This window comes from Bdellovibrio sp. GT3, assembly GCF_037996765.1.
Classification (GTDB): Bacteria; Bdellovibrionota; Bdellovibrionia; order Bdellovibrionales; family Bdellovibrionaceae; genus Bdellovibrio.
Genome location: NZ_JBBNAD010000005.1, coordinates 686800 through 913303 on the forward strand (window position 1 = coordinate 686800; position 226504 = coordinate 913303).

The 226504-nt window shown below is 46.2% G+C and carries 233 protein-coding genes, 2 tRNA genes and 1 other RNA gene (2 of these 236 running past the window's edge); 129 read left to right on the forward strand and 107 right to left on the reverse strand.

The features are described 5' to 3' along the window. The 13 genes from AAAA73_RS10680 to AAAA73_RS10740 all read right to left on the reverse strand — a co-directional run. Positions 1–844: the 5' portion of a BON domain-containing protein gene (locus tag AAAA73_RS10680; protein ID WP_340598291.1), read on the reverse strand. The gene continues 680 nt to the left of window position 1, outside the view; only the first 844 of its 1524 coding nucleotides appear in the window; it begins with the start codon at positions 842–844; its stop codon lies off the left edge, out of view. A gap of 49 nt (positions 845–893) precedes the next feature. Beyond that, positions 894–1811: a Flp pilus assembly protein CpaB gene (gene cpaB, locus AAAA73_RS10685; RefSeq protein ID WP_340598292.1), complete on the reverse strand. Its 918-nt coding sequence runs from the start codon at positions 1809–1811 to the stop codon at positions 894–896. A gap of 8 nt (positions 1812–1819) precedes the next feature. Continuing rightward, a complete protein-coding gene (locus tag AAAA73_RS10690) occupies positions 1820–2326 on the reverse strand; it encodes a hypothetical protein (RefSeq protein ID WP_340598293.1) in 507 nt (168 codons plus the stop codon). Then, positions 2320–2961 (reverse strand): hypothetical protein, encoded by a 642-nt coding sequence (locus AAAA73_RS10695; RefSeq protein ID WP_340598294.1) that lies wholly within the window; start codon positions 2959–2961, stop codon positions 2320–2322. Before AAAA73_RS10695 ends, AAAA73_RS10690 begins: the two co-directional genes overlap by 7 nt. A gap of 12 nt (positions 2962–2973) precedes the next feature. Continuing rightward, entirely contained in the window at positions 2974–3231 is a 258-nt protein-coding gene (locus AAAA73_RS10700) for a hypothetical protein (RefSeq protein WP_340598295.1), read from the reverse strand. After that, on the reverse strand, positions 3228–3416 hold the full coding sequence (locus AAAA73_RS10705) for a hypothetical protein (RefSeq protein WP_340598296.1): 189 nt from the start codon (positions 3414–3416) through the stop codon (positions 3228–3230). The genes AAAA73_RS10700 and AAAA73_RS10705 overlap by 4 nt, the downstream gene beginning before the upstream one ends. 26 nt (positions 3417–3442) lie before the next feature. Continuing rightward, on the reverse strand, positions 3443–3631 hold the full coding sequence (locus tag AAAA73_RS10710; protein ID WP_340598297.1) for a Flp1 family type IVb pilin: 189 nt from the start codon (positions 3629–3631) through the stop codon (positions 3443–3445). 143 nt (positions 3632–3774) lie between these two features. Continuing rightward, the gene (locus tag AAAA73_RS10715; RefSeq protein WP_340598298.1) at positions 3775–4083 is read right to left on the reverse strand and encodes a hypothetical protein; all 309 of its coding nucleotides are present in this window, start codon (positions 4081–4083) and stop codon (positions 3775–3777) included. A 15-nt stretch (positions 4084–4098) separates the two neighbouring features. Beyond that, complete coding sequence (locus AAAA73_RS10720; protein WP_340598299.1) at positions 4099–5577, reverse strand: HAMP domain-containing methyl-accepting chemotaxis protein; 1479 nt, start codon at positions 5575–5577, stop codon at positions 4099–4101. A gap of 220 nt (positions 5578–5797) precedes the next feature. Then, positions 5798–6316, reverse strand: coding sequence for a hypoxanthine phosphoribosyltransferase (hpt, locus tag AAAA73_RS10725; RefSeq protein WP_340598300.1), 519 nt, complete (start codon positions 6314–6316; stop codon positions 5798–5800). A gap of 14 nt (positions 6317–6330) precedes the next feature. Next, complete coding sequence (locus AAAA73_RS10730) at positions 6331–7056, reverse strand: tetratricopeptide repeat protein (protein ID WP_340598301.1); 726 nt, start codon at positions 7054–7056, stop codon at positions 6331–6333. Continuing rightward, positions 7053–7793: an outer membrane protein assembly factor BamD gene (locus tag AAAA73_RS10735; protein ID WP_340598302.1), complete on the reverse strand. Its 741-nt coding sequence runs from the start codon at positions 7791–7793 to the stop codon at positions 7053–7055. Before AAAA73_RS10735 ends, AAAA73_RS10730 begins: the two co-directional genes overlap by 4 nt. 67 nt (positions 7794–7860) lie before the next feature. Further along, on the reverse strand, positions 7861–8640 hold the full coding sequence (locus AAAA73_RS10740) for a tetratricopeptide repeat protein (protein WP_340598303.1): 780 nt from the start codon (positions 8638–8640) through the stop codon (positions 7861–7863). 111 nt (positions 8641–8751) lie between these two features. On the opposite strand from AAAA73_RS10740, the gene AAAA73_RS10745 reads away from it, so the two are divergent. Genes AAAA73_RS10745 through mltG form a run of 5 tightly spaced genes read left to right on the forward strand, consistent with a single transcriptional unit; the run spans position 8752 to position 15092 of the window. Next, positions 8752–10128, forward strand: a complete 1377-nt coding sequence (locus AAAA73_RS10745; protein ID WP_340598304.1) for an aminotransferase class III-fold pyridoxal phosphate-dependent enzyme — start codon at positions 8752–8754, stop codon at positions 10126–10128. Continuing rightward, positions 10129–11475: a M20/M25/M40 family metallo-hydrolase gene (locus AAAA73_RS10750; protein ID WP_340598305.1), complete on the forward strand. Its 1347-nt coding sequence runs from the start codon at positions 10129–10131 to the stop codon at positions 11473–11475. It abuts the gene before it with no gap. Further along, entirely contained in the window at positions 11472–12503 is a 1032-nt protein-coding gene (locus tag AAAA73_RS10755; RefSeq protein WP_340598306.1) for an arginine N-succinyltransferase, read from the forward strand. The genes AAAA73_RS10750 and AAAA73_RS10755 overlap by 4 nt, the downstream gene beginning before the upstream one ends. Position 12504: 1 nt before the next feature. Continuing rightward, the gene (locus AAAA73_RS10760; RefSeq protein WP_340598307.1) at positions 12505–14022 is read left to right on the forward strand and encodes a succinylglutamate-semialdehyde dehydrogenase; all 1518 of its coding nucleotides are present in this window, start codon (positions 12505–12507) and stop codon (positions 14020–14022) included. Further along, the gene (gene mltG / locus AAAA73_RS10765; protein ID WP_340598308.1) at positions 14022–15092 is read left to right on the forward strand and encodes an endolytic transglycosylase MltG; all 1071 of its coding nucleotides are present in this window, start codon (positions 14022–14024) and stop codon (positions 15090–15092) included. The genes AAAA73_RS10760 and mltG overlap by 1 nt, the downstream gene beginning before the upstream one ends. A 3-nt stretch (positions 15093–15095) precedes the next feature. On the opposite strand, the gene AAAA73_RS10770 is transcribed toward mltG, so the two are convergent. Further along, positions 15096–15596 carry a hypothetical protein gene (locus AAAA73_RS10770; RefSeq protein ID WP_340598309.1) on the reverse strand — a complete coding sequence of 167 codons (501 nt, stop codon included), beginning with the start codon at positions 15594–15596 and terminating at the stop codon, positions 15096–15098. 83 nt (positions 15597–15679) lie between these two features. Here AAAA73_RS10770 and lysC point away from each other — a divergent pair, with 83 nt between their 5' ends. The 5 genes from lysC to AAAA73_RS10795 all read left to right on the forward strand — a co-directional run bounded on the left by lysC (position 15680) and on the right by AAAA73_RS10795 (position 21846). Further along, a complete protein-coding gene (gene lysC, locus AAAA73_RS10775) occupies positions 15680–17047 on the forward strand; it encodes a lysine-sensitive aspartokinase 3 (protein ID WP_340598310.1) in 1368 nt (455 codons plus the stop codon). A 225-nt stretch (positions 17048–17272) separates the two neighbouring features. Next, positions 17273–18238, forward strand: coding sequence for a tRNA dihydrouridine synthase DusB (gene dusB / locus AAAA73_RS10780; RefSeq protein WP_445292031.1), 966 nt, complete (start codon positions 17273–17275; stop codon positions 18236–18238). 79 nt (positions 18239–18317) lie between these two features. Then, on the forward strand, positions 18318–20132 hold the full coding sequence (typA, locus tag AAAA73_RS10785) for a translational GTPase TypA (protein ID WP_340598312.1): 1815 nt from the start codon (positions 18318–18320) through the stop codon (positions 20130–20132). After that, complete coding sequence (locus AAAA73_RS10790; RefSeq protein ID WP_340598313.1) at positions 20132–21058, forward strand: ABC transporter ATP-binding protein; 927 nt, start codon at positions 20132–20134, stop codon at positions 21056–21058. The genes typA and AAAA73_RS10790 overlap by 1 nt, the downstream gene beginning before the upstream one ends. Further along, the gene (locus AAAA73_RS10795; RefSeq protein WP_340598314.1) at positions 21058–21846 is read left to right on the forward strand and encodes an ABC transporter permease; all 789 of its coding nucleotides are present in this window, start codon (positions 21058–21060) and stop codon (positions 21844–21846) included. The genes AAAA73_RS10790 and AAAA73_RS10795 overlap by 1 nt, the downstream gene beginning before the upstream one ends. A gap of 1 nt (position 21847) precedes the next feature. On the opposite strand, the gene mtgA is transcribed toward AAAA73_RS10795, so the two are convergent. From mtgA to AAAA73_RS10810, 3 genes are read right to left on the reverse strand one after another with little or no spacing between them, the layout of a single operon-like run. Then, positions 21848–22690 carry a monofunctional biosynthetic peptidoglycan transglycosylase gene (gene mtgA, locus AAAA73_RS10800; RefSeq protein ID WP_445292032.1) on the reverse strand — a complete coding sequence of 281 codons (843 nt, stop codon included), beginning with the start codon at positions 22688–22690 and terminating at the stop codon, positions 21848–21850. Between the two features lie 43 nt (positions 22691–22733). Beyond that, positions 22734–23720, reverse strand: coding sequence for an SDR family oxidoreductase (locus tag AAAA73_RS10805; RefSeq protein ID WP_340598316.1), 987 nt, complete (start codon positions 23718–23720; stop codon positions 22734–22736). Further along, positions 23717–24307, reverse strand: coding sequence for a phosphatase PAP2 family protein (locus tag AAAA73_RS10810; RefSeq protein ID WP_340598317.1), 591 nt, complete (start codon positions 24305–24307; stop codon positions 23717–23719). Before AAAA73_RS10810 ends, AAAA73_RS10805 begins: the two co-directional genes overlap by 4 nt. A gap of 95 nt (positions 24308–24402) precedes the next feature. Between AAAA73_RS10810 and AAAA73_RS10815 the strand changes: the two genes are divergently transcribed. Both AAAA73_RS10815 and AAAA73_RS10820 read left to right on the forward strand, forming a co-directional pair. Then, positions 24403–25158 (forward strand): flagellar motor protein, encoded by a 756-nt coding sequence (locus tag AAAA73_RS10815; RefSeq protein ID WP_340598318.1) that lies wholly within the window; start codon positions 24403–24405, stop codon positions 25156–25158. Continuing rightward, positions 25142–25891 (forward strand): OmpA family protein, encoded by a 750-nt coding sequence (locus AAAA73_RS10820; protein WP_340598319.1) that lies wholly within the window; start codon positions 25142–25144, stop codon positions 25889–25891. Before AAAA73_RS10815 ends, AAAA73_RS10820 begins: the two co-directional genes overlap by 17 nt. A 59-nt stretch (positions 25892–25950) precedes the next feature. Here AAAA73_RS10820 and AAAA73_RS10825 read toward each other — a convergent pair whose 3' ends face one another. The 4 genes from AAAA73_RS10825 to AAAA73_RS10840 all read right to left on the reverse strand — a co-directional run bounded on the left by AAAA73_RS10825 (position 25951) and on the right by AAAA73_RS10840 (position 32087). Beyond that, positions 25951–26610: a hypothetical protein gene (locus AAAA73_RS10825; protein ID WP_340598320.1), complete on the reverse strand. Its 660-nt coding sequence runs from the start codon at positions 26608–26610 to the stop codon at positions 25951–25953. 185 nt (positions 26611–26795) lie between these two features. Beyond that, positions 26796–29660 (reverse strand): hypothetical protein, encoded by a 2865-nt coding sequence (locus AAAA73_RS10830; protein WP_340598321.1) that lies wholly within the window; start codon positions 29658–29660, stop codon positions 26796–26798. A 140-nt stretch (positions 29661–29800) separates the two neighbouring features. Next, positions 29801–31600 carry an Lnb N-terminal periplasmic domain-containing protein gene (locus AAAA73_RS10835; protein WP_340598322.1) on the reverse strand — a complete coding sequence of 600 codons (1800 nt, stop codon included), beginning with the start codon at positions 31598–31600 and terminating at the stop codon, positions 29801–29803. Between the two features lie 10 nt (positions 31601–31610). Further along, a complete protein-coding gene (locus AAAA73_RS10840) occupies positions 31611–32087 on the reverse strand; it encodes a DUF3015 family protein (RefSeq protein WP_340598323.1) in 477 nt (158 codons plus the stop codon). Positions 32088–32171: 84 nt separating this feature from the next. Between AAAA73_RS10840 and trxA the strand changes: the two genes are divergently transcribed. Continuing rightward, complete coding sequence (trxA, locus tag AAAA73_RS10845) at positions 32172–32516, forward strand: thioredoxin (protein ID WP_340598324.1); 345 nt, start codon at positions 32172–32174, stop codon at positions 32514–32516. Between the two features lie 182 nt (positions 32517–32698). Further along, on the forward strand, positions 32699–33349 hold the full coding sequence (locus AAAA73_RS10850) for a hypothetical protein (RefSeq protein WP_340598325.1): 651 nt from the start codon (positions 32699–32701) through the stop codon (positions 33347–33349). A gap of 64 nt (positions 33350–33413) precedes the next feature. Here the strand turns inward: AAAA73_RS10850 and AAAA73_RS10855 are convergent, their stop codons facing one another. The 7 genes from AAAA73_RS10855 to AAAA73_RS10885 form a co-directional block, all read right to left on the reverse strand. Beyond that, on the reverse strand, positions 33414–34052 hold the full coding sequence (locus AAAA73_RS10855) for a peptidylprolyl isomerase (protein ID WP_340598326.1): 639 nt from the start codon (positions 34050–34052) through the stop codon (positions 33414–33416). A 32-nt stretch (positions 34053–34084) separates the two neighbouring features. Beyond that, entirely contained in the window at positions 34085–36388 is a 2304-nt protein-coding gene (locus AAAA73_RS10860; RefSeq protein ID WP_340598327.1) for a glutamine-synthetase adenylyltransferase, read from the reverse strand. Next, on the reverse strand, positions 36381–37772 hold the full coding sequence (locus AAAA73_RS10865; RefSeq protein WP_340598328.1) for a translocation protein TolB: 1392 nt from the start codon (positions 37770–37772) through the stop codon (positions 36381–36383). Before AAAA73_RS10865 ends, AAAA73_RS10860 begins: the two co-directional genes overlap by 8 nt. A 10-nt stretch (positions 37773–37782) precedes the next feature. Then, positions 37783–38598 carry a cell envelope integrity protein TolA gene (locus tag AAAA73_RS10870; protein ID WP_340598329.1) on the reverse strand — a complete coding sequence of 272 codons (816 nt, stop codon included), beginning with the start codon at positions 38596–38598 and terminating at the stop codon, positions 37783–37785. Then, positions 38595–39014 carry an ExbD/TolR family protein gene (locus AAAA73_RS10875; protein ID WP_340598330.1) on the reverse strand — a complete coding sequence of 140 codons (420 nt, stop codon included), beginning with the start codon at positions 39012–39014 and terminating at the stop codon, positions 38595–38597. Before AAAA73_RS10875 ends, AAAA73_RS10870 begins: the two co-directional genes overlap by 4 nt. 3 nt (positions 39015–39017) lie before the next feature. Then, entirely contained in the window at positions 39018–39755 is a 738-nt protein-coding gene (gene tolQ, locus AAAA73_RS10880; RefSeq protein WP_340598331.1) for a protein TolQ, read from the reverse strand. 98 nt (positions 39756–39853) lie between these two features. Continuing rightward, on the reverse strand, positions 39854–40705 hold the full coding sequence (locus tag AAAA73_RS10885) for a hypothetical protein (protein ID WP_340598332.1): 852 nt from the start codon (positions 40703–40705) through the stop codon (positions 39854–39856). Between the two features lie 166 nt (positions 40706–40871). Here AAAA73_RS10885 and AAAA73_RS10890 point away from each other — a divergent pair, with 166 nt between their 5' ends. The 7 genes from AAAA73_RS10890 to AAAA73_RS10920 all read left to right on the forward strand — a co-directional run bounded on the left by AAAA73_RS10890 (position 40872) and on the right by AAAA73_RS10920 (position 47373). After that, positions 40872–41324, forward strand: coding sequence for an RrF2 family transcriptional regulator (locus tag AAAA73_RS10890; RefSeq protein ID WP_340598333.1), 453 nt, complete (start codon positions 40872–40874; stop codon positions 41322–41324). Beyond that, positions 41317–42765, forward strand: coding sequence for a Fe-S cluster assembly protein SufB (gene sufB / locus AAAA73_RS10895; protein ID WP_340598334.1), 1449 nt, complete (start codon positions 41317–41319; stop codon positions 42763–42765). Before AAAA73_RS10890 ends, sufB begins: the two co-directional genes overlap by 8 nt. Position 42766: 1 nt before the next feature. After that, positions 42767–43519, forward strand: coding sequence for a Fe-S cluster assembly ATPase SufC (sufC, locus tag AAAA73_RS10900; protein WP_340598336.1), 753 nt, complete (start codon positions 42767–42769; stop codon positions 43517–43519). Between the two features lie 10 nt (positions 43520–43529). Beyond that, positions 43530–44786 (forward strand): Fe-S cluster assembly protein SufD, encoded by a 1257-nt coding sequence (sufD, locus tag AAAA73_RS10905; RefSeq protein ID WP_340598337.1) that lies wholly within the window; start codon positions 43530–43532, stop codon positions 44784–44786. A gap of 9 nt (positions 44787–44795) precedes the next feature. Then, positions 44796–46025, forward strand: a complete 1230-nt coding sequence (locus tag AAAA73_RS10910) for an aminotransferase class V-fold PLP-dependent enzyme (protein ID WP_340598338.1) — start codon at positions 44796–44798, stop codon at positions 46023–46025. Next, positions 46022–46582, forward strand: a complete 561-nt coding sequence (locus AAAA73_RS10915; protein ID WP_340598339.1) for a NifU family protein — start codon at positions 46022–46024, stop codon at positions 46580–46582. Before AAAA73_RS10910 ends, AAAA73_RS10915 begins: the two co-directional genes overlap by 4 nt. Positions 46583–46839: 257 nt before the next feature. Next, the gene (locus AAAA73_RS10920) at positions 46840–47373 is read left to right on the forward strand and encodes a hypothetical protein (RefSeq protein WP_340598340.1); all 534 of its coding nucleotides are present in this window, start codon (positions 46840–46842) and stop codon (positions 47371–47373) included. Position 47374: 1 nt separating this feature from the next. On the opposite strand, the gene AAAA73_RS10925 is transcribed toward AAAA73_RS10920, so the two are convergent. The 3 genes from AAAA73_RS10925 to ssrS form a co-directional block, all read right to left on the reverse strand. Further along, entirely contained in the window at positions 47375–47632 is a 258-nt protein-coding gene (locus AAAA73_RS10925) for an AbrB/MazE/SpoVT family DNA-binding domain-containing protein (RefSeq protein WP_340598341.1), read from the reverse strand. Between the two features lie 121 nt (positions 47633–47753). Further along, positions 47754–48380 (reverse strand): carboxypeptidase-like regulatory domain-containing protein, encoded by a 627-nt coding sequence (locus tag AAAA73_RS10930; RefSeq protein ID WP_340598342.1) that lies wholly within the window; start codon positions 48378–48380, stop codon positions 47754–47756. Positions 48381–48501: 121 nt separating this feature from the next. Continuing rightward, a non-coding RNA gene (gene ssrS, locus AAAA73_RS10935) (6S RNA) lies at positions 48502–48675 on the reverse strand. 80 nt (positions 48676–48755) lie between these two features. On the opposite strand from ssrS, the gene AAAA73_RS10940 reads away from it, so the two are divergent. Genes AAAA73_RS10940 through AAAA73_RS10970 form a run of 7 tightly spaced genes read left to right on the forward strand, consistent with a single transcriptional unit; the run spans position 48756 to position 54614 of the window. Next, complete coding sequence (locus AAAA73_RS10940; RefSeq protein WP_340598343.1) at positions 48756–48974, forward strand: hypothetical protein; 219 nt, start codon at positions 48756–48758, stop codon at positions 48972–48974. Between the two features lie 40 nt (positions 48975–49014). Next, complete coding sequence (gene xseA / locus AAAA73_RS10945; protein WP_340598344.1) at positions 49015–50424, forward strand: exodeoxyribonuclease VII large subunit; 1410 nt, start codon at positions 49015–49017, stop codon at positions 50422–50424. Further along, positions 50424–50645: an exodeoxyribonuclease VII small subunit gene (locus AAAA73_RS10950; protein ID WP_142698585.1), complete on the forward strand. Its 222-nt coding sequence runs from the start codon at positions 50424–50426 to the stop codon at positions 50643–50645. The genes xseA and AAAA73_RS10950 overlap by 1 nt, the downstream gene beginning before the upstream one ends. Before the next feature lie 5 nt (positions 50646–50650). Then, entirely contained in the window at positions 50651–51520 is an 870-nt protein-coding gene (locus tag AAAA73_RS10955) for a polyprenyl synthetase family protein (protein ID WP_340598345.1), read from the forward strand. A gap of 6 nt (positions 51521–51526) precedes the next feature. After that, positions 51527–52303: a TlyA family RNA methyltransferase gene (locus AAAA73_RS10960; RefSeq protein ID WP_340598346.1), complete on the forward strand. Its 777-nt coding sequence runs from the start codon at positions 51527–51529 to the stop codon at positions 52301–52303. Then, positions 52272–53276, forward strand: a complete 1005-nt coding sequence (locus AAAA73_RS10965; protein ID WP_340598347.1) for a patatin-like phospholipase family protein — start codon at positions 52272–52274, stop codon at positions 53274–53276. Before AAAA73_RS10960 ends, AAAA73_RS10965 begins: the two co-directional genes overlap by 32 nt. Positions 53277–53294: 18 nt before the next feature. After that, positions 53295–54614, forward strand: coding sequence for an aminopeptidase P family protein (locus AAAA73_RS10970; RefSeq protein ID WP_340598348.1), 1320 nt, complete (start codon positions 53295–53297; stop codon positions 54612–54614). 126 nt (positions 54615–54740) lie between these two features. Here the strand turns inward: AAAA73_RS10970 and AAAA73_RS10975 are convergent, their stop codons facing one another. Then, positions 54741–55571, reverse strand: a complete 831-nt coding sequence (locus AAAA73_RS10975) for a TIGR02147 family protein (protein WP_340599370.1) — start codon at positions 55569–55571, stop codon at positions 54741–54743. A 290-nt stretch (positions 55572–55861) separates the two neighbouring features. On the opposite strand from AAAA73_RS10975, the gene AAAA73_RS10980 reads away from it, so the two are divergent. Next, complete coding sequence (locus tag AAAA73_RS10980; protein ID WP_340598349.1) at positions 55862–56278, forward strand: hypothetical protein; 417 nt, start codon at positions 55862–55864, stop codon at positions 56276–56278. 85 nt (positions 56279–56363) lie between these two features. Here the strand turns inward: AAAA73_RS10980 and AAAA73_RS10985 are convergent, their stop codons facing one another. Further along, complete coding sequence (locus AAAA73_RS10985; RefSeq protein ID WP_340598350.1) at positions 56364–57107, reverse strand: HAD family hydrolase; 744 nt, start codon at positions 57105–57107, stop codon at positions 56364–56366. A gap of 50 nt (positions 57108–57157) precedes the next feature. On the opposite strand from AAAA73_RS10985, the gene AAAA73_RS10990 reads away from it, so the two are divergent. The 7 genes from AAAA73_RS10990 (at position 57158) to AAAA73_RS11020 (ending at position 64542) form a co-directional block, all read left to right on the forward strand. Further along, positions 57158–57610, forward strand: coding sequence for a hypothetical protein (locus AAAA73_RS10990; RefSeq protein WP_340598351.1), 453 nt, complete (start codon positions 57158–57160; stop codon positions 57608–57610). An 8-nt stretch (positions 57611–57618) separates the two neighbouring features. Next, positions 57619–59253, forward strand: a complete 1635-nt coding sequence (locus AAAA73_RS10995; RefSeq protein WP_340598352.1) for a glycerol-3-phosphate dehydrogenase/oxidase — start codon at positions 57619–57621, stop codon at positions 59251–59253. 169 nt (positions 59254–59422) lie between these two features. Then, on the forward strand, positions 59423–60466 hold the full coding sequence (locus AAAA73_RS11000; protein WP_340598353.1) for a rod shape-determining protein: 1044 nt from the start codon (positions 59423–59425) through the stop codon (positions 60464–60466). Between the two features lie 33 nt (positions 60467–60499). Continuing rightward, positions 60500–60970, forward strand: a complete 471-nt coding sequence (locus AAAA73_RS11005) for a hypothetical protein (RefSeq protein WP_340598354.1) — start codon at positions 60500–60502, stop codon at positions 60968–60970. Beyond that, positions 60951–61925 carry a zf-HC2 domain-containing protein gene (locus AAAA73_RS11010; protein WP_340598355.1) on the forward strand — a complete coding sequence of 325 codons (975 nt, stop codon included), beginning with the start codon at positions 60951–60953 and terminating at the stop codon, positions 61923–61925. The genes AAAA73_RS11005 and AAAA73_RS11010 overlap by 20 nt, the downstream gene beginning before the upstream one ends. A gap of 29 nt (positions 61926–61954) precedes the next feature. Then, positions 61955–63904, forward strand: coding sequence for a HAMP domain-containing sensor histidine kinase (locus AAAA73_RS11015; protein ID WP_340598357.1), 1950 nt, complete (start codon positions 61955–61957; stop codon positions 63902–63904). Between the two features lie 47 nt (positions 63905–63951). Then, positions 63952–64542 (forward strand): hypothetical protein, encoded by a 591-nt coding sequence (locus AAAA73_RS11020; RefSeq protein ID WP_340598358.1) that lies wholly within the window; start codon positions 63952–63954, stop codon positions 64540–64542. Between the two features lie 9 nt (positions 64543–64551). Here AAAA73_RS11020 and AAAA73_RS11025 read toward each other — a convergent pair whose 3' ends face one another. Then, entirely contained in the window at positions 64552–64956 is a 405-nt protein-coding gene (locus tag AAAA73_RS11025; protein ID WP_340598359.1) for a JAB domain-containing protein, read from the reverse strand. Positions 64957–65110: 154 nt separating this feature from the next. Between AAAA73_RS11025 and lpoB the strand changes: the two genes are divergently transcribed. After that, entirely contained in the window at positions 65111–65710 is a 600-nt protein-coding gene (gene lpoB, locus AAAA73_RS11030) for a penicillin-binding protein activator LpoB (protein WP_340598360.1), read from the forward strand. Beyond that, entirely contained in the window at positions 65710–66954 is a 1245-nt protein-coding gene (locus tag AAAA73_RS11035) for a COG3014 family protein (RefSeq protein ID WP_340598361.1), read from the forward strand. The genes lpoB and AAAA73_RS11035 overlap by 1 nt, the downstream gene beginning before the upstream one ends. A gap of 69 nt (positions 66955–67023) precedes the next feature. Here AAAA73_RS11035 and AAAA73_RS11040 read toward each other — a convergent pair whose 3' ends face one another. Continuing rightward, positions 67024–67548, reverse strand: a complete 525-nt coding sequence (locus AAAA73_RS11040) for a polyhydroxyalkanoate synthesis regulator DNA-binding domain-containing protein (RefSeq protein WP_340598362.1) — start codon at positions 67546–67548, stop codon at positions 67024–67026. Positions 67549–67859: 311 nt separating this feature from the next. On the opposite strand from AAAA73_RS11040, the gene AAAA73_RS11045 reads away from it, so the two are divergent. Next, positions 67860–68357, forward strand: a complete 498-nt coding sequence (locus AAAA73_RS11045) for a hypothetical protein (protein WP_340598363.1) — start codon at positions 67860–67862, stop codon at positions 68355–68357. Positions 68358–68450: 93 nt separating this feature from the next. Next, entirely contained in the window at positions 68451–70328 is a 1878-nt protein-coding gene (locus AAAA73_RS11050; RefSeq protein WP_340598364.1) for a tetratricopeptide repeat protein, read from the forward strand. A 52-nt stretch (positions 70329–70380) separates the two neighbouring features. Here AAAA73_RS11050 and AAAA73_RS11055 read toward each other — a convergent pair whose 3' ends face one another. Beyond that, positions 70381–71001 carry a hypothetical protein gene (locus AAAA73_RS11055; protein ID WP_340598365.1) on the reverse strand — a complete coding sequence of 207 codons (621 nt, stop codon included), beginning with the start codon at positions 70999–71001 and terminating at the stop codon, positions 70381–70383. 17 nt (positions 71002–71018) lie between these two features. On the opposite strand from AAAA73_RS11055, the gene AAAA73_RS11060 reads away from it, so the two are divergent. The 6 genes from AAAA73_RS11060 to AAAA73_RS11085 all read left to right on the forward strand — a co-directional run bounded on the left by AAAA73_RS11060 (position 71019) and on the right by AAAA73_RS11085 (position 77634). After that, positions 71019–71666, forward strand: a complete 648-nt coding sequence (locus tag AAAA73_RS11060; protein ID WP_340598366.1) for a hypothetical protein — start codon at positions 71019–71021, stop codon at positions 71664–71666. A 76-nt stretch (positions 71667–71742) separates the two neighbouring features. Beyond that, entirely contained in the window at positions 71743–73818 is a 2076-nt protein-coding gene (locus tag AAAA73_RS11065) for a PrkA family serine protein kinase (protein WP_340598367.1), read from the forward strand. A 2-nt stretch (positions 73819–73820) separates the two neighbouring features. Then, complete coding sequence (locus AAAA73_RS11070; protein ID WP_340598368.1) at positions 73821–74918, forward strand: DUF444 family protein; 1098 nt, start codon at positions 73821–73823, stop codon at positions 74916–74918. Positions 74919–74984: 66 nt separating this feature from the next. Further along, positions 74985–76508: a SpoVR family protein gene (locus tag AAAA73_RS11075; RefSeq protein ID WP_340598370.1), complete on the forward strand. Its 1524-nt coding sequence runs from the start codon at positions 74985–74987 to the stop codon at positions 76506–76508. 3 nt (positions 76509–76511) lie between these two features. Continuing rightward, complete coding sequence (locus tag AAAA73_RS11080; RefSeq protein WP_340598371.1) at positions 76512–76871, forward strand: translation initiation factor; 360 nt, start codon at positions 76512–76514, stop codon at positions 76869–76871. A gap of 52 nt (positions 76872–76923) precedes the next feature. Beyond that, the gene (locus tag AAAA73_RS11085; RefSeq protein ID WP_340598372.1) at positions 76924–77634 is read left to right on the forward strand and encodes a response regulator transcription factor; all 711 of its coding nucleotides are present in this window, start codon (positions 76924–76926) and stop codon (positions 77632–77634) included. Positions 77635–77675: 41 nt separating this feature from the next. Here AAAA73_RS11085 and AAAA73_RS11090 read toward each other — a convergent pair whose 3' ends face one another. Then, positions 77676–78854 (reverse strand): hypothetical protein, encoded by a 1179-nt coding sequence (locus tag AAAA73_RS11090; RefSeq protein WP_340598373.1) that lies wholly within the window; start codon positions 78852–78854, stop codon positions 77676–77678. A gap of 7 nt (positions 78855–78861) precedes the next feature. Continuing rightward, a complete protein-coding gene (gene tadA, locus AAAA73_RS11095; RefSeq protein WP_340598374.1) occupies positions 78862–79791 on the reverse strand; it encodes a tRNA adenosine(34) deaminase TadA in 930 nt (309 codons plus the stop codon). 218 nt (positions 79792–80009) lie between these two features. On the opposite strand from tadA, the gene rpsU reads away from it, so the two are divergent. The 4 genes from rpsU to rpoD all read left to right on the forward strand — a co-directional run bounded on the left by rpsU (position 80010) and on the right by rpoD (position 84548). Further along, a complete protein-coding gene (gene rpsU, locus AAAA73_RS11100) occupies positions 80010–80210 on the forward strand; it encodes a 30S ribosomal protein S21 (protein WP_088617237.1) in 201 nt (66 codons plus the stop codon). An 82-nt stretch (positions 80211–80292) separates the two neighbouring features. Next, positions 80293–80739 (forward strand): GatB/YqeY domain-containing protein, encoded by a 447-nt coding sequence (locus tag AAAA73_RS11105; RefSeq protein ID WP_340598375.1) that lies wholly within the window; start codon positions 80293–80295, stop codon positions 80737–80739. A 97-nt stretch (positions 80740–80836) separates the two neighbouring features. After that, complete coding sequence (dnaG, locus tag AAAA73_RS11110; RefSeq protein ID WP_340598376.1) at positions 80837–82705, forward strand: DNA primase; 1869 nt, start codon at positions 80837–80839, stop codon at positions 82703–82705. A 13-nt stretch (positions 82706–82718) separates the two neighbouring features. Further along, positions 82719–84548: an RNA polymerase sigma factor RpoD gene (rpoD, locus tag AAAA73_RS11115; protein ID WP_340598377.1), complete on the forward strand. Its 1830-nt coding sequence runs from the start codon at positions 82719–82721 to the stop codon at positions 84546–84548. Between the two features lie 106 nt (positions 84549–84654). On the opposite strand, the gene AAAA73_RS11120 is transcribed toward rpoD, so the two are convergent. Beyond that, positions 84655–84987 carry a hypothetical protein gene (locus tag AAAA73_RS11120; RefSeq protein WP_340598378.1) on the reverse strand — a complete coding sequence of 111 codons (333 nt, stop codon included), beginning with the start codon at positions 84985–84987 and terminating at the stop codon, positions 84655–84657. 300 nt (positions 84988–85287) lie between these two features. Between AAAA73_RS11120 and AAAA73_RS11125 the strand changes: the two genes are divergently transcribed. Beyond that, positions 85288–85683 carry an acyl-CoA thioesterase gene (locus AAAA73_RS11125; protein ID WP_340598379.1) on the forward strand — a complete coding sequence of 132 codons (396 nt, stop codon included), beginning with the start codon at positions 85288–85290 and terminating at the stop codon, positions 85681–85683. 70 nt (positions 85684–85753) lie between these two features. Here the strand turns inward: AAAA73_RS11125 and katG are convergent, their stop codons facing one another. Further along, on the reverse strand, positions 85754–87937 hold the full coding sequence (gene katG, locus AAAA73_RS11130) for a catalase/peroxidase HPI (protein ID WP_445292040.1): 2184 nt from the start codon (positions 87935–87937) through the stop codon (positions 85754–85756). A 408-nt stretch (positions 87938–88345) separates the two neighbouring features. Between katG and AAAA73_RS11135 the strand changes: the two genes are divergently transcribed. The 6 genes from AAAA73_RS11135 to AAAA73_RS11160 all read left to right on the forward strand — a co-directional run bounded on the left by AAAA73_RS11135 (position 88346) and on the right by AAAA73_RS11160 (position 93509). After that, positions 88346–89341, forward strand: a complete 996-nt coding sequence (locus tag AAAA73_RS11135) for an HAD family hydrolase (RefSeq protein WP_340598381.1) — start codon at positions 88346–88348, stop codon at positions 89339–89341. 102 nt (positions 89342–89443) lie between these two features. Next, positions 89444–91057: an arylsulfatase gene (locus tag AAAA73_RS11140; protein WP_445292041.1), complete on the forward strand. Its 1614-nt coding sequence runs from the start codon at positions 89444–89446 to the stop codon at positions 91055–91057. Between the two features lie 76 nt (positions 91058–91133). Further along, a complete protein-coding gene (locus tag AAAA73_RS11145) occupies positions 91134–92048 on the forward strand; it encodes a formylglycine-generating enzyme family protein (RefSeq protein ID WP_445292042.1) in 915 nt (304 codons plus the stop codon). Positions 92049–92062: 14 nt separating this feature from the next. Further along, complete coding sequence (locus AAAA73_RS11150) at positions 92063–92410, forward strand: DUF1622 domain-containing protein (protein WP_340598385.1); 348 nt, start codon at positions 92063–92065, stop codon at positions 92408–92410. Continuing rightward, complete coding sequence (locus tag AAAA73_RS11155; protein ID WP_340598386.1) at positions 92410–92883, forward strand: YidH family protein; 474 nt, start codon at positions 92410–92412, stop codon at positions 92881–92883. The genes AAAA73_RS11150 and AAAA73_RS11155 overlap by 1 nt, the downstream gene beginning before the upstream one ends. Positions 92884–92894: 11 nt before the next feature. Then, on the forward strand, positions 92895–93509 hold the full coding sequence (locus tag AAAA73_RS11160; protein ID WP_340598387.1) for a MarC family protein: 615 nt from the start codon (positions 92895–92897) through the stop codon (positions 93507–93509). Here AAAA73_RS11160 and AAAA73_RS11165 read toward each other — a convergent pair. Continuing rightward, the gene (locus tag AAAA73_RS11165) at positions 93499–94092 is read right to left on the reverse strand and encodes an ATP/GTP-binding protein (protein WP_340598388.1); all 594 of its coding nucleotides are present in this window, start codon (positions 94090–94092) and stop codon (positions 93499–93501) included. The two genes, AAAA73_RS11160 and AAAA73_RS11165, sit on opposite strands and share 11 nt — an antisense overlap. Positions 94093–94103: 11 nt before the next feature. After that, entirely contained in the window at positions 94104–95207 is a 1104-nt protein-coding gene (locus tag AAAA73_RS11170) for an enoyl-CoA hydratase/isomerase family protein (RefSeq protein ID WP_340598389.1), read from the reverse strand. 254 nt (positions 95208–95461) lie between these two features. On the opposite strand from AAAA73_RS11170, the gene AAAA73_RS11175 reads away from it, so the two are divergent. Both AAAA73_RS11175 and AAAA73_RS11180 read left to right on the forward strand, forming a co-directional pair. Next, complete coding sequence (locus AAAA73_RS11175; protein ID WP_340598390.1) at positions 95462–96100, forward strand: hypothetical protein; 639 nt, start codon at positions 95462–95464, stop codon at positions 96098–96100. Between the two features lie 116 nt (positions 96101–96216). Continuing rightward, the gene (locus AAAA73_RS11180) at positions 96217–96579 is read left to right on the forward strand and encodes a DUF1428 domain-containing protein (RefSeq protein WP_340598391.1); all 363 of its coding nucleotides are present in this window, start codon (positions 96217–96219) and stop codon (positions 96577–96579) included. A gap of 118 nt (positions 96580–96697) precedes the next feature. Here AAAA73_RS11180 and AAAA73_RS11185 read toward each other — a convergent pair. The 3 genes from AAAA73_RS11185 to AAAA73_RS11195 form a co-directional block, all read right to left on the reverse strand. Next, positions 96698–96774 (reverse strand) — tRNA-Met (locus AAAA73_RS11185). Between the two features lie 62 nt (positions 96775–96836). Continuing rightward, positions 96837–97184, reverse strand: coding sequence for a hypothetical protein (locus AAAA73_RS11190; protein WP_340598393.1), 348 nt, complete (start codon positions 97182–97184; stop codon positions 96837–96839). Positions 97185–97266: 82 nt separating this feature from the next. Then, a complete protein-coding gene (locus AAAA73_RS11195; RefSeq protein ID WP_340598394.1) occupies positions 97267–97647 on the reverse strand; it encodes a hypothetical protein in 381 nt (126 codons plus the stop codon). 137 nt (positions 97648–97784) lie between these two features. Here AAAA73_RS11195 and AAAA73_RS11200 point away from each other — a divergent pair, with 137 nt between their 5' ends. Further along, the gene (locus AAAA73_RS11200) at positions 97785–98288 is read left to right on the forward strand and encodes a transposase (protein ID WP_340598395.1); all 504 of its coding nucleotides are present in this window, start codon (positions 97785–97787) and stop codon (positions 98286–98288) included. A gap of 49 nt (positions 98289–98337) precedes the next feature. Here AAAA73_RS11200 and AAAA73_RS11205 read toward each other — a convergent pair whose 3' ends face one another. The 4 genes from AAAA73_RS11205 to AAAA73_RS11220 form a co-directional block, all read right to left on the reverse strand. Continuing rightward, complete coding sequence (locus AAAA73_RS11205; RefSeq protein WP_340598396.1) at positions 98338–98763, reverse strand: hypothetical protein; 426 nt, start codon at positions 98761–98763, stop codon at positions 98338–98340. A 5-nt stretch (positions 98764–98768) separates the two neighbouring features. After that, entirely contained in the window at positions 98769–99077 is a 309-nt protein-coding gene (locus AAAA73_RS11210) for a hypothetical protein (protein ID WP_340598397.1), read from the reverse strand. 103 nt (positions 99078–99180) lie between these two features. Then, positions 99181–99564, reverse strand: a complete 384-nt coding sequence (locus AAAA73_RS11215; protein ID WP_340598398.1) for a hypothetical protein — start codon at positions 99562–99564, stop codon at positions 99181–99183. Positions 99565–99592: 28 nt separating this feature from the next. Next, positions 99593–100636, reverse strand: coding sequence for an NAD(P)-dependent alcohol dehydrogenase (locus AAAA73_RS11220; protein ID WP_340598399.1), 1044 nt, complete (start codon positions 100634–100636; stop codon positions 99593–99595). A gap of 94 nt (positions 100637–100730) precedes the next feature. Here AAAA73_RS11220 and AAAA73_RS11225 point away from each other — a divergent pair, with 94 nt between their 5' ends. Next, the gene (locus tag AAAA73_RS11225; RefSeq protein WP_340598400.1) at positions 100731–101003 is read left to right on the forward strand and encodes a peptidylprolyl isomerase; all 273 of its coding nucleotides are present in this window, start codon (positions 100731–100733) and stop codon (positions 101001–101003) included. A gap of 164 nt (positions 101004–101167) precedes the next feature. Next, the gene (locus tag AAAA73_RS11230) at positions 101168–102430 is read left to right on the forward strand and encodes a hypothetical protein (protein ID WP_340598401.1); all 1263 of its coding nucleotides are present in this window, start codon (positions 101168–101170) and stop codon (positions 102428–102430) included. On the opposite strand, the gene AAAA73_RS11235 is transcribed toward AAAA73_RS11230, so the two are convergent. Beyond that, a complete protein-coding gene (locus tag AAAA73_RS11235; RefSeq protein ID WP_340598403.1) occupies positions 102411–103301 on the reverse strand; it encodes a DMT family transporter in 891 nt (296 codons plus the stop codon). The two genes, AAAA73_RS11230 and AAAA73_RS11235, sit on opposite strands and share 20 nt — an antisense overlap. Positions 103302–103417: 116 nt before the next feature. On the opposite strand from AAAA73_RS11235, the gene AAAA73_RS11240 reads away from it, so the two are divergent. Then, on the forward strand, positions 103418–103846 hold the full coding sequence (locus tag AAAA73_RS11240) for a hypothetical protein (RefSeq protein WP_340598404.1): 429 nt from the start codon (positions 103418–103420) through the stop codon (positions 103844–103846). Positions 103847–103864: 18 nt separating this feature from the next. On the opposite strand, the gene AAAA73_RS11245 is transcribed toward AAAA73_RS11240, so the two are convergent. The 4 genes from AAAA73_RS11245 to AAAA73_RS11260 form a co-directional block, all read right to left on the reverse strand. Then, complete coding sequence (locus AAAA73_RS11245; RefSeq protein WP_340598405.1) at positions 103865–104479, reverse strand: DUF938 domain-containing protein; 615 nt, start codon at positions 104477–104479, stop codon at positions 103865–103867. Positions 104480–104539: 60 nt separating this feature from the next. Next, positions 104540–104950 carry a glycine cleavage system protein H gene (locus AAAA73_RS11250; RefSeq protein ID WP_340598406.1) on the reverse strand — a complete coding sequence of 137 codons (411 nt, stop codon included), beginning with the start codon at positions 104948–104950 and terminating at the stop codon, positions 104540–104542. 23 nt (positions 104951–104973) lie between these two features. After that, positions 104974–106389: a type I glutamate--ammonia ligase gene (glnA, locus tag AAAA73_RS11255; RefSeq protein ID WP_340598407.1), complete on the reverse strand. Its 1416-nt coding sequence runs from the start codon at positions 106387–106389 to the stop codon at positions 104974–104976. Between the two features lie 73 nt (positions 106390–106462). Continuing rightward, positions 106463–106801: a P-II family nitrogen regulator gene (locus AAAA73_RS11260; protein WP_340598408.1), complete on the reverse strand. Its 339-nt coding sequence runs from the start codon at positions 106799–106801 to the stop codon at positions 106463–106465. Positions 106802–107038: 237 nt separating this feature from the next. On the opposite strand from AAAA73_RS11260, the gene AAAA73_RS11265 reads away from it, so the two are divergent. From AAAA73_RS11265 to bamE, 6 genes are all read left to right on the forward strand, one after another. Beyond that, positions 107039–107641 carry a gamma-glutamylcyclotransferase family protein gene (locus tag AAAA73_RS11265; RefSeq protein WP_340598409.1) on the forward strand — a complete coding sequence of 201 codons (603 nt, stop codon included), beginning with the start codon at positions 107039–107041 and terminating at the stop codon, positions 107639–107641. Continuing rightward, positions 107634–108110: a tRNA (cytidine(34)-2'-O)-methyltransferase gene (locus AAAA73_RS11270; protein ID WP_340598410.1), complete on the forward strand. Its 477-nt coding sequence runs from the start codon at positions 107634–107636 to the stop codon at positions 108108–108110. Before AAAA73_RS11265 ends, AAAA73_RS11270 begins: the two co-directional genes overlap by 8 nt. A gap of 209 nt (positions 108111–108319) precedes the next feature. After that, positions 108320–110995 carry a preprotein translocase subunit SecA gene (gene secA, locus AAAA73_RS11275; RefSeq protein ID WP_340598411.1) on the forward strand — a complete coding sequence of 892 codons (2676 nt, stop codon included), beginning with the start codon at positions 108320–108322 and terminating at the stop codon, positions 110993–110995. Then, a complete protein-coding gene (locus AAAA73_RS11280) occupies positions 110996–111751 on the forward strand; it encodes a TFIIB-type zinc ribbon-containing protein (RefSeq protein ID WP_340598412.1) in 756 nt (251 codons plus the stop codon). It begins immediately after the preceding gene. Further along, positions 111732–112346: a hypothetical protein gene (locus tag AAAA73_RS11285; protein WP_340598413.1), complete on the forward strand. Its 615-nt coding sequence runs from the start codon at positions 111732–111734 to the stop codon at positions 112344–112346. The genes AAAA73_RS11280 and AAAA73_RS11285 overlap by 20 nt, the downstream gene beginning before the upstream one ends. 82 nt (positions 112347–112428) lie before the next feature. After that, positions 112429–112872, forward strand: coding sequence for an outer membrane protein assembly factor BamE domain-containing protein (gene bamE, locus AAAA73_RS11290; RefSeq protein ID WP_340598414.1), 444 nt, complete (start codon positions 112429–112431; stop codon positions 112870–112872). Here the strand turns inward: bamE and AAAA73_RS11295 are convergent. After that, the gene (locus AAAA73_RS11295) at positions 112862–113458 is read right to left on the reverse strand and encodes a hypothetical protein (RefSeq protein ID WP_340598416.1); all 597 of its coding nucleotides are present in this window, start codon (positions 113456–113458) and stop codon (positions 112862–112864) included. The two genes, bamE and AAAA73_RS11295, sit on opposite strands and share 11 nt — an antisense overlap. Before the next feature lies 1 nt (position 113459). Further along, positions 113460–114092, reverse strand: a complete 633-nt coding sequence (locus tag AAAA73_RS11300) for a matrixin family metalloprotease (protein ID WP_340598418.1) — start codon at positions 114090–114092, stop codon at positions 113460–113462. Positions 114093–114207: 115 nt separating this feature from the next. On the opposite strand from AAAA73_RS11300, the gene fabG reads away from it, so the two are divergent. From fabG to cyoE, 8 genes are all read left to right on the forward strand, one after another. Continuing rightward, the gene (gene fabG, locus AAAA73_RS11305) at positions 114208–114951 is read left to right on the forward strand and encodes a 3-oxoacyl-ACP reductase FabG (protein ID WP_340598419.1); all 744 of its coding nucleotides are present in this window, start codon (positions 114208–114210) and stop codon (positions 114949–114951) included. A gap of 173 nt (positions 114952–115124) precedes the next feature. Next, the gene (locus AAAA73_RS11310) at positions 115125–115658 is read left to right on the forward strand and encodes a c-type cytochrome (protein WP_340598420.1); all 534 of its coding nucleotides are present in this window, start codon (positions 115125–115127) and stop codon (positions 115656–115658) included. Between the two features lie 15 nt (positions 115659–115673). Next, a complete protein-coding gene (locus AAAA73_RS11315) occupies positions 115674–116564 on the forward strand; it encodes an SCO family protein (protein ID WP_340598421.1) in 891 nt (296 codons plus the stop codon). 6 nt (positions 116565–116570) lie between these two features. Further along, positions 116571–117527 (forward strand): cytochrome c oxidase subunit II, encoded by a 957-nt coding sequence (gene coxB / locus AAAA73_RS11320; protein WP_340598422.1) that lies wholly within the window; start codon positions 116571–116573, stop codon positions 117525–117527. 15 nt (positions 117528–117542) lie between these two features. Further along, positions 117543–119156 carry a cytochrome c oxidase subunit I gene (gene ctaD / locus AAAA73_RS11325; protein ID WP_340598423.1) on the forward strand — a complete coding sequence of 538 codons (1614 nt, stop codon included), beginning with the start codon at positions 117543–117545 and terminating at the stop codon, positions 119154–119156. Then, complete coding sequence (locus AAAA73_RS11330; RefSeq protein WP_340598424.1) at positions 119143–119805, forward strand: cytochrome c oxidase subunit 3 family protein; 663 nt, start codon at positions 119143–119145, stop codon at positions 119803–119805. The genes ctaD and AAAA73_RS11330 overlap by 14 nt, the downstream gene beginning before the upstream one ends. A gap of 2 nt (positions 119806–119807) precedes the next feature. Next, a complete protein-coding gene (locus AAAA73_RS11335) occupies positions 119808–120149 on the forward strand; it encodes a cytochrome C oxidase subunit IV family protein (RefSeq protein ID WP_340598425.1) in 342 nt (113 codons plus the stop codon). A 4-nt stretch (positions 120150–120153) separates the two neighbouring features. Beyond that, complete coding sequence (gene cyoE / locus AAAA73_RS11340; protein ID WP_340598426.1) at positions 120154–121032, forward strand: heme o synthase; 879 nt, start codon at positions 120154–120156, stop codon at positions 121030–121032. 31 nt (positions 121033–121063) lie between these two features. On the opposite strand, the gene maiA is transcribed toward cyoE, so the two are convergent. Then, complete coding sequence (gene maiA / locus AAAA73_RS11345) at positions 121064–121723, reverse strand: maleylacetoacetate isomerase (protein ID WP_340598427.1); 660 nt, start codon at positions 121721–121723, stop codon at positions 121064–121066. Between the two features lie 61 nt (positions 121724–121784). Here maiA and AAAA73_RS11350 point away from each other — a divergent pair, with 61 nt between their 5' ends. The 3 genes from AAAA73_RS11350 to AAAA73_RS11360 are packed head-to-tail and all read left to right on the forward strand — an operon-like array spanning position 121785 to position 124108. After that, positions 121785–122510, forward strand: a complete 726-nt coding sequence (locus tag AAAA73_RS11350) for a hypothetical protein (RefSeq protein WP_340598428.1) — start codon at positions 121785–121787, stop codon at positions 122508–122510. A 38-nt stretch (positions 122511–122548) separates the two neighbouring features. Further along, on the forward strand, positions 122549–123118 hold the full coding sequence (locus AAAA73_RS11355; protein ID WP_340598429.1) for an outer membrane beta-barrel protein: 570 nt from the start codon (positions 122549–122551) through the stop codon (positions 123116–123118). A gap of 9 nt (positions 123119–123127) precedes the next feature. Beyond that, a complete protein-coding gene (locus AAAA73_RS11360; protein WP_340598430.1) occupies positions 123128–124108 on the forward strand; it encodes a fumarylacetoacetate hydrolase family protein in 981 nt (326 codons plus the stop codon). A 60-nt stretch (positions 124109–124168) separates the two neighbouring features. Here AAAA73_RS11360 and AAAA73_RS11365 read toward each other — a convergent pair whose 3' ends face one another. The 6 genes from AAAA73_RS11365 to AAAA73_RS11390 form a co-directional block, all read right to left on the reverse strand. Next, on the reverse strand, positions 124169–124708 hold the full coding sequence (locus AAAA73_RS11365; RefSeq protein WP_340598431.1) for a superoxide dismutase family protein: 540 nt from the start codon (positions 124706–124708) through the stop codon (positions 124169–124171). A 304-nt stretch (positions 124709–125012) separates the two neighbouring features. Next, complete coding sequence (locus tag AAAA73_RS11370; RefSeq protein ID WP_340598432.1) at positions 125013–125423, reverse strand: OsmC family protein; 411 nt, start codon at positions 125421–125423, stop codon at positions 125013–125015. A gap of 17 nt (positions 125424–125440) precedes the next feature. Then, positions 125441–125947, reverse strand: coding sequence for a response regulator (locus AAAA73_RS11375; protein WP_340598433.1), 507 nt, complete (start codon positions 125945–125947; stop codon positions 125441–125443). Positions 125948–125949: 2 nt separating this feature from the next. Beyond that, positions 125950–129339, reverse strand: a complete 3390-nt coding sequence (locus AAAA73_RS11380; RefSeq protein ID WP_340598434.1) for an ATP-binding protein — start codon at positions 129337–129339, stop codon at positions 125950–125952. A 6-nt stretch (positions 129340–129345) separates the two neighbouring features. Beyond that, positions 129346–129726: an Hpt domain-containing protein gene (locus AAAA73_RS11385; RefSeq protein ID WP_340598435.1), complete on the reverse strand. Its 381-nt coding sequence runs from the start codon at positions 129724–129726 to the stop codon at positions 129346–129348. Positions 129727–129875: 149 nt separating this feature from the next. Then, positions 129876–130451 (reverse strand): outer membrane beta-barrel protein, encoded by a 576-nt coding sequence (locus tag AAAA73_RS11390; RefSeq protein ID WP_340598436.1) that lies wholly within the window; start codon positions 130449–130451, stop codon positions 129876–129878. A gap of 128 nt (positions 130452–130579) precedes the next feature. On the opposite strand from AAAA73_RS11390, the gene hmgA reads away from it, so the two are divergent. Beyond that, the gene (gene hmgA, locus AAAA73_RS11395) at positions 130580–131863 is read left to right on the forward strand and encodes a homogentisate 1,2-dioxygenase (RefSeq protein ID WP_340598437.1); all 1284 of its coding nucleotides are present in this window, start codon (positions 130580–130582) and stop codon (positions 131861–131863) included. Positions 131864–131899: 36 nt separating this feature from the next. Here hmgA and AAAA73_RS11400 read toward each other — a convergent pair whose 3' ends face one another. Continuing rightward, positions 131900–132421, reverse strand: a complete 522-nt coding sequence (locus tag AAAA73_RS11400; protein ID WP_340598438.1) for a hypothetical protein — start codon at positions 132419–132421, stop codon at positions 131900–131902. A 135-nt stretch (positions 132422–132556) separates the two neighbouring features. Here AAAA73_RS11400 and AAAA73_RS11405 point away from each other — a divergent pair, with 135 nt between their 5' ends. Genes AAAA73_RS11405 through AAAA73_RS11415 form a run of 3 tightly spaced genes read left to right on the forward strand, consistent with a single transcriptional unit; the run spans position 132557 to position 134715 of the window. Further along, on the forward strand, positions 132557–133537 hold the full coding sequence (locus tag AAAA73_RS11405; protein WP_340598439.1) for an NAD(P)H-quinone oxidoreductase: 981 nt from the start codon (positions 132557–132559) through the stop codon (positions 133535–133537). Positions 133538–133560: 23 nt separating this feature from the next. After that, a complete protein-coding gene (locus AAAA73_RS11410) occupies positions 133561–134256 on the forward strand; it encodes a hypothetical protein (protein WP_340598440.1) in 696 nt (231 codons plus the stop codon). 30 nt (positions 134257–134286) lie between these two features. Further along, on the forward strand, positions 134287–134715 hold the full coding sequence (locus AAAA73_RS11415) for a hypothetical protein (RefSeq protein ID WP_340598441.1): 429 nt from the start codon (positions 134287–134289) through the stop codon (positions 134713–134715). Here the strand turns inward: AAAA73_RS11415 and AAAA73_RS11420 are convergent. Together AAAA73_RS11420 and AAAA73_RS11425 are read right to left on the reverse strand one after the other, a co-directional pair. Next, entirely contained in the window at positions 134654–135265 is a 612-nt protein-coding gene (locus tag AAAA73_RS11420) for a 16S rRNA (guanine(527)-N(7))-methyltransferase RsmG (protein WP_340598442.1), read from the reverse strand. The two genes, AAAA73_RS11415 and AAAA73_RS11420, sit on opposite strands and share 62 nt — an antisense overlap. Positions 135266–135278: 13 nt before the next feature. Beyond that, entirely contained in the window at positions 135279–135932 is a 654-nt protein-coding gene (locus AAAA73_RS11425) for a hypothetical protein (protein ID WP_340598443.1), read from the reverse strand. Positions 135933–136026: 94 nt separating this feature from the next. Between AAAA73_RS11425 and tpx the strand changes: the two genes are divergently transcribed. The 4 genes from tpx to AAAA73_RS11445 all read left to right on the forward strand — a co-directional run bounded on the left by tpx (position 136027) and on the right by AAAA73_RS11445 (position 139977). After that, positions 136027–136524 carry a thiol peroxidase gene (tpx, locus tag AAAA73_RS11430; protein WP_340598444.1) on the forward strand — a complete coding sequence of 166 codons (498 nt, stop codon included), beginning with the start codon at positions 136027–136029 and terminating at the stop codon, positions 136522–136524. A gap of 64 nt (positions 136525–136588) precedes the next feature. After that, a complete protein-coding gene (locus AAAA73_RS11435) occupies positions 136589–137863 on the forward strand; it encodes a DEAD/DEAH box helicase (protein WP_340598445.1) in 1275 nt (424 codons plus the stop codon). 10 nt (positions 137864–137873) lie between these two features. Further along, complete coding sequence (locus AAAA73_RS11440; RefSeq protein ID WP_340598446.1) at positions 137874–139598, forward strand: DEAD/DEAH box helicase; 1725 nt, start codon at positions 137874–137876, stop codon at positions 139596–139598. 142 nt (positions 139599–139740) lie between these two features. Next, positions 139741–139977 (forward strand): hypothetical protein, encoded by a 237-nt coding sequence (locus AAAA73_RS11445; RefSeq protein WP_340598447.1) that lies wholly within the window; start codon positions 139741–139743, stop codon positions 139975–139977. A gap of 54 nt (positions 139978–140031) precedes the next feature. Here the strand turns inward: AAAA73_RS11445 and AAAA73_RS11450 are convergent, their stop codons facing one another. Beyond that, positions 140032–140538 (reverse strand): pyridoxamine 5'-phosphate oxidase family protein, encoded by a 507-nt coding sequence (locus AAAA73_RS11450; protein WP_340598448.1) that lies wholly within the window; start codon positions 140536–140538, stop codon positions 140032–140034. A gap of 239 nt (positions 140539–140777) precedes the next feature. On the opposite strand from AAAA73_RS11450, the gene AAAA73_RS11455 reads away from it, so the two are divergent. The 4 genes from AAAA73_RS11455 (at position 140778) to AAAA73_RS11470 (ending at position 144595) form a co-directional block, all read left to right on the forward strand. Next, positions 140778–142376 (forward strand): L,D-transpeptidase family protein, encoded by a 1599-nt coding sequence (locus AAAA73_RS11455; protein WP_340598449.1) that lies wholly within the window; start codon positions 140778–140780, stop codon positions 142374–142376. A gap of 33 nt (positions 142377–142409) precedes the next feature. Further along, positions 142410–143708 (forward strand): beta-sandwich domain-containing protein, encoded by a 1299-nt coding sequence (locus AAAA73_RS11460; protein WP_340598450.1) that lies wholly within the window; start codon positions 142410–142412, stop codon positions 143706–143708. A 212-nt stretch (positions 143709–143920) separates the two neighbouring features. Then, positions 143921–144011 (forward strand) — tRNA-Ser (locus AAAA73_RS11465). A gap of 32 nt (positions 144012–144043) precedes the next feature. Beyond that, positions 144044–144595: a 3'-5' exonuclease gene (locus AAAA73_RS11470; RefSeq protein ID WP_340598451.1), complete on the forward strand. Its 552-nt coding sequence runs from the start codon at positions 144044–144046 to the stop codon at positions 144593–144595. Positions 144596–144628: 33 nt separating this feature from the next. On the opposite strand, the gene AAAA73_RS11475 is transcribed toward AAAA73_RS11470, so the two are convergent. After that, positions 144629–145024 carry an SRPBCC domain-containing protein gene (locus tag AAAA73_RS11475; RefSeq protein ID WP_340598452.1) on the reverse strand — a complete coding sequence of 132 codons (396 nt, stop codon included), beginning with the start codon at positions 145022–145024 and terminating at the stop codon, positions 144629–144631. A 95-nt stretch (positions 145025–145119) separates the two neighbouring features. After that, the gene (locus AAAA73_RS11480) at positions 145120–146316 is read right to left on the reverse strand and encodes an MFS transporter (protein ID WP_340598453.1); all 1197 of its coding nucleotides are present in this window, start codon (positions 146314–146316) and stop codon (positions 145120–145122) included. A gap of 137 nt (positions 146317–146453) precedes the next feature. Between AAAA73_RS11480 and AAAA73_RS11485 the strand changes: the two genes are divergently transcribed. Continuing rightward, positions 146454–146930, forward strand: coding sequence for a VOC family protein (locus AAAA73_RS11485; RefSeq protein ID WP_340598454.1), 477 nt, complete (start codon positions 146454–146456; stop codon positions 146928–146930). On the opposite strand, the gene AAAA73_RS11490 is transcribed toward AAAA73_RS11485, so the two are convergent. Next, complete coding sequence (locus AAAA73_RS11490) at positions 146927–149404, reverse strand: PA14 domain-containing protein (RefSeq protein ID WP_340598455.1); 2478 nt, start codon at positions 149402–149404, stop codon at positions 146927–146929. The two genes, AAAA73_RS11485 and AAAA73_RS11490, sit on opposite strands and share 4 nt — an antisense overlap. A gap of 222 nt (positions 149405–149626) precedes the next feature. Here AAAA73_RS11490 and AAAA73_RS11495 point away from each other — a divergent pair, with 222 nt between their 5' ends. The 4 genes from AAAA73_RS11495 to AAAA73_RS11510 all read left to right on the forward strand — a co-directional run bounded on the left by AAAA73_RS11495 (position 149627) and on the right by AAAA73_RS11510 (position 152823). After that, entirely contained in the window at positions 149627–151159 is a 1533-nt protein-coding gene (locus AAAA73_RS11495) for a YiiX/YebB-like N1pC/P60 family cysteine hydrolase (protein ID WP_340598456.1), read from the forward strand. Between the two features lie 76 nt (positions 151160–151235). Further along, on the forward strand, positions 151236–151748 hold the full coding sequence (locus tag AAAA73_RS11500) for a hypothetical protein (RefSeq protein ID WP_340598457.1): 513 nt from the start codon (positions 151236–151238) through the stop codon (positions 151746–151748). A 12-nt stretch (positions 151749–151760) separates the two neighbouring features. After that, complete coding sequence (locus AAAA73_RS11505; RefSeq protein ID WP_340598458.1) at positions 151761–152243, forward strand: DUF4442 domain-containing protein; 483 nt, start codon at positions 151761–151763, stop codon at positions 152241–152243. Between the two features lie 64 nt (positions 152244–152307). After that, positions 152308–152823, forward strand: a complete 516-nt coding sequence (locus AAAA73_RS11510; protein ID WP_340598459.1) for a hypothetical protein — start codon at positions 152308–152310, stop codon at positions 152821–152823. Here AAAA73_RS11510 and AAAA73_RS11515 read toward each other — a convergent pair. The 3 genes from AAAA73_RS11515 to AAAA73_RS11525 all read right to left on the reverse strand — a co-directional run bounded on the left by AAAA73_RS11515 (position 152820) and on the right by AAAA73_RS11525 (position 155432). Further along, on the reverse strand, positions 152820–153605 hold the full coding sequence (locus tag AAAA73_RS11515; protein WP_340598460.1) for a hypothetical protein: 786 nt from the start codon (positions 153603–153605) through the stop codon (positions 152820–152822). The genes AAAA73_RS11510 and AAAA73_RS11515 overlap by 4 nt on opposite strands. Before the next feature lie 131 nt (positions 153606–153736). After that, positions 153737–154987: a DEAD/DEAH box helicase gene (locus AAAA73_RS11520; RefSeq protein ID WP_340598461.1), complete on the reverse strand. Its 1251-nt coding sequence runs from the start codon at positions 154985–154987 to the stop codon at positions 153737–153739. A gap of 52 nt (positions 154988–155039) precedes the next feature. Next, the gene (locus tag AAAA73_RS11525; protein WP_340598462.1) at positions 155040–155432 is read right to left on the reverse strand and encodes a DoxX family protein; all 393 of its coding nucleotides are present in this window, start codon (positions 155430–155432) and stop codon (positions 155040–155042) included. A 115-nt stretch (positions 155433–155547) separates the two neighbouring features. Between AAAA73_RS11525 and AAAA73_RS11530 the strand changes: the two genes are divergently transcribed. After that, positions 155548–156378 (forward strand): aldo/keto reductase, encoded by an 831-nt coding sequence (locus AAAA73_RS11530; protein WP_340598463.1) that lies wholly within the window; start codon positions 155548–155550, stop codon positions 156376–156378. Position 156379: 1 nt separating this feature from the next. Here the strand turns inward: AAAA73_RS11530 and AAAA73_RS11535 are convergent, their stop codons facing one another. The 5 genes from AAAA73_RS11535 to AAAA73_RS11555 form a co-directional block, all read right to left on the reverse strand. Continuing rightward, positions 156380–156880, reverse strand: coding sequence for a hypothetical protein (locus AAAA73_RS11535; RefSeq protein WP_340598464.1), 501 nt, complete (start codon positions 156878–156880; stop codon positions 156380–156382). Next, complete coding sequence (locus tag AAAA73_RS11540) at positions 156877–157986, reverse strand: 3-oxoacyl-[acyl-carrier-protein] synthase III C-terminal domain-containing protein (RefSeq protein WP_340598465.1); 1110 nt, start codon at positions 157984–157986, stop codon at positions 156877–156879. The genes AAAA73_RS11535 and AAAA73_RS11540 overlap by 4 nt, the downstream gene beginning before the upstream one ends. A 70-nt stretch (positions 157987–158056) precedes the next feature. Next, positions 158057–159310 carry an AmpG family muropeptide MFS transporter gene (locus AAAA73_RS11545; protein ID WP_340598466.1) on the reverse strand — a complete coding sequence of 418 codons (1254 nt, stop codon included), beginning with the start codon at positions 159308–159310 and terminating at the stop codon, positions 158057–158059. Positions 159311–159325: 15 nt separating this feature from the next. Then, positions 159326–160969, reverse strand: coding sequence for a hypothetical protein (locus AAAA73_RS11550; RefSeq protein WP_340598467.1), 1644 nt, complete (start codon positions 160967–160969; stop codon positions 159326–159328). A gap of 49 nt (positions 160970–161018) precedes the next feature. Beyond that, positions 161019–161372: an HNH endonuclease gene (locus AAAA73_RS11555; protein WP_340598468.1), complete on the reverse strand. Its 354-nt coding sequence runs from the start codon at positions 161370–161372 to the stop codon at positions 161019–161021. A gap of 336 nt (positions 161373–161708) precedes the next feature. On the opposite strand from AAAA73_RS11555, the gene AAAA73_RS11560 reads away from it, so the two are divergent. The 10 genes from AAAA73_RS11560 to dinB all read left to right on the forward strand — a co-directional run bounded on the left by AAAA73_RS11560 (position 161709) and on the right by dinB (position 171211). Beyond that, positions 161709–162188 carry an FKBP-type peptidyl-prolyl cis-trans isomerase gene (locus AAAA73_RS11560; protein WP_340598469.1) on the forward strand — a complete coding sequence of 160 codons (480 nt, stop codon included), beginning with the start codon at positions 161709–161711 and terminating at the stop codon, positions 162186–162188. A gap of 164 nt (positions 162189–162352) precedes the next feature. After that, entirely contained in the window at positions 162353–162844 is a 492-nt protein-coding gene (locus tag AAAA73_RS11565; RefSeq protein WP_340598470.1) for a YajQ family cyclic di-GMP-binding protein, read from the forward strand. A 122-nt stretch (positions 162845–162966) separates the two neighbouring features. Further along, complete coding sequence (locus AAAA73_RS11570; protein ID WP_340598471.1) at positions 162967–163311, forward strand: RNA recognition motif domain-containing protein; 345 nt, start codon at positions 162967–162969, stop codon at positions 163309–163311. 101 nt (positions 163312–163412) lie between these two features. Beyond that, a complete protein-coding gene (locus tag AAAA73_RS11575) occupies positions 163413–164012 on the forward strand; it encodes an arylesterase (protein WP_340598472.1) in 600 nt (199 codons plus the stop codon). Further along, the gene (locus tag AAAA73_RS11580) at positions 164009–164674 is read left to right on the forward strand and encodes an ABC transporter ATP-binding protein (RefSeq protein ID WP_340598473.1); all 666 of its coding nucleotides are present in this window, start codon (positions 164009–164011) and stop codon (positions 164672–164674) included. Before AAAA73_RS11575 ends, AAAA73_RS11580 begins: the two co-directional genes overlap by 4 nt. 1 nt (position 164675) lies before the next feature. Next, a complete protein-coding gene (locus AAAA73_RS11585; protein WP_340598474.1) occupies positions 164676–167222 on the forward strand; it encodes an ABC transporter permease in 2547 nt (848 codons plus the stop codon). A gap of 3 nt (positions 167223–167225) precedes the next feature. Beyond that, positions 167226–168242 (forward strand): L-threonylcarbamoyladenylate synthase, encoded by a 1017-nt coding sequence (locus AAAA73_RS11590; protein ID WP_340598475.1) that lies wholly within the window; start codon positions 167226–167228, stop codon positions 168240–168242. A gap of 102 nt (positions 168243–168344) precedes the next feature. Further along, the gene (locus tag AAAA73_RS11595) at positions 168345–169172 is read left to right on the forward strand and encodes a GNAT family N-acetyltransferase (RefSeq protein WP_340598476.1); all 828 of its coding nucleotides are present in this window, start codon (positions 168345–168347) and stop codon (positions 169170–169172) included. Between the two features lie 90 nt (positions 169173–169262). After that, on the forward strand, positions 169263–170108 hold the full coding sequence (locus AAAA73_RS11600) for a 1-acyl-sn-glycerol-3-phosphate acyltransferase (protein ID WP_340598477.1): 846 nt from the start codon (positions 169263–169265) through the stop codon (positions 170106–170108). Between the two features lie 32 nt (positions 170109–170140). After that, positions 170141–171211 carry a DNA polymerase IV gene (gene dinB, locus AAAA73_RS11605; protein WP_340598478.1) on the forward strand — a complete coding sequence of 357 codons (1071 nt, stop codon included), beginning with the start codon at positions 170141–170143 and terminating at the stop codon, positions 171209–171211. Here dinB and AAAA73_RS11610 read toward each other — a convergent pair whose 3' ends face one another. From AAAA73_RS11610 to AAAA73_RS11620, 3 genes are all read right to left on the reverse strand, one after another. Continuing rightward, positions 171212–171361 carry a hypothetical protein gene (locus tag AAAA73_RS11610; RefSeq protein ID WP_340598479.1) on the reverse strand — a complete coding sequence of 50 codons (150 nt, stop codon included), beginning with the start codon at positions 171359–171361 and terminating at the stop codon, positions 171212–171214. Positions 171362–171585: 224 nt separating this feature from the next. Further along, positions 171586–171945: an arsenate reductase family protein gene (locus tag AAAA73_RS11615; RefSeq protein ID WP_340598480.1), complete on the reverse strand. Its 360-nt coding sequence runs from the start codon at positions 171943–171945 to the stop codon at positions 171586–171588. After that, positions 171938–173005 (reverse strand): agmatinase family protein, encoded by a 1068-nt coding sequence (locus tag AAAA73_RS11620; protein WP_340598481.1) that lies wholly within the window; start codon positions 173003–173005, stop codon positions 171938–171940. The genes AAAA73_RS11615 and AAAA73_RS11620 overlap by 8 nt, the downstream gene beginning before the upstream one ends. A 149-nt stretch (positions 173006–173154) precedes the next feature. On the opposite strand from AAAA73_RS11620, the gene AAAA73_RS11625 reads away from it, so the two are divergent. The 3 genes from AAAA73_RS11625 (at position 173155) to AAAA73_RS11635 (ending at position 176855) form a co-directional block, all read left to right on the forward strand. After that, positions 173155–174774 (forward strand): peptide-binding protein, encoded by a 1620-nt coding sequence (locus AAAA73_RS11625; RefSeq protein ID WP_340598482.1) that lies wholly within the window; start codon positions 173155–173157, stop codon positions 174772–174774. Positions 174775–174870: 96 nt separating this feature from the next. Beyond that, entirely contained in the window at positions 174871–175830 is a 960-nt protein-coding gene (locus AAAA73_RS11630) for an ABC transporter permease subunit (protein WP_340598483.1), read from the forward strand. Continuing rightward, the gene (locus AAAA73_RS11635) at positions 175827–176855 is read left to right on the forward strand and encodes an ABC transporter permease subunit (protein WP_340598484.1); all 1029 of its coding nucleotides are present in this window, start codon (positions 175827–175829) and stop codon (positions 176853–176855) included. The genes AAAA73_RS11630 and AAAA73_RS11635 overlap by 4 nt, the downstream gene beginning before the upstream one ends. Positions 176856–176909: 54 nt before the next feature. Here the strand turns inward: AAAA73_RS11635 and AAAA73_RS11640 are convergent, their stop codons facing one another. The 4 genes from AAAA73_RS11640 to leuS form a co-directional block, all read right to left on the reverse strand. Continuing rightward, positions 176910–177596: a BON domain-containing protein gene (locus AAAA73_RS11640; protein ID WP_340598485.1), complete on the reverse strand. Its 687-nt coding sequence runs from the start codon at positions 177594–177596 to the stop codon at positions 176910–176912. Between the two features lie 140 nt (positions 177597–177736). Beyond that, positions 177737–178303, reverse strand: coding sequence for a hypothetical protein (locus AAAA73_RS11645; protein ID WP_340598486.1), 567 nt, complete (start codon positions 178301–178303; stop codon positions 177737–177739). A gap of 251 nt (positions 178304–178554) precedes the next feature. Next, the gene (speA, locus tag AAAA73_RS11650) at positions 178555–180462 is read right to left on the reverse strand and encodes a biosynthetic arginine decarboxylase (protein WP_340598487.1); all 1908 of its coding nucleotides are present in this window, start codon (positions 180460–180462) and stop codon (positions 178555–178557) included. Positions 180463–180508: 46 nt separating this feature from the next. Then, positions 180509–182914 carry a leucine--tRNA ligase gene (gene leuS, locus AAAA73_RS11655; protein WP_340598488.1) on the reverse strand — a complete coding sequence of 802 codons (2406 nt, stop codon included), beginning with the start codon at positions 182912–182914 and terminating at the stop codon, positions 180509–180511. Positions 182915–183384: 470 nt separating this feature from the next. Here leuS and AAAA73_RS11660 point away from each other — a divergent pair, with 470 nt between their 5' ends. Genes AAAA73_RS11660 through trmB form a run of 3 tightly spaced genes read left to right on the forward strand, consistent with a single transcriptional unit; the run spans position 183385 to position 186161 of the window. Beyond that, entirely contained in the window at positions 183385–184386 is a 1002-nt protein-coding gene (locus AAAA73_RS11660) for a GGDEF domain-containing response regulator (protein ID WP_340598489.1), read from the forward strand. Positions 184387–184442: 56 nt separating this feature from the next. After that, complete coding sequence (locus AAAA73_RS11665; protein WP_340598490.1) at positions 184443–185444, forward strand: cation diffusion facilitator family transporter; 1002 nt, start codon at positions 184443–184445, stop codon at positions 185442–185444. Between the two features lie 6 nt (positions 185445–185450). Beyond that, positions 185451–186161 (forward strand): tRNA (guanine(46)-N(7))-methyltransferase TrmB, encoded by a 711-nt coding sequence (trmB, locus tag AAAA73_RS11670; RefSeq protein WP_340598491.1) that lies wholly within the window; start codon positions 185451–185453, stop codon positions 186159–186161. Here trmB and AAAA73_RS11675 read toward each other — a convergent pair. After that, on the reverse strand, positions 186152–186439 hold the full coding sequence (locus AAAA73_RS11675; protein ID WP_340598492.1) for a 2Fe-2S iron-sulfur cluster-binding protein: 288 nt from the start codon (positions 186437–186439) through the stop codon (positions 186152–186154). The genes trmB and AAAA73_RS11675 overlap by 10 nt on opposite strands. Before the next feature lie 100 nt (positions 186440–186539). Here AAAA73_RS11675 and trxB point away from each other — a divergent pair, with 100 nt between their 5' ends. The 3 genes from trxB (at position 186540) to AAAA73_RS11690 (ending at position 189423) form a co-directional block, all read left to right on the forward strand. After that, positions 186540–187484 carry a thioredoxin-disulfide reductase gene (trxB, locus tag AAAA73_RS11680; protein WP_340598493.1) on the forward strand — a complete coding sequence of 315 codons (945 nt, stop codon included), beginning with the start codon at positions 186540–186542 and terminating at the stop codon, positions 187482–187484. Positions 187485–187498: 14 nt separating this feature from the next. After that, positions 187499–187996, forward strand: coding sequence for a response regulator transcription factor (locus AAAA73_RS11685; RefSeq protein WP_340598494.1), 498 nt, complete (start codon positions 187499–187501; stop codon positions 187994–187996). A 146-nt stretch (positions 187997–188142) separates the two neighbouring features. Continuing rightward, positions 188143–189423, forward strand: a complete 1281-nt coding sequence (locus AAAA73_RS11690) for a hypothetical protein (RefSeq protein WP_340598495.1) — start codon at positions 188143–188145, stop codon at positions 189421–189423. 53 nt (positions 189424–189476) lie between these two features. Here the strand turns inward: AAAA73_RS11690 and AAAA73_RS11695 are convergent, their stop codons facing one another. Next, positions 189477–192551, reverse strand: a complete 3075-nt coding sequence (locus tag AAAA73_RS11695; protein ID WP_340598496.1) for an efflux RND transporter permease subunit — start codon at positions 192549–192551, stop codon at positions 189477–189479. 218 nt (positions 192552–192769) lie between these two features. On the opposite strand from AAAA73_RS11695, the gene AAAA73_RS11700 reads away from it, so the two are divergent. Next, on the forward strand, positions 192770–193444 hold the full coding sequence (locus AAAA73_RS11700) for a hypothetical protein (RefSeq protein WP_340598497.1): 675 nt from the start codon (positions 192770–192772) through the stop codon (positions 193442–193444). Here AAAA73_RS11700 and AAAA73_RS11705 read toward each other — a convergent pair. The 4 genes from AAAA73_RS11705 to AAAA73_RS11720 form a co-directional block, all read right to left on the reverse strand. Next, positions 193441–194526 (reverse strand): hypothetical protein, encoded by a 1086-nt coding sequence (locus tag AAAA73_RS11705; protein ID WP_340598498.1) that lies wholly within the window; start codon positions 194524–194526, stop codon positions 193441–193443. The genes AAAA73_RS11700 and AAAA73_RS11705 overlap by 4 nt on opposite strands. Before the next feature lie 93 nt (positions 194527–194619). Next, a complete protein-coding gene (locus AAAA73_RS11710; RefSeq protein WP_340598499.1) occupies positions 194620–195453 on the reverse strand; it encodes a PilZ domain-containing protein in 834 nt (277 codons plus the stop codon). A gap of 174 nt (positions 195454–195627) precedes the next feature. After that, complete coding sequence (locus AAAA73_RS11715; protein WP_340598500.1) at positions 195628–196290, reverse strand: HAD family hydrolase; 663 nt, start codon at positions 196288–196290, stop codon at positions 195628–195630. Positions 196291–196316: 26 nt separating this feature from the next. Beyond that, positions 196317–196865: an OmpA family protein gene (locus AAAA73_RS11720; RefSeq protein ID WP_340598502.1), complete on the reverse strand. Its 549-nt coding sequence runs from the start codon at positions 196863–196865 to the stop codon at positions 196317–196319. 113 nt (positions 196866–196978) lie between these two features. On the opposite strand from AAAA73_RS11720, the gene AAAA73_RS11725 reads away from it, so the two are divergent. Both AAAA73_RS11725 and AAAA73_RS11730 read left to right on the forward strand, forming a co-directional pair. Next, positions 196979–197638: an O-methyltransferase gene (locus AAAA73_RS11725; protein ID WP_340598503.1), complete on the forward strand. Its 660-nt coding sequence runs from the start codon at positions 196979–196981 to the stop codon at positions 197636–197638. 28 nt (positions 197639–197666) lie between these two features. Beyond that, positions 197667–198401: a substrate-binding periplasmic protein gene (locus tag AAAA73_RS11730; RefSeq protein ID WP_340599371.1), complete on the forward strand. Its 735-nt coding sequence runs from the start codon at positions 197667–197669 to the stop codon at positions 198399–198401. Here AAAA73_RS11730 and AAAA73_RS11735 read toward each other — a convergent pair whose 3' ends face one another. Genes AAAA73_RS11735 through AAAA73_RS11750 form a run of 4 tightly spaced genes read right to left on the reverse strand, consistent with a single transcriptional unit; the run spans position 198402 to position 204418 of the window. Beyond that, complete coding sequence (locus AAAA73_RS11735; protein ID WP_340598504.1) at positions 198402–199196, reverse strand: hypothetical protein; 795 nt, start codon at positions 199194–199196, stop codon at positions 198402–198404. Between the two features lie 32 nt (positions 199197–199228). Continuing rightward, a complete protein-coding gene (locus AAAA73_RS11740; protein WP_340598505.1) occupies positions 199229–202441 on the reverse strand; it encodes a DNA polymerase III subunit alpha in 3213 nt (1070 codons plus the stop codon). Positions 202442–202491: 50 nt separating this feature from the next. Then, entirely contained in the window at positions 202492–203814 is a 1323-nt protein-coding gene (locus tag AAAA73_RS11745) for a hypothetical protein (protein ID WP_340598506.1), read from the reverse strand. Next, positions 203762–204418 carry a recA protein gene (locus AAAA73_RS11750; protein ID WP_340598507.1) on the reverse strand — a complete coding sequence of 219 codons (657 nt, stop codon included), beginning with the start codon at positions 204416–204418 and terminating at the stop codon, positions 203762–203764. Before AAAA73_RS11750 ends, AAAA73_RS11745 begins: the two co-directional genes overlap by 53 nt. Positions 204419–204674: 256 nt before the next feature. Here AAAA73_RS11750 and AAAA73_RS11755 point away from each other — a divergent pair, with 256 nt between their 5' ends. Beyond that, on the forward strand, positions 204675–205811 hold the full coding sequence (locus tag AAAA73_RS11755; RefSeq protein ID WP_340598508.1) for a hypothetical protein: 1137 nt from the start codon (positions 204675–204677) through the stop codon (positions 205809–205811). A gap of 7 nt (positions 205812–205818) precedes the next feature. On the opposite strand, the gene AAAA73_RS11760 is transcribed toward AAAA73_RS11755, so the two are convergent. The 6 genes from AAAA73_RS11760 to AAAA73_RS11785 all read right to left on the reverse strand — a co-directional run bounded on the left by AAAA73_RS11760 (position 205819) and on the right by AAAA73_RS11785 (position 212547). Next, complete coding sequence (locus tag AAAA73_RS11760; RefSeq protein ID WP_340598509.1) at positions 205819–206322, reverse strand: methylated-DNA--[protein]-cysteine S-methyltransferase; 504 nt, start codon at positions 206320–206322, stop codon at positions 205819–205821. A 58-nt stretch (positions 206323–206380) separates the two neighbouring features. After that, positions 206381–206821: a hypothetical protein gene (locus tag AAAA73_RS11765; protein ID WP_340598510.1), complete on the reverse strand. Its 441-nt coding sequence runs from the start codon at positions 206819–206821 to the stop codon at positions 206381–206383. A gap of 40 nt (positions 206822–206861) precedes the next feature. Further along, positions 206862–207842 carry a hypothetical protein gene (locus AAAA73_RS11770; protein WP_340598511.1) on the reverse strand — a complete coding sequence of 327 codons (981 nt, stop codon included), beginning with the start codon at positions 207840–207842 and terminating at the stop codon, positions 206862–206864. 52 nt (positions 207843–207894) lie between these two features. Continuing rightward, on the reverse strand, positions 207895–208701 hold the full coding sequence (locus AAAA73_RS11775) for an alpha/beta hydrolase (protein WP_340598512.1): 807 nt from the start codon (positions 208699–208701) through the stop codon (positions 207895–207897). An 80-nt stretch (positions 208702–208781) separates the two neighbouring features. Further along, positions 208782–211619, reverse strand: a complete 2838-nt coding sequence (locus AAAA73_RS11780; RefSeq protein ID WP_340598513.1) for a pyruvate dehydrogenase — start codon at positions 211617–211619, stop codon at positions 208782–208784. Between the two features lie 343 nt (positions 211620–211962). Further along, the gene (locus AAAA73_RS11785; protein ID WP_340598514.1) at positions 211963–212547 is read right to left on the reverse strand and encodes a hypothetical protein; all 585 of its coding nucleotides are present in this window, start codon (positions 212545–212547) and stop codon (positions 211963–211965) included. Positions 212548–212663: 116 nt separating this feature from the next. On the opposite strand from AAAA73_RS11785, the gene AAAA73_RS11790 reads away from it, so the two are divergent. Then, positions 212664–213470, forward strand: coding sequence for a TIGR02147 family protein (locus AAAA73_RS11790; protein WP_340598515.1), 807 nt, complete (start codon positions 212664–212666; stop codon positions 213468–213470). Here the strand turns inward: AAAA73_RS11790 and AAAA73_RS11795 are convergent. The 5 genes from AAAA73_RS11795 to AAAA73_RS11815 form a co-directional block, all read right to left on the reverse strand. Continuing rightward, entirely contained in the window at positions 213467–214423 is a 957-nt protein-coding gene (locus AAAA73_RS11795) for a hypothetical protein (RefSeq protein ID WP_340598516.1), read from the reverse strand. The genes AAAA73_RS11790 and AAAA73_RS11795 overlap by 4 nt on opposite strands. After that, the gene (locus tag AAAA73_RS11800) at positions 214420–214785 is read right to left on the reverse strand and encodes a hypothetical protein (protein WP_340598517.1); all 366 of its coding nucleotides are present in this window, start codon (positions 214783–214785) and stop codon (positions 214420–214422) included. The genes AAAA73_RS11795 and AAAA73_RS11800 overlap by 4 nt, the downstream gene beginning before the upstream one ends. Before the next feature lie 20 nt (positions 214786–214805). After that, positions 214806–216014, reverse strand: coding sequence for a hypothetical protein (locus AAAA73_RS11805; protein WP_340598518.1), 1209 nt, complete (start codon positions 216012–216014; stop codon positions 214806–214808). Between the two features lie 64 nt (positions 216015–216078). Continuing rightward, on the reverse strand, positions 216079–217314 hold the full coding sequence (locus AAAA73_RS11810; protein ID WP_340598519.1) for a hypothetical protein: 1236 nt from the start codon (positions 217312–217314) through the stop codon (positions 216079–216081). A gap of 85 nt (positions 217315–217399) precedes the next feature. Then, positions 217400–218395, reverse strand: a complete 996-nt coding sequence (locus AAAA73_RS11815) for a cell envelope integrity protein TolA (protein ID WP_340598520.1) — start codon at positions 218393–218395, stop codon at positions 217400–217402. A 133-nt stretch (positions 218396–218528) separates the two neighbouring features. On the opposite strand from AAAA73_RS11815, the gene AAAA73_RS11820 reads away from it, so the two are divergent. The 3 genes from AAAA73_RS11820 (at position 218529) to AAAA73_RS11830 (ending at position 220941) form a co-directional block, all read left to right on the forward strand. Then, complete coding sequence (locus AAAA73_RS11820) at positions 218529–219254, forward strand: Stp1/IreP family PP2C-type Ser/Thr phosphatase (RefSeq protein WP_340598521.1); 726 nt, start codon at positions 218529–218531, stop codon at positions 219252–219254. A 23-nt stretch (positions 219255–219277) separates the two neighbouring features. Beyond that, positions 219278–220282, forward strand: coding sequence for a M23 family metallopeptidase (locus AAAA73_RS11825; protein WP_340598522.1), 1005 nt, complete (start codon positions 219278–219280; stop codon positions 220280–220282). A 62-nt stretch (positions 220283–220344) separates the two neighbouring features. Then, positions 220345–220941, forward strand: a complete 597-nt coding sequence (locus tag AAAA73_RS11830) for a hypothetical protein (RefSeq protein WP_340598523.1) — start codon at positions 220345–220347, stop codon at positions 220939–220941. Positions 220942–220954: 13 nt separating this feature from the next. Here AAAA73_RS11830 and AAAA73_RS11835 read toward each other — a convergent pair whose 3' ends face one another. Continuing rightward, on the reverse strand, positions 220955–223186 hold the full coding sequence (locus AAAA73_RS11835) for a hypothetical protein (protein ID WP_340598524.1): 2232 nt from the start codon (positions 223184–223186) through the stop codon (positions 220955–220957). 401 nt (positions 223187–223587) lie between these two features. Here AAAA73_RS11835 and AAAA73_RS11840 point away from each other — a divergent pair, with 401 nt between their 5' ends. The 4 genes in view from AAAA73_RS11840 to AAAA73_RS11855 are tightly spaced (at most 18 nt apart) and all read left to right on the forward strand, a layout consistent with a single transcriptional unit that may run on beyond the window. Continuing rightward, on the forward strand, positions 223588–224082 hold the full coding sequence (locus AAAA73_RS11840; RefSeq protein ID WP_340598525.1) for a hypothetical protein: 495 nt from the start codon (positions 223588–223590) through the stop codon (positions 224080–224082). A gap of 18 nt (positions 224083–224100) precedes the next feature. Continuing rightward, complete coding sequence (locus tag AAAA73_RS11845) at positions 224101–225282, forward strand: acetyl-CoA C-acetyltransferase (protein ID WP_340598526.1); 1182 nt, start codon at positions 224101–224103, stop codon at positions 225280–225282. Between the two features lie 12 nt (positions 225283–225294). Further along, a complete protein-coding gene (locus AAAA73_RS11850) occupies positions 225295–226068 on the forward strand; it encodes an SDR family NAD(P)-dependent oxidoreductase (RefSeq protein ID WP_340598527.1) in 774 nt (257 codons plus the stop codon). Between the two features lie 8 nt (positions 226069–226076). Next, positions 226077–226504: the 5' portion of an acyl-CoA thioesterase gene (locus tag AAAA73_RS11855; protein WP_340598528.1), read on the forward strand. 115 nt of this gene lie beyond the right edge of the window; only the first 428 of its 543 coding nucleotides appear in the window; its start codon is at positions 226077–226079; its stop codon lies off the right edge, out of view.

Below are 226504 nucleotides of genomic sequence, written 5' to 3' on the forward strand. Positions count from 1 at the left end.
CAACGTAGTGAACCACAAGCTGAATCATTTTTGGAGGCGGCTTAGGAGCGGACTCCTTAATTTGAATCAGGTTGATGATACCGTCGTTCGCCGGTTTGCGGCTGACGATAACCCCTTTTTCCACAGCGGCATCCACAATGCGGTCTGGAAGATAGGTTTTAGCGATGATTTCTGCACGAGCTGATTCTTCCTGACTGTTTGCCCAGCCCTGAAGAATGATTTTGTCATTTACTGCACGGACTTCGATCTCAGGATTGTTGATATCGCGAGCGATGAACTCAGCAATCTTCTTTTGTGCCAAGGGGCTTAAGGTCACAATTGAAGAAGCCTGGTTTCCGAACTGGGAAACCACGTTATAGATACGAGCCATATCCTTAGGGAGAAGGATCTGACCGTCGACTACGACTCTGTCGTTGACGATTTTAATATTGATGCCCTCGATGTCGCCCAATAGGGAGCGCATCTCACGCACGATTTTATCAAGTTTGCTTTTCTTGACGTCGATACGATACTCCGCGACGACTTTGCCATTGCGTTTATCGTGAATCGTCATGGTCGCAAAACCCTCTGTGCGTGGCACAAAGCGAATGACGTTAAGATCTTTGGAATAGTTCGCAGTCACCACACGGCGGAAGTCACCTTTGAACTCGACATTATCCGGAAGTGGCGGAAGTTTTTCATCCTGCTCAATTCCCAAAGTCAGATTGATGAACTTGCGCGACCGAAACGCACCACTGCTGTCTTCGCCGGATGTTGACGGCGTCGCAGAAAGATCATCCTCTGCGTGCGCGACAAATCCACAAAGACTTAATGTAAGCCCCAGTGTAAGCAGCATATGTTTCATGGTTTCCCCCTAAATTACAATTCCCCTAGAACCTAAAACTGTCACAATACTACAAAGTCTTAAACCCGTTCCTGCGTTGTTGCGTCGGTTGAGGTGCTCGTTGCTGCATTGGTTGTTGCATAATCGGTCTTTGTTGCGGTGGCATGACGATGGGTTGCGCCGGCATGGACGGAGCATCCAGGGATACCACAGGTTTTCCAAGTACCGTATCCGCTGTCGAGCTTGGTGCGCGAACAGGGATTGTACGGTCGCTTGGATTTCTAAGTGCAAAGAACAAATTTCCTGGAGCCGTGGACAGGATATAGAACAAGTCCTGCGCCTCTTTAGGGCTGGCTTCAACAGTGATCGTTGCATACTTAGTGTCACCCGTTAGGGCGATCTGGTTCAGATTCTTACCGGATGAATCCAGTTCAAACATACGCGGAATGTTGTTCACAATACTCAGACCCGTTGCCAGAACAGGTACGTCACTCATCAATAGGAACACTTCACGACGTTGCGCCACACCTTTACCTGAATCAACGGCACTGTAGATATCAATGCGATCACCAGGACGGATAAGTTTTGCCACGCCACGGATTTCATCAACAGGAAGTGCCACGGCGCGCTTGCTTGGAGCGACCTGCAACGCAATCCCTGTGTCCGGACCCGGTGTCAGTAGATTGTTTTTTACAACCATTTGGCCCTTGCGAATTGGTACCGCAGCCACGTTCCCGATAATCTCATCAGGAACTGTCACGGTGTCCGGCTGAATAAAGTCTGCCGGCATGTCTTTCGTTTCAACCATGGTGTCGTAGATCGTTTGCATTTCTGCGATGTCTTCTTTAGCCACCACCACACGTTTAGTGGAACCGAAACGCTTGTCGTACTCAGCTTTCTTTTCCTGGGAATAGCTGTACAGCAGGAAGGTGGCGAAGATTCCCGCTCCAATTGAAAGCCATAAATTTCTAGTTTCGTTTGATCCCATATCTTCTCCTAAGCTCCACAAGCTGCATTCAGACAAATTCCATATTGGGATTTAATCCAAATGGGGTTCACGCCGACTTTTTCGTTTCGTTCTTCTTCTTTAATAAAGGGCACCTGTTGATTGTGTTCATTCCTGGTGCCTGACATTTCAACCTCTTTTTGGCTCGACAACAAATTGATGTTGATCGGGCGGGTTGAAGCGAACCACTCCGGTTGTCCACTTTTTGGAGCATCCTCTGAGTTGATTCCATGAAGTCTTAAGGACATTTTGTGATAACTAAGCTGGGCGTTGCCCAGATCACCGTTGCTACGGAAGTAACTTAAGTTTGAGCGATGTCTAAATGTTTCAAACGCATAGTTTCTTGCCGCGATGGAATTCAGGATGCCGGAATGAATCGCACCAAAGAATCCCAATGAGAAAGTGATGAACGTAACAATGACAAAGATGACCGGGATTACCTCGATCATCGCTGAGCCTTTTTCATTGCTAACGAAGGATTTTTTGGACTTTAACATCCGTTATCCTCCATCGGGACATACTTGTTCCGGTAGCGATCCGCCAGAACACCATACCTTGAATCCAGGTCCACGATGGCTTCGTAGCGTTTTTTGATTTGCAGATCCCAGCATTCCTGCTGGGTTGGTTCGCGGATTAAAAATGCAGTTAGATTTGCTTTCGGAGATTCACCATCTGTTGTGGTGCGACCCAGGAATGCAATTCTAAGAGCAAGAACTCGGGCGCTGAAAGTCAGGCGAGCTCCCGTAAGTGGAACACGATCATCATCGTATGGATAGTCTTTGGAAAAGTCCTGACCGCTGGCACCGCCACCACGCAATTCAAGATTTGAAAGTTTAAACCAGCCGGCATCAGTCGTTGTAAACAATGGAGCCAAAGTGCCATTGCTTGTCAGGCTTTTGAATTTGTTCTGACCCATTTCATTTTGTTTGTCCGGGTCAATGTGACCTGCGACGTAAGCGCGCGAAGTCGAGAAGGTGATGTATTGGGCGATTTCAGCCATGGATAGTGTAAACGTCAAAGCGAACATGACCATGCAAAGACCTGCGCACAGGATCAATGAAAATATGAAATCCACAGAGATCATGCCCTGTGAATTATTGATGATCATGTGAGGACTCGAGAATGTTCTCATGGTCTCCTCAATCTACTTATCCGGGTCGATGGAGATGCCGCGGTTTTTTTGGTTAGGGTGCATTTGACGGGCGTCCTTTGCAGGCTTCCACACACCACTTTCCATCATGCCAGCGACTCTGTCCCATGGACCGGAAATCATATTCGCCAAAAAATTTGAACCACGAAGTGCGTTCATGCTTGCGACAAAAATTCCAACCATCACCACCATTAGCAAAACGGCTTCGATGACCAGCTGTCCTTTGTTATTCGCAACCAATGAGCGTTTCATTGCATTGCACTCCACTCATTACGGGCGCCTTTCGGCTTGAAGCCTTGTCCTGTGTCCAATTGCTTTTCCACGCGAGCAGCCAATCGTGGACCTGATCCACGAAACGCCTCGGACGGAGCTGAAATAAATGCTTTCAGCCCGATACCCAGAATTGCAATCATCAGCAGGACATACTCAATCGTCATGCGATCTCCGTGCTAGCTAAACGAAACTATTCGGAAGTGATTCCACCAATAGATCCGCGTAGTTCTGAAATTTTATCAGTCACTGTGGATTGGATATCTTTCTTGAAGATCATGACCAAACCTACAACTACCACTAGCAAGAGGATGTACTCTGTCGCACCCTGACCTTGTTTGTTCTTTAAAAGATTCTTGGAAAAGTTCTTAAACTTTTGCATTGATGTTCCCCCTTATGGTTTCATATCGGCTCATTTGGGGATTGTCTTAAGGGAATTCACTACAGATTGTGGATTTAGTAGTGTCTCAAAACGGGAAAACGAGGGGCGTGGACCCCTCGTTTAATTGAATTCTGTCGTATAATTTATTTACACTCGGCCTTATCTGAGAAAGTCTTGCCTAAATCTTTGCCATCGAACTTCAAAGTGACCTTCTTTTCAGCCAAAGTGCCTTTGCGAACGATTTTTGAGCTCTTCTCTGCCCATTTTTCGCAAAGCTCAGCGGAGTCCAGTTTTTTAGACTCTTCGGTCGGATTCTTTCCGTTATAAGGTTTTCTAGCCTCGACCTCTTTGCCTGGACATGGTGTACGGTCCACCGTAATTGCGCACTCACCTGCGAATGCGGATTGAGCCATCATTAAAGTCACAACTGTCATCATCAATGCTGTCTTCATTCTCGTGGTCTCCTGTTATGCCGCAGACGACTCTGTATCGTCTGTGGAGTTTGAACTTTCATTTTTAATTTTACCGCCAACCAAGGCATGCAATTGAACCATCATTGAGCTCAGTTCACCTGCTTGTGATTGCATTTCCTCGGAGGCACTTGTTACATTGCCCATTGAGGAAGCCACACCCTGAAGGCTTTCATCAATCGAAGTCAAAGCTTGCTTGACCTGATCAATGCTGTGGGACTGCTCTTGTGATCCCTGTGCAACTTCCTGAATTAATTGAAACACGTGGTTCGTATTATCAACAATGGCTTTCAGGGATTTTTCACTGTCAGCAGCCAGCGAAACACCCGTTTGACTTTTGGCATTTGCCTCGTTGATCAAGGTTGAAATATCCTTGGCTGCTTCTGAACTTTTTTGAGCCAAGGCGCGAACGGCATCAGCAACCACCGCAAATCCTTTGCCTTGCTCGCCGGCGCGAGCTGCTTCAACCGCTGCGTTCAGTGCCAACAGATTTGTTTGAAAGGCAATGTCATCAATCATATCTAGGATCTCAGTGATCTTTTTGGTGTTTGTCGAGATTTCAGCCATGACGGTGATCAACGATTGAATTTTCGTCTGGCCATGTGTGACGGCAGTTTGTCCTTCTTTGGAAATCTGTGCCGCTTCAGTGGAGCTATTGGAGTTCTTTCGCACGGTCAGACTTAAATCTTCCATCGTGGCGACGATCTCCTCCAGAGAGGCTGCGGTACTTGTCGTATTGCTGGAAATCGATTCACTTGATTTTGCAAGACCTTCGGTTCTTGAGCCAACAACGTGGGCGCTTGAATCCAGCCCCTCTGCAACGGTCTTTAGGGATTTCTGTACTGAGCGGATATTCAGAATACTGGTTACTAAACCAACAAGGACAAAGAATAGGGTCACTCCCAGAATGGAAAAAAAGGTGATTTTGAAAAGCTTGGCAGCATTCTCCGATTTTTCAACGCCCACCAGGTAGCTCGCATCAGTCAGCGATTTCAAAGACTGGTAGGAAGCATCGTAAAATTTTGCAGAACTGTCTTGAAGTATTTTTTCTGCCAGTGCGGTGTCTTCCTTATCCAGAGCCGCTTTGAACTTGTCGCTTTCGGCTTGGTAGCCATCCCAGTTTTGCAAAAATGAATCATAGGACTTTCTTAAATCTTCCGAGGTCAAAAGAGGATCAAGTACTTTCGAATAAATGATGATATTGCCCATAAGGGAATCCATCTCATCGATGATGACTTTGCGTTCATCCGTGCTTTGCGTGGCCAGAAGATTGAATTCGAGCTTGCGATAGTTAACCACGTTGATGTTGATGTCGGCGGTTTTACCGACAATCGGCAACCAGGTTTCTGCAACTTCGGATGTGACAGTGTTTTGTGTCTTCAATTCATAGAGTGAAAACGCATTGGTCAGTAAGCAAATCAGAGTAAGCAGTCCTGTGATAAACAGAAAGCGGCTTTTTAAAGAGACCTTAGACATTATGTCCTCCGAACCAATTTGTCGGAAATTTAACATTGGAACTTAGGTCCAGTTCTAAGAAGTCCGGAAAATTTGATTGAGGAGATGTTGACCAAGGTCCTAAAGACCCCTAAATTCAACTTTAGAGGTCAGTCATGCAAAAACAAATGGTCATTTTGTACGTATTCTGTGTCGTTATCTTTTTCGTCGTTAACGTCGTCGTATCGTAATTTAATACTGACTAGTTTTTCATCGTATAGATATCAGGATAGTTTCTTCCAACTTCCTCTGAATCCATTCCGTATCCAACCACATAACGATCATCAATAGTTTTACCGATGTAGTCTGCTCTGATTGGCAGCTCACGGCGGGCTGGTTTATCCAACAAAGTTACGATTTTCAGGGATGCCGGAGCGGATGCGAACAAGCGGCTTCTTAGGAAGCTCAATGTGCGTCCCGTATCGATGATTTCTTCCACGATCAAAACATGTTTGCCAGCGATATTAACTGAAATGTCTTTAACAATTTTAATTGCGCCACCGCGCTCAACCGCTTGTACGTATACGAAATCAACCTGCTGAGTAAGGTCCACTTTTCTCATCAAGTCTGCAGTGAAGTGCATGGATCCGCGCAAAGGGCAGATGAAAATGACTTCTTTCCCTTCGTAATCGCTTTCAATCTGTTTTGCCAGATCAGAAATCAATTCTGCGATTTCGTCTTGAGTAAGGAAAGGAACCATTTGTTCTTTAAGTAGTGCCATTTGCGCCTCTGATTCTACAAATCAATTGATGTAATGCCTGCTGCTTGCGCCATCTTCAGATAACGAAGAGCTTCAGGATGTTGTGGATCCCGAATGAGGATATTCTCCCACTGTTCCGTGGCTTCAGCAATATTGTTTGAGTTGTAGTAGATCGCCCCAAGCTTTAGGCGAGCTGGAATAAGGTGTGGGTATTCGCGGATCAGGGATTTCAAATCCTTGATGGCGCGTTCTGTTTGATTTAGTTGCACGTTTACTTCGGCAACACGCAAAGTGATTTCAGCTTTACGGCTGGAAAGCTTTTGAGCTTTCAGAAGTTGCTCCAAAGCCTCATTGTAGCGCTTGTATTGATAATACAAATCCGCCAGTTCTTCGTGCTTGGAAGCCAGTTTTTCATCAACAAATGGATCTTGTTTGCCGGATTTCTTGTCCAATTGCGATTGGGCATCCAAGAAGACCTGTTTGCCTTCATCGTATTTTCCCAGGTCATTCAGGATAATGGACAATCCCACACTCGCATCCGTGTAAGTTGGATCAATTTCCAACGCACGTTTGAAGGTTTTAATTGCTTTGCTGAACTGACCCTTGTCGTAAGCAATTGTCGCAAGCATCTGATAAACCTCGGGATTACGAGTGTTTTGCAGAAGCATTTGATTCAAAATAGGCTCAGCCATTTTGTAGTTCCCGTTGATGAAATATCCACGGGCTTCAGAAATCATGTCGTCTTGAAGAGAGTGAATCACTTCATCTCCTTTTCAGCCTGCTTCAATTCACTGCTGCCAGGGAAGTCGCTGGAAAGAATTGCCATGTATTTTTTGGCTTTCGGTTCGTCGCCAATCTTTTTAGCGGAAATAACAATGCGGGAAAGTGCACGTGCATCCAAGCCAAGGTTTTTGTAGTTTGCATACAAACCCTCATAGCGTTTCAAGGCGCTGCCATAGATTTCGCGGATAAAATAAAAATTCCCGATGTAGTCTTCTTTTTCCGCAAGCATTTTGATCGTTGCAGAGCGCTTCTCGGAGGCCTCTTTTACGTACTCCGAGTTCGGATATTTCCTAATCAAATCAGTAAGATTGAGGATGGTATCGTTAGCCAAAGATAAATCGCGATCAATCGTCGACGGCAACTGGTTGAAGTAGCTCATGCCCAAGCGGTACTGAACATAGTCAGAGTTTGGAACTGTGGGATGAAGTTCCTTGAACATCTGATATGCAACCTGTGCTTCAGCGTAAGACTCCTGTTTGTAGTAAACATCAGCGACGGCAAGCTCAGCCTTTGTGGCGTAATTGCTGTACGGGAATTTATTCTTCACTTCAGTGTAACGACGAATTGCTTCTTCATAGCGTTCGCTTTTATCGAACTCTTCAGCAATTGCGAATGCACCCTCTGGAGTGTCAGAGTTTCGTTCCATTGAGGAGCAACCGGACATTAACAGTCCTGTTGCGCAAATAAGTGTCATGACTCGGAGCGTTTTTAGCATGCGGATATCATATTTTGGTCCAGAACCCACTGTCAATGAAGGGGCTCATGGCGCACCGCTATCAGAGTCAATTGGTCTGAAGAATGGCAGATTTTTTCACCCAACCGGTAATCGATCCCGGAAAAGTGACTTGCGACCACTCCGCGTTCTCGTTTTGGACGATAACTTCCATGCCACCATACAAATCCAACAAGGCCGCTTGGTTTTCTCCAGGTGCCGCTTGCAGCGATACTTTTTCGCTGATGATCGTCGCACGAAGTATAGTTTGGTCGTAGATTTTAAGACTTAAAAGTGTCAGAGAAATCAGAAATCCCAAGCTAAGAATGCTGCCGATGACCGGAAAGCCTGGAAGTGATTTTTCTTCGGCAATGGCACGGCGACGTTGTCCAAAGAATCCAACTAGAATCCAACCGGCCGCAAACATGAAGAGGGCTGTTGTAATTAAGTAGGCCGTTGTTGGAACCGGGGCCAGTAACTTTTTGCGAACGGTTTCGTAGGTTTCGATTTGATGTGGAATGTCCCTGACGTCCATTTGTGTTAAGGCAAACTTTAGTCCAGTGCGAGCCTGCGTCAGTTCGGGGTCATTTGTGAGTGCTTTACGAAATAGACCCACTGCAAGCGGTCTATTGCCCAGTTGAAACTGGGCTAAAGCCAAGTTTGTGAGTGTTGTTGCGTTATGGGGATCCAACTCAAGCGCTTTGGCGAATGCGTCACGTGATTTTTCGTATTCCTTAGCCGTGTAATGCTGAGTGCCTTGGTTGAATAAAGCGGTGAAATCGGCGCTTTGAGTCCAAGCAATGATGGGCAAAACAAGAGTAAAAAAGAACACAATGAATCGCGTTGTCATAGTCTCGAAGTTTAGCCGGGTGTCTTGTCTTAGTCCAGAGCGAAGAGTAAACTGGACGGGCATTTCAAATAACATGGAGATGAAGGATTTTATATCTCCGCGAAAGGTATTATGAGCTCTCTTGTAGGCCATCAGATTCAACAATCCGATAAAGTAAATTCTTTGATCAAAGATCTTGTCGGCGAAGTCACTAAATTAAATTCTTCCCTTGAAGGCATTCGCGCTCCTCAAGATGCATTCAAAGATTCTGGAAAACAAAAAATCGAACAAACTGGTTTGTTGCGTGGTCGACCTTTGCACTATCAGTACATGGGTTCCGGTGCGGGACGTGGTCCTTACGTTGAACTTGAAGACGGCAGCATCAAATTGGATTTGATCAACGGTATCGGTATTCATTTGATGGGTCATGCGAATCCACGGGTGATGGCAGCGGCTGTTCGCGGTTCTTTGTCAGACATTATCAATCAAGGCAACTTGCAACCGAACAACGAATATCGCCTGTTCTCTGAAAAGCTTGTGCAAATAGCTTCAAAAAATTCACGCTTGAAATACGCGTGGATTGCCACTTGTGGAACTATGGCGAATGAAAATGCGTTGAAGCTTTCTCGTCAAAAAAATTCTCCGGCACGTTTCGTGATGTCGTTCAAAGATGCTTTTGCCGGTCGTTCCACGATGATGGCGGAAGTTACTGACAACACGGCTTACAAACAAGGTTTGCCAGAGTATCACGAAGTACTGCGCGTGCCGTTCTATGACAAGCGTGATCCAAAGTCCGGTGAAAAAGCATTGGCAGCAATTAAAGAGCATGTAGCCAAACATGAAGGCAACATCTCTGCGTTCGGTTTTGAGCCGATGTTGGGTGAGGGCGGTTACCAAGCGGCTCCTCGTGAATTCTTTGTGCCGCTTTTGGACTTCTGTAAATCCAAAAACATCGCAGTTTGGGCGGACGAAGTTCAGACGTTCACTCGTACGGGTGAGTACTTTGCATTTGAAACATTGGGCTTGGGTCAGTACATCGACATCTGCACAATCGCAAAAACTGCGCAAATTGGCGCGACTCTTTACACTGAAGAATACAATCCAAAACCAGGTTTGATCGCAGGAACATTCTCCGGCGCTTCACCTTGTTTGGCGGCTGGTGTGGAAATGTTGAACATGCTTTCTGAAGGATTCCTTGGACCTCAAGGTCGTATTCAACAGATCCATAAACGCTTCATCGATGGCATCAACAAAATGAACGATACAACTTGCAAAGGCATTGCGACCGATGCAGGTGGTATGGGCCTGATGGTGGCATTCACTCCGCACGATGGCAAAAAAGAAAGCGTAAACTCATTCCTTAATAAACTTTATGCGAATGGTGTGATTGCTTTCCCTTGCGGCAAGGATCCAGTGCGAGCGCGCTTCTTGATCCCGGCAATCATCCAGGATCAGGACATCGATATCGCCTTGAATGTAATTGAAAAAACACTTCTTGAAGGAGTGTAGTTGGATTTCATCGAGTCTTGCCGTCAGTTAATCGCAATCGACAGCACACCGGCGCATGGCAATAAAGAGCTTGCACGGTGGGCGGCGGCATTTTGCCGTCAAAAAGGTCTTGTGGTTGAGGAGCAGATTGAGGTCGTGGGTGATCTTGAGCAGGTGAATATTATCGCTCGTCCGGTTGATGAGCGACCGGGCTCAGAGTTTTTATTTCAAACTCATCTGGATACTGCAGACCCGGGGCCTTTTGCACTTTGGACGGAGACGGGGAGCAATCCCTATGATGCCCACATCATCGATGGAAAAATTTTTGGCTTGGGAGCTGCCGACGTGAAGCTGGATTTTTTGTGCAAACTTGAGGCGATTGCTTCGTTTGGCAAAAATCGAGCATGGCGTCTGCCGCCAGTTTTGGTGGGAACATTTGGTGAAGAAACCGGAATGCAAGGGGCGCTAAAGCTTATTCGTAAGAATAAAATTTCTGCGAAGATGGCTTTGATTGGTGAACCGAGCGATTTGCAGTTGGTAAACGCCGCAAAAGGTTTTGCCACTGTCGAGATCCGCGTGCCGTTTTCAGATGAAGAGATTCGTTACCGGGATGAACACAATCTGCGGGAGAGTACATCCACGCAGTCCAAGTTGTTTCGTGGCAAAGCGGCTCACTCTTCGATGCCTCATTTGGGTGAAAGCGCTATCACGAAGATGCTGGAGTATTTAACGATGCTTCCAGATACGGTTAACATTATGGAGATCGACGGCGGTATTAACTTTAACACGGTTCCAAGTCATGCGTTCCTGGAGATCGACATGCTTTCAACCGTTAAGAATCCGATTGCCGCCAAGCTTGCAAATATCTATCGCGGACTGAAGGAAGTCGAGAGTGACTTCCTAAAGCATCGCGATGAGGATTTTTACCCAAGCACTCCGACATTGAATATTGGTCTGGTTCGCACCAACGAAAATGACGTGCAATTGTCCGGCAGCTGTCGCTTGCCGCCAATTATCACTCAGGAAATCTATGAACGTTGGATGGAGCAGATTCGTAATCTGTGTGAAAAAAATGGCGCTGTTTTCAGTGTGAATGATTATAAAAAACCATTCCGCACGGAAGTGAACTCCATTTTGGTGAAGGGATGTCTGGATGAATTGCGTGGCTTGGGCTTAAAAGCAGAGCCGGCGACTCAGCCTTCGACGAACGAAGCCAGTATATTTTCCAGAATTGGAATTGAGTGTGCATGTTTTGGCCCGGGCAAACGCGAAGGCAATGTGCACACACCTCAAGAACATGTGGCCATTGAGGATTTACATAAGGCCATTGAATTTTATAAGAAAGTCATCGAAAGGTTTTGCTTATGAGTTTTCTGATAAGACCTGTTCGGCACGACGATTTGAACCAGTTGGTTGATTTGGCAAAGCAGTTCAATCTGTTAAATTTGCCAGGAGATAAGAAAGTTCTAAGTGAAAAGATTGATCGCAGTGAACAGTCTTTCGCCGATAAACTGGAAAAATCCAAAGCCGAATATCTTTTTGTAGTCGAGGATCTGGAAGAAAAACAGATCGTGGGCAGCTCATTGATCCTTGCCAAACATGGTAACGACGAAGTTCCCCATAGTTATTTTAAAATTATCAAACGCGATCACTTTTCCCAAGATTTGGGAATTGGATTCATTCATCAAGTATTGCGCTTCCAGCTGGATTTTGATGGTCCAACTGAAATCGGAGGACTTCTTGTCGATCGCGCCTACCGCCGTCGCCCTGAAAAGCTGGGTAAGCAAATCAGCTTAACCCGTTTCCTGTACATGGCGATTTATCCCGAGAAGTTCGAGGAAAGAGTTCTTTGTGAACTGACGCCGCCGTTGACTGATGAAGGTCGCTCTGAATTCTGGGAGGCCCTGGGTCGCAGATTCACGGGGCTGCCATATCAGGAAGCGGATGCCTTAAGTCAGTCGCACAAAGAATTTATTGAAAGCCTGTTCCCGCAAGAAGACATCTATCTGGCGCTTTTGGATTCCAAAGCACGGTTGGTATTAGGTCGTGTGGGCGAGGCCACCAAGCCCGCGCAACATCTTTTGGAAAGCATCGGGTTTAACTACCTTGATGAAGTGGACCCCTTTGATGGCGGGCCTCATTACGGTGCGCAGACGGCGGATATCCTGCCAATCAAGATGGGCCGTCATTTGATGGTCGCTGATGGCAAGGACTCCACTTTTAAAGAACAGTATTTAATCGCCACCATGGGTGAAGAATTCAGGGCCACGATGTGTGCCGTGGACATTCGTGATGGTGAAGTTATTCTGCCAGCTAAGGCACGACAGATTTTAGGTGTTGAAATTGGGGATCAAGTTTTTGCAGCCCCATTCCACTACAACAGAGGAAGACAATAAGATGAGCACCACTATTTTTCCAATCAACTACAAAGGTGACTTTATTAACGGCCGCTTCGTTCCAGTAAGTAAGGGCGATGGCGAAGTAAGAAACCTAAGCCCTGCTGATCTAAATGATTTGATCATGACAGTGCCATTTAAACATGACCACATGGATGAAGCTTGTGTGGCTGCAAAAAAAGCTTATCCAAAATGGGCGACGCTTTCCATGGACGAAAGACGTTCGTATTTGATGCGTTTGAAAGAAATGTTCGACACTCATGCTGAACAGTTTGCTCAGATCATTTCGCGCGACACAGGTAAGCCTGCGTGGGAAGCGATGACTGAAGCCAAAGCTTTGGGTGCGAAGATTGATATTACTTTGAATCAATCAGTGAAGCTTATCGCCGATGAGCGTATTACCAATGCACTTCCACAGGTTGATGGGGTTATCCGTCACAGATCTCGTGGCGTGATGGCAGTGGTGGGACCGTTTAATTTCCCGGCGCATTTGCCAAATGGACACATTATCCCGGCATTGATCGCGGGGAATACAGTCGTGTTCAAACCTTCTGAGCAAACTCCTGCCGTAGGTCAATACATGGCAGAAATGTTTGAAAAAGCGCAGTTCCCTGAGGGCGTATTTAATATGGTCCAAGGCGATGGTGCTGGCGGTGGTCGTTTGGTTGCAAACGAACACGTTGATGGAGTCTTGTTTACGGGATCCTATGAAGTCGGTTTGAAAATCAAACAGGAAACTTTGAATCACTACTGGAAGATTCTGGCTCTGGAAATGGGCGGTAAGAATGCCACTGTGGTTTGGGAAGACGCGGATATGGACAAGGCTGTATATGAAAGCCTTGTTGGTGCTTATATGACCGCGGGACAACGCTGCTCTTGCACCAGCCGAATCATTGTTCATCCAAAAATAGCTGATGAGTTTACTGAAAAGTTCTATCAAGCAGCCAAGAAGCTTTCGATCGGTCACTGGACAGAGAACACTTTTATGGGTCCGTTGATCACTTCAGCATCAGTTGAAAAATACATCCGCTTCCAGGAAATCGCCAATCGCGAAAACTGTGAAAGCTTGATGCGTGGTAAATCTTTGGATTTGAAGAACAAAGGTTACTACGTAACTCCTAGTATTCATCTGGTTAAAAAGTTTGACCCGAATTCCGTATATCAAAAATCTGAGATCTTCGGGCCTAACGTTGCGATCTACACAACTGGAGACTGGAATCATGCGATGGAAATCGTGAATTCCACGGGTTACGGTCTGGTCATGGCTTTATTCTCCAAGAACAAGGAGCTTTACGAGGATGCTTTGTTCAAAGCTCGCGTGGGTCTTTTGAACTGGAATCGCACAACTAACGGAGCAAGCTCACGTCTGCCATTTGGTGGCATGGGTAAATCTGGAAATGACAGAGCTTCCGCACACTTTGCGATTCAATATTGCACAGTGCCTGTGGCAAGTCTTGAGGATCCAACTCCGTTTGATCCGACTAAAATTCTGCCAGGCATGAATTTGGATATGAAATAATGAAAAAGACGGTTGTCGTTCTTATCAGTGCGATGATGGCTTTGTTGGTTGCGATCGGCGTTTGCGTCGGATTTCTGGGTTATCAGTATTCGACCACCGCACCAAGCAGTATTGCTCAGGACGTGGTTTACGAAGTAGTGCCGGGACGTGCGTTTAATACGATCGCCCGGGATCTGGAGGCAAAGGGCCTGGTCCGTAATGCTTTCTTCTTTTCCATGTACGCTCGTTTCAAAAACGAGCGCTCCAAAGTAAAAGTTGGGGAGTATCTGCTGCGAACGAACATGACACCAAGTGAAGTATTGGACGTTATTACTTCCGGTAAAAGTATCGCACGCGCATTTACGATCAGCGAGGGTCTTAGTATTTATGAGATTTCCGAGCTGTATGAAAAAGAAGGATTTGGAACGGCTGCCGAGTTTATGCGCCTGGTGCGCGATCCTCAGTTGATCCAGGCCTTGCTTGGTGAGAAGCAGGAAAGCCTTGAAGGTTATTTGTTTCCTGAAACATACATGCTGACAAAATTCACAGACACCAAAGGGCTTTTGGGCGCGATGGTTAAGAGATTCATGTATGTCTATAACGAAATCCAGCCGCAGTCTCAGCTAAAAGGCTGGACTCGTCATCAGATCGTGACTCTGGCAAGTATCGTGGAAAAAGAAACCGGTGCTCCTGAAGAACGACCTTTGATCTCCTCGGTATTTCATAATCGTCTGCAAAAGGGTATGAAACTTCAGACAGATCCGACGATCATTTACGGCAAGGCGGAAACGCTGGGTAAAATCGTGATCAATATCACCCGTGCAGATTTGACCGCGCCGACTCGTTATAACACCTATGTGATTTCGGGTCTTCCTCCTGGGCCGATTGCAAATCCAGGTAAAGAAGCTTTGCTGGCAGCGATGAATCCAGAGCGCAGTAACTATCTGTTTTTCGTAAGTCAAAATGACGGGACCCATGTTTTCTCTGAAGATTACAAAGGTCACCAGGCAGCAGTTAAGCGTTATCAGTTGAATTCCAAGGCCCGCGAAGGACGCTCTTGGAGAGATCTAAATAAGAAGCCCGCAAAATAAAAACTATTTTGTGGGAGCTTCTTCCTCGGGTGAACTGACTTTGTCAAAGCCCTGAGTCGCAGAATTAAATTTAAAGATATTCAGTCGTGGCACCATTTGATCATCATAAGTCGGTGCCACTATCTCCAGACTCCCGTCACCATCCACATCCGTCAGAGCCAGATTTGTTGAGTTGCCCTTCAGAGTGAAGTAGCCGTCGCGATTTTCCGCCAAGGGAAGTTTCGCCATCAGAGTCAAACCTTCGGCTCCGGTCAGATTATAGACTTCCAGCTCTAGAGTATTCTTGCTGTGAATTTTTAAAACTGTAATCTGCGGCCCTTGCGAGGTCAGGTTCCCTGTCACTTTTGCAATAACAGTCCGACTGTCAGAGGAAAAAAGCTCCTTCACGGAGTTACGCAGGTTTGGAATGACTGCAATTGTGGTTACAACCATGGCGACGATGGCCAGGCCGATCATCAGGAGAATTTCTTTTTTCGAAAATGCAGAATCTGTTTTGGAAGTCATAAAAAAAAGTTTGCCATAAAGTCATTGAAGTAAAAACAAGAAAAGACTTAAGATGCTTGAGAATCTTATCTGCGGAGGCTTTGATGAACCAGCTTGTCGTATCCAAATTTGGCGGAACCTCGATGGGGGATGCTCAGTGCATGCTTCGCAGTGCGGAGGTCGCCTTTCGACAAAAATCAAGCATGGTTGTGGTTTCCGCGACCTCAGGAACCACCAACGATCTGATCAGTCTGGGGCAAAAAGCGGAAAAATCAGCCTGGGCTGACTGTGAGACCATCATTCGCAAGATTCAGGATCGTCATCGTAAAATTGCGGCGGAACTAGATTCCAGCATGGACTCCCATCACAAGCTGGATGCGCTCTTCGAGGAAATGCATTCTTTGGCAAAAGGTGTGAATCTGCTTCGTGATTGCTCCACCAAAGCGATGGATGCGTTGATGAGCCTTGGGGAGAGAACATCTTCTGTTCTGTTCACAGAGGCGATGGCCACCGTGCTAAAGCAAAAAGGTTCGCAAAAGAAAGCGAAGCTTTTGGATGCACGCGAAGTTTTAAAGACCGACGACTCTTTTGGTAGGGCTAAGCCTTTGACTGCCATTGTGGCCCAACACTGTCAGCGCCATCTGCCGGATATGCGAAGCATGAATGCCGTGGTGGTAACTCAAGGTTATATCGGAAGCACAGAAGAGGGCATGACAACGACATTGGGTCGTGGGGGCTCAGATTATTCAGCTGCTATTCTTGCTGAAGGTATCGCTGCTGATATTCTGGAAATTTGGACAGATGTTGCCGGTATCGCAACTACCGATCCTCGCCTGTGTCCTCAGGCAAAGCCGATCTCAGAAATTTCATTTAAAGAGGCGTCGGAACTTGCGACGTTTGGTGCGAAGGTTTTGCATCCGGCGACCTTGCTTCCTGCTATCCGCAAGAACATCCCAGTCTTTGTCGGCTCCAGCTTTGAAGCTGAAGCAAAAGGTACATGGGTGCGCAAGGAAGTCGAACAGCACCCGCTGATCCGTGCGATGGCGATCAGAAAGAACCAGGTGCTGGTCACTCTATCAACTCCCGAAATGCTTCATGCCCATGGATTTCTGTTTCAGATTTTCAAAGTGTTTAACGATCATAAAGTCAGCATCGATGCAATTACCACTTCCGAGATTTCTGTCAGTGTGACTCTTGATGATTCAACTTTGTTGAACAAAAAGCTCATCGCCGACCTGTCGGAGATCGCTGATGTGCATGTTGAGGAAAATCTGTCTTTGGTTTCTTTGATTGGAAATAACATCAACCATACATCGGGCTTGGGTAAGGAAATTTTTGAAACCATCGCTGACATCAACGTTCGCATGATTTGTCTGGGAGCAAGTAAGCATAACTTCTGCTTTCTGGTGAACGAAGAGCACGGTCCCCTGGCTATTCAAAAACTTCATCAGAAGTTCGTGGAAATGGCCTAGCTGCTCGTTTAAATAGTAAACAAAGCAGGCCTATTTAATGGCCTAAGTATATGAAATTGATAATTTAAATCAAAACAAATGGCTACCTAAAGAGTCAGCTTATTTGACATGTAAAAACAGTCTAAACGCTTGTTTTCTGTACCTTTTTGGGTTGGATTTTGATATACCGCATCCCTTATGAATCCACTTCACGCCCTAAAGACAAATCCGTTTGTCCTTGCCCCTATGGCAGGGATCACTGATCACGCCTTCCGTACGTTCATGAAAAAGCTCGATACGAGTGTGGTCGTGACTGAATTGGTCAGCGCAAGTGGTATTGAATACAAGTCTGAAAGAACCATGAAGCTGATGAGCTTTGATGAATCTCAACGACCTATCGGTATTCAGTTGTTCGGTGAAGATCCTGAAATTTTGGGAAGAGCCGCTGCAGTGGCTGAGGCCGAAGGTTGTGACTTCGTAGATTTGAATTTTGGTTGTCCTGTTCCTAAGGTTGTAAAAAAAGGCGCCGGCTCTGCAATGATGAAAGACCCTGTGCAAATGCAGAAGGTTCTTGCGGCAGTTAAGGGAGCAGTTAAAGTTCCTGTGACTATCAAAATCAGAACGGGCTGGGATTCCAATACCAGAAACGCTTTGGAGATTTGCAACATCGCTTACAACGAGGGCATCGAATGGGTTGCTATCCATGGCCGCACTCGTGCGCAAAGTTATACTGGATTTGCGGACTGGGATTTTATTACTGACGTTAAGTCCAAGGCAAAGCTTCCAATTCTTGGAAACGGAGACATTCTCACACCCAAACAGGCGGTTTTGAGACTTGAGCAGTCCGGCTGCGATGGGGTCATGATTGGTCGTGGTTGCCTTAAAAATCCGTTTATTTTCATGGATGCACTGTCCTTGTGGCGTGGCGAGCCGTTAAAAACGGTACAAAGAGACTATGTGAGCCTGTTTAACAGTCTGAAAACTGAGCTTGTTGCGCATTGTGATGAACACATCACAGGGATTCAATTGAGAAAGTTTGCAGCTTGGTTCTCAACAGGGTATCCTGGAGCAGCACAATTCAGGAAGAATCTTTTTCAATCCAAAAGCAATGAAGAGATCATGGACCTTGCTAACGAATTTTTCGCTAGCGTAGGCAATGTTGAGCAAGAAGATCAGTCGAAAGACGAATTCTTGATGGGCGGACACGGTTAGTTGTCCTGACCGAATCCTGTAATGAGTTTTTAAAATTTTTGTTTTAGTTTACAAGTTTCAATTTAATGAAGGGTTAAATATGATTCAAGATCCAAAGAAGATTAGAAATATCGCGATCATCGCGCACGTCGACCACGGTAAAACAACCCTGGTTGACCATTTGATTAAACAAGCCGGTACATTCCGTGACAATGAGCACGTTGATGACCGCTTGATGGACTCCATGGATCTTGAAAGAGAACGTGGTATCACTATCGCAGCCAAGAATGCGTCTTTCGTTTACAAAGATATCAAAGTTAACATCGTAGATACTCCGGGACATAGTGACTTCGGTGGTGAAGTTGAACGTATCCTGAACATGGTTGATGGTTGTATCCTTCTTTGCGACGCTTCTGAAGGTCCACTTCCGCAAACACGTTTCGTATTGAAAAAAGCTCTTGAGCAAAATCTTAAAGTTATCGTTTGTATTAACAAGATCGATCGTTCAGATGCTCGTATCCAGGAAGTTCACAATGAACTTTTCGATTTGTTCATCGACCTTGAAGCGACTGAAGAACAATGTGATTTCCACACTGTTTACGCTATCGCGCGTGAAGGTATGGCGACTTTGGATCCAGCGGTTAACACTGGTACATTGGAAGTTCTTTACGATGCTATCGTAAACTTGGTTCCTCCTCCAAAAATTGACGAAGAAGCTCCATTGCAAGTTATGGTTTCCAACATCTCTTACAATGATTACGTAGGTCGTTTGGCGATCGGTCGTATGCGTGCAGGTACAATCAAAGTCGGTGACGAGGTTGTATGCGTTCAGGAAAAAGGTCAGAAGAAAGTTAAAGTCTCTGCTTTGTATCAGTACAAAGTGAACTCGCAAGTTCCAGCTCAAGAAGTTGGCGCAGGTGACATCGTTGTTATCGCGGGTATGGAAGACTTTACTATCGGTGACACTATCACTTCAGCTTTGGATCCTCGTCCGCTTCCGCGTATTCGCGTGGATGAACCGACGGTGGGAATGGTGTTCTCGGTAAATAACGGACCGTTCGCGGGTATGGAAGGTAAGAACGTTACTTCCCGTAAGATCCTTGAGCGTCTTGAGAGAGAATTGTTGTACAACGTTGCGATTCGCGTAGAAAAAACTGCGAACACTGACGCTTTCAAAGTTGTTGGTCGTGGTGAGTTGCAATTGGGTGTATTGATCGAGCAAATGCGCCGTGAAAACTTCGAACTTCTGGTTTCCAAACCGACAGTTGTCTTCAAAGAAGAAAACGGTCAAAGAATGGAACCAATGGAGATCGCGGTTATCGATATCGAAGACTCCTTCGTTGGTGCGGTTACTGAGAAACTTGGTAAACGTAAAGGTGTGATGCAAAACATGGTTCAAAAAGGTTCAGGACGTACTCGTCTTGAGTTTTTGATCCCATCACGTGGTTTGATCGGTTACCGTTCTGAGTTCTTGACTGACACTCGTGGTACAGGTCTTTTGAATACTCAATTCAATGGCTGGGAAGCTTACAAAGGTGAAATCGAACACCGTATGAATGGTGCGATGATTTCTGACCGTAAAGGCCAAGCTACTGCATTCGCGATCTGGAATCTTCAAGAGCGCGGTATTATGTACGTAACTCACGGTCAAGATGTGTACGAAGGCATGATCGTAGGTGAGCATGCTAAGGACAATGATCTAGAAGTAAACATCACTCGCGAGAAGAAATTGTCAAACGTACGTGCTTCGGGTTCTGATGAAGCTATCCGTCTGGTTCCAGTACGTCCTATGACGTTGGAAAAAGCGATGGAATGGATCAAGGATTCTGAACTGATCGAAGTGACTCCGAAGAACATCCGTCTTCGTTGCCGCGAAACCGATCCAAACAAACGTGCAAGAGCAGCGAAGGAATAATGGATTCGAAAGTCGCCATTGAGATAAAAGACCTAACCAAAAAATACGACGATAAAGTCGCTGTCGATGGAATAGATCTGGAAATCTACAAAGGCGAATGTTTCGGACTATTAGGTCCAAATGGGGCTGGCAAAACAACAACGATGAAGATGATGTATTGCTCAGCCCTCGTTACCAGCGGGGAGCTCTACGTTCTCGGCCTTAACGTTAAAAAGAATTTCCGCGAAATCAAATCTCGTATCGGCGTCGTCCCTCAGGACGACGGCCTCGATCCTGACTTCACAGTCTTAGAAAATCTCTCAGTCTATGCCAGTTATCACAATATTCAGCCTGCAGAGGCCGAGTTGCGTGCACAGGCATTGCTACGCCTGATGAAGCTGGAAGAATACCAGGATCGTTCCGTGGAAACATTGAGCGGGGGAATGAAGCGTCGTTTGGCGATCGCCCGTGGGCTGATTAATTCTCCTGAAGTTATTTTCCTGGATGAGCCCACTACCGGCTTGGATCCCCAGGCTCGTATCTGGATCTGGGACTTCTTCAAACATTTGAAATCCGAAAAAAGCACTCTGGTACTGACGACTCACTACATGGAAGAGGCAGAGCAAATGTGTGATCGCGTGGCGATCATTGATGACGGAAAAATTCTGACTATCGGTAAGCCGCGTGACCTGATTCGTGATCTGATCGGCAAGGAAGTTGTCGAGTTCGACACTAATCCTGTGGATTTGAACTATTATCTTGGGCGTTTGCGCGCTGAAGGATTTGCGTATCAGGTTATCAAAGACACTGTGTCCGTTCTGGTGAAAGAAAATCAGGAAGGCCGCCGTGTTGTCGATCTGATCGCCTCAGACAAAATATTTATTCGTAAGCCCACCTTGAACGATGTGTTCCTGAAATTGGCAGGACATCAATTGAGGGACGAATAATGAAAATCAAACAACTGTTTTCCGTTCCCAAGTTCAACGACGGTGCCCTGAAAGTTTGGCAGCGTAACTTCTTGTACTTTAAAAAGACCATGATGGTTTCCTTGTTCTGGATTGTTCTGGAGCCGGTCATCTATCTGGGTGCCATCGGGTTTGGTTTGGGTTCGTTCGTGAACAACATGGAAGGAATGTCGTACATCGAGTATTTCTTCCCGGCGTTGCTGTGTACGACTGCGATGATGGTGTCATTCTTTGAAGGTACCTATGGAAACTACACCAAGCTGACTCATCAAAAAACTTACGCGACTATCATGCTGACTCGGGTCGGGCCAGAGGAAATCGTTGCTGGTGAGTTGATGTGGGCTGCGACCAAAGGTTTCTTTGGCGTGACCGGTGTGACTGTCGTGGCTGTGTTTTTTGGTTTGATTGATTCTTATCGAATTCTTTTGGCCTTGCCGGTATTGCTTCTTATCTCGGCGTTGTTCTCTTGCATCGGGATGATCTTCACCTCGATTGCCAGAAACTATGATTCATTTATTTATTCCACATCCGGCTTGATAGTTCCAATGAGCCTGTTAAGTGGAACCTATTTTCCTTTGGAGCAATTGCCGACGGGAATGCGCTATCTTGCCTACCTATTCCCTCTAACTCACGGGGTGGCGGCAGTGCGCGGGATTTTACATCAGGGAAATCTGACCATGATTGCAATACACATCGTAATCCTGGCGTTGCTGACCTGGATCTGCATGAACGTTTCGTTCCACCGTATCCGCAATAAACTACTGAAATAGCTTACAGGCTTTCATCAGGCGTCATATCAAGTTCGGAGCTGTCGCCGGAAGTTCCTTCGCGAATTTCCTGCTCCAAACGTTCGATTTCATCACTGCTCATTGAATCCACCTGCTCAACAGACATCTCATTTAAGCCAGGGATATGATCCATCGGTGGGGGAGCAGGACTTAAGAAGGTCTGAATGCGTTCCATCGCCACTTCGTACTCTGCTTGGTCAATGCTATGGAACTGATACATGTTCTGCACGATCTGACTCATGCGCTTGCGTGCGAATTGGGTGAGTTCTTTTTTATGGTAGGAATGGGAATACTTAATAGGACTCGGTAGCACCATCGCAAGGAAGGCGCTCTCAACGACATCCAGATTTGCAGCGGGCTTTTTGAAATAAAACTGAGCGGCTTGTTTTACGCCGTAGATATTTTTTCCGAATTCCACGATGTTCAGATACTTTTCCAGGATTTCTTTTTTGGTCAGCGTCTTTTCAATGCGGTCCGTGATGATCGCTTCCAAACCTTTGCGGAAGAACGTGCGGTCCGCGTTCAGGAACATATTCTTTGCCAACTGCTGAGTGATTGTGGATCCACCGCGTTTGTAAACACCGGTTTCCCAACCCTGACGGAAGTTCTTTTCGATAACTCCCCACTCAAAGCCATGGTGCTTATAAAAATTTCCATCTTCAGTCATGATGATGGTTCTTTGCAGGTAAGGACTGATTTGTTTTAGCGGCACATAGTTTTTGGAAGTCGGGCACAGGTCCACTTTGTACATAGTGGTGATCATGCAACCTTTGATTTCCTTCGCGTCAGGAAGCCACGACCAGATGATCGCAGCTGTGGTAATCATAATTGCAGCTATGATGGCGAAAAAAAGTCCTGCAGCCTTCATCTTACTTCAACATTCCTTGTTCTTTGATCCATTCAATACTGTTGTGAATGGCTTGTCTTGCCGGACGGGGCTTGAAGCCAAGTTCTCTTTGTGCTTTTGATGAATCAAACCAGTGATACATCGTCGCGGTGTACGCGTTTTCTTTACTAAGAGGGCCTTTAAGTCCGATCTTTTCCATAAAGTCGCCAATCGTTCCTACCACGTGTAGCAAACCGTCTGGCAGTTGTCTGGTGGGCGGTTTTACACCGGCTTCTTCCGCAATCATGCCGAATAGATCTTTAATCAGAATATTTTCACCCGAAAGGATGTAGCGTTCGCCAGTTTTTCCATTCTTCCAGGCACTGATAATTCCCTGAATAACATCTTCAACTGCCACGACGTTCACGCCACCTGAAGTGTAAAATTTAAGTTTTCCCTGAGCGACCTTTAACATCATTTTGCGACTGCCTTTTTTTGCATCGCCGCGGCCATAGATGGTTGCAGGATTCAGGATAACGGCATCGATTTCGCCTTTATCACAGGCCTTCTTAACCAAAACTTCGGCATCGTGTTTGGTTTCAAAGTAACCAAGGTTCAGATCATGAATGTTGAAAGGTGAATTTTCATTCAGGATTTCGTTGGGAGTGCGACCTCCGCCCACTGCGACTACAGAGGACAAATGAACCAGACGACGGATTTTCTTTTCTTTGCAAACCTCGATGACGTTTGCGGTGCCTTGAACATTCACTCTTTCCATGAGAGGGCGATCCGCTGCCTTGTAGGCAACCACACCGGCCAGATGGAAAACAGTATCAATGTCTTCGAAGGCTTCCAGAAGAGAAACGATGTCAGTCACATCACCGTGACGGTACTGACATTTGATTCCATTCAGCTCCGAGATGTCACTCTTTGGTCTGACAAGTGCAAAGACTTCGTGTCCCTCGTCAACCAAAGCTCTTGTCAGCCAGCTACCCAGGAATCCATTTGCACCGGTTACTAGAACTTTCATACGGTCTGTGCCTCATCGTCTGTGTCTTCATCGAATCTGGAAATAAATCTTTGGCAAAGTCTCGCCATGATGATGCCGGTAATTATGCCCAGCATGGCTCCGGCCAGAATATCAGTGGGGAAGTGAACTCCATTGTAGACGCGGCTATAGGATACCAAAAGAGCCAGGGTCATCATTGGCGCCATTGCCACCGGAAAGATAACTGATACGAATGTCGCGAAGTTAAAAATATTTGTCGCATGATTGGAAACGAAACTATAGCCGCCAAACGGAGCCCTTACGTTAACGGTAAGACTTTCGGTGTTAGCAGGCCTCGGACGTTGAACAGTTTTTTTGAAACCCCAGTTGCCGATACCATCGGATAACGAAACACTCAGAACCGCCATGACAAAAATGGTACAGCCTTTTTTCCAGCCGCGGCGCCAGATAAAGAGCGCAATGATCAGCGGAATGCAGACGATTTTGACCGGGTCCTTTTTATGAAGGTCTGTGATGAATGGGAAAAACACATCTGCCCACGGAGCAGTCCATTCAGAATTGATCAGCGTAAAAAGACGTTTATCGAGGTTCAAAATAAAATCGAGCATGATAGGGATATTAACTTAGTTTCTTGCTCGCAGAAAGTCTAGGTCTTCAGAGGGCCAGAGTGCCTCGTTCAACTCACTATGGCATTATTATGCCTATGGACATAGCTACAATCCTAGGGCTCGTTATTGGTTTTGGTGGAATCATCTTCGGTAACTTTATCGAAGGTGGACACATAAGTTCCCTAATGCAGTTTACTGCGTTTCTTATCGTCTTTGCTGGTACTGCGGGAGCTGTCATGGTTTCCAGTTCAGAACATGCATTGAAAACCGGATTGAATCTGGCAAGAAAAGCTTTTAAGACCGAAGAAAGTAAAGCTCACGGTAAACTTGAAGATATCGTCGAGTGTGCGCGTCTTGCAAAAAAAGAATCAATACTTTCATTGGAACCCAGAATCAGCAAAATCGGAGATCCACTTTTGCAGAACGTTCTGCGAAATGTTGTCGATGGTGTGGAAGAGCCTGTCATTCGCGACATATTTGAAACGCAAATATACACTGAAGAAGAAGAGTTACTTGCGGGAGCTAAGGTTTGGGCCGATGCTGGTGGCTTTGCTCCAACCATTGGTATCATCGGTGCGGTTCTGGGATTGATCCATGTCATGGGCAATCTGACTGACACTAGTAAATTGGGTGCGGGTATTGCCGTGGCGTTTGTGGCAACGGTTTATGGTGTGAGCTTCGCGAATCTTTTGTTTTTGCCAATCGGAAACAAGATTAAGAAAAAAGTTGAGGATATGACTCGGGAAAAGTTGATGGTCCTTGAGGGCGGATTGATGATCGCCAAGGGTGCCAATCACATGGTCATTGAACAAAAGCTAAGGTCGTACTTACCTCATGTCAGCAAAACGTAGAAAACACGAAGAACATGTAAATCACGAAAGATGGTTGGTCTCTTATGCAGACTTTATCACTCTTTTGTTTGCGTTCTTCGTGGTTATGTATGCGACTTCAACTGCCAATGAGTCCAAGCAGAAGGACTTCGAGGATTCAATTAAATTGAACTTCCATTTGGTGGGCAAGGGTGGAACTGATCAAAACGGTGAAACGATTGATGCAGCTATTGCAGAACTCGATATTCCCGTTGGTAACTTTCCAAAAAAGGGCGGACCTGCTGAGGCCGCTGACTATGTCGAGCGTGCACTTGGCAAAGCCATGAGCAAAGAAGACCAGAAAAAAGACATTCAGGATATCTATCATGATTCCGTCGGTGTTCGTGTTTCCCTGACTGCCTCCAGCTTCTTTACGCCGGGATCAGCGAAACTGCGACTGTCATCGTTGCCGGCACTGGATAAAGTTGCGGAGATTTTGGCGGCGAACGATAAACGAATCATTATCGAAGGCCATACCGACGACACGCCCATCGCGGATCCACAGTATCCCAGTAACTGGGAGCTTGCCGGTGACCGGGCTTCAGCGGTTGTCCGTTACTTTGTTAAGTATCACCAATTGAATCCCAAAAGATTTGTGGCGATCTCTTATGGCGATCAAAAGCCGATCGTGCCCAATGATACTGAAGAGCACAAATCCATGAACAGACGTATTGAGATTCTGATTGTTACTGATAATAAGAAGGTTGGAATCTAGACATAAAAAAAGCCGAGATGTTTAATCTCGGCTTTGGTGTTTTCAAGAGGATTTCGGGACTAAGCTACACAGTCTTTAAGTTTTTTAAGAATCTCGATCGCTTTTTCTTTGGAAACTTTTTGTGTTTCCATAACTGCGTCGATCAAGTTCTCGTCAGCTGTTTTTCCATTGCCCTTGCGAGCGTTGAAAGCTGTTACAACTTTTACGTAAGAAGTGCGCTCTGCACCTTTAAATGAAGTCAGGATTTGTGTGCCCAGGCGGATCATTTTGTTATAAGCGGCAACTGCAACTTCAGTTTGTTCTTTTGTGTTTTCACGAGAAGGAACTTTGCCAGCAAGATGCATATCGCCGATCATTGATGCCAGGCCTTCTGCGCCATCAGTCAGCTCCTTAGCTTCTGCGCGGTCTTCAATTTTATCCGCGGCTTTCTTAACAGAAGTGATAGATACAAGATTTTTAAGAACTTCCTTATCCGCCAAAGCGTTTTCAACGACTTTGCTTTCTTTACCTGGAGCAAGATCACGAACAGCTTGCTCTAGATATCTTTTTTCTGCATTTTTGCCGGAAGCATTTTTAAGATTGCCGTTTGAATCCAAGAAGTACTCTTGAGATGTTTTATCAAACTTTGCCAATCTTTCTGGGGTGGTCATTTTCCCTGGTGCTGCGAAAGCAGTTGCAGAGAAAGAGATTGCCATACCGATAATAAATGCCTTTTTCATTGAAAACTCCTCTTCTAAAAATCTGAAAACGTTTAAATCTATACTTCAATACTAAGCAAAACCCTTACCACTATCAGTTCACCTATATTCGATCTGGCTTGTGTGCCGTGTTTAACAATCGAAATCAGTGACCTTTTCCGCGTTCCATACCTAACACCGGAAGGCGTATCATTTTGATACATTTCCTATTTTGCACCCAATCCCAGTGCACGGGTTTCCGCCAGTTGCTTTTGAACCAAGTTGTTGAATTTCTTGGTCAGAACGTCCACTTCCGCAAGGTTATTAATTTTATCCCAGCTCACTGCATTGGCGATGGAGCCGTAGGACTTCATCTCTGATGCAAGACCTTGAAGTGATTCAAGCACTGTCGTCACTACGTTGATTTGTGCCTTGGTCAGATTGTACTTTTGAATGACTTCCGGCTCTTGATTTTCTGACTCTTCCTGCACAAGGGCTGCGAATGGATCATCATTTGTTTTCGGTTGTACTTTGTCAGCGTTAGCACCCAAAGTTTTGGCTACTTTGACCAATACAGCTTGAATCTTCTGCTCCTGTGCTTCCAGTTCAGAGTTTTCAAGAGTGGATTCAATTCTTTCGCGTCCGTCTTTGGTTACGATCTTAATTTTCTTAATAAGACGGTTCATTGTCGCGAATTCAGCTTCAATTTCTTTAAGCAAAGGATCGTTTGGATTCTGATTCATGATGTTTTCGAAATCCAACTTGTATGCAGTCTTTGAGTTCATGATGTCGTTCAGGATCGAAAGGTATACTCTTTCTTCCTGGAAGATTGCATTCATAGCACCGTTGTAGGCAGGGCCCGCATTTATCAGGATTTTGCCTGGCTTATACAGACTGCGAATCAGGTTCACGACGATTTTATCGTACTCGATCGTGTACTTGTCGAAAGCAGACTTCATTTGGCTGTAGGTGTTGTCTTTCCACCATGTCTCGAAAGCTGGTTTGGTAGCGGTACCCAGAACTGAAGGACGGATCTCTGCCAAAAGGTAGTTCACAACACCTTTATAGCTGCCTTGGCTTGCATTCACGCCCCAGGAATATGCTTGAGGGACTACAGCTTTGAATTTTTGAGTATAGGAAGGGTTGCACTCCTGGAAGTTGTCAGCTGGGTTTGCAATTGTTGGCGACAGGAATACCGAAGGGAATCCTGTAGTGTCGCGCACAGTTTGCTGACCTTTTTCGATATCAGGGCCGCAAACCATTTGCATGATCAGGTAGTCCGTAATTTGTGGAGTCGCGAAGATTCCAACACGGCGGTAGTAATTGGTATTGCTGACTTTTTCGTATGAAGCAGGACTTGATACATAGGTTTTAGCCCATGCGGCACCAGTATCCATTTGTGGATTTGGATTTCCAATCATGCTTTGAACTTGATTTAGCAATTTCAAGTAAATCGCGTCGGCACCTGAATTCTGCTTCACAACCAAAGTACGAAGTTCCTGGTTCAGCAAGTTGAATACGGAAACCACCTTATTTGGTTCTTTAAGCCCCAGTCCATTCACGATTGCCGTGAAGTTCTTTTGCTGCGCGGGTGTTAGCTTTTTAAACTCTGGAGAGTTCAAAAGCATGGAAGCGGCAGCGGCAGCATCATGAAGAGTGTACTTTTGACGTTGTTCGATAAACTTTGGATCTGTGTGATAAGTATCATCCGGGCCAGCCTTCATACCATCGGCTTTTACTCCGTAGAGTGGTGAAAGCAAGGTGATGTCGGCTGGTTGGCTGCGATCAAAGCGGTTTTGACGGGCTTGTTCAACGAAGTCACCATAGAAGTTTTCTGCCGACTTATAGCCTTGAGTCAGCTGCATAAGAGCGCTTTGCCAGTTTTGACTTGCTTCATGGACGTCAGCAAGGTTAGCCATGCGCCATGCCGCCATTTTTTCACGGAAGTCTTTCAATCTGAATTGAAGTGGGTGCTCGTAGCTATTCATCCAATGCGGTTTTTGAGCATTCATTTCTTTTTCGATATTTTCAGTGGCTGTGTACAGTGCCGGAGCATCGACGATGTTTCTCCAGGCATATGTCACAGAGCGCATGAATAGCTGGTCCAAAGCTACGAATGCTGAAAGCTTCAAACCTTTGGTTAGCAAGAAGCGCAGACCTTTTACTTGCGTTGTACCCGGCATCAGCCATGTCACGATATCCACGCCAGTCATGCGAATGATGTTTGCTTTTTGAGCGTTAAGGCCCGTTACGATTCCTTTTTCAAGACCGGCTGCTACAGCAGATGAAATCAACATAGAAGTGATGTTCGGAGCCATCTCCCAGATTTTCTTGTGAATTACCAAGTGCTCATAAGCCTTTTCGCAAGGCTCTGCATCCGCGCCGCTTTGAATATCAGCTTCAGTAACTTTCTTGCCCATCCAAGTTTTAGCACATGCTTTTACGTTAGGATCAGCAACGATTTGCGAGGCGATACCTTGAACCGTAGCACCCACAGTCATTCCCAGGTAGGGAATGAAAGCATGATACTTTGGATTTTTCATGTACATCGAAAGTATATTTGAAGCTGCACCTTGAGAGTACATAAATAGCTGAAATCCAATGATCCCCATCGGAGAAAATGAATGTGTCACGTGTTGATCAGCGGCCACTGGATTCATGGAATAGTTAAATACCAACTGCCCTGCGATGACCATTCCCATGGACATGAAGAACATCACGGACTCAGGAGCAAGATTATGCAAAGAATGGGAAAACGCGGCCTTATTGCCGGTCCATGCCTTGCCCAGATCATTCAGAAGACGACGCTCCATGTTCTTTGGAGAATACTTGCGCAGGTTTTGCTCGTCAGCGAATGGGATTTCCATAACTGGGATATTGGATTTCTTGTCAAAAACTCGAGTGATCTTGTTTGCATAGTCCACTTGGACTCTATAGCCAGCGCTTTCCATGATGGCTGCATCTTGTTTTGCGCGTTTGTCTTCAGACTTTGTCACTGAGGCTGCAAGTGCCGGAGATAATGAAGAAAAGCCAACCACCAAAGCGGTTGTGAAGCTGATCATTCTTTTATATGTCAAAGAAGCCTTGAACATAGCATCTCCTCAAAAGGCACATTGCCTTATTGAATAGATAAGCAAGTCATGGACCTGTCATAAGTAATACAAAGGAGCTAGGGCGTTTCAAAGTGAGACGAGGCCTCTTTCGGTCACGGGGGTGTCAAATATTATGACATTCAAGGAGTCGGAAGCACGATGGAAAACCCCCAGCGATCTTCCTGATCTTTGCGCTCCACTTCTGCGCGAAACTCAACTTGCCCATGTGAAAAAGATCCCGCCAGATAGTGATTCCAGAGGAAGCGTCCTTCAGAGGTGGAATACAGATATTCGCTTTGAAATAGTGATCTGAAGGAATCAACCCACTTCATCATGAACATGGATCTTCCCCCCAGGTAGGGATGCGCGATCTCGGTGAGGTCGGTATTCTTTGAAACAGCAAACAAAGACCAGCGTGTTGCCTTCATGATTGGTAAATCGAAGCTGGCCCCCCAGCCACCAGTGACGTAAGGAACAAACTTGGGCTGAGTACCAATATCAATAAACCATGAGTGAGGTTTTTCAAGCTGAGTCCAAGGCGAGGTTGCCAGCATACTTAGCAAAACGAATTCGTATAGATCCCAATTCTGCCGGGTTGGCATGTAGCGAATATCCACAGAAAAGAAATCAAGCTGCGAAAATGGTGCAAGCCCGCTATCGTCTGAAAGTAAGTCATGAAATCCCCTGCGGGCTTTGAATTGGTAATAGTCCTGATTTTCAAGCTGACCATAACCCAGATAAAAGGCCGCTGTAGGCGGGCTTAATAGAGGGGATTTAGGTGGAGAAACGATAACAGGTTCAGTGATCGCTCCAAGTTTTGCCCTGGCTACCGAAAGACGGTATTTTTCATCCCCGTATTCCTTTTTATCGCGATATTCGCGAATCGATAAATAGCTAAGAGCTGCTTCAAGCGTTTGAGCTTTGTCTTTTTTTGTCAGCCGTTGATACTCGTCAGTTTCGTCGGTCTTATTTACTAAAACTGAATGCAGGGCTGTTCGTTGGGAAAAGTCCAAATCCGCATAACGAGTTCGCCACTCTGTTTGCAGAGAGGTGCGAAGCTTCTCATCCACCAGCATTCCTGCTCGGGCTAATACTTTCAGGGAATCCAACGGAATGACAAAGTGATGAAGGTGATCGGTGATGTTGCTCTCCGGTGCGGCGGATTCGATAAGTTCCAACATCTGAGATGAGCAGTTTTCATCGGCGAAGTAGTAGGGAGCATATGCGCCCTCAAGTTCCAACAGGTGGTCGATCATGAAGTCCACTTGTTCAGGTGTAAGGTTCAGCTTGTACTCCCAAAGGTCTCTTCCTTCCAGGTTTGAATATTCCTGAATCTTTTGATGATACGGAAGCAGGGAGTATGTGCCAGGATAGTATCCAAAAATTCCTTTTAATGCATAGAGAGCACCACTATCGTTCCCGGTGATGGCAGCATAGTTAAGGCCGTAGTCCAAAAGATCCAGATGACCTTTGTTCTTTGGGTTGTGGAGTCTTAGAAATGTGTGGCCAAAGCTGGACGGGGCGCTGGATAAGTCCGAGGCGGCAAAGATCATATGGGCTTCGGTTGCGCCCAGTTGTTTTTTCCAAGAGACTTTGTCGGCACAGGCTTCCAGATCCTGTGGGGAGATATTTAAATTTCTTTTTAGCCAGGAAGTGCGCGCAAGGTAGCGGCATTGTTGCTGGGATGTGCCTGATGAAAATAAAAGATCTATGGTGGCGATAAGCTCAGCGCGGGGATTGTTGGCGCCATTGGCTGTAATAAAATAGTTGCCACGAATGGGGGATTGAAATTTTCCAGTTAACGACTTTCGATAGTGCCCAAGCTTCAGCCATCCTGCAGATGTATCCAGATTTTTTTCAAGTGCCTGTTTCTTGTAGGATTCGGTAGTCTGTAATGAAAAGCCCCACGAGTACTGTGGGGCCATCAAAAATAGAAACAATATTAAACAATTAAGAACCATGACAAACTGATTGCAGCTCTTTCTGACCAGCAAGTTCTTTATTCAGGTTTTGAACAACTTCAGATGGTGATGTGTTCGCGTTAGGGATGATGCTAGTATAAGAACTTTGTGTGAATGCACCGAAGGCCATAAGAGCTTGTGTATCAGTGCAGCCCTTCATGTTAGCCAAAGTCGCCAGAAGTTGACCGTGACCTTGTGCCATCTCACGGGAAAGTTCTTTTTGATTCACTTCTACAAAGTACTGAACTTCTTTATCGTTCATAACAATTCCGCGGGAAGAACAACCAGATGTACCGGAAGTGATGCCCAAAGGTTGAGTCAGGAAGAAGCTGTTCGTTGTCATTGACAACAATTGCAGGCCTTTGGAATTCTTGGAAATGATGACAGAGCCCAAGCCGCAACCTGAATCGCCGGCAAATGCACTTGCAGAGAACAAGAATAGCACCGTAAATAATACCTTTTTCAACGTAACCTCCTATTGTTTACAATTATGCTGACTCATTACGGGTTCTCCTTCAAACTCAAAGTATTCAAGGTCAAGGGGGGGCGTATGTCAGTGGTTGAAGCAAACAAACAGAATTTCCAGCAACTTGTTCAGGAAAACCAGATAGTAATCATAGACTTCTGGGCTGTATGGTGTGGTCCTTGTAAACGTTTTGCACCGATTTTCGATGCCGTGGCAGCAAAACATCCTGATGTGAAATTCTTGAAAATCAATACTGATGAGGAACCCGAAATTGCCGCAAGTTTTGAAGTGCGTTCAATTCCGACGTTGGCAGTTATTAAAGAACAAGCGATTATTTTTGTTCAACCGGGTGCCGTGAATGAAGAAGTCCTTGAACAGATTGTTAATCGCGCTAAAGAAATCGACATGTCTCAGGTTGAAAAAGAATAGTTTCGACACACGAATGAACTCCGTGAATTGTCACGAAGTCAGATCATAGACAAATTCGTCTTTTTACACAGTTTTTCCACAATTAGAAATTCAGCAAAGAGCTCGAGCATCTACGATGTCCGGGCTTTTTTGGCTTTAAGCTTGCTCCTTGTTTTATTGAAAAATCAAAACGAGAGGTTCAAATGAAACAAGTTCTAAAGAAGCTTACCCTGTCAGCCGTGTGTCTAACTATTATCATTCAAACTCAAACCGCCCACGCGGACCGAGGCAACGTGGCTGCTGCCACCATAGGCGGCGCGATTATAGGTGGTTTGATTGGCGCAACAATCGCGCAGGATTTCGATGATGATGACAATAGGCAATCCCAACATGTTTGGGATCAGGCATTGCGCCGTGATTTTAGGGAAACTCCCTATTCGTGGAGTGGTAACGAACATCGAGGCCGGCTGATTTTTACCGGAGAAGGATACTTCGATGGTTACTATTGCAGAATCTACCGCAGTGAAGTTTGGAATCACAGATCTGACACTCCGATGATCACGCGCGGATATGTGTGCCGTGCTTCAGATGGTTCATGGTTTCGCAGAGAAGAAGCGGAGATTCAGCATGCACGTCGGGACAGACCGGATCGTGGACCAAGATTTGATCGACCTCGCGAGGAACGCCGTGAAGAGCGTCCTGACAATCGTCGTCGCCAAGCTGGTCGCCAACAGCCGGGTGGAAATCACAATGGTGGCCGAGGCGGTGGAAGCGGTGGCGGAAATGGCGGTGGCAATGGAGGCGGATCGAGTTCTGTCACTTGGTACGGAGATGCTGTCAGCGGCACCAGATAAAAGGCATAAAAAAACCCGCTTCTTTCGAGAGCGGGTTTTTTATTTTAATCTTTAAAGTAGAGAACTATTCTTTAACGATTTTAACGTGCTTCATGATAACCGGCTCAGATGGACGATCCATCGCGCCAGTTTTAGAGTTTTCAATAGAGTGAACTACGTCCATGCCTTCAACAACTTCACCGAATACTGCGTGACGACCATCCAACCAAGGAGTTGGAACAGTAGTTACAAAGAACTGAGAACCGTTTGTGTTAGGACCCGCGTTTGCCATGGAAAGGATACCAGGCTTGGAGTGCTTTTGTTGACCAGCTGGGAATTCATCGTCGAAACGGAAGCCTGGGCCACCAGTTCCTGTACCAAGTGGGCAACCACCTTGAATCATGAAGTCTTTGATCACGCGGTGGAAAGTCAAACCATCGTAGAATGGTTTTTTAACTTTTTCGCCAGTTTTAGGATCAGTCCATTCTTTCGTGCCTTCTGCAAGACCCACGAAGTTTTCAACAGTCTTCGGAGCTTTGTCAGCAAGAAGCTTAACTTTGAAAGTACCTTTGTTCGTTTCGAAAATTGCAAACATCTGTTTATCCTTTTTTGTAGCAGTTTCTTTTGTGGCTGGTTTTGCTTCCGCACGGAAACTGAAAGCGGCTAGCAAGAACGCGAAAAGGTAAATCCAAAATACCTTTTTAATATCGATATTCTTCGACATCTAAATACTCCTGATTAGTTATAGAACAACTATTAGTGAGGCCGACGACGAGGGTCAAGTTCCTTCAGGATAGCTACGTTGTCCGAAACTCTCTTGGAGATCTCTTCAAGAAACTTTGAAGGCGAAGTATTAAACGCCACAGCAAGATTGTGAAAGGACTCGTCTTTTAACGACACTTCAGAGGTCGACTCTGACGCTATCAGTTGCAACATCTGCTCGGTTTGACGCAAATAGTTGTAGTTGGTGAGAAGACTCGAGGAATTTGCCTGTTTTAGAGTCAAAAACCCCTCTGTAGATGTACGAGGTGGAGGCAGTTTTTCGCACAACAAAACAGTTTGAATTGCGAGTTCCACGTCGACCATTCCGCCCTCACTGAACTTCAAATCGACATCTTCAGTTTTACTGACAAGTTCCTGGCGGATTCGATTCAATTCCGTAAGTTGTTCGGATGTTAGTCCTCGAGCAATAAAGTTTGACGTTAGTTCTGCACCATCGAAATCAATCCATCGGGACTTTAAGTAAGCTTGACGCTCCCAAGGCTCAGCATCCTGGGCAAGATAGTTTTGCAAATCCTGCAGGGGAATCACTATCGGACCGGCTTTGCCCGAGGGGCGCAGGCGCATATCGATGGAATAAATATTTCCACCGCGATGAGGCTCTGTCATGCGCGAGATAAATCGCTTTGCCAGTTTGTGGTCGTTATCTGAAGGCTCACCGGTGATAACAAAAATAAAATCCAAATCTGATTTGAAGCCAAGCTCCCGGCCGCCCCATTTGCCCAATGCCAGAATCTGCACGGAGCAGGGGAAGTCTTTCTTAAGAGCTTTCATCAAAGTCGATGCAATGGTGTCTGCCGTGAACGTTAAATTCTGAAGCAGATCACTGAGATCCTTTTGTTCCAGAAACTGACTTCCATTCACCAGCTCCGAAAGAAGTTTCTTTTCCGCAAGTTCCTCTAGCAGAACACCCATGTCTTCGGAAAAATCACTTTGCGCACGAAACACAAAGGAATCCAGCAGTTCAGGTCGACTGCACAGAATGCGTGATAGGTAAGGGGAGTGCGCAAAAAGCCAGGCAAGCTTGTTCATCAGATCTTTTTCGCGAAGAAGCAACGTGAAGAAACTCGCTTTGGCGCGAGTGCTGCGAATAAAGTCTTTCAGGAAAGCCAGAGCAAGATGACTGTCACCACCTTGAGCTTTCAGGGTTTGTATATAATCCTGCAAGAAGGCTTTGCGAGCGTTCTCGTCCCGTCCCTTGTTGCGGGACAAAACTTCCTGCTCGATAATCTCTGACCACAGTTCTTGTATGTCGGATTCAGGTAATCCCAGGCTGCTCAATTCATTTTCCAGAGAGATGGCTTTAGGTGCTTCCCCTAGAAGTGTTTTTACAATCTGATCACAATGCTTCATTTCCTCATCAAGAGTCTTCAATGCCTTACTGACAAATTCAGGATGAGGGTCGTTGATTTTCAGGAGATGAGTCTGTTCATCATTAAGAGCCTGAACATAGTTTTCCAGGCGGCGCAGATTTGCATAATGAGATTTCAGAAATTGGGCCTCACTGGCAGGCAGCAGGGATTTGGCAGACAGGGCTTGAATAGCCTCCACCGTTCCGCGCATTTGCAATGAGGGGTCTTTACCACCGTGAACGACAAGCAGAGCGTGGGTGAAAAGTTCCAGATCGCGAATTCCGCCAACACCCATTTTTAAATCGATGGCATCGACCGTGGTTGAAGAATGATAGTGATTCTGAATCTTCCCGCGCAGATGCTTCAGGTCGTCCAATAACGTGAAATCCAGATGTTTGCGAAATGAAAATTTTTTAGCAAACGCAGTCACATCCGAGATGATTCCGGCATTTCCACAAATTGCGCGCAGGCGAACAAAGGCCAATCGCTCCCAGGTCTCACCATAGTTTCCATAGTAATCGCGAAAGTGCTCAACCGTGGGGATAAGGGGGCCATGGCGTCCACCGGGGCGCAGATCGAAATCCACGCGGAAAACGAATCCGTCAGCAGTGCGTTCAGCAAGCAGCTTTTGAAAATGACGAAGTTGTTTAAGATTCTTATCGCCGTCTTGATCGGAAACTATCAGCAGATCGACGTCAGAACTTAAATTGAGTTCACTGGATCCCAGCTTTCCCAGTGCAAATAAAGCAACATCGTTCTCGGGAAAGCTGATATGAAAGGCTTCCGTCAACAAAGTGTCGGCAGCAAGACTCCAGTCATGGCAGATTTTTAGTGGATCTTCAGAATCGGTTTTGGCAAGACTTGCGCAACGGGACCAGATCCCGTTGCGTTTTATTCTTAAAGAAGCTTCTGTTGCAGAATTACTCAAGGTTTACAGACCACTTCGGCTTGAAGTAGTTGTAGCTGTCATTCGTTACACGACGTTCTTCGCTGCCATCAGCAGTGGAAATATAGATCTGACTTTTACCAGTGCGATTGCTGGAGTACATGACAAATCGGCCGTCAGGGGAGAACGAAGGGTCTTCGTTGGAAGACATTTTCCCATTTGGTTTTTTTGCAGAGGTCAGACGAATCATGTCGGAACCGTCAGCGTTCATCACGAAGATATCAAAGTTGCTGTCGCTTTGACCGGCGAATGCGATCTTTTTGCAATCAGGAGACCAGGATGGAGAGGAGTTGAAAACACCTGCGAAAGTCAGGCGTTTTACGTTTCCACCGTTTGCATCCATGGTATAGATCATCGGTTTTCCGGCGCGGTCTGAAGAGAAGGCAACTTTGTTTGCATCACCTGGGCACACCGTCGGTTCAACGTTCATCGCACCTGCAGGGCCATTCGTGATCTTGCCTTGCAAAGTACCATCGTAAGTCATTTTATAAACGTCAGGGCTGGTGCCTTGAGAGATCGTCAGGAAAATTGTTTTTCCATCCGGGGAGAAAGACGCACCGGAGTTGATCCCTTGGCGGTAGGAAATCAAAGAGCGCTTACCGGATTTCAAATCCAGTAACAACATGTCAGCATTTCTGAATTTGGAGCCAACACGTTTAACATAGGAAGTATAAGCGATTTTCGTTCCATCAGGAGACCACGCTGGAGAGATCGCAACACTCGAGTGTTTGGAAATCTGCATGGAGTTCGCACTATCCCAATCCATCAAATACACTTCGCGGGCCTGGCCGCCTGCGCGGTCAGAAGTCACCACCATGCGCGACAGGAACATTCCATCTGTTCCAGTCAAAGCTTTCAGTACATCGTTGGCAAACGTGTGACCGATGCGACGAGCACTTGAAACCGGTCCTTTATACTTTTTGCCGGCAATCAAGGAAGCTTTGCTGACAGAGTAAAGGTAAGTTTCCAAAGTGACTTCATTACCAGCAATCGAGAATCCTGCGCGAATCAGGAAGTCGGCACCAATTGCAGACCAGCTTTGGAACTTGAATCCCGCTGGATTTCCCGGAGCGGGCGTCAATCCGACTTTGCTTGGATCCTCAAGGAAGGCTTTTGAATCGATAAATTGAAAATAAGATGAAACGGCCAGGTCGTTATTTACGACATTGTAGATTTCGGCTCCCGTGGCGTGATAGCGGGAGGCTGTTGCCGGAGTGCCGAAGTATTGCAGCGCCGGGAAAGCCATAAGACTTTTCTTGGTGCGTGCTTCACCCAGTTTGATGTAAATGCCGCTGTTGTTTTCCTGGGCCATGCTTGCTTGGGAAAAAGCAATTACGGCAAGAACTGCACATAGTAGTCGGATCATAAGTCTCTCCTTACTCTGGGAAGCCGATTAGAATCCCGTCCACGCTGACAAGTGATTGAAATTTCTCAGGCGGGGCTGGAAAAGGTGCTGAGCGATCCAATGTCGCCAGAACCTGTTCATCATACTCTGGATTTCCACTCGATTTAACAATTTTGCGATCTAAGATATTTCCACGGGAATCAATAAACACACGGGCTTGTGCTTTAAGGTCGCGCTTCGCCAGCCATTCCGGCAATGCCCAGTGTTGTTTGATATGGCGATCCAAATCGGATCCATAAGTGTCATGCTGCAATTTAGAAAGTCCGGTCAAAGCTGTTCCTGGTGAAACTTGATTACCTTTGATCGGTGCTGCATCAGCAGTGGATTTACCAGAGCCAGAAACCGGTGCCGGCTTCTTGGCTTCTTCTTTTAGTTTTTCGATAGCAGCCATGGCCTTAAGTTTATCCAAAGCATCGCTTTGTTTGGATTTAACTTTCTCGATGTTAATTCCATCATCTTTTTTAGCCTGCTTGGTTGGAAGTTTGACTTCCGGTTTTACAGGCTCAGGCGTTTTTTCCGCAGGTTTTTCCACAACCGGTTCCGGCTTTGGAGCAGGTTTTGGATTTTCTTTGGTTTCTGGTTTTGGTGGCAGATTGTTTGGATCCAGCTTGTCAGGAAGCCCCACCATATCAACGCGAACGGCTTGAGTAAAATCAATAGCCTCTGGCGTAAAGAATGTCGCCTTTACGATAAAGAAAACCAACAATGCCACGTGCAGACCAAAGGAGATCGCCAGGCCGCGGTTAAGTGAATCAGTCTGAGGTTTTTCTGTATTAACTTCGTTCACTTGTCTTTAGGTAACGTAACCAGTCCGATGTTAAAGATCCCAGCAGCGCGAACTTCCGCCATGGCTTCCGCGACGAAGCCGTAATCCACTTTGCGATCTGCTTGGATGAATACTTGTTTGTTCTTTTTATGTTCAAAGATGGCCTTGAGCTTCGGTTTAAGCTCGTCCATCTGAATACGTGTTTTAGCAATGGTCATCTTTTGATCAGCGGCAATAACCAGAACGAAAGGTTCTTCGTTCATTTCAACCCCGGAAGACGAAGTCTTTGGCAAGTCGACGTCGATCCCTTGTTGCATCAGGGGAGTTGTCACCATGAACATGATCAGAAGAACAAGCATGACGTCCACCAAAGGCGTCACGTTGATTTCACTTAATGTCGCGCGGCTTTTTTTGCCGCCGCCGCCACCCATTCCCATGACTTAGTTTCCTTGAAAGAAGTTGCGTTTAACAATGTTCAGGAAGTCTGCGCCAAAGTTGTTCAAAGTAATTTCTTGTTTGCGAATGCGGGAAATAAAGCCGTTGTATAAAACAACCGCAGGGATCGCTGCTGCCAGACCGATTGCCGTTGCAATCAAAGCCTCAGAGATACCAGGAGCGACAACTGCCAAACTTGCAGAACCGGTTTGACCGATTTTATGGAAGGACTGCATGATCCCCCAAACCGTACCGAACAAGCCTATGAAAGGACCCGTGCTGCCCGTCGTTGCCAACACAGTCAGACGCGATTCAAGTTTGGAGACTTCGTTCTCGTTCGCTTTATTAATGATACGCTCAAGATTGTCGATTCCCGACAGAATTGGTTTGTCATTTTCAGTGCGAGCCAAAAGCGGGGATTCGGAGATCTTTTTCATTTCAAGGTAAGCTGCCTTGAATACGCGTGCTACCGATGAGTCTTTATATTGATCGATATCTTCATACAAAGAATCCAATGAATTAACTTTCCAGAATTTGTTCAGGAAAAGATCATCAGCTGTGCGCATTTTTTTGAAAGCTTGAAATTTGGTATAACCAATAGCCCAGCAAAATACCGACAAAACGATAAGGATAAGAAGTGTTAATTGTACAACAGGACTGGCCTGTGCAATTGCATCCCATGAGCTCGTATTAACCGAAACAGAAGGTGCGGCCTCAGCGACCTGAACAAAAAGTGGAAACATAGATGGACCTCCATGTTCAACCTTATGCCCAAAAGGTCCTGAGATCAACCCGCGATGTCCCTATGGCGCAGGACCATCGTCGTGATTGATCTTGATTCTTACTGTGCAAGCCAGCTGGTGATTTGAGTGATATCTGTGCTGATATATCCATCAGCATTGTAGGCTTTTGCGCGTTTGAACTCTTCCTCGTTTTCAACGATCAGGAAGATCTTTTTGTGACGGCGACGCATTTCTGCGATCACATTGTCATTGAACGCTGGGCGACCCAAAATTTTAAATGGAGCCACAAAGACGTCACCTTTGAATTGTGTGGATGGCAAAACCCACAAGGCATCAAAGCTCATCAGGCGCATTAAATCCGGGCGACCCGTGCCGTACAACCATGTCGGCTGCAGGCTTTTGATCGCTGAAAGAATCAGATTCGTGTCACTTTGGGCAAGAGTGCGATGCTCGGAATTCAATCCCTGCAACGCTTCGGAGACGATGGCATCCACTTCAGCGACGTTATCAACAACGTTCAGAATGAAGCGTGTTTTGGGGAATTTTTCGTAGAGTTCCTTAAGCGCCGGAGTGCTTTTGTAGAACTCATTGATCTGCTCCCAGGAGTAATCTGAGATTTTATTCCCCTGCATGATCTTAATAGTGGGGTTCGCTTCCTGCTCCGCCAACTTTGCATTCAGGAATTCAATGTCACGTTGGGGTGGCAGGATAAATGGAACGCGATCTTTGGAAACGCGCACATCGGCCCAGATAATAACGTCAGGGCGAGCATCAACGGCCTCTGCCATTTTGGCCAAAGTATGAGTCTTTACGGACACATACGGAGTTTGACCGTCAAAAAAAGGGGATTTGTATTCCTGGAAGGTCTGCCCCATGCCCCAAATACGGGTCATCAGGATAATAAAACCAACCAAAGCTAAGGAGGCAATTGTTGCTAACAGTACTCGCATATGGCCGTTGGTATAGCACCCTAAGATGTCGAAATCAGCACCTTTTTTCCAAACTAGCTGAAAGATTCCTGTCACGATCTTAAATACGCTAAAATTAGGCGTATTTCATCTTGTTTTTCAATTGGCTTTCTATTAGATAACTGGATCGTAATAGTCGGGTGTAGACATGAATAAGATCAATCGGAAATTAGAATACGCATTGATGGCTTTGAAGTACATGAGCCAGAAAATTCCAGGGGAGCTGACTTCTGCAAAAGAAGTTTCAGATGCCTTTAATACTCCTTTTGATGCAACTGCTCGCGTGATGCAACAGATGGCTCAAAAAGGCGGATTTCTTCGCGCTGAGTACGGTGCCAACGGTGGTTATCAAATCACCAAGGACCTCGCAAAAGTTTCCATCCATGATTTGGTGGAAGTGATCGAAGGTCCCACGGCTCTGGTGAAGTGCCTGCACAAAGAAGCGCCTTGTGAAATTCAAGGGACTTGCAACATTGTTTCCCCAATTACGACTTTGAATAATAAGCTCACTGACTTTTATAAATCCGTCAGTTTGAAAGATCTTTTAGTTGAAAGAACTGCGATGTCGAAAAAATCTTCTGAGACGGTGATTCATGGATAACAACAAGAACAACCCTCTTGATTCGTACGAATACAAATACGGTTTCACCACTGATATTGAAATGGATCAGGCCCCATTGGGTTTGACCGAGGAAATTATCAAGCTGATCTCTGGTAAAAAGAATGAACCAGAGTGGATGCTGGATTACCGTTTGAAAGCTTACCGCCATTGGCTGACTTTGACTGAGCCAACTTGGGCCCATGTTTCTTATCCAGCGATCGATTTCCAGGCGATTCGTTATTATTCAGCACCTAAGAAAAAAACAGACGCGGATAAGCCAAAATCCATGGATGATCTTGATCCTGAATTGATCAAAACTTTTGAAAAGCTTGGTATCCCTTTATCTGAACAAAAACGTATCTCCGGTATTGCGGTGGACGTGGTCTTTGACTCGGTCTCTGTGGGCACAACTCACAATGAGGTTTTGGAAGAAGCGGGAGTGCTCTTCTGTTCAATTACTGAAGCAGTGGCAAAACATCCGGAACTTGTTAAAAAATATCTGGGCTCTGTAGTTCCATACACTGACAACTTCTATGCGGCACTGAATGCAGCGGTCTTCACAGACGGTTCTTTCTGTTACATCCCTAAGGGTGTTCGTTGCCCGATTGATCTTTCCACTTACTTCCGTATCAACGCCAAGGACACAGGTCAGTTCGAAAGAACTCTGCTTGTTTGCGATGAGGGTGGTTATGTGAATTACCTTGAGGGCTGTACAGCTCCTCAACGTGATGAAAATCAACTTCACGCAGCCGTGGTTGAACTGGTTGCTTTGGACAATGCAGAGATCAAGTACTCCACAGTTCAAAACTGGTACACGGGTGATAAAGAAGGTAAAGGCGGCATTTATAACTTCGTTACCAAACGTGGTAAAGCTGCCGGCAAGAACTCTAAAATCTCTTGGACTCAAGTTGAATCCGGTTCTGCGATCACTTGGAAATATCCGTCTTGCATCTTGCAAGGGGATGGATCTGAAGGCGCCTTCTATTCTGTGGCATTGACTCATGATCTGATGCAAGCCGATACCGGAACCAAGATGATCCACATTGGTAAGAACACCAAGTCGACTATTATCTCCAAGGGTATTTCGACTGATAAGTCTTCAAACGCTTATCGTGGTCAGGTGAAAATCATGCCATCGGCTGAAAACGCACGTAACTATTCTCAGTGCGACTCGATGCTGGTGGGTGATAAGTGCTCGGCAAGCACGTTCCCTTATATTGAAGTAAAAAATAAAACTGCGACGATTGAACACGAAGCGACGACTTCACGAATCAGTGAAGATCAGATCTTCTATTTGCAATCCCGCGGTATGGATATGGAGAAAACAATTTCAATGCTGGTGAATGGTTTCTGTAAGGAAGTATTTAAAGAACTTCCTTTGGAATTTGCAGTTGAAGCCGTGAAGTTGATTGAAATGAAATTGGAAAATTCAGTAGGTTAATATGTTGGAAATTAAGAATTTACATGCACGTGTTGAAGAAAAAGAAATCCTAAAAGGCCTGAACCTGACTGTGAAAGCGGGCGAGGTGCACGCGATCATGGGACCAAACGGTTCCGGTAAATCGACTTTGTCCAAGGTTTTGGCGGGTCACCCGGCTTACGAAGTAACCGGTGGCGAAGTAAAATACGAAATCAACTTCATGATGCAAAATCTTTTGGAGCTGGCTCCGGATGAAAGAGCTAAAGAAGGTATCTTCCTGGCGTTCCAATATCCGATCGAAGTTCCGGGCGTTTCCAACTTCACATTCCTGCACACAGCTTTTAACTCTGTATTGCAACACCAAGGTTCCGAGCCAATGCCTGAAGGCGAATTCCGTGAATTCCTGGTGCAAAAATTGAAGCTCGTTTCCATGAAACCTGAATACTTGGATCGTCCAGTGAACACAGGTTTCTCTGGTGGTGAGAAAAAGAAAAATGAAATCCTGCAAATGGCGGTTTTGTCTCCGCGCCTGGCGCTTCTGGATGAAACAGATTCAGGCCTTGATATCGACGCCCTTCGCGTGGTTTCCGACGGCGTAAATAAACTTCGTCGCAAAGATAACGCCATCATCCTGGTGACTCACTATCAGCGTCTTTTGGATTACATTAAGCCTGATTACGTTCACGTACTTCTTGGTGGAAAAATTGTAGAAACCGGTGACTCTTCCCTGGCGTTGAAGCTTGAGGAAAAAGGTTACGACTGGTTGATCAACTAAGGACAGGGCAATGAATTTACTTTCGACTTACGAAAAATTCAGTCAGGCACATCCGGCGAAAGGCGCACAAGCTTCCTTCCGTCAGGCGGGCTATGACTATGCCTTGAAAAAGGGTCTTCCAACCCGCAAGGATGAAGAGTGGCATTATACCAGCGTTAAAGTTTTGGCTGAAAACAGTTTCCAGCCAAGTGCTTTGAATGCAGTAAATCCAAGTCACGACACAATGGTGGCTATTCAAAAAGCCATGAATCCAGAGTTCACCAATCTGGTTTTCTTTAATGGAGTATTCAATAAAACTTTGTCGTCAGATTTGCCGGCGGGTTTGAATATTCGTGAGCAGTCTGAATACTCAGAACAATTTGATGATACTTTCGATGCACTTAATGGTGCATATGCTGAAACGCCGTACTTCGTGCATTTGAATAAAGACACTTCTGTGGATAAACCTGTGAACTTCGTCTTTTTCACATCCAATGAATCAGGCGCAGCCGTGATGACCAGTCCCCGCATTCGTTTGGAAGTGGGCGCAAGATCTTCTATGCGAGTTCTTGAAAGTCACTGTGGTATGAGTGGTGCTTCTTACTTTGCAAATTCAGTATTTGATTTGCAGGTGGGCGACAGTGCCAACGTGATTTACGTGCGTGTTCAGGCGGACAGCTTGAATGCCGTGAACATTGGTCGCACGCGCATCAGTCTGGGTAAGCATGCGAACTTGGAAAGCCTGGCTTTTTCTACCGGTGCGCAATTGTCGCGTCATAACTATGACTTGGTTCTTAAGGAAAAAGGCTCCACGTCTCAGGTTCTGGGAATCTATGCAGTTCAAGGGACTCAGCACGTGGATAACACCACGACGATTGATCACGCTGTCGGGGAGTGTGCGACTCACCAGTTGTACAAAGGTATCTTGGATGGTGCCGGTCGTTCTGCATTCTGCGGTAAGATTCTGATTCGTAAAGATGCCCAGAAGGCCGATTCCTCGCAATTGAACAACAATCTTCTTCTAAGCAACAAAGCTGAAGCTGATAGCAAGCCTTCGATTGAAGTGCATGCCGATGATGTTAAAGCGGGTCACGGTTCGACCGTGGGCCAGTTGAATAAGGAAGAGCTTTTCTATTTGCTATCGCGTGCGATTCCAAAAGATAAAGCGATTGCGATGTTAAGTTACGGTTACCTGTCTGAAGTTTTGTACAAAGTTTCAGACGAGCGTATTCAAAAATGGTTAACTAAGCATTTGGATGAGGCGTTTGCGCGCTTGCATCTGAACTAAGAAGGTAAAATGAGCAACTTGAACGAGCTTTTTGCAGAAATTCGAAACGAGTTTCCCGCGTTGACCCAGAAGGTCCACGGCAAAAAGCTGTTTTATTTGGATAGTGGCGCGACCACACTGAAACCAAAATCAGTGATTGATCGTATTGCGCATTTCTATCTGTATGAATCTTCAAATGTTCATCGCGGTGCCCACTATCTGGCGGACATTGCGACTCAGGGTTTCGAAGGGGCTCGCCATAAAATCGCAAGCTTCCTTGGGGCCGGGCAAGTTGAAGAGATCGTCTTTGTCCGAGGTACTACTGAAGGTGTGAATTTCGTGGCAAACACTTGGGGGCTTAATAACCTTAAGGCGGGCGATGAAATTTTGATCACCATCATGGAACACCACGCGAATATCGTTCCTTGGCAAATGATCGCCGAAAAAGTCGGCGCAAAAGTTGTCGCGGTTGATATTCTGGAAAACGGTGACCTGGATGTCGAGGATTTCAAAAAGAAATTAAACAGCAAAACCAAAATGGTCGCATTCACAGCAAGTTCAAATGTGCTGGGAACCAATACTGATGTGGCGGGCTTGACTAAGCTTGCTCACGCTGTCGGGGCGAAGGTTTTTGTTGATGGCGCACAAATCGTGTCGCAACAAAAAGTCGATGTGAAAGCCTGGGATGTGGATTTCTTTGTTTTCTCGGCGCACAAGCTATTTGGTCCGTTTGGCTTTGGTGCCCTTTACGGCAAAATGGAAATTCTGGAAACCTTGCCGCCGTATCAGGGTGGCGGTTCCATGATTTCCAAGGTGACGATCGAAAAAACCACGTACAACGATGTGCCTACTCGCTTTGAGGCGGGTACTCCGCACATTGAAGGTGCGATCGGTACGGCGGCTGCTATTGAGTTTGTTGAAAAAATTGGTTTTGATAAGATCCATGCCTATGAAATGGATTTGTTAAAATATGCAACGGACAAGCTTTTGGAAGTTCCGGATTTAACAATCTATGGAACGTCAAAAGACAAAGGTCCTTTGGTTTCCTTTAATCTGAAAGGTGCTCATCACTCGGACGTGGGGCAGATTTTGGATCAGGAAGGTGTAGCAGTTCGAGCCGGTCACCACTGCACTCAGCCGCTTATGGCTAGACTTGGGGTTCCGGGGACAGTGCGCGCCTCTTTTTCAGTGTATAATGGTCGTGAAGACGTTGATGCTTTAGTTAAAGCCGTGGTGAAAGCCCGGGAGTTATTGTTATGAGTACGCAAGATGTATTGATCAGAATTCAAGCCACACCAAATCCAAACGCATGGAAATTCGTTTTGGACCGCCCGGTATTGACCGACGGCAAGGCGACTTACACAGAGCCAGGCGAAGCTCAGCAAAGCCCATTGGCTGCGAGCTTGTTCCAAGTTGATGGTGTGCGCCAGGTTCACTTGTTTCAGAATGTGATCACTATCACTCACAGTTTTGACTCTGATCCTGAAGAGGTTCAAAAGAACGCCTGCGCAGTTATTCAAACGCGCATGCCAGTGCATAATCCAAATCAAACCCAAGCCGATGAAAAGAAAATGCGTCGCGCGGGTCTTCCACCCGAAGTTCAACGCATCGAAGAGATCCTGGATGAAACAGTTCGCCCCGGCCTGCAAGGCGACGGCGGGGACTTGGACGTGGTGAAATACGAAGACAACAAACTCTACGTATTCTACCAAGGCGCCTGCGGCACATGCCCAAGTGCAACTTCAGGAACATTGATGGCCATCGAAGGTATCCTTCGCGACCAATTCAACCCAACCATCGAGGTTATCCCTCTTTAGGTGCCAGGTCCTACTTACGGAAGCAGTGCAAAAAAGCCCACTTAGATAGTGGGCTTTTTTCGTTGAAGGTACGGACATACCTGGAACGTCTCAAAATTAAAAGGCGTTTCCCAACCGATTTTCATAGGGAAAATTCCAATAAAATGTTTTTTTAGACAGCGCATGTATAGTGCGTGGACAGCTTTTCGGGGCGAAGTCGAAACAGTTGGTTCTCGCTCGGCACGGGTGTTGTAAGGAGCTTAAGTGGGGGATCGCTTATGTCTCGTTATCATAATCACATTGTATTTTCAGTCGCATTTAGTTTGGTTGTGGGCGCCGTATTATTCGCTGAGGTGAGTAAGGACCGGCCGGCTGCTCCCAAAGAAATAAATATTGTCGATGATGGCAGTGGCTTCAGTCTGGCGACTGTTTTGATCGAACAAGAGTTAACCACTATGGCCATGAAAAAGGGCCGCACCAAAGAATATCAGGAGCAACTTAGCTCTCAGGTGAAACGACTGTCTCAATCAGATATCAAGGTTTTAAAGAACAAGGCTGCGAAGTCCCCGAAGTCTGAAGAGCGCACTGCTGCGGCATATTTGCTATCTCAGGCGGGTGCTGGCGTTCAGGTGGTTCCTGCCACTAAGTCAGATCGTCAGGTGGCTAGCGTGCCGGCTGTAGCTAAAAAGGTTGTGGTTCCAACTAAGGCCATAAAACAAGCCAAGGCTAAAGCGGTAGTGGCTGCTAAGAAGCAGGCGAAGCGGGTGCCGGCACATGCTGCTGGCAGATCTGCCAAAATGGCTAAAAGATAGTTTACAGAGAGATTTCTTCCGGGGATTTATTTTCCTGAGATGCCTCTTCTTCTGCTGGAGTCCACTCCAGCAGAGACATTTCTGATGTTTTGTTCCAGTCGATATTCACGCGATTGATGATCTTGATCGAAACTTCGTTGCCTTCGATAGTCCACAAAATAGTGTCGCCTTTGGAAATGCCCAGGGCCTTGCGCACGCGCAAAGGAATGGTCGTTTGATTCTTTCTTGAGGCTTTGGAAGTTGCGGATGATCTGCTCATGCTGTGGCTCCAACAATTAACGTTCTAAATCTCTACTTTCAGAATAAGTCGCTGAAAATAGCTTGTCGAACGCAGGTGGGAGAATGGCCTCTAAACCATCCTTTAAGCCAGTTGCCACCGCTTAAAACGCGGCTAAATCCACGCCGGCCATTCCCTTTTCCTGGGTGTGGCGGTCCAAAATGCGAATAACAACTCGTTTGGCTTTTTTAAAACCGGCGGTCGAGGTGCTAATCATATAGGCGTCTAAATACTCATCTGTCGAAACGAATTCTTTAACTCGATTTATCCCCAGTACCGGGCTGGGTTTTCCATCGACTTCAACCATGACATCTTCTGTGGAAAGGTCGGGTGCGATCAGAACGGGCTTTCCTTTTGGGGGATTTCCCAGGGCTTTAAATTTCGCAAGCGACATGGGCCTGAAAAAAACCATCAAGCCAGGATAGGTCGGAGATGTTTCCCAAGCTTTGATTCCATACAACTCCAAGCCATCAATTTGAACATCCAAATGGCTTCCGGATTGTGGATTGAAATTCCAATGCCAATACTCTAAGTATTTTTCCTTGTAGGACTGGCAAATGAAAACGGAGGGGTAAGTTCGGTTTTCCAGGAACAATTCAAAAGTGCCATCTACATTGGTTTTGGTGGAGTAAAGTGTTTCGAAATTTTCATCATAGAAACGCACATCACCCTCAGCAAGAGGAGTTCCGTTAAAATCCCGAAGTCGGCCCGTAACTTTAATAAGTTCCATGAAATTCATATAGCGGGCTCAAAGGCATTTGTCCAAGAATGAAGTGTTTCAATTTGAGATTTGGTGGAGAAGGTGTGTCCGTACCTTTTGTCTGAGAAAAAGAAGCGTTGGGAGAAATAAAAAAAGAGTCCGTCGGCAACTCTGAACTAAACCTGTTTTAGCTAAGGTGGGTGACCATGATAGCGACTTTAGGCTTCTCAGTACGAGCTGAGCTTGCACACCATTGCCAGGGACAGTCCCCAAAAATATGCTTGTAAGGTTTAATTTCGATGAGCTTTACGCCTTCGAACCCTCTGAAAACTATTCTAGCAGGAAGTACAGTTTCGTCAATCGAACCGGACTCTAATTTTTTCGTAAGGCTCCGATATATTGCTTATGACACCTCAAAAGCTTGATTTTATTTTTCCTTTTGTTGTTTTTTTCTATGGACTCCTCATGGTGCTTGTGCTGGAAAACCGCGCCTTGGTGAAGCTCGGTGAAGAGCGCATGGGACAAGCGTTTCAGAACATGGTGAAGCATAAAAACCTGGGCTGGATTTGCTTTTTTGTCGGTGGTCTTTGGGCCGCACAAAATGTCTGGCACTCGTCGCTCTGAGTATTGACTCCTCCCGGGGCTGGCGATAGCTTCAGTCCCCATGTCTGACCCTAAAAATCAACCCCTTCGCAAGACTGAAAATTACGCGCAACTCACGTTGGATGCCGCTGCCGAGCAGCCGGTAAAATCCAATGAGCCGACAGTACTTTCTGTCGAGCAACTCAATATCCAAATCAAGCAATTGATTGAAGGCCAGATGGGTATGGTTTGGGTGCGTGGTGAGCTTTCCAATTTCAAAGCTCACACCTCCGGGCACTTCTATTTCAGCGTTAAAGATTCCAAATCTCAAATTACGGCGGTCATGTTCCGCGGTAATAACTCGCGCCTGAAATTCAAGCCAACTGATGGCATGGAAGTCATGGTTCGCGGTCGTGTGACTGTGTACGAGCCGCGCGGCAACTATCAGCTGATGGTTGATATGATGGAGCCGGTGGGTGCCGGGGCTTTGCAAAAAGCTTTTGAACAGTTGAAAATGAAGCTTCGTGCAGAGGGCTTGTTTGACTCTGCCAAGAAAAGACCTATCCCGACATTTCCAAGACATATTGCCATTGTGACGTCTCCAACCGGTGCGGCAATTCGCGATATTTTAAATGTTCTGTCCCGACGTGCAAAATCCATCCAGGTCACAATCGTTCCAACGATCGTGCAGGGGGAGGCCGCGGCTCCGCAACTTCGCGAGGCTTTCAAAAAAGCTGTCGCATTGCCGGATGTGGATGCAGTGATCGTGGGTCGCGGTGGCGGTTCGATTGAAGACATGTGGTGCTTTAATGATGAGGGACTGGCGCGTTTGATAGCGGCAAGTCCTGTTCCGGTGATCTCCGCTGTCGGGCATGAAATCGACTTTACCATCGCTGACTTTGTCGCGGACTTGCGTGCGCCAACACCTTCGGCTGCCGCAGAGCTGGTTGCCAAGAGTTCTTCAGAACTTGTGAACAAGGTGACGTCGTTGGAGCGTATGTTGAAATTGTCTTTCGATAGAAAGATGAAGTTCCTGCGTGAGAAATCGCTGGGTTTGTCTAAGCGCTTGGTGGATCCGAAACGTCGCTTGGAGGATTTAGCACTTCGTAATGACGATTTGCTGACTCGTTTGGAGTTGGCAGTATCAACGTTGATCAATAAGAAAGATCACCGCGTGGAGCTGATGACCCAGAAATTGGGAACTCCGCAAAACTTGATTGATCGTCGTAAAAAGGAATTGGGCTTCTTGCAGGCTCGTACCGAGAAAGCTTTGATGTTTTCTTTGGAGCGCAAAAAATCTCGCATGGATCGCATGATGGCGATGCTGGATAGCATGAGTCCACTGCGTGTCGTGGATCGCGGGTATTCAATTGTAACAAAAGATTCAAAAGTTATTAAATCAGCAAGCCAGGTGAAAGCGGGCGATAGCATCGACATTCGCTTGGCTCAGGGTTCACTCACAGCCACGGTCAGTGGCGTGAAGGAGGAATAATGGATTTCGAAAAGAAATTGGGACGTTTGGAAGAGATCGTTCAAAAAATGGAGAAAGGTGACTTGGCTTTGGAGGATTCCCTGAAGCTGTTCGAAGAAGGCGTAAAGCTTTCTCGTGAATGTCATCAACGTCTGTCTGAAGCAGAATCAAAAGTAAAACTTTTGATGTCTGTGGGTGCTGACGGCAAACCAGTAACTACTGATTTCACTCCAGAGGAGTAGTCGTTTTGGATTTGGCAATTCAACTAGAGCAGGAAATGTCTTTGAAGGTGCAAACTGTGAATCAGTTTGTGGAAAAGTATCTATCTGACATGGAGTTGCCTCAAGGGGCGGCCATCGCAGAGCTTCGTAAGTCCATGCTCTATTCAGCAACCAACGGCGGAAAGCGTTTCCGTCCGGTGTTGTCTGTGCTGGTTGCCGAGATGCTGGGTTCATCTGCAGAGAAAGTCCTGCCGTTTGCGGCCGCTGTCGAAATGATTCATACCTACTCTTTGATTCATGACGATTTGCCCTGCATGGATAACGATGACATGCGCCGGGGCAAACCCACAAATCACAAGGTATACGGTGAAGACTTTGCGTTGCTTGCGGGTGATGCTTTGTTGACAGAAGCCTTTTTGACTATTGCTAAAAATTATTCTGAAAGTGGCTTCCTGGTTGGTCGCTTGGTGCAGTTGTTGTCAGAAGCAGCCGGCATTCGCGGCATGGTCGGTGGCCAAGCCATCGATTTGCGTGCTGGTGAAAAGCAACTATCACAAGCTGAGCTGACCCATTTGCATCTTCTTAAAACGGGCGCTTTGATTCGTGTCGCTGTTGAGGGTGCCGCGACTATCGCTGGGGCGAAGGTTCATGAAATTGAATCATTGAAAAAATTCGGTGAAGGTTTGGGGATTGCCTTCCAAGTGGCAGACGATGTTCTGGATCACGGCGAAAAAGATCAGGATGTTCGCAGTTTCACGGGCATCATTGGGCTTGAAGCAACCAAAGAGCTTCTAAATCAAATCAGCGAAAGCACCATGGGCGAGCTTCGCAAGGTTTCCCCGGATGCAGCAATGCTTGAATACCTGGTGAACTTTAATATCGCACGAAAACATTAGAAATCTATGGCTGATAAAAAACGCTTGGACATTTATGTGTTTGAAAAAGGCTTGGCCCAATCGCGCACTCATGCTCAGGAGTTGATTGAAGCTGGTCAGGTATATCTTGATCAAAACGGTAAGAAAAAAGTTCTAAAAAAATCAAATCTTCCTGTAACTCCTGAAATGGAAAATCACATTTCTGTGGATCAGGGGCCGGCCAATCGTTTCGTATCCCGCGGCGGCCTGAAGCTTGAGGGCGCTCTTCAGCACGTAAATCTGAATATTCAAAATTTCGATGTTTTAGATGTCGGAATCTCCACCGGGGGATTCACAGATTGTGCTTTGCAGTCCGGTGCCCATTTTGTTTTGGGTGTGGATGTGGGCCATGGGCAGGTCAGCGCTTCGTTGTTAAAGAACCCAAAGTTGAAAGTCATCGAGGGAATTAACGCCCGGGCTCTATCCTCTGAGGCCGAAGTGCTGGCAGCGACTCCAAGCGCGGGGTTTGACCTGATCGTTATGGATGTTTCCTTTATTTCGATTGAAATGATTCTGCCAGAATTGGGTCGCTTCTTAAAACCGTCGGGTCAGATTCTAAGTCTTGTAAAGCCACAGTTCGAGGTCGGCGTTGACGGGCTGTCAAAGGGTGGTATTGTCAAAGACACGTCACTGTATTTGAAAGTCGAAGAAAAGATCAAAGCGTGCTGTGAACAGTGCGGTTTTGAAGTGAAGGATTATTTTGCTTCTTCCATTGAGGGAAAGGACGGCAATCATGAGTTTTTTGTTTTCGCGAAAAAGCGCTAGCTTCCTACTGACATTGGTTTTTCTGGCAGGTTGTCAGTCCATTAAGACTCGTGAGGATATCAAAGGTCCAAAACCAACTGCGCCGACAAATGGCAAAACTCAAAAGCCGACAACGTCCCAGCCCATTGACGACTCTGTTCCCTACCAACCAGATGTTCAGGTTGAAGAACCCGTAGCGCCACCACCACCTCCTGCGCCGGTGATCCCGGCTATGCCAAAGATTGCTTTCATTTTGGGGGGCGGGGGAGCCAAGGCCTATGCCCACATCGGATTCTTGCACGAGCTTTCTCGCGCGAAGGTTCCGGTTTACGCAATCGGGGGAGTTGAGTTCGCATCACCAATGGCAGCATTGTTCGCAAACCGTGAACAAGCCAACGACGTTGAATGGCAGATGTTCAAACTGAAAGATGACGAGATCATCAAAAAGTCATTGCTTGGAAACGTGAACAAGAATGGCGACATCTCGGTGATGCGCGAATTTTATAATACGGCATTCAAAAACCAAAAAGCCGAGGACTTCCGTATTCCTTTCGCGTGCCCTTCTTATAACTTGAAAAAGAATCAGGCCTTGATGATGAATCGGGGTGGTATGGAGCAGTTGTTAAGCATGTGTATGGCTTACCCTCCGTTCTTTAAGCCCTTCCAGGGCAATGTCGCAGCCGTGCGTGAAGTCTCTGGTTTGGCCCGCTATCTGCGCCAAAAGGGTGCGAACTTTGTGGTTTTCGTGAATGTCCTGCAAGGTCCGGGTGGCAACAAACCGTTCACTTTGGATGCAGCGGCAACGGACAACGTATTATGGAGCGAGATCGCGGGACTGTATAATAAGCCTTTTGCAGGAGTTGATACTGTCATTACCCTTGATACAGGGGACTATGGTATCATGGACTTCGACAAGCGCCGTGAGATTATGAACAAGGGCGCTGACTCAGCGAAATCTCAATTGAAAACTTTGACACGTAAATGGGGACTTTAGAAAGTTCAGGAGACCGGAATGAGAAAACCAACTTTTGATATGAACATTTTTGCGGCAAGAAGAAAAAGCCTGGCACAACAAATTCCAGGCTCTGCGTTGGTGGTGGCTTCTCACCCGGAAACAATCCGTAATCACGACGTACACTTCCCGTATCGTCAGGATTCCAACATGTTCTACCTGACTGGCTGGGAAGAGCCAGAATCCATTTTGATCGTTCGCCCTGGTCAAACACCAGAGACGGTGATGTTCGTGCGTCGTCGTGACCGCGAAAGAGAAACTTGGGATGGATTCCGTTACGGTCCAGAGGGCTGTGAGCAGGAATTTAAAATCGACAAATGCTATCCAATTGATGAGTTTGAAAAAATGGCTCCGCAATTGTTGTCCAATGTTGATTCCATCTATTATCGCCAGTTCAAAAATAAAGAAGTCGATGAAAAGATGGAACACGTGCTGAACACAGTAAAACAAATGCGTGGTCGTACTGGCTACGGTTTGCTTTCCGTGCACGATGCTGACACTTTGATCGGCGAAATGCGTTTGGTGAAGTCAGAGTACGAACTGACTCAGCTTCGCGAAGCTTGCGAAATCTCTGCTCAAGCTCATTTGGCAGCGATGCGCTTTACTCGTCCGGGTGTTACTGAACGTCAGGTTCAAGGTGTGTTGGCTCATAACTTCTACATGCGCGATTCCGCTCGTGAAGGTTACGGTTTCATCGTGGCTTCTGGTAATGCAGCAACGACTCTTCACTACAACTTCAACGACCAAGTCTGCAAAGACGGCGATCTTTTGTTGATCGATGCTGGTGCCGAGTACAACTACTACACAGGCGACATCACTAGAACTTATCCAGTAAATGGCAAGTTCACAGACGAACAGGGCCGTGTATACGAAGCTGTTTTGAAAGTTCAAAAAGCGATCGTGGATTTCGTAAAACCAGGAATCGTATTCAAGGACCTTCACGACATGGGTACATCCATGCTGACAGATGCAATGCTTGAGCTTGGGCTGCTATCAGGTCGCAAAGACGATTTGATCCAATCCCTGGCGCAAAAGAAATACTATCCGCATGGTATCGGTCACTGGTTGGGTCTTGATGTGCATGATGCTGGTTTGTACTTCAAAAAAGGTGAACCACGTCCGATCGAAGCTAATATGTGCTTTACGATCGAGCCAGGTCTTTACATCCCAGCTGATGATACGTCTGCTCCGCAAAAATACCGCGGTATCGGTATCCGTATCGAGGATAACGTTCGCGTGACTTCAAACGGTGTTGAGAACATGACGACATCAGTTCCGAAAGAAATTTCTGACATCGAAAAAGTAGTTGGTAAGAACTAAAGTTCGAAAATTGAAATTCGAAAGCGAACAAAGCCCTGGTGATGAACCGGGGCTTTTTATACATCAATATTGTCATTACTCAGTTTGGAATTCGATGATAACTTTGTGTTGATGGACTTTGGTCCCTTAGCCCCTTTGCTCCAACGATTCGGCCACTGGATGCACATTTAAATTGATCTGAAACAATCGACGCCCCTCGTAGTGGTCACCACTAAACCGCGCGAATTGTTCGCTTGCGAAGTTATCCATGGCTTCATAAAGAAGAATCAATTCCTCCTTAGAGAAGGGCAACAAAAGACTTTTATAGCGGCGTAACTCATGCGGCAGATGAAAGGCCTGAATGGCTTCCATAAGACTTTGACGATGAAATTTCATAAGATCCGAGCTGCCCTTTTTGTCCTGAACTTTGAATTTACTGTTGCGAGTCTGCCAGTGAACTACTCCACCATTTTCTTCTTTTGAAATCAGATCCATTTCTTCAAGTTTATTAAGAGCCACAACCACTTCGTCTTCTGGCATGTTAAGCAATCTTGTAAAAGTAGGCACAGTCAGCTGCAGATCTTTGAAACTTAAAAGCGTCAGAAGACGCGGCAAGATCGGACTTGAAACAAAATCAGTGAAGTCTGGGATACTATTTTGTTGGGTATTTTTCTTAAGGATGCGCAACAGCTCTGCTCCGAATGCTTGCTTATCTTTTTGTGTGGTAGCCCGTGAGTACTTGGCCAAGTAGGCAAAATACTCTTCTTCATTTATGCTAGAGAAGTTCAGACGACTGAATTCTTCCACAAAAAGATCCGACACTCTTTTTTTCCCGATCACAATGAGTCTTAGAAAAGATCTGCTATTGATTCCAAGTTCTTGGCTCCAAGACTCATACGAAAAGGATTTCTCTTTGCCCTTTCTGAATTTGTAATAGTCTTGGAGATAAAACGTTATATCCAGATAATCATAAACCACAGGTACACTGTTACTGTTCGCCAAACAAACCTCGCAAACAAAAGTGCAACACCAAGCCGCATACCAGTCAAATTGAAATCTGAGTACCTACCAGGTATACAGACGGTTTACGAAGACTGCATTTTTTCAACGTTGTCTAATTCTTCTACACTTCACAAATCACTCATCTCGTGTATATTCCCCCAAGAAATTGGTACATCCCTTGCTCTGCCAAAGAGAAACAGAGATTTCCGAATAACCGCTCTTTGCGAGGCCGATTGAATTCTCTACAAATAGAAAAGGAAGTAACTATGCAATCATCCATCACGAAACTTACACTTACTGCATTGATCTCTTTAATGGCCACTCAAAGCTTTGCAGGCGGCGGACAAGTTGGATCCGCAGAAACTCTTGCGGGTACTTATGTGATTACTGGTCCTACCAACGAGATTGGAGATGAAAACATGGTCAAATTCACTCCAGAGGGCAACATTTACCTGTCGCAAAGATCCATGGGTAGAAACCTAAACTGTGCAGGTCAATTCCAAGTAAGAAACAGAGTTTTGCAAGCCAGCGGCCTGTGCAGATACGACTCTGGACACTCTGAAAAATTCGAGATGTCGATCGAGCTGTCAGATGTAACTAACTTAGGATACTTTCGCGCACCAGTTTTGAGTGAAACAATTTATCCAAAATCTGTGCAAATGGAATTTTTGCTGAAAAAATAATAAAATAAAGTAAAAGCTAGCGCTTGAGAATTGAAAATTGAGAATCGAAAATGGAAGCCCTGGTGATGAACCGGGGCTTTTTTTATTAGATGAAGCGGTGGCTTAGCCAGCCTTTTGTTTGAGCATTTTCTGCTAGCTCGCGCTCGGTTTTGAAGATCTTATCGTCGCGGGAAGCTGCACTTACAGCCAAGCTTAGGTGCGTGGCGCTTTCTAGTAAATTGAAATCACCCATGGTGTTGCCGCTGGCAAGGAACGGCAGTTGTCCACCGGTCTTAGCTAGCAATGCATCGACCTTGCCTTGGCGGTAGGTGATGACGCCTTTTTGTTTGTCAGTGATCATGCCGTCTTGAGTTTCGGTTTCAACACCGATGATGTTGTCGTACTCAAGTCCAACCAATGAAGCTCCGCCTTCGACGGCCCATTTTACAGAAGCGGTGATCACATAAATTTTCACACCTTTGGACTGCAGTAGCTGGATCAGTTTGCGCTGCTCAGAGAAAACCGGAACAGGTGCTGCCGCTTTAACGGCGTCCTTGGCCCACTGTTGAACCTCAGTTAAGGATTTGCCTTTGCAGATCTGTGCCAGCCACAAGTAGGCCTTGCGCGGGTCTTCAGCTTTCATGCTTTCGTAGTGATTCCAGGGGTCGGCAGGAAGCTCGACCAGCTTGTTGTCGATTTGGTGATGGAAGAATTTCTCCCCCAAATCGATATCCCACAAGGTTCCGTCGGCATCAAAAGCCGCAATCGGGTTCTTTTGCTCTTTCAGAACTTGATCAAGGGTGTTGTTAATGGAGCTCCAAATGTCAGCGGAATAGTCTTTGTATTTCATCGGGTCTTAGTATGAAATAGTTAGGTCCAAATGACAAGGGAGCACGGTTCATGAGTCTTTACTGTCGCGTTATTCAGGCTGACGATTTACAAAGAATTTTAGATCTCGAAAATCGTAAACTTACGGAACAATATCCTGATGAGATGGAGAGAATGATCGCGCTTTGGAACTCCAAGCACCGCGTGGAAGCTTTGAATCATTACATCGCTTTGGGCTGGAGTTTCCTGGCTGAAGATCAGGAGTCGGGAACTTTGTTGGGTTATATGATCGCTCAACCGTTGCTGTTTTTGGATGGGCAAACGCAGACTTTGTGGGTTGAGCATGTGCAGTTTACGACTTTGCAGGCGCGCGATGAACTTTGTGAATTGGCCTATAAACTGGGCCGCGAAAAGCATCTGCAAAGAGTTTACTTCCCATCGGATAATGGTGTTCCAAATTCAGTAAAAGGATTTAAGCCCGCAACTTGGGAGCCCGGCACGCTAGCTGTAAAAACAACGAAATAGGATAAGGTATGAAGAATTTTTCCTTCGTGAATCGCATCCAGAATTTGTCCAAAATGAAAACTCAGGAGTTCGATCTTGTCATCATTGGTGGTGGCATTAACGGAGCCGGAGTTGCCCGTGACGCCTGTGCGCGGGGCATGTCAGTGGCCTTGGTTGAAACGCGGGACTTTGCTTCAGGGACATCCTCTCGTTCCAGCAAAATGGTTCACGGCGGGATTCGCTACCTTGAAAATATGGATTTCAAACTGGTGTTTGAAGCCCTGAACGAAAGAAATAAATTATTCGAAATGGCGCCGCACTTGGTGCATCCACTGCGCTTCATGTTGCCGCTGTATAAAGAAAGCCGCGTCGGCATGTTCAAGATGGGTCTTGGAATGTGGTTGTACGACATCCTGGCTTTGTTTCAATCGCCCGAAATGCATGAACGCCTTGATTCCAAAGAATCGATGGAGCGCATGTCGGCCCTTCGTGAAAAAGATCTGTTGGGTTCGTACATTTATTCTGATGGATACATGGATGATGACCGTCTGGTTCATGAAACTTTAAGATCCGCGAATGAAATGGGTATGGTCGCTGCGAATTATGTGGCAGCGACGGGAGCGGAGTTTGGAGCTGACGGGAAAATCACAGCGGTTCATTGCGAAGACCAGCTTAATAAAGAGAAATTTAAAATCCGCGGCCGCCATGTGATTAGTTCTGTGGGACCATGGACAGATCAATTGGGTGAGAGTCTGTTTAAGGACTGGAAGAAAATTCTTCGCCCAACCAAAGGCATTCATCTGACATTGCCGAAGCATCGTCTGCCGCTGGAATCAGCTGTCGTCATGGGTGCGGAAAAAGGCGATCGCATTGTTTTTGGTATTCCTCGCCATGAGATGATTATTATTGGAACAACAGATACGGACTTCAAAGAATCACCGGAAAATGTTTCGGTCACTCCTGAAGACGTGAAGTATCTTTTGGAGATCACCTCTCACTATTTCCCGGGTGCCAATTTGACAGCTCACGACGTGGTTGCGAGCTATGCAGGGGTGCGCCCGTTGGTGAATGACGGCTCTTCTTCAGAAGGTAAAACAAGTCGTGAGCATACGATCATCGATGATCCACGGGGCGTGACCTTTGTCGCTGGCGGTAAATACACGACTTATCGCCTGATGTGCCAACAAACGGTTTCCCACGCTCTGAAAAGTTTCACTGTGGAAGATCGTGCCAAGTTTGCCAAGAAAGACACAGCCGTTGCTTTGAATGAATACACCTCTGAAAGTGCCTACCATGAGGCACGCGTGCTTGCGAGTGCATGGGCGCAAGAGTACGGTCGTCCAGCTGAAGACGTTGAAGCTTTGGCGCTGCGGTATGGGCGTGAAGCCGAAGTGATCCTGGGAAAATACGACTATAAGTACAGTTACTGGCAGCTTGAAGCGGCGCAGGCTATCGACAATACGATGTGCCTGAATTTGAAGGATTTCTTCTCTCGACGAGTGCCGTTATTTCTAGCGGATCGCAATCATGGATTGAAACATCTCGATGAAATTGCGCAGGTTTTCCAAGAGAAATTGAGCTGGTCAGATAAACGTCTTCACGACGAGAAGCACGCGCTTTCCGAGTACATGGGGCATGAACTCGAATGGAAAAAACATTTCTAATTTGATGTGACTTGAACTTGCCGGACTGGTCTTCATTCCGGCCTCATCGGAGTAGCGCGTCAAAAAACACTCGCCGAAGGGCCTAAATATCAGTATTGACTCTGCTTTTCAATCTCCCTAGACTTGTAGACGAAATCACACAATGAAATTTCCTTGAGAGAGATTCAGCATGAGTTTTTTTGACAAAGTACAAGACTATTTTTCCAATGATATCGCCATCGATTTGGGCACAGCCAACACTCTCGTTTATGTAAAGGGTCGCGGTATCATTCTTGATGAACCTTCAGTTGTAGCAGTTCAGAAGAACTATCGTGGTATGCAAAATCGCGTACTGGCAGTCGGTAAAGAAGCTAAGCACATGCTAGGCAGAACTCCAGGTTCTATCGTGGCAATTCGCCCAATCAAAGACGGTGTTATCGCTGACTTTGAAGTGACTCAATCCATGCTTAAATATTTCATCGGTAAATCTTTGGGCGAGAAAAAATCTTTCATCCGTCCTCGTATCATCATCTGCGTTCCTTACGGAATCACTCAGGTGGAAAAACGTGCGGTAAAAGAAGCTGCACAATCTGCAGGTGCTCGTGAAGTTTACTTGATCGAAGAACCAATGGCAGCAGCTATCGGTGCAGGTCTTCCGATCACTGAACCATCAGGCAACATGGTTGTCGATATGGGCGGTGGTACAACAGGTGTCGCGGTTATTTCTTTGGGTGGTATCGTTTACTGTAAATCCATCAAAGTAGCGGGCGACAAATTTGACGAAGCGATCATCAATTACGTTCGCCGTCAGTTCAACTTGTTGATCGGTGATAGAACTGCTGAAAACATCAAAATCCAAATCGGTAACGCATATCCATTCGAAGAAGAAAAAACGATGGAAATCAAAGGTCGTGACCTGGTTGCTGGTGCTCCGAAAACAATCGAGATCACAAGCTCTCAAGTTAACGATGCCTTGATGGATCCATTGTCTGAAGTGGTTGATGCTGTTCGTACCGCTCTTGAAAAGACTCCACCAGAGCTTGCTTCTGATATCGTAGATAACGGAATTGTTCTCACAGGTGGTGGTGCATTGCTTGCGAACCTGGACGTTCTTCTAAGAGAGCGTACTGGATTGCCGGTTTCTATCGCAGAAGATCCATTGAGCTGCGTAGTTATGGGTTCAGGCAAAGTTCTAGACCAATTGGACCTTCTCAGACAGCTGACAGTCGACTAACATAAGGGTCATTCTACTTATATTAGGAAGTACATGACCGAAGCCGACATTCAATCGATCGCCTTGTTTTTCTACTTTGCTTTACTAGATGACAGAAGGGCGATCGAAGCTTCAACTCAAGCGCTAGCCCTTTGTCGGGATAAAAAGAAAAGAAATCCTGAACTTTCCAATCCTGTCGCTTTGGTAGCGGCAACCAAAATCACTTGGGACAAATTTAAAGTAAGAGTCACGCGCGGTCGTCCAAATACGACCGTTGAATCTGGCTGGCTAATTCCAGAGGGCGTTGATTTGGGGCCTTGGCGTGAGTTTCAGAAGACAGCGTCCGAGGATGAACTTCTTACGGTGATCTGGTCAAAAATTTTGAAAATTGAAGACAATGATATTTCGGAAGGTCTTGGGATCACTCAAGGTACGATTCGCTATCGTTTGGGCCGGGCATTACGCAAGCTGGGCACTATGACTCAAGGAATGGGTAAGCTAAAGCATGTCACAGCAAGAGGGTAAATTGACTCTTTCTAAAAAAGGCAAAAGGGAGATGTCTCCTTTTATCGGCCACGAGCTGCTTTATGACTATTTGTCCGGTGTCTTGGACGAAGAAAGAAAATTAGCCGTCGAAGATCACGTGAAGTTTTCGCGTGATGCTCAGTTGGATCTGAATAAAATCCAAAACGGCGAAGTTTATGCAAAACAGCTGGCAAGCACCATTGTTTCGCAACCGATTATCGAGCAAATTAATACGCCGTCCACTTACCTGACTGTACTGATGCAAAAATCAAATTTCGATCGCTGGCCTCAGGGTTTGAAATGGGGATTGGAAGCATTGGTTGTTGTGGGTGTGATAGTTACTTTGTTGACGGTGGCTCCTTGGCAAAAAGTTCTGCAAATCGGAATGAGTGGTGGCAGCAAAGAGGTCGTGCTTTCTGAAGTTAGCAAAACTGAAAAAGTCGCTCAGTATGAGGATAAGCCTCAATTTGTGGACGAAGAACCAAAAACAGACAAACCACTTCAAGTACCGAAACCAATGCCTACGGCGGAAGTGAAAGCCACTCCTGCGGCTGCGGTGGCGGCGGTTCCATCTGTGGCGCCAACGAAAACGGCGACAACAGCGGCGGCGGCAGTCGCAAAAAACGAAGCTGAAGAGGATTCATCTGCTGTTGCATCCGGTGGACACTTGTATCGTGGAGAAATTGCTCTGACCAATCTTTCAGTTGTGGGTCCCAAGATCACTGAAAAGATCAAAGAGCTGGGTGGACGAAAAGCCGGTTCGGTTGAGCTGGGTTGGCAGAAATCACCGACATCCACTTATTATCACTTCACATTACCTGCGGCAAAATACCAGGATTTGACGAACTTCCTTGGTACTTACGGCAAAGTTAATCTGATCAAGGAAAAACATCCGCGCGTAATGCCAGACGGAATTATCCGTCTGATTATCACCGTGGACGAAGACAAAAAGTGAAAACCTTAAGACGGAAACCAAAGAGATCATTGCGTACGATTCTAATCGTATGGTCTCTTTTATTCTCCGTGGTGCCACTGGCCTTTGTTACGTACTATTCAATGGTCAAATATGAGAAGGCCATCGATCATGAGCTGACTCAACGTCTGACGGGCAATGCCCGCGAAGTTGAGAACATCATCAATGAATTCAGAACCACACTGCAACAGCGTCGCGAACGCTACATGCGCGATCCAAGTTTGACTTATCACCTTGCGATGGGTGATGGAAACACGGTTCGCAACGTCGCGAGCACGTGGATTCGTGCAGACGATACTTCAAGTTTGACGTTTTTCAATCGCGAAGGACGCATGCTTGCATCGGTCTTTAAGGACGACAAAGGCGTTATTCGTAACTTCATGCCGGGTAAAGAAGCCGTATTCCTTTCGGCCAAGTACATGGAAGAGGTTAAGACCAAAGCAGACATCGGTGTTGCTGAATACAGTGATGGTCGCAAGCTGAATCTTATCGTGATTTCACAGGTGAAGAATAACAGCGGTCGTCTGATTGGTTACATGGAGCAAGTGATTGATTTGAATCAGGCCTTTTTGACCCGAATCAAAAATCGTCTGAAGCTGGAATTGATCCTGATTAAAGACAGCGGGGATCTGGTCGCCGCTAGCCATCCCGATTTCTATCTGTATAAAAAAGGTTTCTTTAAAAACTATTTCCGCCCGGTTAAAGATGCATTCTTTGATTTGAATGTCAGAGGCAATCCCTATGGATTCCTGGTGTATCCGGTGGATTGGGGCATTTCCAAATTCTATCTGGCTTTAGGTGCTTCAAAGAGTGAGTCCGCGGCAGTTCTTAGAAACGTAAATATCGCATTTATGACAGTCGTTGGGGCCGTGGTGTTGTTGTTGATTATGACGATACTGGTAACTTCAAACTGGGTTTTGAAACCATTGTATGACCTGGTGGCGGCTCTACAGTCATTCGAATCGCAAGAGCAGGCTGTCACCATCCCGGTTAAGAACGATACGGAAATTGGATTGCTGACTGAAAGTTTCAACGAAATGAGTAAGAAAATCTGGACGGCTCGTTCGGATCTTAGAAAAAAAATCACGGAACTTGAGTCTGCGAATCGTGAATTGAAAGATACGCAAACCAAGCTGGTTCACTCTGCAAAAATGGTCAGCCTGGGTCAGTTGGTTGCCGGCGTGGCGCATGAGTTGAATAATCCAATTGGATTTATTTACTCCAACATGACTTATCTAAAAGACTACGGCGACAAACTGATCAAGTTGGTCGATTCCGCAGAAAAGGATCCATCCAAGCTTCCGGGTTTGAAAGAGGAATACGAGTTTGATTATATCGTAAAGGATATGCCGAAACTAATTTCCTCATGTCAGGATGGCGCTCGTCGCACACGCGATATTGTTCTTGGCTTAAGAAACTTCTCCCGCTTGGAAGAGGCTAAGCTGCAAGAGATCGATTTGCATCAAAGCCTGGATACAACATTGAATCTGTTGCAGGGTGAAATCAAAGGTCGTGTGGAAATTCATCGTCAGTATGAGCCGACGCCGCATATTCACTGTTATGCCAGCCAGATTAATCAGGTCTTTATGAATATCCTGTCCAATGCAGTTCAGGCTATCGATGGCGCTGGGCACGTGTGGATTTCCACGATGCCGTTGAAGGATTATAAGTCCGGAAAAGACAGCAGAAGCAAAGCGGGTTGGGTACAAATCTCAATTCAAGACAGTGGTAAAGGCATGAGCCCCGAGACCATCGATAAAATATTTGATCCATTTTTCACGACCAAAGGTGTGGGTCAGGGAACTGGTTTGGGGCTGAGTATTTCCTATGGAATCGTGCAAAATCACGGTGGAGAAGTACAAGTTAGATCTGAGGTGGGTGTGGGTACCGAGTTTATCGTGATCCTGCCGGTCTATCCGCCAGTTCAGGAAAAAGGCATTCCTGAAACAAAGCAAATCTAAGAGCGAAAACCTTTAAAAACAAGACGTCCCAGCCGATACGTTAATTGATGGCACAGGAAAAATCTCAAAATGATAACAACAAACTTTTAGCACTGCTCCTGTTTTTGGGTGCGGGTCTGCTGGTATTGTTGTCGTTGGGAACTGAGTCAGATAAAAAGGCGACTTCGGCTGCTGTGAAAAATCCTGCCATGGAAAAGTCAGTAAATCGCCATCTGATGCTGACCAACGAGCAAATCGAATTTCAGCGTCGCCGTATGGAGATTGAAAACTCTGCCGCATCTGATTTTAACAGAACCAAGCCCCAGGCCACATACAATCCGGATGATTCTGGATTGGATCTTTCCAATGATTCCAAATCTGCTGAAACCGCAAGTTTGTTAGGTCGCGGGGAGCGTGGTGAAGGTGTTCCATTGAATCCTCATGATGTGATTCAAAGGGAACTATTCAATGCCGAGCAGGATGCTGCTTATACGGAAGCATATAAAAAAGAATACGCCCGTCAGTTTGTGGAGAACGCAGCCAAGGGCGGTTACAATGTTATCTTGGACGATCAATATCGTGTCCGCAAAGTGACACCGCTCAATCGTAAACCGGGCACAGTCGATATCTTCAATGCTGATGGTGGCGCTGTTCAGTAGTTTCTAGAGTTAATCCCAACGCGAGCTCTTTTTTAAATTCTTAAAAAATCCATGATCAGCCATGCTGTAGTAATTCTTTTCGCTAAGAATCAAATGGTCGAGTAGAGGAATCTGAAACAGTTTGCCGCAGGCATGCATTTTTCGGGTGATGGCAAAGTCCTGAAGTGATGGCTCAAGACTGGAGCTGGGATGATTATGTGCCATCATGAAAGAACTGGCATTTTTCTGAATCAGAAAACGAAACACATCTCGAGGGTGGACAGGGCAATAGTCCGCGGTGCCGCGGAAAATCATCTCTTTGGAAATAACCTGCAATTGAGGACTCAACGCAACGATCCACAGTTCTTCTGCATAGGGGTTGATATGTGTTTTCAGTATTTCAAACGCATCTGAGCTACAGGTGATTTCGGTCATGCGTCGAGAATCTGCAATATGCTTACTTATCTCATCTATTCATTGCCGTACAGCGACGAACGAATAATGGACGGCGTTCGTGGGGCATACGGGCAGGACTTGCGTGTGACGATGGCTCGGCATAGACTTGTCGAGGAATATAAGGGGTATCTTTATGATCAAGAGTTTCCTAGTTACTGCAATGGCTGTTTCAATGTTGGCACTTGCCAGCTGCGGTCCAAAAGCTTTCACCAAAGGTGATTACGATGATGTTAGCAGAGAAAATCTGTTGAACGATCAATGGTCTGAAACCGACATGCAAAAAGCTGTTCAGGATTTGGTTGCAAGTGCAATGCAGTCACCTGCAATTTCTCAAGCTAAAAGAACGCCAGTTGTTATGGTGACGGGTTTGCAGAATAAAACCAGCGAACACATCGACACTCAAAGCATCATGGACATGATCCGTGTTGAGTTGATGAAAACTGGCAGAGTGGGTTTCATCGATAAAGAAGCGCGTGGCGATATCGCTGACGAATACAATTATCAGAACTCTGGTATGACAAGTGCTGAATCCAAAAAAGGCCCAGGCGGCCAAGTTGGCGCAGACTTCATCATCAACGGACGTTTGGATTCCATCGTTCAGGAAGTCGGCAAAGACAAGTCTGTGTACTACAAACTGACTTTGAATTTGACGAACCTGAAAACAAGCATGATCACTTGGTCTGATCAAAAACAAATCCGTAAAGTATTTAAGAAAAAATCAATCGGGTTGTAATGACTATTTCCATCAAAAGACTCACAGGATCTGTGGGTCTTTTTTTTATTCTGCTGCTTTCCGGATGCGCCACTTACCAGGGTAAGGTGGACAAAGCCCGTACATATCTGGTTTCCGGGGATTCCGACAAAGCACTAAAAGAACTTGAGCCGCTGGCAAACACCGCTGATGGAGATCAGTTGGTTTACTTACTGGATTATGGCGTTGCCTTGCAGGTTGCCGGTAATATTCCTGAAAGTAATACAACATTGCTGCGTGCCGATCGCTTGTCAGAACAAGTTGATTATCAATCAGTTTCACGGGTGGCAGGGTCTTTGGCGCTAAGCCAGGAAATGGTTCAGTATAAAGGCGATACTTTTGAAAAGATCTTCATCAACGCGTATCTGGCGATGAACTTTTTGGAAATCGGCAAGTTAGATGACGCCTTGGTGGAGGCTCGTCGAATCAATGAAAAATATCAAAAGTACCGCCAGGAAGAAAAACAGAAATTTGAGCTGAACCCATTCAGCAAATATCTGTCAGCTCTTATTTGGGAAGCGGATCGTTCCTATGATGATGCCTACATCGCGTACCAGGAAACTTACAAATTGGATCCGACCATTCCGGATATTGGTGCTGATCTGATTCGTTCCGCAAAACTGGCGCGTCGTCCGGATGCTTACAAAGACTGGAAAAAAAAGTTTCCCGAAGTGAGCGAAAATCCCGACTGGTATAATAAGTCCATGGGGGAGTTGGTAATTATTTACCAACAGGGTTGGGGGCCGCGAAAATATGCAGCTCAAAATGAGTATCGTCTTCCGGCGTTGTACCCCACGCCAAGTATCGCCAAGTCATCGCGCCTGACCATTGATGGCGAAGGATCTTATCAAAGCCACGTCATTTATGATGTGCAAGCTGCCGCGATTAAAACTTTGAATGATGATCACGGAATTTTGATTGCGAAAAGACTGGCCGGAATTGCAACCAAGGCGGTTCTTGCAGATCAAGTTCGTCAGCAGAATCAACTTTTGGGAGATCTGACTTTTCTGGCCATGAATCTGGCAGACCGCGCGGATCTTCGTCAGTGGTCAACTCTACCTCAGACAATTCAAATTATCCGGGTTCCATTAAAAGCCGGCGAGTACAAATTCAATCTTGAAGGTTTGGACGTGGCGGGCGTTCCGATGGGTGAAGCCCTGTTCAATCAAAAAGTCGTGATCAAGCCAGGTCAGAAAAACTTCATCGTCTGGCGTTCCGTAAAATAGGACAGCGTCCTCGCAAAAAAAAGGCCCAGCCTAAGCTGAGCCCCTTTAAACTATTCTGTCGAAACAGAACTAGTTATTCAAACCAAGAGATGAACCCGGAAGATTCGGAGTTTCTTCGTCTTGTTGAAGACCTGGAAGAACAGTCGCTTTTTCAGCAGCTACTTTAGCAGTAGTGTCTGTGTTGTAGCGAGTTGCAGCAGTAGCAACGCGGTTTTCCAAGTTTTGTTTCATTTCCGCAGACGCATTTTCAACAACTGTGTTTACTTGTTGCTTAGTCATGTAGTCTTGAGGGAATGCACCAAGTTTAGCTAGGTAGCCAGAAATGCTGCCGTTGCCATTTTGGATGATTTCACGAAGTGTGAAAAGAGGAGCGTATTGAGATGCTTTCTTTTCAGCTTCAAAGATGATCTGAGTCAAAGTTGCAGCAGTGATATCGTTTTTAGATTTATTATCGATAACCATTACTTCTTCGTTTGTACGAATCATTTTAGCGATGTCGTCCAAAGTCACGTAGCAGCTTTGTTGTGTGTCATAAAGTTTACGATTCTGATAACGCTTGATGATCTTAACTTTAGAGTTTGGCTTAGATGTCATTGTTTCGTTTTGGTTGATCAAAAGTGCCTCCCAATTTGAAATTTACCCAAAATATCCAATGAGATATGTGCTAAAGTATTCAGCACGTCCCCCTGTCGATGGGCGCAACCTATCCCCGGTGCCATGCCTTGTCAAGCGGTCCTCAGATCAAAAGAAAAGACTCTAGGCGTTAAAAAGGACCTAAATGAGAAAGGGCACAAGTTTAAACCCTTGTTTGTTTTTTGCACATATTTCTAAGACCTTTGTCTAAAGTTTTCTTTTAAAGCCTCCGAAACGTAATAAAGGTCGATCACGTTGCGGGTGGTAATTTAATGAAACATGAGAAAAAACAAGAGTTTAAGTCATCAGGAGTTTTGACTTTACTGGGGCTGGTGGGCTTCTCGGCTACCATCATTGCCTCCCCCTGGAACCAGTCCGCACAAGACGCCGAGACCAAAGCCGCCCTGCAGAAAGCAGAGGTCGTGGGTTACCAAGTTGTACAAATTTACCGCGAGGCGACAAAGGTTTCTGCGCTGCCGAAAGTGCCTTCTGGAGGCCGTTTGCCGGCTTCCGTGGCCCCTGCAGCTGAGCCTTTAGACAGCCTTCGTGAGACCGGAACGATGGGAACTGACCCTTGGGGTCAGCCATATCACTACCGCGTGCTGCCAAATGCAGAGCGAAGTTCGAATATCCGTATCGTAGTTTGGTCATCAGGTCCGAACTCCAAAGTGGAAAGCAAAGCTCTGGAAGACGAAAACACGAAAGTCACCGGCCAACCCAGCTTCGGCGGTGATGATGTCGGAGTGGTCTTGAGCATGACTCAGAACTAGACTTTCCCTCCCTGTCCATGGGTCGCGTTATTGACCCCGTACATCAAGGTTTTTCCACATCGCACCGAACAGCCTAGTGACCAAGGAGATCCCATGCTTCTGATTACTAGGACCGGAACAATCGCAACGCTTCTACTTTCTCTGACTGCGTGTGCGACTTTCACGTCACAAGATTCTGATAAAGCACCTTATTATGAGGCTTCCTTTAACGATCGCAACAGAGCACCGGCATCATTAACTCCACCTCCGATTAGCACAAAAGATGGACAAGCGACTCTTGATCCACTCTACATGCGCACTCAAGCAGACTATTATTTTGCAATGGGTGAGGCGTATGCTTTGGAAGGCAATGCCAACAAAGCAATTGAGTCATTCAAGATGACCTTGGTTTACGATCAGAACTCTCCAACTGTGAACATGCGTTTGGCTGCAGAGTTTTTGAAACTGGGCATGATCTCTGAGTCTTTGGCTCAGGCAGAAGAGGCCACAAAGAAAGATCCAAAAAATATCGACGCACACTTGTTGCTGGGAGGATTGTATTCTTCCATGAAGCTGTATCCGAAAGCGATGGATCAGTATCAGCAGGTTATGAAGCTTTCGCCGACGAACACGGAAGCGCCTCTGTACATTGGTGCTTTGTATTCCGAGCAAAAGCAATCCGACAAGGCCGTGAAGTACTTTGAATCTTTGTTGAAGAATCCAGAGTACGTGACGCCATATCTGGCTCACTACTACATCGGCCGCGTGCGCATGGAACAGCCGGAAGAGAAATATCAAAAAGCGGCGGAGCAATCCTTCAAGACAGCGTTGAAAATAAAATCTGATTTTGCAGACTGTGTTCTGACTTTGGGTATGTTGTATTCAAAACAAAAACAGGATGAAAAAGCCCTGACTTTGTACCGCACTTACCAGAAGGAAAACACTCCAAGTCCGAAAATAGCGGACGTGTTGGCGCAAACATACATCGAGCAGGGTCGCTACGATCTGGCTTATGATCAATTGGAAGTGTTGGAGCAAAACTCTGACGAGCCATTGAATATCAAAATGAAAATGGCGCTGATCCTGATCGAGCAAAAACGCTATGACGTGGCGGTGAGCAAGCTTGAGGATATTCTTAAAGAAGCTCCTGAATCAGACAAAATCCGTTTCTATCTTGCCGCAGTTTATGAAGAAACCCGTCAGGCGGAAAAAGCGGTTCGCGAGTTTAAAAAAATTCCAACAACTAGCCAGTACTATGGTGAATCTGTGGTGCATGCGGCTTACCTTCTTAAGGGGTTGGGTCGTTTGAACGAGGCGATTGAGTTGGCGGCGAGCGGTTTGAAAGAACGCGCGGATCAACCACAAGTGTATGCAATGTATGCTTCTTTGTTGGATGAAAAGAACGATGTAAAGACTGCTGCAAAAGTATTGGAGCAAGGTCTTGCGAAGTTCCCAGAGAACGCACAGCTAAGATTCTACTTTGGAACGATCAATGATCGCTTGGGTAACAAGGACATTGTTGTCTCTGAAATGCAAAAGGTTCTGGAGTTGGATCCAAACCATGTACAAGGTATGAACTACCTGGCTTTCACATGGGCGGAAATGAACAAGAATTTGGATGAGGCGGAAAAACTGGCTCGTCGTGCAATCGAACTTGAACCTAAAGATGGCTATGTGCTGGATACTTTGGGTTGGATCCTGTACAAGCAGGATAAAGTCACTGAATCAATCAAGTTCCTTGAAGCAGCACACAAATATCAAGGCACAGTCAGCATTATTGCTGAGCACTTGGGTGATGCATACTACAGACAATCCATGGTTGATAAAGCGAAGAAAATGTATCGCAAAGCTGCGGACCTGGAAACCGACAAGCAAAAGGTTCAGGAAATTCGCGCTAAGATCACTGCTATTGAAAGACAAGAAATGGGTTCTCCAAGATTGCCAGCTTCCACTAACACAACACCTGTGGCAGCGGATAGCTCGGCAAAATAATTCCTTGGTCGGAAATTTGGAGAATCTTAAAGCCCGCTTCGGTGGGCTTTTTTTATTTTTTATCGAAGGCGTTTTTTTTCTTCATCTGCATGTACAGGTAAAAACACGTAAAGAACATTAAGGGTAATGCCAGGATCAGTCCGTAGCCGCGCAAATATGTCGCGATGACCAAAGCGGCTGCGATAACCAGAGTGGCAGCAACATATGGCCCGAGATTTCTAACCGAACTCAAGGCGGCACGATCCAACGACTTGGCAATTCCCTGATGAGTTTCAAGTTGCAGATTCAAACCGTGAGTCAGGATGAAATAGAAGAACACACCCAAAGCCATCAAGCCAAAGCCCGCAGGCAATGATTGCGCGATAGGTTGCGGACTGTGAATGATGCCAAATGCAGAGCCCATTAGAATTCCGGTAGGCATCAGAATCACAGCTGTTACCAGCCATGAAACCCATTCTTTTTGCAAATGAGTAAAATCACGCTCCCAGCGGCCTTTTTGCAAGCGCAGATTTGCCAGCTCTTGAAAAATCAAAAGTCCCACAGAGATTAAAAGTGCGCCTATGACTGGAACAATCTGAGAGAAAAAGGTAAATAGTGTAGCAAGGACTCCTAATATTAGGCTGTCCTTCCAATTTGTGCGGAACATGATCAAAGCTTGTTTAACTGATTGCATTTCCCTATGCTAAGGGAATGAAAATTCTTTGGCGACAATTAATATCATTGATGCAGGGTCTTTCAATTCTAATTGCGGCATTACTATTAAATGCCTGTGCAACGAAACCAGTTGTTGAAGGACCGTTGGTGAAGGCCGAGTGGCAAACCAAAGCAATGATTCGTGATATGAAGGCCAACAAGAGTCAGTCCGTGTCTATTGATATGCTTGCGATCAAGAACCAAAGGGTTCGTCTGGATGTCACGGCGATAATGGGATTCCAGGTGGCATCATTGGTTATGTCTCCCAAAGAAATTGCTTATGCCATCTATCCCAGAAAAGAATTCTATTATGGAAAGAACTCTGAAAAGTCCATAGAGCGTATAATCGGGTTGAGTTTGCACCCAATGAATTTGGCCAATATCGCATTCGATGAACCTGTGCGCGGCCCAGGTTGGACTTGTGAACAAGATATCTCCAAATTGATTAAGAGTTGTGAGAATCAACAGCGCTCTATTCGAGTTGACTGGAAAGATAGAACAGAAGGACAGAAGAAAGTTGTAATTACGGCTCCGCAATTTGAAATGCAGTGGCTGTTTAAAGCTCCCCAGACCGAGGTCCAGTTCAAACCAGAGACATTCACTCTGAAACAACCTGATGGTTTCAAGGCAATACAAATAAATTAAAAAACTCGTTAACCGTCTAGTATTGAGGCATAATCTAAGGAAGGTAGGTGTGTCACAAGTCACCGGGGAGAGTATTATGTCCTCTAAGATTGACCTTCACTCGCTGATCAGCAACTGGCAGAACTCCAGCGTCAATGCTAAAGAACATTGGAGCGGTACTTTCTCTGAGTACTTGGATCTCGTCAAAGCTAATCCAAAAATAACCAGAAATGCTTATCAACGCATGTTCGACATGATTATTGAAGAAGGTACGGAAACGTACCTTGATTTCAAAAAAGAAGTCGTGCGCTATAAGTTTTTCAGCGACCAATTCAACAACGGCAAAGACGCGGTCTTCGGACTTGATGTGCAGTTGATGAAATTGGTGAATGTACTGAAATCCGCCTCATTGGGTTACGGTACTGAGAAACGTGTGATCCTGCTTCACGGACCGGTGGGAAGTGCCAAGTCCACAATCTGCCGTATGTTGAAGAAAGGTTTGGAGAGATATTCTCACCAGCCGCAAGGTGCGCTTTACACTTTCGAATGGATTGATGAAAAGAATGAACTCAAAGGTTTGTTGGGCAAAGACGTAAAAGTTTTCCCTTCGCCAATGAATGAAGAGCCATTGCTTTTGATTCCGGAAGAAATGCGCAATTCCCTTTATGAGCAAATCAACAAGGGACAGGAAGGCTCCTTCCGTGTGCATGTGGATGGTGAGCTTTCGCCTCCTTCGCGCTTTATCTTTAAACATTTAATGGAGCATTACGACGGCGATCTGATGAGCGTGCTAAAACACGTGCGTGTAAGACGTCTGTTTGTTTCCGAAGCTGATCGCATAGGTATCGGTACTTTCCAACCTAAAGACGAAAAGAATCAGGACTCCACAGAGCTTACAGGTGATATCAATTACCGTAAGATTGCAGAATACGGTTCTGACTCAGATCCTCGTGCATTTAACTTTGACGGGGAGTTCAACGTTGCCAATCGCGGTATGATTGAATTCGTCGAGGTTCTAAAGCTTGATGTGGCCTTCCTGTATGACCTTTTGGGAGCATCACAGGAACACAGAGTTAAGCCTAAGAAGTTTGCGCAAACTCATATCGACGAAGTGATTATTGGTCACACCAATGAGCCCGAGTACCGTCGTTTGCAAGACAATGAATTCATGGAAGCCCTTCGTGACCGTACGGTTAAGATCGACATTCCGTATATCACTCGCTGGAAGGATGAGATCAACATCTATAAACGTGATTTCAACTCCCAGAAAGTACGCGGCATTTCCATTGCCCCTCACACGGTAGAGATGGCAGCGATGTGGGCGATCCTGACTCGCCTGGAAAAACCGAAGAAAGCAAATCTGACTCGTTTGCAAAAATTGAAACTATATAATGGTAAAACGCTACCGAACTACACTGAAGACAACGTGCGCGAGCTTCGTAAGGAAACTCAACGCGAAGGTCTGGAAGGTATTTCGGCCCGTTATATCCAGGATAAACTTTCCAATGCGCTGGTGAATGCTCAGCAATCCAATAAAGGTTCTGTGAATCCGTTCATGGTCTTTAAGGAATTGGAATCAGGTCTTAAGAGTCACTCGCTTCTTTCAAACGAAGAACTGAAAGCAGAATACAAAGAGCTTTTGGGTGTCGTGATGCAGGAATACGAAGAGATCATCAAGGCCGAAGTGCAACGTGCGATTAGCGCTGATGAAAGCGCGATGGCAAGATTGTGCTCGAACTATATTGATAACGTAAAAGCCTATACTCAGAAGGAACGCGTTCGTAACCAGTTCACTGGAAATGACGAGGAGCCGGATGAGCGTTTGATGAGATCGATCGAAGATAAGATCGAGATCCCAGAGTCCCGTAAAGATGATTTCCGTCGTGAGATCATGAATTACATTGGTGCCCTGGCTCTTGAAGGGAAGAAATTCAACTTCAAGATGAACGAACGCCTGCACAAGGCAATTGAGTTGAAGCTTTTTGAGGACCAAAAAGACTCGATCAAGCTTACAACCCTTGTCAGCAATGCGGTTGATAAAGATACCCAGGAAAAGATTGATATCGTTAAAACGCGTCTTATTAAAGACTTCGGTTACGATGAGATCTCTGCGACGGATGTTCTGCATTACGTGGCAAGTATCTTCGCCCGAGGCGATGTGAAAAGTAGATAACAATGGCAATACGGGAAGATCAAAACCGATTTAGAGATATCGTAAAGGGGAAGGTCAAAGAAGACCTTCGCAAGTACGTATCGCAAGGTGAGATGATTGGGAAGAGGGAGGATGAGTACGTCAAAATCCCACTTCCACGCATTGATATTCCCAATTTCCGTTACGGTCCCAAGCAGTCTGGTGGTGTCGGCCAAGGTGAAGGCCAGCCGGGCCAGGATGTTGGTGATCCAGGCGAAGGCGGGCAAGGTCAAGCGGGCGAGGCTCCTGGCGAACACATGGTGGAAGTTGAGCTTTCAATGGAAGAGCTTGCGGAAATCCTGGGCGAAAAGCTGCAGTTGCCACGCATCGAGCCCAAAGGTCACAAGAATATTGATTCTTTAAAAACGAAGTTTACCGGCATCGCTCCGGTGGGACCTGAGGGACTTCGTCATTTTAAATCTTCATATAAAAGCGCATTGAAACGTCAGATCGGTTCAGGAACCTACAACGCGGAAGAGCCGCTGGTGCTGCCGATCCGTCGGGATATGAAGTACAAGTCCTTTAAAAAAGTGAATCAGCCACAAACCCAGGCGGTCATCATTTATATGATGGACGTATCGGGCTCGATGGGTGAGGAGCAAAAGGAAATCGTTCGACTGGAAAGCTTCTGGATCAACACGTGGCTTAAGAAACATTATAAGGGTCTTGAGACTCGTTTCATTATCCATGATGCTGCCGCGAAAGAGGTCGACGAGGATACTTTCTATAGAACAAGCGAATCGGGCGGTACTTTGATCAGCTCTGCCTACAAGCTTTGTCAGGAGATCATCCAAGCGGATTATCCAACGAATGAATGGAATATTTATCCCTTCCACTTCAGTGACGGAGATAACTGGAGCGGCGAGGACACGCGTCTTTGTGTGAAGATGCTGCAGGAGTTCTTCCTGCCTAACTGTAACGTCTTTGGTTATGGCCAAGTCGAAAGTAAATACGGCAGTGGTCAGTTTTTAAAAGACTTACAAAAGGAATTCGGCGAGGACGAACGAATCACTCTCAGTCAAATCGAAAGCAGAGACAAGATTCTGGATTCTATCAAAGACTTCCTTGGCAAAGGTCGCTGATTAACCGCGACGTCCACTTCAATAGTCCTATTAGGAAGGGCAACCACCCTTTGGAGATGAGGAATCATGGCAAACTTAACCCCGGAATTAGAAGCAGAACGAAAGCGCATTTGCCAGATCGCCAAGGATGCGGGGCTGGATTGCTTCGAAACTATTTTCGAGTTGATCACTTATGATCAGATTTCTCAATTTGCTGCCTATGGCGGGTTTCCAGTCAGATATCCTCACTGGAAATTCGGTATGGAGTACGAGCATCTTTCCAAGAGCTACGAATATGGTCTTTCAAAAATCTATGAAATGGTGATTAACACGGATCCTTGCTACGCATACCTGATGGAAGGCAATGCGATGATGGATCAGAAGCTGGTGATGGCCCATGTGTACGGTCACTGTGACTTCTTTAAGAACAATATCTGGTTTTCAAAAACAAATCGTAAAATGATGGACCAAATGGCGAATCACGCGACAAGAATTCGCCGCTATATGGATCGCTATGGTCAGGACACAGTCGAAAACTTTATTGATGTTTGCTTAAGTCTGGAAAACCTGATCGATCGTTACTCTCCCTATGTGGAAAAGTCTGTGACTAAGTCGCAACCTCCACCGCAGGAAAAAAACTATCTGTTGAAAGTGGAGCGCGATTACATGCGCGACTACATCAATCCGCCGTCCTTCGTTCAAGAGCAAAAAATCAGAGCGCAGAACGAGGCCGAAGAGAAAGCTCAGCGCTTTCCGCAGGAGCCGGAAAAGGACATCCTCAATTTCTTTATTCATCACGCACCCCTGGCTGATTGGCAGGTGGATGTTTTGACCATTATCCGGGACGAAGCGTACTATTTCGCTCCTCAAGGTATGACCAAAACAATGAATGAAGGCTGGGCTTCATATTGGCATTCAAAGTTGATGACGACCAAGATCTTAAATGATTCCGAGATTATCGACTTTGCAGATCATCATGCGGGAACGATGGCTATGGCTCCGAACGGTTACAATCCCTACAAAGTGGGCATTGAACTGTTCCGTGATATTGAGGAGCGCTGGAATAAAGGTCAATTCGGTCGCGAATTCGAAGAGTGTGATGACGTGAAAGAGCGCAAACACTGGGATAAAAAATTGGGACTTGGGCGCGACAAGATTTTTGAAGTTCGTAAAGTATGCAATGACGTAACTTTCATCGATCAATTTCTGAACGAGGATTTTTGTGTCAGAAATAAATTGTTCGTTTATAAGTTCAATAAGAAAACACAGAAGTTTGAAGTCGATACCAGTAACTTTAAGGCGATCAAGTCTCAGTTGCTGTTCCATATGACTAACTTTGGGCAGCCGATCATTCGTATCGAGGATGCAAACTTTGAAAACAGAGGAGAGTTGTTGTTGAATCACCTTCACGAGGGTATCGACATGCAACCTGACTTCATGAGCGAAACGTTGAAGAATGTTTACAAGCTTTGGAATCGTCCGGTGAACATCGCGACGATTATGGATGAAACACCACAGCTTTTCAGATTCGACGGAAAAGAGTATACTCAGCACAAATTAAGCGGAGAAGGGCCATCCCCGAATCCCGCAACTGAGGAGAGCTCTGGTTAGTTCATGAAAAATACTCGTCTGGTGTATAGCACTGATCCCAAGGACAACGTCGTTTGTCCTCAATGCAAAGAACTTAAAAGCGATTGTAAGTGTCGTCCCGAGGACGACGCCTCACAAAAGTTCGTTGTTATATTTCGTCTTGAAAAGAACGGTCGCGGGGGCAAGACTGTAACCGTACTTGATGGACTGCCGCGGAACGAAGAGTTCCTGAAAGGTTTCGCAAAGGAATTGAAAGCCAAGTGTGGGGTCGGTGGATCTCATTCAATCGGAGAAAAATTCGGCTTGGTTGAGATTCAGGGAGATAAGCGAGACGCAGTCAAAAAAATTTTACAGGCAAAAGGAATTTCGTTTAAGGGCATGTAGTTCTGGACCTATGGGTCCTTGTATTTTTGTTCGATAAAAGTATCCTGTTTACATGCAGAATTACGGAACAAACATGAACGTAGGGGTGACCTTGGCTGCGAAAAAAATCGTCATAGTCGATGACTATGAGGAGAGCTGCAAGCTCTTGTCAGAAATTCTAAGCTCTACCTATGATTGCAAATACACGTCGGACAGCATGTCGGCCATGCAACTTATTAACGAACAAAAGCCGGACCTGATCCTTTTGGATTATAAAATGCCAGGAATGTTGGGTGTGGATGTTTGCCGCGAAGTTCGTGAGCAGGCGGAAATCAAGAATACACCAATCATTTTTGTCTCCGGTGCCGCAACTATCGATGAACGAATCAAAGCCTTTGAAACTGGTGCAAATGATTTCATCTCAAAGCCATTTCACGTCAAAGAACTTATTCTAAGAATCAAAGCCCGTTTGGCGGAAAAAGAGCCGGAAGTGACGGCAGAGTTGATCGCCGGTAACTTAAGAATGAATCTTTTGTCCCGTCAGATCTTCATTGATTCAGAAGAGGTGAGTTTAACGCCGAAGCAGTTTGATATTTTGAAGCTGTTGGTGGCTGACAAAAACAATCTGGTCACGCGTGAAAAATGTTTGAACGAAATCTGGGGCGACTCGGATGTGACTTCACGTAACGTGGACTCCCAAATCAACTATCTGAAGCGCAAAATTGCCAAGTTCAATGGTCGCATTGTGGCGGTGCCTTCTTTGGGCTACCGACTGGAAGCATAGACATTTTGTTGAAAGAATAAAAAGGCGGATTCCGCCTTTTTTTATTTAATCAAACTTTTGGCTTTCTTTTGTGTTTCGATCATTCGCTCATTGAATTTATCCAAGAACGTGGGTGAAACCTTGAAAATCGCCAGATGGTTTTGAAACAGATGGGTCGCAACATCAGGGTTTTTGGACAAGTTGCTTTTAACCCGTTTCAGTAAATCAGGTTCTGCAGTCAGTCTTTTTGCGAAATTTTCCATAAAGGCATCATCCTGAAATTTTTCGTAGCTGGTAATGCCTTCGCTTTTTAGATCCAGGTCCTTAACGATACCGTCGCGGCCTTCTTTAATTTGCCTGTCGATTTCCGCCGTATACTCGGGAAACTGGTAAGTCTTTGATGAATGCACAGCTTGCAGAAGCTTCATGGCAAGCTCAGAGCTTTTTTCGATTGTGATCTGACGTGGTTTTCCTTCTTCATCCAGCAACAGGGCATTATTAAATACATCCTCAGGGGATTCAGCGTGGGCTGGAGGAACCTCACCCATGGTTTTCATGATTTCTGCAGATGAGGTCAGAACCTCGAAACGCATGGCTTCTTCCAAAATCTCTTTGGAATCAAGACCCAAAACCTGTTCTTGGAGGGCTTTTAAGCGCATTTTGTCGTCCTTTTTAAGACGACGCAGATTCATGGTTTTCAAAGTATCCAATGAGGTTTCCAACCATTTTAAACCAATGCTATTCACGATGACCGGACCTTTGCATTGTGCCGTGGTTAGGGAAATACGCGCCAGCTTTAGTGAGTCCTGCAGGCTGCCTTTACGCTTGATTTGTGCATTTGTGATGTCAAATGCTTCGATTGCGCCGGTCATGACGGGTGAAGATAAACCACTTGCTGAATAGGCGTTGCAGCCCTGCAGGGACATGTCTGAAAACTTAAGAAAGTTTTTTGCAGTCTGTGTCGTGTTCTTGGATTTGGTAAATACCGTGAGTTGCGAGAAAAACTGACGACTTCCTGGAGATGGAATGATGATCTTCTCGGTTTCTGGCAATTGCGCATTAATCTTCGCAGAAATCTCGATCAATGATTTGTTTGTCTCGGGTTGATTTAACTCGCTTTTTTGTGGAGACAAAGTGATTGCAGTCGCTGTTTCTGGCGCTGTCTGTGCGGGTGTCGCTGAAGGGGTTGGACTTTCAGTCGGAGCAGCTGCTAAAGCGGCAGTTAGTAATAGAGAAAACATAAGCCTCCTAAAGTTTCATTTTACGGGCAGTTTTTGTAAGCTTTTGCACGGCCCACAAAATGTCTTTGTCATATGAAAATATTTTGTCGACGTCTTTCAAATCAATCCACGCGACGCCGCGATGATAGTCAGCATCCTGAACTTCGCGAACCTCGTGCCAAGGTTCGTTTAGGGTCGCCAGATAGAAGACTGTATCGCACGGCTGGTTTTTTCCGTTCCAAGTGAAGTCGTACTTGCGGCGGAATTCTGTATCTGGAAAAACTTTGATCTTATAATCAGTTTCTTCCAAAGTCTCGCGCACAGCCGTTGTCGCGGCTGTTTCGCCGGAGTCAATCTTTCCGCCTGGCAGGAAGAAGTACTTCTTTTTGGAAACTGGATCTTCAGCATGAAAACCTAAAAGTTTACTCTTATAAACCACCACCGCGGAAGCACGATGGCGGTACACCTTTTCAGATTTCACCAATTTCTGTTCATCACGGCGGCCTTGAAAAAAGGCTGAGATCAAATCTGAACATTCTTTTTCCAGAACTCCCGTTGTAACTGCCACCTGATGATTCAATCGGGAATCACTCAATACGTGATAAAGACTTTCAACCGCTCCACCTTTGGCGTCCTTCGCGGCATAAACCACGCGGCCCACGCGCGCTTGCTGAATAGCACCGGCGCACATCACGCAGGGCTCAAGGGTCACATACAGAGTGCAGTCTTCCAAACGCCAGGATTGAAGTTTTTTGGCGGCTCTGTGCAGGCACAATAGTTCTGCATGGCCCAGGGGAGTATGAAGAGTCTCGCGAACATTCGCGGCTTTGGATAAAAGTGCCCCGGTTGGGGAGACCAATACAGCGCCAATAGGTACTTCGCCGTTTTCACCGGCTGTGCGCGCAAGTTCCAAAGCCTTGCGCATCCATTTAATGTCTTGGTCGTGACTCGTCTTCATTGGGATATTTTAGAACGTTATCTTAAATAAGCTCAATAAAATTAAATAGATAAGATTTATTGGTGGTGCAATAATCCGAGACTTTAAGGGGCAGCAGCAGGGAAAGATTATAATACACCGCATTAAGACCTCGAGAGGTTGCCCCTCTGTTGCCTCTTTGTTATACACTCTCATTCTTATTTCTCTCTTTCGTCCACATTGGAAGGCAGGTGATTGTCGTGGCAATGGTTAAAATCAAAGACGGTGAGTCTTTTGAATCAGCGTTCCGTAAATTCAAAAAATCTTGCGAAAAAGCAGGTATTCTTTCTGAAGTTAAAAAACGCGAACACTTTGAAAAGCCTTCTGTAAGACTTAAAAAGAAATCTATCGCAGCTCGTAAGCGCGCTGTTAAGAAATCTCGTAAAGGTTGGGGCGAATAGTTCTTAATTGAATTATAGTTTCTTACTCACAAGAGGCGACCCACAAAGTCGCCTTTTGTCATAATCACCATAGGGAGTTTTCATGGAAATCAGAGACAAAATCATGGCTGATGTTAAAGCCGCAATGATCGCAAAAGAATCACTTAAGCTGACAGCACTTCGTGGCCTGCAAGCGGCGATCAAAAATCGTGAAATCGATATGCGCCCAGACCCAATCACTCCGGAAGAAGTGATGAACGTCGTAAAAAAATTAGTTAAACAACGTAAAGAATCCATCGACCAATTCCAACAAGCCGGTCGTCAGGATCTAGTGGATCAAGAATCTGCAGAATTGAAAGTTCTGGAAGTTTACTTGCCTGCACAAATGGGCCGCGAGCAAATCGAAGCTCTTGTTGTTGAAGTTATCGCTGCCACTGGCGCGAAAACTGTTAAAGACATGGGCCCGGTGATGAAAGAAGTCATCGCTCGTGCCGGTGGCGCTGCTGACAACAAAGTTGTAAGCGAAGTTATCAAAGCCAAACTAGCCTAGTTTTTCCTCGGAAGAATTGGACCTTGCCTAAAGCCTGCGGGGACTCATGTTCAAGTGAGTTCCCAAGGTAAAACTTGAACGAAACTTTGGAAGGTACATGCGTTTTTCCCAAGACTTTATTGAGAGAGTGTCCGAGGCGAATAACCTCGTCGATATCATCTCCCAATACACACAGCTAAAACAGAGCGGCAGTGGCCTTATGGGGCGTTGTCCGTTTCCAGATCACGCTGAAAAAACAGCGTCGTTCTCTGTTTCAGAAGTGAAGCAGGTCTACCACTGCTTTGGTTGTCATAAGAGTGGTAACTTGTATTCATTCCTGCGCGACTATCAGGGCATGAGCTTTCCTGAGGCTGTTGAGTACCTTGCAAACCGCGCCAGCATTCCAATTCCCGCTCCTGAAGCCCATGATCCACAACGTGATCAGGCCGCTGATAAAAAGAAGTCGTTGTTAAAAGTAAACAAGCTCGCTGCTGATTATTTTTCAGAGCAACTTCGCCGCGTTTCCAATGATCACCCGGTTAAGAAATATATCGCCAGCCGTGGCCTTTCCCAGGAAGTGATCGACACTTTCGGTATTGGTTATGCCATTGCTGAATGGGACGGCTTGGAGCGCGTTTTACAGAACAAACAAGTTCCGATGGCCTTGGCTGAAGAAGCGCGTCTGGTAAAGGCTCGTAATGGCAAACCAGGCTACTTCGATATCTTCCGCGATCGTTTGATGTTCCCGATCTTTTCTCCAATGGGTGAGCCCATTGCCTTCGGTGGACGTTATTTAGAGAAAAAAGAAACTGAACCGAAATATCTGAATTCTCCCGAGACGCCGGTCTTTATCAAAGGCCGTGTGCTTTACGGACTGTCGCAAACGGCCCGCTATATTCGCTCTGAGGATCAGGCATTGATCGTTGAGGGTTATATGGATCTGGTGTCCCTGTTCCAAGCAGGCATTAGAAACTCAGTAGCCACCATGGGCACGGCTTTGACGCCGGAACACGGTAAAATGCTTAAGCGCATGACCCGCAATGTGGTCGCGCTGTTTGACGGGGATTCTGCGGGGATGGAAGCGGCTGAGCGCAGCTTGCCGATCCTGCTGGCAGCGGATTTGTATCCCAAAGGACTTACTCTTCCGAACAGTATGGACCCTGATGATTATGTGAAGAAGTACGGCTCTGAGGCTCTGAAGGCTGAATTGGACCGTGCTCCTGATCTTTTCATGTTGATCCTAGGTCGTTGGATGGAGGGTTACCGTGGTGACGCTCCTGAAAAAGTGAAGCTTGCAGATAAACTGAAGCCACTTTTTGAGGTCATTCCAGATCAGCGCCTGCGTGATTTGTACTTAGCTGAGTCCGCGCAGAAGATGAATGTGACCCTGCCGTGGCTCCGTCAGGCTGTGGGATTACAAAGCAGCGGCCCTGTATATTCGCAGAACAGAAGCTCTTTCTCTAGGACGGTGCAGCCAAATCAAGGGGCTCAGCAAACTAACCAAACAGCGGCCCCTCAAGCGTCTGACTCTGTAGAAGGTGGCAAAATCACCCTCAAAGGAGCCTCAAAAGCCGAGGCTATGCTATTAGGATTGGTACTCAAAAGTCGTGCCAATTTTGAGCTGTTTGTGAATGAAAATGTGCTGGCAAGTATCGCTCATGCAGGAGTGAAAAAGATCCTGGAAAAAGCGACTGATGTGTATAGACAAGACTTAAATAAGTTTGATAAATTGACCAGTCTCCTTGTCTCCTATGTAGATCATCCGGAATTATTATTTGTAGAGGCACCAGCCAGTGAAGGTGACCCCGGATTTGATGAAGAAGCTGAGGCGAAGCTTCTGCGCGATTGCTTTAAGCGCGTGCGCGACAATTTCTTGCGCGATCAAGCAAAGCAGTTGGCTCTGGAATTAAAGTCCGAGCCAAGTTCAGAAAAGTTGGAACAGATTATGAAGGCACACAGAGATCGACTATCTCTGAATAAAGGATAAAGGCGGGTCATTGATGAAACAAAACCTACCAAACAAACAAGAGAAAGAGCCTGTTAAGGTTCTTTCTTTGCAGGAACAGGAAGCTCTGGTTAAAGAAGAAATCCAGAAATTCCTGAAGCTTGCGAAGGAAAAGGGTGCGTTGACGATCGAAGAGATCAACGACCTTCTTCCACCTGAAGTTATTGCCCCAGCTGCATTGGATCAGTTCATGCATGGCCTAGAGGCCGCGGGTGTAGTTATTTCAGACTTGTCTGAAACTTCGAAAGACGAAGAGGGCGAAGGAAACTTCCTGGAAAGCCCTGATTCTGAGGACGAAGAAGTAGATGAAGAAGAAAAAGCAGAAAGCGAAGACGTTAAGGGTAATGACCCCGTTCGCTTGTATTTGCGTAAAATGGGTTCCGTATCTCTACTAACTCGTGAGGGTGAGGTTGAGATTGCTCGTCGTATTGAAAAAGGGGAGCGTGAAATCGTTCGTGCGATCCTTTTGTCACCTCTGGGTACTTACGAGATCATTCAACTTGGTAAGCGTCTTGATGAAGGCCGTATCAAGGTTAAATCGATCTTCCGTGGTCTTGAGGACGAAGAAACTCAATACGATGAAAAGGAATACATCGATAAAATTCACGAATTGATCGGTAAAGTTACGGAGTACCAAAAGGCTTCTGTAAAACAATTCGAAGTTCTTCGTAGAGAAGAAACAAACACACCAGCTCGTCAGGCTGCAATGAAAGAACTCGTTGCGATGAATGACACTTTGATGGCTGTGTTCGAATCTGTGAACTTCAACCGTAAAACGATCAACCGTGTTGTGATCAAGTTCAAAAACTTGGTGAACCGTATCGGTACTCTACGTCGTCGTATCAAAGACGGTGTTGAGCGTACGTTCTCCAAAGACGTTGTTTCCATGACTGAGCGTATGAAGCTGGTTGAGAGCAACGAAAAAGAACTGACACGCATGACTCGTGATACAGGTCTTAACTATCAAAAATTCAGATCTTATGTGTTGCAAGCTCAGGAAGCAGAAATCCGTATTAAACGTTTGGATTCTGAAACTGAGATGAATCACACATGGGTTAAGGAAACATACACAGCTATCTGGAAAGGTGAGCGTGAGGCCGATGCAGCGAAATCTGAATTGGTTGAAGCGAATCTACGTCTAGTTGTATCTATCGCTAAGAAGTACACGAACCGCGGTCTTCAATTCCTGGATCTAATCCAGGAAGGTAACATCGGTTTGATGAAAGCGGTTGATAAGTTCGAATATCGTCGTGGTTACAAATTCTCGACATATGCGACTTGGTGGATCCGTCAGGCGATCACTCGTGCTATTGCCGATCAGGCGCGTACGATCCGTATCCCTGTTCACATGATTGAAACTATCAATAAGCTTGTTCGTACATCTCGTTACTTGATTCAAGAGCTTGGCCGTGAGCCAACCCCTGAAGAGATCGCAGATAAAATGGACATGCCAGTGGATAAAGTTCGTAAAGTTCTTAAAATCGCGAAAGAGCCGATTTCTTTGGAAACACCAGTAGGTGAAGAAGAAGATTCGCACTTGGGCGACTTTATCGAGGACAAAAAGGTTATCAACCCTGCAGAGGCGATTGTTAACCTGAACTTGGCGGAACAAACTCGCCGTGTTCTTGCGACTTTGACTCCGAGAGAAGAAAAAGTTCTTCGTATGCGTTTCGGTATCGGTGAAGAAGCCGATCATACTTTGGAAGAAGTAGGTCAGGACTTCAACGTTACTCGTGAGCGTATCCGTCAGATCGAGGCGAAAGCTCTTCGTAAGCTTCGTCATCCTTCTCGCAGCAACAAGTTGAAAGCTTTCGTAGACAGCTAGATCTGAAATACTCCGACGAAGTCGGAGTGCAAATTACTAAATGCAGAAATTAAAAAGGGCTCCTGATGGGAGCCCTTTTTTTATGCCTTTGGTTCCTGAACTTCGACTACTCGACTTGTATCAGATTATTCTCGATGCCATTCAGAACAGCTTTAAAGTGGGATTTCAGCGCCACGTCTTCGGCGACGGTGTGGCAGAATAGGAAAGTCAGCTGAATTTGCTCTCTAGGGGTTAGCTTAAAAAGATCCCATACCAACGGGAGTGTGCCGAAGGTAAAGTGTCGTTTTTTGTCGAAGACGAACTTAACGAAGGTCTTTGAGACCTGGAGTTGAGTGGCGCAATACTGTAGAGAGAAAGTTACTTTCTTTAGTTTGGCATCCTTGTACCTATCCTTAAGAAAGTCTCTGTAATCCGTATACTTGCTAATGTCTTCTGACAATTGAGCCTCCTGATAATAGGATACTTCTGAATATGAAATTGGATACGGTTATCAGATGTTAGTAAAAAAAACCGTATTCTTTATGAATACGGTGACCGTTCGGAACCACTATTTTAGTTGTACTTAATTGGGGATAAAGTTGCGTCCAATTCTTTTGCCGTATATGTTGCGTGCATCCAGTTCAGGTGAAGTTCAGTGAAGTTTCTTTAACGGAAACCATTCTGACACTGTCCCGCAACGGTAACCTATTTTAGGAAGTCCGATCCCTGCTGGTGAAACAATTTATCCCGCGGAGGAATTATGGATATCGAAACTCGCAAGAGTTCATCGCGCACGCACGTCTTTAAAACGGTCTTTCCAGGAGAGACCAATCACTACAATACACTTTATGGTGGCCTTGCATTGAATTGGATGGACGAAATAGCGTTCATCGCTGCCACTCGATTTTCACGGCAAAAGTATGTGACCGTCAGTAGTGATCGGGTGAATTTCAATATCCCAATTCCCGCAGGCACAATCGTTGAGTTGGATGCCTATGTAAGTAAAATAGGCACGACCAGTCTGGAAGTGACCGTGGATACTTACTGCGAGGATATGTATAGCGATAAGCGTACAAAATCCATGACGGGGATTTTCACTTTGGTCGCCATTGATGAAAATAGGAAAGCCATTCCCATCAAATTTCCAGAAGACTGATTTTGGCAAAAAAAAATGCCTCCGACTATAAATCGAAGGCATTTTGAAGAAGTTGAATATCCGGACTGAATTATTTCAAGTCAAAGCGATCCAAGTTCATAACTTTGTTCCATGCAGTCACAAAGTCTTTAGCAAACTTCTGTTTGCCATCGTTAGCTGCGTAAACTTCAGCAACCGCACGTAGTTCAGAGTGGGAGCCGAAGACCAAGTCCACTGGAGTTGCCGTCCATTTAACCGCATTTGTTTTGCGATCAAGACCTTCATAAAGTCCCTCAGTGGATGATTTTTGCCATTTTACTGACATATCCATCAAGTTCACAAAGAAGTCTGTGCTTAAAGTTCCTGGCTTCGCCGTGAACACACCATTTTTGGAGTGATCATAGTTGATATCAAGAACACGCAAACCGCCAACAAGTACTGTCATTTCCGGAACAGTCAAAGTCAGAAGATTCGCACGATCAACGAGTGCTTCTGCAGGAGAAAGGTAATTGCCTTCGCCATAGAAGTTACGGAATGCATCCGCTCTTGGTTCAAGATTTGCGAAAGAAGCTGCATCAGTTTGCTCTTGAGTCGCATCCACGCGGCCGGATTGGAATGGAACAGTTACGTTCATGCCACCAGCTTTCGCAGCTTGTTCGATACCCACGTTACCGCCAAGTACGATTAGATCCGCTACAGAAACTTTCTTGCCCCCTTTAGTGAAGTCTTTTTGGATAGACTCATATTTGGCAAGAATTGGAGCAAGTTCAGCTGGAGTGTTAACTTTCCAATCTTTCATTGGAGACAGACGAAGACGGGCACCGTTTGCACCACCACGCATGTCAGTTCCACGATAGTAAGCCGCAGAAGCCCAAGCTGTACGTACCAAATCAGAGTTTTTGATGCCAGAGGCGGAGATTTTCTTTTTCAAAGCAGAAACATCTGAAGCAGACAATTTTTTGTAAGTCGCTGCTGGAAGAGGATCTTGCCAAGTGAAAATTTCTTTAGGAGCTTCAGCACCGATGTAACGGGCACGAGGACCCATATCACGGTGAGTAAGCTTGAACCAAGCACGACCGAAGGCAGCTTCAAATTCTTTTGGGTTATCTAGGAATTTTTTGGAAATCTTGTTAAACGCCGGATCCATTTTCAATGATAGATCTGTTGTAAACATGATTGGAGCATGACGCTTGTTTGGATCGTGAGCGTCTGGAACCATTCCTGCGCCAGCACCTTTTTTAGGGATCCACTGAATCGCTCCAGCCGGACTCTTCGTTTGTTCCCAATCAAATTGGAAAAGGTTCGCCAGGAACATCATTGAGAAGTGAGTTGGAGTTGGAGTCCATGCACCCTCAAGGCCGCTGGTTACAGCATCTTTACCAACACCAGTGCCGCATTTGTTTTTCCAGCCTAGTCCTTGTTGTTCAGTTGGTGCGGCAGATGGATCTGCGCCGACGCAATGTTCAGGTTTGTGAGCACCATGAGCTTTACCGAAGGAGTGTCCACCGGCGATCAAAGCTACGATTTCCTCGTCATCCATGGCCATGCGACCGAAAGCCTGACGAATATCTGCTGCTGCAGCGATTGGATCTGGTTTTCCGTTTGGACCTTCAGGATTCACATAGATCAAACCCATCTGCATGGCTGCAACTGGTTTTTTACCAAGTTTGCCATCTCCTGTGCGACGTTGATCGCCACCCATCCATTTTGTTTCAGTTCCCCAGAAAACCAAATCTGGTTCCCATTGATCTTCACGACCACCGGCGAAGCCGATTGTTTTGAAGCCCATGGATTCCAAAGATACGTTTCCAGTCAGGATCATCAGGTCAGCCCAGGAAAGTTTTTTGCCATATTTTTGTTTTACAGGCCACAGAAGGCGGCGTGCTTTATCAAGGTTGGCATTATCAGGCCAGCTGTTCAACGGTTCGAAACGTTGTTGTCCGCTGCCGCCACCGCCGCGACCGTCAGCAGTACGGTATGTACCGGCACTGTGCCAGGCCATACGAATAAAGAAAGGACCGTAGTGACCGTAATCTGCAGGCCACCAGTCTTGAGATGTAGTTAGAACTTTGGAAATGTCTTTTTTTACTTCCGCTAGATTCAAAGTTTTGAATTCTTTTGCGTAGTCGAATCCTTTGTCCATTGGATCGGATTCAGTTGCATGTTGACGAAGTGGTGCAAGGTCCAGTCTTTCAGGCCACCAGAATTTATTGTCCGGGGCTTTTTCAACAGCGTCTTTGCCCTGAGCGAATGCTGCTCCGGCAGTCAATGCCATGGATAGCAATGCAACGCCCAGAAATGGTTTTTTAAACACGATATGTCTCCTTTGTATCGTTCAAATGTTGTTAGTTAGGTGACGTCTATTTTTCGTGTTATAGGGCAATTAGTAAAATTGATTAAACCTATTGGCATAATAGACAAATCCTATGGCCACAATTTCGCCGAAAAACGACAAACAATTGTTTCAGAGCAGAGTGTTTGTTTAATCAGGGATAATTTCATAAGTCGGGAGTGATTTCGTGCATTTGAGTAAGAGGATGCTCTTGATTTGTTTTGCTAAGCTAGAGCCCATTCGTGTGGCCAGATGATTGATCACATATAAACAGGATTTAAATTTCCTCAAATTGTTCAAAAATTTACCATTTCTATGCATCACATCAATTATTTCATTGAGGAGTTTTAAATGAAGTACGCCGTGTACTTGGTTGTGTTTCTGTGGATGGGGCTGGTTCAGGCCGCAGATCCTTTGCCTTCATGGAATGAGGGAAATATAAAAAAAGAAATTATAAGTTTCGTTAACGATGTAACCAAAGAAAATGGTTCGCGTTTTGTGAAGCCCGAAGATCGTATCGCAACTTTTGATAACGATGGCACGCTGTGGAGCGAAGTGCCCACGATCGAACTTGAGTTCACAAAATTTAGAATGAAGGAAATTCTAGCAGCCAATCCAGCGCTGAAAAAGCAAGAGCCCTACAAATCATTACTAGCCAAGGCAGCCGGCGCGGACGTGAAGCTTACACAAAAACAGATTCTGGACATTGTCGCTAAAACTCATTCCGGAATGAGTGAAGAGGAATTCGGCAAGCAAGTCAGGGAGTTTTTTAAAGAGGCCAGACATCCAAAACTTCATGTTCCGTACACGCAGGCAGTTTATCAACCCATGCTAGAGCTACTGGCATATTTGCGCGAAAACAACTTTCAGATATTCATAAGCTCCGGTGGGGAGATTGCGTTCATGCGCCAAGTGGTTCCTGAAATATACGGCATTCCGACTCAAAATATTATTGGTTCCTTCTTTGTGGATAAAACGGAGGAAAAGAACGGCCGACTGCAAGTTATGCGAACGGCGCAATTGGGACTGTTAAATGATAAAGGCGGTAAGCCCGTCGGTATTGTTCGCCACATTGGCAAGCGGCCCATTATTTCTGTAGGGAACGAACGGAACGGTGGCGACATCGAGCATTTAAGATTCTCAAGTGAAAGTTCCCTTCCGAACTTTCAAATTATGGTGAATCACGACGATGCAGAACGTGAGGCCGCCTACAGCGAGAAAGACAATGCGTCTTTGAACGCCGCTAAGAAATTTGGATTTAAAGTTCTAAGTATGAAAAACGACTGGAAGCAGATTTTTCCAGTCGCAGACAAAATCGCACAACAAAAACAAAACGATCATAAATGATTTATGAAGGAGAAAAGTATGGTGAAACCAGGGACGGAGAAAAAAGAAGAACGGAAATCCGATGGTAAAGGTAAGTCGGCAAAACCGAATATCTTGGTCATCATGGGTGATGATATCGGTATATCCAATCTAAGTTGTTACAGTCGCGGGATGATGGGGTATCACACTCCAAATATCGACCGTATTGCGCATGAAGGCATGTTGTTCACTGATTCTTATGGTGAGCAGAGTTGTACTGCCGGTCGTGCATCGTTCATGACAGGGCAAAGCTGCTTCCGAACGGGTTTGACCAAAGTGGGCATGCCTGGATCTGTGATTGGTCTTTCGAAAGATGATCCAACAATTGCTGAACTGCTAAAACCATTAGGGTACGCAACAGGTCAGTTTGGTAAAAATCACTTCGGTGATCGCAATGAATTTTTACCGACCGTGCACGGCTTCGATGAGTTCTATGGAAATCTATATCATTTGAACGCTGAAGAAGAGCCGGAGAACATCGACTATCCAAAAAATGAAGAATTCAGAAAACAACTTTTGCCGAGAGGCGTGTTGCGTTGTAAGGCGACGACCAAAGACGATTCAACCGAGCACGAGCGTTGGGGGCGAGTTGGAAAGCAGACTATTGAAGATACAGGACCACTTACAAAATTGCGTATGGAAACTTGCGATGATGAATTTGTGGATGAAGCGAAAAAATTCATTTCCAAACAAAATGATGAAGGCAAGCCGTGGTTTGTTTGGTTGAACACAACTCATATGCATTGTCGGACTCATACCAAGCCTGAAAGCATTGGCCAGGCAGGGCCGCATCAGTCTCGCTATCATGATACGATGATAGATCACGATAAAAATGTCGGTGATGTATTGAATCTCTTGGATGATTTGAACATCACTGAGGAGACGATTGTTCTGTATACCACAGACAATGGGCCTCATATGAACACTTGGCCGGATGGTGCAATGACGCCATTTAGAAGTGAAAAGAATACGAACTGGGAAGGTGCTTTCCGTGTTCCGATGATGGTGCGTTGGCCAAATAAAATCAAAGCGGGCAGCATTTCAAATGAAATGGTTCAGCATCATGATTGGTTGCCGACGTTTTTAGCTGCAGCCGGAGATATGGATGTGGTGGAACGACTGAAAAAAGGCGCCGACTTCGGAGAGAAGAATTTTAAAGTGCACATCGATGGCTTCAACTTGATACCTTATTTGACGGGTAAGGAAAAAGAAAGTCCTCGCAAAGGATTTATCTATTGGAGCGACGATGGCGATCTGGTGGCTTTACGCTACGGAAACTGGAAAGCCGTATTTGCTGAGCAAAGATGCAAAGGTACCTTGGAAGTCTGGGGCGAGCCGTTTGTGAAAATGCGTATTCCAAAACTTTTCAATTTGCGCACGGATCCCTATGAAAGAGCTGATGTGACTTCCAATACTTACTGGGATTGGTACTTAAGCCGGGCATTCATGTTGATGGCTGCTCAATCAGTGGTGTCAAAGTTTATGGCGACATTTGAGGAGTTCCCACCTCGTCAAAAAGCGGCATCATTCACGGTTGATCAGATTTTAGAGAAAATGTCGAATGCTGCGGGATATGCACATAATGATTCAGAAGGGAATGCCGTTGCATCGGCAGTCACCGAAAAGTCACCCGGTCGGGAGAATCAATTCAGAGGCAAAGATAAGAAATCTGATGGTGGAGAACACCGTGCACATTAAGGATTAAGCAGTGTCACAAGTAGTTGAAGTTGAAAAAACCCACGAGGAAGGGGAGCGAAAAGCTCCCTTTCCGAATATGGTGTGGATTCCTGGTGGTTTGTTTAAGATGGGATCTGATCATCACTATTCTGAAGAAGCTCCAGCACACAGAGTAAAAGTCGATGGATTCTGGATGGATCAATATGCGGTCACCAACCGGGACTTTGCGGAGTTTGTTCAGGCAACTGGTTACAAAACTTTCTGTGAGAAGATTCCAGATCTTTCTCAGTATCCCGGCGCAACACCTGAAATGCTGGTGCCGGCTTCCGTGGTATTTGTGAAACCTGATGGTCCCGTGGATTTAAGAAATCCATATCAATGGTGGCAGTTCATACCTGGAGCAAACTGGCGTTCGCCTCAAGGGCCGGCTAGTTCAATTGGTAATCGTATGGATCATCCCGTTGTGCATTTGGCTTGGCAGGACATCGAAGCGTATTCCCTTTGGGCAGGCAAAGAAATTCCTACGGAAGCAGAATGGGAATTCGCCGCGAACGGTGGCCATGAGGGTCGAGAGTTTGCCTGGGGTGATGAATTGGTTCCCAACGGAATTCATCAGGCGAATACCTGGCAAGGAACTTTCCCTTGGCAGAATTTGGGTGATGACGGCTTTGAAGGAACGTCTCCGGTGGGTAGCTATCCGCCGAATGACTATGGGTTGTTTGATATGATCGGAAATGTCTGGGAATGGACATCTGCTTGGTACAGCCCGAGACATCCCGATGAAAAGCCCAAGGCTTGTTGTATTCCCAAGAATCCACGTGGAGCAAATGAAACCGAGAGTTTCGATCCTCGCCAGGAGATTAAGATTTCAAGAAAAGTAATGAAGGGTGGGTCACATCTTTGTGCTCCCAATTATTGCAAACGCTATCGTCCATCGGCACGAATGGCGCAGCCAGTGGACACTTCGACTTCGCATTTGGGATTTCGATGTATAGTTCGAGAGGTGCGCTAGCAAGGAAGGTCTGATTGGAAGAATTTGTTCACGATTGGACAAAAATTATTTCGTTATGCCTGGAATTTATTGCCGCTCTTTTGATGGCGGTAGGCGCCCTTGAAGCTACGTTTAAACTTTGTAGAGTTTCTATTTTTGGCAGTACAGGAGACCTCTTAAGACGGGGAATCTGGCTGGGTTTTGCCAGATGGATCATACTTGGCCTGGAGTTCATGATGGCGGCCGACGTTGTGTCCACGATTGTTTCACCCACGTGGGATGAAATCGGCATGCTGGCATCAATCGCGTTAATACGCACCTTCTTAAGCTACTTTATGGAGCGGGACCTTGAAGCTGCGAATAGAAACAAGGAGTCGGTCTGATGGAAATTGAGCCTAAGAAAGATCTATCGACTGACCTTGCTCAGCAGCGAACCGCAATGGCGTCGGACCGCACAAGTATGGCGGAGAATCGCACCAGCATGGCTGAAGATAGAAGCAGTCTTGCGACGGCAAGGTCTCATCTTGCAAATGAAAGAACTCATCTGGCTTATATGAGGACGGGTATTTCATTGGTGAGCTTGGGAATCACCATGAATCGGTTCAGCTGGTTTATGATGGATAATAAATCAATATCTCGATTTGGTGGGATTGGGTTCTTGAATGACGCCAAGAATATTGGTTTAGGCATGGTGATACTGGGTAGCGCCATGCTGATCTGGTCTTTGTTTCGTTATAATTCAGCAACTACTGCGATCAATAATTTTCAGTATCAACCCGCTCACCGTTCGGTTTTGATTTTTACTCTTGTTTTAATTCTGTTGGGAGTTGGTTCAACGATCTGGTTGATCGTTTAGCGAGGTGATCTATGGATGGTAATTACGAAGTTGGTGTGTTGCAGGTCTTTACTGTGTTTTTTATTATGATGGGCCCTCTTAGATTGTTGCCGATGTTTGCCTCTGCAACTGCACAACTGGCACCCGGGCAGGTTCGCACTCTTGCGGTAAAATCTACTTTTCTTGCAGTTCCATTGTTCATTGTGGCTGGATTTGTTGGGCAGAATCTGATGGAGAAGTGGCATATCCCTTCAGCGATTTTGCAGATAACCAACGGAATCATTTTTGCATTTGTTGCATTTCCGATGGTTTTGAAGTTTGCCTCTGCAAATCAAAAGACGGGACCTCAGCCGGAAAAAGAACTAAATCCTTTTTCAGTTGTATTGAATATGATCACAACAGCTTATGGGCTAGGCACTCTTATTATGCTCTTGGCATTAAGCAGAGATACACAGCGGACTCTTTTGATTTTCGCAGCTCTTGGTGCCGTTTTGATATGTAACTTTCTAACGATGTTCTTTATTCGTCAATTGAGAGGCAAGGCTGTGTTCGTTACTTTGCAGATTCTGGGTGCGTTCTTAGGAGTCTTGCAGGCTTCCCTTGCTATTGAAATGATCCACAAGGGATGGGCCAGTCTTAACGGCTGATAATTTTCTTAATAGTCGCGGCAACCAGATCAATCTTTTCCTGAAGAGTTGGTGTGGCTGAAATTTTCTGAAACCCTGGGTGACCGCTCCAAGCTTTTTCCAATTGTTGTTCGCTATGCAGACTTTGCTGATAGTTGTGGAATCTTTTGTCATTCACTCCACCAAACATTTCAGGTGTTGGTAGCTCAAGGAATAAGACGTCCGTGAACTTGCGATACTCAGCACTTTTATCGATTGCGAACTGTTTTAGATAGTCCTCTGGGCCAGGGGGCCAGAAGCCCGCACCATCCAGAGTGCCCCGGTCAAAAACCATAAATTTTGCCTCGGGGTTTTGATGAGGGAGGATGAACTCCAATCCACGTTGGACTTCCACGATGGCGTTTTGAAACGCGCGGATCTCTGCCAGCTCCGTATGCTGTGGGGGTGGGAAGCCCCCGCTTAACAGCACCACAGCACTTTCCGGTATTAATGCCACTTGATTGCCGTAAATTGATTTAAGTTCATTCATGACAGAGCTTTTTCCGCTGGAAGGAGCGCCAGTGAGAACAATTCGTTTAAGGCTGGAATTTTCAAGATGTGACACAGTTGAACCCTTTATAGATCTTTCAGAGGATGATTGTCTTTGTTCCAAAGCGGCTTGAAGTAGCCCTCAATCCATTCATTTGAAGCTTCATCCAGAGTGGACGGATTCCATTTTGGATTCTGATCCTTGTCGACCAAAAGTGCGCGTACACCTTCGGCAAAATCAGGATGGCGGCAGCACTGCACAGCCAGGTTCAATTCTGATTGGAAGACTTCTTCAAGAGTGTAATTTGCTGTTCGGCGCAGTTGTTCGAAAATGACCTTAACGGAACTTGGTGAACCGGCATTCATTGTTTTAAGGCCGCCCGCGAACCACTCTTCATTTAGTGCGGCTTTAGTGACAAGATCGCGATACTCCGTTGCTGATGTGGCGTTTCTCCATTGTTTCACTGTTGATCCGAATTTATGCAGATCAGATGTTGGTGGAGATGTGGAAAAACCTGCAAGAGTGTTTTTAACCAGCTCACGATTCTGGGCGGTATTTCCGCTCCAGTTTATTTTTTGAAGTGATGTCAGGATATCTTCTTTGGCCGTTGAAGGGACATAGTGATTGGCAAGGCTCAGATAGATGGCATCGGCCCCGTTGAGTCTGGCGCCTGTAAGTGCCAGATAGTATCCCCAGCCTTCCGGCATTTTATTCAGAAACCAACTGCCGCCGACATCGGGGAATAGTCCGATAGTGACCTCGGGCATGGCAAGTTTGCTTTTTTCTGTGACGATACGGTCAGAAGCACCTGCAAATAATCCAATACCACCACCCATCACAACGCCGTCACCCCAAACGATGATCGGCTTTTTAAAGCGATGGATCAGATGATCGACCTTATACTCTTTGGTGAAAAAATCAGTGCAAGCTTCAGTTGCCAGATTGGATCCGTTATTTCTGTCGTCGATGATCGCATTGTAAAGACGACGAACGTCACCGCCGGCGCAGAATGCTTTTTCTCCAGATCCTTGCAGAAACACGCAGCTAATTTGTGGATCATTCTGCCATTGATTCAAAATGTCCCAAAGGCCCTCAACCATGCTCAGGGTCAATGAATTCAAACTGCGAGGAGCATCGAGTGTTAGAACTCCGACCCCGTTTTTTATTTGCGTGCTAAGTTCTTGTGTCATGTTTCTTTCAACTTTTGATTTAGTACATAACGACGTCGAAGGACCGTCAACCATCTTCGACGCCGAGGGTAATCTCAGTATAGCCCGCCTCCTATTGAGACCTTGAAATTATGAAGTCTCTTATTGAAACGAGTGTTGCGTAAAGGACCCGTATAAACATGATAATTTCGAGATGAGCTAATGTGAAGAAACTAACGTTCCGATAAGTACTATGTCCACCAAAACAAGAATGAAATAAAGGGAGCGGTACGTTTATGATGAAACCTTTAGTAAAGATGATTCTAGTAGGCACGTTAGCAACTTCAACTTTGGCAGGATGTGAAGCTACGGAAGAAAGTCCGAGTACGGGCTCGAGCTTTACATACGCAGGGTTGGCAAAAACTTGGACGAGCGGTTGCATCACCGCTACTGATGGAATCGTGAGTAGTGCCAATCGAACAAAAATTGATCTGACGTTGAACGGTGATGGATCTTTCAGTCACACTCAGTACTGGTTTACCGGCGGTAGTTGCATTAGCTATGCGATCTATTACAGATCAGCGGGAACCTTCACGATCGGTTCAGCTACAGGGGCATTGTATCCACTGGCATTTACAGTGACATCTTCAGCAATGATGGCGTGGAACACATCGGTGCAAGCAAATGTAAATACGGCTTGCGGCGGAAGCAGTCCATATCAAAGTACACCGAGCGCGTCTGATAATGGGATGTCCAAATCTACTTACATGATGACTTGTAGTTCAATGGTGCTACCAAACAGTAGCAACAAGTTCGTGGATAATGTGGCCTCACTAAGTGGCGGAGTTCTAAGTCTTGGTCAGAACCAAAATGGTGTGCCTGGAGAATTCCAAGGTGGCTCGGTTCCGACTTCAACATCTGTTGATTTTTATTAATCACCAAGGGGAGTTTGCTCCCCCTTTCTCATTTCTTCATTGCCGGCAAGCATTGCTGCATAAAATACCTTCCGTAAGCATCTTAAGTTTTAGACAATAAATAAAAAGGAGTATTTATGGGCTCATATGTAGATGGATTTGTAATTCCCATTCCAAAGGGTAAAGTTGCGGCTTACAAAAAAATGGCCAAGATGGGCTGCAAAACGTGGATGAAGCACGGGGCGCTGGCGTACTTTGAATGTGTAGCTGACGATACCAAAGCGCCTTACAGTTTGAACTTTCCACAGATGTGCAAAGTTAAGAAGAATGAAACTGTGATCTTTGCCTTTATCGTATTTAAATCAAAAGCACACCGCAAACAGGTGAATGCAAAAGTTCACAAAGAGTTCAGTCAAATGCCTGGTGCTGAAAACTTCTCGATGCCATTTGATGCTTCAAAAATGGCTTACGGCGGATTCAAAACTTTGGTTCAAGATTAATTGCTTAACGTCCGCCTTCGCCAAGGCTTCGGCGGACATCCTTCGCGTGTTTTTAATTTCTATAGCATTAACTTTGAAAATCAGTGGCCTGCCAAGCCATAGCCCGCAGGGCGAAGGATGGTAGGGGGCGAGGGACTTGAACCCCCGATCCCAGTGTTATGAGCACCGTGCTTTAACCAACTAAGCTAGCCCCCCACTTTAGGAAAACTAAACTTATCAAAAGACATTGGAGTTGGCAAAAGCGCGGCGCGTAAGTGTTAGTGTGTGGGGCGATTTTCGCGATTTTTGGTGTTCGACGGGATAATCTGTTCACTGACGCTGCCATAAGCACCCACTTTGCCGAGGATTATCTCAGGTGTGGTCATTCCAATATGGCTGAAGTGGGCGTTGCGAAACTCGGCAGCCAGGTGAATGGACTCGCGGAGACCGTCCTCATCCCTGAAAACGCAGACCCCAACGCCCTGGCCATCGGGGGTGGTAATCCAGCTATAGGAAACAAAGCCTTCCATCTGCTCCAGCAAAGGGACGAACATTTGCTGCAACTTTTCCCCAATCTCCTGAATATACACTGGGCTGAAACGATATGTACGTACCGAAGCAAACATACCCACCTCCAATTAATATTCCATTGGAATACCTCAAAGTTGTGTAGGTGCTAGCAGCAGGCTTGTGGAAAAACAGGGAATTCTAGTGTTTATAACACTTAAATTCTGAGTAAGGCGGGTTGTCGAGTTCGGCACTTGTTGTTGGATCCACCACCGCCAAACCCAAACTGACTTCGCGGTTGCGGTACATATACGTTCTGTACTGAGACCAAGGAGAGTCCACTTCAAACTTGAATTTTGTGGAGCTGACAGACTTCCAAGGATTCTTGCGCACATCATTTCCCGGGAATGTCGTCGTCAATTGAGATTTGAATAATGTTCCATGATTGTAGGTCACCTGCCATTGGAATGAGAACTCTGCCGATTTGCCAAAGCAGCGATAGGTCATCAAGTCAGGTGAAGGAGCCGCAAGTGCTACAGAGGAAAGAATTGAAGTCACAATAAGCGCTGCAAAGTATTTCATAAAAACCTCGAGGGAATCATTGCGTGAGAGTGTTCCCATGACAAGCTTCAAAGCACTCTCTCTCATTTGTGTTGCAACGACCCAGACCAGAGGGGGATAGGCATTGACCTTAACGGATCAGTTTATAAAATAAGGGAATGAAAAAACATCTGGTTACGGCAATCATCGCAGCGGTATTGGGCTTGGCACTTCAGGCCTGCTCACCATCAGGATCTCTGATCGCGCATCAAAGAGGCGCGGATTTTTATGGGAAGTTTGTAAATCCGGCCGCTGATTGGCCACAGGCTGAAAGCAAAATCGATGAACTAAAAGTCCTGCAAACAAACAGCGAGTATCCAATGCGTTACGTGTTGTTTGATAACGGCAAATTCTATTATCAAGTGGATAAGCTTGGAAACGGTGAGGGAGTTTGGTCCTACGAAAATGGGGCCCTGATTGTTACAGCTCAGCGTACGATTTTTAAGATGGAGCTTGCGGTGTCTGCCGCCAAAGAAACGGGCGACGAAACTATCGTGCGTTTTTATGATCGTCATGGCTTTAACGAAATGCCAATCAAGCTGCGAAACCCTGAAGCTTTGAAGGCGCAAGGAAAGTCGGCGCCACAGCTAAGAAACTTCACTCGATCAGAGAAGAACATCTAGAAATAAAAAAGGGAGCTTCGCAGCTCCCTTTTTCGTATTTAAATTTAGACTATTTTTCGATGGTGCAGGAGAAGCTATAGCTCTCTTGAATCTCATAGCCCTTAAAGAAGCCCTTGCGGGCAGAGTAATCCAAAATCAACAAGCTCGCATTTGGCCAGTAGATTGAAGTGATACGTTTGCTCTCGCGAGTTGTGCTGTACGTGGCGCTAAGCCCTTTCAAATCAATTGATTTGGAAGTTGCGGCGTTGATCACGACCATGTCTTGGACCGTCTGATAAAGATATTGGTTGTCTCCGACTTTGGCGATTACAAGACAAATTGGCTTTTGGCCTTCTTGTTCCGGTTGGCAATCGAACAATGTTGTTGGCGAGGCATTTAGTGGAAGAGTTGTTGCAGCCACTTCTTCGCATGTTGCGGCTTTTGCGTTGGCAACTGCAAGAATCAAAAGAACAAAGAAAATACTAACGTGTTTCATAAATCCTACTTAAGAGTTTCGCACTCTGTTTTAACGATATCGTACCAGTTGTCAGAATTTTTCTTGAAGACAGTAAGGCATTCAAAAGTAGGGGCTACGCCTTTCACTTTGTAGTTAGCACGAGCAACTGAAATGATCGCAACATCATAACCTTCTACTTGTGTGAACTTGTGATCGATGGACACGATACTTTCGTCGAAACCCAGTGTTTCAAGAACACTGTCCGTTGTCATAATGGAGATTTCTTTCATCGCTCCCGCAGATGCGAAAGATGAACCAAGAACTACCGCCGCGATAATGAAAAATGCCTTCACAGTAACCTCCGAAAAATCTGAATGAATGATCGACGGAGGTTTACAAAAATTTAGTTAATTTGGGCAGTACAGAGTGAAAAACCTGTCAATTTTACTCGAGGATTCACAGATCGGTGATGCAAACGAAGCGGTCGTAAGGAGGCGGTTCCACGACGGCACTGGTGATGGAGTCCACCAAAATCAGGCTGAAACTGTGACCTTCTTTGGTTAGAAACGCCTTATATTGATTAAAAGGGGAATCCACGGCGAATTTGTTATAGTTAGGGGTCGAAATCTCTCTCCAGCCATAGTCCATAGAGTCGCTGTATCCGGAACTTGTGGTCAGTCGACTGCGGGAAAGCCCGGGGGAGTGAATTTCGATATTGTATCTGAAAAAGAAGCCCTGCTCATATGCTCGGCCGTGGCAGCGAAAGGATGTGTCTGCTGAAAAAGCTGGAAGGGAAAACAGGATGTGGACCGCAACAAGCAAAGAACGAAGGTGTTTCATTCCCATTAGCTTGCTGCGGTCGCAATGTCTAAGCAAGTGATTTCATGTCGATCACAAAGCGATACTTCACATCGCTTTTGATCATGCGTTCATAGGCTTCGTTGATTTTTTGAGCGGGAATCATTTCGATGTCAGACACGATTCCGTGTTTTGCACAGAAGTCCAACATCTCTTGAGTTTCCTGGATGCCGCCAATCAAAGAGCCACCAAGCTTTCGGCGTCCCATAATCAGGGCGCCTGCCGCTAGAGTCGGCGGAGTGTCTGGCAAACCCACCAGAACCATATTTCCATCACGACGAAGCATGCTCAGGTAAAGATTGTAGTCATGAGGAGCAGACACCGTGTCGATGATAAAATCAAAAGAACCCATGTGAGCTTTCATTTGCTCCATGTCCTTGGAGATAATCACCTCGTGGGCACCCAGGCGTTTTGCGTCATCAACCTTTGAAGGTGAAGTCGTGAAAACTGCAACGTTTGCGCCCATGGCATTTGCAAGTTTCACAGCCATGTGACCCAAGCCGCCCAATCCAACGACGCCCACTTTTTGTCCTTTGGTCACATTCCAATGACGAAGCGGGGAGTAAGTGGTGATGCCCGCGCACAACAAAGGAGCGGCTGCCGCCAGATCCAGATTTTTGGGAATCGAAAGGCAGAACTCTTCGCGAGTCACGATAGATGTTGAATAACCACCGAAGGTGGGTGTTCCATCTTTCTCTTTGGAATTGTAGGTGCCAACGAAACCTCTTTCGCAGAATTGCTCCAGGCCTTCTTTACAAGAGGCGCAATCCAGGCACGAGTCCACCATGCATCCGACGCCGGCAAGATCACCGACGTTGAATTTTTTAACTTTTGATCCGACAGCTGTCACTTTGCCGACAATTTCATGACCCGGTACCATCGGGAACATTCCTTTGCCCCATTCGTCACGAACCTGATGGACGTCAGAGTGGCAAACACCGCAATAATGAATTTCAATATGAACATCATTATCGCGAAGTTCGCGGCGCTCGAAACTAAAAGGTGCAAGGGGAGCTTTGGCCGATGGTGCGGCGAATGCTTTTGCCTTAATCATAAAAACCTCCAATTAAGATATTGAACAACAATCATAGCGATCAGTGGGAAAATGGACAGTGAAATTAGTGAAAGGCTGTGGCATAGTTAGGAGTATGAAAATCAAAGTCAGCCATATATTGGTGCAACACTCTTACGAAGCCGATGATATTTTGCGATCCCTGAAAGATGGCAAAGATTTTGAGGAACTTGCGCGCAAGTTTTCAAAGTGCTCGTCCGCAGCTGATGGCGGAAACTTAGGTGTTTTTTCAGAAGGCCGTCTGGATCCTGATTTTGAGGAAGCCGCCTTCGCATTGAAAGTGGGCCAAACCACGACTAAACCAATTCGTACGCGCTTTGGATATCACATCATTCGCAGAACCGCGTAAACAAACACGTAACTTTTTGATTCAAGCATCATTCATCTTTTTTCGCCCAGAATTCCGACGGTTTCCGACGAACGACTGGTAAAACCCTGCGCGCAATAAAAAACATTAAATTCTAAATGTGAATACTCCGAAGGGATCAGGAACTACCTTAGGAGGGATTTGAGATGCTTGCACCTCGTTCAGTAATCTACCTTGGTACGTTGTCTCTGGTTCTGGCCATGACGGCTTGCGGACCAAGTAATGAAGGCCTTACGGCGATTGATGAAACCGGCGATGAGACGGCATCTATTGTTGACCCAGGAACTGGGACAGTAACGGATGAAGTACCGGGCGGAAATAATAGTCAATCCGTCGCTCCTCAAAAACTATTGTTAAATCAGGCGATGAGTGTTCGCTATGAAAGTAACAGTATTCTGGAAAACAAAGCGGAGCTTCCTGCGGGAACTCAGATTGAGGTTCCAGAGGACTATTCCACCAAGAATCTGGATTATCGTGATTCCGATGGGAAGATTGTCAGATCCAGCACAGGCTTTATTTACCCAATTAAAGTCGTATCGGTCCCATCTTCGTTTGCGTCTCAATTTCCTCAAAGCAAAATTGATTCCCTGAACAAAACCTCAGGGGGACTTTTTATCTTCGCTTCGATTGTTGGAAGTTTGCAAGGAGCTGAAGGTAACTTCGCGGTGATAAAGCCCGCTGCAGCTGGAGAGGGTTTCTTAAAAAATTACAATACCACCGGCAAACCGAAGTTCAGTTACACAACTTCTTCGACGAAGCGCTTTCCTAAAATCAACAAGGGCGTTGATCCCACAAGCTTAAGCACAGCAGATCGTGCGAAGTGGAATGCGATCTATGCAGAGCTTAGAAAAGTCGCCAACCGTGAAATTGAAACTCCCAAGTCTTATCTGATGGTGGATGCCACAACTGCAAAAGCGGCATCTCTGGACTATGAGAAAACCGGCAAAGTGGCATTGAATGGAGCTTGGTCCATCGCTGTTCAACAAACAGCAGTTCGCCATGGCTTTGCAAATGTTCCTTGTGCGGAATTTCAATCTGAACTTGTCCGAGAAGCTTATCAACGTGCGGGTTACCGTGTGAGTGATGACTTCAACACAAGTAAAGGCAATAAGCTTATTTGGTCCAGTACGGCGGCCGTGGTGAATTTTTCGATGTCTCTGTATAAGGCCGGCTGGATTGCCTGGGATGGGACAAAGTATAAACCCATGACCGGCGCTATCTTGATGAATGGTTCGGGAATTTCTCCGGGGCATACTTATATTTCAGGAAGCGATGACGGCATGATTATCGTTGATAATGGTGCGCCTCAAGGTCGTGACCTTAGAAAAACTTCCGATTCAATTATCAGTATGATGTTTGAGACAGGTGTTTTTTTCCTGCCTCCAGGAATCAACCCGCCGACTTGGTAATTCGTTTCGGCGAATAAAGAGTTAAAACATTTCCTAAAAGACAAAGTGCGACTCCCGCGACAATGTAGGGAGTCCACTTAAAGTCCTCATACATGCTGGAAAGAGTCAGTGCAATAATCGGGGAGACAACACCGGAATAGGCGGCTCTTTCGGCGCCAATTCGTCCTGCAAGCAATAAGTATGCTCCGAACGCAAACACCGATCCAAATAATGAAAGATACATCAAAGAGCTTAAGTACTTTGCCGTCATGGGAATGGCGAAGCTATGTTGCAAAACCAACCCGACCATCAAAGTAAAGATGCTTCCGTACAGCATGCCCCAGGTGTTTGAGATAACCACGGGCACCGCTTTTCGATAGGATCGTTGCGAAAGCATGTTTCCAGTGGAAGCTGACAAAGTTGCGATCAATCCCAGCACCAATCCAAAAATGGTATTGCGGTTGGCTTGCAGGCCCGTGATCTCGTTCATAAATATCAGGGCGATACCTGCTCCACCCAAAAGAGATCCGGCAACAACTTTGGGTGTGATGGGTTTCTTAAAGAAAATCTTCATTCCCAGCATATTGTAAGGAACGATGACCGTAAAACAAATGGCAGCGATGCCGGAACTGATCATCGTTTCTGACCAATACACCAACATATAGTTGATGGAAAACATGAAGATCCCCATCGCCAGAAAATTCAGATGGTCTTGCTTACCGTAACTCAACTTTTTTCGGGTGATCAGGCAGTAGGAGAATAGCAGAGCTGCACCCAAGGCAAATCGCCAAAATACCGAGGCAATTGGGGAGGCCGAGTCGACTTGAAAAGTGATAACGAGCCAAGTGGAGCCCCAGATCAGAGTGCATATAGCATACAGGAGGAAATTCATGGGATTCACAGTGGGCAAGTTCTCAGCTTAAGTCAAGAAATGGACCTTCTGGACCCCTTAGGTTGCCTAATTCCATATCCGTTAGTATTCTTCATATATTGACTAAGGTGGTACTGGTGAAAAGACTTCTATTTGCAATCATCACATCTGTTTCGTTGTCGACTATGGCAGCACCTAAAGACTCTGGTAAAGAAACACAGCCATATCGTGGTGTGGTTTATTTCAAGTACGATCTTAATGGAAAAAAGCATCGCGAAACCCTGCACATTCAAAAAGACAAGATCCGTGTGAATGCTGAAGAAGTTCAGAAAAAGAACTGGAAGAAGGGTGAGCCTGCGATGAAAGTGGTGACCAAACTTGAGAAGTCATCCACTGCAAAATGCACAGCAGGAAAATACACTCTGAAAGTTGAAAAGGGCGGTAAAAAAAGCCAGACAGAATCCGGTTGTGTCGGCACGCCTCGTTTTAAGCAGCTTGAAACATCTTTTGCCACTTTGAAAGGCCTTGTGCCGAAGCAATACAACAAAGACATGACTCCGCAGTAGTCATGTCTTTGATTTCGATTAACGTTTACCAGTAAACTTCAAGCGACGGAAATACAGCAGACGATTGTTTGCAGGCATTTCGTAGTCCTTCACCAGCTCAAATTCATTTTTAAACATCGCACTGATAACATCTTCAAATGCGCGGATGCCGCTTTGAGGGTTGGCTTCACGCAGAGTTTTGTCGAACTCTTCGTTCGTGGGTGCGGTGAATTTGCCGTTGTAGTTGAAAGGTCCATAAATCAAAACCTTGCCGCCTTCCTGCAGGCGTCCGCTGATCAGCTTGATAAAGGTTTTGCATTCCTTCCAACTCATGATGTGAAAGGTATTGATGGTCAGGATCACATCGTAAGAGCGGATTGGAAAATCATCTTCACCAACCTTCATGCGATACGGAGTCTTGATGTTGGGAGATCCTTCCTCCTTGATGCGGGCTTTAAGGGCCGGCAGGTTTTCGCTGACTTCAGTGGGTTGCCATTCCATTTTTGGAAAAAAGGGAGCCAGGTAGACTGCATGTTGCCCGGTTCCTGAACCAACTTCTAAAAGTCTTTGATCCTCGGGGCGGATGACTTTTTTAAGTACTTCCAGAATGGGTTCTTTGTTGCGTTCAGCAGAAGGGGAGTGAGGGAGTTCCATAAGATCCTTTGTGGTTAAATGAAAAAAGCCCCGAAAACCGGGGCTTTTAAGTGACGGGGACTAGTCTTCGTCCTCGTCGTCATAATCCTCATCTTCATCGTCCTCATCATCTTCGTCGTCTTCATCATCCTCATCCTCGTCTTCATCGACGTCGTCTGCGGATTCGATACGTACCAACCAACCCTCTTCGTAAGGGTCTTCCATGATGATGGATGGATCGTCGATCACTTGTGTGTTGATTTCGATAACAGTTCCGTCAACTGGAGAATAAATGTCCAGTGGGCCATCGCTGGTCTCGATTGTTCCGATCACAGCTTCAGTGTCCACTTCCTCTTGTTCAGCAGGAAGGTCCACAGAACTGATAGAATCGAAATCCTCAAGTCCGTCTTCGTTGATACCGATTGTGATCACGCCATCTTCTTGGCGGTACCACAAATAGCCCATAAAATTTTTTACGTCGTCTGATGCCATTTAATCTCCAGGAAAAAATACTGTTAACAATCGTAGTACAAGTGGAACTCGTAAGGAACTGGTCTTTGCTGTACTGGACGAACTTCTTTGTCGATTTTGTACTGCACCCACGTATCAATCAAGTCTTCACTGAAAACATCGCCCTTTTTCAAGAAACTGCAGTTTTTCATCAGATTATCCAAGGATTCTTCCAATGTTCCCGGAACAGATGGGATTTTTGCTGCCTCTTGAGGTGGCAATCCGTAGATATCTTTATCCAAAGGATCGCCCGGATTGATCTTATTGATGATACCGTCCAGGCCCGCCATCAGGATCGCTGCTTCTGCAAGGTAGATGTTCGCAGTAGGATCTGGAGTACGGAATTCAATACGTTTTGCTTTCGGGTTTGGACCTGAATTTGGAATACGCATCGCCGCAGAGCGGTTTTTGAAGCTGTAAGCCAATTTCGTCGGAGCTTCAAAGCCCGGAACCAAACGCTTGTAGGAGTTTGTCGTTGGATTGATGATACCGCACAATGCAGGAGCATGTTTTAACACGCCACCGATGTAGTGCAACGCCATCTCTGACAAACCAGCATACTTGTTACCTGCAAAAAGATTTTTACCATCTTTCCACAAAGACATATGAATGTGCATACCGGAACCATTGTCGCCAAAGATTGGTTTTGGCATGAATGTCGCCGATTTGCCGTGGCGAGCGCAAACATTCTTAACGATATATTTGAACCACATCATTTTGTCGCCCATGTTCAGGGCAGTGTCGAATTGGAAATTGATTTCACATTGACCGGCAGAAGCTACTTCGTGGTGATGGCGCTCCACACGCATCCCACAACGTTCCATCTCTTCACAAATTTCAGAGCGGATGTCTTGCAAGGTATCTGTTGGAAGCGCTGGGAAATAACCTTCTTTGGAGCGGATTTTGTAACCCAAGTTTGCTCCGCCTTCATCGCGACCTGTATTCCATACAGCTTCATTGCTGTCGACCATATAGAATGCAGAGTTTGGTGTCTGTTCAAAACGAACATCATCAAAAATGAAGAATTCAGCTTCAGGACCGAAGTACGCTGTATCAGCAATGCCTGTTGACTGCATGTAGGCGATTGCTTTTTTAACGATTTGACGTGGGTCGCGGTCATAAGGCTGCAAGGTTTCCGGCAGACATACGTCGCAGATCAAAGACAAAGTGGGCATTTCCATGAAAGGATCCATCATTGCTGTCTTGGCGTCAGGTCTGATGATCATGTCAGACTCTTCGATGCCTCTCCAGCCGCGAATGGAGCTTCCGTCGAAGCCAAATCCGTTTTCAAATGATTCTTCTTCAAGCTGGTGAAGAGGAATGGTTAAGTGTTGCCAAGTTCCGATCATGTCACAGAACTTGAGGTCTACCATCTTCGCACCCTTTTCGTGCGCGAATTTTAAAGCTTCCTTCGCAGTCATTTGCGTCTCCTTGCAAAAAATAAAATCTAAAAACTTAAATTGCTAACTTGTTCAGCCGTAGCCTTGGCGAAGGCTAAAGCGCCTCTTCGTTTTTCTCTCCCGTACGAATTCTCAGTACGGACTCAACTGGTAATACAAAAATTTTCCCATCACCTATTTTACCGGTGTGGGCGGTCTTGCGAATTGCTTCAACGGCACTGTCTATCAATGCGTCCGGCAATACGACTTCCAGTTTTATCTTGGGAAGAAAATCAACAACGTACTCAGCACCTTTATAAACTTCGGTTCGGCCTTTTTGGCGTCCGAATCCACGTACTTCAGAGACCGTAATCCCTTCAATTCCAACTTCCGAGAGCGCATCGACGACATCGTCGAGCTTAAAGGGTTTTATGATAGCCTCTATTTTTTTCATGGGTTCCGTCGTTCTAAAGTTGTCCTGCAGTTGCCGGTAAAAAGGATAGCAAACGCTTTAAATAAAGCAAAAAGGACTCAAGCGATTTTATTATTTTAATTTTCACATAACGCGAATCGCCACCCAATTCTAGGTTGAGCACTCTAGTTGTTTTTGGTACACAGCCCGTCCGCGCCGCTTTTTTGAGCAGCGCTTTTGGATTCGGAAAACCACTATTGTTGTCAGACCGGGGGGATTATGACTGCAACACGTTTTTTCGTATATGGATCATTGACCGAGGGGATGGTTCATTACACAAAGATTCAGAACTTCGTGGAATCATTGAGCTTTGCCAGAATTAAGGCCAAAGCTTATCGTTTGAAGGTCGGCTATCCGGCGCTTGTAAAAGGCGGGGCTGATTTAGTACCAGGACAACTTGTTGAACTTAAAGCATCGGACCTTTTGGTCAATTTGCTGGATGAGTTTTACGGATACAATAAATTGGATCCGGACAAGAGTCTTTGCTCCAGAGAAGAAGTGGATGTTTATGTCGAGGGTTGTTCAGGCCCGGTAAAGGCATGGACTTACTTTTTGAATCCACTGAAAATGCCAGTAAATGCTGCTGTTATTGAAGGCGGTGACTGGAGAAAATCAATTGAGGAACAGCCTTTGATGACATCTAAGTTGACGGACAAGCAGTCGACTTATATTCAACGTCTGGGACGCTCCACGGGTCGTGAGATCGTACCTATTGATTTGACCCTTTATCGTGAACTGATGAACCTTGAGTTGATCGTTGATAAAGGTCGCAGACTGGCTCTATCCAAATTGGGCCAAGAGGTATTTAGACATCTTGGATAATTCAAACAAAGTCTTCCGAATCGTATTGATTGAGCCCGAAATTCCGCAAAACACGGGGAATATCGGGCGCACTTGTGTGGCAACGAACTGTGAGCTTCACATCGTCGGTAAGATGGGCTTTGAGATCAATGATACCAATGTAAAACGTGCGGGGCTGGATTACTGGCCTCATCTGACGTGGCATCACCACGCGACTTTTGAAGACTGGTGGAAGCTGGTTGAGGATCCGTCGCGCGCGTGGTTTTTCACGACAAAAACCAAACGCACCTACTTTGAGCCTCAATATCAATCCGGTGACTGGCTGGTATTTGGAAAAGAAACCAAAGGATTGGATCCGGATCTTCTAGCTAAGTTCCCATCGCAAACTGTGACCATCCCGATGATCGGTGAGGGTTCGCGCAGTTTGAATCTTGCAACAAGTGTTGCGATCGCCGCCTATGAAGGCGTCAGACAAATCAAGTACACTTAGTTCGCTCGGTGATTTTGCAATATGGGATTAAAATCCATTAATGCAAGTAAGGTAGTTTCATTTTTTTATATTTATTTTTTCCTCTCGAGCGTGTCTGTTGGTCCTAAGTCTGGGTTTACGAATTTCCGAGTGATCTCGCGTCAATGACGCGCATAAAAAATGCCCACTTGCCTTGCAGCTCACATGTCATCGCGCTATCCTTATCCCCTATGGTAACGCAAATACTTACAAAACTATTCGGAACGAAACACGACCGTGAAATGAAAAAGATCCAACCTATGGTGGATCGTATCAATGCCTTGGAACCACAAATGAAGGCGCTTACGGATGAACAACTAAAAGCAAAAACTCCTGAGTTCCAGGAACGTTTGAAAAAAGGCGAAACTGTTGACGACATTTTGCCGGAAGCGTTTGCAGTCTGCCGTGAAGCTTCGATTCGCGTTCTGGGCATGCGCCACTACGACGTTCAGTTGATCGGTGGTATCGTTCTTAACAGCGGCAAGATCGCGGAGATGAGAACGGGTGAAGGTAAAACCCTGGTGGCTACTTTGCCGGTTTACTTGAATGCTCTTACTGGTCGCGGTGTTCACGTTGTGACAGTGAATGACTATCTGGTTCGTCGTGACTCTGAGCACATGGGTCGTCTGTACGGCTGGTTGGGTCTTACCACGGGTATCATCGTTCACGGTTTGAACGATCAACAGCGTAAAGAAATGTACGCTTGTGATGTTACTTATTGCACGAACAATGAACTTGGTTTCGACTACCTTCGTGACAACATGAAGTTTGATTTGAACGATTACGTTCAACGTCCTCACTATTATTCGATCGTGGATGAGTGTGACTCCATCCTGGTCGACGAAGCACGTACTCCGCTGATCATTTCCGGTCCGGCAGAGGCTTCCACTGAAAAATACCAAATCGTTAACGCCATCATCCCGCACTTGAAGCGCGAAACTCACTTCACAATGGAAGAGAAATCCAAAACGGCTTCTTTGACAGATGAAGGTAATGCGAAAGTTGAAGAACTGTTGGGCGTGGGCAATCTTTACGATCCACAGAACATCGAACTTCTTCACCACGTTTATCAAGGTTTGAAGGCTCACTATCTGTATCGTCTTGATGTGGAATACATGATCAAAGACGGCGAAATCGTGATCGTGGACGAGTTCACAGGCCGTTTGATGCCGGGTCGTCGTTGGTCTGATGGTCTACATCAGGCGATCGAGGCGAAAGAAGGCGTTGAAGTTAAGTCTGAGAACCAAACTTTGGCGACTATCACTTTCCAAAACTACTTCCGTATGTACGCGAAACTTTCCGGTATGACGGGTACAGCAGACACTGAGGCGGTGGAGTTCAAAAAGATCTACAACCTTGATGTGAACGTGATCCCGACAAATAAACCGATCCGCCGTATGGATGAAGAGGACGTTGTCTATAAATCTGAGAAAGCCAAATACAAGGCAATCACAGCAGACATCAAGGAACGCTCCACTAAAGGTCAACCGATCCTGGTGGGTACTGCTTCCATCGAGAAATCCGAAGCTTTAAGCCGCTACCTTCGTAATGAAGGCATCAGACATGAAGTTTTGAATGCAAAACACCATGAGCGCGAAGCCGAGATCATTGCTCAGGCCGGTCGTAAAGGTTCTGTGACTATCGCAACAAATATGGCAGGTCGTGGTACCGACATCATGCTGGGTGGTAACGCCGAGATGCTTGCGAAGTCCGCTGTTGGTAACGACGAGTCTCCGGAATACACAGAGGCTTTGGCCAAAGTAAAAGGCCAGGTTGAAAAAGAACGCGCAGAAGTGCGTGAGCTTGGTGGTTTGTACATTATCGGTACTGAACGCCATGAATCCCGTCGTATCGACAATCAGTTGCGTGGTCGTTCTGGTCGTCAAGGTGACCCGGGTGAGTCTCGCTTCTATCTTTCTTTGGAAGATAACTTGATGCGTATCTTCAACGGTGAACGTATCCAAAAAATCATGGAAATGTTGAACATCCCTGAAGACGAACCAATCACAGCGAAAATGGTGACGAACGCGGTTGAGGGTGCTCAACGTAAAGTCGAAGGTCATCAATTTGATATTCGTAAAAACCTAATGGACTACGACACTGTTATGAACAACCAACGTAACGCGATCTACGGAATGCGCCGTCGTTTGTTGGAAGGACAGGAAGTTGAACGTTCTGTTTTGGACATGCTTGGTGATGTGGTTTCCAATATCCTGGACACTTACGTTCCTGAAGATGGCAAAAAAGAAGAGATCAACACGGAAGGCTTGAACAACTCGTTGGCACAAACTTTCGGTTTCAGAATTGACCTGGAAAACAGAGCTATTAATTCTGACATGATCATTGATCAGGTTCGTGCCGGCGTTAAAGCTGTTTACGACCGTCAAAAAGAATCCATGGGACCATTCTTTGAACAAGTTCAAAAGATGATCATGCTTCAGTCCATTGACCATCACTGGAAAATGCACTTGGCGATCATCGATAAGCTTAAAGAAGGTATCGGTTTGCGTGGTTATGCTCAAAAAGATCCTTTGATTGAGTATAAAAAAGAAGCGTTCCTGGCGTTTGAAAAACTGAACAACACCATCAAGGGCGATGCGATTGAAAAAATCATGCGCGTTCAACTTGTGCCTCAACAGTCTGAAGAGGAAGTGTTGGAAAGCCTGCGCCCAGAGGAATCAGATTTGGATGATTTGGATTATTCTTCTCCTGCGGAGTCGGACATCGGTCATTCTCTTCCGGATTTGAGCGGTCCAAATGAACCTCCAAAACGTAAAATGACTTTCCAAAGCGGCCCTGCAGATGATCGTCCGATGAATCGCGAAGAGCGTCGTCGTATCGAAAAAGCGGGCAAAGGAAAAAAATAATTGGTTCACTGTCCGAGCTGCCAACAACCAGTAGAGATTCTGGATAAACACCTGGGGACGCTATTCACGTGTCCCCTGTGTGCGGCAGTTTTCTTTGTAAACTGGGACGGTCAACCCGAGGTTGCGTCCCACGAAGTCGAACAGGAAACCCCGGAGCAAAACGACAATGGTTTTGTTCCTCCCATCGCAGATCAATATCAGGATCAGTATCAAGATCAATATATCGAGCCCACTGAAGAGCCCCACTTTCAGGCAAATGCTGACAGTTTCGGCGAAGTGAATGCGGATCATGCCGGTGAAGGTTTTGAATCAACACCTCTGACTGAGCAGTACTCTGAACAGCTGTCAGTGGCCGCAACGGAATCCGAACCTGCTTACGATATCGGTTCCAATGAAAGTTTCGATTATTCTGAAAATTTGAATCAGCCAGCGGAGCCAATCATTCCTCCAGCCACCTCAGACGATGCGAATTTTGCGGATGTCCTTGATTTTGCCAATGCGAATACCACGGCGGGGAATTTCTCCTATGCCGTGATCATTGAAGGTCTGGACAGCAGTCAGTTGGTTTATCAGCTGAAAGAGGCCATTACGGATTCAAAGTTTGGCTGGGATGTGAGTGAATTACTAACTCACATTGGTGGTGGTCGCCTGATCATTAAGGGCTTAAGCCCAGCTAAAGCTTCCGTGCTAATCAACCGAATTAAATATCTGCCTTTTAAAATTTCTTGGAGGCAAGATGTTCTCTCTGGCTCTTAAATCATTTTTGGTTTTATTGATGGTAATGTCCGTTGCTATGGCTGCGTTTGCCAGCGAGGGTGGCGGTCACGGCGGTGGCGAAGCCGAGGGCGAAAAGAAGGAAGAGGCCCCTAAGGTTGAAGTCAAAGCTGAAGAAAGCTATGACAAGGTGGCTGCCCGGGTTTCCGCTCTGGAAGCCAAAATCAAGTCAGGCCAGGAAGAAATCGAAAAGCTGATTGAAGCCAAGGCCCATACCAAAGAACCCGCTGCTGTGAATGACATCGTTAAACAGATGCTGACCCTGCATAAAGATTTGAAAAAGAATGTGGAAGAATACAATCAGGCTCGTGGTCTGATGAAGTATCGCTATCCTGAAAAAGGGCTTACGACCAAGCGCGAATATGAGCGAATTGAAGTGAAATCCCTGGACGACATGGAATCTCAGATGAGTTTGTCGTCTTCGGTGAATCGCACTTTAAAGAAGGTTCGTACGCAGTATGAATCCCCGGAAGGTGTAAAACAGCACACCTCGGGAGATCAGGTTTCCGCGTCCCAGGGCTCTAAAAAAGCACCTAAGGCTCCGGAACTGACTGAGCCGGTGATTCTAAAAAAATAACTGTCTCAAACTGATACAACGTGTTCTTGTCACCTTTCCGTCATAGGCCGAAACTGATATCTTATAAAGGTGTGGGGGAAACATGTTCCGACTGATGTCGATTCCAATCGTCGTTCTAGGGCTGCTCACGTCAGCTTGTCAGACATCTATGCTGAAGCAATTCGATTCCATCAAACCAGGTATGGAAAAGGATGATGTTTTGGATATTATGGGAAGCCCCAATCAAACGCAACGGGTATCCGGCAAGGACCGTTGGTACTATACCTTCTATGACAAACGCATGCGCTTTCAAAAAGAAGTTCAATTCGTTGATGGCATGGCGATCTATATAGGCGAAGTGGCGCAACCTGTGGCGGAGCAATCTGCGGCGGCAGTTGATGCCCGAAATGAAACCTACAATAAACAGGTCGATGAAGAAATCAAAAAAGAAGTACTGGAAAATCGTAAAGCCTATGATGCTTACGAGGCGCAAACGCGTGGAACCGATAAGGTTCGCTATCTTCCGCAGTTTGAACCTATTCGCTGAAGTTTAGCGGTGTGCCCAGAACAGAAATGATTTCGTAACCAGAGACTTCCAAAGACTCCGATTGGTCAGAGCTGACAAGTTTAATTCCCGTCCAAACCCATTGGTAATTTTGCTGTCTTGGCAAATCAACAATAATGCCTTCCAAGTGCAGGCCATCCGGAGCCACTCTGCAGGAACCGCGAACGATAGTGCGTGGAACCTCGCCGGATTCGGCCATTCCTTCAGCGGAAAAATGCAGTTCAATTTTTGGAAAGCGATGACAAACGGAAATCTTCGCACCAGCTTCATCACTCATGAAAAAATGACCCAGATGCAAGCGCATCCCGTCGCTGTAGTCTGTGACTTGAGCACTTTTCAATAGCTGATACTTAAACGCTTTTTGAAATTCCTTGGGATTTGATTCGGACAAATCAGAACTCGCCATGGCTGTGTCCATTGCCGCTTCCTGCTCTGTGGAAGCGATTTTGCGGCTGCTCGAGAATTGATTGTTCATGTAGGTGATCCCCACAGGCAGTGCCAGCAAAAATAAAATTGCGATTTTGGTTTTCGGTGATCTTTTGGATACGGGCTTTTGTTCGTCGCTCATTTTAGTACTCGCATTTCAATGCTTTACGATCCGCATCTGTTAAGACATCACGTTTTGTACCGGCATTCAAGACGGGCCACATGACGGTTGACAGTGTGGAGCGATGTTTGAGACCCAGGACGTGTCCAAATTCATGAATCAACAAGCTGCTCAGGTGAAGATCCGATGTGAGTTCCGGATTTTCTATATAGAAATGGTAGTACTTTGAGTTAATGGTCATGTCGGACTCAATGATTTGATTTCCTGACCAGTAAAGAGTTGTGATGGCTTGGTAGTTTGGCGATTTGGTCCAATTCGGATTCCAATAAATTCCGTTGCGGCTGTCTTTGCCGCCTTCGTAGGAAAGATCGTCTTCATTAACTATATCAAACAGTTTTAAGCCAGCTGCATCTTCCCAAATTTGTGCGGCAGCGCGGATGACCGCTTCGTTGGGAAGCGCTTCGCGACTGATAAACATGCGAACTGGCAGGCGTGATTTCCATGAGACGCGTTGTCCATATACGTTTTGAACAAATCCACATTCATCCTGCGCGGCACTTGCAAGTGTTGTGTCTGTTCCAGGGCCCAATGTGACACCTTGGCTACATCCACTCACTACAAAGCACAGCAAAACGAATACGAAAATTTTGTACATATTCTCAGTTTACACGGAAAGCGAATGCAGGCGAATGGGTGCATTGTGTTCTCGACCTTCGACTGGTCCTGTGTCCTTCCTTGCCTCGTGAAGTCGCCCGGCGTAGGCTTTGGGCATGATAAATTTTAAATTCGCGAATAAAAATACTGTCGTTACAGGTGGCGCGGCTGGCATTGGGCTTGAGATTGTTCAAAGCTTTCTGGCTGCGGGTGGAAATGTTTCTGTCTGGGATTACTCGGAAAAGGCTCTGGCTCAGGCTTCCGGGGAATTGTCCAAGTACGGGGCGCAAGTTCAATACGTGCAGGTGGATATTACGGACCGCGAATCCGTTGCCAAAGCGACTTCGGGGCTGCCGTGGGCTGTGGATATTCTTGTGAATAACGCCGGAATCACGCGCGACAAGTCTTTTGCAAAAATGGGCGCGGACGATTGGGATGCTGTCATCAACACGAATCTGACGGGATTATTTAACGTTACGAAGTCCTTGTTGGAAAAATTCAATCCAAACTCCAATCACAAACGCATTATCAACATTTCTTCCGTTGTTGGTTTGTACGGAAACTTTGGTCAGACGAATTATGCCGCAGCAAAATCAGGCGTGATCGGAATGACCAAAACTTGGGGCAAAGAATTGGGGCGCAAAGGATTTACATCTAATGCGATCGCCCCGGGCTTTATCAACACCGCAATGACGAAAGCGATGCCGAAAGAGGCGATCGACGCTATGGCGGCTAAGATTCCGGTGATGCGCCTTGGCGAGACTTCGGATATTGCGAATGCCGTTCTGTTTTTGGCTTCTGAGCAAGCGGCCTACATCAATGCGACAGTGTTAAGCGTTGATGGCGGTATCACTTTATAAGCCAAATTGAGAGCGAGTATCAGTGCTGATATTTCACCTTTTGCGGCGCAACAACTCCATCTGGACGAGATAGTGTAATTAGTTGCGGTCCCTAGGGTTTTCCGGTACTTAACTTAGATTATATTACAATACTGTGACAAAACTTTTTTGCGTCCCCTTGGGAGTGCCAGCCTATGTCTGAGAATAAAGATCATTATAACCGCGGTGGCTTGTTTGCCTTCTTGTTTTCAATGGCGTTTGTATTCGCCTTTTTCTTCTACCTAGTTGTTATCAACAAAGGTGTTGATTTGGCTGAAAACGTTATCGATCCAAATGCTCCGGCAGCAGCAACGGGTCCAGTGTTTGATATCACTAAAGTGACTGAGCCGTGGGTAGAAACTCCAGAGATGATCACTTACGGACAAAAAGTATTCAAAACAAACTGTGCTATGTGCCACGGTGATACTGGTAAGGGTGATGGCGCCGCTGGTGCAGCTTTGAATCCAAAACCACGTAACTTGGTTGAAGGTAAATGGACTCAAGGTGATGGTATCATCAATCACTTTAAAGTCGTTACTAACGGTATCCCGGGAACATCCATGGCAGCTTTCGGTCACTTTAAGGCCGCTGACCGTTGGGCTGTTTCTCACTACATTAATTCTATCACTGAAAATAAATCGAAAGACGATCCTGCTAAAGTTGCTGAGTTTGCAAAAACCGCAAAATAAATAGGAACTTACTGAATGTCCAAAAGGCTGTTCGTTTTGAAAGCAAAAACAATGGGAAAGGTTCTGACTGGAGCCATCGTTGTTTTGTTCTCAGCAACACCGACCTGGGCATCCTACGACCTGAAACAAAAAGAAGCGGGCATGCCTGCCAACGAAAAGGCACGTGAGCTTCAGGGTGTAGGGATCGAGGAGAAATTGGGCAAGAAGCTCGATTTCGGAATGAAGTTTAAGGACGAAACCGGCAAAGAAGTTTCCTTTGGAGATTACTTTGACGGAAAACATCCGGTGATTGTTTCGCCCGTGTATTTTGTCTGTCCCGGTTTGTGCAACTTTCACCTTAATGGTCTGACAGATGCACTGAAGGTGATGGAAAAGCAGTGGACGGTGGGTGATAAATTTAAAGTCTTGGCTGTCAGCTTTGACTCTAAAGAAACACCTCAACATGCGGCGAATAAAAAGGACTTGTACATGAAAATGTACAACCGTCCGGGGTCAGAGGGTGGTTGGCACTTTTTGACAGGCACTGAAGAGCAAGTAAGAGCTTTGACAGATGCTATTGGATTTAAGTTCAGATGGGATGAAAATCAGAAGGAGTGGGCACACGCTTCAGCAGCGGTTGTTGTTTCTCCGGACGGAACGATTTCCCGTTATCTTCCTGGGATTATGTTTAATCAGCAGGATATTAAGTTGGCTCTAAACGAAGCGACCGAAGGTAAAATCGGAAACTTTGTGGATAGCCTGGTTTTGTATTGTTTTAAGTATGACCCACATAAGAGTAAGTACTCGTTGGCTGCGGTTTCGGTGATGAAGCTGGGCGGGGGAGTGATGGTTCTTGTGATGGTTTTATGGTTATTGCCGATTTATATTCGTTCTCGTAGAGCGAAAAAGAATGCGGCGGGGAGATAAAGGTACATGATGTGGTTTAATATTGCGAAGGCCCAATCCTTCATGCCAACGCAAGGAACCGAGATTGCCAAGCAGGTGGACAATCTTTACGGATTCTTGCTGATTACAAGTTTCATCGCCTGCGTGCTGGTTATCGGCGGGATGATTTACTTCGTACTTAAGTACAAACGTAAATCTGACAACGATAAAACAGCATATATCTCTCACAGCACAGCTTTGGAGTTCTTGTGGTCATTCATTCCACTTGTGATCTTCCTGGCGGTGTTTGCCTGGGGTTGGTACATCTACCACGGTATGCGCACCATGCCGAAGGATGCTTTGGAAATCAACGTCCTTGGTAAACAATGGGCATGGGAAGTTGAATACAAGAATGGTTATAAAGCAGTTAATGAAATCGTTGTTCCAGTGAACACTGATGTTAAGTTGCTTCTAACTTCTCAAGACGTAATCCACTCCTTCTTCATCCCAAGCTTCCGTATCAAGCAAGATGCTGTTCCAGGTCGTTATACGGCTTTGTGGTTCCGCGCTGAAAAACTGGGTGAGTTCCATGCATTCTGTGCTGAGTACTGCGGTACCACTCACTCTGGCATGATCGGTAAAGTACGTGTTGTAACTCGTGAAGAGTTCGACAAGTACATGGAAGAAGGTCAGGAAGAAGGCCAATTGCCTTTGGCTAAACGTGGGGAAAAACTTTTTGCGTTGAAAGCTTGTGCTTCTTGCCATGCTGTCGACAATCCTGCAGCAAAAGTTGGTCCTTCTCTATTCCAGGTATTTGGCCACGAAGTTGTATTGGCTGATGGTTCTAAAGTGAATGCGGATGAAAACTACATCCGTGAATCCATCCTTCAACCAAACGCTAAAGTTGTAAAAGGTTTCCCTCAAGGCGTTATGCCAACGTTCCAGGGTCAGATTAACGAAAATGAGCTTAACGCACTTATCGAGTACGTTAAGAGCTTGAAGTAATAAGGAGTGCAGCTCATGGGTAGTCATTCATCATCAGCTCACGGCGAAAACTATATTAATTGTGAAAAAGGCCTATGGTCTTGGTTGACGACAATCGACCACAAGCGCATCGGTATCATGTACATGATCGCTGTTATGTTCTTCTTCTTTGTCGGCGGGGTTATGGCCTTGCTTCTTCGTTTGGAACTTTTTGCTCCGAACGCGACAGCGGGAGTTGGTCAGGTTTTGAAAAACGGTGACGCTTATAATCAGGTACTAACGTATCATGGTGCGATCATGGTTTTCATGGTTATCGTTCCTGGTATCCCTGCGATTCTTGGTAACTTCTTCCTGCCGATTCATTTGGGCGCGAAGGATATGGCCTTCCCTAAGATCAACTTGCTTAGCTGGTACGTGTTTATGGCCGGCGCATTGTTGGCTGTAGCGACTTTCTTCCTGTCTAAAATTGACACTGGTTGGACGTTCTACACTCCTTACTCTATCCGCACTGGTACATCAGTAGTTGTGATGGTTGTGGCAGCCTTCATCATGGGTATGTCTTCCATCCTGACTGGTTTGAACATGATCGTGACAGTTCACAAACTAAGAGCTCCGGGCATGACTATGCACCGTATGCCTTTGTTCGTGTGGGCGATGTATTCCACGGCGATTTTGCAGCTTCTTGCAACTCCGGTTTTGGGTATCACTTTGATGTTGTTGGCAGCTGAGAAAATCTTCGGTGTTGGTATCTTCGATCCAGCATTGGGCGGTGACCCGGTATTGTTCCAGCATTTCTTCTGGTTCTATTCGCATCCAGCGGTTTACATCATGATCTTGCCAGCGATGGGTGTGATCTCTGAGATCATCACTGCTTTCTCTCGCAAAGTTATCTTTGGTTATACGGCAATTGCATACTCTTCTTTGGGTATCGCAGCGGTTTCCTTCTTCGTTTGGGGACATCACATGTTCGTATCCGGTCAGTCTGAACTTGCCGGTATCATGTTCTCTTTCATCACGATGCTGGTTGGGGTTCCGACGGCGATCAAGATGTTCAACTGGGTTGCGACGATCTACAAAGGTTCTGTCAGCTTTGATTCCCCGATGTTGTTCGCTCTTGGTTTCTTGTTCCTGTTCGCTATCGGTGGTGTGACAGGTATCATGCTTGCGACTCTTCCAATCGACGTTCACTTCCATGACACTTACTTCGTGGTAGCTCACTTCCACTACGTAATGGTGGGTGGTACTTTGATGGCGTTGATGGGTGGCTTCTATTACTGGTTCCCGAAAATGTTCGGTAAGAACTTCAACGAAGCTTTGGCTCGTTTGTCCTTCGTGTTCATCTTTATCGGTTTCAACGTGACGTTCTTCCCTCAGTTCATCCTGGGCGCGATGGGTATGCCACGTCGTTACTTCGATTACATCCCGAACTATGAACAGCTGAATAAAGTTTCAACTGTAGGTTCTTGGTTGATCCTTATCGGTTTCTTGATCGGTCTTTATGCGATTGTACAAGGTATCAGAAAAGGTTCGAAAGCGGTTGCAAACCCATGGGGCGCAAAAACTCTTGAGTGGCAGACAGCTTCACCTCCACCACAATTTAACTTCGATGTTGAACCAGTAGTAACAGCGGGGCCTTATGAGTACAGATAATGTAACACATCCACACGCAGCACACGTGTCGCATCACTTTAACGATGCGACTCAGGAATATGACAGCGGTAAGCAGGGTATTTGGTTGTTCATGGTAACCGAGATCCTGATGTTCGGAGCGTTGTTGATCGGTTATGGAATCTTCCATCACCTTTATCCTGCGATGTTCTCTGAAGGAGCGAAGCAACTTGATTGGAAATTGGGTTTCGTAAATACCCTGGTTCTGATCTTCTCTTCTTTCACAATGGCGATCTCAATCCAGTTGATCCAGCGTAATCAGATAAAAAAAGCTGCAATGGCTTTGGCGATCACGATTCTTTGCGGTGCGGTCTTCATGGTGATCAAGTACTTCGAGTGGACACATAAATTCCATTTGGGCTTCTATCCAGGCCGTTTCCTGGATTTGGCTAAGACGGGTGCAGAGCACGCAAACCTTGGTATGTACTTTGGTTTCTACTTCTGTATGTCCGGTCTGCACGGTCTTCACGTATTGATTGGTATGGGATTGATCACATGGTTGTTGATCAGAACGATCCGCGGTGAGTTCCACTCCCAATACTGGATTCCAGTAGAGGGTGTTGGTATCTTCTGGCATATCGTCGATTTGATCTGGATCTTCTTATTCCCTCTTCTTTATTTGGTGGGTTAACAATGGCAGCAGCACACAATCAAAATAACGATCAAAACGTTCTTCATCCGCACATTTCTCCGACTTCCATGTATTTGAAAGTCGGGGGCGCATTGTTCGGTTTGACTATCCTGACGGTAATTGCCCATCAATTCCACGAAGCTTTGGGTGCTTTCAATGCACTTGTGGCTTTCGGGATTGCAGCGATCAAAGCCGGTCTGGTTTTATTGTACTTCATGCATTTGAAGGACGATAACAACATGAATCGCGTGATCTTTGCGTCTGGTTTCTTTTTCTTGATCGTTCTTCTTCTCTTTAGCGTAGTGGATATTGCATCTCGTGCTTTAGAGGTAAGTCCTCTTTAAGATCGTGTTAAAAACATACGCGGATCTTACCAAGTTTGGCATAGTCGTTTTCTCCGTTTTGGCGGGATTAGCCGGCTATGCCACGGGTTTTCAAAGTGAAAATCCATTCGACTGGAAACTCTTCTTGGAAGCTCTTCTGGGAATCTATTTCTTAAGTTCAGGTTCTTTGGCACTAAATCAGGTGCAAGACTGGCAGCTTGATAAAAAAATGCCCCGCACAGCGAATCGTCCCATCCCTGCAGGTCGTTTGAAACCAGCAGCGGCGGGTATTCTTGCTGTGACATTTATCTTCGTGGGACTTCAGCTCTTGTTCATGGTTCAGCCTATGGCTGGATTGGTGGGGCTGGTTTGCGTTCTGTTTTACAACGGTCCATACACTCTTTATCTTAAAAAGAAGTGGGCTTATGGTGCGGTTCCGGGTGCATTCCCAGGCGCTTTGCCTGTAACGATCGGCTACGCTGCCGCAAATCCGGATATTTTTAATTCCGAATCCATCTACTTGTTCCTGATCATGTTCATTTGGCAAATGCCGCACTTTTGGGTTTTGGCAATTCGCTACAAGGATGACTATGCAGCCGGCGATATTCCGGTTTTGCCAGTGGCTCGTGGTATCGACAAAACATTGGAACAAATCGCTCTTTGGACTTTTGCGTATGTGGGGGTTGCACTGGCGGCACCATTGTTCGTTCATGCCAGCTGGTTGTACATCCTTCTGACTTTCCCGTTCGTGTTTAAGGTTTTGCAGGAACTTTATCGTTATTACAAATCCAAGGGCACTCAACGTTGGATGGCCTTCTTTATGTGGCTTAACGTAAGTATGCTGGTCTTTATCATCATCCCAGTCATTGATAAGTGGCACTTCCTGATTACAGAGCGTAACTAAAAAAAAGCCCGGTTTCCCGGGCTTTTTTCGTTTAGGGCTTTCTAAGATCTTCAGGTGTGTCGATCTGACGACTGAAGTGAGCTTTGATAAAGGCTGGATGCTGATCCAGATTGCCAAAGACTTTCATCACTGTCGGGTATTTGCTTAAGTCGACGTGAAAGCGCTGGCAGGTGATGATTTGAGGGTAAAGGACCACGTCCGCCATAGTCACCTGATCACCAAAGCAGTATTTGCCTGAAAACTCGGGCAAAGTTTTCTCCAGGGCTTCAAGGCCCTGAATAACCCACTTCTGCACCCACTGATCCTTTTGCTCCTGAGTATAGCCATGGGCTTGACCCAGATACTTTGTGATTTTCAGATTTCCGTAAGGGTGCATGGAAGCATTCACAATCTCACAAACCTGGCGCACGCGTGCGCGCAGGTAAGCATCCTTGGGCATGATCGACGGTGAAGGATGAATCTCCTCAAGGTATTCGATGATGGCCATGGAATCAGGAATGATCTTTCCATCATGAATTAATGTCGGGATACCGCCCAGGGGGTTGAGCTTCAAGTATTCGGGGGAGTGTTGTTCGTCCTTCAGCAGATTGATCGGTTTGTAGTCGTAAGCGAGACTCTTCAACTCCAGAACCACGCGGGCTCTGAAGGACGTGGAGCTTCGAAAATAGTTGTAAAGTGCGTATGAGGACATATACTAACTCCTGTTGATGTGCATAATTTAACAACACAGATTTTCATCAAAGGGCGTTTTAATGCCAAGTAGATTTATCTTTTCGCTGCGCTTTTCATCTAAAGTTATGATGAAGCTTGCGAAGTTGTCGCTTGCCATGGTCTTGTTCATGAGTCTTTTCAGGCTCAACCTTTTTTTGCTAAGCACCTTATCCAAAATTCAGATGTTGAACTTCCTTGAAGTGCTGCACTCATTTGGAGCGGGTATTCGCTTTGATCTGTTGGTTTTTGGTTTCCTGCTTTTGCCGATCTATTTTATTTTGATGATTCAGGCGTTTTTTGAAAAATGGCCGAATTGGATGTTTGTGATTTACAAGATCTACTTCGGTGCCGTGTGGTTGGCGATCTCTTTGCTGACCTACGTGGACTTCTTTCATTATGCGCATCACGGTCGTCGCATGCGTTTTGCTGAGTATTCAAACTGGTCGCCAGAGTTCACCTGGGAACAAATGCGCTCTTTGCCGCAAAATCAAAACTGGGTATTCACGGTGATCACTCTTGCCCTGCTGATTTTAGGTTACATGCTTATTAAAGCCGTGAACTTCGGTCAGTGGAAAGATGAGTATTCACCGCAGAAGGGGTCCAAATTTGAAATGGCTCTGCGCATTGTGGTGCCGCTACTTCTGATTGTTTTGGCGGCGCGTGGCACAGTGGAGCCTCACCATTTGGCTTTGGAACACAGCCTGGTCTCCGACAGTACGTCACTGAACGAAATGGCCCTGAATGCCGTGTGGTGTTTTGATAAATAAGACAACTTGTGGGAGACTTTTTCCCATAAGGGGTTCTTATGAAAAAACTGGCACTATCGTTCCTTGTTGTTTCTGGTCTATTTTCTTCGGTAGCATTCGCTGATCTAACTTATGGTCTTGAGGTTGGCGTACGTTCCCAATCTGGCGATACTGACGCTTCTGGTGTAAGTACCGACTCTCAAACTGCAATGCAATTTGGTATGTTTGGTATTCTGCCAATTTCCGGTCCTTGGAATGTTCGTACCGGTTTGCTTTACACACAACGCCCTTTGGTATTGAAGTCCGGTGGTTCAGACGGGAAAGTCGAAATGAACTACGTCGATATTCCATTGAACATCATGTACAAATTCGAAGACTATGCTGGCGTATACTTGGGTGTGAACCTGGCAATCAATATGGATAAAAAATGCAGTTTGAATAACTGCAATGTGACGGATGTGACGTCTCCATTGATTCCATTGACTGTGGGTGCCTCCTTCAAGTTTGCACCGAACTTCGGTTTGAATGTTTATTTTGAAAGTGCCAGCGGCAAAGCTGCAATGGCTGGTGGTGCAGAATTGAAAAACTACCGCGCGGTTGGTGCTAACTTACTTGTTACTTTTGACTAAGGATAGAACGTGAAACTAGGTACTCTGAAATCAGCTCATAGTTTGGATGGTGACTTGTGTGTGGTCAGCCGTGATTTGAAAACGGCGGTTAAGGCCACTCATATTGCTCCTAACTTGCGCGAGGCCATGGAAAAGTGGTCTTCAAAAGAAGCTGATTTGAAAAAGCTTTATAACGATTTGAATGATGGAAAAGCGGCCGGATCATTTGCGGTGAACGAGCAGGATTTCCACTCGGCATTGCCAAGAACCTGGCTGTTCGCAGATGGTTCTGCTTTTATTTATCATATCAAACTGGTGCGCAAAGCGCGTAATGCTCCATTGCCTGAAACATTGACGACTGTGCCGTTGATGTATCAAGGGGAGTGCGGGCAGTTCCTGGCTCCGACAGAAGATATTCCGCAGCGTGATTTTGCGCACGGGACGGATTTCGAAGGTGAAGTTGGTATTGTTACTGACTTCGTTCCGATGGGTGTAACTCCTGAGGAGGCGCTAAAGCATATTAAACTTCTGGTTTTGATCAATGACGTTTCTTTGCGTGGTTTGATCCCAGCTGAACTTGCCGGTGGATTTGGATTCTTCCAAAGTAAACCCGCTTCCGCACTTTCTCCATTTGCAGTGACTGCGGATGAATTGGGTGATGGATATAAAGACGGACGTATTCAATTGCCATTGGATGTGACTTACAACGGCGAGTTTTTTGGTAAAGCGAATGCAGGGGCAATGCACTTTCATTTCGGTCAATTGATTGCCCACGCGGCGAAAACTCGCAATCTGCCAGCTGGTGCTATCATCGGCAGCGGAACGGTTTCCAATGAAGATCACACCAAAGGTTCAAGCTGTCTGGCTGAAAAACGCATGATTGAACAGATTGAGCAAGGCGAGATCAAAACGCCATTCATGAAGGCGGGCGATACGATTCAAATGCAGATGAATAATGCCAAAGGAGAAAGTATCTTTGGTAAGATTTCACAGAAAGTTCGTTCAGTTTAAATAAAAAAATGCCGGGTCACCCCGGCATTTTTTTTGATTCTATAATTTTAAATCAAGAAATTACATTGCTTCGATAACGCCGCAAGCTTCGCGAGCTCCAGCATTGCCAGCAGGTTGAGATTTCAAATCATCTTTACCTTTGTGTACGATGATGGATTTACCGATGATGCCATCAGTACCACTCAATGAACCTTTGATAGTGATAGTAGTGTTACCTTTGCCTTTTTTGTCAGCCATTAGGTTGCCCATGTCACCCACGTGGCGATCAGCAGAAGTCAAAGAACCATGTTTTGAATTTGTTGGATTGAAGTGTCCACCAGCAGAAGTGAAATCACCTTCGCAAGTTCCAACTTCATGGATGTGGAAACCGTGAGGGCCGGCTTTCAAACCGTCGATCATTGTTTCAACTTTAATTTCGCCGTTTTCCTCTGTGAAGTGAACAGTACCTTTAATTTTGGAGCCTTTTGCTGCTTTCAATACAGCTTGAGCTTTGGTAGGTGCTGGAGGTGCAGGCGGAGCCGTTACTACTGGAGCTTCCTCTTTGTGAGCGCAAGCGCCGATAAATAGTGCCGCAAGGACTGGTGCGATAATTCTTTTCATGTGTATCTTCCTTTCGTCGAAAATTTACATGAAAAGATGGTCACAAAATTTTATCACGCTGTCATTATTGAATCGGAAAATGGCGTAAGACCTCGACCGTGACAAATGTTAAGGCATAAAATGCCAGGACTTTTCGTCCAGTTCTGATCTTTGAGGCAAGCAGTGCGCGTGTTCCAAGCGTTGTCATAGCAACCCCCTTCTCTATTTAATTATCGGCCAAGGCCTATAATAGATCCAATTGATTGTATCTACTGGACCTATAGATAATAACTATGGGGAAAGCTTTAGAACAAAATGAAGCGAACTACGCTATATCATAGTGAAACAAAACAGGAATTTGCATATCGGGATGCATGCTGACCTTCACCGGACAACCCAGGGCAAAGTCTTCAAGCTTTTTGCGATAGTCATGCGGGATGCTCATTGGCAAATGCAGGATCACATTTAGTTTTGCAATTCGACGCGGATTCGGAACCATTTCTTTTTCAACTTCAGCCCAAGCGCCTTTCAAATTGATGGCATCTTTTTCTGAATGAATGGCCATGGTCGTAAGCATGCAACTGCCCATGGCAGCGCCCACCAGATCTGTCGGTGAAAACAACTCACCCTTGCCGTGATTGTCCTTCGGGGCGTCAGTTCCGATACGAGCTGAAGAAGGTTGGTGGGTAATCTCGCAATGCTTGTCGCCGTGATAGTGAGTGGTGGATTTTACCATGCTAACGAAACCTCTGATTAGTTGGACATCTGGTCGATGATTTTTCTTAGGCGCATTTCTGAGGATTTGGACATATCAGTGTAAATCTTGCGAAGATGATTGGATTGAACCGGATCATTCTTGGAAGCTTTCATTTCGCGCCCGATTTTGATCGCAGAACATACGCTCTCGATAACCAATTTACGTTTGGAATCCTTGGTGATGAAATCGAATGCACCCAATGACAGGGCTTCGAGAGCACGGGAGTGATCGCCATGTGCAGTCAGTACCACAAATGGAGTCATATGACCCAAGGAGCGAACATAGGCCAAAAACTTCAGGCCATTCATGTTTGGCATTTCAATATCTGACAGAATCGTGTCGAATTCTTTCGATTTCACGTATTGAAGAGCGGCGGCGCCATCTTCAGCCTCGACGATTTCGTCGACGAATTCTTTTAAGAAATGTTTCAGGAGCTCGCGAATATCCGCGTCGTCCTCAACAATCAGCAATCTGCTTTTTTCTTCTTGTGAATTCATCATCATCCTTAATTCGTAAACCTGTTAATCACGCCTAACAAAACATCCTTTTTAAACGGCTTGGTGATGTGATCGTCACATCCGGCGTTTATGGATTTTTGCTTATCGTCAGAAAGGGCGTGAGCTGTCAGTGCGATTATTGGAATGTGCGCATGTCTGGTAGTGCGTTCCCATTCACGAATGATCGATGTGGCTGCATAGCCATCCATTTCTGGCATTTGAACGTCCATGAAGACGATATCAAACTCGTTAGACTTTATCTTATCTACCGCTTCAAGTCCATTCTCGGCTTCAATTATTTCAAATGGGAAGCTTTTTAGGAAATGGGTGAACAGAATGCGATTATCCTCAGTATCATCTGCAAGAAGAATACGCAGGTTCTTGTTGTCGCGAACTGTTGTTGGCAGTTTTTCTGTCTCTCGAGCTTCATATTGATCAGCAAATGAGAGCAGGCCTGTGTTTACCAAGGGATTGGTCTCAATGTTCAGGCCGACGCTTTGCTCGCGATAAGGCATAGTGAAATAGAACGTCGTTCCTGTGTTTTCACGGCTCTTGAACCAGATTTGTCCGCCCATCAGTTCAACCAGGCTCTTGGAGATGGCCAAACCTAAACCGGTTCCACCGTATCGACGTGTGATGGAGCTGTCAGCTTGCGAAAACTTCTGGAATATCAAATGTTGTTTTTGTGGAGCAATACCAACACCGGTATCGCGGACAGCGATCAACAGGCTGTCTTTTTTGGTGGCATTCTTTGTGACGGAAACGGTGATTTCCCCACGATCTGTAAATTTGATTGAGTTGCTTACTAGATTGATCAGTACTTGACGAAGTTTTGTGGGGTCACCCATGAGATTGATGTTAACACCCTGACCAATTTCAAATGAATAGTCCACGCCTTTTAACTGCGCGCGAGGTCTCATAATTTCCTGAACATCTGTCATCATTTTGCGCAGATCAAAGAAGATATTTTCGATTGAAACCTCACCGGCCTCAATTTTTGAAAGATCCAGGATGTCATTGATTAAGGTCATCAACACGTCGCTGGCTTTTTGGAATATCGTCAGATAGTAACGTTGATCCGGATCAAGCTTGGTTTCTTTTAGCAGCTCGGCCATACCCATGATGGCATTCATCGGTGTTCGGATTTCATGACTCATGTGGGCCAGGAATTGAGACTTGGCCAATGACGACTTCTCGGCTTCGTCCTTCATCGAGATTAACTCAAGTTCGGCTTTCTTAAGTTCCGTGATATCCTGATTAATACCCCAAGTACACAGAGCATTTTTATTATCATCATACTCTGTGATGCCCATCATGTTCGTCCAAACATACTCATTAGTGTCGGCACGACGGACTCTAAGTACGAAATGAAATTCGCGAGTGCCGATGCCTTGCATGCGAATGGCGTTATCCAGCTCCTGCACGTCCTCGTGGTGAACCATCGCTCTGAAAAGTTCATAACTGGGTTGAACCTCGGTGGGATTAAGTCCCAACAATTTAAACTGTTCATCTGACCACAGCATTTGACCGTTACGCAGGTCCCATCGGAAGGATCCGGTTTTGGAGATGGCCTGGGAGGCCTTCAACAGATCTTCTTTCATGCGAAGTTCGCGCTGGGCTTCGATTTTCCAGCGCAAGTCATTACCCACAACAACAAAGCGCTCTCGGCCCGTGGTATTTTCCATCGGGATGACTGTGACCGCCAATGGGATGCGTTCTCCCGACAGGCACTTCAAATTTGCTTCTTTCTTATGTGTGTTTATCAGATCCTTCGCCTCAATATCCATCCATAGGGAGATATCAGAACCCACAACCGACATTTCAGGAGTGCCGATAAGTTCATAGGCGATGCGATTTGTTTTGCGGATGATGGCTTTAAGGTGTCCCTCGTAGCCGGGGATCACTTCAACCATGAACATGACCTTGCCCAGAGTCAGAATGACATCTTCCAGGACATTTTTTTCCTGCTTTTCCTGATTCAGATTCTGAGCCAGGGAATTATAGTCATTGAAGACATTGGCGAACTCGTCCTGATTTGAATATGAGATTTCCTTGATGGCACCACCTTGAGACTGAATTTTACGGTGCAGGTAACTTAAAGGCTGAGTCAGCTGTTTGCCGAAAAAGTATGCCAATCCCAAAGAGACAATTAAAAACAATAAACCAATGACAACGAAAACAACCAAGTAGTGATTGATTGGACCGGTAGTTTCGTTGAAATTTGACTTGGCAATGATCACCCATTCCACGCCGCCGGGTAACTGTACTTTACCAATCGACATCAGGCTGACGGCATTGAGGTAATCTGTTCCTGTTTCCACAGAGTCTTCAGAGCGCAGATAGTGGCGAATCTTGTCAGCTGGGACTGCTGCAATCAGGGCCGTGGTGCCCTTGGTTTGGACTGCGTTGATGCTTTCTTGTTTGGCACCGGCACTGGAAAACTGTCGGTTAAATTCCCCTGGGTTTTCGTGAAACATGCGTGAGCTGTTTCTCATTAAACCATCCGGGCCAAATGCCACGACCTCACCAGTTTCGCGCAGTCCTTGCTTTTTCCATTGATAGTTGTCGCTCAGTATCTGATCGAATCGATTCAGACCAATCTTAAATAACAAAGTTCCGATATAGTTTTTTTGATCATAAATTGGCGCGGCAATATAAGAAACGTATTCCGGAAATCCCGAGGACAGCGGCGCAAAATCAAAGAATCTGAATGTTTGGGGTGGCGCGCTTTGAGACCAGCGGTAGACATCTGTCAGTCGCGTTCCGCTGAAGAAGCCAGTATCCAGGCTGGCCCCTAGCTCCAATCCTTTTTGGACCGAGTAAACGACAACTCCGTCGCGATCGATCAGCAGGACGTCTTCCACCTGAAAACGATCTGCATAGTCTGAAAGGAAAGTATGAATTTCGCTGTGTACTTTGGAATAGCCATACGGATCAGCCTCTTTAAGAGCAATCACGTTACGGGGAGTACTTTCATTGCGTTCAGCTTCCATCAGAATCATCGCTTGCAGAACCAATGCAGGTTTGCCTAATCGATCGGCAATAGGGGTGTCATCATGGCTTGCCGCATGACCAGTGTAATGTGAATTTACGATCCGGATGTTCTGAGCCAGAGTTTTTTCGGGAATATTGTTGTTGAGCTTAATAAAAGATTCATGAAAAGCGGAAACGGAATCGCGAACACGTACCATTTCGGCAGCGACCAGAAGATTGTTTCCCAGATTTTCCAAATCGGTTTTCAGCGCTTGCGTGCGATTCAGTCGAATCTGAATCAGGCGCTCCGAATGTCCACTTTGCAGAGTGGAGGCTCCAATTTTATAGCCCATCGTTCCTGCCGCGATCATCGCACCAGTCACAATGAGCAATGTGAAAAGGAGAATTCGAAGTCTGATTGTCATGATTTCCTAAGACATCGGAACGAACTGAATTTCGATATTTTCAAAGTGAGATTTCATATCCTGGGCAAGATTCGCTAGTTGGGCAGCCTCATTGTTTTTGGAGAGCTTTTCCATTTGTGCCGCAATTTCACTTAATTGCATAAAGCCATAGCTGGAAGCTGCGCCTTTGATCTTGTGAGTTAAGGCCGCGATAGCCGGAAGGTCGTTGCTATTTATCAATTCCTGAAGGGCTGCGATGTCTTTTTTGCGATTCTCAGTGAACTGAGGGATCAAATCCTGAAGGTCAGCGTCTATTTCTACTTTGATTTTTGCCATATTCCTGTCGTTATCCTTATAAGCTGCGGCCAATACAACCAATTTTGGTTTATCATCAACTTTATTGCACATTCTTAATATCTTCAGGTTTCTTAATACGCCATAACCTCTATGGGCCTGATTTGATGAAGAAAATACTAGTATTAAAAATCTACTTTTATCTGCTGTATACCACGAAAAACGGCCGACAAGTAGGTTCGGCCGTTTTGGTGGGCAAAGGATTAGAAGCTCATCGGAACAGAAAGGCTGACCATGGTGACTTTGTTGTTAAAGTCATCAAGTGATGGGACGGAACCCCAGTTGCCCGAGCCTTTTTTGTATTTTAGATCCATGTATTCAACATTGAGCGCGACAAAGAAGATCTTAATGCCGACGCCAACTTTGGGTCCCGTGGCTTCTTCGAATTTAACGTCAAATAGACCACTTTCCTCGGGGTCCAGTGTTCCGCCAAAGACATAGCCGGCCCAGAAGCGCAGGCCCACCAAGGGAGTTTGCACGCCAATAATCGCACCGTAGGTCATCGAGGTCGCGTCAGCATCATATCCGGTATTTGAGTGCTCAAACTTTGGCATTGAGTAGCTGCCATCGACTCCCACGAAAAGCATTTTATCGACAAAGTTCATACCCAGTTTCAGATCGACGCCGAGACCTTTCGTTGTCGCCTTTGAGTCATCAATATCAACTTTACCGTCGCCACTTTCATAGAAAAGACCCGGCTCCAGATAGAAACCAAAGGCCATTGATTTTGCCGAGAACAAAAGAAGCAAACCCGCAAACGCCAAGCTCCATTTTTTCACTGAAAACCTCCATTGATTTCTTCAAGAATACTTCTGTGTTGGCTCTTCGTCGCACTGTGTTTTATCACCGGACCTCCACCCCGGCGGGAGCATTGACTTTAGTAGGTAAAACCTGATTATCATGACCTATGGAAAATCAATATTTGTCAGGATTCGGAAATCATTTTTCTTCAGAAGCTCGCGCTGGTGCATTGCCTGTGGATCAGAACTCTCCACAGCGAGTTTCCATGGGGCTTTACGCGGAACAACTGAGTGGTTCAGCATTCACAGCTCCGCGCCATCATAATCTGTATTCGTGGCTGTATCGCATTCGTCCATCGGTTGCGCACAAAGCTTTTGTTCCGATGAAGGAACTGACTGCAAAAACATTCACAAAACCCAAATACATCAATCCCAATCAGATGCGCTGGAATCCGGTATCTGAAGATGTCACACAGGATTTTGTGGAGGGCATCCGCACTGTTTGTGGCAACGGCGGAGTTGAAGAACATCGCGGTATTCATGTGCATTTGTATTCGTTTAACAAAGGCATGGGTCAGCGTTATTTCATGAACGCCGATGGCGACTTCATGTTTGTTCCGCAAGCAGGATCCATTCAAATTAAAACTGAAGTGGGCTTCATTAATGCAGAACCGGGCGAAATTGCGGTGGTTCCACGCGGGATGAAGTTTCAAGTGAATCCTTTGGGTTCAGGCAAATGCACAGGGTACTTGGGGGAAAACTTTGGTTGTCCGTTCCAATTGCCAGATCTGGGGCCGATCGGTGCCAATGGACTTGCGCACCGTCGTCATTTTCAAACTCCTGTGGCAGCGTTCGAAGACCTTGAGGGCAAGTATGAGTTGCTTGGAAAATTTGCCGGCGAATTATGGAGCTCGGAGCTGACTCATTCTCCGTTGGATGTGGTGGCTTGGCATGGAAACTACGTTTCCTATAAATACGATCTAAGAAAATTTAATACTATCAACACTGTCAGCTTCGATCATCCAGATCCTTCGATTTTCACTGTGTTGACTTCGCCAAGTGAAATCCCTGGAACGGCCAATGTGGATTTTGCCATCTTCCCACCGCGCTGGATGGTTGCCGAGAATACATTCCGTCCGCCGTATTTCCATCGCAACTGCATGAGTGAGTATATGGGACTGATCTACGGGGAGTATGATGCCAAGACCGGCGGTGGCTTTGTGCCAGGTGGAGGCAGTCTTCATAATTTCTATTCGGCTCATGGGCCGGATGTTGAGACTTTTGAAAAGGCCAGCGATGCAGAACTTAAACCGGTTCGTTTGTCACAAACAATGGCGTTTATGTTTGAATCACGGTCTCCGTACCGCGTGACTGATTTTGCAATGGGGAAAGAACTTCTTCAGTCGAACTATCAGGATTGCTGGCAGGGATTCAAAAAGGGATTTAAATAATTAAAAACAAAAAGGGCTCTGAGAAGAGCCCTTTTTTTATTTTTCCAGATTGGAAAGTATGGTTTCGATTCTGCCGGCAAGTTCCTGGGTTTCAGGATTTTGTCTCATCTCTTCAAACTGGGTGAAGGGAATTCGGTCATTGTTCGCAAGTCCGATATTTGCAAAATAATTGTCGGGGTTGTCGAAGTGCAGGATGAAGCCCTGGTCGTCGCGCTCAACAGTGACGGATTGATGAAGATCAGCAATGTTTTCTTCCAGCATATCCACTGTTTCTTCTGTCAGCTGCAGGTTAATGTCCCGTGGAGGATTTTCTGGAGCTGTGGGTGGTTGAGCCATTGGAGTCGCTGCGGGATTTGCATTTGCCATGGAGTCTTGAATTTGTGGCATTGCCGCTTCGTCGGCCGCATTTTCCGATGGGTTCGGGTTGGCCATATCTTCTTCAGAGACACCTTGTGCAATCTCAGTTGGTGCAGGTGCTGCTTTGGGAGAGGTGAATTTAAAAACTCCCCAGCCAACGAGTATTCCTAATGCAAATGCAACGATAAGGTCCTTGTTCATAGGACCGATATTAGGCTCCTTGTCAGAAAAGGCAATATGGTTCGATTTCTTTTGGGGTATTTTAGTAAATAACACAATTGGAACAGGCGCTTTACTATCACTCCCTGTTTATTTATGGTTATAGCTGAGGTGATCATGAAGGTTATTGAAATTAGCACGCCAGGCGGGCCGGAAGTACTTAAGGTGGCAGAGCGCCCGACACCAAAACCCAAAGAAGGTGAAGTCCTTATCAAGGTGAAGGCCGCTGGGGTGAACCGACCTGATTGCGCTCAAAGACAGGGAACGTATCCTCCTCCTCCCGGGGCTTCGGATTTGCTGGGGCTGGAGGTTTCAGGAGAAATTGTGGAAGTCGGCCCGCATGTGAAGCGCTGGCGGGTGGGTGACCCGGTGTGTGCCCTGGTCAATGGCGGAGGTTACGCGGAATTTGTTGTCGCTCCCGAGGGTCAGTGTCTGCCCATTCCCTACGATCTGGATTTTACTCAGGCGGCAGCGTTGCCGGAGACCTTTTTTACAGTTTGGACCAATGTATTTGAAAGTGGTCAGCTAAAAAAAGGTGAAACGATTTTAGTGCATGGCGGTTCCGGGGGAATTGGAACAACTGCGATTCAACTTTCCCATCAGATGGGTGCCACAGTTTTCACCACAGTCGGAAAAGAGTCGGCCGTCGAGCACTGTTTGCAATTGGGGGCACAGAAAGTCATTCAGTACAAAAAAGAAGATTTCGTGACGGCGGTTAAAGACGCCACCAATGGCAAGGGTGTTGATGTCATTCTGGATATGGTGGGCGGTGAATACTTTGCTCGGAATATTGAGTGCCTGGGTAAAATGGGGAGATTGGTTCAGATCGCAACTCTGCAAGGCGCTTCAGTGTCGTTTGATTTACGCAAGATGATGGCCAAAAGGCTGATGATCACAGGTTCAACTTTAAGACCACGATCGACGGAAGAGAAATCTCGCATTGCCAGAAGCCTGGAAGAGCAGGTTTGGCCGTTGTTGAACAAAGGTCTTTTGAAGCCAGTGATTTTCAAAGAGTTCAAACTGGATCAAGCTCGTGAGGCTCATGAGCTGATGGAATCCAGTGCTCACACAGGGAAAATAGTTCTTAACGTGTTTTAAGGTTCCCTTATTCGGGAGGTCCGATGGTTATGTCTCCAGCCGGTGGTTTGTCAGTGCTGCTGTTTATGGCGGTGGTCATCGGTATTTGCCTAATGTTTATTGGTGCAGTCGGGGTCGTCAGTGAACGGCTGGAGTTTTCAGTGAACCGTGAGGTTCTGAAAGTCACCTTGCTGTTGATTCTTTGGCTGACCTTCGGTGCCGTCTTGGTTCAGTCCGGGATTTTGGCAACCCATCCCTATCCCATTGCCTTGGCTTACTTCATCACCGTTTTGATTTTATCACTGTGGCTTTCACTTTCGAGTTTGGGCAACAGACTGGCATTGGGATTGTCTTTGATGTCATTGGTTGTGTTTCAGGGGTTTAGGCTGCCCTTGGAGATTATCATCTATCAATGGGCGGAACAGGGAACGATGCCCTACACGATGACCTGGACAGGATACAATTTTGATATTCTTGCCGGTGCCTTGGCGTTGGCGGTGGCCCCCATGGTGAACTCAAGCAAGTGGTTGGCTTGGATTTTTAATGTTTTCGGGATTGTGTTTGCCATCAATGCCGTATACGTGGGGCTTATGTCATCGCCTCTACCATTTGCCTGGGAGATCGAACCCAAACTTCTGCTTCTATATCAAATGCCGTACTTTTTGTTGATGCCTGTGTGCGTAGGGGGCGGCATCGCCGGCCATGTGATTTTAACGAAGGCCTTGTTGTACAAAGTCTGATTTCCGATAATCAGGATGGAGGCGCGTGATATGGAATTGCAAAAAGAGTTTGTTTCAGAGCTTCGTTCCCGGGATTTAAAATTCTCTGACTTTCTAAGCTCGGTGGAGCAGATGAATATAGCAAGCTGCCGTTTGGATCTGGCAGAGGGGCGCCTGGTTTTTTCCGCTCACGATGGCGTGGTTTGCAGTGAGGACGTAGAGTTTGATGCGGATATTTCCGCAAAGTTTGACGATGGTGGAATTGCGCAGACGATTATGTCCAATCAGACTCTGGGTCTGGGGCTTCGGGATTTTGTGAATAAGGTCATGGAGTGCGGAGTATCCAGTTTCACCATTTATCCAAGAGGAAGAAAGATCATCTACCTCGGGCTCAATGGTGATTGCTATTATGAATTTATCAGATCAGCACCAAGTGGCGTTCGACATCAAGAACCGGGGACTTCAAGGGTTCTACAGTAACGTTAAGATCCTTGAATTTCTTGCGGGCCAGGGTCAGCTCTTCGTCAATTTTTTCTTTGCGTGCTTTCAAAAGGAAGTACTTTCCTTTTTTCGCGTAGTAGTTGCGGCTGACATCAAGAATGACATCAACTGGTTTAAAACCACGTGCAGTGACAACATCAATATCAACAAGATCCTTGGGGATTTCGCCGTGAACATTCAGATTTGGAGCAATGGTCTTGCAGCGATTCAGGAAGTTCTGCTTCAGAATACTTTTCTCGTACAGATGAAATTGTACTTCCGGAAATTGAATCGCATAGATAACACCAGGAAGGCCTCCGCCAGAGCCAAAGTCAGCAGCAGCTTTGATGTTCTTGGGAAACTGTTTTAGAGGAAGCAGACAATCGATAACGTGATTATCCAGCAGCTCATCAAAAGTCATTTTGCGACTGATTAGATTCAGCTCATCATTGGAAGACCATAGAAGGTCGATATAGCTTTTAAGCTGACCGATGGCTTCTTCACGGAAGCCCAATTCCAAAATGAGGGGGATGCGCTGTTCAAATGACATGCCCCCTTATACCTTATTGGCCGTTTTTGGGTAGTTCCTTTTGAACGAATAGAAATAAATCCCGCTCGTTGTACTTACGTAGGAAAAAATACAACTGTGTGGGATCTTTCATCTTTCTGTGAATCTCGCGGACTGTAACAGGGGTTACGCACTCCAAAGTCAGGCGCTGTTCCTGATTGCAGAAGTCACTCACTTCCTCGTCCCCATTAAATGGCATGACGGTGATTGTGATATAGGGCTTTTGCGTGGGTTCAATCATTCCGGAAATAAACTCATTGGACGTCAGAGTGTTTGCCAGGTTGTGGGGGAGTTTAATCCAGCAGGGCTTTTCGCATTTGGCTATTTCCTCGGCGGTGGCTTTGGTTCCATCCTGGATGACATGGGCCGGGGTTTGGAATTGCTTGTAATACTCTTCCAGAAAATAGGTCATCAAGAGTTGGGTGTCATTGGCTTCCGGCAAAACGCCCCACAATACGTAGTGAGTAGTTTGTAGATCGGGGAATAAGCGCAAAACAGTGTGGCTGGCGATATTGCGATGATCGGCGCTGATCACTGTCGGCTTGATCAGGGGTTCTGAGCGCAAGCTGACTCCTTTGCGGACCAAATAGATCATGCAAACAGTTATGATGACAAATACCAGGCCCAGAATCGCAAATATTTTTTTCATAAGTAAGCGCAGACTAGGACTTCACGGCCCCCGAAGTCAAGACGTGACGGGCCTTCCTGAACCCTGTAAATCAAAAGGATCAAAGGAGTTCTCAATGGCTACAGTCACACTAAAAGGCAATCCAGTAAACACATCCGGCAACATCCCAGCGAAGGGTGCAGCGGTTAAGGACTTTAACTTGGTTCGCAGCGATCTTTCTGAGGTCAGTCTGAAAGACTACGCTGGTAAAAAGAAAGTTCTGAATATCTTCCCAAGTGTTGATACGGGGACTTGTGCAGCCTCTGTTCGTCATTTCAATAAAGACGCTGCTAACCTGACCAACACTGTTGTCTTGAACATTTCTATGGATTTGCCTTTTGCCCAAGCGCGTTTTTGCGGGGCTGAAGGGATCAAGAACTGTGAATCCTTGTCTGCGTTCCGCAGTCACTTCGGTCCGGAGTGGGGATTGGATATCACGGATTCTCCACTAAAAGGTCTTCTTTCCCGAGTGGTGATCACTTTGTCTGAAGACAATAAAGTCCTTCATGCGGAACAGGTTTCTGAAATTGCCAATGAGCCGAACTACGAGGCTGCTTTGGCCTCTTTGCGCTAGTATTTTTTATAAAAGCAGCGGTCCCGGTGCAGATTGGGGCCGCCTGTGATAGATCTTCCGGTCTATGAAATTTCAGTCTTCCACTCTCAGTCAGAATTCCTTTCAGGAAATGAATCTAGCTCCGGTGCTTCTAAATGCCCTTGAGCAGATGTCGATCAAAAAGCCAACTCCCATTCAGTCCAAGGCCATTCCTGCCGTCATCGCTGGTTCGGATTTGATCGGTATTGCCCAAACGGGAAGTGGAAAAACATTGGCTTATGCATTGTCTGTGTTGACGGGACTGGAACAAAAGCCAACTGCGCGAGCTTTAGTCCTGGCTCCAAGTCGCGAGATGGCACAACAGATCTACAAAGTATTTTTGGATTTGTGCCGTGAAATGCCAGTTTCGGTTTGTCTGGCGATCGGTGGCTCGACGGGTTCGAAGCAGGCGAATCAGCTGAAAAAGAACCCAAAGATTATTATCGCAACTCCGGGTCGTATGAATGATCACCTTCAATCAAACAAGCTTTTGCTGAAAGACGTCGAATACGTTGTTATCGATGAGGCAGATCGCATGTTGGATATGGGCTTTGCACCCCAATTGAAAAGCATTCAGCAAACTTTGCGAGGGCAAAGACAAACTCTGATGTTTTCAGCAAGCTTTGGTCACAACGTGGATCAGATTGCTCAGTTGTTTCTTCACCCCAAGGCCGTGATGATTCGTTCCGAACAGGCCGAGTCACCGGTGGATAGCTTGAAACAGAAAGTCGTATTCCTGGACAGAACCATGAAGAATGACCGGTTGCTGGATGAATTAAACGCCACTCGTGGTGGAGCGATTGTGTTCACCGGAAGTCAGGAAAGCTGTGAGGCTGTGGGGGAGTATTTGCAATCCTATGGATTTGAATCTGACTTGATTCACGGTGGACTTTCCCAAGGTCAGCGCAACCGTGTTGTGCGTGAATTCCGTGAAGGAGATATCCGTATCATGGTTGCAACTGATTTGCTGGCGCGTGGACTGGATGTCCCGCATGTGGATCACGTGGTAAATTTTGATCTGCCCTTCCAGGCAGAGGACTTTCTTCATCGCATCGGCCGCACTGCGCGTGCGGGACGCAGCGGAGAAGCCATCACATTTGTCACTCCTTCCGATCACCGCATGTACAACAAGGTTAAAGGATACCTGCAGGGCGCCAAGGAAGAAAAGATGGATCCGACTTTCAAATTTATCGATCGGTCCAAAAAGTTCGCGAAACGAAGCGATGAAAAGTCCGGACCCAAAAGAGCCGGCAAAGGTGCGCCGCCTTCAAAAAAAGGAACTGGAAAATCTTCTGTAAATCCGTTTAAAAAACGCAGATAATCCCTCCACTATGTATCAACTGCGCCCGTATCAACAGGAAGCTGTCCAAGCGACGCTTCAACATTTTCGCAAGGAAAAAGCACCAGCGGTGATTGTGCTGCCGACGGGCGCGGGTAAAAGTCTGGTCATTGCAGAACTGGCTCGATTGGCGCGTGGCCGCGTTTTGGTCATGGCCCACGTCAAAGAACTGGTTGAGCAGAACCATGCGAAGTATATTTCTTTCGGATTGGACGCCGGGATTTTTTCTGCAGGCCTGGATCGCAAAGACTCCTCGCAAAAAGTTATTTTCGGAAGCATTCAATCCATTGCCCGGGCCGATGAGGGATTTTTTGATAACTTCTCTCTTGTGGTGATTGATGAATGTCATCGGGTTTCGATGGAAGGTGAAACGCAGTACTTTCAAGTCGTCACAAAACTCAAAAAAATGAACCCTGAGATATGCGTTCTGGGATTGACTGCGACGCCGTACCGATTGGGGCTGGGCTGGATCTATAACTACCATCAGGATAAAAAGCTTCAGCAGACCACAGAAGACAGATTTTTTAAAAAGTGCATCTTCGAACTATCCATCGGATACATGATCAAGAACAAGTATCTGACTCCGCCGTTGAAAATTGACTCTCCCGTTGCATGTTATGATTTCTCCAGTCTTAAACTGCATGGCACAAGTTATGTGACGTCGCAGATTGAGGCTTTGCTTAAAGATCAAAAGCGGATCACGCCATTGGTTATTAAAAATATTGTGGATATGTCGGTGGATCGTCATGGGGTGATGATCTTTACCAGTTCAGTTAATCATGCGATTGAAATCATGAAAAGCCTGCCGCCATATGTATCGGCATTAGTTGTCGGGGACACCGAAGTCGAGGAGCGCGATGAAATAATCAATGCTTTCAAAGCCCGCAAACTTAAATTCCTGGTGAATGTTTCGGTTTTGACAACCGGATTTGATGCTCCTCACGTGGATGTCATAGCGATTCTAAGACCGACTGAATCAGTAAGCTTGTACCAGCAGATTGTGGGGCGGGGACTTCGGCTTAGCGAAGGGAAATCGGACTGTCTGGTGCTTGATTATACAGGCCAGGATCACGATCTGTTTTCTCCGGAGATTGATGACGACAAGCCGGCGGGTCACACCGTCATGGTGGAGGTTCCTTGTCCTGAGTGCGGGACCGTTAATAACTTTTGGGGAATAAAGGATGCCGAAGGCGAAGTGACCGAGCATTTCGGTCGTCGTTGTAAAGGGGCCTTTCAAGATCCCGTCAGTTTTGAAGTCGAGCCCTGTGGATTCAGATTTCGTTTTAAACGCTGCCCTGACTGCGGGCACGAAAATGATATTGCAGCTCGAAGCTGCGAGGGGTGTCAGGCTGTCCTGGTCGACAATGATAAGAAGCTCAAGGAAGCCATGGCTCTTAAAGATGCCCATGTGTTAAGGGTGGATTCCGTCACTTACGCCAAAGGTTATGACAAGAAGGGCAGCGTGCGGCTGGAAGTTAAATACCACGACGTGGATGCCAAAGCCCTGACTGAGTATTTTTACCTGAATAACGCCTCAGACAGCCGGGCTTTCTATTTCAATTTTACCCGTATGCATTTAAGGCTTCCGGGAAAGAAAGTGTTTATCAAGTCTGTCGAAGACGCTCTTAAAATGCAGTCGCTGTTTCGTCCACCCATGTTTGTCATTGCTCGTAAGCAAAAGAGCTTTTGGGCTATCCGCGAAAAGATATTCGAATAGGGCCCAGTCCCTGCTGTCTAAACTTTTGACGATCAAGCAAGTTTGCCAAAAGCAGGGTCCCCAAGGCTGTCGTTGGTTGCAAAGTTCCCCGGAGAATAGTATTTCTGCGCGGTCTTTAATTTACTAATCCAAGGAGTTTTTTATGAAAACAATGATCGCTGCAATGCTTTTGATTTCTTCATCTGCGATGGCTATCGATGACACTATCAACGTTAAAGTATTGTCTTATTGCCTGGATAACCAGGTTGTTCGTGAAACTGACGGCCAAGTTGTATTGGCTGATGACTGTGAAGGTAAGAACCTGACTTGTGTGGACTATGTAAACCAAAGAGGCATCCACATCAGATACGCAGCTCGTTGCGAAGCGAAAGCTAACTAAAAAGAAAAAGGACCTCGATGAGGTCCTTTTTTTTGTCCAAATTTTCTCAGAAGACTAATGTCTTAGATTCAACTCTCCATGGCTTCCCATTTTCAGATGTTTTGAACCTGTTGTCAGCTTCACAAACTCCAGCATTTTTGAGACCGGATTGGAATGTCCTTCCCAGTACTCTGCTTTTTCGATTTCAACTTTTAGCAATTGAACGTTTGGATCGTTAGGGCCTTGAGGGAACCACACTTCGTAACCTTTGGACCACATCTGGCGAACCTTTTCCGGATGATCATCGATCAGCTCCGCAAAACCGGTGACGGACACATAAGTACTGCTGCCGGAGTACGTGATATTCACACGATTTTCGTTTTGAATATCAGAGGCCTTTTGGGAAGCCCTAGAGATGATGAACCAAAGACTGCCGTCAGCCTCGATTCCCTGGGTGACAAGTGGAGCGCTATGCAAACTATTGCCACCAGAAACTGTTACCAGCATAGCAATCTTGATATCTGAAATCAGATCGCTGAGTTTCTTAACCTCCGGACTGGAGTGTTTTGAATTGTCTTCCATGTCGATCTCCTCATCTTGTTAATTAAAATTATCCCGCAGTTATTCGTGGGTCCCAAGGTGACTTTTCACAATGATGGAACAGTCATGTGGCATAGATTAGCAATTCAGATTGGCGTAAATTTGTTCTGCTGCCAGTTCCCAGACTAAAACCCCATGTGATTTCACAGCTGAATCCAAAATATTTTCCCTTATAAAAAGCAGCCGCCTAGTCTGAGGTCCATCACTGAGGGGAACATAACATGGAAGTAGTTCGTCGATTTACGAAGTGTATCGTAATCGCGTCGGTGTTGCCTGCAATTGCATGGGCGCAACTGCAGACACAAGCTAAGCCTAAACCGGCTGAGCCGATCGATTACAATACGGTGGTAGCAAATATTTCGGTAGCAGATATGCGTGCCGCTATCAAAAAAAGTTGGAAGCATGGGTTGAATCCCAAGCAGTATTGGACAGATTCGTTAGAGTCCAATTATGCAAAAGGGGTCAATATTCGCTCGGCGGCGAATAAGGCCTATCTGCGTATGCTTGGGCATTTATATGCGGGAAGTGTGGATCCGCAGTTTGTTGGCTATGACATTAAGTTTGCTAAAAAAGACTTCTTAAGTGCGAAACAGCTTCGCGCGATTGTTGTGGCCACGGGGAATGACGCCGAAAGCTTGATGGATGAGGTCGCTCCACAAAATTCTCCCTACCAATCTGCAAGAGAAGGCTATCTTAAAATTTACCCGACGTGTGTGGATGGCTCTTGGAAAGAGATTACGCCGGTTAACGTGTCTCTAAGAATGTATACAAAGAATCCCGTGATTCCGCAGATCAAAGCGCGACTTGCGATCATGGGTTATAAGATGTCAAACATGAACGATATCTTTGATGTCGATCTTTTGAATGCAGTCACAGATATTCAATGGGGTTTGCGTATCAAGCCTGACGGCGAGATTTCCCCAAAAGGAAAAGTCTGGCAGTTCTTAAGTGTTCCTTGCGGCGAGCGTGCTCGGCAATTGCAAGTTGATATGGAAAAGATGCGCTGGTTCCCACAATACTTTGAGGATCGCTATATTTTCGTGAACCTGGCGATGTCGTACTTCATCTTAATGGATGTCTCGAATCCCGACTACAATCGGGTGATGAGCTTCCGTACGGTGAATGGCAGACCGACACGCAAATCTCCGACGATGCGGGACATGGTGGTTGAGGTTATTTTGAATCCTTTCTGGACCGTGCCTCCGACCATATTTAGTGAAGACAAAGTGAATGACCTGAAAGTGCTGAATAAACAGCAGATTCGTGAATACTTTGATTCTCATCATTACGAAGTATGGAGTGGTGACTATCGTCGTAAGATTGACCCAACCACAATCGATTGGATGGGATTAAGTACCGGGCGCGTGAACTATGACATCCATATTCGTCAATTGCCTCACTTGGGAAATGCGCTGGGTGTGGTGAAGTTTGATCTTACCAATGGATTCCTGATTTACCTGCATGACACCAATGCACGTGAGCTTTTTAATGAACCGATGCGCCAGTTAAGTTCGGGCTGCATTCGCCTGGAAAAGCCATTTGAATTGGCCGAGTATCTACTTGAGGACACCGCTTGGGATCGTAAGACCATTGAATCAATGGTGGCTCGCCCGGGTGAGGTGATGTCCAAGTCGACCGAGATTCCGATTCCGAAAGCAAAGCAAACGCCAGTATACACGGCTTATTTAACTTCCATGATGAGTTCTGATGGTGTGGTTCGATTCGTCGACGACATTTATGGTCAGAATAATGCGATCAAAAAATATTTGACGCCATTAATTGTGGGAAATGAGAGCAGTGAATATTGGGGAACTAATTAAAGATATCAACTGAAGATTCGAAAGGGGTTCGAAATGCATTACGGTAAGATTTTATTATTGGTACTAGCAAGTGCGCAGATGGCCAGCGCAAATCCGGCAGCGGCGGATAAAGGCCGTGGTCAATTGCCGAAACCACCGGCACCACCAACACAACCGACGCAGCCGCCTTCAGAGGCGACTTATTCGGGCACGGGGCGTATCGAATCCATCACTCGCGCCACGGGTGGTGAGATTTACAGACTTGAGCTTATTAAGGCACTTCCATTGGTGCGTATTGAGCTTTCCTCCAAACTGGGCCGTGCGAAAGTTTATTCGGCGACACTGGTGACGACACAGAATGACCGTATTCCTCTGCGCCAGCTGACTGGAATCAATATCAATGATGGCAATCAGCCGGTAAGTTCTGAGATCGTAACGACTCAGGCAAGCATCATGGCTGTTGAGGTATTGGCTGAGGCGATGGGTGGTGAAGCCGCAATGGATATCACAGCGCACTCTACGAAAGAGGCTCCTCGCTTGGCGGTGGGCAATCGCATCCCTGAGTATTCATGCAAACGCAACCTGGATGCCTTGCTGAAGGATAAACTTGAGCCGGTGCAACTGTGGGTTGGTCGTGCGGAAAGTGCGGCGGCAGGTTCTGTTCAGGAAAAATTCGCTGGCAATCAGCTGAAAGATCAGGTCAGAGAGTTTGTTTCCACTATGCGCACTAACGGAGCCTATGCTTCGTCGGCATACTTGGTAACGTTGATTAACTTCTTTGCTGATCAGTACAATGCTGTTCGCGTGGGTGGTGTTTCTGAGCCTGCATACCGTGATCTCATGACTGCGACTATCGATGTTTTGACGATTGCGATGCAAAACGAACTGCCTTGCAGAAAGTTTTCAAGCGACACATTGTTGAAGATGTCAGCAGAGTTCCATAAGAAACTTCAAACGATGGCATCTGATGCACGTGCACGTGCAAGTTTTGAAAAACTTGCGATCAAAGTTCGCGACTTTGCTCCGGAGCAGTACCGTAAGGAAATTTTGGCAGCAAGCCTTACTTTCCGCGAAGGTGAAGCGCAAGGTTTGAAGCTGTACAAAGAGTATATTGCAGCGAAGGACGGCGAGTTCCTGAAAGATGCCAGCAAGAACATGAGTGCATCCGCATTCCTGGTTGCTGAAAATGCTTTGAAAGTCGAAGTGCGAATGATGGACGTTGAACAACGCTATCAGATGATTGTGGAGTTCCAGGCGAAGTATAACTCCAACGGGGAGTATCCACAGGCTGTGGCGCAAAGATATTTGAACATCTTGGCGGAGTACACGTTGGGATATAAGCTGATCCCGTAGTCAAAATAGGTCCAAATTCAAAGGCTGCCACGGGAAGACCGGTGGCAGCCTTTTTGCTTTCGTAGATCTATCAATATCTCGCAATTACAAATACTTGATGCGGCGTGATGAGTTTAAGCATGGCATTCGAGGCCATAAGAATTCCCCAACAGGGTCCTTGCATTATAAAGAACCATCATGCTATGTTGGCTCCTCTTCAGATCGTTCCCGATGGACAGGTGGCCGAGTGGCTGAAGGCGCACGCCTGGAACGCGTGTGTAGGTCAAAAGCCTACCGAGAGTTCGAATCTCTCCCTGTCCGCCATTTTTCAAAGCTATACATGACTTAATCTACATATGACACAACATGCACTTAAGTTTTTATCTTTTCCTGGGAAAATCCATCTGATCAACACGGATCAAGAACTACATCGGATTGCTGGCGAGCTTGAATCTCATACCATGCTTGGTTTTGATACCGAAACGCGTCCTTCATTTAAAAAGGGCGAGTCCTATCCAGTGTCCATGTTGCAATTGGCGACAGATACGGACGCCTATGTCATTCGTCTTAAGCACATCGGGCATACTGAAGTAATTAAAAATATTTTTGAGAATCCTGAAGTCGTAAAAGTGGGTGCTGCAATTAGGGATGACCTTAAGCAATTGCAGAAGCGGTTTCCATTTCATCCCCACGGATTTATCGAGCTGCAAACCGTGGCTAAAACCATGAAGCTAAATAATATTGGTCTTAAAGGTATGACTGAGGAAGTCCTGCACGCCACGATTTCCAAAGGACCGAAAACCACAAATTGGGACGCGCAGGTTTTGACCGAAAAGCAGATTCTGTATGCCGCAACAGATGCCTGGATCGGGCTTAAACTTTATCAGAAGCTGACTTCCAAAACTTAGTTCGGCGGAAATCCAACGACCAACGGAAATTGGCTACTCTTTTTCCAAATACTTTTTAATGGGATCCCAATTGTACTTGCGCCATCCCAGTTCAATAGCAGGAATCATTTCCTTGGGAACTCCTCGGTGAATCAAGACCAGCTCTGTATCGTTCTTTGCCGTGGGTTTTAGATTAAAGGTCGCCATCGAAAAGATCCCATCAGGAAAGCTATGGCCCTGCCAAGCCTGAACGATTCTTTTGTTGCGAACGAGCTCCACGATGATGCCTGTCGCTTGCCCACCGTAAACAGAAAAGGGCTCTCCGGCCGACTTTCCAATCTTTGCTTTTTTGCCAGTCAAGGATGCGTATTTTTTGGAATCAGTAAGCAGACTGTAAATCACTTCGGGAGGAGCCTTAAAATGAACCTTCTGTTTTATTGTCTTGCACACCTTAGACCTCCTGAACTGAATTTTTAGATATTCAGTATAGCGGTATAGAGAAAACTAGGGAATTGGAAGTGCATCAGATGTTACGAAGCAAAACGCTAGTGCATTAACTGGTCTTTGGAAACGGGCAGGTCGATATGTGCACCTTTTCGGAAAAGCTTAAAGGCAACGATCAAGCCCGTGAAGGCAAGTCCGGCACCGACCCAAAGTGGGGAGGTGAACGTCATGCCTGCGGCTAATGGCAGTCCTCCCAGAAATGCTCCCAGGGAATTTCCTAAGTTGAAAGCACCTTGTCCAATAGAGGAGCCCAAGAGAGGTGACTCTTTGGATGAGTTGATCAAAATAATTTGAATTGGTGCACCCATGGCCATTGCGATGGCACCAGTTGCAAAAGTCAGGAAGATCATAGGGATCAGGTGTGCTGCCAACAAAGAATCCAATAGAAGAACCGAAATCATCGCGATCAACAGGTAGACGACCGCTTTAATGGCTGACATGGAATCGGCCATTCTGCCGCCCATCCAATTGCCTACAGTCATTCCCACTCCTGCCAGCGACAGGAAGTAAGGAACATACTCCTTCGACACACCAGTCACGTTAGTAAGCAGGGGAGTAATATAGCTAAACCAAGCAAAGAAACCGCCAAAGCCAATAGAGGCAATGACGATGGCGTACCACAGGGAAGGATTCTTGAAGATCACGAAATCCTGACGAACGCTGCCGCCTTTGTTTTCGGATTCGAAATTGGGGATCGTCATGGCAATTGCAATTAAAGTGGCGATACCGACGACAGCAACCAAGGCAAAGGATGCGCGCCAGCTGACCATCTGACCAATGTAAGTGGCGATGGGAACTCCTATGATATTGCAAATCGTCAGACCGCTTAGCATGACGGCAAAGGCAGAGGCTGCTTTGCCGGGGCCAGCAATTCTACCTGCGACAACAGCTCCGACTCCGAAGTAGGCTCCGTGTGGAAGTCCCGATAGAAATCTTAGGATAAGCAGTGATGTCCCATTAGGTGCTAAAGCTGAAAGTCCGTTAAACACCGTGAAGATTACCATCAACACCAGCAACATTTTTTTGGGAGGAAGATTGCGGCCCGCAATCACCAGCAAAGGTGCTCCGACAACGACACCCAAGGCATATGCGGCAATATAGTGGCCGGCCTGAGCGATCGAAACATTCATGGCCTTCGCAACATCGGGCAAAGGTCCCATGATGACGAACTCCGTAAGACCGATACCAAAACCACCTATGGCTAACGACAAAAGACTGCGGGGAATGCGTGAAGACATGGGCCGAGCATAGCACAATTGTCGTGAAGCTTGTGTCAGGTATTTAAAATAATTCGTAAATAGACTATTTTTAGAAGATAGCTCGGATACTTGAATGGTAAAGTGATTTAGAATCCACAGCAAAGAAGGAGCAAACTATGAGTGAGTTGGTAACATGCGTTTGGTTTGACCACGGTGAGGCAAGCAAAGCTGCTGCATTTTATGCAAAGACTTTCCCGAATAGCAGCGTTGGTAAAGTAAATAAAGCCCCGGGAGAATTCCCTGGTGGTAAAGAAGGTGTTGAATTGACTGTGGAGTTTACAGTTATGGGGAAAAAGTTCGTGGGCCTGAATGGCGGACCGATTTTTAAACCCAATGAATCTGTGAGCTTTATGATCATCACGGAGGATCAAAAGGAAACGGATCACTACTGGAATACTATCATCGGCAACGGTGGTGCTGCGAGTGATTGTGGTTGGTGCAAGGATCGCTGGGGCTTCTCGTGGCAGATCACACCAAGAATTCTTCTGGATTTAACCACGAGTTCTGATCCAAAAATCGCCAAGAAGGCTTTTGATTCGATGATGACGATGCAAAAGATTGATATTGCAACTATCCAAGCGGCAGTTCGTTAAAACAAAAACTGCCTAGGGACGATTTGTTTTGTTCGAGAGGGGCTCTGCCAATACAGCTGGATCACAGAGCTTCCGCTATTTTCATAGAAGTCCAATTCGATGTCATACTTCTGACCGGCCGTTAAAGCTATAGTGCCGCAGTTTTCAGTCACGGCATGATCGGTCCAATTGTTGACGACGTAAACGTTATTTACCTTCAAGCGAACACCGTCATCAGAACGTGTGCAGAACGTGTATGTTTCTGAATACTGGGCCAGAACTTTACCTGACCAGCGGATAGAGAACTGATCGCCAACACCCAAAGGTGCAGCGCCTGCCGCCCAGTCAAAATTGATCGTGCCATCAATGCGCGAACCCTTAAATCCCGAAGCGGTCAAAGTACGATTGGCATAATAGGAACCTCGTAGCCCCATGCCCTGTTCGGATTGATTTTCTGTCGCAGAATCGCTGACAGTTACATTCAAGGTGCCGTTCACTGATCCTAGCGAGGCCGTCAGTACTGCCGTTCCCTCTGTCAAGGATGTCACTTCACCTTTTTCAAGATCAAAATTGCTGACGCTCATCACGCTGCTTTGACTGGAGGACCAGTTCACAAGGTCCGTTAAATCCGTGCTTCCGCCATCGCTGAATTGTCCATAAGCCCGCGCTTGAAATATCTTACCGCTGTTAATGCTGACAGAGTTTGGATTGATCACAACGCTATTCAAAGTTGCAGGAGCCAGAACCCATTCTGTGGAAGCAGATTTTCCCTGCATACTGGTGGTGATCTGAAATCCGACGGTGGAGCTGCCAGTATAAGTGTTCAGCAAAGTTCCCTTGTTTTCGGCGGCCGTGCTGATTTGCCCGATGCTGGCATTAGAGACTGTGAAGCTTGCGTTCTCTGTAACATCATATTCGATGCCATCGGTGAATGTGGCATAGGCTTTAAGGGGAATATTGACGTTCTTGGGGATCATCAATCCTGACGGACTTAGTCTGATACTTGAAACGGTTGCAGCAGTGGTCGTAAAGGATATACCAGTGGATTTTCCCTGCCATAAAACCTGAACGGTGGTGGAGCCAGCCGCCTGGGCGATAAGAGTGCCTTTTTGATGATCGGTATTTTTTGCAGTTACTACTTGAGTATCTGCGATCACCCATTCTACAAGTTCATTGACGACTTCGGTGCTGTTGTCATCATAGTTCGCTGTGATGGTGACTTTCTTTTGGCTTCCTGCCGGCAATGAAATACTGCTCTCAGAAGCGGTAAGAGTGTTCAGTTTTTTCGCCGACACTTTAATCAAACCCGATCCCGTTGCGGAACCAAGGGTGGAAGAGATTGCCGTATTCCCGGCACTTAGAGCTTGAACAAAACCTGAACTAAAAGTGGCGACCGAAGCGTCACCTAATGACCAGGACGATGTGCTTGTGACGTCTGTGGTTGACCCGTCAGATAGTACTGCCATAGCGCGAATACTTTGCGACAGTCCAATGGAACTGTTAATAAGCGCCGGACTTAAAGATATTGAAGAAACAGAGCTGCTGGAAACGGTAATGGAGCGGGTGGTGGAAATAGCACCGACTTCCGCCATCACATTGGCTGTTCCTCCGGCGACGGATTGCAAGAGGCCTTTATTTGAAGCGTTGTCGACAGTCACCTTGCTATTGTCAGAGCTGCTCCAAGTGGCAACGCCCGTGAGGTCCTGAGTGGAACCATCGTTGTAGGTTCCTGTTACTTTAAGATTCTTTTGAGTTGCCGCAAGCATGGTCACCTGGCTGGGGCTGATTTGTAAGGAGGTGAGGGTCGTGGATTTAACCGTCACGGCTCTGCTGACTTGAGTTCCCGCAAACGTAAAGGTCACATTGGAAGTGCCTGGCGCATCTCCGGAGAAAACAGATCCGCTGCGACTTAAAACGGAAACGTCAGAGGAAGCCCAGATCCCAAAGTCTTTCAAATTTCTGACCTGGCTATCTGAATAAACGCCGACGGCATCAGCGGTGAAGGTCGCTCCTCGATTTAATTGCGCCGGAACATTTGATATTGAAATTGAGTTCAGAGTCGGGCAGCTGATCTGAACATTGCTGATATCAGCGCTTGTCACGGTGCCGCTGGAGTTTTGCAAGGAGCACGGGATGGTCGGATTCTGGGGATGGGAGAGAATCGAAACTGTATATGCATCACCTGATTTGATTTTGGTGGTGAAGGCAAAACTTGTAGCACCGGAGCTTAATGTTTGGGTTTCGGAGCCATTGAGTCGAACAGAGATTGTGTCGTGCGCTAAACCCGCAATCGAACCACTGATTGAGTATTCGGCAACAGGGGTTGGCGAAGGCGAAGGAGACGGCGACGGCGATGGCGTCGCTGAAGGTGTCGGCGTTGGTGTTGAGGCAACCGGATTGGTTGAATTCTCGTCTTCTTCGGACGGAGAACTGCATCCCGTGAAGAAAACGGTAACTGTAAGTAGAAGAAGAACGTGCCGAACTACATTGAACATGTTTTATATATCGGTCACAGAATTATATGTCTTCATAATGCAAACGTGCGCAACCGTTCGATTTTTCGTTACAATCAAGAAACAAGAACTCTAGTGCTTATAACTTTTGAATCATGATCCCTGCAGAAAATCACACTTTGGTCGGGAAACTTCTCCGTCCTTGGTCCTATCATGGGAAACAGTGATAATACCGATTATGGTAATAGATTCGGAGGGATGGACGTGAAGAAGTACATTGTGGGTTTCGCGCTCGTGGTTTTGGTTTCAGCTTTGTTTTTCGCAAAATACACAGGTGACGACACCATTTCCTCTTCTGAAAGAACTCCAGCCGAAAGTTCCACTGCAGTTTTCGGTACGGATGAGCTTTTTACCGGCTCCAAGAAAGTTCTGTCTGACCTAAATAATCCCAATGTATTCAATGCTCGAACTTGCGCAGAGGTCGTGAACAAGGTCACTGATTATTTGTTTTACCTTCCGGCGAACCATTTTATTCCTAAGACTGATGCAGAAAAAGAGCAGCTGAAAACAAAAGGTCCTGAGCTTTTAAATACCGTGTTTCAGATCCGCGTGACCTTGCATGAAAAACTTAAACAGTTCGATTCCAGAAATGAACTGGAAAGCAATTGCATCCAGAAGATTCGTGAAGGGTTTCAATACGCAAGATTTACGGAAGAATATATTTTAGATTGGCTTTATGCCCAAAAGGTATACACGTTTAAGAAAACCCCTGTTTTGATAGATGAACAACCCAGCACCTGGACAAATCCAAAGTTTAAAGGATTTCAGTTGCAGTCAGGTGACGTGATGCTGATAAGAGGAAAATCCTATGTGTCGGCCATGATTGCACGTATTGCGGACGAAGAAGGGAACTTCTCTCATGCCGCTATTGTTGGCGAGGACAAAGCCGGTAAGAAGTATGTTGTGGAAGCCTTGATTCAACACGGGGTGGTTGTCACACCATTGGAGAAATGGCGTCAGGCCGAAGATTCGCGAGTGGCTTTATTCCGATATCCTGATCAGGCACTTGCCAAGAAGGCGGCTCGTTATATGTATGATCTTGCGCAGGGAGCGTTGGATCGCAAACAAGGCATTCGCTACGATTTTTCCATGAACGACGATGACTACTCCTCAATGTTCTGCTCAGAAGTGATCCGCGTCGCCTATGACAAGGCTTCGGGCGGAAAGGTGATGATTCCAAAGTTCCGCAGCACGACTACCAAGTTTAAAGATCATAAGTATCCACGCACTCTTGGCGTGACCAAAACATCTTTGTTTGCTCCATACGATGTCGAAGTGGACCCGCGTTTTGACTTTATTGCTGAATACAGATTCATGCCGCTGCTGCGCCAGGTTCGCATGCAGGATGCAGTCCTGCAAAGTGTCTATAGTTGGATGATTGAAAAGGGCTATGATTTCCATTGGGATCTTGGCCATAGCTCAAAATCATACCTTGCGAAGCTAGTAAGACAGTTTGGTGTGGCGAAAGAGTCTTTGCCCAAGTATATGCCGGTGGAAACAATAAAAACGACCGTGCAGTTTGAAACTGTCGCAGCAGCACTGGAAAAGAATATTTATAAGAAGGAAGCAGAGTACTACAAAAAGAACGGTTATCTTCCTTCGTTCCAGGACATGCTGGCTATCAATGAGGCTTTCAGAGTGCAGGATTGTAAGAATGGCAAGCGCTTCGAGCTTCCAGGCATTGATCGCTCCCAGTTCCATGGCTTCTTCTACAGTGATTCCAAAAGCTGCGAATAGTGATTTCTATCACTTCCACGTTGTTCGTATTGAATAAATCCACTTAAGATTCTTCAATACGATCAGTGGGGGAAAGATGAAGCTAAATTTCACCGTAGCACTGTTGTGTTTGTTCATTACTATTTACACCGCAAATGCCCAAGTTAAGATGTTCAAGTCGGTCGTACGACCTACGAAGGGAATTCTAGTGACCTATCCAGTCCATCAGGCAAGCATTTCAATCCGTAAAAGTGCCAGCGAAGTGTATGAGTTCATGGTTCAGCCGGAAAATATGCCGCTATGGGCGCAGGGTTTAACCAAAGCCCAAATGAAAAAATCAGATGATGGGTGGATTGCAGAGTCGCCGATGGGTAAGGTCAAGATCCGGTTCGTCCCCAGAAATAATCTGGGAGTTCTGGATCACGATGTGACATTGCCTTCCGGGGAGGTAAATCACAATCCGCTGCGTGTTGTTCGTAACGGTGAAGGCAGCGAAGTGATATTCACACTATATCGTCTTCCCAAAATGTCAGATGAAGATTTTGAAAAGGATCAAAGAGCTGTACACAAAGACCTGCAGACTTTAAAATCTATTCTGGAAAATAGATAAGAGGTTGTGCGAATGATAACGGCGTTGCTTAGAAAAATGGGTTCAAAAACTCCGGGATGGGTGGTTAAGGAGCTGATTAGTATCTGGCCGCCATACTTGGGCGCCGGTATTAGAATCATGGAAATTTCCAAAGACTACCGCTACATCAAAGTTTGCCTTAAGCAAACCTGGTATAATCGCAATTACGTGGGCACTCAATTTGGTGGTTCCCTTTATGCGATGACGGATCCATTTTATATGCTGATGCTGATCAATAACCTGGGACAGGATTACTATGTCTGGGATAAAGGGGCGACAATTGATTTCGTTTCCCCGGGGAAAAGCCAGGTCACTGTTGAGTTCCGAATTGATGATGAGATTATTAATAGAGTTCTAAAAGAAACTGCCTCTGGCGAGAAGTACATCTTTGATCTTCCTGTACAAGTGGTGGATATCAAGGGTGAGGTTGTCGCAACCGTTCTTAAAAAACTCTATGTTCGCAAGAAAAAGAAATAGTCTAAAAACTGTCAGATAAAAGTTTTTAGTTGTGCTAAGTATTCGAACTTGTCACGATAGATTCATGAAAACCAGTCAAATCGCAATCATCGTCTTTGCATTCTTCGTTTCATTGCTACATTCATCACAAGCATTTGCCGAGGGCAGCTTTGCCAAGCTGGTGTTTTCCTATTCCAGCAGATCATCTGAAGATGGTGGCACAGCATCCAGTAAATCGACCCGAATGATGTATGACCTAAGCGCCTACTATAAGTTTCAAGGCGGTGGCTGGGTATTGGGTGCCCTTTACCAAAACGATGCTCAAACGTCGGATGCAACCGTTGATAGAACTTCTTATGGGGTGAGTGGCGGGTGGATGACACCACGTGAATCTGGTTTCTACTTGTTGGGGACGTACTTTGTATCTTCTAAGTATGGGGACTTCGATGGCGGCAATGGGTACCAGTTGGATCTGGGTTACAAGGTGCCAACTCGCGTTCCGTTGGTTTTGCAGATGAGCTATAAGCACTACGAATACTCCAAATACGATCACTCAGATACATTGATTGATCCGTATTTGGGCTTCATGATCATGTTCTAAAAAGAAATCTGAAAACGAATATCGATATTGCTGGGCAGAGCGCCCGGTGCCGCACTGATTTTGTCAGAGGCATCGATTATTTTATCACCGGAGTAGGTGTCGTAGGCGCCACGTAACAAACTGGCCACAACGCTGGATGCAACTCCGATCCAGTAGGCCTGCTTCTTGGTTATATTCCATTGTTTGTAGGCCAAGGCAGCCGTTGAAACTGCAACCAGAGTGTCAGCAACCGAGTTGATGACTTTCGTGTTTCTTTCGGGATCATCAACGTCGGCGGTAGCCAGTCCCTGAACCAAAGTTCCCGCGCCCACTTCCATCAGGATGTCAGAGGGATCATCTGTTTTTATATTGGCAGGTCGGGAAATCTCGGTGGAAAACTGCAGGAGCTGCAAATCCGCAAGCAGCAAGTGCTCATCCAATGTCACGATGAACTGAATAGTGTCGGGAATGGCATTGAAGTCATTCTTGTTGTCGCATTGAAAATCCAGAATTGTGAACTTCCCTGAACTGCTTACTTTCAAAGTTTTGGAATAGCGGTCGTTGCGGACGCTGGGAACACAGGCCTTCACAAAGAGCTTCCAGACTGCGGAGGCTTTGGAAGGCACGGAATCCCTGGTTACGATCAGGTTCCCGGAATTAAGCTGAAGAGCGCGGTCAGCATGCATGGAGTAAGTGGAATAATTGGAAGTCTTTGACGCATAAATGGAAGAGGCGGCTAAAGATGGCAGTGATAATAAAACCGTGCTTATCAGAACAAGATTTCTTAGTAATCCCATAGCCATTTCCCACCCCTTATCGATGAGTGGGGAATAGCGAAAGCTGTGCCATACCTCAGATTAGCCAGGGCTAATTTCAGACGAGTTACCGGGTAATATGGTGAAAACGATGTCCAAAAATTGGTCAGCTTACCCGGTTACTTTTTCTTCCACTTGGATTTTTTGGGATTAGCAAAAATATCCTCGCTGTCCAACAACGCTTGAAGGCTTTTGTCGATATCTGACATGTCCGATGCTTGGGACGCGATGATTTTATAGTCGGCCTTGTTCACCTTGATAACTTCAATAGGTTTGCCCAGCAAAGCCTCGATTTCTGCCAGCTGCTCTTTTTCCTCTGTTGCACAGAAGGAGACGGCGATACCTTTATTGAATCCACGACCAGTACGACCGATGCGGTGAACGTAGTTTTCCGGTTTTTCCGGCAGGTCATAGTTGATGACGTGGGTAACATCAGGAATATCGATACCGCGTGCGCTGACGTCAGTGGCGATCATGATTTTGCATTCACCTTTGCGGAAGGCGTTCATGACTTCGGCGCGGTCGGTTTGGTCTTTCTCACCGTGCAGGGTCAATGAGGAAATCTGAACTCTTTCCAGGGCTTTTGAAACACGCTCTGCACGAACGCGTGTACGAACGAATACGATGAACTTTCCTTCTGGATTCTGATTGATGTATTCAGCCAGGAAGAATCGTTTATCGTCCATTTCCACAAACATCACAAAGTGCTGAACGTTTTTTGAAACAGGATCTTCAGGAGAAATTTCGATGCGAATGGCGCTGCTACGTACTTGGGAATACGCAAGCTTCTTGATTTCAGGATTAATAGTCGCTGAAAAGAACAATGTCTGGTGACGACGATTTAGTTTTCTTTTGATGTCTTCGATGTCCTCGATGAATCCCAGGTCCAACATTTGATCCGCTTCATCCAAAACCAAATGCTCGATGTAGTTGATATTGATAAAACCCTGAGCGATCAAATCAAACATGCGTCCTGGAGTCGCAATCAATACATCGATTCCATCCTGAAGTTTTTTAATTTGAGCGTCCTGTTCCACGCCACCGAACAAAGCAAAGGCTTTGACTTTGGTGTGTTTGGCAAGCTTGTTGAAAACCTCGCCAATCTGTTGCGCCAGTTCGCGGGTGGGAACAAGCACCAGGCATTTGATGCCGATAGCACGCTTGCTGCTTTTTTCAGAATGAATATGATTGATGATTGGAATTGCGAAGGCTGCTGTTTTTCCAGTTCCCGTTTGGGCGATAGCCAGAACGTCGTCGCCTTTCAAAATTGCCGGGATGGCTTTGAACTGAATGTCAGTCGTGCGGAAGTAACCATTGTCGTTGAGATTACGAAGAAGATCTTCAGAGAGGTGGAATTTTTCAAATTTCATGGCAGACCTTTATCACCAAAGGTCTGCCGTGTCCAACTGCCTGAATTATTTACTATTTTTTATGAAATAGCGCTTTGATTTTAGGGGCGTATGGAGGTGCGAAAAAAGACAAATAGATCATTAGAAGACCCAGGATCAAAGCTAGAGCCAAGCCGCTTGGGGCAAGGAACGCGTGAACCAGGAAAATGTTCAAAACGATCGGTGCCAGGATGACCAGGGCAAGTGGTACGAACCAGCCTACCAGCAGGAGCAAGCCACAAACGATTTCGGTAATTTTCAGAAGAGGGAAGAAGTAGACCGAAGCAGCCAACCCTTGGTTAAAAGTCATCAAAGCCTCTGGTAGATCTGTGGGCTGTGGAACCAAGTTAAACAGTCCAACAATGCCGGAAGCGAAAAAAACGAAGCCCAATAGGATGCGTGCAATCAGTGGTAATTTTGCTTTCATGAATACTCCTTTAATTTATTGAAAACCATGTTTGTTTTGTAAGCAATAAGTTATCGAAAAGTACCCATATGAAGTTTGAGTCGCTAGACTGATCCAATCTAACAAAGGACTCATTATGGCATTCAACTCGGTAGTGAAATTGAAAGATGGCATTTCGATGCCTCAACTGGGCTTTGGTGTTTGGCAGGTTTCGGATGATGGTGCTGAAGCAGCGGTGATGGAAGCGTTTAAAGTGGGCTATCGCTCCATCGATACGGCAGCAATCTATCGAAATGAAAATGGTGTGGGTAGAGCCATCAAAAACAGCGGGCTGGCCCGCAATGAAATGTTCATCACCACGAAATTGTGGAACGAAGATCAGGGCTATGACAAGGCCATGAAGGCCGTTGAATCCAGTCTGAAGAAGCTGGGCTTGGAACAAGTCGATTTATACCTGGTTCATTGGCCATCGCCACATCGAGGTTTATATATGGAAACATGGAAAGCCATGGTGGAAATTAAAAAGCAGGGGAAGGCAAAATCAATCGGTGTGTCGAATTTTATGCCGGAGCACCTAACCAGAATTATCGATGCAACGGGCGAAGTGCCGGTGCTGAATCAGATTGAACTACATCCGAAATTTCAACAAAAGGAACTTCGGGCATTTCACGCCAAGCATGGCATTAGAACTGAATGCTGGAGCCCATTGGGTCAGGGGCAGATTCTTGAAGATGCACAAATCAAGGAAATCGCGGGTAAACATGGAAAGTCTGCGGCTCAGGTGATTATTCGCTGGCATTTGCAAAATGATTTCATTGTGATTCCCAAGTCAGTGACACCTTCGCGGATTAAGCAGAATTTTGAAGTGGCGGATTTCACTTTAAGTTCGGATGAGATGGCGGTTATCGAGAAAATGGACAGCAAGACCGGACGTATTGGTCCAAATCCAATGACCGCTGAATTTTAAGTTACTCGCGAAAATAATCGTAGAGTTCGTCCTGTGATACCTGACTGTAGCGAGCGGCTTGACGTCGCTCCTGCAGTCGATCAGCTATAAAGTTCCAAAAGACAATCTGGTAGATGAAGAAAACCACAACTCCCAAAGCCATCATTAAAACAAAATGCGAATGACTTTCCCAAAGAGAAATGGCTGAAAATAGAAGCAATGGGTGAACCACAAAGAGGAGTGCATGCAGCCACATCTCCTCAGCTGAGCAATGCTTGTGATGGACCCATTCGTCCTTGGTGATAAAGACACTCGAGAAGATCGCGAGACCATAGTAAATGTATTCGTTGGTTTCAGTTTTAGGTGCGAATGATAGGAACAGCAGGCAGAGGATAACTGTTGCGGTATCCATGGGGTGACCGATTCTCTCCCAACGAGGCAGTCCGCGTTTGTGGTGATAGAATACCTCATCGACAAAAATCAGTAGTCCCTGAAGGATGGATAACGCCACGAACGTAATCATAGCTTTTCCATCAACCCTGCACAGACTGTCAGTCCCGGTCCGAAGGCGTAGCTGACGATCAAAGTTCCAGAGGGAACTTCAGGATCTTCAAGAATGGACTCCCACAAATGGGGCAAAGTAGCTGACGACATGTTTCCACGTCGGTAAAGCAGGTGGCGACTGGCATCGACTTGGGACTTTTTCAGCTCCAGTTGTTTTTCGACTTGATCGATAATTTTAGGCCCGCCAGGGTGAACTGCAAAAAGAGCTTCTTTTTGAATCTTCGCCAAATCATATCCACGGCTGGTAAGCCATCGTTGAGTGAAATCCCTAATAGCTGCGCCCACCATGGAAGGCACATCCTTGGAGAGAGTCATCTTCATGCCCCAGTCAGAGACCATCCATTCCATGGCATCAGAGCTGTCAGGAATAATTTCCTCATAGAGGGAAAGTATTTTGAAACCCGCTGGAGGTTTTTGATGGCTCATGCGATAGGCAATGCAGCCATCAGCGAAAAGACTTTGGATGACCATCTGTTCAAGCGTCGGGTCTTCGGGATTTAAATGTAAACTGCAGAGTTCTGTGTGCACCAAATCCACCGATTGCTTGTGTCCAAGTATGGAATCGTTGGCTAAAAAACCAGAAGCCATACGCAGGGCCGGGAACGCGCCATAACAACCCATGTGATACGAATGGGTTACCGTCACAGTCTTGGGAGCACGTAAGGCAGTCAGTTGGGCGGCACTCGGTGATACATAGCCCGTGCAGCTGACGTGAATCATATCGTCCGGGAAGGATCTGGTTTCGTAAATTTCATTAAATAGTTTTTGCACGATTTCGTGATAGAACTCATGGCGGTAGTGCATGCTCACACCGCGATTCTTGGTGGTGATGGGATATATTCTATTATCGTCCCAGTTTTTTTCACCGACATCAGGCACAAAGAAGAAGCGTTTGTTAATTTGGTTCTCTGAACAACCCACTCGATGCAGAAGCTTTAGATAGTCTTCTTGGCTGTGGGTTTGGTCCTTCTGAGCCAAATGATGTGCGGTGGAAAGCCAATCCAGGCTTTCATTTTGCGAAACTTGATGAGGAGGCACTATTGAGTGAAAGTTTCCCAAGTACATTACCCCACTCTAGTGGGGTGAACTTGTGCGGTGTAGATCCAGTGTGAACATACACCGCACTCCGAAATACTTACGATTCAAGACTCTGGTCGGTGTGATATTTCTTCATTCCAATGAGCATTAGCAAACCTGGCACCGCAATCAGTGCACAGATATAAAAGAAATTCGCCCAGCCAAAATTTTTAACAATGTCTCCTGCAAATCCCGAGAAGAATGTTCTTCCAAGGGTCGCAAAGCTGGAGAGAATTGCATATTGAGTGGCTGTGTATTTCTTGTTGGTCAAAGCCGCCATGAATGCGACAAACGCTGAAGTGGCCATCCCGGTACTGATGTCCTCAAGAATAATCACAGCCGCAAAAGGCACCAGCTGATTTCCGGTGAAGGTCAGCATTGCAAACGCTGCTGTGGAAACCGCCTGAAGAATTCCAAATATCCAAAGTGAACGATAGATGCCGATATAGTAAATCGCGATACCACCCAGGAACATGCCAATAAGTGAAGATGCAAAGCCAAATGTTTTTGCAATAAGACCGATGTCGGCGTTGGTGAAGCCCATTTCCACATAGAATGGATTCAGTAAGGAGCCAGCAAGTGCATCACCGATTTTAAATAGTAAAACGAACAACAGGATGTAGGCGGCTCCCGGGCGCTTTAGAAATTCAGCGAAAGGATCAACGACGGCCTGTAAAAGCGTTTTGGGGGGTGGTGAATCAAGCTTAGGTTCCGGTGCGAATAAGGTGGTGATAAATCCCACCGCCATGAATCCAGCCATCAGGTAGTAAAGCTGTCCCCATGTGATGTCCCAGAAAGAGGAGCCGACAAGTCCGATACCCGCTCCACCTGAAATCAACATCGCTATTCGATAACCATAGATATTTAATGATGATCCAAGACCCAGCTCTTCATTTGATAAGAGCTCGCGACGGTAAGCATCGATAGCGATGTCCTGAGTGGCACTGAAGAAGGCGATAAGCACAGCCATCGCCGCCATCAAACCCAGATTGTTCAAAGGATTCAATGTTCCAATGAACAGCAATGAGGCCATTAAGAAAACCTGAGTAACCAGCATCCAGCTGCGACGACGTCCAGCCTTAAATAAAGTATAGCGATCCAAAAGAGGAGACCACAAGAACTTAAGCGAGTAGGCGATGCCCACCCAGCTGAAGTATCCGATGGTACTGATGTCCACCTGCTCACGGGAAAGCCAGGTTTTTAAAGTCCCGCCAGTCAATGCCAGCGGCAAGCCACTGGAAAAGCCCAACAACAGGATGATGAGCATGTTTTTGCTGAAAAGTTCTTTGAGGATGTTTTTCTTAGCTGCCATTACTATGAGGTCTTTCTATTGCTGAGCTATTTTTTTAAGTCGTTTGCGCATTGTCCATAAAAGATGACTGATGTAGGGTCTGCGCACTTCGCCGGTCGTTACCATCAGAAGTTTGGTGATCTTCAGGTTCACCGCATCGGTATATAACAAAATCAGCATCTCGTGAATGAAGTTGGTGTTTAAGGTGACATGGTTGTCAGTTCCCACACCCAGCTGCACGCCCTTTTTCTCCCACCAGGAGAATGGATGATCTTTGTAGTCCTCAAACTTGCCAGTGAGTTTGTTGTTCGAGGATGGGAGTGAGACCAGCGTGACGCCTTTTTGAATCATGCGATTCAAAACGTCGTGCTGATAATGCTCCACTTCGCGCGCAGTATGAAACTTTGCCTTTACCAGCAATATTTTTTCTTCGTCACTCAGGCGTTCGCCTTTTAGAACCTTGTCCAGAACGTGACGGTTGTCGGCCCAATCCAGCTCAACCAGCTCGCGATACAAAGGATCTTTTTCGGTGAAGCCTTTGCCTTCTTGATTGCGCTTGATGAAATCCTGGTAAAGGCGATGGAAGTATTTGTTTGGGTTGATGCCCAGACTGATTCCGTGTTCAAGAGTATCGATGTGCCAGATATTCATGGCGTTATCGACAGCTTGAATGCCTTTTTTCAATGTATGCCAGGTTTCACCATGATGCGAACGGATTTTGAAACCGCGATATTGCAGTTTTCGGAAGCCTGGTTGCATTTCATTGAAATGTTCTTTGCGATAAAGTTCACGCTCATCACCCACGGTGTCAGCATCCGTCATGACTTTTTGCAAATAAGGATACTTGTCCAGCATCTGCACAAGTTCATCAATCTGCGCCATGAAGTGCTCTTTGCGTGTTTTAAAGTTTTCAGCGTCAAAGTGATTGGCTTCTTTACGGAAAGACGGGGACAGGATGAATTTGAAGTCGCCATGCTCTTCCTGAAACTTTTTGAAACCATCATAAAGACCCAATACCACGTCCTCAGGAGTGACATCGTCAATTCCCGGGATCTGCTCTGAAGAGCTGGAAGTGGAGCGCGACAGGGAAAACTTCAGACGAATCGAGCCGACGTTGAAATTGTAGTACAGATCCTTTGCCATGTGATAAGCCGCTTCGGAGTGAACTTCGCGGTTTAGGAAGATCAGTTTTGGCAAATACAGAATTTTTAAGTAGCGGGCGAAACCTTCGTTTTCCTGAAGGCGAATCAGTTTATCAACGTCCTCAACACTTCGAATCGGCAGAGCCTGGGCGCCGTAAACTTCAGTGATCTTTTCCTCGTAGATGGCTTTGTCCGGTCCTTCCAAAAGTTTTTTCAACCGTGGATAGATGAAGTCCGCTGAAAGTGCGCCGGTCAGATGAATATGCTCTTCGTGATACTTTAAAGGAAAGTTTTTGAAGAATTCAAAAAGGGCCGCTGAAATTGGATGCTTCAAAAGTGTGGAGATTGTGATTTCATTGACTTGAAATCGATTCAACAGATTGCGGAATTCCGCAATTTTTTGAAAAGCCTCAGGATGTTTTTGATTTAAATCAGAAGACAGCAATAAATCCAAAGTGTCCGATAAGGAAATACCATTGGTTTCACTGATTGTTGTAGTCAGAGCTGCGACCAGCTGATTGTGAATGTCCTTATTCACGCAAGCCCCCTTTTATCAAGGTTAGCCGGGAATAAGGACGATGTCACGACTATCCGGTTTTTAGGACGAGGTAGGGCTGCCAGTCAGGTGGCACGTGATCGGCACTGATTTCCAGTTGTAAAGTTGGAAGCCAGTTCGGAGCGCGTGGTTCAGACAACAAAGGCATATTCGCTGTGCGTGGAGTGCGGTTCGCTTTGCGCTGATTGCAATCTCGGCAGGCAGAAACAACATTTGTCCAATTTTTAGGTCCGTTATGAGAGGCAGGTACGACGTGATCAAGAGTGAGCTGTTTGGCGTTGAGTTTATCGCCACAGTATTGGCAGGTATAATTGTCGCGGATATAAACGTTTTCTCGGCAGAATCTGACAGCATGGCTGCCCCGAGGTTTCACGTAAGTTTTCAACCTTAATACACTGGGGAGTTGAAACCTCAGTTGTACTGACCTAGCGAAGGTCGCGTGATACTCCAGTATTTCTACCTTGTCCTGAAACCACAATATCAAGGCCTTTTGCCAACTTACAACCCGCATGGGTTCGTAACTTGAATTTAGCAGTAAGGACCTCAGTGAGGCCATGTGCTGCATGTATCCCCCGTTCTGGTGCGTTCCTAAACTCAAGTATATCTAATATTGGAACGTAAAAACAAGTTCTACCTCAATTGTGAGCCATTTGGGGGCTTTTATATTGCCAAAAGGCTAGGAAAAGTGGGATACGGACGTATCAAAATAAGGAGACTCACTATGAGACGTGTATTGGCATTTAACTACGTTCTAAAAGGCCCAGACGGCAAAATCCTAGATCAATCTGAAAAAAATCAGCCACTACCTTTCCTTGAAGGCGCTGGCCAAATCCTTCCAAAACTTGAAGAAGAAATCAAAAACATGAAAGAAGGCGACAAGAAAAACGTTAAGCTTTCTGCAGCTGATGGTTACGGCGAAGTTCGTGACAACATGTTCATGGAAGTTCCAAAAGAAGAACTTGCACATCTTCCACAACTTGAAATCGGCGCGCACCTTCGTTTGGAGTTGGGCAACGGTCAACACATCGTTCGTGTTTCTAAAATCTCTGACTCTCACGTAACTCTGGATGGTAACCACCCATTGGCAGGAACTCCACTTGAGTTCGATATCGAAATGGCATTGGTTCGTCCTGCAACTGAGGAAGAACTTCAGCACGGTCATCCACACGGGCTACACGGCGACGCCGGTCACCACCACTAGAGTTGGTGAAAACGGCCCGATCGACTGCGTTGTCGGGCCTTCGCTTGCTCTTCGGCGTACTTTTAGTACGCCTGCGTGGCAGCGAAAACCCTCCGCCTTGCGCTCGAACCATTTTGACCAACTCTCCTTCTGCGTAGATTGGTTTTCTTTCGGAGAAATTTTTTATGCCTTCATTTGATATTGTATCAGAGTTGAATCTTCAGGAAGTTGATAACGGAATTAATCAGGCTCGCAAAGAGGTTGAGGGTCGTTATGACTTTAAGGGTTCCAAAGCTGAAATCGGCTGGGACAAAGATAAAAAAGAAATCAGTTTGTCTGCGGAAGATGAATACAAAATCGAACAAATGGGCAGTATTTTACAAACAAAATTGCACCGACGTGGAGTCGATATTAAAGCAACTAAGTTTGATAAAATTGAAGCCGTTGGCGGACGTATGCTCCGCCAAAAGGTCACTTTGCAGCAAGGTATTGACCGCGAAGTAGCTAAAGAAATCATAAAAGCTATTAAAGACGCTAAGTTAAAAGTTCAGCCGCAAATTAACGACGATAAAGTGAAAGTGACTGGGAAGAGCATCGACGAATTACAAGAGTGTATTGCATTGATTCGCTCAGGTTCTTACGAAGTTCCATTGCAGTTTAATAATATGAGATCCTAAAATTGGGCTTGCACAGTTTTTGGGCTATGCTAGCCTGATTCTAGTTTACCCGTGAGTGTTCTCGATTTTTAGTTGTTCGAAGGCTTCCTCGGGTTTTTAAAATGACCATTAGGAGGTCTTTTGTGGCTAAGAAGTTATACGTAGGCAATTTGCCTTACTCTGTAGACGACGAAACTCTACACAATCACTTTGCACAATTCGGTGCAGTTGACTCAGCAAAAGTTATCATGGATCGCGAAACAGGCCGTTCAAAAGGTTTTGGATTCGTTGAAATGTCTGACGACTCTGCAGCTGATGCAGCGATTGAAAAAGGCAACGGCATTGAGATCAACGGTCGTCCTTTGAATATCTCTGAAGCTCGCCCACAAGCACCTCGTGAAGGTGGCGGTGGCGGTCCTCGTCGCTTCAACAACAACAACCGCGGTGGCGGTAATGGCGGCGGTCGTCGCGATTACGGTAATCGCTAATTAATTTTTGTTAAAACAAATTAGAAGCCCCAAGGATTTCCTTGGGGCTTTTTTCGTTCTGGCCTTGATCAAAAGTCGGTAAAGATGTCTGATGGTTCTCTATGAGAACTCTATTATTCACTCTCTTGATTTTCTTCTCGTCTATTTCATTCGCACAAAAAAAACTGGTCATTCTTGGTGACTCGATCACCGAAGGCTACGGCGTTTCCAAAGAGGCAGCTTATCCGGCCCTCTTGGAAAAGAAGCTTCATGAGGCCGGCAAAAAAGAATGGACTGTGATTAATTCCGGAGTCAGTGGTTCCACCACCGCTTCAGCGCCAGGGCGGATGAAGTGGCTATTCAAGACCAAACCAGATGTGGTGCTGTTGGCGTTGGGTGCAAATGATGGTTTGCGTGGTGTAAAGGTTGAAGAGAGTCAGAAGAATTTGGCTGCTGCCATCGAGTACGCTGAAAAAGAAAAAGTCAGAGTGATCCTGGCGGGACTGTATATGCCGCCAAACTATGGACAGGATTATACTGCGCAATTTAAAAAGATGTTCTCGGACCTGGCCAAGAAATACAAAGTCACTTTTATTCCGTTTATTCTGGATAAAGTCGCTGGAAATCCCAAATACAATCTGGCCGATGGAATTCATCCGAACGAAGAAGGCCACAAGATCATTGCCGACACTATTTTTAATTCCTTGAAAGGCACGTTATGAGTTTAACCCTGCAAGACATCCGCAAAAGCTTTCATCAAGGCGACACCGAGGTCGCTGTTCTTAAAGGTTTGAACGTCAGTATTGAGCCTGGGCAGATTGTTTCAATTGTTGGGCAGTCTGGTAGTGGTAAATCCACTTTGCTATCCATCCTTGCGGGGTTGGAGCGTGCTGATCGTGGGGAGATTCGTGTGGATAACGTGAATCTGGCACCGATGTCTGAGCAGCAACTGACTCTATTCCGCGCTCAGAATATTTCAATCGTGTTTCAGCAGTATCATTTGATTGCGCATTTGACGGCGTTGGAAAACGTGGCTTTGGCCCTTGAAATTCTAAAAATGGAAAATCCCAAAGAGCGTGCTGAAGAGGCTTTGCGTGAGTTGGGGTTGGGACATCGTCTGAATCACTTCCCAAGTCAGCTCAGTGGTGGAGAATGTCAGCGTGTGGCGATTGCCCGTGCTTTGGTTGTAAAGCCCAAGATTTTGCTGGCGGATGAACCAAGCGGGAATCTGGATACCCATACCGGCGACAAAGTGATGGATGTGTTCTTTGATATCGTTCGCAAGCATAAGATCACGACTATTCTGGTTACTCACAGTGAATCCCTGGCAAAACGTTGTCAGCGTATCCTGCGCCTTGAAGAGGGCGTCTTAAAGGATCAGTAAGATGATTTTTAAACTGGCGATTCGCGAACTGGTGCGCAGCTGGCGCTTTGGTTTGTTCTTTATTTTCAATTTAAGTTTAGGTCTGACGGGTTTTGTTTCCCTGCAGGCTTTCAATGTGACCTTACAGGACGAGCTGCAAAAGAATGCCAAGAATATTCTTTCTGCGGATTTGTCCGTTTCAGCCAGACGTGAATTAACGGAAGCTGAGCAAGAGGCGATGAAATCGGTTCTGCCTCCGGGCACACAGACTGGTCGAATTTACGAGTTCTTTGCGATGATGAACTCTGCCAAAGGTTCAAGACTTGTCATGGTGAAAGCCATCGACGACAGTTATCCTTTTTATGGCGCTTTGAACATGGGCAGCGGAAAAGATATCGCACCCGGCAGTGCGAAAGACATCATCAATTCCCACAAAGTCTGGATCTATCCAGAGTTGCAACAGCAAATGAACCTGCAGGTCGGCGAGCGCATGCAGGTGGGGAAGCTGGATTTGGAGATTTCAGACATAGTTGCTCGGGATGAAACGCAAACATTCCGAATGGCTTCACTGGCTCCACGTATTTATGTCGATATGAAATTGCTCCCCGAATCCGGGTTGATTCAGTTTGGTTCAACTTACACTCAGGCGTATCAGTTTAAGTTTCCCGAAGGAACTGATGGCGACAAAGTTAAAGAGCGCATGTACGAAAAGCTGACGGATGCAGCGATATCTGTAAACACGCCGAACTCAGCCAGTGAGGACTCCGGAAGACAGTTGGGTTATCTTTCAGACTATCTTGGCTTGGTTGCGATCATTGCTCTTTTCATGTCAGCGCTTGGTGCGGCTTATATTTATAGAATGTTCCTGTACAGTCGAATGAAGGAGATTGCGATCCTGCGCACTCTGGGATTGCAGAGTGTTCAAGCAGTGGGAGTGTATGTGCTTCAGGCGTCTCTTTTGGGACTGCTGGCAACAATCCCTACGGTAGCGTTCAGCGAAATAGTTCTGCCAGTTTTGACAAAGGTGCTTGGTAGTTTCACGCCTTTTGACTTAAAGCCGACGGTTTCAATAGAGGCTTGGGGACTTTGTCTTTTGATGGCGGTCCTGGGAAGTTTCGTGGTCAGTCTTCCATTTTTGATGAAGATTTATGATCTGAAAGCGGCAAAACTTTTCAGTGAGGAAAAGTTCGCAGTCAATGAAGGTAAATTCCGGGTGTGGCCTTTTATTCCTGCGATCTTGTTGTTCTATGGGCTTTCCGTTCAGCAGGCGCATTCATGGAAAATTGGATCTGCATTCGCGGGATCCTTGGTGGCGACGATTGCCATTCTGTTGGTCACCGGATACTTCGCTTTGAAATTCGCGGGTCGCTTGCAGGGTGTTCGTTTGTGGTTCCTGAAATTCAGTTTCCTGGGGCTTTCGCGTCGTGCAGGTGCAAGTCTTGCGGTTTTTGTGGCGTTGGGTTTGGGAGCGCTGTTAATCAATATTCTGCCGCAGCTGAAGAACTCCCTGCAAAGTGATTTACAGGTTGATCAAACTACGGCCCTGCCATCGCTATTCATGTTTGATATTCAGGATGAGCAGGTCGAGGGCATTAAACAGGTTTTGACAAGCAACCAGGTCGAGACTCTGGCGCTGTCACCGATGGTGCGGGCTCGCATTCTGAAAGTGAACGGCGTTGATTATGAAAGAAAGATCGAAGGACAAGGTTTCAAAACTCGCGAAGAAGAGCGTGAAGCCAGATTCAGAAATCGAGGAATGAATCTTTCGTATCGCGAGAGTCTGTCTGACAGTGAAGAGATCGTCGAAGGTCGACCTATCGCCGGCACGTTCGACCCCGAGAAGCACAAGATAGCAGAGCTTTCTGTCGAGCAGCGGTTTGCGGATCGCATGAACTTTAAAATCGGTGACCGGGTGATTTTTGATGTTCAGGGTGTCGATGTCGAAGGGGAGGTTGTGAACCTGCGCAAAGTGCGTTGGACCAGCTTCCAGCCAAATTTCTTTGTATTGGTTCAAAATGGTGTTCTGAATGATGCTCCCAAAACATTTATTTGGGCCCTGCCGACCATGAGCGCGGAAAAGCGCATGGCCTTGCAAAGTGAATTGGCGCAAAAGTTTGCCAACGTATCGGTCATTGACGTGGTTCGTACGGTTGATGATGCCTTAAAGACAGCGGATAAGATGAGTTGGTCCCTGGAGTTGATGGCCTATCTGGCGTTGTTCACGGGATACATTGTTTTGTTCTCGATTGTGCGCAGTCAGATTAAACTGCGTCGCTGGGAAATGAATATGCTAAAAATCCTGGGCGCGAGTCACCGTGAAGTTGCAGGTTTTATCCTGACAGAGTTCGCGTTTCTGGCGTTGGTCAGCTCTTTTTTAGGGGCCTTCCTGAGTGTGGGCGTCAGCTACGGTCTTAATCGGGTGATTTTTGAAGGCGGATTTAGGTTCTCCCTGACTCAGCCTTTGCTTTCAGTGGCTATTATTACCGGTTTAAGCCTATTGATCTCTTTCCTTGCGAGCGCAGATATTGTAAAAGAAAGTGCATTGAGCATATTGCGCGAGGAAAAATAGACGATGATGTCGAGCAACGAGGCCCTGAAAAAGGCTCAGGAAATTCTGGAAGAAGGGGGAGTGATCGGACTTCCCACGGAAACCGTTTATGGCCTGGCTGCTCGTATCGATATCCCTCCGGCGATCGAAAAGATTTTCTCAGTCAAAGAACGTCCATTTTTTGATCCTTTGATCGTGCACGTGTCTTCAATCGAGATGGCCAAAAAAGTTACGGCATATTGGGGACCCGCTTCCCAAGCCTTGGCGGAAGCCTTCTGGCCGGGTCCGTTGACGTTGATTCTGCCCAAAGACAATTCCATTAATTCGATGATCACTTCCGGGTTGGAATCAGTGGGTATTCGTATGCCCAATCACCCCCTGGCGTTGGCATTGATTCAGGAAGTGAACGTTCCGTTGGCGGCTCCAAGTGCAAATAAGTTCGGAAGAACTTCGCCAACTTCTGCCAGCCACGTGCGTGTGGAGTTCAAAAACGAAAATGTTTTCGTTTTGGACGGCGGGGATTGTCAGATCGGGATTGAATCCACGGTGTTGTTGGTTCGCCATCGCCCAGATAAAGTGGAGCTTTCGATTTTACGTCGTGGGCATATTTTGAAATCGGACCTGGAGCGAGTGCTTCAGGAAAAAGGATTTACTTTCGAATTTTTGGAAAAAGTAGATAAGCGTGAATCCCCGGGACACATGAAGCATCACTACATGCCGCCGATTCCTCTAATTGTAAGTTTAAACGCCACTCGACCGGTCGAAGATATTTTGCGGGAAGTGAATGCCAAACTGGGCGAGCTCCCGGATGAAATTGAAAGCATCAAAATCATCAAACCCAAAGATGGCATTGCGAAAGCAGAAGTCTTGAAGCTTTCCCAAGATCCTTTATTAGCGACTCGTGAGTTCTACGGAAAACTTCGCGATAGCGCGCAAAAAGGTGCGGACTGCATCGTGTTCTATCGCGAGCCACACCAAGTCGGCGAGCGCTGGGAATCCCTTTTCGACCGTCTGAATAAAGCGGCCTCATTGATTCTTTAATAAGTCCGCTGACACAATCCTGATACTTCGCTGTTGTTCTTATGACAATGTTAAGGTGGGAAGTTCGCTAAGCTATTCTTGGATTCAATGGAGGAATTCAAGATGTTCACAGCACTTCAATCCTTTTATCAGCTTCGCACTCATAAACTGCACAAGTTTAAATCCAAAGTTAATATTAATATCGAGGTCGGACCCTTTGTTCTGAAGACAGTCGATAACACCGAAGACCTTCGGGAGGCCCTGAGTCTTCGTTGGCAGGTTTTTCATGCGGAAATGCTGGGTAAAAAGCCAGGTCGTCTGGATATCGATGCCTATGATTTTGATTGTGACCATCTTGTTATCAAAGAAAAGCGTTCTGGAAAAATTGTGGGAACATATCGTATTCGCTGTTCACTTCATACCAACAGTTTTTACTCTGCCAACGAGTTCAATATAAACACCCTGTTGCAACAACCGGGTGTGAAAATTGAACTGGGCCGCGCATGCATTGAAAAGGAGTATCGCCGGGGGGCGGTGATTTCGATGCTTTGGCGTGGAATTGCAGAATATATGAATGCAACGGATGCGAAGATCCTTTTTGGATGCGCGACCGTGACAACTGAAAACCCGGAGGAGGCCGCATTGTTGCAGGCTTACTTTGAAGGCGAAGGACGTGTTGCCGAGGTTTTCCAGGTTCGCCCGACGGCGGACTATTCAATGCCGACAATAAGAGAGGCTAAGGCTCAGTACCAGGACTCCCTCACGGAAGCTCAAAAGGAGCAGGCCGAAGCTTTGATGCCACCGTTGTGTCGCGCTTATTTGAAAATTGGCGCCTACATTGGTGGTGAGCCTGCTTGGGACCGTGACTATCGTTGTGTGGACTTCCTGACGATTCTACAGCGCGAAGACTTGAATAGTGCGCTTTGGAAGCGTTTTAAAATGGGATCTTAACCAACTTTAGTTTAGCTGGGTAAGTGAGATTTACTGCGATATGAAACCTGACTTGACGATTTTGCCGTCCAGCACTTTATAATAGTCTTTGTGAAAGCATTAACATCGACTTTTCGTGGTCTTCTAAAAGCATTTATATTCCTGTTCTATTTGATCGTTTATATGATCACCTCTGCTTCTATTGCCATGGTGGTGCGTGATCGCAACAAACGTCGTCGTAAATTTTCTGCCAATGCCAGTCGTTACTGCGGATTGATCGCGCGTAATGCCCTGTGGATCAACCTGAAGGTCATTAACAAACCAGCGAAAAAACACGCCGGCAGTTTGCTAGTCGCAAATCATATGGGCTTTGTGGATATTTTGATGCTCGCTGGAATTGAGCCGATGTCTTTTGTGACTTCGGTTGAGATGCGTGAAACCCCAGTGTTGGGACCTGTTACCGAGCTTGCGGGCTGTTTCTACGTCGAGCGCCGCAGTCGCACTAAAATTCTAAACGAGATGAAGCGTCTGGCGGATTCGCTAAAAGATGGTTTGAACATTGTCTTGTATCCTGAAGCGACCTCCACGAATGGCGATAAAGTTTTGCCATTCAAGAAAACGCTAATGATGGCAGCGGCCGAGGCGGGTGTGCCAGTGCAGCCTGTGGTCATTAACTTTAGAAAGCTGGATGGTCAGGAATTCAATACCGAGAATCGCGATGCGGTTTGCTGGTATGGCGACACGGGGTTTGTGGAATACTTCTGGAAAACGCTTCGTCTTAAGTCCGTTGATGCTGAAATCGAGTACTTGGATATCATTTATCCGAATCCGGAGGAAGACCGCGGAGTGGTGGCAGAGAAGGCTCACGCCATGATTTCTGCGAAGTTCGTCGGTGCCAAGCAAGTCAGCTCTGTCGCAGAGCAGATCATGCCGGACCTAGAGACAGACCCTACTTGACCGATACCCCCTGATATGTAAATAATGTGTAAATGAAGAAGATTATCCACGTGGATATGGACTGCTTTTACGCAGCGGTTGAGGTCAAACACAACCCGCAACTTAAGGGGAAGCCTTTGGGGATTGGCGGTCCACCCAACTCACGCAGTGTTTTATGTACGGCAAGCTATGAGGCCCGCAAATTCGGTGTCCGTTCCGCGATGCCATCTTCTCAAGCGGTACGATTGTGCCCACAGCTCATTCTAATCCCTCCGCATTTTGATCTTTATAAAGAGGAAAGTCGAAAGGTTCGCGAAATCTTCGAACGTTTTACCAAAAAGATTGAGCCACTTTCGTTGGATGAGGCTTATCTGGATGTCTCTGACTGTACCGAGTTCGGTGGCAGTGCCACCTTGATAGCACAGGAAATCCGGCGCCTGATCTACACCGAATTAAATTTGACCGCTTCTGCGGGAATCGCCCCCAATAAATTCCTGGCTAAGATCGCCAGTGACTGGAAAAAGCCCAACGGACAGTTCGTCGTGCGCCCTCAGGATGTCGAAGCCTTTGTGAAGGAGCTTCCGGTGGAAAAGATTTTTGGTGTCGGCAAGGTGACGGCGCAAAAGATGCACGACGTGGGTTTGCACACTTTGGGAGATATTCAGAAGTACACGGTGCCCGAGCTTCATCGTTGGTTTGGTTCCCGGGCCCAGGATCTTTTTGATTATGCGCGGGGAGTTGATCACCGCGAAGTCATCACGGAGTGGGAAAGAAAGTCCCTGACTGTCGAAGAGACCTATAACAAGGATCTGATGACTCTTGAGGAGTGCCGGTCTCGCATTCCGGGGCTCTATGAGGATTTCATCGGAAGACTGGAGCGAGGCCAGTATCAGGAAAGAATCAAAGGCATGGTGGTGAAGCTTAAGTTCTTTGATTTTAAATCCACCACTCATGAAGAGGTTGTCCAAGGCATTCCTACGGCAGAGGACTTTGAGCGTCTGTTGGAGAAAGCGTGGCATCGACGGGCTGTTGCAGTTCGATTGATTGGTTTGGGTGTGCGCTTGGGACAAGAGAAGAAAAAGGACGAGCCTAACGACTCATCCCAGCTGAAGTTCGCCATCTAGCTAAATAATTTCATCAGACAACAGGCCCTGGTGTAGAGGGTTTTGGTTTCTGTTGTTGCCGTTGATGCTGGTGCCGGTGCTGTTTTCGTACGTGTTGGTTTGATTGGAATTTTTTAGAATCACTTCGATATTTTCGATCAAGCGATTCACCTTTATTAAATTTGATTATCATCCAAAGTGCGCCCAACACGATAACCATTGTGATGATGACAACTGAGAGGCTGATCATAAAAACCTCCTCTTTCAAATTAATTATGGCACAGGTATTTGCGAAGAAATTCGCTTAGGGATCTAGGGCCAGCTCTTTGTGAGTGGGCTCAGGTAACAGTTCCCTTTTTGTCATGCACAGCAGTTCAAAAAGGGAGCCGATATTACTAGAAGGATTTTTTCCACTCGTCTTCTTTGAAACCCACCAAGGCCACATCGTCGCTCAGGACAAAGGGGCGTTTAACAAGCTTTCCGTTTTCAGAAAGTAGTTTGATGGCTTCGGATTCTGACATTGTCGGAAGCTTTTCGCTCATCTTCATTTCTTTGTACATCACGCCGGAGGTGTTGAACAAATTGCGGATAGAGCCACCGCGCTCTTTCAGCGCAGTCAGCATTTTCTTAAGCTCCGTCTGGGACGGAGCTTTGTCGACGATCGGAAGTTTTTGGTAAGTGACTTTTTTGGAGTCCAAAAACTTAAGTGCCTTCACGCAAGTTGAACACTTGGCGTATTCGTAGACTTTAAGCATTTGATTTCACCAGCCAGCCGCACATTTTATAAAGAATGCGCGCGCCCACATTGCCATCCCACTCAACTTCATGGGGTTCCAAACCGCCCGTGGAAACTTCATTCAAGTCGAAAGCGATCAGCTTGCGACCGGAGTTGTGGATCTCACGGAACAAGAAGAAGATTTGATCCACTGTCATGCCGCCTGGAACCGGAGTTCCTGTGTGTGGGCAATAAACTGGATCAAGGCCATCGATATCAAACGAAATATAAACGTTTTGCGGAAGCTCTTTCAGAATGTCTTTGCAAACCTGCTCCCAAGTTTCGCCTTTCAACAGGCGGCGCTTAAGTTCAAGGTCATAGAAAGTTTTGATGTCTTCGCGGGATTCAGAAAAGTCGTACTCTTCCTCGCAGAAGTCACGGATTCCGACCTGTACCAGTTTTTTAGGTTTTTTCGGGTCCATCATCACGTTGTACATGATGGAGGCGTGGGATTGTTTGAAGCCTTGATAAGCCACGCGCAAATCTGCGTGAGCATCAATGTGCAACACACCAAAGTCGCCTTTGAACTTGTCGCTGACAGCGCGGATAGCACCCAGCGGAGTGGAGTGGTCGCCGCCGACCATGCCCAGAAGTTTGCCTTTATTCAAGACATCCGAACATTGATCGTAAACCCATTGTGACATTTTTTCGCAAGCAGCGTTAACATCTGCTGCCAGCTTGTCCATTTTTGCTGTGTCATCGCTCATGCTGGTGCGCATTCCGATTAATTCTTGGGCAACGGCTTTGTATTTGTCGTTCATTTTTAACAAATCGTCCGACAATTCACGCATGTGATAGCCCGCTTCATAGGCTTTGCCGACTTCGATGTCGAAAAGATCGATCTGTTCGCTGGCATCACGGATGATCTGAGGGCCGCGGGAGGCTCCTTCGCCATAGGACGTCGTGACTTCCCAGGGAACTGGGACCAAAACCACTTTGGATTCTTCCTCAGTCATTGGGATTCCGAAGATCCCAAATTCTGCAGAGATGGTTGTCGTTGGATCAAATTTTGGTGCAGTTTTTTCTGTCTTTTCAGACATTGCTTATCTCCTTGAAAATGCGCTAGAATCTATAGCATTTAAACAACGTGTCAATCGAGCAATAACTTGATTATTTTTGGCGCATAACCCATTTTAAGCCCACTTTGGGAACTATTCAATTCCCAGCGAAATTCTTTGGAGGAAACACAATGAATATGAAGGCTCTTCTGCTACTCATTTTGAGTTCAGCTTTGACCGCTCCCGCTTTCGCAACTGCACCGAATGCATCTGCACCACAAGGCGGAAATTTCGTTATCAATCTTGGCGGTGAGCCACCTACAGTTCACCCAATCACAAGCACAGATACATACGCATCAGCTGTTCAGGCTTATGTTTGTGAAGGTTTGTTGACTCGTGATTCTGACACATATGAGTGGAAAGCTCGTTTGGCAGAAAAATGGGAAGTTTCCAAAGACAATAAAGTATTCACATTCCATTTGAATAAAAACGCGGTTTTCCATGACGGCAAACCAGTGACTGCAGAAGACGTTAAATTTTCTTTCGACGCGATCTTCAATCCAACATATGAAGCAGCTCATCTTCGTCCATATTATGAGGGTTTGGCTAAAGTTGAAATCGTGGATCCCCACACTGTTAAATTCTACGCAAAAGATTCTTACTTCAAAAATTTCGAATCTGCTGCTGGTTTGACTATCATTCCTAAACACATTTACTCAGACGTAGCTAAATCAAAAAGAATGAACCGCGAGCTAGTATGCTCTGGTCCATACAAAATGATGAAATTTGACCGTGGTCAAATGATCCAGCTTAAGAAGTTTGATAAATGGCACAGCAATGCTGCTCCAGCTTACAAAGGCACTTACAACTTCGACACTATCACAATGCGCTTCTTCAAAGACGAAAACGCTACGTTGGTAAGAGCTGAAAAAGGTGAGTTGGATTACATCGATCTTCGTATCGAATCCTTCATGAAGAAAACGACTGGCCCGGCTTGGGGCAAAGTTATCATCAAACATAAAGTTGCGAACGATGCTCCGAAATCCTTTGGTTTCGTGGGTTGGAATCAACGTAAAGAGCTATTCCAGGACAAAAATGTTCGTTTTGCTCTTGCTCACTTGTTGAACCGCGACGAAATGAACAAAAAATTCCGCTATGGCATGTCTGATCTTGCCAACGGCGCTGTGTACATCAGATCTGAGTACAATCCGGGTAACAAAGTGGTTGAATACAACCCTAAGAAAGCTCAAGAGCTTTTGACGAAATCCGGCTGGGCTGATGCTGATAAAAACGGTGTTCTTGAAAAAACTGTTAACGGCAAAAAAATGGAATTCAAGTTCTCTCTTATCTACGCAAATAAAGACGTGGAGAAGTACTGGACTATGTACCGCGAAGATTTGAAAAAAGCCGGTATCGACATGGAATTGAAGTACCTAGAGTGGAACTCATTCCTGAAATTGGTTGATGACGGTAACTTCGATGCTGTGACAATGGGTTGGGGCGGTGGCTCCGTAGATCCAGATCCTAAGCAAATCTGGCATTCTTCCAGCGCGATCCCAGGCGGATCCAACTTCATCGCTTACAAAAATCCTGAAGTTGACAAGCTGATCGAAGATGCTCGCGTTGAGCCAAACAAAGCTAAACGTGTTGCGATGCTGAAAAAAGTATACGCAAAGATCGCTGAAGACGCTCCCTACGCGTTCCTTTTCAACGATAAGTATGAATTTTATGCAAATTCATCCCGCATGGGCATGCCTGCAGAGACATTCAAATACGAAGTTGGTAAAGACTACTGGTGGGTTAAACCTTAATAGTTAAATCTCGGGAGTAGAACCTTGTTCGTATACCTGATCCGTCGATTAATGCTAATGATCCCGACTTTTTTCGGGATCACGATTGTAACTTTTGTGCTCATCAATTTGGCTCCAGGGAGCCCTATTGAACAAAAGCTTCAAGCCATCCGCTTTGGTGCGGGTGCTGCTGGGGGCGGCGGCGGAGCATCCAGCGTTGGCGGCCGTGGCGACACGGCTGTAAACGAGGAAGTTATTGAGGCTTTGAAGAAACAATATGGTTTCGATAAGCCAATGCACGTTCGTTATGTTATTTGGCTAAAAAATATCTCGCGCCTGGATTTCGGTGAAAGCTTCACCTATCAAGAGCCGGTTATTGATGTCATTAAAAGCAAACTGCCGGTTTCTTTGACCTTTGGTTTGTTCACTCTATTTATCACTTACATGGTCTGTATCCCTCTAGGGGTTCGCAAAGCCATCAAGGCAGGCGAGGGCTTCGATAAAGCAACGACGTTGTTGTTGAACTTTACCTACGCTATTCCGCCATTGATCCTGGGTATTGCGTTGATCTATTTCGCCGGGAGAACAAATTGGTTCCCGCTGGGTGGATTGCAATCCGACGATTACGAATCCATGTCTTCATGGGGTCGTTTCCTGGATCGCGCGCATCACATGATCCTTCCTTTGATCTGTTATACAATCGGTGGTTTCACAGAGCTTTCCACGCTTATGAGAAACTCCATGTTGGATATCATCAAGTCTGATTTCGTTCGTACAGCTCGTGCGAAAGGTCTTGCTGAGAAGGTTGTGGTTTACAAACATGCTCTTAGAAACGCTTTGATCCCAATCGCTACTGGTTTGGGTGGTTTCCTGGGTGTGTTCCTTGCTGGTTCATTGATTATTGAGCAGATGTTCAACCTTGATGGTATGGGTTTGCTTGGTTACCAATCGGTATTGGCTCGTGACTACAATGTTATCATGGGTATTACGTTTATTTCTGCGATGTTGATGATGGTTGGTCGTATCTTGAGCGACGTTATCTACGTGCTTATCGACCCAAGGATTGATTTCAAATGATAGATCCAATTGAAAAACACCTTATTAAGAATGAGCTAACGCTTAAACGTTATAAACGCTTTAAGCGCGATCGCATTGCCGTTATCTCCGTTTGGGTTTTACTTGCAATGTTCTTCTTCAGTTTCACTGCAGAGCTATGGGCGAACAATCGTCCGCATATCCTGCACTACAACGGTCAAACTTATTTCCCGTTGTTCAAAGACTACCATCCGTCTGAATTGGGTCGCACCGATATTTACGTGATGGACTATCGTTCTTTGGAAATGAAAGAGGGCGACTGGTCAGTATGGCCGGTGATCCAATGGGATCCCTACGAAAGCAATAAAGCAGTTGAAACATATCCATCTGCTCCAACCAAACAAAACTGGTTGGGTACTGATGAAAGTGGTCGTGACGTAACGACTCGTCTTCTTTACGGTTTCCGCTACACAATGATCTTCGCTATCGGTGCGTGGTTCTTCACTTATGCCATTGGTATCACAATTGGTTCTGTGATGGGTTACATGGGTGGTCGCGTGGACTTGGTTGGTCAACGTGTGGTTGAGGTTGTTGAATCTGTACCATATCTATTTGTATTGATCACAATCATCTCCATCTTCACTCCAAATATCGTGTTGCTGGCAGCATTGAGTGCGATTTTGGGTTGGACAGGGATTGCAGCTTACATGCGTGCCCAGTTCCTTTCATTGCGTAAACGTGAATACGTGGAAGCAGCGAAGGCCATTGGTGCCACTCACTCGCGCATTATCGCAGGTCATATCCTGCCGAATGCCCTGACTCCGATTATCACATTTGCTCCGTTCGCAATCTCTGCAAACGTGTATGCACTTTCCATGTTGGACTATTTGGGTCTGGGACTTGTTCCGCCAACTCCATCATGGGGTGAGATGATGGCTCAAGCTCAGAAGTGGGCAACCATCGCGGGTTGGTTGGTATGGGGACCATTGGTTGCAATGGTTGTAACTCTGACTCTACTGAATAATATCGGTAAGGCAGTTCGAGACGCCTTCGACGCAAAAATGTAATTCAAAAAAAGGGCAACGAAAGTTGCCCTTTTTCATTTGGTCTTCGAGCCGCAATTACGGGCGACGTCCAAATGTTCTTCTTCCGCCGAAGCGGGCTTCGGCATCCGAATTTCTGTGAACCTTTAAGTTATTATTTACGTCAATCACGCCAAAGCAATTGATGGAGATGTCCTCGGCAAGATACCGCATTCGTCTTTCCGGAACAAATCCCGACAGAGTGACAATCCCGTCAATCACTTCAACTTCGATATCCCGACCGTCAATTCCCCTGTGTCGGGCAATGACATGGGCCAACTCATCCTGAATTCTGGAATCGTTGCGATGATAGTCTTTTTGCGCCGGATGGAAATCATGATCCGACCAATCCTTTTCCGCCATGTCATGTATTCGCAGTTCTTCTTCGTAATTTGAACTTGCGACGAAGTCCCGGGGGAGCGGGCGGTTGGCATCGTGCCCATAGCCTGAATTGAAATCCGGAGAGGCATACCGTTCATGTCTGCGATTTTCATCGTAGTCATAGAACCGCGATTGTGTTTCGTCCTCGCGAGTATCCCGGCGATGGTACTCCCTTTCGTTGCGGGCTTTCTTTTCGAATCGGTGTCTGGCTTCGGCGCGATTCTGCAGGATTTCCTCTCTCCGAGCTCTGTCTTCGGGAGAGAATTCCAGTACTCTTCGCTCTCTTTGAATGGATCGATTTTCTGAATCACGACGTCGTTGGGGATGGTAGTTTGAACTTTGCATCTTAAACTCCTCGCCTTGATGAGTTCAGGATGACATACTTTCCAGGGAAGTCCCTCATGGGGACTTCGGAATATTTCAGAAAACACGCCCGACATTGATCCAAGTCGGGCTGAAATAAGACGATGGTTTTAGACGATTGATTAGTGACGATTCATTTTGCAAAAGACAGCAGCAGCAACGTTGCCGCTTTTGTCTGACGTACTGCCAATGACGAATAAATTTCTTTTGGTCGTATCGCTGCGATACCAGTAACGAATGTCGATTTCATCATAGATGTGGGCCAGCTGCACGTCGTTTGCAGTTTCCATTCCCGGGCTAAGATTGCCACCGGATTGAACAAAGCCGTCTTTCATTTCCTGAGCAGTCATTCCTGAGTAGGGGTCTTCCTCGTAGAAGAAATTAAATCTGCCGGCAATTCCAACGGGTGCTTGGGATTTGTCGAAAATGAAGCCACCGTGATGGGCTTTGTCGGCGTTGTAGTGGGGGCTTAGGTGAAAGCATTTCCCGGAATAGCCAGTCAGGGATTCGTCAGCAAAGCCACCTTGGCCATCGCGAAAACCGTCGACGATATTTATCATCGGCTCAGAGCAAACTTCACCATTGCAGATTGATGTTGGATCAACAACGGGGCCGGGTGTGGGTTCAGCATGCGCTGATCCGGTAATTGAACTTAAAAGAATAACCAAGGATGAAAATAGAAATTTCATAGAGAGTGCGCCCCACAGATGTTTGTCTTTTAAAAGCTTTTCAATCGGGGCTTTAACGGTCAAAAGGTGAAATCAAACAGGATGGCGAATTGGTATATGGTCCTGTGGGATGACTGGCTCTAGGGAGGGAATTGCCGGCAGGACTGCGCGAATTGCTTATGTATAGGCAAAAAGAATTTAATAAGTCTAGTTGAGCAGAGAGATATAAAAAAAGCCGATTCAGTTGATGAATCGGCTTTTTATTTTTCAGCTTATTCAGCTTCTTCTAAGTAAGTGTAACCGGAAAGGCCTTCTTCGTAGTGTTTGATCAGAAGTTTTGCTTCCTGCTTCGTGATCGAACCTTTTTGGATGGATTCTTCCGTTGCTTGACGAACGCTGTCGACCATTTCAGAGCGGCCGTACTGAACGTAGGACAATACCTCAGTCACAGTGTCACCCGGAACGTAGTGGTCAATTGTATAGCCCACGCCGTTTAGGGAAATATGAACCGCATCAGTATCGCCGAACAAGTTATGAAGGTCGCCCAGGATCTCTTGGTATGCGCCAGTCAGGAACACACCCAGGTAGTATTGTTCGCCATCAGTGAATTTGTGCAGACGGATAGTTTCTGCAGGCTCGCCAGATTCAGTATCGATGAATTTTTCAATCACACCGTCAGAGTCACAAGTCAAATCCGCCAAAGTTGCTTCGCGCACTGGTTCTTCGCCTAAGCGATGGATTGGCAATACCGGGAACAACTGACCCACGGCCCAGGAATCCGGAAGGGATTGGAACAATGAGAAGTTTGAATAGTAGGTATCGCACAATTCTTTTTTAAGTGCCGCGATGATGTCTTCTGTGTCAGGAACTGTTTTTGCCAGTTTCACCATCTTAGTCGCGATAGTGAAGTACATGGATTCACACCACGCACGTTGTTCCAGTGAAAGAACGCCGTAAGTGAAAAGCTGCAAAGTTTCATTCTTGGATTGCTCAAGGTCATTGAAGCACTCGTTGATATTGTCTTTGTTCACTTTTTCAAAGATGTACTGCATGTCTTGCATGATCGATGGATCAGATTTAGTCGCAGGACGAGGTGGTTCATGGCGGTGAAGATCATTCACACCCATAACGTTAAATACCAAGACGGAGTGATGGGCTACCAGGAAGCGGCCAGATTCGGTCACGATATTTGGATGTGGGATGGATTTTTCATCGCAAAGAGTTTGCACAACGGAAACGATGTCGTTGGCGTATTCTTGCTCAGAGTAGTTTACAGAGCTGTCAGAGTGGCCGGAACCGTCGTAGTCAATACCAAGACCGCCGCCAACATCCAGGAATTTTAGGCCAGTTGCGCCCATTTTATAAAGCTCTGTATAGAAACGCGCGCCTTCTTTAAGGGAAGACTTGATCGATTGGATCGCTGGAACTTGGGAGCCGATATGGTAATGCATCAGTTCCAAGCACTCTAGCATGCCTTCAGCTTTCAAGTATTCTACGCCGTCCACGATCTCAGTTGCAGTCAAACCGAACTTAGAGCGCGCACCAGACGAGTCAACCCATTTACCGGCACCTTGAGTGTTCAATTTGGCGCGGAAACCGATTTTTGGACGAGTGTTGAATTTCTTCGCCACGTCCACGATCATTTTTAGTTCTTCTTTACGGTCGACAACGATGATGGTGTTGCGACCTAGTTTTTGAGAAAGAATAGCTGTCTCGATGTACTCAGCATCTTTGAAGCCATTGCAGATGATCAGCGCGTTTTCTGTGTTCATCAGTGCAAGAACCACCAGAAGTTCTGGTTTGGAACCGCACTCAAGACCCATGCTGTAGTCTTTGCCGTATTTTACCAATTCTTGAACCAAGTGACGTTGTTGATTCACTTTGATCGGGTAGACGCCGTTGTAGTTACCTTTGTAACCATGATCAGCAAAAGCTTTTTTAAAGCAGCCGTTCAAAAGCTCAACGCGAGATTTGATGATGTCTGGAAATCTGATCATGATAGGAACGCGGATACCGCGGTCCAAAAGATCTTGAGTCAATTCGTGAAGGTCCACAGCAGGACCGCTTGCACCCATCGGAGTAACTGAAATAGTTCCCGTTGAGTTAATTCTGAAATAACCGTTGCCCCAGTTGTTGATACCGTAAAGCGCCGCGCTTTTTTCAGGACTCCAATTTGACATTTCCGTTGGCCCTCACCTTGTTTAGCCAGGGCCAACCATTTCGGCCCTATGCTTTGATAATAAGATTCAAAATCTTCCCAGCTTTGTAGATCACTTTATCAGGATCTTTGCCGGAAAGTGCAGAATTAACACCAGGCACGGCTTTCGCCGCAGTCAGTGCTTCCACTTCAGAAGCAGCAACTCCAATTTCGATCGTGCCGCGCATTTTGCCATTTACCTGCACGCCGATTGTCACAGTGTCATCAGCGCAAAGGTTACTATCATAACTTGGCCACGGAGCCAAAGAGCAAAGTCCTTGGCCACCCATTTTTTCCCACAATTCTTCAGCCAAATGCGGAGCAAAAGGCGCCAGGATCTGAGCTAGCGGTTTTAGAGCCAGTTCAGAGCGGCAGTTTTCTTTGTAAAGGTCATTTACCAGGATCATCATCGCCGCAATCGCTGTGTTAAAGCTCATGGATTCAATGTCGTCAGTGACCTTTTTGATTGTTTTATGAAGTAATTTCTCGATTGCTGGCGGCAAAGCTTCTTTGGTCGCAACATAATTGCCGTCGTCAGAAACAACCAGGCGGCTTACGCGATCCAAGAAGCGCTTAACTCCGTCGATCCCTGTTGGAGACCAAGGTTTGTCGGCGTTCAAAGGTCCCATGAAGCTGATAAACGTTCTAAGCGAGTCAGCTCCGTGGGTCTTCGCCACGTCTTCCGGTGAAATCACGTTTCCGCGGGATTTTGACATTTTTTGGTTGTCTGGTCCCAGGATCATACCTTGGTGAGCCAGCTTTTTGAACGGCTCATCGTGCGTGACCAAGCCACAGTCGAATAGAACCTTCATCCAAAAACGTGAATACAATAAGTGACCCACAGTGTGCTCAGGTCCACCTACGTAAAGATCCACTGGCATCCAGTATTTTTCAGCTTTCGCATCGAATGGTGCCACGTCATTGTTAGGATCAATGTAACGCAGGAAGTACCAAGAAGAACCTGCGGCTCCTGGCATCGTGTCTGTTTCGCGACGACCGGTCTCGCCGTTTTTGCCTTTGTAAGTGACCCATTCCTGAATTTTGGCAAGGGGAGCCTCACCAGTTTCAGATGGTTCATAGTCTGCGACTTCAGGAAGCACCACTGGAAGTTCGTTGTATGGAACTCCCATTTGTTTCCCGCCTTCAAGATTTACGATCGGGAATGGCTCACCCCAGTAACGCTGACGGGAGAACAACCAGTCGCGCAGTTTGTACTGAACTTCGCGCGTGCCCATTTTGCCGTTTTCAAGGTGTGCAATCATTTTGCTGATCGCCTCAGACTTGGTAAGGCCATTTAGGAAACCAGAATTTACAAGTTTGCCTTCGCCTTCGAACGGCAAAGTATCGCCGCCTTCCAGTACGCGAACAATAGGAAGATGGAATTTGGTTGCGAACTCATGATCGCGGGCATCGTGACCAGGAACTGCCATGATGGCGCCTGTTCCGTAATCTGTAAGAACGTAGTCGGCGATCCAGATCTCAATTTTTTCGCCATTGATTGGGTTGATGGCGTGGGCCCCAGTGAATACGCCCGTTTTTTCTGTCGTGGCTTTGCGCTCAACTTCAGACTTGCGAGAAGTTGCAAGGACATAGTCCTCAACCGAAGAAGCCTGAGGTTGAGTCGTGATTCTTTTAACCAGCGGATGTTCTGGTGCCATGACCATAAAAGTCACACCAAACAATGTGTCGGGGCGGGTCGTGAAGACTTCAAAGGAGATGTCTGTTTCGTCTTTTACTTTGAAAGTTACGCGCGCACCTTCGGATTTTCCAATCCAGTTGCGTTGTGCTTCTTTAGTGCGTTCAGGCCAGTCAACTTTATCCAGGTCATTCAATAGACGTTCAGCGTAGTCTGTGATCTTAAGCATCCACTGTTTCATTGGAACGCGGATCACCGGATGACCGCCACGCTCGGATTTACCGTCGATGACCTCGTCATTTGCCAAAACTGTTTTAAGCTCCGGGCACCAGTTCACAGGAACTTCTTTTTGATAAGCCAAGCCACGCTCATAAAGTTTCAGGAAAATGAATTGTGTCCACTTGTAGTATTTTGGTTCTGCCGTGGAGATTTCGCGGCTCCAGTCAAAGCTGAAACCAAAAGACTGAAGAGTCTTGCGGAAGCTTTCGATAGCTTTTTCAGTCGTGATAGCAGGGTGAATGCCAGTTTGAATTGCGTATTGCTCTGCCGGCAAACCAAACGCATCGTAACCCATCGGGTGAAGAACGTTGAAGCCTTTGGAGCGTTTATAACGGGAAACGATGTCGCCCGGAGTGTAAGAAGCCATGTGCCCGATATGCAAACCAGAACCAGATGGATAAGGGAACATATCCAATGCATAGTATTTCGGTTTTGAGGAAGTCGCCTCGGCTTTAAAGGCCTCCGCATCCGCCCACTTTTTCTGCCATTTCTTCTCAATCTCAGTAAAATTCAAACTCATAAAAAAACACCCCAAAAAAGAACCCGTTCAGATCCAACATAACTATCGAAAAACCCTCAACAATTCAACCGGAAACCAGCTCCCTGACCGATACCCCGACGTCCCACAAAATCCCCGAAAAAACCTCGGGCATCTCCAACCGCATTTCTCTTCAAATTTTTAGCCCCATTTGAATCCAATTGAGTCTAATAACCAGGTAACATCCCCTCCCAATGCTTCGTGGAGTCTGGGGTGGGAAAGGGAGTGCGAGTTTCAAGTTCCGCAGCGAGCCAAAAGTCAGTCCTGAAAACCCTGAGTAAAGTCGAGCGAGGACTGTCCGAAGAAAATCGCACTCCCTTTCCCACCCCAGGCGACCCCACGAAAGCCCAGTGGAACGGGGCAAATTTAACCCAGTACATAAGACTGAATTTTGGACTCAACTAGAGCCAGAACTAAACCGAAGAGAACGTCAAAGTTATACTGGTGTGTAGATGAGTGGTTTTGAAACTGGTAACAAAAATCCTAAAAGTCGCCGTATTCTAGTAATCGACGACGATCCAGACAGCTTGGAAATCTTGCTGGAGCCTCTCCGTTGGGAGGGCTACGATGCCCGTGGTGTCACGACTGAAAGTGAAGCTCACAAGCTGATCGAGTCGTGGATCCCTCATGTGGTCATTTTGGATTGGATGGCGCAGTCGATGGCGGGCCTTCGTGTTCTACGCACGATCCGCGAACGTTTGTCGCATGTTTCCTGCGTTTTCGTCTCTGAGAACTCTCATACCGAAGCGATCATTGAGGCCCTGGATTCAGGTGCTGATGACTATATCGTAAAGCCATTTGTACCTCTTGAATTGCTGGCGCGAATCCGCTCGCAACTTCGTATCCGTGATCTTCATGAACAATTGCTTTTTGCGAATGAAAAACTAAAAGAAATGGTGGATACGGACGATTTGACCAGTCTGTACAACATGCGTTCCTTGTACCAGCGCCTTGATTTCGAGATGGAGCGTGCGAAGCGCTTTGGTCGTGATGTTTGCGTGGTGATGATGGACATGGACTATTTCAAAACCGTGAATGACGGACATGACCATTTGTTCGGAAGTTTCGTGCTTTCGGAAGTGGGGAAAATCATCCGTGCCTGCACTCGGAACATTGATATTCCGGCGCGCTACGGTGGTGACGAATTCCTTGTGGTATTGACCGAGACAAATCACGAAGGTGCGATGCATTTCTGCGAACGCCTGCGTGAAAATATCGAGAAAACGACATTTAAAACGGGTGAAGACTCCATCAAACTGACGGCCTCTTTGGGATTTGCAATCACAGTTCCAGGGGAAAGCATCAGTGCCAAGGAGCTGGTTCGTCGCGCCGATCATGCTCTTTACGATGCAAAACGCCGCGGACGCAATCAAGTTTGCCACTATCATCCCGAAGAAAACAAAGTTGTCGAAATTCTGCCTCCAGCGCAGAATCGTAAAAAAACAGCCAGCTAATTTTGCCAAAATATTAAATCGTTGACTCAAGAGAGGGGATTTACGAAAACCCTCTTATGGTGACTCAATCTATTACAGTATCAGACAAGATTCGCAATCGCGCAGCGTGGATTTCCGCACTGGCAAGTATTGCGATTTTTTCCCTGAAAGTTGCGGCTTACCGTATGACGGGATCTGCGGCGGTACTGTCAGATGCATTGGAAAGCATCGTGAATGTGGTTGCCTCCCTGGTGGCATTGTATGTGATCCGTATCTCCGCGCAACCAGCGGACCGGGAACATCCCTACGGGCATGGAAAGGCCGAGTATTTTTCCGCCACTTTTGAAGGTGGATTGGTGCTCTCTGCTTCGATTCTGATTATTTATGAATCTGTAAAGTCCCTGATATTCCCGGCTCCACCGCAAAAGTTGGAAATCGGTATGGCCATAGTTTCTGTGGCGGCATTGCTGAACTTGTTGCTGGGATTGTATTTGAAGCATGTGGGCTCGACCCATCAGTCTGACGCCCTCAAAGCCAGTGGTGTGCACGTGCTGTCTGACGTGATCACGACGGCAGGTGTGATCGTTGGATTGGGCTTGGTTTTACTGACGGATATTCAGTGGATTGACCCGGTGATCGCCATTTTGATTGGTTTGCACCTGGCTTGGTCGGGATACAATATCGTTCGCGAGTCCATGGGTGGCTTGATGGATGAAATCAGCGAGTCCTCCTTGCAGGATTTGTGTGAGGCTTTAGAGAAAAATCGCCAGCCTGGAATCATCAACATTCATCAATTGCGCATTATGCGAAACGGCCGATTTCATCACGTGGATGCCCATCTGGTGGTGCCTGAATACTGGGACATCAGTAAGGCTCACGGGGAGACGCTGGAGTTCGAAAAGTCCGTGGTTAAGGACTACGTTTTTGATGGAGAGCTCGCTTTCCATTTGGACCCTTGTAAAAAATCCTACTGCCCTGAGTGTGATATGCCTGATTGCCCGATTCGTTTGCAGCCATATCAGAGCCGTAGCCCCTTCACGGTGAAAAGCTTGACCGCTGAGGTTCCAGAGTCTAACTAGTGGGGCATGACAGAATCTCCAATTTCCACGAAACGCAGAATTAATGTTACCGCAGACCTTCCTCACCAAACGGACTATACGTTGGCTTTGAATGGGGAGTACTCGCATATTGCGTTTGATGAGATTCGTGTTTTGGCGAACAAAGGTAAATGGCGTTCCAATGTTTTTAAAACAGCTGCGGCTGTGCCCATGGATCTTGAAGTTGGTACTGGTAACGGCACTCACTTTGCCCACTATGCGCATAAAAATCCGAACCGCACAGTTGTCGGTTTGGAACTTAAATACAAACCTTTGATCCAAACGATTCGCAGGGCAGACAAAGCCGGTTGCAAAAATGCAGCGGTGGCGCGTTTTCATGCTTTCAATCTGACAGATATTTTTGAGCCGGGCGAAATTGATAACGTGTTCATTCACTTCCCGGATCCTTGGACTTCCCCGAAGAAACCTAAGAACCGTTTCGTACAGAAGCTGAATCTGGATTTGTTGTTTGATCTGCAAAAACCAGGTTCAATTATCGAATTTAAAACTGATTCCCTGGTTTATTTTGACTGGGCGATGGATGAGATTCGTCTTTCAAAATACAACATTCTTTTTGAGACCCGTGATCTGCACAACTCACCGATCAAGGCTGAAAACTTTGAAACGGCTTTCGAAAAGATCTTTTTGCGCGAAGGTATCAAAATCAACTTCGTGCGTTTACAAAAACCTCACCAGTAGGTTGCGTCCACAGTCACGTCGCCCAAGACTTCAACCTGACAGCTAACGCGGTTGTCAGGGGCGACCTTCTTTGTTTCTCGCAAAAATTTTTCCGTTTCATTTTCACTGCTTAGATTTTCGGCTCCAGAGACTATCTGGATGCGGCATTTTGCGCAAACGCCGTCCCCAGAGCAGCTGGACGCTACGGGAAGCCCGCCTTTAAGCAGGGCTTCCATGAGGTTCACTCCCTTTTCAACGGTGATGGGAGTTCGGTTTTTCTTAAAAGAAATCACAGGCATGTCCTATTGTAGCTGACGCGGTCCAAAACAAGCAAAGAAGTAATGAAATGGGTCCTAATTGTGATACGCTTTAGGCGTTCTTTTCCAAGAGGGTATTAGTATGTCTCAAGATCAAAAAGTAGAAAATGTCATTATCATCGGCTCAGGACCTGCGGGTCTGACTTCGGCTATTTACACTGGCCGTGCAAATTTGGAACCTCTAATGATCGAGGGTGAAGAAGCTGGTGGTCAGTTGATGATCACGACTGAAGTTGAAAACTATCCTGGTTTTGATCACGGCATCACAGGTCCGGATTTGATTTCTGTTATGAGAAAACAAGCGGAACGTTTCGGTACGCGCTTTATCACTCGCAACGTGACCAAAGTGGATTTTTCGGCTCGTCCATTCAAAGTTTGGATTGGTGAAAAACTACATTTGGCAAAATCGATCATCATTTCCACTGGTGCCAGTGCGAAGTACTTGGGATTGCCATCTGAAAAAACTTACATGAACCGTGGTGTGTCTGCTTGTGCAACTTGTGACGGTGCATTTTTCCGCAATCAGGAAATCATCGTTGTTGGCGGCGGTGATACAGCAATGGAAGAGGCACAGTTCCTGACTCGTTTTGCCACAAAAGTTTACGTGGTACACAGACGAGATCATTTCCGTGCTTCTAAAATCATGGCTGAAAGAACCATGAAGCATCCGAAGATCCAGGTGATCTGGGATTCTGAAGTTACAGAAGTTTTGGGTGACGGCAAATCCATGACCGGTGCCAAAGTAAAAAACCTTAAAACAGGTGAAGTTCAGGAAATGAACGTAACTGGACTTTTCATTGCTATCGGTCACAAACCGACGACGGATTTGTTCAAAGGTATCCTGGATATGAATGAAACAGGCTACTTGGTTACACAACCAAACACGACCTATACAAATATTCCTGGTGTCTTTGCAGCCGGAGACGTGCAAGATCATGTGTATCGCCAGGCGATCACTGCTGCAGGTACGGGCTGTATGGCGGCTATCGATGCTGAACGTTGGTTGGAAGCTCAAGCGCATCATTAATTTTTGAGGAATCTATGAAGGATAAACGCATTAATACCAAGGATTTGGTTAATAAGATTGAGAAGATCACAAAGGCTCGTATTGCAAGCCAGGATGTGGTTGATTTGGATCAATTTCGTGAAGCAAAAAAGAAATTGGATCCAAAGATCATTCTCGTCATAGAAGATGACGAGACGATGCGTTCTGCGATGAAGAGAATCCTTGAAAGCGAAGGTTACGTGACGAAGCTTGCTGCTGATGCCACGGAACTTTCAACCGTTTTGGATGATCATCCGGTGGATTTGATTTTGCTGGACGTAGGTCTTCCATGGGTGAATGGTTTTGAACTAGCCCAGTTGTTAAAAGAACACAAAGATCTGAAAAAGATCCCATTGGTTTTTGTATCCGGTAAGGCATCAGAGGAAGACATGAAAAAGGCTTTCGAACTGGGCGCTGATGATTACATTAAGAAACCGTTTGATGTGGATAAATTGAAGAAGACGGTTGAGACGCTTTTAAAGTTGAACCCGTAAAATAAGAATGAAAATTGAATGAAGAAGGCCGACGATGAGTCGGCTTTTTTCGTTTTGTGCACGTATTGTTTCTAGTCCAGATCTGATCTTCACGACCTACCGTTTTAATGCCGAAAAACATAACCTTGTTATATCAAGGAGAAAACATGAATAGAATTTTTGGCAGTGTTTTGGCATTGGCAATGGTAGTGGGTTGCGCGCATAAAGAAGTATCTTCTTTGGATGCTATTCAATCGCACAATCCCGGCATTATTTATCTTAAGGCGGGCGATCGTGCGCCAGCGGGTGCGCCTCAACTTGAGTGGACTCGTGGTACTGTGTCTTTCTATGTTACTGGTGCGGCCCCTGAGGGCGAGGTAACTCAAGAGGTAAAAGTAAATCAGGAAATGATTTGGACTGAAACTGAATACTTCACGGATTCCCGCTCTGAGTATCAGGAATTTGTGGTTCCAGGAACTTGCTCTGATTTCAAATGTTCTGCGGGCGCTGGCAAGAGTGAACTATGGGATGCATTCTATTCAGCTACCGGAGAGAGAAAAGCGGCGGCTCTTGATGCGGCGATTTCCGGTATCGGAATTGTTTCAGCTAAAAATCTTGTGGCTAAAGGCTATTTCAAGTCAAAACCAAGATCATGGGATGAGTTCACTCGTGAGATCAATACAGCGGCAAGCCGTGACGTAATCAAGAAGAGTGTCGCGACGTTGGTTATCGAAAACAATCGTTATGAAAACATCACGAAGCTTGGTTATGGCACAAACTCCTGCCAGGAAGTAAAAAGAACTTGTGATCTTTACATCACGAAACTGGTTCAAGTTCCTTTCCAAAATTCCCGTGAAGTTCAAAAGCGTCGCATTGTTGAAACAAAAATTTTCAAAGTTACAGTGAAAGTATCTGGTTCAATGCTGTTGCCTGATGAAAAAGACACCATTTCTGTGAAGATTGATCAAACTGGCAAAGTTGTAGATGCTGATTCAAGCGGTAACAACACTTACGCAAAGGTTAGTGAATCCGTTGAAGGGCAAAACGTAACAGTTGAGTTGAAAGCGACGAATCGTATCTTGCGCGCTCTTTCAAACAACACGATTCGTCAGGAATCTTATACGTTAGTTGGTGGCAAGCCAAACTTCATCTTGGATGTGGATCCTGCAATGATTCCTGGTAAAGAAGATCCAAATGCACAACTGGTCATTGATTATACAGTTGAGATTTGCGAATACGGTTGGACTGGTACTTGTGGATGGTCTGATTGGAAAAAAACGAAAATGGCCAGCGCGGTCATCACTGCGGCTCGTACAATTATCCCGGTGGACGTGCCTCGTAAGAACAAGTCACAAATTCTTTATCGTGTAACTCGTAAAAACTCTATCTACTTCGATAGCAAAGGTTTGAACGAGCGCGAAACTGATGAAATCAAAATGCCGAAGTAATTCTGTAAACTGCAGAATAAAAAAAGCCCGGGTCACCCCGGGCTTTTTGCTTTTTAAAGTTCGACTTCTTTGGTTCTTTCAAGTGGCGACAGCATCAGATACAGCGCCGGAACCACGAACAAGGTTAAAAGTGTTGAAACAATGGTTCCCCCGATAATCGTCAAACCCATCGGCAGGCGGGTTTCAGCGCCAATTCCAGATCCAAATACCAAGGGCGTTGCCGCAGCGACTGTTGCAACTGAGGTCATTAGAATCGGTCGTAAGCGAACCGGGCAGGCTTCAACCAAGGCTTTTACCACATTCTTTCGGTCTTCTTTGTTTTTATGGCGAACTTGGTTTGTGAACTCCACCAGCAGGATCGAATTCTTTTTCGCGATACCCATCAATACAATCAAACCGATAAAGCTGAACAGATTCAAGGATACATCAAACATCCACAAAGCAATCAAAGCTCCGCTCACGCTGAATGGCAAAGCCACCAATACCGAGATCGGATGGATGAAGGAGTTAAACTGCACCGCCAGGATCAGGTACGCCACTAAAATACCGATCGCAAGAGCGGAGTAGAGACTTTGGAATGACTGCGCGAAACCTGCCGAAGCACCTTCCAGGGCATAAGAGTAACCCTGCGGCAGAATCTCTTTGGCAATGGCAGCAGTACGTTGCAGAACGGCCGCCTGAGATTGTCCAGGATACAAGTTACCAAAAACCGAGATGGCTCTTTGGCGATTCACACGGCTGATACTTTGAATAGCGCCTGATTCCTTGATGTTCACCAGTTGTGACATCGGAATCAGATTTCCGAAGTTGTTGCGAACATAGAGCTTTCTAAAGTCTTCAGGCTTTTGGATCTGGTTTTCCTGAATTTTGAAGCGCACGTCATAACGGCGGCCATCGGCAGTGTAGCGACCCTGACGAAGTCCACCGATACCAGCTTGTAAAAGTTGACCAACGGTTTCGATTGAAACTCCGCGATCCGCCATAGCCTTACGATTCGGAGTCAGGATCAGTTCAGGAATTCCCGAGCGGAAGTCACTGTCCAAATCCACAGCCAGCTTCTCAGCCGACAAGCGCTCCATTAGCTCTTCGGACTTTTTCTGAAGCACTTCTAGATCAGAGCCGCGCAAATTGATCGCCAAGGGATTCTGACGTCCTGACGACAGATTTCGGGCAGAAACATCCCGCATGGATATACGCACACCCTTGATTGCCTTAAACTGGCCACGAAGTTCATTCATCACCTGAACGTGACCGACGGAGCGCTCTTTACGGGGCTTAAGAGTAACGGGCATAAAGAATTGATTTACGTTCGCAGAGCCACCGCCGCCACCGATGGAAGTGACAAATCCTTGAACGGCCGGATTCTTGTGAAGGATCTCTTCAACCTGTCTGGCGATTTTATCTGTTGCCTCAAGGGAGGTTCCTGGCGCTGCCTGACCGTTGATGATAATAAAGTTTTGATCTTGGGCTGGAACGAATTCCTGGCGAACGTGGGAAATCAAAACCAACGAGATCGCAAAGAGTACCAGCGAAACCAGTACAATCGGGTACTTCCACTTTAAGGTCTTCTGTAGAATTTTCTGATAAAAGTGGGCGAAGTTTTCAAAGATCACATCCAGTTTGTGCTCGAACTTGGTAACTTTCGGCTCGCTACTTAGGAAAGCGGCCGCGCGCATCGGGGTGATCGTGACTGCTTCCAAAAGTGAAAGAAGTACGGCGGCACACATCGTGACCCCGAATTGGAAAAAGAATTTTCCAATAATGCCGTCCATGAAAACGACAGGCAGGAATACGGCAACCACGGCAAGTGTTGCTGCGATGGCTGCGGGCAGAACTTCTTTAGAACCGTCAGAGGCCGCTTTGGCTGAGCTTTTGCCCATGCGGTAGTGTCGGATGATGTTTTCCAAAAGCATGATGGCATCATCGACGACGATGGAAATCGAAAGAGTCAACGCAAGCAAAGTGAACAGATTTAAAGTGAAGCCAGAGAAATATAGAATCGTAAAAGTCCCGACAATCGAGGTCGGAATCGAGAACAGAATATTAATCGCAGCTGGAATGCTGCCCAGGAACAGGAAGCAAATCACAATGGTGATTAGGGCTGCGACCCACAATTTTTCAAGTGTCAGGTGAACAGTGGCTTCGGTGGAGCGGGTATAATCGACGTTAATGCGATAATCGTAGCCCTTTGGAAAACTGTCTTTGATTTCTGCAAGTTTAGCCAAGACTGCGTTCGCAACTTCAACTTCATTGGTGCCGCGTTGTTTGCGAATTTGCATTGCGACGGCCTGACGTCCATCAAAACGTGCAATACGACGAATATCTGACAAACCATCCTCGACTCGGGCTACGTCGCGAATGTAGATGGCTTTTTCCTGAATACGCTGACCGCCACGATTTAGAATCTGAATGTCGCCGACTTCCTTGACGTTAGTGGCTTCGCCCAGCCAACGAACGCGCAGTTCGCGGTCTTTCTCAGTGAATTGACCAGCGGCACTTTCGATATGCTGACTGGCTAAGGCCGCGACCACGTCATTCACGGTCAAATAGTTTTGTTCAAGCTTTCGGATGTCCAACCAGATACGCAGATTTCTAACGCTGAATCCGCCGATGCTGACCTCACCAATGCCCGGAAGAAAACGCAATTGATCCAGAAGGTAGTTGTTGGTCCAATTCAGCATGTCCTTTAAGGTCGCGTCACCATAAACGGAGACGATCATGATTGGATCTTCTTCGGGATTTTGCTTTCTGACGACAGCAGGGTCGACGCCTTGAGGAAGTCTTAGTTGGGAAAGTGCAGTTTGCACCTCTTGCAGAACGACATCCACATTGCGATTGATATCGAATTCCAATGTGACAACACCCGTGCCTTGGCGCGCGGATGAACGCATCTCTTTGATGCCTTCAATGGCAAGGAGACGTTCTTCGATAGGGTCGACAAGCTCGGCTTCGACGATTTCCGGTGCGGCACCTTCATAAGTCACAGAAACGCTGACTACCGGGAAGTCGACATCGGGCAGTTGACTGATTCCCATGCGGTTCATACAGATGGCACCGAACACGATGAGAGCAAACATGATGACCCAGGCAAAAACGGGCCGGCGAATGGATAGATCAATCAATCCCATAGGACCTCCGGAAGTCCTTAGCATCCCCCAGTGAAATTGGTGGATCAACAAGTTTTGTCTTAATAAAACTTAGGCGGGCATATTGCATTGAATGACGGTGGGAGTACGAGATGAAAATTAGGCATATTTGGCTTTCAATTAGGATAGCACTAATTGTCGTTGTCGCTTTGTTAGACAGCGGGCATGCCTATTCCCAGACTGAAAATCAACCTTCACAAATGGAAATCTCACTTCTTCAAGATCAGGAATTTCAACCCTGGAAATGGCAGGAATCAGTGTGTGATGACTGTCAGATCATGCTGATTCCCACCGCTGAGATCGTGGATACGATCAAAGTACGTCGCTTTATTCAAGCCCTGGCAGTCAATAAACCTGAGCTGCAGAAGATATATAAAATCAGTGGCGCTGAGTATACTTTACTGGCTCAGATATCTGTCGGGATATTGGGAAGAGAATCCCTGTTCGGTGAAAGTTCCAGGTATAAAATTAAAGAATCAATGCCATGGTTGGTTAAAGCGGCCAAAGTCACCAAAGCAGTTGCAACCGGCTCCAGCGTGTCTCCGAACAGTCGCGGGTTGACGCAGATTAAATTTCTGCCGACACAAGTATCAGAGAGATTTGGTATCACACCAGAAAATTTGGATATTCCTGAGAACGCAGCCATCGCGACAATGGGTTACTTGATCGAGGCGTTGGGCCAATTGAAGAATCGTATTAGGATCTATCGTCTGGAGCATATTACTCCTGACAGATACGCGGATTATCTTCCATATATTTATTTTGGTCGCAGTCGGGCGATAATCGATAAAACTGCACGTCCGGAACAGAACGCCTACGTGCAAGCTTTAAAAAAGTATATGAATTTGATCGAGGTCTTTGAGCGGCAGCCTTAGTCGGCCACCGTCATCCCTGAAATACATTTTGTATAAAGACTGGTTCCAGAGAAAGGCACGCTTCCAGAGCGAGTCAGTGTCTTTGTAGTGGGATCGAATGTGAATTTTTCGATACTGTTGGCAAGTGCTGTTGAACCATTTGCGACGTATACCGCACCCGCTTGAGAGTCGTATGTCATAGCGGACATTCCTCTTGCAACAGATGTGTTTTCGTAAGCTTTGGTGGCACCCGAAATCGTGCCGGAAGTTTCATTCACGTCATAAGCGTATATATAGTCCTGAGCGGCTGTACTGCTGGAGTATGAAACCAGCAAGTAACCGGTGTTCGGAGTCGACGTTGACGGAATATAAGCCATTGCGGTCGGGAATGTTGTCGTCGCTGGAGCACTGACGGCAGACGTACAATCCGCATTTGTGGTGTATCCATTCACATTGTTCATGAATACAACGCGGTTGTTTGGATTGGTGGATGCATGCGCAAAAATGTATTTTGAGTTAGGCAAAGCAACCACGGCAGAAATCAAAGTATTGTTGGCAGTTCCGCAGGAGCCACCAGCAGGTGCATTAATAAATGGATTGGCTCCAACCGTAACGCGGCCTTTGCTGGAACTGACTTTTTCAGAAGCCACACTTTTAGAAATCAACAAACCACCATCAGCAGTGCGGACCATGTTGCGAACGACATGCACGTTGGTTGTAGATAGAATCGTTGAGTCAGCCAAGTAAGTGGAGAACTGATTGTCACCCTTCATCTTGACCAGGTCGATGCGACGGGCATAGCTCGTACCGTTTTCAACCAAAACCAAAAGGTTGCCATCATCAGATTTAAGAACGCTTTGAGGGCGATCGGTCGCGTTGACTGTGTTGTAGTCCATAAGAACTTCATCGACCACACCGGTATCCAGATCAATGGCGCTGACCGTGCGGGATGGGGTTTCACTGGTCAAGCCACTGCCGACATAGCAGGAGCCTGATGTCATATAAAGTCTGCGACCTGTACTCGCAGAATCGACTTGTTGCTCACAGGCACCAAGACCAAGGGATAGGACTGCAATAAAAACTATTGAACGCAGATTCATCATGAACTCACCTCAACGTGCTTCACATTGAGATCGGTGAGTTGTTAAGAAATCTTTAATTAAGATTATTAAATATTTCGGAAAGACCAGGAAAGGCTACTTATTCTCGCTGCTTTGTCCTTTGATGTAGGACTTAAGTAGTGAATCCAGCTTGCGAGTCATATCCTCATCTTGTTCGATGAACATCAAACGTCTTGGATCGGTCATGTCACCCACTATTTTTGCTCTGAAAAGCAAACGCCCTCGAGTCGTGTTCTTCTCGTAGGGATTCACGATGATCAAATCAAAGGGCACATTCAGAAAATCGCGCGGGATTTCCTTTTCCAGCTGTGTACCGCTGATGGAAATGTCCTTCGAGAAAGTACGGAAAGATTTTGTTTTTGAAACCAGGATGATTTCGATTTTGAAGTTGTGACGTGTATCTTTACGACGGTCAGAATCTTCATTGCTGGATTCGGCTTCCTCGTAAATTTTCACCTTGTCAGGTGGAGCCACCTTATTGATCTTGGAAAGATCCAGATCGTCACCGTTGAAGTCATGGTGGTAGTAGCCATAATCGACGGTGGATTTTTTCTTGGCAGGTTCTCCGGCGCTGACCTTGGTAAACAGTCCGGACATGGTGATCATGGTGCCTGATTTGGTTTTATCAGTATCATTTACTTCGATGACCGCCGTGTTCTCGTCGTCTTCCTGAGAAGGTGTTTCCTTGGGTTGCGGCGGTTTGGTCATGACAAAGTAGTTCTGGCTGGAAGTCAGGAATTCTTTAATGGAAGTCCAATCCGGCCATCCGGGTGTCCAGATAAAATATTTGGAATGGTCTGATTTTTTCAGAGACAGCAGGAAGACCTGTGCTTGCACAACGGACATTGGCTTTGATTGAGTTTTATTTTCGGCGTCGTAGAACAGCCAAACTTTTCCTTGGGTCTTCATATTAAAATTATCGGATTATGGGAAACGTACTTAAGTTGCCTGGACCCAATAAATTGAATCCAAGGTGTTCCGTGAACACATTATTCGAAATGCCTCATAGTGAGAATTGAAAGGCAATGACGTCGATTTGGGCCCTTCTGGTGGAATGGAATTTGATCGATTTTTTATCGAACTTTAGTTGGCTGAGAATACTTCACTTATCAGGCGAGGCAGATCCGCATAGCTTTTTAAAAATGCGCGGGGTTCGTGCATCTTTAAAATTTCCGGAGCGGAGTAACCAAATTCAATTGCCAACGCTGCGACACCGGCTCTTTGTGCAGAGACCATGTCAGGGATGCCGTCACCGATCATCAGTGTGTTATGAGGTTCGTGACCTGCGAGTTTCATCATCGTTTGTAGGGGCAGAGGACTGGGCTTTCTTTCGCTTAACGTATCGGCGCCAAAGATATTCACCCAGGGATATTGATTCATTCCCAGGTGCTCAATGATGCGTCTGGCGGGTTGCTCGTTTTTATTGGTGATGATTGCCATGGGGCCGTCGTAACTATGCAGAAAGTTTTCAACGCCAGGATAGATGCTGGTTTTATTCAGCATTTCCTCTTCATAGATTCTTAGAAACTCCATTTCAAGATTGATGACATCAGAGGGTTTCAGATTATCTCCGGAAAAAAGGTCAGCCATGAGTTTCTTAATGCCTTCGCCAATATGTGCGATAATCACCTGATCGCTCAGTTGTGTCTTACCGTGATTTTTCAGGGTACGATTAACGGCCACGATAATGTCGGGTGCTGAATCTATTAAAGTTCCATCCAGATCAAATACAAGCAAAGGTTTCATGGGAATAAAAGTATCCCGAATTCACCTTATCGTACAATCTCAAAGTCGACCCGACGGTCAGCAGCTGCTTGTATATTGGTCCCCGGAATAACCGTGTTCACGGGCCCGACACCGATTGCTTCAAGTTTTTCAGCTGGAACTCCTTTGGATATCAAATAGGCCCGCACATTATCAGCTCGTAGCTGGGAAAGGCGCATGTTTCTTGAATCATCACCGCTAGAGTCCGTGACTCCGCTAATGCGAATTTTCTGAAATGAATTCAGTGAGCCATTGATCTCCGTGGCAATCGAGTTCAGGGCATTCTTGGAAGACGGAGTCAGTTCAGCACTGGCATATTCAAATCTGACATTTTTCGAAAGAGCAGTATAACGAACACTGTTGCGAAGGTCATTGCCAGCATACTCATGCAGACTTGATTCCGGTGGGGTGGAGGGACTGGCTTTTACGGGGCGTAAGACGTATTCCTCTTCCCGGTTTGATTTGGAGGCGCACGAAGCGGTGGCGCCGGCCAGTGCAAGAGTCATTAGGAAATGAATGGCCAGTTGAGTGCGCTGTTGAGAAATGCCAGTTATCATATGATCCTCCATGATCAAGTGAATGCTGCCTTTTACAAGGGTATTCGCGGCCCAAGGGGTGAGCAAATTAACTTCCTGTTAACTTCTGGACCAAACCATGAGACAGTGGATGGATGCGTGAATCAGTACTTTCAAACAGAGAAGAATATCTTGGATCTCTTTTCGATAAAGAGAACGACAATAAGAAGCTATCCCGCCAAAACGCCGAGGAGCTAGGGCTTGCCCGCATCAGTATCTCCCCTGCCGAAGCGCAGTTGGCGCAGGTTTTGGTAAAAATGCATAATTGCCGTAAGTTTGTCGAGATTGGCACTCTGACAGGATTGTCAGCGCAGTATTTTTTTGAAGCTTTGCCAGCAGGCGGGGAATTGTGGACTTTGGAAAAAGATCCGGAGCATGCTCGCAGATCTTCTGAAGTTTTCGCGAAGCTTGATCAGACGTCAAAGAAGATCCATCTGGTGGTGGGTGATGCACGCGAGGAACTTTTGAAAATTGAAGTGCATGGCCCTTTCGATGGTGTCTTTATTGATGGGAACAAAGCAGCGTATTTGGACTATCTTTTGTGGGCTGAAAAAAATCTGCGCAAAGGTGGATTGGTACTGGCTGATAATATCTTTCTAAGTGGAGCTGTGTGGGGCGAGGCGACCACGCAAAAGTTTTCAGAAAAGCAAATTCGCATCATGCGTGAGTTTAACGAGCGATTGGCGAATCCGGATTTATATGAGGCGGCCATCGCGCCTACGTATGAAGGGCTATTTGTAGCTATTAAAAAGTAGAAACGTTTAATGTCGGAGCAGGTGAGTGATGAAGGGTCTCTTGGCGTTGTTTGTGACATTCTTTTTTCAAACAGGATTTGCAAAAGTCCTGGTGGGTTCAGATCCCTATCCTCCGTTTATTTACACGGAAAATGGTAAAACGGCAGGCCGTATGGTTGAGTTTCTGCCATTGATAATGGAAGTTCAGCCAAAGGACATTGTATATCGTATTCTCCCTTGGAAAAGAGTTCTGGCCGATGCTGAAAAGGGGCAATTGGATTTCATTGGCCCTCTGCTGGAAACGGAAGAGCGGAAGAAGTATTTGGTATTTACGGAGCCTATTTTCAAAGGCAATATTTCATTGTGGGTTTACCGTAAGAATCCCAGAATCAAGCATCTTTTAAGTGAAACCTTTGATGGAAGCAAATCTTCCAAATTCGATCATTTGATTTTTGGTCAAATATTGGGTTACTCGTTCAATGACAGTCAGGAAAGTCCTTACAATCATAACAAAGTAAGAAAAGTGGAAGTGTTGACCGTTGAGCAGGGGGTAAAGATGCTTGCTACCGGTCGCATCGACATCTTCCTGGCGTTTGATCCTGTGATAGAGCACTTCATCAGCGAACTAAAGTTACAGAAGGGTGATTTCGCTTCGCTTGCTGGGGTTTCTCAGGAAGTTAATTACGTCATGGGCATTTCAAAAAAATCACCATGGGCTCAGAAGGTTGGACAGATTAACTTCAGAATCGCTGAAGTTTCCAAGAAAAAGAAGAGAGTGAAGTAGTTAGCCTCTGTAGGCTTCGATTTTCATTTCGATGGAATAGTCTTTTGAAGCCTCTTTCAATGGTGCCAGCATCCAGTACCATTCTTTCAGCTTTTGATATCCTTCAAAGTTTACAGGATATTGACCTGTGTAGATCACTTCGTTGTTTTTGTCGCGGTAGATGACTTCGCGATCGGAATAAATCAGTTTGGTTCCGGTACAGCTTTTAAGATTCTTCAAATGAGTTTCCGCAAATTGGGTGCAGATAATGTCTTTTTCAGGTAGCTCCAAAGGACGTTTAATTTTCTTTTCGACCGCATCCAATGGCAACAGGGCCAGTTGGGAGAGCAGGTTCGCAGACACAATCAGGTCAGCATCAAAATGGAAAAGTTGTTCGTTCGCCATTTTTTGTGCCAGGGAATTCAGGTCATCAAGACTATTTAGATCCTGAATCTTATCCAAAGCATTGGTTAGATCCATGGTTACAAGTTTTAGACGAGAATATCTTTTCGCCTGAAGATGATGTTTCAGGGGATGAATGACATCCACCAAGGTCACTTGCTGAAAATTATCCATCAGTAAGTGCAATGGAATTTCGTGCAGGTGCGCGCTGCCCATGACGACCACGCTTTTTCTTTGTGGAAGTGATTGGGCTGTTTCCAGGAAAATATCCTGGCAGTTTTTCAGATGAGGCAGCCAGTTTTTCTTTTGACGGTGATAGCGATGGCGCAGCGAGATGGATGAATAGAGGAATCCATACTTGCGGGCGATGGGGCTGGTCGGTGTTAAAAGAAATTCCAGAGACTCTAAAAGCATGTTCTGAAGCTAGCTTGAAATTAGGGGGATGTCTAGCCCAGTGGCAGAACGTTGATGGCGCGTATATTGGTGATGTTGCCCACCTTTTCCACTTGTCCCTGAATTTCAAGCAAGGATCGTCCGTAGATCACCTCGCGATCTTTTTGATAGACGTCGGGATGGATAACGATATTCATAAATCCAAACTCGTCTTCCAAGGTGATAAAGCACATTCCTTTGGCCGTGGGTGGGCGTTGGGTGACAGAGACCAGTCCCGCCACTCGCACTTTGCGCTTGTGAGTGATTCTTTCCAGATCAGCTGATGTTGCATATGGAACATACCGCTGCTCGATCAGGGAATGATTCTTCGCCGTCAGATAAGAGCGCAGCACCGACAATGGATGCGAATCCACGGAAAACCCCTTGGTGTCATACTCGCGGCGCATGCGATCCCAGTTGGATTCAAACGGCAGGCTTTCGTTATTCTCATCTTCATCATCAAAAGAACCTTGAGTCAGGATTTCCTTCGGCTGTCCCCAAAGAAAGCTGTTTTGATCCAGGCTTAAAGCTTCGATATGCCAGATCAGTTCCCGTGCGTTTTGCTGGAAGCACTCCATGGCGCCTGCGGCAGCAAGCTTTATCAAAACACTGCGGGGCAGGCGCGTGCGATGGATGAAGTCTTTCAGATCCTTGAAGGGGCCATTGAGTTTTCTTTCATCCTCAATAGTGCGGGCCATTTCCTCGGGGAGGCCATACAGGGATCTTAAACCCACACGCAATTTGTGAATGCTGGCGCCTGAGGGAGTATAGGCATTCACTGCGCAGGGTTCTTCCAGGGTGTAATCATAGTCCGAGCGTTGAATGGATAAAGGCAGAACTTCAACGCCATTTCTTTGCGCTTCGGAAATCAAAGTGCGGGGAGCATAAAACCCCATGGGCTGACTGTTTAAAAGGCCACAGACAAAAACATCGGGATGATTGCACTTTAAATAGCAGCTCGCGTAAGTAAGCAAAACAAAGCTTGCGGCGTGGCTTTCTGGAAAACCATAGTTCGCAAAGCCCTCGATGGTGGAGTAAATCTGCTCGGCATATTCCTGGGAAATGCCGTGATTCTTAAACCCTAAAAGAATGCGGTCACGTATGGCACTCATTGTGCTTTTCTTGCGCCAGGCTGAAGACATGATTCGACGAAGCTCGTCGGCTTCGCCCGGCGAGAATCCTGCTGCAACGATCACGATCTTCATCACCTGCTCCTGAAAAATAGGAACACCGTGAGTGCGCATTAGAATCGGTCGTAAATCAGGATGCGCATAGGAAACCGCTTCCAGTCCCTGGCGTCGGCGCAAGTACGGATGAACCATGCCTCCTTGCAAAGGGCCGGGTCTGACCAAAGCCACCTCGACGACTAAATCATAAAAATTCCGGGGCATCATGCGCGGTAAAGTCTGCATTTGCGCGCGGGACTCGATTTGAAAAACGCCAACCGTATCCGCGCGACAAATCATGTCGTAAGTGGCTCTGTCGTCGCCGGGCAGTGACGCCAGATTAAAGTTAATGCCTTTGTGATTTTTTAAAAGATCAAAACACTTTCTTATACAAGTCAGCATTCCCAGACTTAAAACGTCGATCTTCATCAGTTTTAGAACGGCGACATCGTCTTTATTCCACTGAATGACATAGCGGCCATTCATGGTGGCTTTTTCAACCGGCACCATCTCAGTGATAGGATCCTGAGTGATCAGGAATCCGCCGGTGTGAATTCCCAAGTGACGGGGGAAGCCATGCAGTTGCCCGGCCATTTTTAAAAATAGCATCCACATCTCGGGGCTTTCGACGCCGAAGCGTTTGTGAATGGTCGGATCTTCAAGCAAGCGGCGCATGCCATCGCGGCCCATGAACTTTACCATCTCATTAATTTTCGCCAAAGAGATACCAAAGGCTTTTGCGGTTTCCCGAATCGCCATGCGCGAGCGATAGCGTACCACTGTGCAGACCATGGCGGCGTGGCGTTCGTTATATTTTTCGTAAATATACTGAATCACTTCCTCACGGCGGCTGTGTTCAAAGTCGATATCGATATCCGGTGGTTCACGGCGCTCGCGGGAAATGAAGCGCTCAAATAATACGTCGATCTCTTTGGGATTCACCGAAGTCAGACCGATGCAATAACAGACGATAGAGTTCGCCGCTGAACCACGTCCTTGATACAAAATTCCCTGGCGATCGGCGAATTCACAAATTTCACGTAATGTAAGAAAGTAGTCCTCGTACTCCAGTTCTTTGATCATTTCCAGTTCATGTTCAATGGTCTTAAGAACCTTGGGGGAAGCGCCTTCGGGGAATCTCCACTTGATTCCTTCTTCAACCAGGAAGCGCAAATATTCTGTCGGAGTCTTACCAAGCGGTAAGCTTGAGCGTGGATAGCGGTAGCGAATCTCATCCAAAGTGAAGTTCACACGTGCCGCGATTTCCACAGTTTTTTCCACAAGGTCGACGCGATCGGCCCATCTGGAGCTGATTTCCGGGAGGGATCTGAGTGAACGTTCAGCATTTTGGATCAATTTGTCGCGCGCTTCTTCCAAAGTCGTGTGATGAAGAACGCAAGTCACAACATCGAACAAAGGTTTTCTTTCGCGTGAATGCATGAATGGACGCTGACTAACGAACAGTTGGGCGCCACATTTTTGTTCAAGTTCCAATGCTTGTTTGTAGAATTCCTGCGATTCCCAGGTCAGATCCCGCCATACTGGAATGTACAGGCGATCCTTAAAAATCTTTTCTAAACTGTCATAGCGTTTTTCATCAATGGGCGGCAAAGCTAAGCAAAGTAAATCCTGATTGTACTTTTCGATCTGCTCCAAACGCAGGGAAGAAAATCCCTTGGCGGCCTGACGCTTGCCTAAAGTTAAAAGCTCGCACAGATGGGTGTAGCCATTCTTGTTCATGGGAATCAGGGTGATCGTACTTTCATCCGTCAAAGTCAGTTCGGATCCCACAATATAACGGAATCCATCCTTGGCCTTGGAGGAGGCGGTGAACATCGAAGGAGTATTGGCGGTTTGAAATCCCCGGGCAACACCGTAAAGACCATTTAGATCACACATCGCGATGCCATCATAATTATGATGAATTGCAGCTTCGACCATTTCTTCAGGCGAAGAGGCTCCGCGCAGAAACGAAAAATTACTGCGCCCCAAAAGCTCGACGAACCCTTTGGCTGTGCGAACAACAGATTGTGACTGACGAATTTGAACAGATTTATTCATAGTTGCTTCAGCCTTTGCCCCTGCCGGGGCGTCGGCACTGCGCCTGCCGGCTAATCAAAATATCCGTGCAGGTAGTACTGCGAGCTGACCTTATCCTGAAAAATCCAAATCAACTGTCCCTGTTGAGAAAGAGCAAAATAGTAATCCCGGTGTTTTAGTTCCTGCGATGAAATCTGCCACCACGAAGATTCAATTCTTTCGCTGGGCATAGAGGAAACAAAACGTAATTTCTGAACTTCATGGGCATTCAGTGCCTGGGGTTTTTCCAAAAGCAGGGAGGGGCGAGGGCTTTCTTTTAAACCTTTGGCATAAACTGTTTTTACCTGCAGGGCATTGTCCTGTCTTTCAACCAAGTCCTCGGATTTAAAATCCTCGGGCCACTCGGTGACCAGTTGAAAACTTTTTTCCGGAAAGTGACTGGCTTCGACTTGTAAAAAACCCATCTCGCAGTTGGCCTGTTTGGCAAAACTGATCAGGCGGCGCCAGCGGTCCTCGGAATTATCACGGGGCTCGAAAAAATCCAGTTGTTGGATTTTCTCGGGCACGTCGTAAACGGCGACCTCGAATTCCCGGATGGGATTGCTGAGTTCGGTCTTCTCCATTTTCTTATAAAGAAGATCCTCGAACAATTCCTGATCACGGCTGGCGCTGATGGGTTCAATCGAAAGCAGATAACGTTTGTCAGAGTATTCACAGTGCAGGATCACTTCCATTTTGTGCGCATATCGGGAGAGGCCATTCAGGCGCGCAAACAAAGTGTCGAGCACGGGTTTGATCCGGTTAAAAAGCAAAGGCACGGCGCCTAAGGGATCATCCAGGTAGCCATACCCCACAAGAGGGTCGCGAGGCACAAGAGGTGAAATGACCTGAGAGTCTTGAGAATGCAAACGATTCCAAAGTAAAACACCGAAATCCCCCCACCGCTCGCGTAGTGAAACCAAACGGAAATTATAAACTTCTTCCAGGGTGCAAACACCCAGAGTGCGGGCAAACGAGATCACGTGCTCAATCAGGCGCTTTTGTGACCAAGGATTCATGCCCTCAAGATCCTTTAGCGCATCAAGACCGAGACCTGAAAACTCACGATGTTCAGCACCACGAGGAGCCACAGTGAAAGGTTTCCACTTGGCCAGCATTTGCGCGACAGGTGCAGTGTCGGCAATGGCAGCGCTTGCGTCCGCGCTGAACTTACGAGCGATCTCGATGGCTTTCTGTAAAACTCCATTGTCTCCTCCTAGAAGGTGAGCAGTTGATTCAATGTCGACAAAAATAAAATGCGGAAAGCGAAACTGAACGCGCGGGCTGAGTAAAAGAAAAGCCTCAGCTGAGGAGCTTTCTTGCTGTGTTTTTAAATTGATGCACAAAGTTCGCATAAATCATACTCCCTGCGACAGTAAACGGTGTGGGGCGGTGAAGAGCTCGTTGAATGGTTATGAAATCTCTTTGGAACTGAATGATCAGACTGAAGAGAGGGTTCACGAACTTGCTCGCCTTGTGACAGACAAAAATCAAAGCCACCTTATGAAAGCGACAAAGTTTTTTTAGTTTTTGCAGTTGGTGATTCTTGAAAAACATCTCTTTCAATTCACAACCAATCACTTCAAACAAGGAACTCGTCACCAGTTCCTGCAATACCCAGAAAAGTTGTTCAGCTTCCTTGGGTTCCTTTACGACGAGCAACTTTTTCAAGTTGATCTTGCGACTCATCAGGTGCGCGGGAAGCAGTTGTGTCCCGCCATTCACCCACGCGACCCATTTGTTATCCTCGTGTGCTTTTTGAGTCATGCTGACCCATAAAGAGGTGGCACCGGTTCCGGGACTTCCTTGAAAGAGACTGAGATCTCCTTTGGGGATTCCCTTCCATAAAAGGAAGTCATCCAGGGTGCTCACTCCCGTGGGCACCCCGGGAGGAGGTTGCAGTTGATCTGCGGAAACAAACTGAATGTCAGACAAAGCGGGAAGGGCGACGGCACTCACAAGTAACCTCCATTTACATATTAGTTACTATGTAAATAATGTGTAAGTCAAAGGCAGATTTTATGAACTAGACCAGGTTCCAAAAGGTACGGACTTACCTGCAATGGTAAGTCCGTACCTTTGCAGGTAAGTCCGTACCTTTTGCTGTGATTTCAGGTGGTTGAGTTATATGCGGTGTTCCGTTTGTTTGGTTTTCAATTATGGGGTGAATGTGAAAATCATTGATATATGACAGCCCAAATAGGATGTTTCGCCCATGAAACATACTGCGCTCGTTTTGCTGACTTTTTTGTTTGCCGGATTTACCCATGCCGCCTGGGATTTGAATGACGTTTCTTATGTGATGCCGTTGCAAAAGCAAACTGACGGGCAGGTGAACACACTTCCACTAAAAGGACTGATTCCGGAAAATATTTTTGAGCGTATTTCTCCGGTCGCTATGGACATGGATCCACGCGACAACGCGCGCGCCATGCGAGTGGTGGCAATGCGAATCGATCCGTGTTTTCCATTACCGACTCCGCTGGCCTGCCAAAAACAAATGCGTCTGGTGTGGCAACCATTGTTGGAGTGGGAAGAGGATGGTTCCATTGAAGCCATCGATGCAGCTCTTCACTCTTTCTATGTGCTGACTGATGCTGAATTCGATGCCCTATTGATGGAATTGCAAATCTGGAAAGCGAAGACCGGTGTTGAAACACGTGGTCTGCCTTTGGGGCCTCATCCTGCGTGGAGTTCGAATCGTGGAGTTGCAGCACTTAAGGACTTAAACCGCATTATCCTAAAGTATGCCGGTGAAAAAAATCTTTCGCGTGTGACAGCGATGTTCCTTCGCGGTGGCGGGGCGATGTGGCTCTTTGGTTCTTTTGAATTTAAAAATGGGGAGCTGGTGTCCATGACTTTGCCAAGGCTGGGTAAAAACACCGCACAGTCCTTCGTGAATGTGGTTACCTCCGGCGAAGTCTTTTCGGGTGGAGGCATCGCTGGTGCCCGCGCCAATGGTGAAGACACGCTGACAAATATCGTGGCGGAATCACAAAGAATGCGTAAGGGAAATGAAGACCTGATTCGTGCAGAGTTGAAATCTGCCTATAGAATTGAAAATCCCAAGGACTTCAATCCCGAGAATATGGACTGCGTAAGTTGTCACGTTGCCCAGACGGCGCGTTTGTGGGTGGATCGCAAGCGCACTGATATTGCGACTCAGGATATCGCCAATCAGTTCGGATATAAAAATGCGGCGTACAATATGACCAATGTGAGTGAGGAGCCTTGGCACACGCAGCAACTGCGTGCGCTGGGATATCATAATAAGAAAATCTCGATTGCTCAGCGGGCAATCAATGAATCGGCAGAGGTTGCCGACGCCATCAATCGCTATCTGGCAAAATAAATACAAACTATTTAAGTTCAAAAACGCCTTCTGTAACCAGAAGGTGTTTTTTTGTGTCTGAACCCCAACGGTATTTGAAGTTGTTGGAAGCTTTGCCGATCACGCGATGGCAAGGGATCCAATAGCAGATTGGGTTTTGCCCGATAGCTGTACCCACCGCACGGACTGCAGATGGTCTTTTGATTTTCTTTGCGATGTCCGTGTAAGTTGTCGTTTCACCGTAAGGGATGTTCAAAAGCTCCAACCAAACTTTGACCTGGAACTCAGTCCCTTGAAGTTTAATTTTATGTTTGGTTTTCCAGAAGTTTCCTTTGGTCCATTTTGCAGGAGTGAACTTTCCAACTTTGAAGTTGTAGTGAGTTTCAAAGAATTTAGCCAAGTCGCTTTCAACTTGTTTTTTGCCGGCGCCGTAGCCACCCAAAAAGATCAATTCTTTACCTTCAAAAGCTGCGAGCCAGTCGCCACAATCGGAAGGAACGTTATAAATGAAAAATTCCAAATCTGCTGCCATGTCAAACCTCGTCTTGATGGGGCAGACATAGCGCAGATCGGTTTAAGAGTCATGGAGTTTAGCTGGGATGATGTCCCGGTGGTGTAAGTTCTTCGTTATAAAGAGGATCCACGTAACGAATACCGTGACCGCCATTAAGAACCATCAGTTCCGCGACAGTATACTTTTCTTCCTCGTTTTTGGTGGCAACAGACAGAAGCAGGTGACCTTTGCGAAGTTCCTGGTCGGCTTCCTCAACCAAGTCCCATTCGCCGGTGCCAAGGAACTTTTGCACCCAGCGGCCCCAAGCTTCTTTCAAGGTATGACGGCTTCCGTCGGCATCAACGGCATCCACGCCATAAGGTCCTTCAAAAACATGCAAATCGCCTTCAAGCCAGCCTTCGCGAACGATAGCTTGAGCGGCGTTACGAGCTTGTTCCTGACTGGTGAAGAATCCCAAAGTCCGATGGGTTGGATATTTCAGATAATCCGGGTGGGGCAATCTTTCAATCTGAACCATATTGAACCTCCTTGTTCAGGTACGGATTTACTAATCGATGTTATTCAAACATTCCATCCATTGTGATGTTGGCTGCATTTCTCGCAGTCATTCTCAGCTGCTGATAGAAAGTTTTTTGGCACTGGCCTCTGACCAATGCATCCATGCCGCCGATCATGGCAGTATAGACTTCTTCAACAGTCAGAACCTGTGTCGACGTGATAACGCCGGAGTTCGGTGCTGTTGAACGCAACTTGCTCATAAAGTGATCGCGGGAATCACAGGACATCATGCCGATGACATCTGCCTGACGACTGCGGTTGTTAAGTGACTCAAGCATTTTATTAAAGCCCGGTCGGTACTTTTTGTAGTAACCCGCGTAGTTCACTTTATTGGTGCCAGGAACAAATTTAGGTGGCGCAAAATCAGGTCCACCGCCATTGCGGGAGTGGCCGAAATAGAAAGCTGCATCGGCATCCTGCAAAGCACGGTTGTAGAAGCCTTCCATGAAAGCTGTACGTTGTGCCTGTGTGGAAGAGCTGACATTGTTGTCCAGGTACTCAGATGCGGAAGCAAATTGAATTTCAACGCGCGCTCGCACTTGGCGGCCATGAACATTTAGCTCTTTAACAAATACGTATGGATTGTTGGAGGTTTCCTGTCTGAAGCGGCACAGTCCAAAGTTTCCTCTGCAGCGCCCAGTGATCAACTCACGAAGTGCGTAGTAAGCGCCGATATCAATCGATGGGCTGTAGCCGTAATTGCGGGCTCCGCTACGAACAGTTTTACCTGTTGTCCAGTCCAAGTAGCCCATCGCCACGCGAATATCGATAAGGCCATCATTCAGAATGCGACCGTAACGTTGTTCGCAGGCAGCGCGCTTGTCTGCTGGTAGGTTAGAGAGTCTGTCGTTGCCAAGGTTCGCAAGATTTTTCGCGTAGCTTTCGCCATAGGCTTCAAACGAGCTTTGATAAATATATCCACGTCGTGCTTCAGCCGCTAACGGCAAAAGCATTAGAAATATAATAAAGATTTTCTTCATGTAACTTTCCCCTCATTAAAAAGTCTATGAGGGGACTATCATGAAGCGCCAATTAAATGGATTTAATAATTGGTGTGGCCACGCGCTTCAGAAACGCCTCGACACTGGGCGCATACTCGCTGCGACAATCGCGCAGTCCAGTTAGATGCTCTGCTTCAGGGAGGTTTAGCTTCGTCCAGTTTAGGTTGTGATGGGGTTCGAATACTTCGTCGATGTGCTGAGGAGGAATTAGTTTGTCCTTCCAGCCGCGAATCGACAATAACGGAAAATTCTCAGGAAATTTTTCGAGTTGAGAGTGAATGTCTTTGTGAAAATGCAGGGACCAAAACACGCTGAGCGCCGCAGTAGCGGGAACTTTTAGTCCACTAAATAAAACTGGAAACTTGTAGTTGCGCACAAGCTTCCATACAGAAGGCAGAAATTGCGCCGTAGGTCCACTGTCACAAATCATCGCGATCGTATCGAAACAATGGCGTTTGGCCATCGCTTCAATCGCGGAGGCCGAGGGATTCGAGAAACTAAAAATGATTTTGTCGCCAGGGATCTCATTTAATAACTTTTCAATTTGAGCGGCGTAAACGTGCTTCACGCCCAAAGCTCCATCAGCAGTGATCGGCAGGCGTGTGATAAGATCCTTTGCTGTGCCATTCAGTTGAAAGGCAAAGGCATCAAAACCCAGGTCATTGACAAGCTTAATGTGGCGAAGAAGCTCGCGCTTCGATCCTTCGTAAAAGTGCACGAAGAAGATCAGTTCATTGTAACGTTTATTCTTGGAAAGATAGAATTCTCCCTCAAATGGGAACTCTGACTTCGCCAGCTCTGTATAGTCCATTTTTAAAGCATGGCAGACTTGATTCATTTTGTGAATGATAAGTTGAGTGCAAAAAAAAAGGGCTCCCTCGTCAGGAGCCCTTTTTAAGTTTTTGATCAATTCAGTTCTTAGTGTTTATGAACTGGATTCTTTGAAGGCCAAAGATCTGTCCAGTGAGCTGTACGACCTTCTGCCTGGTGAGTTTCACCCAAAGCATTTTCAGAAACGATGACTTTCTCAAGTGCTGTCTCTGCCAATACTTTACCGCAAGCCTCAACTACTGCATCAGCGTCGATGTGGTGGTAAGCGTAGATCTCTGATGGACGACCGCACTTGGAGTGCTTGATTACGCCCAAAGCTTCCTGACGAACACCGATGATAGAACCGATGTTATCAAGCATACCGATCTCACCGTCAGCAACTGATACGACTGGAACACGTTTACCAGCAACAGTGATCAAATCACCAGTGGATACGTCTTCTGATCTTCTTAGGAACAAGTTCGAGTTAATGCCCAAACCGTTTTTCAAGTATTCGTAATCATTTTCGTGACCCAAGATACCGCACAACAAATCCTGTGAAGTCACAGCGATCACGTTTGCGTAGATACCGCGAGCAAGCAAAGCTTCAGAAGCTTTGATACCTTCAGTAACCATTGTGCCCAATGCGAAGATGTTCACAACGTTGTCACCTGGCTCGTAACCAGCGTAACCACGGTAGTCGATCAGGTAGTAAGCGCCTTGCAATACTTCTTCACGAAGAGTTTGCAGGATAGAAGCGTCATCCATGGTCGCCACTTCTTCTTCATTGATGCCACCAGCAACTGGGAATTCCGCGCGAGCCAGTTGTCCTTCAAGACCTTGTTTGAAGCGAGCTTGAGTTTTCAAGTACTTCAAAAGATCTTTTTGTTCCACGCCGCGAGTTACCAGACGAAGCAATGTGCCCGTACGGCCTGCATTGTCGTTCATCACGTGACGCTTGATAGTGTCACACATGATCCAGTCAAGCTCGATGCAAGAGAACGGCTCCCAAGTGATTTGGTTCGGGATTTGGATGTCAGACTTCCAACCGTGCTGAGCGCCTTCTGGAGAAAGAGAAACACCTGATGGAGTGCCCACGCAGATGAATGAAGATTTCCAGTACAAGTTATAGAAGTATTGATCCAATGCACGTTTGATGAAGAAGTCGTACACAGTCATCAATGGGATGATAGGTACACCTACGATGTCGCGCATTTTACCAAATGCACCCACGCAAGACATAACGTTACCTTCGGCGATTTCGAAACGAAGGAAGCGATCTGATTCTTCTTCGCCAGGAACCAAGTCAGGAAGTTTGTGGTCTTTAACGCCCAAGTCAGTTTCGTGGTCGACAACAACTGGAGCACCAAAGATTTTACCGTCCATCGCAGGATTCAAATTCGTTGAAGTACCAACGTCCGGAGCCATGGAGATGAACAACTCGCCCGGAAGTTTGAATGGTTTTTCATTCGCAGTCAGGGCTTTTTGATTCTCTTTCAATTGAGACTCATCAAGCGATGTATTTGAAATACGAGTCAATTTGGCAGTCAACTGACCAAGCATCCATTGTGTATGAGGGTAGCTTGTCATTTTCGTGTTGATGTCCAAAGCTTGCGGGATTTCGCCGAACTCAGTTAGCTTTTTCAAGAAGTAATCTTGGTTCTTGGCTTTCAACGCGTACTGCGCTTTCATCTCGCCCATGATTTTTTCAGAACGAGCAGCCAGGAATTTACCAGCAGCAGAGTTTGCATCCAAGCGTTGGTACAAAGTATCGCCAGTGATGCCTTGACCCGCTTTAAGCGCGTTCACTTCGTCTTCTTGTGGAAGAGAGCTGTGATTGCCTGGTTGAGCAGCGGCTTTCAAGCCCCAGCCTTTAAGCGTATGCGCGATGATGATTGTTGGGCGACGAGTGGAAAGTTTGGATTGCTCCATCGCTTCTGCAAGGGCGATCATATCATGACCACCGAAGTCGCGAAGAGCATCGTAAAGTTCTTGGTCAGAAACACTGTCCAGGAATTTCTTCATGTCCGGGTGTTCTTTAGCGATGCCTTTTTTCAAAGCCTTCATGTCTTGAACAAGAAGCAATGATTGAAGTTCGTAGTCTTCCAATTTTTGCTCAAGGAATGTTTTGAAAGTTTCGCCGTCTTTTTTAGCGAACAAAGCTTTACGTTTGGAACCGTGGCGTACTTGGATAACTTCCCAGCCGTTCGCAGCCATTGTGCGCTCAACACGGTCAGCATCAGTACCATTCATGATTTCTTTGTTTGTGATACGGTGACCATCAAGTGATTGACGGTTGTAATCCAGGATCCAAGTCAATGAACCGATTTCGCGTTCAGCAAAGTCAGGAACAGCTTCGTACATGGAGCCTTCACGGAATTCAGAGTCACCGCAAACAGCCCAGAAGTGTGCATCGGGAACTTCATAACCGTGCTCGCGAGCGTAACGGTAAGCAAGTGCCATGTAGCCAGCTTCAACAGGTGGAATACCCACTGTACCGGATGGGAAGAAGTTGTGGTGATCCGGATCGTAAGCAGAGTGGTAAGATTGGAAAACGAACTCTGAGCCATCAGTGAATTTACGAAGACCATTCATTGCCTGGTCAGCTTGCTCTTGAGAAAGTTTTGTCATGTCACCTTTTAGCAAAAGATCCAAAAGGTAGTTGTAAGAGTGATCCACCGGGGAAGCATGTGGTTTGTTCGCGATATGGTCGAAACCAGTTTTCGCCATTAAGTGCAAAGCACCCATGATGTGAAGTGAGCTTGCGCAAGCAGCCGGGTGACCACCGATTTTTGGATCGCCTTTTTCTTTGTCAGAACGATGATTGGCTTGCCAGATCATTTGCGTTGAAAGGTAAAGCGCACGGCGTGCGATCACGTCTAAAACTTCAGGATTAGCACCCTTCAAGTTTTCAGACTTCGCAGTTTTATTTTTAGAGTCTGCCACGATGGTCTCCTTGAGTAATAACTCGGTATCAAATTAACGGTGCGAAACTAGCATTCTTGAGAGGGAGACACAAGATTTAAGGCCTTGAAAACGGGGCCTTTTTCCCTCTATTGACGCACTGAAAAACCAACACCGTTAGCCCCGAGTTTACACCCCGGAATCGGGTGGATCACGCTTGGTTCTCACAATGGTTCTACTTAGGTCTAAAATACGAGGGTCTTAAGGGGAAATTCTGGATTTTGGGAGGGGGTAATTTAGGTCCCTTAGGGGAAAGGGACCGAGTTGAAAGGGTAAATGCGGTTTTTTGGTCACAGTTTTTTTGGGGGGTCCCCTGGCAGCGGTGTTAAAAGGTGGCGTTCAGGCCGACTTCGAAACCGGATTCTTTAATATCAATTCTGGTAAGGTCGGATGTGCGCGATTGAGCCATCTCGGTGTAGTTCAGATCAATCCCAAAATTCTTGGTGATCTGGAAGCCAAAGCCACCTTGAAAACCAATTCCTGGATCGTATTCATTGCTGTTACTTCCGGTTATCTTGGAGATGTTCAAACCACCCTTGAGGTTGATAATTTCAGTGAAAGCAAAGGCGAAGTTGCCATCAATTCTGGCGATTCCCGCAGAGGAGCCTTGGTTCTGAATGTCGATGTATGTTGCATTCACAGTCCAACCCAATTCCTGAACAGGGAGACTTGCGTATCCTACAGAGAGTCCCAATGTTTGATCAAGGTCGTCGCTGAAATGGTAGGACTCACCGTTGACGGTGGCTTTTGTCGAAGCTCGCAACATGGGTTTCGCGATTCCCACACGGAAGCCATTGCTGGAAATCGCATTGTTTTTTTCGACTTTGGCAGTTTGTTTGTTTTGTGCAGAAGCTGTGGACGTCATTAAAGCCAAAGTAAGCAGGACCATAAATTTCGTAACTAGTTTCATAAAACATTCTCCGTTTCAAATGGTTATGCCTTCTTATACAGGTGAGTTGTTCTGCTCTATAGATCTGTTTGGCAAATAGTTGATGAAAGAATTAACCAAACGGTTAATATAGATCCATGTCAGTCACGATCTATCACTTTCAGGATTACAAAGAGTTCTATAACGCCTGGGTTGCGAACCAGCCTCGCGAAGGTTTCGGGGAGTACCGTCGTTTAGCGCAGGCCTTGAATGTTTCGACGACGATGGTGAGTCAGGTGTTCAAGGGCGATAAGCACTTAAGCTTAGAGCTTGCGACAGAGATGTGTGACTACCTTCGTCTGATCGAGGACGAGATTGAATATTTCCTTTTGCTTGTCGATTACAATCGAGCGGGAAGTTTCAAGCTGCAAAAGCATTTTTTAAGGCAGATCAAGAATCGCCAGGAAAAATCCAAAAAACTTGAAACCCGAGTGAAGGCAAGTGAGCTCAGTGGTGAGGCCAAGAACACCTTTTATTCCAGTTGGGTGTATTCAGGTGTGCGGATGCTGGTGGATACGGGTAAATACAACGACGCTGAAACTTTGTCGCATCATTTAAGTTTGCCAAGAAACCACGTGCAAAAAGTTTTGGATTTTCTGTTGGATAATAACTTACTGGTGGAAACCAAAGGTAAGTTAAAGATGGGGGCGGCGCGGACACATCTTGGAAGCTCTTCTTCATTGGTGACTCGTCATCATATGAACTGGCGAATTCAAAGTATGGCAAAGCTTCAACAAAATCGGGACGAAGACTTTTTCTACACGGGTCCGATGGTTTTATCCGAGGAAGTGGCGAACTGGATTCGTCAGGAGCTGCCAAGCTTTGTCGAGTCAATGAATGCGAAACTGATTCCCTCGCCGTCGGAAACAGTTCGCTGTCTGAATATTGATTTCTTTGAGTATTAGTAAGTACGGAAATCGTTAATTTTAATCCACGCATTCAATTCGGCTGCAGAGATGTCGCCGTTGCGGTTCCATAGATGAACACCCAGTTCGCGAATGCCGTCATAATCATGATTCGTCAGTTCCAAATCCGGATTCTGCCCCGGAACAACTGCGAATGCATCCTTTCTGCCGAACATATACGTCGTTGCACATTCCTCGCGGCCTTTTTGGTAGGCTTTGATTTTGGTAGTGTCTAACTTCAGCAATGCAATAGACGAGTAACAGTTGTCGACTTCGCTTTTCAATTTCATTAGGCGCACGCCCATCAGGATTTCGTGAAGGATAAGACGGCCTTTTGATTCAGGGGACTCGAAGGCATTATAGTATTTGGTGTTGATCCAAATCGAGCGAAGATTTTGCAATGCAAATTGTTGTACTGATTCGTCGGCGAACTTCAATCCAATTTGCGATGCTCTTAGTGCCTTCAGTTCAACAGGAACCATGTACCAGGTTCTTTCGTTGGCAATATGAATCATGTCAGAGGCGAAGCGCGGGTGAGTTTCAGCCAGCTTAGTGATGATTGGCAGAACGAACTGCAAGTAGTTCGCTTCTTTTTGAATGTTTACTGCATAGTCTTCAATGTTGCGGCCTTGAACCCCGTTGTCACCACCGCTGTCGGTGCCGCCGACGTCACGACCCACAGGGTTTGACGGAGGGATGCCGCGCTTTGGAGGGTTTTTTGGTGGTGTCGTTGGCGAACCATCCGCAGACTTATCGCGTGGGTCAATTCCTTCTTCAGTTTCAGCTGTTTCCGATTGCTCGGGAGCCGGAGAGGAATTGCTATCTGGAGGAGGCAATTCCTTTTCCTTTTGACTGTCTGAGCGCGGTGGTGCCTCTTGAATAATGACTGTCTTGTCCTGGCAGGCAGCAAGTGTGCCGATCACCAAAATCATCAGAAGTAATTTTGTTTTCACAAATTACCTCCTGATCGCGTGGTCACTTCCAAAGTGGAAAGATTGATTGCAGTTTCCTGTAGTGCGCCATGATTGCGATTGAATAGTACCAGTTGATTTTCGTCGATATCGACATATCCGGAGTCACCTTTAAGGAAGATCACTTTGCCTTCGCTAGTGATTGTGACTGCAGGATTTTTTAAGGAATGAAGCATTTTGATCTGACTGCCTTGAGTTTTGTCAGCGGTCACAACGGCGCAAGAGTTTTTGCCGTTGCAAGTTGTAAGTTTAAAGCCGCTGATGGATGATTCAACGCCCGCCGCAGAGGCCAGAGCCCCTGCGAGTACCATTCCTAAATTTAGAAGTAGGTTGAGCGTTTTCATTCGTAGTTATTCCAAAAAATTTATTTTGTTTTCAATACTTGATCAGCGTCGCCGTTGACTAGAATTCCGCCCATAGTTTTGTCGCGGAAAGATTCGATTTTTTGGCCATCAGCACTCCAAGTCGCCGGAGCAAGTTCTTTCAAAGAGGCAACTGGATTATTGAACAAAGCCAGCGCATTTACCGATGTCGTCGTGCTATTGCCTAAATCCACAGTGATTGCGCCATTGATAGCTTGTTCCGCTTGAGTCATGTTTTTTTGGAATTCAACATTAGCAGTAAAGCAGAAGGCGTCGCCGTTTTCGATCAGGTGATTCTTTCTGTTTTGGTTGCATAGTTTGTCGCTGTATTTTTGAACCCATTTAACTGCGACCAACATGTCGGTTGCGATAGATTTAATGGATTTCAAACCTTCTTTATCCAATACATTCAGGTTCATTTTCGACATTATGCCTTCAGTGATTTGTTGCTGAGTAAGCGCCTTGCCTTCAATTTCTTTAGAGTATTCAGTAAAACCATCCATGTTGTACGAAGTGTAAATAGTTACATAAAGAATTTCTGCGGCAGCTTCCTGTTTCAAAACCATCAGATCAGCGATATTCACGCGGACGGTTGATGCCTGATCAAGGTCGCACTCGTATCTGGAGTTTTCGCCATTTTCGATAATTACGCAGTTCTGCTCCAGGCGATCGTTAATTTGTGCCTGAAAAACATAAGGATTCATTTTTAGATCCAATGTCAGTTCTGGATTCTCTGCAATAAATTGTCTGAATTCCACCAGGGCTTTTCTGTATTCGATCAAAGTTTTTTGTACACCGGATTCAGACTGAATTGGGGCTGACTTTTCCGGAGTCATCAAAAACTTCTTCATTGGATATGATGGAAGACCCTTCATTTGTTGTTCGTACTGTTGGATGTCGCCAACCTTTTGAACGAATGGTTTGACGTTGGTGCCAAATCCACGAAGGACCATGAAACGTTTAAGAAATTTTTGGTAAAATTTCGCTTTCATGTCTTGTGGGTTTTTCTCCAATGCCATTTCGAATGCGCGGTAGGCAAGATTCAAAGTGTAGGGTGCTACAAGTTGTTCGCCAGCTTCAGTAAGCTCATCAGCGGATTTGCTGTTGTTAACTTCAACAAGTACTTTTTCTTTTTTTGGCGCCTCAGAGCACGCTGAAAGTGTAGCGGCAAGGGCTGAGCACATAACTATTGTTTTAATCATCTTTTTCATAAGTTCCATCCTTTGCTAAAATCGTTTAGTTCGTTTCATTTCGATGAACGGAAACTAAACTCTTTTAGACGCGAACCACAGATCTGTTTTGTAAATAGTTGCCAAAAGTTTTAACCAAATGGTTAACTGTATTTTCTTCTAAATTCGTGGTCTTAACTACAAGGTTCGGGCCACGAAATCCCGAATCCTTCGCGAAATAAACGGTTTGCAGCGCCGGGTGACTGTCTAATGTTTTACCAAGGGCCGGAATTTGTGAAGACTGTACCCGTTGTTGCGACCATTCGATGACCTGCAGAACCATCTCGCGAATCTTGACCCAGTCGTTTAAATCAGCCGGAATCGCCATACCCTGAAGGTCAAAGCTCATATATTCATAGGTTTTGTACTCGGTCGTGAAGATCACGCGAATCGCTCCGGTTTTGGGATCGTATTTGGCAGAGTAGGGGATGGCCCCGTGCATGATGCGTGTCTTTACTTTGGCAAGCATCTCCAGGGATTCGGTGGTGAAGCGTTTTAAATTTTGGGCTCTGTCTTGGATAACGGTTTCACGATAACTTTTGATCTTGTCCAATGATTCGGAACTCAGTCCCTGCGAGATAAGATCCAGATCGCGTTGTGTGTTGCTCGCCACATCAGTTAGTAAGTGGAAATCCTGCAATTGTGTTTCGATTTCATCGACGCGGAAGTAGTTTCCGTAATTCACGGACCTGCGACCTTCTGAGTTCATCAGTTCAAGGCGGGCCAGGGTCATTTTTCCTTCGCGCACTTTTTCGTGTTCTGTCGAGTGAAGTTGTTCGTGTTGTAGTGTGGAGGTTGCGCCCAGCAAGTTCAGCTGAAAGACATGGGGGCCCACAAAGATCTTCTCTTCGATAAAGTGACCAAAGAATTTGTAATTATAAAGGTACAACGGATCCAGGATCACCGGAACCTTTGAATCCACCATGGATTTAGCAATGGCATCCCCTTGCGGGTTGCCACTCAGTTGATAGCGGGTATAGGTCAGCGCTTGGTCTTTTATCCTTAGAGAAGTTGGCAGTTTGATAAAGTTGATACCAGCAAGCTTGAAATAAGACTCATTCAGCGATTCAACACTTCTGATTTGCTGTTCAAGGTCCTTGGGCGCAGCACGGCCTTCAGCTTTCAGGGCTTTAACCAGTTGTTCTGTTTTGGATGTTACCTGATCCAAAGCAGAATAGCTGGTGCCGCACAGAAACCTGCCGCAATTTTGGCGCGCCTCTGCCGAGTTGTTCGACAATAGGATCGCGCTAAATAAGATTAAAGCCTTAAATAGCGAATTCATGATTTTAGGTGGAGCAAGGGTGGTGCCAGAAGGTGTCTCAGAGTGAGACACCTGGATTTTGATTGGGTCGGAGTGGAATCAGATACTAGGATTCAAGAACGAAGTCCCAACGGATTTTTACAGTGCCGTCGCCTTCGATGATGCCTTTAGGTGGATTCGGGAATGGAGCTGCGGCACGGAATGCCTCGACGGCAGCCTCATCCAGATCGCGCACACCGGAGTCGCTCATCACTTGAACGTTTACCAAAGTGCCTTTGTCGTTTAGGACGATCATCAATTTGGTCACGCGGTCCTGTCCCGTGGAGGCAGGGGAGCGACCTTCTTTAAACATCTTCGAAAGTTTTTCGCGCACTTTGCCTTCCCAGTGTTGGGAGAGCTGACGGCGAATGCGGTTGTAGTACGAGTAGTACTTGAACTCGCGCGTATTCAGCATAGTCTCTAGACCTTGCTCAACGTCTTTCACGTAGTCATTTGAACGGCTGACATCGGAACCTTCGTTGGTATCCATTTCGCCATTACCACGACCAAGGCCTTGGCCAGCTTGTTCGCCAGCCTCTTTTTTTAGATCAGCAACTTTTTGGCGTTCCAATGCTTCAGCAGCGTCGAAGTTTTTGAAAAGATCGCGAGCGATTTTTTCCCGTTGTTCAGGTGTGGCTTTGGGTTCTGCTTTGGCCGCAGACTTAGCCTTGCCGTCACCCTTAGGTCCGGTTTTTTGGGGAGCTTCCTTTTTCAGATTCTGAAACTCACCATGCTCTTTAGCGATTGTCTGCTTAGTCACTGTTTGGTTTTTCACGCTCAAAAAGCGCGAGTTGACCGGTTCAGTCTCGTTAAGGGACTTTTCGCTTTGTTCAACAACTTGATTTTTTGGAACCGTCGGGGCTGGAGCCTTTTTCATTTGCTCAGCCTGTTGTGCTGCCATCAGCATTTGCGCTTCCTCTGGGGAAATCAAATCAATGCTGACTGCTTCCTGTTTTGGAAAACGATGCTTTAGGGCTTCCACCAAATACAGCCCTCCGAAGACCACAACGTGGACTGCGACAGAGAGGAGCACATACTTTTTGAAAGACGGTGACTTCATCATAGGACCTCACCCCTTTCTATCGGTATTATGACACCCAAGGATTAGAAAGAGGTGAACCAGACCCAAAGATTTCGACAGAGGTCTAGGACCGGACTTTGACGAATCATGGCCTATAGGTGAGAATGTAACTTCTATGAAATTTGACTGCTGGTATTTAACAGATAAAGGTCTTCGACGTGAATCAAATCAAGACTCATGCCTCGTCAACAAAGAGCTGGGACTCTTTGTTGTTGCCGATGGGATGGGAGGACATTCTGGTGGCGAAGTCGCTTCCAGTATGGCTGTTGAAACAGTTGAGGAAATCATGCTTCAACCTGGCGCTTCAAATAGATCGCCTCGCGAAATGATCCAGCTGGCTTACGAAGAATCATCCCGTCGAATTTTTGATAAAGCAGCCAACGAGCGTCCTGAATTGTCAGGCATGGGGACGACAATGGTGATGGCCTACTTGCGTGGTAATCATCTGTATGTTGGAAATGTCGGGGATTCCCGTTGTTACATGTATAAGAAGCCGCAACTTTGGCAAATCACCGAAGATCACTCTTTGATCAACGAACAACTGCGCGCCGGTGTGATGAGTGAAGAACAGGTTCGCCAGTTTGTGGGTCGCAACGTCATCACACGCAGCGTGGGTTATGAGCGCGAAACTTTTCCGGATATCATCGAGAGAGAAGTTGCTCCTGGTGAAATGTTTTTGCTGTGTTCCGACGGCCTTTCAGGTTTGGTGGAAGATCCAAAAATTTGCGATATTTTGAATAAGAATAAACCTGACAAAGTGGTTAAAGCCTGTGTAGAACAGGCATTGGCCAACGGTGGTGACGACAACGTCATTGTTATGTTGATACATTTTTACGAGTAATCGGTTAGTGGATTGGGGAATTTTTGGATAAAAAGAAAGTCACGCTATTTATAGTGAGCAACCAAACGGGCAAAACCCGTAAATTGGTGCTCTCTGCTGCTTGGCTAAAGGCTGTATCCTTTATTTCCGCTGTCGTAATTATTATTTTTGCGGCGGGCATGGTCGACTATTTCGGCTTGCTGTTGCAGGCCATGGAAAATAAGCGCCTTAAAGCTGAAAATGCTCAGCTTCAAAAACAATTCCAGGTTGTTGAAAGCAAAGTCAGTGCCCTTGAAAACTCCCTTGAGCGCGTAAAAACATTTACGACAAAACTTAAATTGATCACCAACGTTGATGCTGAAGATCGCATCACCAAGCTCACAATGGGACCAAAGCCTGCACCAAATCAACCGGTGGAGGAGTATGAACCAATGGAATCCCGTGATGACGGTGAAGCATTGACTCAACAGGATGCTACGTTTGCAAATCAAAAACCATTGAATGATCAAACTGGTGAACTGGCCAACGAAACGGCGGACAAGGATTACGCATCCCTTGTTATTCGTATCGAAAAAGCAGTGAAAGAAACTCAGCTGAAAGAGCAAAGTGTTATTGATCTTTGGGAAAGCTTGTCTGAGCGCCAAAGTTTGTTGAACGCCACTCCGAATATGAAGCCTGCCAAGGGATGGATTACCTCCCGCTTTGGTTACAGAACTTCGCCGTTCACCGGAAAGACCACGCTCCATGCAGGTCTTGATATCGCAGCAGCACCGGGATCTCCTATCTATGCTCCGGCAGACGGGGTCGTGATATTTGCAAGCTATGACGAAGGATACGGTAAACTGGTTAGTATCGATCATGGTTTTGGTGTGACAACTCGTTACGGTCATATGTCACAAATCTATGTTCAGGTTGGACAACGTGTCAGCAAATGGGATGTGATCGGAGCCGTAGGTAATACCGGCAGATCCACAGGTCCTCACTGTCACTATGAAGTTCGCATCAATGGAACACCTGTCGATCCAATCAACTACATCCTGGATGAATAACATCATTTAGAGTTTGGAATTTCCAAGAAAAGCCTTCTACAATTCTTTTGTAGGGGGTTTTTATGCGTCTGATTTCAACTGTGTTATTGCTTACCTCGTTTTCGTCGGTGGTTTGGGCGGCTTTACCTCCACAATTTTCTGAGTGTTTAAGCACCGACGGTAGTTCCGCATCAATCTACGACGTTAAAGAGATCGCCAAAGTTGCAAAGGTGAATTACTGCCAGAATCAACTGGGTCTAACCAACAAATTCGATACCTTGGATTTGTTGAAGACAGGCAACGTGAACGTCGGTATTTCAGTTGCCAAGACCACATATACTCGCGAAGACCTGATGGAGTTGGCAAAAGCAGGATCCTACGTTTTATATGTTGATGGCAATCGTATCGCGAAAGAGTACCTCACGGACCTGGCCAAGAACGGTGTGCAATTGGTGGTCATGAGCGCGACCGCTGGTTTGGCAAAGCAGGATCTGCTGGATTTCGCCAAAGTTCGTCCCTTTGTTTACAATATCAATTCCAATGTTGTTAAAGAAGACGTTAAAGAGCTGGTGGGGGCGGGAGTCACTGTGATTTTTCGTTCAAACGCATCGGGCTTGAGCCGCGAGCAGATTATTGAAATCGCCAAGGTGAACCCGGACTTGGTCACGCTTTCACCTTAGCTTTTGATTTTTATTACTGATAAACCGGGCAACGCAATTTTTTAAGTCTGTCCTGAACCAGAAGGGCCTGAGCTTCGAAGCTTTCAAGGTCCTTTTGAGTTTTATCAAGGATCGGCATTGTTCCGCGAATCATCAAATCACCTTTGCAGACGCGGATGATTTTACCATTCATGGAAGTATCAATCACACCTGAGATCATGTCACACATGATTTGTACCGTGGACAGGTGATCTCGGGCATCAATCGCGTAGAAGTAAGTTGTTCTAAGTTGTGAACAAATTGCTTCGCGTCTATCGGCATCGATGTGCTTGTTGGACGGAATCAAATTAGAAAGCGCATTCGCGGTCTTTCTGTCGTCACGATATCGAATGGCATCAAAAGCCATGTCTTTTTCAGTGACCTGACTGATGTGTTTTCTGATTTTCGAACCGGAATCAGTCACCACCATGGACATAAGTTGCAGATTCTTTATGCCTTTTTTGAAGTTCTCAATCGAGATATCGTAGACAGACATCGTGTGATCAATCCATGAAAGGACCGGTGGATTGTCGTTGTTGCGACCACCGAAAAGACCCGCTTTTAAGTCGGCCACGTCCTGGGAAAAGTTGGAACGATTGATAACGGAATCGTCTTTCGCGATTTCTTCCAAGGCACGTTTGACCCGGCGGTAAGTGGCGCCCTCTTCGTTGGCCTTTTCCTGCTCTGATTTATTCACAACAACGGATCCACCAGAGGAATCTCTTGGTCCCTCAGAGATGATTTGGTCAATTTCAGCAAGTGTCTTTTTAATGTTGTTAAACCATGAACGCGTGTTCTGTGCACAAATACGGATGTCGCTGGCGTTGCGCACGTTGGATTTTTCAATTTCGTTTTTGTAGTACTCAACCGTGTTGATACGGGCGTCAGCATTTACGGGCTGAATCTGACGAGTTGTATCCAGACTTAATGCGGCTTTCAAGTTCTGGAATACGGAATCCGGGAAAACAGACTTAGTCAGGTTAGGATTTTCCTCCTGGGATTTTTTAAGTTTTTCCTGGCTCTGCTTAATTTGACGGATTGCTGTTTGACCGAAGCTGCAGATGGCCATTTCATCATCATCAACTGATTCGCGACCGAAGCTGATTTCAAAGTTTCTGAAGTTCGTCATATCCAATACGTACTGTTTTTTAACCTTGTCATATTTGGTCTGAAGGTTGGAAGAGTACTCAGACATCGGAATTTTGTTGCTAAGACTTGCTTTGTACAGAGGAAACTCGTTCTGCAAAGACGTGTTGAATTCAGTGAAGTTTCTGTCTGCAGTTAATTGCAAGAAACGAACTTTCTTTACGATCTTGATGTACTGACAAGTATTCTGAAATACCGCAAGACGGTTGTCTTTTTTGGTCATATCGATCTGGTCTTTTTCGTACATCTGAGTCAGTGCAGTGATGCCTTTGGTTGCAACAGCGCCACCAATTACAAATGGTAGCGCCGGCGCCAGGGCTGGATTTACGGTAACCGCAAACAATGCCATTGGAGCCAAGCCATCAATCAACTGATTGAATGCCAAAAGTGCTTTACCACTTCCCATGGAGTCGCGACCGCAGCTGGAATTCAGGAAGGAGTTATTGGAAAGCATGTCACCAATGGACGTGGTTGCCGTCATGGTGTCGGTCATTGCGTTGGAGAGTTGTTGGTAGTCCACTTCAGCAACGGCTTTTGAGTTCATCATCTTTTGCAGCGTTCCCACGTTCTTGCGAATCGCTTCGGTATCTTTTTGCAGACGATCCGCAGAGCCGTCCGTCGTACATTGACCTTTGCTGCGAATCTCGTTGGTCATGTCAGTAAGAGCCTGGTTCAGAGCCGCGGTCGAGGTGTTTTCGAATAAGTTACAGCTAAATTCTGCCGGAACCTTCACCGCTCGCATGGAGTTTTTTGAGCCGCCACCATTGTTGTTGTTATTGTTGCCATTTCCGTTTTGGTTTTTATCTTTTTGAGAGTTGCCATTTTGATTGCCAATCGGATTTGGGATTTGAGGTCGATTGGTGCGGTTGCCGCCGCTTTGATTTCCGCCGCGTTGATCGCGATTACCAGTGGATGAATTGTTATTATTGGAGGTGTTGGTGTCAGTATCTTCACCAAATAGATCAATTGGAAATGTTGCTGGAGCTGCGTTCGCAAAAGCATGATGAGGCACTTGAGGAATCAGGAATCCCACAGAAAGAATGGCGCCAAGGGCACATCTTTTCACGTTCAATTTTGTCATAAACACATCTCCCATGCTCTTTGTCGAACAATTCAACGAATAACACTTTTCGCTGGTCAATTTCCGCGGCATTCCACCTGGTTTGCAATGGTAACCCATTGAAAACACTTGTGTGGAAGGCGCAGCCTGCCCGTAAAAATGTCAGACCAATCACGGGTTTGCAAAACTCGTCCCATGTTGAAACGAAACCAAAGGATGGTGTCATAATGACGACAACTGACGCGACAAAGGGCACCTTTTGCACCAACTAAGTAAGGTCTCCTTGTTATTTGCATCTGATCTCAAAAATAGAAGGACTTAATCGTCCAGGAGTGGAACGCTATTTGTATAGGAAAGTAGATATGGGTTATGTATGGTCGATCCTATTTTTCGTGTCCTCTTTGTTATGTGCTGGAAAGTGCATGGCGGGGGTTGAATTATCGACCACTAAAAAGCTGGTTATCCCGGTCGACACCGTTACTCCAAAAATCACTCAAGAAGACGTTAAGAAAGTTATCCCCACTGATAGATTGGGTTCCGAATCAACCTCATCAATGATGGGCCGTATTGCTGATAGAACTTTTAATCTATGGTTCAATTCTGATGTTGTTCAGGAAAGTTTATTGGGTCGAGTTGTTCAGGAAACTCAAGAAACTCTTAAGACTGACGTAGTGGTTCCGGCTTCCACCAAGCAGGGGACATCTCATAAGTTTTCATTTAGAGTTGAGGCATTTCAGGCCTTGGCAAAAATGGAGTACAAGGGCTGGTTGAATGCGGCCGTGAATTATCGTGCAGCTGCCTCTGAAACAGAGGTGCAGTTTCAGGAAAAAGTTTTTGAAAACAAAGACCTTATTCTCAGTCATAAGGGAACAAGGACCGATAGTCTGGCTATGATTGGTCTTGCTTGGCGGTGGTAATAAGTCTACGCTTATTCCATGGAAAAAATCGTATTTATCTCTGGAAAAAGAACTCCCTTTGGCGCCTTTGGCGGAACTCTTAAAGATGTATCAGGAACTGACCTTGGTGTCGTCGCTGCAAAAGCAACACTAGAGGCTGCAAAAGTATCTCCTGATGTAATTGATCACGTTGTTTTCGGCAACGTCATCCAATCAGCTCAAGATGCAATTTATCTTCCTCGCCACATCGGTTTGAAAGCCGGAGTGCCAATTGAAGTTGGTGCGTTGGGTGTGAATCGTTTGTGCGGAAGCGGCTTTCAATCTTGGGTGAATGCTGTGCAAATGATTCAAACTGGCGAAGCCACGGCTGTTCTTGCTGGTGGTGTTGAGCAGATGTCACAAATTCCTTACGTTGCCAGAAAAGTTCGCTTCGATGGTATGCGCATGGGGAACTTCGAACTTGAAGACATGATGAACTCAGCATTGACGGATTCATACTCTGGAACTCCGATGGCAATCACGGCTGAAAACTTGGCAGTGAAATACAACATCACTCGGGAAATGGCTGATAAGTATTCCATTCAATCACAAACTCGCTACAAAGCGGCGTTCGATAAAGGATACTTCGCGCAGGAAATCGCGCCGGTAACCATTGAAACTCGCAAGGGCACAGTTGTTGTGGATAAAGACGAACATCCAAAACCAGATTCCACTTTGGAAAAGCTGGCGACGATGAAACCGGTTTTCAAAAAAGATGGTATCGTCACGGCAGCTGGGGCTTCCGGTATCGTGGACGGTGCGGTTTGCTCGCTTTTGATGAGCGAATCCAAGGCCAAAGAGTTGGGTCTTAAGCCGATGGCTCGTATCGTAAGTTATGCCTCTGTGGGTTGTGAACCAAGCATCATGGGTATCGGTCCTGCGGGCGCGGCTCGCAAAGCGCTTGAAAAAGCAGGTCTTAAACTTGAACAAATGGATTTGGTGGAAGTGAACGAAGCTTTCGCCGCTCAATATCTGGCTGTTGAAAAAGAGCTGGGACTTGATCCGGCAAAAACCAATGTCAACGGTGGCGCGATCGCAGTAGGACATCCCTTGGGTGCCTCCGGCACTCGAATCATGAATCACTTGGTCTACGAACTTCACCGTCGTAACGCCAAATACGCGTTGGGCTCTGCCTGCATCGGCGGCGGCCAAGGTATCGCAATTATTATTGAACGTATCTAAGTTAGGACAGTCATGGATAACAGCCTGAATTTACATCAAAGAGTGGCCTTGATTGCAGGGCCAATGACCTCCACGCTTTCCAGTATTGTGATGAATCTGACTCGCATGGGTGCGGATTGCGTGATTTTGGATCCTGATAAAACTGTCGGGGCTCCGTTTATCAATCAGATTAACGACGCTCGCGAAATCAGCGACAAATACGGTCGCGCAATGACGATTCAAACTGAACTAAAAACTCCAGAGCAAATCAAGGATGCTGTTGGCAAAGCGGCAACGACGTTTGGTGGATTGGATATTTTCATCGATGCGAACATGATTCAAAAGCCAACGCCGATTCGCTTGGATGGTGGCATTGATTCTGTGGACGAGATGCTGGATCGTCATTTGAAATTGCCGTTGATGATCACTCAGGCGGTACTTGGCTATCTTAAAAGCCGCAAAAAAGGCCGTATCATATTCATGCTGAATGAGTCTCCGGTTGCCAAGATCAAAGAAGACGTGATGGCCAAAGCGGCGCGCACGGGATTGATCGGTTTTGCTGAAGCACTGGCAAAACAAACTTCGGAATTCAATGTGACGGTGAATACTTTGACCGTGGCACTGACCGAGGAATACATCCTGGCTCATGATCCTGAATCAAAATCCATCAAAGAAGCGATGGAGAAAATGAAACTGATCGATCCGGCAGTTAAGATCACTGAGGCCGACAAGATCGCGCAAACAGTGGCGTTCCTGGTAAGCCCGATGGGTGCCACGATGAATGGTCAGACCTTCTCGTTGTCATAAGGTTTTCAATGAACTTAATTTTCCGTTTGATTTACACGATGCTGATCTCGCGCTTTCGCAGCAAGGTCGGCGCTCTTGATGAGTGTAAAACTCCCTATCGTTGCTGGCCTACGGACTGTGATGTTTTGGGTCATATCAATAATGGTGTTTATTTTTCGATGCAGGATCTGGCGCGAATTGATTATATGATTCGCATGGGTGCCGCACCCAAGTTTTCAGCCAACGGCTGGTATCCAGTGGTTGTAGCCGAGCGCATGCGTTTTAAAAAATCCATCAAGCCTTTTCAAAAGTTTCAAATCTCCACCAGACTTGCCCATTGGGATGATAAGTACACTTATATCGAGCACAAGTTTTTGGTTAAAGGTGAGCCTGTCGCTTGGGGAATGATTCGTGCGCGATTCTTAAAAAAATCCGGCGGCCTGGTTTCCACTGAAGA

Bases quoted from the DNA above. Each gene is read 5' to 3' on its own strand.
- cpaB (WP_340598292.1), bottom strand. From the start codon at position 1,811: ATGGGATCAAACGAAACTAGAAATTTATGGCTTTCAATTGGAGCGGGA.
- AAAA73_RS10690 (WP_340598293.1), bottom strand. From the start codon at position 2,326: ATGTTAAAGTCCAAAAAATCCTTCGTTAGCAATGAAAAAGGCTCAGCG.
- AAAA73_RS10695 (WP_340598294.1), bottom strand. From the start codon at position 2,961: ATGAGAACATTCTCGAGTCCTCACATGATCATCAATAATTCACAGGGC.
- AAAA73_RS10700 (WP_340598295.1), bottom strand. From the start codon at position 3,231: ATGAAACGCTCATTGGTTGCGAATAACAAAGGACAGCTGGTCATCGAA.
- AAAA73_RS10705 (WP_340598296.1), bottom strand. From the start codon at position 3,416: ATGACGATTGAGTATGTCCTGCTGATGATTGCAATTCTGGGTATCGGG.
- AAAA73_RS10710 (WP_340598297.1), bottom strand. From the start codon at position 3,631: ATGCAAAAGTTTAAGAACTTTTCCAAGAATCTTTTAAAGAACAAACAA.
- AAAA73_RS10715 (WP_340598298.1), bottom strand. From the start codon at position 4,083: ATGAAGACAGCATTGATGATGACAGTTGTGACTTTAATGATGGCTCAA.
- AAAA73_RS10720 (WP_340598299.1), bottom strand. From the start codon at position 5,577: ATGTCTAAGGTCTCTTTAAAAAGCCGCTTTCTGTTTATCACAGGACTG.
- hpt (WP_340598300.1), bottom strand. From the start codon at position 6,316: ATGGCACTACTTAAAGAACAAATGGTTCCTTTCCTTACTCAAGACGAA.
- AAAA73_RS10735 (WP_340598302.1), bottom strand. From the start codon at position 7,793: ATGCTAAAAACGCTCCGAGTCATGACACTTATTTGCGCAACAGGACTG.
- AAAA73_RS10740 (WP_340598303.1), bottom strand. From the start codon at position 8,640: ATGACAACGCGATTCATTGTGTTCTTTTTTACTCTTGTTTTGCCCATC.
- AAAA73_RS10745 (WP_340598304.1), top strand. From the start codon at position 8,752: ATGAGCTCTCTTGTAGGCCATCAGATTCAACAATCCGATAAAGTAAAT.
- AAAA73_RS10755 (WP_340598306.1), top strand. From the start codon at position 11,472: ATGAGTTTTCTGATAAGACCTGTTCGGCACGACGATTTGAACCAGTTG.
- AAAA73_RS10760 (WP_340598307.1), top strand. From the start codon at position 12,505: ATGAGCACCACTATTTTTCCAATCAACTACAAAGGTGACTTTATTAAC.
- mltG (WP_340598308.1), top strand. From the start codon at position 14,022: ATGAAAAAGACGGTTGTCGTTCTTATCAGTGCGATGATGGCTTTGTTG.
- AAAA73_RS10770 (WP_340598309.1), bottom strand. From the start codon at position 15,596: ATGACTTCCAAAACAGATTCTGCATTTTCGAAAAAAGAAATTCTCCTG.
- lysC (WP_340598310.1), top strand. From the start codon at position 15,680: ATGAACCAGCTTGTCGTATCCAAATTTGGCGGAACCTCGATGGGGGAT.
- dusB (WP_445292031.1), top strand. From the start codon at position 17,273: ATGGCAGGGATCACTGATCACGCCTTCCGTACGTTCATGAAAAAGCTC.
- typA (WP_340598312.1), top strand. From the start codon at position 18,318: ATGATTCAAGATCCAAAGAAGATTAGAAATATCGCGATCATCGCGCAC.
- AAAA73_RS10790 (WP_340598313.1), top strand. From the start codon at position 20,132: ATGGATTCGAAAGTCGCCATTGAGATAAAAGACCTAACCAAAAAATAC.
- AAAA73_RS10795 (WP_340598314.1), top strand. From the start codon at position 21,058: ATGAAAATCAAACAACTGTTTTCCGTTCCCAAGTTCAACGACGGTGCC.
- mtgA (WP_445292032.1), bottom strand. From the start codon at position 22,690: ATGATTACCACAGCTGCGATCATCTGGTCGTGGCTTCCTGACGCGAAG.
- AAAA73_RS10805 (WP_340598316.1), bottom strand. From the start codon at position 23,720: ATGAAAGTTCTAGTAACCGGTGCAAATGGATTCCTGGGTAGCTGGCTG.
- AAAA73_RS10810 (WP_340598317.1), bottom strand. From the start codon at position 24,307: ATGCTCGATTTTATTTTGAACCTCGATAAACGTCTTTTTACGCTGATC.
- AAAA73_RS10815 (WP_340598318.1), top strand. From the start codon at position 24,403: ATGGACATAGCTACAATCCTAGGGCTCGTTATTGGTTTTGGTGGAATC.
- AAAA73_RS10820 (WP_340598319.1), top strand. From the start codon at position 25,142: ATGTCAGCAAAACGTAGAAAACACGAAGAACATGTAAATCACGAAAGA.
- AAAA73_RS10825 (WP_340598320.1), bottom strand. From the start codon at position 26,610: ATGAAAAAGGCATTTATTATCGGTATGGCAATCTCTTTCTCTGCAACT.
- AAAA73_RS10830 (WP_340598321.1), bottom strand. From the start codon at position 29,660: ATGTTCAAGGCTTCTTTGACATATAAAAGAATGATCAGCTTCACAACC.
- trxA (WP_340598324.1), top strand. From the start codon at position 32,172: ATGTCAGTGGTTGAAGCAAACAAACAGAATTTCCAGCAACTTGTTCAG.
- AAAA73_RS10850 (WP_340598325.1), top strand. From the start codon at position 32,699: ATGAAACAAGTTCTAAAGAAGCTTACCCTGTCAGCCGTGTGTCTAACT.
- AAAA73_RS10855 (WP_340598326.1), bottom strand. From the start codon at position 34,052: ATGTCGAAGAATATCGATATTAAAAAGGTATTTTGGATTTACCTTTTC.
- AAAA73_RS10865 (WP_340598328.1), bottom strand. From the start codon at position 37,772: ATGATCCGACTACTATGTGCAGTTCTTGCCGTAATTGCTTTTTCCCAA.
- AAAA73_RS10875 (WP_340598330.1), bottom strand. From the start codon at position 39,014: ATGGGAATGGGTGGCGGCGGCGGCAAAAAAAGCCGCGCGACATTAAGT.
- tolQ (WP_340598331.1), bottom strand. From the start codon at position 39,755: ATGTTTCCACTTTTTGTTCAGGTCGCTGAGGCCGCACCTTCTGTTTCG.
- AAAA73_RS10885 (WP_340598332.1), bottom strand. From the start codon at position 40,705: ATGCGAGTACTGTTAGCAACAATTGCCTCCTTAGCTTTGGTTGGTTTT.
- AAAA73_RS10890 (WP_340598333.1), top strand. From the start codon at position 40,872: ATGAATAAGATCAATCGGAAATTAGAATACGCATTGATGGCTTTGAAG.
- sufB (WP_340598334.1), top strand. From the start codon at position 41,317: ATGGATAACAACAAGAACAACCCTCTTGATTCGTACGAATACAAATAC.
- sufC (WP_340598336.1), top strand. From the start codon at position 42,767: ATGTTGGAAATTAAGAATTTACATGCACGTGTTGAAGAAAAAGAAATC.
- sufD (WP_340598337.1), top strand. From the start codon at position 43,530: ATGAATTTACTTTCGACTTACGAAAAATTCAGTCAGGCACATCCGGCG.
- AAAA73_RS10910 (WP_340598338.1), top strand. From the start codon at position 44,796: ATGAGCAACTTGAACGAGCTTTTTGCAGAAATTCGAAACGAGTTTCCC.
- AAAA73_RS10915 (WP_340598339.1), top strand. From the start codon at position 46,022: ATGAGTACGCAAGATGTATTGATCAGAATTCAAGCCACACCAAATCCA.
- AAAA73_RS10920 (WP_340598340.1), top strand. From the start codon at position 46,840: ATGTCTCGTTATCATAATCACATTGTATTTTCAGTCGCATTTAGTTTG.
- AAAA73_RS10925 (WP_340598341.1), bottom strand. From the start codon at position 47,632: ATGAGCAGATCATCCGCAACTTCCAAAGCCTCAAGAAAGAATCAAACG.
- AAAA73_RS10930 (WP_340598342.1), bottom strand. From the start codon at position 48,380: ATGGAACTTATTAAAGTTACGGGCCGACTTCGGGATTTTAACGGAACT.
- AAAA73_RS10940 (WP_340598343.1), top strand. From the start codon at position 48,756: ATGACACCTCAAAAGCTTGATTTTATTTTTCCTTTTGTTGTTTTTTTC.
- xseA (WP_340598344.1), top strand. From the start codon at position 49,015: ATGTCTGACCCTAAAAATCAACCCCTTCGCAAGACTGAAAATTACGCG.
- AAAA73_RS10950 (WP_142698585.1), top strand. From the start codon at position 50,424: ATGGATTTCGAAAAGAAATTGGGACGTTTGGAAGAGATCGTTCAAAAA.
- AAAA73_RS10960 (WP_340598346.1), top strand. From the start codon at position 51,527: ATGGCTGATAAAAAACGCTTGGACATTTATGTGTTTGAAAAAGGCTTG.
- AAAA73_RS10965 (WP_340598347.1), top strand. From the start codon at position 52,272: ATGAGTTTTTTGTTTTCGCGAAAAAGCGCTAGCTTCCTACTGACATTG.
- AAAA73_RS10970 (WP_340598348.1), top strand. From the start codon at position 53,295: ATGAGAAAACCAACTTTTGATATGAACATTTTTGCGGCAAGAAGAAAA.
- AAAA73_RS10980 (WP_340598349.1), top strand. From the start codon at position 55,862: ATGCAATCATCCATCACGAAACTTACACTTACTGCATTGATCTCTTTA.
- AAAA73_RS10985 (WP_340598350.1), bottom strand. From the start codon at position 57,107: ATGAAATACAAAGACTATTCCGCTGACATTTGGAGCTCCATTAACAAC.
- AAAA73_RS10990 (WP_340598351.1), top strand. From the start codon at position 57,158: ATGAGTCTTTACTGTCGCGTTATTCAGGCTGACGATTTACAAAGAATT.
- AAAA73_RS10995 (WP_340598352.1), top strand. From the start codon at position 57,619: ATGAAGAATTTTTCCTTCGTGAATCGCATCCAGAATTTGTCCAAAATG.
- AAAA73_RS11000 (WP_340598353.1), top strand. From the start codon at position 59,423: ATGAGTTTTTTTGACAAAGTACAAGACTATTTTTCCAATGATATCGCC.
- AAAA73_RS11005 (WP_340598354.1), top strand. From the start codon at position 60,500: ATGACCGAAGCCGACATTCAATCGATCGCCTTGTTTTTCTACTTTGCT.
- AAAA73_RS11010 (WP_340598355.1), top strand. From the start codon at position 60,951: ATGTCACAGCAAGAGGGTAAATTGACTCTTTCTAAAAAAGGCAAAAGG.
- AAAA73_RS11020 (WP_340598358.1), top strand. From the start codon at position 63,952: ATGGCACAGGAAAAATCTCAAAATGATAACAACAAACTTTTAGCACTG.
- AAAA73_RS11025 (WP_340598359.1), bottom strand. From the start codon at position 64,956: ATGACCGAAATCACCTGTAGCTCAGATGCGTTTGAAATACTGAAAACA.
- lpoB (WP_340598360.1), top strand. From the start codon at position 65,111: ATGATCAAGAGTTTCCTAGTTACTGCAATGGCTGTTTCAATGTTGGCA.
- AAAA73_RS11035 (WP_340598361.1), top strand. From the start codon at position 65,710: ATGACTATTTCCATCAAAAGACTCACAGGATCTGTGGGTCTTTTTTTT.
- AAAA73_RS11040 (WP_340598362.1), bottom strand. From the start codon at position 67,548: ATGACATCTAAGCCAAACTCTAAAGTTAAGATCATCAAGCGTTATCAG.
- AAAA73_RS11045 (WP_340598363.1), top strand. From the start codon at position 67,860: ATGAAACATGAGAAAAAACAAGAGTTTAAGTCATCAGGAGTTTTGACT.
- AAAA73_RS11050 (WP_340598364.1), top strand. From the start codon at position 68,451: ATGCTTCTGATTACTAGGACCGGAACAATCGCAACGCTTCTACTTTCT.
- AAAA73_RS11055 (WP_340598365.1), bottom strand. From the start codon at position 71,001: ATGCAATCAGTTAAACAAGCTTTGATCATGTTCCGCACAAATTGGAAG.
- AAAA73_RS11060 (WP_340598366.1), top strand. From the start codon at position 71,019: ATGAAAATTCTTTGGCGACAATTAATATCATTGATGCAGGGTCTTTCA.
- AAAA73_RS11065 (WP_340598367.1), top strand. From the start codon at position 71,743: ATGTCCTCTAAGATTGACCTTCACTCGCTGATCAGCAACTGGCAGAAC.
- AAAA73_RS11070 (WP_340598368.1), top strand. From the start codon at position 73,821: ATGGCAATACGGGAAGATCAAAACCGATTTAGAGATATCGTAAAGGGG.
- AAAA73_RS11075 (WP_340598370.1), top strand. From the start codon at position 74,985: ATGGCAAACTTAACCCCGGAATTAGAAGCAGAACGAAAGCGCATTTGC.
- AAAA73_RS11080 (WP_340598371.1), top strand. From the start codon at position 76,512: ATGAAAAATACTCGTCTGGTGTATAGCACTGATCCCAAGGACAACGTC.
- AAAA73_RS11085 (WP_340598372.1), top strand. From the start codon at position 76,924: ATGCAGAATTACGGAACAAACATGAACGTAGGGGTGACCTTGGCTGCG.
- AAAA73_RS11090 (WP_340598373.1), bottom strand. From the start codon at position 78,854: ATGTTTTCTCTATTACTAACTGCCGCTTTAGCAGCTGCTCCGACTGAA.
- tadA (WP_340598374.1), bottom strand. From the start codon at position 79,791: ATGAAGACGAGTCACGACCAAGACATTAAATGGATGCGCAAGGCTTTG.
- AAAA73_RS11105 (WP_340598375.1), top strand. From the start codon at position 80,293: ATGGAAATCAGAGACAAAATCATGGCTGATGTTAAAGCCGCAATGATC.
- dnaG (WP_340598376.1), top strand. From the start codon at position 80,837: ATGCGTTTTTCCCAAGACTTTATTGAGAGAGTGTCCGAGGCGAATAAC.
- rpoD (WP_340598377.1), top strand. From the start codon at position 82,719: ATGAAACAAAACCTACCAAACAAACAAGAGAAAGAGCCTGTTAAGGTT.
- AAAA73_RS11125 (WP_340598379.1), top strand. From the start codon at position 85,288: ATGGATATCGAAACTCGCAAGAGTTCATCGCGCACGCACGTCTTTAAA.
- katG (WP_445292040.1), bottom strand. From the start codon at position 87,937: ATGGCATTGACTGCCGGAGCAGCATTCGCTCAGGGCAAAGACGCTGTT.
- AAAA73_RS11135 (WP_340598381.1), top strand. From the start codon at position 88,346: ATGAAGTACGCCGTGTACTTGGTTGTGTTTCTGTGGATGGGGCTGGTT.
- AAAA73_RS11140 (WP_445292041.1), top strand. From the start codon at position 89,444: ATGGGTGATGATATCGGTATATCCAATCTAAGTTGTTACAGTCGCGGG.
- AAAA73_RS11145 (WP_445292042.1), top strand. From the start codon at position 91,134: ATGGTGTGGATTCCTGGTGGTTTGTTTAAGATGGGATCTGATCATCAC.
- AAAA73_RS11155 (WP_340598386.1), top strand. From the start codon at position 92,410: ATGGAAATTGAGCCTAAGAAAGATCTATCGACTGACCTTGCTCAGCAG.
- AAAA73_RS11160 (WP_340598387.1), top strand. From the start codon at position 92,895: ATGGATGGTAATTACGAAGTTGGTGTGTTGCAGGTCTTTACTGTGTTT.
- AAAA73_RS11170 (WP_340598389.1), bottom strand. From the start codon at position 95,207: ATGACACAAGAACTTAGCACGCAAATAAAAAACGGGGTCGGAGTTCTA.
- AAAA73_RS11175 (WP_340598390.1), top strand. From the start codon at position 95,462: ATGATGAAACCTTTAGTAAAGATGATTCTAGTAGGCACGTTAGCAACT.
- AAAA73_RS11180 (WP_340598391.1), top strand. From the start codon at position 96,217: ATGGGCTCATATGTAGATGGATTTGTAATTCCCATTCCAAAGGGTAAA.
- AAAA73_RS11190 (WP_340598393.1), bottom strand. From the start codon at position 97,184: ATGTTTGCTTCGGTACGTACATATCGTTTCAGCCCAGTGTATATTCAG.
- AAAA73_RS11195 (WP_340598394.1), bottom strand. From the start codon at position 97,647: ATGAAATACTTTGCAGCGCTTATTGTGACTTCAATTCTTTCCTCTGTA.
- AAAA73_RS11200 (WP_340598395.1), top strand. From the start codon at position 97,785: ATGAAAAAACATCTGGTTACGGCAATCATCGCAGCGGTATTGGGCTTG.
- AAAA73_RS11205 (WP_340598396.1), bottom strand. From the start codon at position 98,763: ATGAAACACGTTAGTATTTTCTTTGTTCTTTTGATTCTTGCAGTTGCC.
- AAAA73_RS11215 (WP_340598398.1), bottom strand. From the start codon at position 99,564: ATGAAACACCTTCGTTCTTTGCTTGTTGCGGTCCACATCCTGTTTTCC.
- AAAA73_RS11220 (WP_340598399.1), bottom strand. From the start codon at position 100,636: ATGATTAAGGCAAAAGCATTCGCCGCACCATCGGCCAAAGCTCCCCTT.
- AAAA73_RS11225 (WP_340598400.1), top strand. From the start codon at position 100,731: ATGAAAATCAAAGTCAGCCATATATTGGTGCAACACTCTTACGAAGCC.
- AAAA73_RS11230 (WP_340598401.1), top strand. From the start codon at position 101,168: ATGCTTGCACCTCGTTCAGTAATCTACCTTGGTACGTTGTCTCTGGTT.
- AAAA73_RS11235 (WP_340598403.1), bottom strand. From the start codon at position 103,301: ATGAATTTCCTCCTGTATGCTATATGCACTCTGATCTGGGGCTCCACT.
- AAAA73_RS11245 (WP_340598405.1), bottom strand. From the start codon at position 104,479: ATGGAACTCCCTCACTCCCCTTCTGCTGAACGCAACAAAGAACCCATT.
- AAAA73_RS11250 (WP_340598406.1), bottom strand. From the start codon at position 104,950: ATGGCATCAGACGACGTAAAAAATTTTATGGGCTATTTGTGGTACCGC.
- glnA (WP_340598407.1), bottom strand. From the start codon at position 106,389: ATGACTGCGAAGGAAGCTTTAAAATTCGCGCACGAAAAGGGTGCGAAG.
- AAAA73_RS11260 (WP_340598408.1), bottom strand. From the start codon at position 106,801: ATGAAAAAAATAGAGGCTATCATAAAACCCTTTAAGCTCGACGATGTC.
- AAAA73_RS11265 (WP_340598409.1), top strand. From the start codon at position 107,039: ATGACTGCAACACGTTTTTTCGTATATGGATCATTGACCGAGGGGATG.
- secA (WP_340598411.1), top strand. From the start codon at position 108,320: ATGGTAACGCAAATACTTACAAAACTATTCGGAACGAAACACGACCGT.
- AAAA73_RS11285 (WP_340598413.1), top strand. From the start codon at position 111,732: ATGTTCTCTCTGGCTCTTAAATCATTTTTGGTTTTATTGATGGTAATG.
- bamE (WP_340598414.1), top strand. From the start codon at position 112,429: ATGTTCCGACTGATGTCGATTCCAATCGTCGTTCTAGGGCTGCTCACG.
- AAAA73_RS11295 (WP_340598416.1), bottom strand. From the start codon at position 113,458: ATGAGCGACGAACAAAAGCCCGTATCCAAAAGATCACCGAAAACCAAA.
- AAAA73_RS11300 (WP_340598418.1), bottom strand. From the start codon at position 114,092: ATGTACAAAATTTTCGTATTCGTTTTGCTGTGCTTTGTAGTGAGTGGA.
- fabG (WP_340598419.1), top strand. From the start codon at position 114,208: ATGATAAATTTTAAATTCGCGAATAAAAATACTGTCGTTACAGGTGGC.
- AAAA73_RS11310 (WP_340598420.1), top strand. From the start codon at position 115,125: ATGTCTGAGAATAAAGATCATTATAACCGCGGTGGCTTGTTTGCCTTC.
- AAAA73_RS11315 (WP_340598421.1), top strand. From the start codon at position 115,674: ATGTCCAAAAGGCTGTTCGTTTTGAAAGCAAAAACAATGGGAAAGGTT.
- coxB (WP_340598422.1), top strand. From the start codon at position 116,571: ATGATGTGGTTTAATATTGCGAAGGCCCAATCCTTCATGCCAACGCAA.
- ctaD (WP_340598423.1), top strand. From the start codon at position 117,543: ATGGGTAGTCATTCATCATCAGCTCACGGCGAAAACTATATTAATTGT.
- AAAA73_RS11330 (WP_340598424.1), top strand. From the start codon at position 119,143: ATGAGTACAGATAATGTAACACATCCACACGCAGCACACGTGTCGCAT.
- AAAA73_RS11335 (WP_340598425.1), top strand. From the start codon at position 119,808: ATGGCAGCAGCACACAATCAAAATAACGATCAAAACGTTCTTCATCCG.
- maiA (WP_340598427.1), bottom strand. From the start codon at position 121,723: ATGTCCTCATACGCACTTTACAACTATTTTCGAAGCTCCACGTCCTTC.
- AAAA73_RS11350 (WP_340598428.1), top strand. From the start codon at position 121,785: ATGCCAAGTAGATTTATCTTTTCGCTGCGCTTTTCATCTAAAGTTATG.
- AAAA73_RS11355 (WP_340598429.1), top strand. From the start codon at position 122,549: ATGAAAAAACTGGCACTATCGTTCCTTGTTGTTTCTGGTCTATTTTCT.
- AAAA73_RS11365 (WP_340598431.1), bottom strand. From the start codon at position 124,708: ATGAAAAGAATTATCGCACCAGTCCTTGCGGCACTATTTATCGGCGCT.
- AAAA73_RS11370 (WP_340598432.1), bottom strand. From the start codon at position 125,423: ATGGTAAAATCCACCACTCACTATCACGGCGACAAGCATTGCGAGATT.
- AAAA73_RS11375 (WP_340598433.1), bottom strand. From the start codon at position 125,947: ATGATGATGAATTCACAAGAAGAAAAAAGCAGATTGCTGATTGTTGAG.
- AAAA73_RS11380 (WP_340598434.1), bottom strand. From the start codon at position 129,339: ATGACAATCAGACTTCGAATTCTCCTTTTCACATTGCTCATTGTGACT.
- AAAA73_RS11385 (WP_340598435.1), bottom strand. From the start codon at position 129,726: ATGTGCAATAAAGTTGATGATAAACCAAAATTGGTTGTATTGGCCGCA.
- hmgA (WP_340598437.1), top strand. From the start codon at position 130,580: ATGGAAAATCAATATTTGTCAGGATTCGGAAATCATTTTTCTTCAGAA.
- AAAA73_RS11400 (WP_340598438.1), bottom strand. From the start codon at position 132,421: ATGAACAAGGACCTTATCGTTGCATTTGCATTAGGAATACTCGTTGGC.
- AAAA73_RS11405 (WP_340598439.1), top strand. From the start codon at position 132,557: ATGAAGGTTATTGAAATTAGCACGCCAGGCGGGCCGGAAGTACTTAAG.
- AAAA73_RS11410 (WP_340598440.1), top strand. From the start codon at position 133,561: ATGGTTATGTCTCCAGCCGGTGGTTTGTCAGTGCTGCTGTTTATGGCG.
- AAAA73_RS11415 (WP_340598441.1), top strand. From the start codon at position 134,287: ATGGAATTGCAAAAAGAGTTTGTTTCAGAGCTTCGTTCCCGGGATTTA.
- AAAA73_RS11420 (WP_340598442.1), bottom strand. From the start codon at position 135,265: ATGTCATTTGAACAGCGCATCCCCCTCATTTTGGAATTGGGCTTCCGT.
- AAAA73_RS11425 (WP_340598443.1), bottom strand. From the start codon at position 135,932: ATGAAAAAAATATTTGCGATTCTGGGCCTGGTATTTGTCATCATAACT.
- tpx (WP_340598444.1), top strand. From the start codon at position 136,027: ATGGCTACAGTCACACTAAAAGGCAATCCAGTAAACACATCCGGCAAC.
- AAAA73_RS11435 (WP_340598445.1), top strand. From the start codon at position 136,589: ATGAAATTTCAGTCTTCCACTCTCAGTCAGAATTCCTTTCAGGAAATG.
- AAAA73_RS11440 (WP_340598446.1), top strand. From the start codon at position 137,874: ATGTATCAACTGCGCCCGTATCAACAGGAAGCTGTCCAAGCGACGCTT.
- AAAA73_RS11445 (WP_340598447.1), top strand. From the start codon at position 139,741: ATGAAAACAATGATCGCTGCAATGCTTTTGATTTCTTCATCTGCGATG.
- AAAA73_RS11450 (WP_340598448.1), bottom strand. From the start codon at position 140,538: ATGGAAGACAATTCAAAACACTCCAGTCCGGAGGTTAAGAAACTCAGC.
- AAAA73_RS11455 (WP_340598449.1), top strand. From the start codon at position 140,778: ATGGAAGTAGTTCGTCGATTTACGAAGTGTATCGTAATCGCGTCGGTG.
- AAAA73_RS11460 (WP_340598450.1), top strand. From the start codon at position 142,410: ATGCATTACGGTAAGATTTTATTATTGGTACTAGCAAGTGCGCAGATG.
- AAAA73_RS11470 (WP_340598451.1), top strand. From the start codon at position 144,044: ATGACACAACATGCACTTAAGTTTTTATCTTTTCCTGGGAAAATCCAT.
- AAAA73_RS11480 (WP_340598453.1), bottom strand. From the start codon at position 146,316: ATGTCTTCACGCATTCCCCGCAGTCTTTTGTCGTTAGCCATAGGTGGT.
- AAAA73_RS11485 (WP_340598454.1), top strand. From the start codon at position 146,454: ATGAGTGAGTTGGTAACATGCGTTTGGTTTGACCACGGTGAGGCAAGC.
- AAAA73_RS11490 (WP_340598455.1), bottom strand. From the start codon at position 149,404: ATGTTCAATGTAGTTCGGCACGTTCTTCTTCTACTTACAGTTACCGTT.
- AAAA73_RS11500 (WP_340598457.1), top strand. From the start codon at position 151,236: ATGAAGCTAAATTTCACCGTAGCACTGTTGTGTTTGTTCATTACTATT.
- AAAA73_RS11505 (WP_340598458.1), top strand. From the start codon at position 151,761: ATGATAACGGCGTTGCTTAGAAAAATGGGTTCAAAAACTCCGGGATGG.
- AAAA73_RS11510 (WP_340598459.1), top strand. From the start codon at position 152,308: ATGAAAACCAGTCAAATCGCAATCATCGTCTTTGCATTCTTCGTTTCA.
- AAAA73_RS11515 (WP_340598460.1), bottom strand. From the start codon at position 153,605: ATGGCTATGGGATTACTAAGAAATCTTGTTCTGATAAGCACGGTTTTA.
- AAAA73_RS11520 (WP_340598461.1), bottom strand. From the start codon at position 154,987: ATGAAATTTGAAAAATTCCACCTCTCTGAAGATCTTCTTCGTAATCTC.
- AAAA73_RS11525 (WP_340598462.1), bottom strand. From the start codon at position 155,432: ATGAAAGCAAAATTACCACTGATTGCACGCATCCTATTGGGCTTCGTT.
- AAAA73_RS11530 (WP_340598463.1), top strand. From the start codon at position 155,548: ATGGCATTCAACTCGGTAGTGAAATTGAAAGATGGCATTTCGATGCCT.
- AAAA73_RS11535 (WP_340598464.1), bottom strand. From the start codon at position 156,880: ATGATTACGTTCGTGGCGTTATCCATCCTTCAGGGACTACTGATTTTT.
- AAAA73_RS11540 (WP_340598465.1), bottom strand. From the start codon at position 157,986: ATGTACTTGGGAAACTTTCACTCAATAGTGCCTCCTCATCAAGTTTCG.
- AAAA73_RS11545 (WP_340598466.1), bottom strand. From the start codon at position 159,310: ATGGCAGCTAAGAAAAACATCCTCAAAGAACTTTTCAGCAAAAACATG.
- AAAA73_RS11560 (WP_340598469.1), top strand. From the start codon at position 161,709: ATGAGACGTGTATTGGCATTTAACTACGTTCTAAAAGGCCCAGACGGC.
- AAAA73_RS11565 (WP_340598470.1), top strand. From the start codon at position 162,353: ATGCCTTCATTTGATATTGTATCAGAGTTGAATCTTCAGGAAGTTGAT.
- AAAA73_RS11575 (WP_340598472.1), top strand. From the start codon at position 163,413: ATGAGAACTCTATTATTCACTCTCTTGATTTTCTTCTCGTCTATTTCA.
- AAAA73_RS11580 (WP_340598473.1), top strand. From the start codon at position 164,009: ATGAGTTTAACCCTGCAAGACATCCGCAAAAGCTTTCATCAAGGCGAC.
- AAAA73_RS11585 (WP_340598474.1), top strand. From the start codon at position 164,676: ATGATTTTTAAACTGGCGATTCGCGAACTGGTGCGCAGCTGGCGCTTT.
- AAAA73_RS11590 (WP_340598475.1), top strand. From the start codon at position 167,226: ATGATGTCGAGCAACGAGGCCCTGAAAAAGGCTCAGGAAATTCTGGAA.
- AAAA73_RS11595 (WP_340598476.1), top strand. From the start codon at position 168,345: ATGTTCACAGCACTTCAATCCTTTTATCAGCTTCGCACTCATAAACTG.
- dinB (WP_340598478.1), top strand. From the start codon at position 170,141: ATGAAGAAGATTATCCACGTGGATATGGACTGCTTTTACGCAGCGGTT.
- AAAA73_RS11615 (WP_340598480.1), bottom strand. From the start codon at position 171,945: ATGCTTAAAGTCTACGAATACGCCAAGTGTTCAACTTGCGTGAAGGCA.
- AAAA73_RS11620 (WP_340598481.1), bottom strand. From the start codon at position 173,005: ATGTCTGAAAAGACAGAAAAAACTGCACCAAAATTTGATCCAACGACA.
- AAAA73_RS11625 (WP_340598482.1), top strand. From the start codon at position 173,155: ATGAATATGAAGGCTCTTCTGCTACTCATTTTGAGTTCAGCTTTGACC.
- AAAA73_RS11635 (WP_340598484.1), top strand. From the start codon at position 175,827: ATGATAGATCCAATTGAAAAACACCTTATTAAGAATGAGCTAACGCTT.
- AAAA73_RS11640 (WP_340598485.1), bottom strand. From the start codon at position 177,596: ATGCAAAGTTCAAACTACCATCCCCAACGACGTCGTGATTCAGAAAAT.
- AAAA73_RS11645 (WP_340598486.1), bottom strand. From the start codon at position 178,303: ATGAAATTTCTATTTTCATCCTTGGTTATTCTTTTAAGTTCAATTACC.
- speA (WP_340598487.1), bottom strand. From the start codon at position 180,462: ATGTCAAATTGGAGTCCTGAAAAAAGCGCGGCGCTTTACGGTATCAAC.
- leuS (WP_340598488.1), bottom strand. From the start codon at position 182,914: ATGAGTTTGAATTTTACTGAGATTGAGAAGAAATGGCAGAAAAAGTGG.
- AAAA73_RS11660 (WP_340598489.1), top strand. From the start codon at position 183,385: ATGAGTGGTTTTGAAACTGGTAACAAAAATCCTAAAAGTCGCCGTATT.
- AAAA73_RS11665 (WP_340598490.1), top strand. From the start codon at position 184,443: ATGGTGACTCAATCTATTACAGTATCAGACAAGATTCGCAATCGCGCA.
- trmB (WP_340598491.1), top strand. From the start codon at position 185,451: ATGACAGAATCTCCAATTTCCACGAAACGCAGAATTAATGTTACCGCA.
- AAAA73_RS11675 (WP_340598492.1), bottom strand. From the start codon at position 186,439: ATGCCTGTGATTTCTTTTAAGAAAAACCGAACTCCCATCACCGTTGAA.
- trxB (WP_340598493.1), top strand. From the start codon at position 186,540: ATGTCTCAAGATCAAAAAGTAGAAAATGTCATTATCATCGGCTCAGGA.
- AAAA73_RS11685 (WP_340598494.1), top strand. From the start codon at position 187,499: ATGAAGGATAAACGCATTAATACCAAGGATTTGGTTAATAAGATTGAG.
- AAAA73_RS11690 (WP_340598495.1), top strand. From the start codon at position 188,143: ATGAATAGAATTTTTGGCAGTGTTTTGGCATTGGCAATGGTAGTGGGT.
- AAAA73_RS11695 (WP_340598496.1), bottom strand. From the start codon at position 192,551: ATGGGATTGATTGATCTATCCATTCGCCGGCCCGTTTTTGCCTGGGTC.
- AAAA73_RS11700 (WP_340598497.1), top strand. From the start codon at position 192,770: ATGGAAATCTCACTTCTTCAAGATCAGGAATTTCAACCCTGGAAATGG.
- AAAA73_RS11705 (WP_340598498.1), bottom strand. From the start codon at position 194,526: ATGATGAATCTGCGTTCAATAGTTTTTATTGCAGTCCTATCCCTTGGT.
- AAAA73_RS11710 (WP_340598499.1), bottom strand. From the start codon at position 195,453: ATGAAGACCCAAGGAAAAGTTTGGCTGTTCTACGACGCCGAAAATAAA.
- AAAA73_RS11715 (WP_340598500.1), bottom strand. From the start codon at position 196,290: ATGAAACCTTTGCTTGTATTTGATCTGGATGGAACTTTAATAGATTCA.
- AAAA73_RS11720 (WP_340598502.1), bottom strand. From the start codon at position 196,865: ATGATAACTGGCATTTCTCAACAGCGCACTCAACTGGCCATTCATTTC.
- AAAA73_RS11725 (WP_340598503.1), top strand. From the start codon at position 196,979: ATGCGTGAATCAGTACTTTCAAACAGAGAAGAATATCTTGGATCTCTT.
- AAAA73_RS11730 (WP_340599371.1), top strand. From the start codon at position 197,667: ATGAAGGGTCTCTTGGCGTTGTTTGTGACATTCTTTTTTCAAACAGGA.
- AAAA73_RS11735 (WP_340598504.1), bottom strand. From the start codon at position 199,196: ATGCTTTTAGAGTCTCTGGAATTTCTTTTAACACCGACCAGCCCCATC.
- AAAA73_RS11740 (WP_340598505.1), bottom strand. From the start codon at position 202,441: ATGAATAAATCTGTTCAAATTCGTCAGTCACAATCTGTTGTTCGCACA.
- AAAA73_RS11745 (WP_340598506.1), bottom strand. From the start codon at position 203,814: ATGCGAACTTTGTGCATCAATTTAAAAACACAGCAAGAAAGCTCCTCA.
- AAAA73_RS11755 (WP_340598508.1), top strand. From the start codon at position 204,675: ATGAAACATACTGCGCTCGTTTTGCTGACTTTTTTGTTTGCCGGATTT.
- AAAA73_RS11760 (WP_340598509.1), bottom strand. From the start codon at position 206,322: ATGGCAGCAGATTTGGAATTTTTCATTTATAACGTTCCTTCCGATTGT.
- AAAA73_RS11765 (WP_340598510.1), bottom strand. From the start codon at position 206,821: ATGGTTCAGATTGAAAGATTGCCCCACCCGGATTATCTGAAATATCCA.
- AAAA73_RS11770 (WP_340598511.1), bottom strand. From the start codon at position 207,842: ATGAAGAAAATCTTTATTATATTTCTAATGCTTTTGCCGTTAGCGGCT.
- AAAA73_RS11775 (WP_340598512.1), bottom strand. From the start codon at position 208,701: ATGAATCAAGTCTGCCATGCTTTAAAAATGGACTATACAGAGCTGGCG.
- AAAA73_RS11785 (WP_340598514.1), bottom strand. From the start codon at position 212,547: ATGAAACTAGTTACGAAATTTATGGTCCTGCTTACTTTGGCTTTAATG.
- AAAA73_RS11790 (WP_340598515.1), top strand. From the start codon at position 212,664: ATGTCAGTCACGATCTATCACTTTCAGGATTACAAAGAGTTCTATAAC.
- AAAA73_RS11800 (WP_340598517.1), bottom strand. From the start codon at position 214,785: ATGAAAACGCTCAACCTACTTCTAAATTTAGGAATGGTACTCGCAGGG.
- AAAA73_RS11805 (WP_340598518.1), bottom strand. From the start codon at position 216,014: ATGAAAAAGATGATTAAAACAATAGTTATGTGCTCAGCCCTTGCCGCT.
- AAAA73_RS11810 (WP_340598519.1), bottom strand. From the start codon at position 217,314: ATGAATTCGCTATTTAAGGCTTTAATCTTATTTAGCGCGATCCTATTG.
- AAAA73_RS11815 (WP_340598520.1), bottom strand. From the start codon at position 218,395: ATGATGAAGTCACCGTCTTTCAAAAAGTATGTGCTCCTCTCTGTCGCA.
- AAAA73_RS11820 (WP_340598521.1), top strand. From the start codon at position 218,529: ATGAAATTTGACTGCTGGTATTTAACAGATAAAGGTCTTCGACGTGAA.
- AAAA73_RS11830 (WP_340598523.1), top strand. From the start codon at position 220,345: ATGCGTCTGATTTCAACTGTGTTATTGCTTACCTCGTTTTCGTCGGTG.
- AAAA73_RS11835 (WP_340598524.1), bottom strand. From the start codon at position 223,186: ATGACAAAATTGAACGTGAAAAGATGTGCCCTTGGCGCCATTCTTTCT.
- AAAA73_RS11840 (WP_340598525.1), top strand. From the start codon at position 223,588: ATGGCGGGGGTTGAATTATCGACCACTAAAAAGCTGGTTATCCCGGTC.
- AAAA73_RS11845 (WP_340598526.1), top strand. From the start codon at position 224,101: ATGGAAAAAATCGTATTTATCTCTGGAAAAAGAACTCCCTTTGGCGCC.
- AAAA73_RS11850 (WP_340598527.1), top strand. From the start codon at position 225,295: ATGGATAACAGCCTGAATTTACATCAAAGAGTGGCCTTGATTGCAGGG.